The 230,686-nt window shown below is 61.5% G+C and carries 201 protein-coding genes, 1 tRNA gene and 3 pseudogenes (1 of these 205 cut by a window edge); 102 read left to right on the top strand and 103 right to left on the bottom strand.

Features of this window, described 5'->3' with window-relative positions; all coding sequences use genetic code 11:
• Both xseA and pcaF read left to right on the top strand, forming a co-directional pair.
• Positions 1 to 1,312: the 3' portion of an exodeoxyribonuclease VII large subunit gene (xseA, locus tag EYW45_RS02605; protein ID WP_161133816.1), read on the top strand. Its footprint begins 110 nt before the window's first position; only the last 1,312 of its 1,422 coding nucleotides appear in the window; the start codon falls outside the window, past its left edge; the stop codon is at positions 1,310 to 1,312.
• Between the two features lie 121 nt (positions 1,313 to 1,433).
• A complete protein-coding gene (pcaF, locus tag EYW45_RS02600) occupies positions 1,434 to 2,639 on the top strand; it encodes a 3-oxoadipyl-CoA thiolase (RefSeq protein WP_161133815.1) in 1,206 nt (401 codons plus the stop codon).
• 129 nt (positions 2,640 to 2,768) lie between these two features.
• Here the strand turns inward: pcaF and EYW45_RS02595 are convergent, their stop codons facing one another.
• Together EYW45_RS02595 and EYW45_RS02590 are read right to left on the bottom strand one after the other, a co-directional pair.
• Complete coding sequence (locus EYW45_RS02595; RefSeq protein ID WP_161133922.1) at positions 2,769 to 3,221, bottom strand: DUF192 domain-containing protein; 453 nt, start codon at positions 3,219 to 3,221, stop codon at positions 2,769 to 2,771.
• Positions 3,222 to 3,321: 100 nt separating this feature from the next.
• Positions 3,322 to 3,564, bottom strand: coding sequence for a cold-shock protein (locus tag EYW45_RS02590; RefSeq protein WP_161133921.1), 243 nt, complete (start codon positions 3,562 to 3,564; stop codon positions 3,322 to 3,324).
• A 245-nt stretch (positions 3,565 to 3,809) separates the two neighbouring features.
• Here EYW45_RS02590 and clpS point away from each other — a divergent pair, with 245 nt between their 5' ends.
• From clpS to EYW45_RS24985, 9 genes and pseudogenes are all read left to right on the top strand, one after another.
• Positions 3,810 to 4,124: an ATP-dependent Clp protease adapter ClpS gene (gene clpS, locus EYW45_RS02585; protein WP_161133814.1), complete on the top strand. Its 315-nt coding sequence runs from the start codon at positions 3,810 to 3,812 to the stop codon at positions 4,122 to 4,124.
• A gap of 114 nt (positions 4,125 to 4,238) precedes the next feature.
• Positions 4,239 to 9,494: an alpha-2-macroglobulin family protein gene (locus EYW45_RS02580; protein ID WP_161133920.1), complete on the top strand. Its 5,256-nt coding sequence runs from the start codon at positions 4,239 to 4,241 to the stop codon at positions 9,492 to 9,494.
• A gap of 77 nt (positions 9,495 to 9,571) precedes the next feature.
• Entirely contained in the window at positions 9,572 to 11,773 is a 2,202-nt protein-coding gene (pbpC, locus tag EYW45_RS02575; protein WP_202444568.1) for a penicillin-binding protein 1C, read from the top strand.
• 91 nt (positions 11,774 to 11,864) lie between these two features.
• The gene (gene clpA, locus EYW45_RS02570) at positions 11,865 to 14,177 is read left to right on the top strand and encodes an ATP-dependent Clp protease ATP-binding subunit ClpA (RefSeq protein WP_161133813.1); all 2,313 of its coding nucleotides are present in this window, start codon (positions 11,865 to 11,867) and stop codon (positions 14,175 to 14,177) included.
• A 20-nt stretch (positions 14,178 to 14,197) separates the two neighbouring features.
• Positions 14,198 to 15,550, top strand: coding sequence for a paraquat-inducible protein A (locus EYW45_RS02565; protein ID WP_407924891.1), 1,353 nt, complete (start codon positions 14,198 to 14,200; stop codon positions 15,548 to 15,550).
• A 186-nt stretch (positions 15,551 to 15,736) separates the two neighbouring features.
• A complete protein-coding gene (locus EYW45_RS02560; protein ID WP_161133918.1) occupies positions 15,737 to 17,332 on the top strand; it encodes a PqiB family protein in 1,596 nt (531 codons plus the stop codon).
• A 2-nt stretch (positions 17,333 to 17,334) separates the two neighbouring features.
• Positions 17,335 to 18,015: a PqiC family protein gene (locus EYW45_RS02555; RefSeq protein WP_161133811.1), complete on the top strand. Its 681-nt coding sequence runs from the start codon at positions 17,335 to 17,337 to the stop codon at positions 18,013 to 18,015.
• 111 nt (positions 18,016 to 18,126) lie between these two features.
• Positions 18,127 to 21,661, top strand: a pseudogene (gene putA, locus EYW45_RS02550) (trifunctional transcriptional regulator/proline dehydrogenase/L-glutamate gamma-semialdehyde dehydrogenase); the annotation flags it as partial.
• Between the two features lie 68 nt (positions 21,662 to 21,729).
• Positions 21,730 to 21,954 (top strand): annotated as a pseudogene (locus EYW45_RS24985) (hypothetical protein); the annotation flags it as partial.
• A gap of 93 nt (positions 21,955 to 22,047) precedes the next feature.
• Here the strand turns inward: EYW45_RS24985 and EYW45_RS02545 are convergent.
• Positions 22,048 to 23,346: a zinc-binding dehydrogenase gene (locus tag EYW45_RS02545; protein ID WP_161133809.1), complete on the bottom strand. Its 1,299-nt coding sequence runs from the start codon at positions 23,344 to 23,346 to the stop codon at positions 22,048 to 22,050.
• Positions 23,347 to 23,440: 94 nt separating this feature from the next.
• Between EYW45_RS02545 and EYW45_RS02540 the strand changes: the two genes are divergently transcribed.
• The 4 genes from EYW45_RS02540 (at position 23,441) to EYW45_RS02525 (ending at position 27,206) form a co-directional block, all read left to right on the top strand.
• A complete protein-coding gene (locus EYW45_RS02540; protein ID WP_161133808.1) occupies positions 23,441 to 23,746 on the top strand; it encodes a DUF4148 domain-containing protein in 306 nt (101 codons plus the stop codon).
• 51 nt (positions 23,747 to 23,797) lie between these two features.
• On the top strand, positions 23,798 to 24,934 hold the full coding sequence (locus EYW45_RS02535; RefSeq protein ID WP_161133807.1) for a porin: 1,137 nt from the start codon (positions 23,798 to 23,800) through the stop codon (positions 24,932 to 24,934).
• Positions 24,935 to 25,119: 185 nt separating this feature from the next.
• Positions 25,120 to 25,818, top strand: coding sequence for a heavy metal response regulator transcription factor (locus EYW45_RS02530; protein ID WP_161133806.1), 699 nt, complete (start codon positions 25,120 to 25,122; stop codon positions 25,816 to 25,818).
• A complete protein-coding gene (locus tag EYW45_RS02525; protein ID WP_235938771.1) occupies positions 25,815 to 27,206 on the top strand; it encodes a heavy metal sensor histidine kinase in 1,392 nt (463 codons plus the stop codon). Before EYW45_RS02530 ends, EYW45_RS02525 begins: the two co-directional genes overlap by 4 nt.
• Positions 27,207 to 27,220: 14 nt before the next feature.
• On the opposite strand, the gene EYW45_RS02520 is transcribed toward EYW45_RS02525, so the two are convergent.
• Positions 27,221 to 27,688, bottom strand: coding sequence for a winged helix-turn-helix transcriptional regulator (locus tag EYW45_RS02520; protein ID WP_161133805.1), 468 nt, complete (start codon positions 27,686 to 27,688; stop codon positions 27,221 to 27,223).
• 283 nt (positions 27,689 to 27,971) lie between these two features.
• Here EYW45_RS02520 and EYW45_RS02515 point away from each other — a divergent pair, with 283 nt between their 5' ends.
• A complete protein-coding gene (locus EYW45_RS02515; protein ID WP_161133804.1) occupies positions 27,972 to 28,910 on the top strand; it encodes an SDR family oxidoreductase in 939 nt (312 codons plus the stop codon).
• Positions 28,911 to 29,003: 93 nt separating this feature from the next.
• Complete coding sequence (locus EYW45_RS02510) at positions 29,004 to 29,645, top strand: NADPH-dependent F420 reductase (RefSeq protein WP_161133916.1); 642 nt, start codon at positions 29,004 to 29,006, stop codon at positions 29,643 to 29,645.
• Between the two features lie 41 nt (positions 29,646 to 29,686).
• Here the strand turns inward: EYW45_RS02510 and EYW45_RS02505 are convergent, their stop codons facing one another.
• Both EYW45_RS02505 and EYW45_RS02500 read right to left on the bottom strand, forming a co-directional pair.
• A complete protein-coding gene (locus EYW45_RS02505) occupies positions 29,687 to 30,970 on the bottom strand; it encodes an Nramp family divalent metal transporter (protein WP_161133803.1) in 1,284 nt (427 codons plus the stop codon).
• 185 nt (positions 30,971 to 31,155) lie between these two features.
• The gene (locus EYW45_RS02500) at positions 31,156 to 31,581 is read right to left on the bottom strand and encodes an OsmC family protein (RefSeq protein WP_161133802.1); all 426 of its coding nucleotides are present in this window, start codon (positions 31,579 to 31,581) and stop codon (positions 31,156 to 31,158) included.
• 121 nt (positions 31,582 to 31,702) lie between these two features.
• Here EYW45_RS02500 and lhpI point away from each other — a divergent pair, with 121 nt between their 5' ends.
• Positions 31,703 to 32,644, top strand: a complete 942-nt coding sequence (gene lhpI, locus EYW45_RS02495) for a bifunctional Delta(1)-pyrroline-2-carboxylate/Delta(1)-piperideine-2-carboxylate reductase (RefSeq protein WP_161133801.1) — start codon at positions 31,703 to 31,705, stop codon at positions 32,642 to 32,644.
• A gap of 53 nt (positions 32,645 to 32,697) precedes the next feature.
• Here lhpI and EYW45_RS02490 read toward each other — a convergent pair whose 3' ends face one another.
• From EYW45_RS02490 to hydA, 10 genes are all read right to left on the bottom strand, one after another.
• Positions 32,698 to 34,248, bottom strand: a complete 1,551-nt coding sequence (locus EYW45_RS02490) for a class I adenylate-forming enzyme family protein (protein ID WP_161133800.1) — start codon at positions 34,246 to 34,248, stop codon at positions 32,698 to 32,700.
• Between the two features lie 107 nt (positions 34,249 to 34,355).
• On the bottom strand, positions 34,356 to 34,781 hold the full coding sequence (locus tag EYW45_RS02485; RefSeq protein WP_161133799.1) for a PaaI family thioesterase: 426 nt from the start codon (positions 34,779 to 34,781) through the stop codon (positions 34,356 to 34,358).
• Positions 34,782 to 34,918: 137 nt separating this feature from the next.
• A complete protein-coding gene (locus EYW45_RS02480; protein WP_202444552.1) occupies positions 34,919 to 35,923 on the bottom strand; it encodes a zinc-binding dehydrogenase in 1,005 nt (334 codons plus the stop codon).
• A 111-nt stretch (positions 35,924 to 36,034) separates the two neighbouring features.
• Positions 36,035 to 37,024, bottom strand: coding sequence for an ABC transporter substrate-binding protein (locus EYW45_RS02475; RefSeq protein WP_161133797.1), 990 nt, complete (start codon positions 37,022 to 37,024; stop codon positions 36,035 to 36,037).
• Between the two features lie 219 nt (positions 37,025 to 37,243).
• A complete protein-coding gene (locus EYW45_RS02470) occupies positions 37,244 to 38,038 on the bottom strand; it encodes an ABC transporter permease (protein WP_161133796.1) in 795 nt (264 codons plus the stop codon).
• Positions 38,035 to 38,790, bottom strand: a complete 756-nt coding sequence (locus tag EYW45_RS02465; protein WP_161133795.1) for an ABC transporter ATP-binding protein — start codon at positions 38,788 to 38,790, stop codon at positions 38,035 to 38,037. The genes EYW45_RS02470 and EYW45_RS02465 overlap by 4 nt, the downstream gene beginning before the upstream one ends.
• Positions 38,787 to 39,539 (bottom strand): GntR family transcriptional regulator, encoded by a 753-nt coding sequence (locus EYW45_RS02460; protein WP_161133794.1) that lies wholly within the window; start codon positions 39,537 to 39,539, stop codon positions 38,787 to 38,789. The genes EYW45_RS02465 and EYW45_RS02460 overlap by 4 nt, the downstream gene beginning before the upstream one ends.
• Positions 39,540 to 39,865: 326 nt before the next feature.
• Positions 39,866 to 41,485 (bottom strand): ABC transporter substrate-binding protein, encoded by a 1,620-nt coding sequence (locus tag EYW45_RS02455; protein WP_161133793.1) that lies wholly within the window; start codon positions 41,483 to 41,485, stop codon positions 39,866 to 39,868.
• A gap of 52 nt (positions 41,486 to 41,537) precedes the next feature.
• The gene (locus EYW45_RS02450) at positions 41,538 to 42,983 is read right to left on the bottom strand and encodes an amidohydrolase family protein (protein ID WP_235938769.1); all 1,446 of its coding nucleotides are present in this window, start codon (positions 42,981 to 42,983) and stop codon (positions 41,538 to 41,540) included.
• A gap of 20 nt (positions 42,984 to 43,003) precedes the next feature.
• Positions 43,004 to 44,470: a dihydropyrimidinase gene (hydA, locus tag EYW45_RS02445; protein WP_161133791.1), complete on the bottom strand. Its 1,467-nt coding sequence runs from the start codon at positions 44,468 to 44,470 to the stop codon at positions 43,004 to 43,006.
• Between the two features lie 276 nt (positions 44,471 to 44,746).
• On the opposite strand from hydA, the gene EYW45_RS02440 reads away from it, so the two are divergent.
• The 6 genes from EYW45_RS02440 (at position 44,747) to ehuA (ending at position 50,022) form a co-directional block, all read left to right on the top strand.
• Positions 44,747 to 45,406: a GntR family transcriptional regulator gene (locus EYW45_RS02440; protein WP_328703580.1), complete on the top strand. Its 660-nt coding sequence runs from the start codon at positions 44,747 to 44,749 to the stop codon at positions 45,404 to 45,406.
• 150 nt (positions 45,407 to 45,556) lie between these two features.
• Positions 45,557 to 46,714, top strand: coding sequence for an ABC transporter substrate-binding protein (locus EYW45_RS02435; RefSeq protein WP_161133789.1), 1,158 nt, complete (start codon positions 45,557 to 45,559; stop codon positions 46,712 to 46,714).
• A gap of 252 nt (positions 46,715 to 46,966) precedes the next feature.
• Entirely contained in the window at positions 46,967 to 47,860 is an 894-nt protein-coding gene (gene ehuB, locus EYW45_RS02430) for an ectoine/hydroxyectoine ABC transporter substrate-binding protein EhuB (RefSeq protein WP_161133788.1), read from the top strand.
• An 85-nt stretch (positions 47,861 to 47,945) separates the two neighbouring features.
• Positions 47,946 to 48,587, top strand: a complete 642-nt coding sequence (ehuC, locus tag EYW45_RS02425; RefSeq protein ID WP_161133787.1) for an ectoine/hydroxyectoine ABC transporter permease subunit EhuC — start codon at positions 47,946 to 47,948, stop codon at positions 48,585 to 48,587.
• The gene (gene ehuD / locus EYW45_RS02420; protein ID WP_161133786.1) at positions 48,584 to 49,255 is read left to right on the top strand and encodes an ectoine/hydroxyectoine ABC transporter permease subunit EhuD; all 672 of its coding nucleotides are present in this window, start codon (positions 48,584 to 48,586) and stop codon (positions 49,253 to 49,255) included. Before ehuC ends, ehuD begins: the two co-directional genes overlap by 4 nt.
• Complete coding sequence (gene ehuA / locus EYW45_RS02415) at positions 49,252 to 50,022, top strand: ectoine/hydroxyectoine ABC transporter ATP-binding protein EhuA (protein ID WP_161133785.1); 771 nt, start codon at positions 49,252 to 49,254, stop codon at positions 50,020 to 50,022. Before ehuD ends, ehuA begins: the two co-directional genes overlap by 4 nt.
• On the opposite strand, the gene dut is transcribed toward ehuA, so the two are convergent.
• The 3 genes from dut to EYW45_RS02400 are packed head-to-tail and all read right to left on the bottom strand — an operon-like array spanning position 50,023 to position 51,838.
• On the bottom strand, positions 50,023 to 50,472 hold the full coding sequence (gene dut / locus EYW45_RS02410) for a dUTP diphosphatase (RefSeq protein ID WP_161133784.1): 450 nt from the start codon (positions 50,470 to 50,472) through the stop codon (positions 50,023 to 50,025).
• Between the two features lie 59 nt (positions 50,473 to 50,531).
• Positions 50,532 to 51,158, bottom strand: coding sequence for a hypothetical protein (locus tag EYW45_RS02405; RefSeq protein WP_161133783.1), 627 nt, complete (start codon positions 51,156 to 51,158; stop codon positions 50,532 to 50,534).
• A gap of 32 nt (positions 51,159 to 51,190) precedes the next feature.
• Positions 51,191 to 51,838, bottom strand: a complete 648-nt coding sequence (locus tag EYW45_RS02400) for a DedA family protein (protein ID WP_161133782.1) — start codon at positions 51,836 to 51,838, stop codon at positions 51,191 to 51,193.
• Positions 51,839 to 51,949: 111 nt separating this feature from the next.
• Between EYW45_RS02400 and EYW45_RS02395 the strand changes: the two genes are divergently transcribed.
• Positions 51,950 to 53,002 carry a metal-dependent hydrolase gene (locus tag EYW45_RS02395; protein ID WP_161133781.1) on the top strand — a complete coding sequence of 351 codons (1,053 nt, stop codon included), beginning with the start codon at positions 51,950 to 51,952 and terminating at the stop codon, positions 53,000 to 53,002.
• A 5-nt stretch (positions 53,003 to 53,007) separates the two neighbouring features.
• Here EYW45_RS02395 and EYW45_RS02390 read toward each other — a convergent pair whose 3' ends face one another.
• Complete coding sequence (locus EYW45_RS02390) at positions 53,008 to 53,883, bottom strand: LysR substrate-binding domain-containing protein (RefSeq protein ID WP_161133780.1); 876 nt, start codon at positions 53,881 to 53,883, stop codon at positions 53,008 to 53,010.
• Between the two features lie 114 nt (positions 53,884 to 53,997).
• On the opposite strand from EYW45_RS02390, the gene phnD reads away from it, so the two are divergent.
• From phnD to phnX, 5 genes are all read left to right on the top strand, one after another.
• Positions 53,998 to 54,891: a phosphonate ABC transporter substrate-binding protein gene (gene phnD, locus EYW45_RS02385; protein ID WP_161133779.1), complete on the top strand. Its 894-nt coding sequence runs from the start codon at positions 53,998 to 54,000 to the stop codon at positions 54,889 to 54,891.
• Entirely contained in the window at positions 54,888 to 55,715 is an 828-nt protein-coding gene (gene phnC / locus EYW45_RS02380; RefSeq protein ID WP_161133778.1) for a phosphonate ABC transporter ATP-binding protein, read from the top strand. Before phnD ends, phnC begins: the two co-directional genes overlap by 4 nt.
• A gap of 2 nt (positions 55,716 to 55,717) precedes the next feature.
• On the top strand, positions 55,718 to 56,536 hold the full coding sequence (phnE, locus tag EYW45_RS02375) for a phosphonate ABC transporter, permease protein PhnE (RefSeq protein WP_161133777.1): 819 nt from the start codon (positions 55,718 to 55,720) through the stop codon (positions 56,534 to 56,536).
• Between the two features lie 72 nt (positions 56,537 to 56,608).
• Entirely contained in the window at positions 56,609 to 57,712 is a 1,104-nt protein-coding gene (psrA, locus tag EYW45_RS02370; protein ID WP_161133776.1) for an iron-containing alcohol dehydrogenase PsrA, read from the top strand.
• Positions 57,713 to 57,790: 78 nt separating this feature from the next.
• Positions 57,791 to 58,630: a phosphonoacetaldehyde hydrolase gene (phnX, locus tag EYW45_RS02365; protein WP_161133915.1), complete on the top strand. Its 840-nt coding sequence runs from the start codon at positions 57,791 to 57,793 to the stop codon at positions 58,628 to 58,630.
• A 69-nt stretch (positions 58,631 to 58,699) separates the two neighbouring features.
• On the opposite strand, the gene EYW45_RS02360 is transcribed toward phnX, so the two are convergent.
• The 8 genes from EYW45_RS02360 to EYW45_RS02325 form a co-directional block, all read right to left on the bottom strand.
• A complete protein-coding gene (locus EYW45_RS02360) occupies positions 58,700 to 59,581 on the bottom strand; it encodes a LysR substrate-binding domain-containing protein (protein ID WP_161133775.1) in 882 nt (293 codons plus the stop codon).
• A 56-nt stretch (positions 59,582 to 59,637) separates the two neighbouring features.
• A complete protein-coding gene (locus EYW45_RS02355) occupies positions 59,638 to 61,788 on the bottom strand; it encodes a phosphocholine-specific phospholipase C (RefSeq protein WP_161133774.1) in 2,151 nt (716 codons plus the stop codon).
• 63 nt (positions 61,789 to 61,851) lie between these two features.
• Entirely contained in the window at positions 61,852 to 62,196 is a 345-nt protein-coding gene (locus EYW45_RS02350) for a hypothetical protein (protein ID WP_161133773.1), read from the bottom strand.
• Positions 62,197 to 62,207: 11 nt separating this feature from the next.
• Complete coding sequence (locus EYW45_RS02345; RefSeq protein WP_161133772.1) at positions 62,208 to 64,460, bottom strand: alkaline phosphatase family protein; 2,253 nt, start codon at positions 64,458 to 64,460, stop codon at positions 62,208 to 62,210.
• Between the two features lie 373 nt (positions 64,461 to 64,833).
• Positions 64,834 to 66,036, bottom strand: a complete 1,203-nt coding sequence (coaBC, locus tag EYW45_RS02340) for a bifunctional phosphopantothenoylcysteine decarboxylase/phosphopantothenate--cysteine ligase CoaBC (protein ID WP_161133771.1) — start codon at positions 66,034 to 66,036, stop codon at positions 64,834 to 64,836.
• A 53-nt stretch (positions 66,037 to 66,089) separates the two neighbouring features.
• A complete protein-coding gene (gene lspA, locus EYW45_RS02335; protein ID WP_161133770.1) occupies positions 66,090 to 66,617 on the bottom strand; it encodes a signal peptidase II in 528 nt (175 codons plus the stop codon).
• Positions 66,614 to 69,493, bottom strand: coding sequence for an isoleucine--tRNA ligase (ileS, locus tag EYW45_RS02330; RefSeq protein WP_161133769.1), 2,880 nt, complete (start codon positions 69,491 to 69,493; stop codon positions 66,614 to 66,616). The genes lspA and ileS overlap by 4 nt, the downstream gene beginning before the upstream one ends.
• Complete coding sequence (locus tag EYW45_RS02325; RefSeq protein ID WP_161133768.1) at positions 69,483 to 70,448, bottom strand: bifunctional riboflavin kinase/FAD synthetase; 966 nt, start codon at positions 70,446 to 70,448, stop codon at positions 69,483 to 69,485. Before EYW45_RS02325 ends, ileS begins: the two co-directional genes overlap by 11 nt.
• A 48-nt stretch (positions 70,449 to 70,496) precedes the next feature.
• Between EYW45_RS02325 and purN the strand changes: the two genes are divergently transcribed.
• Positions 70,497 to 71,183, top strand: a complete 687-nt coding sequence (gene purN / locus EYW45_RS02320) for a phosphoribosylglycinamide formyltransferase (protein ID WP_161133767.1) — start codon at positions 70,497 to 70,499, stop codon at positions 71,181 to 71,183.
• Between the two features lie 58 nt (positions 71,184 to 71,241).
• The gene (locus EYW45_RS02315) at positions 71,242 to 72,756 is read left to right on the top strand and encodes an RsmB/NOP family class I SAM-dependent RNA methyltransferase (RefSeq protein ID WP_161133766.1); all 1,515 of its coding nucleotides are present in this window, start codon (positions 71,242 to 71,244) and stop codon (positions 72,754 to 72,756) included.
• A gap of 46 nt (positions 72,757 to 72,802) precedes the next feature.
• On the opposite strand, the gene EYW45_RS02310 is transcribed toward EYW45_RS02315, so the two are convergent.
• Entirely contained in the window at positions 72,803 to 73,198 is a 396-nt protein-coding gene (locus tag EYW45_RS02310; RefSeq protein WP_161133765.1) for a hypothetical protein, read from the bottom strand.
• Between the two features lie 424 nt (positions 73,199 to 73,622).
• On the opposite strand from EYW45_RS02310, the gene EYW45_RS02305 reads away from it, so the two are divergent.
• The 3 genes from EYW45_RS02305 to EYW45_RS02295 are packed head-to-tail and all read left to right on the top strand — an operon-like array spanning position 73,623 to position 77,476.
• A complete protein-coding gene (locus EYW45_RS02305) occupies positions 73,623 to 74,840 on the top strand; it encodes a DesA family fatty acid desaturase (protein ID WP_161133764.1) in 1,218 nt (405 codons plus the stop codon).
• Entirely contained in the window at positions 74,837 to 77,167 is a 2,331-nt protein-coding gene (locus EYW45_RS02300; RefSeq protein ID WP_161133763.1) for a UvrD-helicase domain-containing protein, read from the top strand. Before EYW45_RS02305 ends, EYW45_RS02300 begins: the two co-directional genes overlap by 4 nt.
• Positions 77,168 to 77,170: 3 nt before the next feature.
• Complete coding sequence (locus EYW45_RS02295; protein ID WP_161133762.1) at positions 77,171 to 77,476, top strand: chorismate mutase; 306 nt, start codon at positions 77,171 to 77,173, stop codon at positions 77,474 to 77,476.
• Positions 77,477 to 77,689: 213 nt separating this feature from the next.
• Here EYW45_RS02295 and EYW45_RS02290 read toward each other — a convergent pair whose 3' ends face one another.
• Positions 77,690 to 78,343, bottom strand: coding sequence for a hydrolase (locus tag EYW45_RS02290; protein ID WP_161133761.1), 654 nt, complete (start codon positions 78,341 to 78,343; stop codon positions 77,690 to 77,692).
• Between the two features lie 150 nt (positions 78,344 to 78,493).
• On the opposite strand from EYW45_RS02290, the gene EYW45_RS02285 reads away from it, so the two are divergent.
• On the top strand, positions 78,494 to 79,411 hold the full coding sequence (locus EYW45_RS02285; RefSeq protein ID WP_161133760.1) for a LysR family transcriptional regulator: 918 nt from the start codon (positions 78,494 to 78,496) through the stop codon (positions 79,409 to 79,411).
• 37 nt (positions 79,412 to 79,448) lie between these two features.
• Here EYW45_RS02285 and EYW45_RS02280 read toward each other — a convergent pair whose 3' ends face one another.
• The 5 genes from EYW45_RS02280 to dapC form a co-directional block, all read right to left on the bottom strand.
• Complete coding sequence (locus tag EYW45_RS02280) at positions 79,449 to 81,398, bottom strand: ABC-F family ATP-binding cassette domain-containing protein (protein WP_328703579.1); 1,950 nt, start codon at positions 81,396 to 81,398, stop codon at positions 79,449 to 79,451.
• Positions 81,395 to 82,300, bottom strand: coding sequence for a 50S ribosomal protein L3 N(5)-glutamine methyltransferase (gene prmB, locus EYW45_RS02275; RefSeq protein WP_161133759.1), 906 nt, complete (start codon positions 82,298 to 82,300; stop codon positions 81,395 to 81,397). The genes EYW45_RS02280 and prmB overlap by 4 nt, the downstream gene beginning before the upstream one ends.
• A 10-nt stretch (positions 82,301 to 82,310) precedes the next feature.
• A complete protein-coding gene (gene dapE, locus EYW45_RS02270) occupies positions 82,311 to 83,450 on the bottom strand; it encodes a succinyl-diaminopimelate desuccinylase (protein WP_328703583.1) in 1,140 nt (379 codons plus the stop codon).
• Positions 83,450 to 84,271 carry a 2,3,4,5-tetrahydropyridine-2,6-dicarboxylate N-succinyltransferase gene (gene dapD, locus EYW45_RS02265; RefSeq protein ID WP_161133757.1) on the bottom strand — a complete coding sequence of 274 codons (822 nt, stop codon included), beginning with the start codon at positions 84,269 to 84,271 and terminating at the stop codon, positions 83,450 to 83,452. The genes dapE and dapD overlap by 1 nt, the downstream gene beginning before the upstream one ends.
• Positions 84,272 to 84,353: 82 nt before the next feature.
• Positions 84,354 to 85,550: a succinyldiaminopimelate transaminase gene (gene dapC / locus EYW45_RS02260; RefSeq protein WP_161133756.1), complete on the bottom strand. Its 1,197-nt coding sequence runs from the start codon at positions 85,548 to 85,550 to the stop codon at positions 84,354 to 84,356.
• A 46-nt stretch (positions 85,551 to 85,596) separates the two neighbouring features.
• Between dapC and EYW45_RS02255 the strand changes: the two genes are divergently transcribed.
• Both EYW45_RS02255 and EYW45_RS02250 read left to right on the top strand, forming a co-directional pair.
• Positions 85,597 to 85,683, top strand: a tRNA-Leu gene (locus EYW45_RS02255).
• A 357-nt stretch (positions 85,684 to 86,040) separates the two neighbouring features.
• Positions 86,041 to 86,382 (top strand): putative quinol monooxygenase, encoded by a 342-nt coding sequence (locus EYW45_RS02250; protein WP_161133755.1) that lies wholly within the window; start codon positions 86,041 to 86,043, stop codon positions 86,380 to 86,382.
• Here EYW45_RS02250 and EYW45_RS02245 read toward each other — a convergent pair.
• The gene (locus EYW45_RS02245; RefSeq protein WP_161133754.1) at positions 86,369 to 86,917 is read right to left on the bottom strand and encodes a GAF domain-containing protein; all 549 of its coding nucleotides are present in this window, start codon (positions 86,915 to 86,917) and stop codon (positions 86,369 to 86,371) included. The two genes, EYW45_RS02250 and EYW45_RS02245, sit on opposite strands and share 14 nt — an antisense overlap.
• A gap of 434 nt (positions 86,918 to 87,351) precedes the next feature.
• On the opposite strand from EYW45_RS02245, the gene EYW45_RS02240 reads away from it, so the two are divergent.
• From EYW45_RS02240 to EYW45_RS02230, 3 genes are all read left to right on the top strand, one after another.
• Entirely contained in the window at positions 87,352 to 87,732 is a 381-nt protein-coding gene (locus EYW45_RS02240) for a hypothetical protein (protein ID WP_161133753.1), read from the top strand.
• Between the two features lie 192 nt (positions 87,733 to 87,924).
• Positions 87,925 to 88,206: a hypothetical protein gene (locus EYW45_RS02235; protein WP_161133752.1), complete on the top strand. Its 282-nt coding sequence runs from the start codon at positions 87,925 to 87,927 to the stop codon at positions 88,204 to 88,206.
• Positions 88,207 to 88,759: 553 nt separating this feature from the next.
• On the top strand, positions 88,760 to 89,191 hold the full coding sequence (locus EYW45_RS02230) for a hypothetical protein (RefSeq protein WP_161133751.1): 432 nt from the start codon (positions 88,760 to 88,762) through the stop codon (positions 89,189 to 89,191).
• Between the two features lie 26 nt (positions 89,192 to 89,217).
• Here the strand turns inward: EYW45_RS02230 and EYW45_RS02225 are convergent, their stop codons facing one another.
• Complete coding sequence (locus EYW45_RS02225; RefSeq protein ID WP_161133750.1) at positions 89,218 to 89,901, bottom strand: hypothetical protein; 684 nt, start codon at positions 89,899 to 89,901, stop codon at positions 89,218 to 89,220.
• A gap of 202 nt (positions 89,902 to 90,103) precedes the next feature.
• On the opposite strand from EYW45_RS02225, the gene EYW45_RS02220 reads away from it, so the two are divergent.
• Both EYW45_RS02220 and EYW45_RS02215 read left to right on the top strand, forming a co-directional pair.
• Positions 90,104 to 90,346 (top strand): hypothetical protein, encoded by a 243-nt coding sequence (locus tag EYW45_RS02220; protein WP_161133749.1) that lies wholly within the window; start codon positions 90,104 to 90,106, stop codon positions 90,344 to 90,346.
• 116 nt (positions 90,347 to 90,462) lie between these two features.
• Positions 90,463 to 90,759 carry a Nif11-like leader peptide family natural product precursor gene (locus EYW45_RS02215; protein ID WP_161133748.1) on the top strand — a complete coding sequence of 99 codons (297 nt, stop codon included), beginning with the start codon at positions 90,463 to 90,465 and terminating at the stop codon, positions 90,757 to 90,759.
• A gap of 110 nt (positions 90,760 to 90,869) precedes the next feature.
• Here the strand turns inward: EYW45_RS02215 and EYW45_RS02210 are convergent, their stop codons facing one another.
• Entirely contained in the window at positions 90,870 to 91,451 is a 582-nt protein-coding gene (locus tag EYW45_RS02210; protein ID WP_407924895.1) for a YceI family protein, read from the bottom strand.
• Between the two features lie 194 nt (positions 91,452 to 91,645).
• Between EYW45_RS02210 and EYW45_RS02205 the strand changes: the two genes are divergently transcribed.
• The 6 genes from EYW45_RS02205 (at position 91,646) to lon (ending at position 99,137) form a co-directional block, all read left to right on the top strand.
• Positions 91,646 to 91,849 carry a cold-shock protein gene (locus EYW45_RS02205; protein ID WP_161133746.1) on the top strand — a complete coding sequence of 68 codons (204 nt, stop codon included), beginning with the start codon at positions 91,646 to 91,648 and terminating at the stop codon, positions 91,847 to 91,849.
• 298 nt (positions 91,850 to 92,147) lie between these two features.
• Complete coding sequence (locus EYW45_RS02200; protein WP_161133745.1) at positions 92,148 to 92,921, top strand: M48 family metalloprotease; 774 nt, start codon at positions 92,148 to 92,150, stop codon at positions 92,919 to 92,921.
• Between the two features lie 186 nt (positions 92,922 to 93,107).
• Positions 93,108 to 94,418 carry a trigger factor gene (tig, locus tag EYW45_RS02195; RefSeq protein WP_161133744.1) on the top strand — a complete coding sequence of 437 codons (1,311 nt, stop codon included), beginning with the start codon at positions 93,108 to 93,110 and terminating at the stop codon, positions 94,416 to 94,418.
• 2 nt (positions 94,419 to 94,420) lie between these two features.
• On the top strand, positions 94,421 to 95,077 hold the full coding sequence (gene clpP / locus EYW45_RS02190) for an ATP-dependent Clp endopeptidase proteolytic subunit ClpP (protein ID WP_161133743.1): 657 nt from the start codon (positions 94,421 to 94,423) through the stop codon (positions 95,075 to 95,077).
• A 99-nt stretch (positions 95,078 to 95,176) separates the two neighbouring features.
• On the top strand, positions 95,177 to 96,475 hold the full coding sequence (gene clpX / locus EYW45_RS02185; protein ID WP_161133742.1) for an ATP-dependent Clp protease ATP-binding subunit ClpX: 1,299 nt from the start codon (positions 95,177 to 95,179) through the stop codon (positions 96,473 to 96,475).
• 211 nt (positions 96,476 to 96,686) lie between these two features.
• Complete coding sequence (gene lon, locus EYW45_RS02180; protein WP_161133741.1) at positions 96,687 to 99,137, top strand: endopeptidase La; 2,451 nt, start codon at positions 96,687 to 96,689, stop codon at positions 99,135 to 99,137.
• Between the two features lie 173 nt (positions 99,138 to 99,310).
• On the opposite strand, the gene EYW45_RS02175 is transcribed toward lon, so the two are convergent.
• Positions 99,311 to 99,466 carry a hypothetical protein gene (locus EYW45_RS02175; RefSeq protein ID WP_161133740.1) on the bottom strand — a complete coding sequence of 52 codons (156 nt, stop codon included), beginning with the start codon at positions 99,464 to 99,466 and terminating at the stop codon, positions 99,311 to 99,313.
• Positions 99,467 to 99,560: 94 nt separating this feature from the next.
• Between EYW45_RS02175 and EYW45_RS02170 the strand changes: the two genes are divergently transcribed.
• The gene (locus tag EYW45_RS02170; RefSeq protein ID WP_161133739.1) at positions 99,561 to 100,586 is read left to right on the top strand and encodes a Bug family tripartite tricarboxylate transporter substrate binding protein; all 1,026 of its coding nucleotides are present in this window, start codon (positions 99,561 to 99,563) and stop codon (positions 100,584 to 100,586) included.
• 1 nt (position 100,587) lies between these two features.
• Positions 100,588 to 101,952, top strand: coding sequence for an NAD/NADP octopine/nopaline dehydrogenase family protein (locus EYW45_RS02165; RefSeq protein ID WP_161133738.1), 1,365 nt, complete (start codon positions 100,588 to 100,590; stop codon positions 101,950 to 101,952).
• Here EYW45_RS02165 and EYW45_RS02160 read toward each other — a convergent pair.
• A complete protein-coding gene (locus tag EYW45_RS02160) occupies positions 101,865 to 102,824 on the bottom strand; it encodes a LysR family transcriptional regulator (protein ID WP_161133737.1) in 960 nt (319 codons plus the stop codon). The two genes, EYW45_RS02165 and EYW45_RS02160, sit on opposite strands and share 88 nt — an antisense overlap.
• Positions 102,825 to 102,880: 56 nt before the next feature.
• On the opposite strand from EYW45_RS02160, the gene EYW45_RS02155 reads away from it, so the two are divergent.
• Positions 102,881 to 104,128, top strand: coding sequence for an asparaginase (locus EYW45_RS02155; RefSeq protein ID WP_161133736.1), 1,248 nt, complete (start codon positions 102,881 to 102,883; stop codon positions 104,126 to 104,128).
• Positions 104,129 to 104,197: 69 nt separating this feature from the next.
• Here EYW45_RS02155 and lexA read toward each other — a convergent pair whose 3' ends face one another.
• Together lexA and EYW45_RS02145 are read right to left on the bottom strand one after the other, a co-directional pair.
• Positions 104,198 to 104,845 carry a transcriptional repressor LexA gene (gene lexA, locus EYW45_RS02150; RefSeq protein ID WP_161133735.1) on the bottom strand — a complete coding sequence of 216 codons (648 nt, stop codon included), beginning with the start codon at positions 104,843 to 104,845 and terminating at the stop codon, positions 104,198 to 104,200.
• A gap of 420 nt (positions 104,846 to 105,265) precedes the next feature.
• Positions 105,266 to 106,471: an amino acid aminotransferase gene (locus EYW45_RS02145; RefSeq protein WP_161133734.1), complete on the bottom strand. Its 1,206-nt coding sequence runs from the start codon at positions 106,469 to 106,471 to the stop codon at positions 105,266 to 105,268.
• A 76-nt stretch (positions 106,472 to 106,547) separates the two neighbouring features.
• On the opposite strand from EYW45_RS02145, the gene uvrB reads away from it, so the two are divergent.
• The 10 genes from uvrB to iscX all read left to right on the top strand — a co-directional run bounded on the left by uvrB (position 106,548) and on the right by iscX (position 115,221).
• On the top strand, positions 106,548 to 108,566 hold the full coding sequence (gene uvrB / locus EYW45_RS02140) for an excinuclease ABC subunit UvrB (RefSeq protein ID WP_161133733.1): 2,019 nt from the start codon (positions 106,548 to 106,550) through the stop codon (positions 108,564 to 108,566).
• 337 nt (positions 108,567 to 108,903) lie between these two features.
• On the top strand, positions 108,904 to 109,395 hold the full coding sequence (locus EYW45_RS02135; RefSeq protein ID WP_161133732.1) for a low molecular weight protein-tyrosine-phosphatase: 492 nt from the start codon (positions 108,904 to 108,906) through the stop codon (positions 109,393 to 109,395).
• A gap of 307 nt (positions 109,396 to 109,702) precedes the next feature.
• Positions 109,703 to 110,233 (top strand): Fe-S cluster assembly transcriptional regulator IscR, encoded by a 531-nt coding sequence (gene iscR / locus EYW45_RS02130; RefSeq protein ID WP_161133731.1) that lies wholly within the window; start codon positions 109,703 to 109,705, stop codon positions 110,231 to 110,233.
• A gap of 29 nt (positions 110,234 to 110,262) precedes the next feature.
• Positions 110,263 to 111,474, top strand: a complete 1,212-nt coding sequence (locus EYW45_RS02125) for an IscS subfamily cysteine desulfurase (RefSeq protein WP_161133730.1) — start codon at positions 110,263 to 110,265, stop codon at positions 111,472 to 111,474.
• A 56-nt stretch (positions 111,475 to 111,530) separates the two neighbouring features.
• Complete coding sequence (gene iscU / locus EYW45_RS02120) at positions 111,531 to 111,947, top strand: Fe-S cluster assembly scaffold IscU (RefSeq protein WP_161133729.1); 417 nt, start codon at positions 111,531 to 111,533, stop codon at positions 111,945 to 111,947.
• Between the two features lie 2 nt (positions 111,948 to 111,949).
• Complete coding sequence (iscA, locus tag EYW45_RS02115; protein ID WP_161133728.1) at positions 111,950 to 112,273, top strand: iron-sulfur cluster assembly protein IscA; 324 nt, start codon at positions 111,950 to 111,952, stop codon at positions 112,271 to 112,273.
• A gap of 3 nt (positions 112,274 to 112,276) precedes the next feature.
• On the top strand, positions 112,277 to 112,795 hold the full coding sequence (gene hscB, locus EYW45_RS02110; RefSeq protein ID WP_161133727.1) for a Fe-S protein assembly co-chaperone HscB: 519 nt from the start codon (positions 112,277 to 112,279) through the stop codon (positions 112,793 to 112,795).
• A 12-nt stretch (positions 112,796 to 112,807) separates the two neighbouring features.
• A complete protein-coding gene (gene hscA / locus EYW45_RS02105) occupies positions 112,808 to 114,676 on the top strand; it encodes a Fe-S protein assembly chaperone HscA (RefSeq protein WP_161133726.1) in 1,869 nt (622 codons plus the stop codon).
• Between the two features lie 9 nt (positions 114,677 to 114,685).
• Entirely contained in the window at positions 114,686 to 115,027 is a 342-nt protein-coding gene (fdx, locus tag EYW45_RS02100) for an ISC system 2Fe-2S type ferredoxin (protein ID WP_161133725.1), read from the top strand.
• Positions 115,027 to 115,221, top strand: coding sequence for a Fe-S cluster assembly protein IscX (gene iscX / locus EYW45_RS02095; RefSeq protein WP_161133724.1), 195 nt, complete (start codon positions 115,027 to 115,029; stop codon positions 115,219 to 115,221). The genes fdx and iscX overlap by 1 nt, the downstream gene beginning before the upstream one ends.
• 94 nt (positions 115,222 to 115,315) lie before the next feature.
• Here the strand turns inward: iscX and EYW45_RS02090 are convergent, their stop codons facing one another.
• From EYW45_RS02090 to EYW45_RS02050, 8 genes are all read right to left on the bottom strand, one after another.
• Positions 115,316 to 116,158 carry a hypothetical protein gene (locus EYW45_RS02090; RefSeq protein WP_161133723.1) on the bottom strand — a complete coding sequence of 281 codons (843 nt, stop codon included), beginning with the start codon at positions 116,156 to 116,158 and terminating at the stop codon, positions 115,316 to 115,318.
• A gap of 208 nt (positions 116,159 to 116,366) precedes the next feature.
• A complete protein-coding gene (locus tag EYW45_RS02085; RefSeq protein ID WP_161133722.1) occupies positions 116,367 to 117,329 on the bottom strand; it encodes a hypothetical protein in 963 nt (320 codons plus the stop codon).
• A 1-nt stretch (position 117,330) separates the two neighbouring features.
• Positions 117,331 to 118,128, bottom strand: a complete 798-nt coding sequence (locus EYW45_RS02080; protein WP_235938765.1) for a glutathione S-transferase — start codon at positions 118,126 to 118,128, stop codon at positions 117,331 to 117,333.
• A gap of 236 nt (positions 118,129 to 118,364) precedes the next feature.
• Positions 118,365 to 119,885 (bottom strand): lysine--tRNA ligase, encoded by a 1,521-nt coding sequence (lysS, locus tag EYW45_RS02070; protein WP_161133721.1) that lies wholly within the window; start codon positions 119,883 to 119,885, stop codon positions 118,365 to 118,367.
• 11 nt (positions 119,886 to 119,896) lie between these two features.
• Complete coding sequence (locus tag EYW45_RS02065; RefSeq protein ID WP_161133720.1) at positions 119,897 to 120,661, bottom strand: SDR family NAD(P)-dependent oxidoreductase; 765 nt, start codon at positions 120,659 to 120,661, stop codon at positions 119,897 to 119,899.
• 49 nt (positions 120,662 to 120,710) lie between these two features.
• Positions 120,711 to 121,815 (bottom strand): peptide chain release factor 2 gene (gene prfB / locus EYW45_RS02060; protein ID WP_161133719.1). Its coding sequence is split into 2 segments (ribosomal slippage): positions 120,711 to 121,733 and positions 121,735 to 121,815, totalling 1,104 coding nucleotides; the frame shifts between segments, so codons are not numbered across the junction.
• Between the two features lie 55 nt (positions 121,816 to 121,870).
• Positions 121,871 to 123,583 carry a single-stranded-DNA-specific exonuclease RecJ gene (gene recJ / locus EYW45_RS02055; RefSeq protein WP_161133718.1) on the bottom strand — a complete coding sequence of 571 codons (1,713 nt, stop codon included), beginning with the start codon at positions 123,581 to 123,583 and terminating at the stop codon, positions 121,871 to 121,873.
• Positions 123,565 to 124,503 (bottom strand): hypothetical protein, encoded by a 939-nt coding sequence (locus tag EYW45_RS02050; protein WP_161133717.1) that lies wholly within the window; start codon positions 124,501 to 124,503, stop codon positions 123,565 to 123,567. The genes recJ and EYW45_RS02050 overlap by 19 nt, the downstream gene beginning before the upstream one ends.
• A gap of 134 nt (positions 124,504 to 124,637) precedes the next feature.
• Here EYW45_RS02050 and EYW45_RS02045 point away from each other — a divergent pair, with 134 nt between their 5' ends.
• The 3 genes from EYW45_RS02045 to EYW45_RS02035 are packed head-to-tail and all read left to right on the top strand — an operon-like array spanning position 124,638 to position 127,453.
• Positions 124,638 to 125,870, top strand: coding sequence for a lipoprotein-releasing ABC transporter permease subunit (locus EYW45_RS02045; protein ID WP_235938788.1), 1,233 nt, complete (start codon positions 124,638 to 124,640; stop codon positions 125,868 to 125,870).
• Complete coding sequence (gene lolD, locus EYW45_RS02040) at positions 125,863 to 126,603, top strand: lipoprotein-releasing ABC transporter ATP-binding protein LolD (protein ID WP_161133715.1); 741 nt, start codon at positions 125,863 to 125,865, stop codon at positions 126,601 to 126,603. Before EYW45_RS02045 ends, lolD begins: the two co-directional genes overlap by 8 nt.
• Before the next feature lie 7 nt (positions 126,604 to 126,610).
• Entirely contained in the window at positions 126,611 to 127,453 is an 843-nt protein-coding gene (locus EYW45_RS02035; RefSeq protein WP_161133714.1) for a TatD family hydrolase, read from the top strand.
• On the opposite strand, the gene EYW45_RS02030 is transcribed toward EYW45_RS02035, so the two are convergent.
• Positions 127,441 to 128,193, bottom strand: coding sequence for an SDR family oxidoreductase (locus tag EYW45_RS02030; protein WP_161133713.1), 753 nt, complete (start codon positions 128,191 to 128,193; stop codon positions 127,441 to 127,443). The two genes, EYW45_RS02035 and EYW45_RS02030, sit on opposite strands and share 13 nt — an antisense overlap.
• A gap of 164 nt (positions 128,194 to 128,357) precedes the next feature.
• Between EYW45_RS02030 and EYW45_RS02025 the strand changes: the two genes are divergently transcribed.
• Positions 128,358 to 129,287: a LysR family transcriptional regulator gene (locus EYW45_RS02025; RefSeq protein WP_161133712.1), complete on the top strand. Its 930-nt coding sequence runs from the start codon at positions 128,358 to 128,360 to the stop codon at positions 129,285 to 129,287.
• 65 nt (positions 129,288 to 129,352) lie between these two features.
• Here the strand turns inward: EYW45_RS02025 and EYW45_RS02020 are convergent, their stop codons facing one another.
• Together EYW45_RS02020 and EYW45_RS02015 are read right to left on the bottom strand one after the other, a co-directional pair.
• Positions 129,353 to 130,327 carry a Bug family tripartite tricarboxylate transporter substrate binding protein gene (locus EYW45_RS02020; protein ID WP_161133711.1) on the bottom strand — a complete coding sequence of 325 codons (975 nt, stop codon included), beginning with the start codon at positions 130,325 to 130,327 and terminating at the stop codon, positions 129,353 to 129,355.
• Between the two features lie 81 nt (positions 130,328 to 130,408).
• A complete protein-coding gene (locus EYW45_RS02015; protein ID WP_161133710.1) occupies positions 130,409 to 131,833 on the bottom strand; it encodes an amidase in 1,425 nt (474 codons plus the stop codon).
• 239 nt (positions 131,834 to 132,072) lie between these two features.
• Here EYW45_RS02015 and EYW45_RS02010 point away from each other — a divergent pair, with 239 nt between their 5' ends.
• The gene (locus EYW45_RS02010; protein ID WP_407924894.1) at positions 132,073 to 132,870 is read left to right on the top strand and encodes an IclR family transcriptional regulator; all 798 of its coding nucleotides are present in this window, start codon (positions 132,073 to 132,075) and stop codon (positions 132,868 to 132,870) included.
• Here EYW45_RS02010 and EYW45_RS02005 read toward each other — a convergent pair.
• Positions 132,838 to 134,046: an MFS transporter gene (locus EYW45_RS02005; protein ID WP_161133708.1), complete on the bottom strand. Its 1,209-nt coding sequence runs from the start codon at positions 134,044 to 134,046 to the stop codon at positions 132,838 to 132,840. The genes EYW45_RS02010 and EYW45_RS02005 overlap by 33 nt on opposite strands.
• Positions 134,047 to 134,179: 133 nt before the next feature.
• Here EYW45_RS02005 and EYW45_RS02000 point away from each other — a divergent pair, with 133 nt between their 5' ends.
• Positions 134,180 to 134,635, top strand: coding sequence for a winged helix-turn-helix transcriptional regulator (locus EYW45_RS02000; protein ID WP_161133707.1), 456 nt, complete (start codon positions 134,180 to 134,182; stop codon positions 134,633 to 134,635).
• Here EYW45_RS02000 and EYW45_RS01995 read toward each other — a convergent pair.
• The 13 genes from EYW45_RS01995 to EYW45_RS01935 form a co-directional block, all read right to left on the bottom strand.
• Positions 134,625 to 135,599: a zinc-dependent alcohol dehydrogenase family protein gene (locus tag EYW45_RS01995; protein ID WP_161133706.1), complete on the bottom strand. Its 975-nt coding sequence runs from the start codon at positions 135,597 to 135,599 to the stop codon at positions 134,625 to 134,627. The two genes, EYW45_RS02000 and EYW45_RS01995, sit on opposite strands and share 11 nt — an antisense overlap.
• 62 nt (positions 135,600 to 135,661) lie before the next feature.
• Complete coding sequence (locus EYW45_RS01990; RefSeq protein WP_161133705.1) at positions 135,662 to 135,964, bottom strand: ArsR/SmtB family transcription factor; 303 nt, start codon at positions 135,962 to 135,964, stop codon at positions 135,662 to 135,664.
• Positions 135,965 to 136,254: 290 nt separating this feature from the next.
• Positions 136,255 to 137,442 (bottom strand): YncE family protein, encoded by a 1,188-nt coding sequence (locus EYW45_RS01985; protein WP_161133704.1) that lies wholly within the window; start codon positions 137,440 to 137,442, stop codon positions 136,255 to 136,257.
• 183 nt (positions 137,443 to 137,625) lie between these two features.
• Entirely contained in the window at positions 137,626 to 138,810 is a 1,185-nt protein-coding gene (locus tag EYW45_RS01980) for a DUF1615 domain-containing protein (protein WP_328703578.1), read from the bottom strand.
• Positions 138,811 to 138,834: 24 nt separating this feature from the next.
• Positions 138,835 to 139,326 carry a MaoC/PaaZ C-terminal domain-containing protein gene (locus tag EYW45_RS01975; protein WP_161133703.1) on the bottom strand — a complete coding sequence of 164 codons (492 nt, stop codon included), beginning with the start codon at positions 139,324 to 139,326 and terminating at the stop codon, positions 138,835 to 138,837.
• A 31-nt stretch (positions 139,327 to 139,357) separates the two neighbouring features.
• A complete protein-coding gene (locus EYW45_RS01970; RefSeq protein ID WP_235938763.1) occupies positions 139,358 to 140,989 on the bottom strand; it encodes an AMP-binding protein in 1,632 nt (543 codons plus the stop codon).
• A gap of 1 nt (position 140,990) precedes the next feature.
• Positions 140,991 to 141,728 carry an ABC transporter ATP-binding protein gene (locus EYW45_RS01965; protein ID WP_161133702.1) on the bottom strand — a complete coding sequence of 246 codons (738 nt, stop codon included), beginning with the start codon at positions 141,726 to 141,728 and terminating at the stop codon, positions 140,991 to 140,993.
• Positions 141,725 to 142,522: an ABC transporter ATP-binding protein gene (locus tag EYW45_RS01960; protein ID WP_161133701.1), complete on the bottom strand. Its 798-nt coding sequence runs from the start codon at positions 142,520 to 142,522 to the stop codon at positions 141,725 to 141,727. The genes EYW45_RS01965 and EYW45_RS01960 overlap by 4 nt, the downstream gene beginning before the upstream one ends.
• Complete coding sequence (locus EYW45_RS01955) at positions 142,519 to 143,415, bottom strand: branched-chain amino acid ABC transporter permease (protein WP_161133700.1); 897 nt, start codon at positions 143,413 to 143,415, stop codon at positions 142,519 to 142,521. Before EYW45_RS01955 ends, EYW45_RS01960 begins: the two co-directional genes overlap by 4 nt.
• 7 nt (positions 143,416 to 143,422) lie before the next feature.
• Positions 143,423 to 144,295 carry a branched-chain amino acid ABC transporter permease gene (locus EYW45_RS01950; RefSeq protein WP_161133699.1) on the bottom strand — a complete coding sequence of 291 codons (873 nt, stop codon included), beginning with the start codon at positions 144,293 to 144,295 and terminating at the stop codon, positions 143,423 to 143,425.
• 35 nt (positions 144,296 to 144,330) lie between these two features.
• Entirely contained in the window at positions 144,331 to 145,461 is a 1,131-nt protein-coding gene (locus EYW45_RS01945) for an ABC transporter substrate-binding protein (RefSeq protein ID WP_161133698.1), read from the bottom strand.
• A gap of 119 nt (positions 145,462 to 145,580) precedes the next feature.
• Entirely contained in the window at positions 145,581 to 146,366 is a 786-nt protein-coding gene (locus EYW45_RS01940) for a citryl-CoA lyase (RefSeq protein ID WP_202444549.1), read from the bottom strand.
• A gap of 6 nt (positions 146,367 to 146,372) precedes the next feature.
• On the bottom strand, positions 146,373 to 147,293 hold the full coding sequence (locus EYW45_RS01935) for an SDR family NAD(P)-dependent oxidoreductase (protein WP_161133696.1): 921 nt from the start codon (positions 147,291 to 147,293) through the stop codon (positions 146,373 to 146,375).
• Between the two features lie 616 nt (positions 147,294 to 147,909).
• Here EYW45_RS01935 and EYW45_RS01930 point away from each other — a divergent pair.
• Both EYW45_RS01930 and EYW45_RS01925 read left to right on the top strand, forming a co-directional pair.
• On the top strand, positions 147,910 to 148,779 hold the full coding sequence (locus EYW45_RS01930) for an IclR family transcriptional regulator (RefSeq protein ID WP_161133695.1): 870 nt from the start codon (positions 147,910 to 147,912) through the stop codon (positions 148,777 to 148,779).
• Entirely contained in the window at positions 148,772 to 149,581 is an 810-nt protein-coding gene (locus tag EYW45_RS01925; RefSeq protein WP_161133694.1) for an IclR family transcriptional regulator, read from the top strand. The genes EYW45_RS01930 and EYW45_RS01925 overlap by 8 nt, the downstream gene beginning before the upstream one ends.
• Positions 149,582 to 149,661: 80 nt before the next feature.
• On the opposite strand, the gene EYW45_RS01920 is transcribed toward EYW45_RS01925, so the two are convergent.
• Positions 149,662 to 150,543, bottom strand: coding sequence for a LysR family transcriptional regulator (locus EYW45_RS01920; RefSeq protein WP_161133693.1), 882 nt, complete (start codon positions 150,541 to 150,543; stop codon positions 149,662 to 149,664).
• Between the two features lie 187 nt (positions 150,544 to 150,730).
• Between EYW45_RS01920 and EYW45_RS01915 the strand changes: the two genes are divergently transcribed.
• On the top strand, positions 150,731 to 151,855 hold the full coding sequence (locus tag EYW45_RS01915; RefSeq protein ID WP_161133692.1) for a mandelate racemase/muconate lactonizing enzyme family protein: 1,125 nt from the start codon (positions 150,731 to 150,733) through the stop codon (positions 151,853 to 151,855).
• 187 nt (positions 151,856 to 152,042) lie between these two features.
• Positions 152,043 to 152,987 carry a LysR substrate-binding domain-containing protein gene (locus EYW45_RS01910; protein WP_161133691.1) on the top strand — a complete coding sequence of 315 codons (945 nt, stop codon included), beginning with the start codon at positions 152,043 to 152,045 and terminating at the stop codon, positions 152,985 to 152,987.
• Between the two features lie 121 nt (positions 152,988 to 153,108).
• On the opposite strand, the gene EYW45_RS01905 is transcribed toward EYW45_RS01910, so the two are convergent.
• The 3 genes from EYW45_RS01905 to EYW45_RS01895 form a co-directional block, all read right to left on the bottom strand.
• Positions 153,109 to 154,476: an MFS transporter gene (locus EYW45_RS01905; RefSeq protein WP_161133690.1), complete on the bottom strand. Its 1,368-nt coding sequence runs from the start codon at positions 154,474 to 154,476 to the stop codon at positions 153,109 to 153,111.
• A 77-nt stretch (positions 154,477 to 154,553) separates the two neighbouring features.
• On the bottom strand, positions 154,554 to 156,233 hold the full coding sequence (locus EYW45_RS01900) for a hydantoinase B/oxoprolinase family protein (protein ID WP_161133689.1): 1,680 nt from the start codon (positions 156,231 to 156,233) through the stop codon (positions 154,554 to 154,556).
• Position 156,234: 1 nt separating this feature from the next.
• Positions 156,235 to 158,385 (bottom strand): hydantoinase/oxoprolinase family protein, encoded by a 2,151-nt coding sequence (locus EYW45_RS01895; protein ID WP_161133688.1) that lies wholly within the window; start codon positions 158,383 to 158,385, stop codon positions 156,235 to 156,237.
• Positions 158,386 to 158,752: 367 nt separating this feature from the next.
• Between EYW45_RS01895 and EYW45_RS01890 the strand changes: the two genes are divergently transcribed.
• Together EYW45_RS01890 and EYW45_RS01885 are read left to right on the top strand one after the other, a co-directional pair.
• A complete protein-coding gene (locus EYW45_RS01890; RefSeq protein ID WP_328703577.1) occupies positions 158,753 to 161,248 on the top strand; it encodes a DNA internalization-related competence protein ComEC/Rec2 in 2,496 nt (831 codons plus the stop codon).
• A gap of 131 nt (positions 161,249 to 161,379) precedes the next feature.
• Positions 161,380 to 162,135: an SDR family oxidoreductase gene (locus tag EYW45_RS01885; RefSeq protein ID WP_161133910.1), complete on the top strand. Its 756-nt coding sequence runs from the start codon at positions 161,380 to 161,382 to the stop codon at positions 162,133 to 162,135.
• A gap of 28 nt (positions 162,136 to 162,163) precedes the next feature.
• Here the strand turns inward: EYW45_RS01885 and EYW45_RS01880 are convergent, their stop codons facing one another.
• From EYW45_RS01880 to EYW45_RS01870, 3 genes are all read right to left on the bottom strand, one after another.
• On the bottom strand, positions 162,164 to 163,057 hold the full coding sequence (locus EYW45_RS01880) for an AraC family transcriptional regulator (protein ID WP_161133686.1): 894 nt from the start codon (positions 163,055 to 163,057) through the stop codon (positions 162,164 to 162,166).
• Between the two features lie 240 nt (positions 163,058 to 163,297).
• Positions 163,298 to 163,885 carry a glutathione S-transferase family protein gene (locus EYW45_RS01875; RefSeq protein WP_161133685.1) on the bottom strand — a complete coding sequence of 196 codons (588 nt, stop codon included), beginning with the start codon at positions 163,883 to 163,885 and terminating at the stop codon, positions 163,298 to 163,300.
• Positions 163,882 to 164,310, bottom strand: a complete 429-nt coding sequence (locus EYW45_RS01870) for a VOC family protein (protein WP_161133684.1) — start codon at positions 164,308 to 164,310, stop codon at positions 163,882 to 163,884. The genes EYW45_RS01875 and EYW45_RS01870 overlap by 4 nt, the downstream gene beginning before the upstream one ends.
• 167 nt (positions 164,311 to 164,477) lie before the next feature.
• Between EYW45_RS01870 and EYW45_RS01865 the strand changes: the two genes are divergently transcribed.
• Both EYW45_RS01865 and EYW45_RS01860 read left to right on the top strand, forming a co-directional pair.
• Positions 164,478 to 165,380, top strand: coding sequence for a LysR family transcriptional regulator (locus EYW45_RS01865; protein ID WP_161133683.1), 903 nt, complete (start codon positions 164,478 to 164,480; stop codon positions 165,378 to 165,380).
• Positions 165,381 to 165,493: 113 nt separating this feature from the next.
• Positions 165,494 to 166,432: a hypothetical protein gene (locus EYW45_RS01860; RefSeq protein ID WP_161133682.1), complete on the top strand. Its 939-nt coding sequence runs from the start codon at positions 165,494 to 165,496 to the stop codon at positions 166,430 to 166,432.
• A 35-nt stretch (positions 166,433 to 166,467) separates the two neighbouring features.
• Here EYW45_RS01860 and EYW45_RS01855 read toward each other — a convergent pair whose 3' ends face one another.
• The 5 genes from EYW45_RS01855 to EYW45_RS01835 form a co-directional block, all read right to left on the bottom strand.
• Complete coding sequence (locus tag EYW45_RS01855; RefSeq protein WP_161133681.1) at positions 166,468 to 166,890, bottom strand: hypothetical protein; 423 nt, start codon at positions 166,888 to 166,890, stop codon at positions 166,468 to 166,470.
• Between the two features lie 15 nt (positions 166,891 to 166,905).
• Complete coding sequence (locus EYW45_RS01850) at positions 166,906 to 167,280, bottom strand: glutaredoxin family protein (protein ID WP_161133680.1); 375 nt, start codon at positions 167,278 to 167,280, stop codon at positions 166,906 to 166,908.
• Positions 167,281 to 167,379: 99 nt separating this feature from the next.
• Positions 167,380 to 167,799: a DCC1-like thiol-disulfide oxidoreductase family protein gene (locus EYW45_RS01845; protein ID WP_161133679.1), complete on the bottom strand. Its 420-nt coding sequence runs from the start codon at positions 167,797 to 167,799 to the stop codon at positions 167,380 to 167,382.
• Positions 167,800 to 167,895: 96 nt separating this feature from the next.
• Positions 167,896 to 169,071, bottom strand: a complete 1,176-nt coding sequence (locus tag EYW45_RS01840; RefSeq protein WP_202444548.1) for an MFS transporter — start codon at positions 169,069 to 169,071, stop codon at positions 167,896 to 167,898.
• Between the two features lie 323 nt (positions 169,072 to 169,394).
• Entirely contained in the window at positions 169,395 to 170,327 is a 933-nt protein-coding gene (locus EYW45_RS01835) for a LysR family transcriptional regulator (RefSeq protein WP_161133678.1), read from the bottom strand.
• An 83-nt stretch (positions 170,328 to 170,410) separates the two neighbouring features.
• Here EYW45_RS01835 and EYW45_RS01830 point away from each other — a divergent pair, with 83 nt between their 5' ends.
• Positions 170,411 to 170,794, top strand: a complete 384-nt coding sequence (locus tag EYW45_RS01830) for a VOC family protein (RefSeq protein WP_161133677.1) — start codon at positions 170,411 to 170,413, stop codon at positions 170,792 to 170,794.
• A gap of 32 nt (positions 170,795 to 170,826) precedes the next feature.
• On the opposite strand, the pseudogene EYW45_RS01825 reads toward EYW45_RS01830, so the two are convergent.
• The 3 genes and pseudogenes from EYW45_RS01825 to EYW45_RS01815 form a co-directional block, all read right to left on the bottom strand.
• Positions 170,827 to 172,029, bottom strand: a pseudogene (locus EYW45_RS01825) (CaiB/BaiF CoA transferase family protein); the annotation flags it as partial.
• A complete protein-coding gene (locus tag EYW45_RS01820) occupies positions 172,029 to 173,000 on the bottom strand; it encodes a hydroxymethylglutaryl-CoA lyase (protein WP_161133675.1) in 972 nt (323 codons plus the stop codon). The gene EYW45_RS01820 and the pseudogene EYW45_RS01825, both read right to left, overlap by 1 nt.
• Before the next feature lie 71 nt (positions 173,001 to 173,071).
• Positions 173,072 to 174,049: a Bug family tripartite tricarboxylate transporter substrate binding protein gene (locus EYW45_RS01815; RefSeq protein WP_161133674.1), complete on the bottom strand. Its 978-nt coding sequence runs from the start codon at positions 174,047 to 174,049 to the stop codon at positions 173,072 to 173,074.
• Between the two features lie 277 nt (positions 174,050 to 174,326).
• Here EYW45_RS01815 and EYW45_RS01810 point away from each other — a divergent pair, with 277 nt between their 5' ends.
• Positions 174,327 to 175,040: an IclR family transcriptional regulator gene (locus tag EYW45_RS01810; protein ID WP_161133673.1), complete on the top strand. Its 714-nt coding sequence runs from the start codon at positions 174,327 to 174,329 to the stop codon at positions 175,038 to 175,040.
• A gap of 88 nt (positions 175,041 to 175,128) precedes the next feature.
• Here EYW45_RS01810 and EYW45_RS01805 read toward each other — a convergent pair whose 3' ends face one another.
• On the bottom strand, positions 175,129 to 175,560 hold the full coding sequence (locus EYW45_RS01805; protein ID WP_161133672.1) for a flagellar transcriptional regulator FlhD: 432 nt from the start codon (positions 175,558 to 175,560) through the stop codon (positions 175,129 to 175,131).
• A gap of 72 nt (positions 175,561 to 175,632) precedes the next feature.
• Between EYW45_RS01805 and EYW45_RS01800 the strand changes: the two genes are divergently transcribed.
• Both EYW45_RS01800 and EYW45_RS01795 read left to right on the top strand, forming a co-directional pair.
• On the top strand, positions 175,633 to 176,613 hold the full coding sequence (locus EYW45_RS01800) for a tripartite tricarboxylate transporter substrate binding protein (RefSeq protein ID WP_161133671.1): 981 nt from the start codon (positions 175,633 to 175,635) through the stop codon (positions 176,611 to 176,613).
• Positions 176,614 to 176,618: 5 nt separating this feature from the next.
• Positions 176,619 to 177,449 carry a sulfite exporter TauE/SafE family protein gene (locus EYW45_RS01795; protein WP_161133670.1) on the top strand — a complete coding sequence of 277 codons (831 nt, stop codon included), beginning with the start codon at positions 176,619 to 176,621 and terminating at the stop codon, positions 177,447 to 177,449.
• A gap of 83 nt (positions 177,450 to 177,532) precedes the next feature.
• On the opposite strand, the gene EYW45_RS01790 is transcribed toward EYW45_RS01795, so the two are convergent.
• Positions 177,533 to 177,934: a GNAT family N-acetyltransferase gene (locus tag EYW45_RS01790; RefSeq protein ID WP_161133669.1), complete on the bottom strand. Its 402-nt coding sequence runs from the start codon at positions 177,932 to 177,934 to the stop codon at positions 177,533 to 177,535.
• 339 nt (positions 177,935 to 178,273) lie between these two features.
• Here EYW45_RS01790 and EYW45_RS01785 point away from each other — a divergent pair, with 339 nt between their 5' ends.
• From EYW45_RS01785 to greB, 3 genes are read left to right on the top strand one after another with little or no spacing between them, the layout of a single operon-like run.
• Positions 178,274 to 179,194, top strand: a complete 921-nt coding sequence (locus EYW45_RS01785) for an alpha/beta fold hydrolase (RefSeq protein WP_161133668.1) — start codon at positions 178,274 to 178,276, stop codon at positions 179,192 to 179,194.
• A gap of 23 nt (positions 179,195 to 179,217) precedes the next feature.
• Positions 179,218 to 180,063, top strand: a complete 846-nt coding sequence (locus EYW45_RS01780; protein WP_161133667.1) for a PHP domain-containing protein — start codon at positions 179,218 to 179,220, stop codon at positions 180,061 to 180,063.
• Between the two features lie 10 nt (positions 180,064 to 180,073).
• On the top strand, positions 180,074 to 180,625 hold the full coding sequence (gene greB / locus EYW45_RS01775) for a transcription elongation factor GreB (RefSeq protein ID WP_161133666.1): 552 nt from the start codon (positions 180,074 to 180,076) through the stop codon (positions 180,623 to 180,625).
• 167 nt (positions 180,626 to 180,792) lie between these two features.
• On the opposite strand, the gene EYW45_RS01770 is transcribed toward greB, so the two are convergent.
• The 3 genes from EYW45_RS01770 to EYW45_RS01760 form a co-directional block, all read right to left on the bottom strand.
• Positions 180,793 to 181,827: a DctP family TRAP transporter solute-binding subunit gene (locus tag EYW45_RS01770; protein ID WP_161133665.1), complete on the bottom strand. Its 1,035-nt coding sequence runs from the start codon at positions 181,825 to 181,827 to the stop codon at positions 180,793 to 180,795.
• A gap of 207 nt (positions 181,828 to 182,034) precedes the next feature.
• On the bottom strand, positions 182,035 to 183,333 hold the full coding sequence (locus tag EYW45_RS01765) for a TRAP transporter large permease (RefSeq protein ID WP_161133664.1): 1,299 nt from the start codon (positions 183,331 to 183,333) through the stop codon (positions 182,035 to 182,037).
• On the bottom strand, positions 183,330 to 183,860 hold the full coding sequence (locus EYW45_RS01760) for a TRAP transporter small permease (RefSeq protein ID WP_161133663.1): 531 nt from the start codon (positions 183,858 to 183,860) through the stop codon (positions 183,330 to 183,332). Before EYW45_RS01760 ends, EYW45_RS01765 begins: the two co-directional genes overlap by 4 nt.
• A gap of 408 nt (positions 183,861 to 184,268) precedes the next feature.
• On the opposite strand from EYW45_RS01760, the gene purL reads away from it, so the two are divergent.
• The 4 genes from purL to guaA all read left to right on the top strand — a co-directional run bounded on the left by purL (position 184,269) and on the right by guaA (position 193,076).
• Positions 184,269 to 188,300 (top strand): phosphoribosylformylglycinamidine synthase, encoded by a 4,032-nt coding sequence (gene purL / locus EYW45_RS01755; protein ID WP_161133662.1) that lies wholly within the window; start codon positions 184,269 to 184,271, stop codon positions 188,298 to 188,300.
• 22 nt (positions 188,301 to 188,322) lie between these two features.
• Entirely contained in the window at positions 188,323 to 189,792 is a 1,470-nt protein-coding gene (locus tag EYW45_RS01750) for a M20 family metallopeptidase (RefSeq protein ID WP_161133661.1), read from the top strand.
• A gap of 129 nt (positions 189,793 to 189,921) precedes the next feature.
• Positions 189,922 to 191,382 (top strand): IMP dehydrogenase, encoded by a 1,461-nt coding sequence (gene guaB / locus EYW45_RS01745; protein WP_161133660.1) that lies wholly within the window; start codon positions 189,922 to 189,924, stop codon positions 191,380 to 191,382.
• Between the two features lie 101 nt (positions 191,383 to 191,483).
• Positions 191,484 to 193,076, top strand: coding sequence for a glutamine-hydrolyzing GMP synthase (guaA, locus tag EYW45_RS01740; RefSeq protein WP_161133659.1), 1,593 nt, complete (start codon positions 191,484 to 191,486; stop codon positions 193,074 to 193,076).
• A gap of 232 nt (positions 193,077 to 193,308) precedes the next feature.
• On the opposite strand, the gene EYW45_RS01735 is transcribed toward guaA, so the two are convergent.
• A complete protein-coding gene (locus tag EYW45_RS01735) occupies positions 193,309 to 193,803 on the bottom strand; it encodes a YbaK/EbsC family protein (RefSeq protein ID WP_161133908.1) in 495 nt (164 codons plus the stop codon).
• 271 nt (positions 193,804 to 194,074) lie between these two features.
• Between EYW45_RS01735 and EYW45_RS01730 the strand changes: the two genes are divergently transcribed.
• Entirely contained in the window at positions 194,075 to 196,279 is a 2,205-nt protein-coding gene (locus EYW45_RS01730; RefSeq protein ID WP_161133658.1) for an OsmC domain/YcaO domain-containing protein, read from the top strand.
• Between the two features lie 242 nt (positions 196,280 to 196,521).
• Here the strand turns inward: EYW45_RS01730 and EYW45_RS01725 are convergent, their stop codons facing one another.
• Together EYW45_RS01725 and EYW45_RS01720 are read right to left on the bottom strand one after the other, a co-directional pair.
• On the bottom strand, positions 196,522 to 199,251 hold the full coding sequence (locus tag EYW45_RS01725; protein ID WP_161133657.1) for a hypothetical protein: 2,730 nt from the start codon (positions 199,249 to 199,251) through the stop codon (positions 196,522 to 196,524).
• Between the two features lie 71 nt (positions 199,252 to 199,322).
• A complete protein-coding gene (locus tag EYW45_RS01720) occupies positions 199,323 to 200,264 on the bottom strand; it encodes a DMT family transporter (protein ID WP_161133656.1) in 942 nt (313 codons plus the stop codon).
• 118 nt (positions 200,265 to 200,382) lie between these two features.
• Here EYW45_RS01720 and EYW45_RS01715 point away from each other — a divergent pair, with 118 nt between their 5' ends.
• Positions 200,383 to 201,312 carry a LysR family transcriptional regulator gene (locus EYW45_RS01715; protein ID WP_161133655.1) on the top strand — a complete coding sequence of 310 codons (930 nt, stop codon included), beginning with the start codon at positions 200,383 to 200,385 and terminating at the stop codon, positions 201,310 to 201,312.
• Between the two features lie 31 nt (positions 201,313 to 201,343).
• Here EYW45_RS01715 and EYW45_RS01710 read toward each other — a convergent pair whose 3' ends face one another.
• Together EYW45_RS01710 and EYW45_RS01705 are read right to left on the bottom strand one after the other, a co-directional pair.
• Positions 201,344 to 203,461 carry a TonB-dependent siderophore receptor gene (locus EYW45_RS01710; protein ID WP_161133654.1) on the bottom strand — a complete coding sequence of 706 codons (2,118 nt, stop codon included), beginning with the start codon at positions 203,459 to 203,461 and terminating at the stop codon, positions 201,344 to 201,346.
• Positions 203,462 to 203,711: 250 nt separating this feature from the next.
• Positions 203,712 to 204,782 carry an NAD(P)H-dependent flavin oxidoreductase gene (locus EYW45_RS01705; protein WP_161133653.1) on the bottom strand — a complete coding sequence of 357 codons (1,071 nt, stop codon included), beginning with the start codon at positions 204,780 to 204,782 and terminating at the stop codon, positions 203,712 to 203,714.
• A gap of 287 nt (positions 204,783 to 205,069) precedes the next feature.
• On the opposite strand from EYW45_RS01705, the gene EYW45_RS01700 reads away from it, so the two are divergent.
• A complete protein-coding gene (locus EYW45_RS01700; protein WP_161133652.1) occupies positions 205,070 to 205,945 on the top strand; it encodes a LysR substrate-binding domain-containing protein in 876 nt (291 codons plus the stop codon).
• A complete protein-coding gene (locus EYW45_RS01695; RefSeq protein WP_161133651.1) occupies positions 205,942 to 207,090 on the top strand; it encodes a YbfB/YjiJ family MFS transporter in 1,149 nt (382 codons plus the stop codon). Before EYW45_RS01700 ends, EYW45_RS01695 begins: the two co-directional genes overlap by 4 nt.
• 23 nt (positions 207,091 to 207,113) lie before the next feature.
• Here EYW45_RS01695 and EYW45_RS01690 read toward each other — a convergent pair whose 3' ends face one another.
• Complete coding sequence (locus tag EYW45_RS01690; RefSeq protein ID WP_202444544.1) at positions 207,114 to 207,731, bottom strand: TetR/AcrR family transcriptional regulator; 618 nt, start codon at positions 207,729 to 207,731, stop codon at positions 207,114 to 207,116.
• Positions 207,732 to 207,901: 170 nt separating this feature from the next.
• Here EYW45_RS01690 and EYW45_RS01685 point away from each other — a divergent pair, with 170 nt between their 5' ends.
• On the top strand, positions 207,902 to 208,906 hold the full coding sequence (locus EYW45_RS01685; RefSeq protein WP_161133650.1) for a hypothetical protein: 1,005 nt from the start codon (positions 207,902 to 207,904) through the stop codon (positions 208,904 to 208,906).
• Positions 208,907 to 209,027: 121 nt separating this feature from the next.
• Here EYW45_RS01685 and EYW45_RS01680 read toward each other — a convergent pair whose 3' ends face one another.
• A complete protein-coding gene (locus EYW45_RS01680) occupies positions 209,028 to 209,486 on the bottom strand; it encodes an Rrf2 family transcriptional regulator (RefSeq protein WP_235938759.1) in 459 nt (152 codons plus the stop codon).
• Between the two features lie 110 nt (positions 209,487 to 209,596).
• Here EYW45_RS01680 and EYW45_RS01675 point away from each other — a divergent pair, with 110 nt between their 5' ends.
• The gene (locus EYW45_RS01675) at positions 209,597 to 210,592 is read left to right on the top strand and encodes an alpha/beta fold hydrolase (RefSeq protein ID WP_161133648.1); all 996 of its coding nucleotides are present in this window, start codon (positions 209,597 to 209,599) and stop codon (positions 210,590 to 210,592) included.
• 60 nt (positions 210,593 to 210,652) lie between these two features.
• Here EYW45_RS01675 and EYW45_RS01670 read toward each other — a convergent pair whose 3' ends face one another.
• On the bottom strand, positions 210,653 to 211,546 hold the full coding sequence (locus tag EYW45_RS01670; protein WP_161133906.1) for a LysR substrate-binding domain-containing protein: 894 nt from the start codon (positions 211,544 to 211,546) through the stop codon (positions 210,653 to 210,655).
• Between the two features lie 120 nt (positions 211,547 to 211,666).
• On the opposite strand from EYW45_RS01670, the gene argH reads away from it, so the two are divergent.
• The 4 genes from argH to EYW45_RS01650 all read left to right on the top strand — a co-directional run bounded on the left by argH (position 211,667) and on the right by EYW45_RS01650 (position 217,133).
• Positions 211,667 to 213,193: an argininosuccinate lyase gene (argH, locus tag EYW45_RS01665; RefSeq protein ID WP_161133647.1), complete on the top strand. Its 1,527-nt coding sequence runs from the start codon at positions 211,667 to 211,669 to the stop codon at positions 213,191 to 213,193.
• A 50-nt stretch (positions 213,194 to 213,243) separates the two neighbouring features.
• Complete coding sequence (locus EYW45_RS01660) at positions 213,244 to 214,206, top strand: Bug family tripartite tricarboxylate transporter substrate binding protein (protein ID WP_161133905.1); 963 nt, start codon at positions 213,244 to 213,246, stop codon at positions 214,204 to 214,206.
• Positions 214,207 to 214,304: 98 nt separating this feature from the next.
• Positions 214,305 to 214,940 (top strand): TetR/AcrR family transcriptional regulator, encoded by a 636-nt coding sequence (locus tag EYW45_RS01655; protein WP_161133646.1) that lies wholly within the window; start codon positions 214,305 to 214,307, stop codon positions 214,938 to 214,940.
• Positions 214,941 to 215,018: 78 nt separating this feature from the next.
• Positions 215,019 to 217,133, top strand: coding sequence for a prolyl oligopeptidase family serine peptidase (locus EYW45_RS01650; protein ID WP_161133645.1), 2,115 nt, complete (start codon positions 215,019 to 215,021; stop codon positions 217,131 to 217,133).
• On the opposite strand, the gene EYW45_RS01645 is transcribed toward EYW45_RS01650, so the two are convergent.
• The 5 genes from EYW45_RS01645 to EYW45_RS01625 are packed head-to-tail and all read right to left on the bottom strand — an operon-like array spanning position 217,075 to position 222,960.
• Positions 217,075 to 217,947: a phosphonopyruvate hydrolase gene (locus tag EYW45_RS01645; RefSeq protein ID WP_161133644.1), complete on the bottom strand. Its 873-nt coding sequence runs from the start codon at positions 217,945 to 217,947 to the stop codon at positions 217,075 to 217,077. The two genes, EYW45_RS01650 and EYW45_RS01645, sit on opposite strands and share 59 nt — an antisense overlap.
• Before the next feature lie 53 nt (positions 217,948 to 218,000).
• Entirely contained in the window at positions 218,001 to 219,230 is a 1,230-nt protein-coding gene (locus EYW45_RS01640; RefSeq protein ID WP_161133643.1) for a pyridoxal phosphate-dependent aminotransferase, read from the bottom strand.
• Positions 219,227 to 220,885: an ABC transporter permease gene (locus tag EYW45_RS01635; protein ID WP_161133642.1), complete on the bottom strand. Its 1,659-nt coding sequence runs from the start codon at positions 220,883 to 220,885 to the stop codon at positions 219,227 to 219,229. Before EYW45_RS01635 ends, EYW45_RS01640 begins: the two co-directional genes overlap by 4 nt.
• Positions 220,882 to 221,946, bottom strand: a complete 1,065-nt coding sequence (locus EYW45_RS01630) for an ABC transporter ATP-binding protein (RefSeq protein WP_161133641.1) — start codon at positions 221,944 to 221,946, stop codon at positions 220,882 to 220,884. The genes EYW45_RS01635 and EYW45_RS01630 overlap by 4 nt, the downstream gene beginning before the upstream one ends.
• Positions 221,947 to 221,976: 30 nt before the next feature.
• Complete coding sequence (locus EYW45_RS01625) at positions 221,977 to 222,960, bottom strand: ABC transporter substrate-binding protein (protein WP_161133640.1); 984 nt, start codon at positions 222,958 to 222,960, stop codon at positions 221,977 to 221,979.
• Between the two features lie 107 nt (positions 222,961 to 223,067).
• Here EYW45_RS01625 and EYW45_RS01620 point away from each other — a divergent pair, with 107 nt between their 5' ends.
• From EYW45_RS01620 to EYW45_RS01610, 3 genes are all read left to right on the top strand, one after another.
• Positions 223,068 to 223,961, top strand: coding sequence for a LysR family transcriptional regulator (locus EYW45_RS01620; protein ID WP_161133639.1), 894 nt, complete (start codon positions 223,068 to 223,070; stop codon positions 223,959 to 223,961).
• 114 nt (positions 223,962 to 224,075) lie between these two features.
• A complete protein-coding gene (yghX, locus tag EYW45_RS01615; protein ID WP_161133638.1) occupies positions 224,076 to 224,963 on the top strand; it encodes a YghX family hydrolase in 888 nt (295 codons plus the stop codon).
• A 180-nt stretch (positions 224,964 to 225,143) separates the two neighbouring features.
• Positions 225,144 to 225,500: a VOC family protein gene (locus EYW45_RS01610; protein WP_161133637.1), complete on the top strand. Its 357-nt coding sequence runs from the start codon at positions 225,144 to 225,146 to the stop codon at positions 225,498 to 225,500.
• A gap of 81 nt (positions 225,501 to 225,581) precedes the next feature.
• Here the strand turns inward: EYW45_RS01610 and EYW45_RS24270 are convergent, their stop codons facing one another.
• The 3 genes from EYW45_RS24270 to EYW45_RS01600 form a co-directional block, all read right to left on the bottom strand.
• On the bottom strand, positions 225,582 to 225,848 hold the full coding sequence (locus tag EYW45_RS24270; protein WP_328703576.1) for a pyridoxal-phosphate dependent enzyme: 267 nt from the start codon (positions 225,846 to 225,848) through the stop codon (positions 225,582 to 225,584).
• The gene (locus tag EYW45_RS24980; protein WP_407924893.1) at positions 225,769 to 225,999 is read right to left on the bottom strand and encodes a pyridoxal-phosphate dependent enzyme; all 231 of its coding nucleotides are present in this window, start codon (positions 225,997 to 225,999) and stop codon (positions 225,769 to 225,771) included. Before EYW45_RS24980 ends, EYW45_RS24270 begins: the two co-directional genes overlap by 80 nt.
• 222 nt (positions 226,000 to 226,221) lie before the next feature.
• The gene (locus tag EYW45_RS01600) at positions 226,222 to 227,451 is read right to left on the bottom strand and encodes an MFS transporter (RefSeq protein WP_161133636.1); all 1,230 of its coding nucleotides are present in this window, start codon (positions 227,449 to 227,451) and stop codon (positions 226,222 to 226,224) included.
• Positions 227,452 to 227,885: 434 nt separating this feature from the next.
• On the opposite strand from EYW45_RS01600, the gene EYW45_RS01595 reads away from it, so the two are divergent.
• Together EYW45_RS01595 and EYW45_RS01590 are read left to right on the top strand one after the other, a co-directional pair.
• A complete protein-coding gene (locus EYW45_RS01595) occupies positions 227,886 to 228,581 on the top strand; it encodes a DsbA family protein (RefSeq protein WP_161133635.1) in 696 nt (231 codons plus the stop codon).
• A gap of 239 nt (positions 228,582 to 228,820) precedes the next feature.
• Complete coding sequence (locus EYW45_RS01590) at positions 228,821 to 230,215, top strand: GntP family permease (RefSeq protein WP_161133634.1); 1,395 nt, start codon at positions 228,821 to 228,823, stop codon at positions 230,213 to 230,215.
• Positions 230,216 to 230,686 lie beyond the last annotated feature (471 nt).

Here is a 230,686-nt window from a genome sequence, read left to right as displayed (position 1 = left end):
CTGGGTGCGTGGAGAAATCTCCAATTTCACGGCGGCTGCGTCAGGCCATTGGTATTTCACACTGAAAGATGCACGCGCCACAGTGCGCAGCGTGATGTTTCGTGGACGCGCCTCCACCGTTGGTTTTACGCCCCGGGTGGGCGACCGCGTGGACATCCGCGCCAGAGTCTCGCTGTATGAGCCACGCGGCGACTACCAATTACAGGTAGACGCCATGCGGCGTTCGGGGCAGGGCGACTTGTATGAGCAGTTTCTGCGATTGAAGGAAAAGCTTACCGAGCAAGGATTGTTCGAGCCAGAGCGCAAGCGTCCGATTGCAGCCATTCCCCGCGTCGTGGGCGTGATCACCTCGCTACAGGCAGCCGCGCTGCGTGATGTACTGACGGCCCTGCAGCGCCGCGCGCCGCATGTGCGCGTGGTGATCTATCCGGCGCCCGTTCAGGGTGCCGAGGCGCCGGGCCGGCTGATCGATGCGCTCGCCCAGGCCAACCGCCGGGCAGAGGCCGACACGATCCTGCTTGTGCGCGGGGGGGGCAGCATCGAAGATCTGTGGGCGTTCAACGACGAAGGGCTGGCGCTCGCGATCTCGCAAAGCGCCATACCGGTGATCTCGGGCGTGGGCCATGAAACCGATTTCACGATTGCCGACTTCATTGCGGACCTGCGCGCACCCACGCCCACGGCCGCCGCCGAACTGGCATGTACAGATCGCCGCGTGTTGGTCGAGCAATTGAATCAAGTCACCCATGCGATGCGCCGCGCACAGCAGCGGGGTCTCGAGTATGCCGCGCAGCGTCTGGATCGCATGGCGGCGCGTTTGACCTCGCCCGGTGAGCGCCTCGCGCAGCGACGGGAACGCCTGACCGTGCTCAATCGACGGCTGGCGCAAGCCTGGCACCGCCCCGACGGTCAGCGGCAATCGCGGCTGGCGCTGGCCTTGCAACGGCTGCGCCATCGCACGCCGCAGTGCGACCGAGCGCGCGACCGTCTTATCGATGCGATGCAGCGTCTGGCCCGTGCGCAACAGCGCGAGGTGGCCGATCGCGCCAAACGCCTGCAGGGTGCGGTGGCCCATTTGCGTGCGTTCGACCCGCAAAACACCTTGGCCCGCGGCTATGCGATCGTGCGCGACGCGTCAGGGGCTATCGTGCGCGATGGCGGCGCACTCAAAAAGGGTCAGGCGTTGGCGCTCCAGTTGGGCCAGGGATCGGCCGACGTCAAGGTCGTGGCGCCCCATGGTGGCGACGGCGCAACCGAGGCGGCCCCCGACGCGCTGCCGCCCTCGTCCGGCACGACGCACCCGTTGTTCTGAACGGTGCCGGACGGCACCGGCCGTGTCCGCAGGTTGGACACGGGGGCGCGGCCGGATAGTTGTTCAGGTGCGATGTGTCTTAAGATCTGCGCCTTCTTCGGCTCATTGGCGGTACGTTCTCATGACGACAGATGCTTTTATTTGCGATGCAATCCGCACGCCTTTCGGTCGGTACGGCGGTGCCTTGGCCGGCGTACGTGCCGACGATTTGGCAGCCATCCCGATCAAGGCGCTGATGGCCCGCAATCCTGGCGTGCAATGGGACGCGCTGGACGACACGATCTTCGGATGCGCCAATCAAGCCGGCGAAGACAACCGCAACGTCGCCCATATGGCCACCTTGTTGGCGGGATTGCCCATTGACGTACCCGGTTCCACGATCAACCGCTTGTGCGGCTCCGGCATGGATGCCATCGGCACCTCGGCCCGCGCCATTCGTTCGGGCGAAACCAGCCTGATGCTGGCGGGTGGCGTTGAAAGCATGAGCCGCGCGCCCTTCGTCATGGGTAAGGCCGAATCTGCCTTTGCCCGCCAGGCCGCCATCTACGACACGACGATCGGCTGGCGCTTCGTCAACAAACTGATGAAGGCGCAATACGGGGTCGATTCGATGCCCGAAACCGCTGAAAACGTGGCCGAGCAGTTCAATATCGGTCGGGAAGATCAAGACCGATTTGCGTTGGCCAGCCAGGAAAAAACCGCGCGCGCACAGGCCGATGGTGTCTTCGACGCCGAAATCGCACCGGTGTCGATCGCCCAGAAAAAGGGCGATCCGCTGGTGGTGTCGCGTGACGAGCACCCGCGTGCCACCACCCTCGAATCGCTGGCCAAGCTCAAGGGTGTGGTCAAAGAGGGTGGCACGGTCACGGCCGGCAATGCCTCGGGTGTAAATGACGGTGCCGTTGCGGTATTGCTGGCGGGTGAAAGCGCCATCTCGCGCCACGGCTTGACGCCGCGTGCCCGGGTGGTGGGCATGGCCACCGCCGGTGTGGCCCCCCGCATCATGGGCATGGGCCCGGCACCGGCCACGCGCAAAGTGCTGGCGCAGACGGGGTTGACGCTCGACCAGATGGACGTGATCGAGCTCAACGAAGCGTTTGCTGCCCAGGGTTTGGCGGTGATGCGCGATCTGGGGCTGGCCGACAACGATCCCCGTGTCAATCCTAATGGCGGCGCGATTGCGCTGGGTCACCCGCTGGGTGCCAGCGGTGCCCGGTTGGTAATGACGGCGGTCAACCAGTTGCATCGCACGGGCGGGCGCTACGCCTTGTGCACGATGTGCATCGGCGTGGGGCAGGGCATTGCGCTGATCGTCGAGCGCGTCTGAGCGCGTCGAAAAAAACCGCGCTGGTGTCTAAGGCCAGCGCGGTTTTTTTATGGCTGCCGCGCCGCCTGGGCGACGATCAGCCGAGATGTGATGGATGCCGGCAGCGGCACTCGCCGCCTGCGGCGGGGCTCAAGGCAACCCTTCGACCTTCTGGTTATGCGTGATCCCGCGGGCCGCAAACCAGCCTTGCTCCATTTCCAGCGCGTAGCGCACGGCCTTGCGCGAACAGTGGGCATCTTCGGTTTGCGGCGCCATATTCTCGATATTGACGATCGTGCCGTCATCTTCGATGAATGCGATCGACAGCGGCAGCAGCGTATTGCGCATCCAGAAGCATTGCCGGTCGGGTTCGTCGAAAACGAATAACATGCCGTGATTGGGTGCAAGCTCCTGGCGGAACATCAGACCGGTGCTGCGTTTATCTGGCGTATTGGCCACTTCGGCCCGGATCACGTGGATCCCGGCGGACAACTCGGTGATCGGAAGTACCGGCGGCTCGGCGCGCGCCGCGGACGGGCTTGCGATAGACAGGGCGGCCAAGGCCGCCAGGGCGATCGGGCGAAGAAACTCAAGTCGGCGCATCACTGCGGTGACCCCTGGTGAATGATTTGGATCGGCAGAATACACCACGGCCCCGACGCTCGGTCAGGGCCGTGTCGCCGGCAAAACGGCACGGTTGCCGTCAAGCCGCCGTAATATTCAGGGCTTGCTTGCCCTTGGGGCCTTGAATGATCTCGAAAGCGACCTTTTGGCCCTCTTTCAAAGTCTTGAAGCCGTTCATCTGGATCGACGAAAAATGCGCAAACAAGTCTTCGCCACCGTCATCCGGAGTGATGAAGCCGAAGCCTTTTGCATCGTTGAACCATTTGACCGTGCCGGTCGATTTGGGATTGTCCCCAGATTGGGTTTCGGGCGTGTCTGACATGCGAACTGCCTCTTTTGAATCTGATCCTGTAGGCCACGGCGGTTTCGTCCTCTCCCGACATTTTCCGCCCTGGTTTTTCCGTGTTTCCCCGAGGCTCAAGCGAGCGCAATCCAACTGAAACAAAGAGTCGGCTGATCATGCGCTTGTTTTATTTCGGGCGTCAAGTATGGAAAGTCCGAATCCCAAGTGTAAAAATGTTGCAGTGGTCCACCGATCTTCCGGCAATTCCTTAAAATAATCTCCCTATGAATACCAGTGTCGACAACCAGCAGGATCTGATCGTTGAAAAAGAGGCGGCGCGCACAGCGCCACCGCCTATGTATCAGGTCGTGCTTTTGAACGATGACTACACACCGATGGAGTTCGTCGTCAAAGTGCTGAAGAAGTTTTTCGGCAAGGATGAAGAGGAAGCGACGCGCATCATGCTGCGCGTCCACCACGATGGGCGGGGGACGTGTGGGGTGTATCCCCGCGATCTGGCGGCAACGCGAATTGCCCAGGTCGCGCAGTATGCGCATGCACGCCAGCACCCGCTGCAATGCATCATGGAGCCGGTCTGACGCGGCTGGGGAGCCGCATGATCGACTTGTCATTTGCGGACCTGGCATAAGCCGGGCCGTTGGGAAACGTGCGCCGGCCTGATAACCGGTTGCATCTGAGGAGAGCACACGGTGCTGAATCGCAAGTCGGGTGGGCTGCTGGTCGCGGCCGTCGTTGTCGTGGCCGTTGCAGGCGTAGGTGGATGGCTTGCAGGTAAGAAATCAGATCGCACCGATGCGCCCACAGCGCCGGCGATCGCAACGGCGGATGGGCCACGCGATGCCGCTCGCGGCACCATAACGCCGGCGACGCCTGCCGCCGGCACCGCCGCCGCTGCCGACGGCGGCACCCCCGCATCGTCGGCCACCATTGCCGCGGGCACGCCCGATCCGTTTGCCGCCTTGCAATGCCAGGCGCGCCAATTCAACGATACGCTGGCTTTGGCCGTGAGCTTCACGCAGCCTGTCGACCGCCGCAACGACCTCTCGTCGTTCCTTGAGGTGGTCGATCTGGGCCAAGCCAAGTCGCAAAGCGACGAGGGTAGTGAGGCCAACGCATCCAACGGCAAGATTGCGGCGGGTGCGGCGGGCGAAAAGGGCAAGCGCATCGAGGGTAACTGGGTGGTGAGCGACAATCCGCGCACGATCTACTTCCCGTATGTCTCGCCCGACCACCGCTATGCGATTTCGTTGCGCGGCAACCTGCCCGCTGCGGCCGATAAGGTCACGCTCAAAGCGCCGGTGAACTGCGTGGTGGCCACCGAAGCCATGGCGCCGGCGTTCTTTTTCTCCAGCCGCGGCGTGGTTCTACCGGCGGGTCAGAACGGCGGCTTGCCGATCACGACTGTCAATACGCCCGAAGTGGATGTGCAGTTCCTGCGTGTGGCGCCCGAGAAGGCGCCTGCCTTGTACGAGAAAGTGCTCGGCGTGACCGGCGGCGCGCAAACGGCCACCGATGAAGACGAGAGCGAAGCCGACGACGAAGAGGACTACCGCGACTACGACGATCGCACCACTTCGCTCAAGGGGCTGGTCGGAAATTGGGATCTCGACCGCCTCAATACGCTCACCACCAGTGTCTATCAAGGCCGTTTCGTCACTGACGACAAGCCCAATCGTCGCCATGTGACGTTCCTGCCGGTCGAAACCATCAAGGAACTGCAGGAACCCGGCATCTATATCGCCGTGATGAGCCAGCCGGGCCGCTTTCGCTACGAGTATCAGGTCACTTACTTCTACGTGACCGACATCGGTCTGCATACCCGCCGTTATCAGGGCGGGCTCGAAGCCTTCGCGGTGTCGCTCAAAACCGGCAACCCGATCTCAGGCGCACGCGTCGAGATCGTGGACGGCGATGCCAAAGCGCTCGCCAACGCCACCACCGATGCGCAGGGCCATGTGCGTTTCGATGGCGACTTCGAGCGTGCCCGTCTCGTGCGTGCCTCGCGCGGCAAGGAAACCACCGTGCTCGCGCTGGGCGAGCCGGCATTGGACATGTCCGAGTATTCGCTTGGCGGTCATCCTTCGCGCAACACCAGTCTTTTCGTGTATTCCGGTCGTGCCCTGTATCGCCCGGGCGAGCAGTTCAATGTCTCGATCCTGCCGCGCGATGCCGACGGCCGCATCATGCCCGCCGCGCCGCTCACCGCCACGCTCAAGCGCGCCGATGGCCGCGTCGTGCAAACGTCGTTGTGGTCGCCGCAGGAGAAGATCGCCGGCTACGTGCAGCGTGAAATCAGTCTGCCCGCCGATGCCCAAACCGGCACCTGGACGTTGGAGTTGCGCGTCGATCCCGGCGCACGGGCGCCCGATGCATCCTGGACGTTCCAGGTTGAAGAGTTCCTGCCCGAGCGCATGAAGCTCGCGCTCACGCAAACCGACAAAACGCCCAAAATCGGCGATACCTTGACCATCGCCGTGCAAGGTGACTATCTGTATGGTGCCCCGGCGGCCGGCAATCGTTTGCTGTCGCGTTACCAGGTACGCCGCCAAAAGGAAGCCTTGCCCGATACCTGGCCGGGTTTCATCTTTGGCGATGTGGCCGACGACGACACCCGCACATCGGCCGATTTGCCGGAAGCCGAGTTGGACGACACGGGCGCGGGCGAGTTGGAGGTCGATCCCGGCCTGACCGACGCGCACTCGCCGATGCAGGTACGCGTATCTGCCAGCTTGCTCGAATCCGGTGGCCGCCCCGTGGTGCGCTCCATCGAAAGCACGTTCTGGCCCGCCGACAAATTGATCGGCGTGCGGCCGCTGTTCGACCGCAACGTGACGCGTGAAGGCACCGCCGCTGCGTTCGAACTGATCCGCGTGAGCACCGACGGCGCGGTGGCGCCGATCAAGGGCGCTCAAGTGCGCATGTTCCGCGAAGAGCGCCGCTATTACTGGCGCTACGACGATCAGCGCGGGTGGAACAGTGGCTACACCGAGACCGAAGATCTGCTCGATTCTCGCACCATCGATCTGGATGCGCGCACGCCGCTGTCGGTCCCGGTGGGTTACGGTCGCTACCGTCTTGAAGTGCGCGATCCCGAAACCGGGCTCACCGCGCGCTATCGCTTTTATGCCGGCTGGGGCGCGCAGGATGCCGAGTCGGTGGGTAACCGCCCTGACCGCGTACAGATGAAGTTGACCAACCTGCCGGCCACGCCGGGCAAATCGGTCATGCTCAATTTCACGCCGCCGCACGATGGCCAAGCCTTGATCACCGTTGAAAGCGACCGCCTGTTGTGGTCGAAGTGGGTGGATGCCAAGGCGACTGGCACCGATGTGGAGATTCCGCTCGATGCGGCCTGGAAGCGTCCCGATCTTTACGTGAGCGCCGTCGTGTTCCGTCCGGGGAGTGCAGGCGATCGGGTAACCCCGGCCCGTGCCGTGGGCATCACCCATCTGCCGCTTGATAATGCCGCACGCCGACTGGATGTGAAGATCGACGCCGCAACGAAAGTCGAGCCCGAAAAGCGCACCGAGGTCGCGATCAGCGTGCCGGGTGTGGCGGGCAAAACCGCACACGTGACCTTGTCTGCCGTCGATGTGGGGATCCTCAACATCACGCAGTACCGCACGCCGGATCCGTTCGATTTCTTCTTCGGCAAACACCGTTATGCCGCCGATTGGCTGGATATGTACGGCAAGCTGATCGAGAAAATGGATGGCACGTTGGGGCGCCTGAAGTGGGGCGGTGACGCTGCCATGCGCGGCAACAGCCGCAGCCTGCCCAAGAAGGTCAAGTTGGTCGATCTGTTTTCGGGACCCGTTGCGCTCGATGCGCAAGGTCGTGCCCGCATTCCGCTCGATCTGCCCGACTTCAACGGCACATTGCGCCTGATGGCCGTCGCCTTCACCGAAGATCAGTACGGGTCGTCCGATGCCGAAATGGTCGTGGCCGCACCGATCGTGGCTGAACTGAATACGCCGCGCTTCATCACGCCGGGTGACCGCGCTGCAGTGGCGCTGGATCTCACCAATTTGAGCGGTGCCGCGCAAACGGTCACCGTCAATCTGCGTGCCGATAGTCCGCTGGCCATCGCCGACGGTACCCGGACCGTGAAGTTGGCGGATAAGCAACGCACGACCGTGCGCTTCGAAGCCACCACGCTGGGTGCCAATGGTCTGGCGCTGGTGCACTTGACGGTCGACGCTGCGGGTGGGCCGAAGCCGATTCACATCGTGCGCGAATCGGTGTTGCAGGTGCAACCCGCATATGCCGCCCAACGCGTCGTGCGCCGCATGCGCGTCGGATCCGGCGAGTCGGTGCCGTTGCCGCCGGAAGTGTTGGCCGGGTTGTATCCCGACACGCTCACCGCCAGCCTTGCCGTGTCGTCCAAGCCGCCGATCAATATGGCGCGCCAGGTGCGTGAGTTGTTGTCGTATCCGTACGGGTGCACCGAGCAAACCATCAGCGCGTCGTTCCCGTGGTTGGTGATCGACGAACCCACCGCCGAGCGCTATGCCATCAAGGGCTTCACCGATGCCGCGCGCGCCAGCAAGGTGCGCGGTGCGATCGAACGTCTGGCCGGCATGCGCAATGCCGCCGGCGCCTATTCGTTGTGGGGCGATGCGGGATCGCGCGATGTGTGGCTGACGGCCTATGCCGTGGGCTTCATGCAGGACGCACGTGACCGCGGATACGACGTCTCCGAACGCGATCTGTCGCGGTCGCGCGATTGGTTGCTCGAGCAGGTGCAGCAGGCCCCCAACGTCTTTGGCACCTGGTCGCAGCGTTTGCAGATGGCCATGATCAACGGCAATGTCGCCAGCGGTGACGATAGCGTGTTGCGCGAGGATCATCGCCGCTTCGCCAGCTACGCGGCTGCCGCGCTGGTGCTGGCGCGAGACAAGCGTGCGCCGCTCTCCACCTTGCGCACGCTCTTCGACAACTATCAATTGCGCGCGCGCTCGCCACTGCCGTTGGTGCAGTTTGCGGCGGCGTTCAAGTTGCTCGGCGACGAGCCGCGTTCGCAGCAGGCCGCCACGATGGCCGAAGCGCGCAGCTACGGCATTCCGCGCAACGGCAATAACTTCAGCGGCGAAGACTGGCTGGGCGACTACGGCTCGAATACGCGCGATCTGGCGTTGTCGTATGCCTTGGCGGTGCAATACAAACTGCTCGAAGCGCGCCGCGAAGTGTGGCTCACCGATCTTTCGGATCGCGTGGGTCGCCGTCAATATCTGTCGACGCAGGAGCAGCTTGCCTTGGTCATGGCGGCCCGCGCCGCCGGCGGCGAAGGCAAACCTTGGGCCTTGACGGTCGCATCGGGGAGCGGACAGCAGATTCTCGAAAGCCGTACCGATCGCACGTTGACGCTCAAGCCGGAGGAACTAAGCACCCTGCAACTGGTCAACACCGGCAGCGAGCCTGTGTTCGCCGAGCTCGATGTGTCCGGCGTGCCCACCACGGCGCCTGCGCCGCGCCGCGATGTCATCCAGCTCAAGCGCACGTGGTATCTGCCGAATGGCACGCCGTGGAACGGCGGCGCACTCACCACCGGCGACATTCTCGTCGTGCGTGTGAATGCGCAGGCCCGCACCGCCATGCCGAACGCGCTGGTGGTCGATCGTGTGCCCGCCGGAATGGAAATCGACAACATGAATCTGTCGCAAAGTCCGGACATGGCCGACTGGACGATCGGCGGCAAGCGTGTGGCCGAAACCTTCAGCGATGCGCGCATCAAGCACCGCGAATTCCGCGATGACCGCTACGTGGCGGCTGTCGAACTAGGCCGCGGTGAAGTCGATGTGTTCTACATGCTGCGCGTGGTGACGCCGGGCCGTTACTCGGTGCCTGCCGTGGAAGCCGAAGACATGTACCGCCCCGAATTGCGCGGTGTGGGCGACGCGTGGCGTCCGGTCGAAATCCGCGACCGCACCGCCCGCGCGGCGCGCTGAACTTGGCGCGTTGACGTGGCGTGCGCGCGGTGAAGGCGGCAGTGAAGCCGGTGTCGGAGCCGGTGTCGAAGCCGGAACTGCCGCCGGGTCGCCGCGTCCACCCGTCGCCCGATAGCGGAAGACGGGCGTGGATAAAACGCACTGCCGTGGGCGTCGCGATTGCAGCGGTTGTGACGGCCGGGCTCTATACCGCCGACGCTCTCGATCCGCTACCGGCCATCGATACCGATGGGGCGGTGGTCGTGGTGGCGGCCGACGGCACGCCGCTGCGCAACTACCCATCGCGCGATGGCGTCTGGCGGTATCCAGTAGGCGTGAGCAACGTCTCGCCGTTGTACCTGCAGACGCTGCTCACCTATGAAGACCGTGCGTATTACTGGCATCCGGGCATCAACCCGCTGTCGTTGCTGCGTGCGGCAGGCCAGTGGGTTGGGGCAGGGCGCATCGTGTCCGGCGGATCGACGCTAACGATGCAAGTGGCGCGGCTCGTGGACCCCGACCTTGGGGCGCGGCCGTCGCGCGCGCTGTCCACCAAGCTGCGGCAAATGTGGCGTGCCGTGCAACTCGAGCTGCACTTCAGCAAGGATGAGATCCTCGGCCTTTACCTGGCACGTGCACCCATGGGCGGCATCGTCGAAGGCGCTGAGATGGGGTCGCGGATGTGGCTTGGCAAATCGATTGCGCACGTGAGCCCGGCTGAGGCTGCGCTGCTGACCGCATTGCCGCAGGCGCCGTCGCGCTTGCGCCCCGATCGTCATCCCGAACTGGCGCAAGCTGCGCGCGACAAGGTGATCGCGCGGATGGTCGAGCTCGGCCAGTGGACCGAGGCGCAGGCGGTCGACGCACGTATTGAAAACGTCGTCAGCCCGCCGTTGCGCGGCCGCTTCGTGGCTCCCTTGGCCGCGCAGCGCTTGCGCATGACGGGCAAGCGCGCCGATCCCACGCGCCCGGACGTGGTCGTGTCCACCCTCGACATGGACGCGCAGCTTACGGTGGAGCGCATGCTGCTCGATCGCGTCGATGCGTTGCCGCCGCACGTCTCGATGGCGGCGTTGGTGATGGATAACGATACGCTCGAGATCAAGGCCTATGCCGGCTCGGCCGACTTCGGCGACGACTCGCGCGCGGCCCATGTCGACATGGTGCGCGCCGTGCGGTCACCCGGCTCCACCCTCAAGCCGTTCTTGTATGCAATGGCCTTGGAAGATGGCCTGATCCATTCCGAGAGCCTGCTGCTTGACGTGCCGATGTCATTCGAAGGCTATGCGCCCGGCAACTTCCAAGCGTCGTTTTCAGGTCCGATCAGCGTGGCCGAGGCGCTGCAGCGATCGCTCAATGTGCCGGCCGTCGATCTGCTTGATCGCGTTGGGCCAACGCGCTTTGCCGGGCGCCTGATGGCCGGCGGCCTGCCGTTGCGCATGCCGGCCGGTGCGCAGCCCAACCTGAGCTTGATCCTGGGCGGGGGCGGCACCACGCTGGAAGAATTGGTAGGCGCTTATCGCGGCCTGGCGCGTGAGGGCCTGGCCGGCACGCCGCGTCTGTCGCCGCACGACCCCATGCGCGAATCGCGCATCTTGAGCCCGGGCGCGGCGTGGATCGTGCGCGACATTCTCGAGGGTGGGGGTAATCCCGATCGTCCATTTTATGCAGCCGCGTCATCCGGTCGGCGCATCGCCTGGAAAACCGGTACGAGCTTCGGCTTTCGCGACGCCTGGGCCATCGGGGTGACGGACAAATGGACGTTGGGCGTGTGGGTCGGCCGGCCCGACGGCACGCCCAATCCTGGGTTTTTCGGCGCCAACGTGGCCGCACCGTTGTTGCAGGACATCGTGGCCGCGTTGCCTGAAGGGTCTTTGCAGGCGCGCGTGCGGCCCGATACGGTATCGGTGGCCACCGTGTGCTGGCCGGGTGGCCAACGCGTGACGATCGCCCAGCCCTGTGCATCGCCGCGCACGGCCTGGGCCTTGAATAGCACGGTTCCGCCCGCATTTGCAGGATACGCGGAGGCTAACGAAGCGCCTCTGAGGTTGGTAGGCATATCCGAAGGTTCGCGGCTGCGACCCGTACCGGGCCTGGCGCAAGTGGATGTAAGCGTTCAGGCTGAGGGCGGCCGCGATACGTTATGGTGGATACTGGACGGCAAGGTGGTCGGGCAAACGCAAGCCGGCCAATCGTATACAGTGTCGTTAAGACAGAATGGTCGTTATGCACTGACCGTGATGGATCGGCAGGGGCGGTACGACCGGGTCAGTTTTGAAATCGCTGGCGTTGCGCCATGATCGGCATAGAATAGGATTCATCAATGCCATCATTTAAGCGGCGTTTTTTTCGGATGTGCTGTTTGTCCGCTTCGAAGTGTACGGAGGAAGCGTGATTTCCCAAGAGCTTGAAGTCAGCCTGCATATGGCTTTCGTCGAGGCCCGATCGGCCCGACATGAATTTATAACCGTCGAGCATCTGCTCCTGTCGTTGCTCGACAATGCCTCCGCGGTCGAGGTGCTGCGCGCGTGCGCCGCCAACATGGATGATCTGCGCCGTAATCTGCGCCAGTTCGTGAGCGAAAACACGCCCGTGATTCCCGCCGGTACCGAGGTGGATACCCAGCCGACGCTGGGATTCCAGCGCGTGATTCAACGCGCCATCATGCACGTTTCGGCGGGCGGCACGGGCAAGAAGCCTGTGACCGGTGCCAATGTGCTAGTCGCCATCTTCGGTGAAAAAGACTCTCACGCTGTCTACTACCTGCAACAGCAGGGAGTGACGCGCCTCGACGTCGTCAATTTCTTGTCGCACGGAATCACCAAGCAGCCCCAATCGGAAGCCGCGATGCCGCAGAAAGAGCCGCAAGCCAATGGTGAAGAGTCCGGCGAGTCGCGTCAGTCCGCGCTCGATCAGTTTGCGACCGATTTGAACGGCGCGGCCCTGGCCGGCAAGATCGATCCATTGATCGGTCGCGAAAACGAAGTCGAGCGTGTGATTCAAGTGTTGTGCCGCCGCCGCAAAAATAATCCTTTGCTGGTGGGTGAGGCGGGCGTGGGTAAAACCGCGATCGCCGAGGGCTTGGCATGGCGTATCACGCGTGGCGAAGTGCCTGAAATTCTTCAGGCGGCGCAAGTCTACTCGTTGGACATGGGTGCACTGTTGGCCGGCACGAAGTATCGCGGCGATTTCGAGCAGCGTCTCAAAAGCGTGCTCAAGCAACTGCGCGCCAATCCCGATGCCATTCTGTTCATCGATGAAATTCACACGCTGATCGGTGCGGGTTCCGCGTCGGGCGGCACGCTGGATGCGTCGAATTTGCTCAAGCCGGCACTGTCGTCAGGGCAACTCAAGTGCATCGGCGCCACCACGTATACCGAGTTCCGCGGCGTTTTCGAGAAGGATCACGCGCTGTCGCGCCGGTTTCAAAAGATCGACGTGCCGGAACCGAGCGTCGAGCAGACCGTTCAAATTCTGCGCGGCTTGAAGAGCCGTTTCGAAGAGCATCACAACGTGCGCTATTCGGCCGCAGCATTGACTGCCGCGGCTGAGTTGTCGGCGCGCCACATCAACGATCGTCATCTGCCGGATAAGGCGATCGACGTTATCGATGAGGCCGGTGCTGCGCAACGTCTGCTGCCGCGTTCGCGTCAGAAGAAAGTGATCGGCAAGACGGACATCGAAAATATCGTGTCCAAGATCGCCCGTATTCCGCCGCAGTCCGTTTCCAGCGACGATCGCAGCAAGCTTGCAACGCTCGAGCGTGATCTCGGTACGGTCGTGTTCGGTCAGGATGCAGCCATCGAAGCGCTCGCCGCAGCCATCAAGATGGCCCGGTCGGGTCTCGGCAAACCGGAGCGGCCGATCGGTTCGTTTCTGTTCTCCGGCCCCACGGGCGTGGGCAAGACGGAAGTGGCCCGGCAACTGGCGTTCACGCTGGGCGTCGAGCTGGTTCGTTTCGACATGTCCGAGTATATGGAGCGGCATGCCGTCTCACGTCTGATCGGTGCGCCTCCGGGCTACGTCGGTTTCGATCAGGGCGGCCTGCTTACCGAGGCCATTACGAAGCAACCGCACTGCGTGCTGTTGCTGGATGAAATCGAAAAGGCGCATCCGGATGTATTCAACATCCTGCTGCAGGTCATGGATCACGGCGCGCTGACCGACAACAACGGACGCAAAGCGGACTTCCGCAATGTGATTTTGGTGATGACCACCAATGCCGGTGCCGAAATGATGAGCAAGCCGTCCATTGGGTTCTCCAATGCGCGGGTTGCCGGCGACGAGATGGGCGAGATCAAGCGGTTGTTCACGCCTGAGTTCCGCAACCGTCTGGATGCCATTATTCCGTTCGGCGCGTTGTCGCGCGAGATCATCCTGCGGGTTGTCGACAAGTTCCTCATGCAGTTGGAAGATCAGTTGCATGAGCGTCGTGTCGATTCGGTATTCACCGACAAGCTGCGTGCGCACTTGGCGAAGGTCGGTTTCGACCCGCTGATGGGTGCACGCCCGATGCAACGTCTGATCCAGGACACGATCCGTCGTGCGCTGGCCGATGAGTTGCTGTTCGGCAAGCTGGTGGATGGCGGCGTCGTCACCGTCGATCTTGACGATGATGACAAGGTTGTATTGAGCTTTACCGAGAAGACCAAAAAGTCTTCTCAAGAGCCCAACGACAAACAGGAAGTTGAACTGGTCGATTGATGAGTGAATCTCCGCGACCTATGTCGCTGATTGCCTGCGAGCACTGCGGCAGCGTTTTTCAGCGACATGTGTTGTCGCGCGGAGAGACGGCCACATGCACCCGATGCGCCACACAACTGTGGCGCTTTAGTGCTTTGGGGCCGCCGCAGTGGCTCGCCCTGGTCGCCACGGCCTTGATCGTGTTCGCGATTGCAAATGCGTTCCCGGTTGCATCCATGAGCGTGCAGGGCATGACGCAGGATGCAACCCTGCTCGATGCCATTTCGATCACCTGGCGGCAGGGGCACGAGATTGTGTCGATCATGACCGGACTCGCCGGCTTTGCGCTGCCCTTATTCCAACTGCTGTTGCTCGCCTGGGTGCTGCTGCCGCTCGCGGCGGGCCGCCGGGCCCCGGGATTTTCAACCTCGCTGCGTCTGCTGGGGGTACTTGGACCCTGGTGCATGGTGCCGGTGTTTTTGCTCGGCGTCCTGGTATCGGTTGTAAAGCTGGCCGGCATGGCGTCTGTGGCACCGGGTGTGGGATTGGGCGCCTTCTTCATCCTGACGATATTTCTGACCTTGGTAGGACGTCTATCGCCGCATACCATCTGGCATTACGCCGAAGAGGCAGGTGTGGCAGAGGTGCACGTGCCCACGGCCGGACCGGGCGAGGCCCTCACCGGGTGCCACGTGTGCGGGCAGGTGCAGGCGATTGCTGTCCCTCATGACCACGCCGATCACCATTCCCATGGCGATGGCCTGGACACCGATAGTCCGGAGGCAACCGCCGCGCATCGCTGCATCCGCTGCAATGCGCACGTGCATTTCCGCAAACCCGATCACTTGACCCGCACGTGGGCGTTTCTGTTGGCCGCCGTGGTGCTGTACATCCCGGCAAATGTGCTGCCGGTCATGCAGATCGATAGTCTTCTGGGCGATAGCGCCCACACGATTCTGGGTGGCGTGATCGAACTTTGGCAGGGCGGGTCCTGGGATCTTGCGGCCATCGTTTTCGTGGCCAGCGTGGTCGTGCCGATGACGAAATTGTTGTCGTTGGGGGTGCTGGCATGGAAAGTGCAGACGCGCACCGGCGGCAACCTGCGGCAGCGCACGCGGATGTACGAGATTGTGGAATTGATCGGCCAATGGTCGATGCTCGATGTGTTCGTGGTCATCCTGCTGGCTGCCTTGGCAAACTTCCAGGGCTTCATGCAGATCAGTGCGGGAGCGGGCGCGGCCGCTTTCGGCATGGTGGTGATTGTCACGATGTTGGCAGCGATGAGCTTCGATCCCCGCCGGGCTTGGGACTACGCAACGGCCGACGATTTGGAAGAGGCGCAATCGGCCGATCCGGATGCCCGAACATCGGGATTGGAAACGCCGTACGCGTAATGTGGTTTAGAGAGAAGAAGGACAATAGTGGCTGAATCACCTACGCCGCCGGGCAAAGAACCGTCCGACGGCAGTGCGCAATCTTCTGCGCCAAAAACGACTGGGGCGCCTGCCGATGCGCAGGCTCCTCGTACCGGCTCGCCTGTGACGGCCGCCAAGCCTTCGGTCGTGCGCAAAAAGCGCCGGATGTCGTGGATCTGGTTGATCCCCATCGTGGCCGCGTTCGCCGGCTTCTCCTTGGTATTGCGCACTTGGCTCGAAACGGGCCCGCAAATTACGATTACTTTCGAATCGGCGGATGGCCTGGAAACCGGCAAAACGCAGATTCGCTATAAAGAAGTGAACATCGGCACGGTCAATAAGATCCGCTTGAGTGAGGATCGCAGCAAGGTCATCGTCACGGCCGATATCACCAAGGATGCATCCAGTCTCGCGCGCGAGGGCACCAATTTCTGGGTCGTGCGACCCCGCTTGGGCCTGAGCGGGGTGTCCGGTTTGGGCACACTGTTGTCAGGCGCCTACATCGGCACAGACGCGAAAGAGGGCGCGCCCGAATCGTTGGGGGCCACCAAAACCGAGTTTGTTGGATTGGAAACACCGCCCGAGGTGACTTACGATCGCCCCGGCAAGCGCTTCACACTCAGCTCGCGCGACCTGGGCTCGCTCGACGTGGGCTCGCCCGTGTACTACCGTCGCATCCAGGTTGGTCGCGTAATCGGTTATCAACTCGACGACAGTGGCCGCACGGTAAACGTCCAGATCTTTGTCGACGCGCCCAACGACAAATTCGTCACCACCGACACCCGCTTCTGGAACGCCAGCGGCGTGGACTTCTCGGTCAATGCCGAGGGCTTCAAGGTCAGTACACAATCGCTGCTCTCGGTCGCGATCGGCGGCGTCGCGTTTGAAAGTGTGGAAGAGAACGCACAACCGGCACAAGCCAACAAAAAATTCGATCTCTTTGCCACCGAAACGGCAGCGAAAGCCAAACCGGACGGCGAAGTGTTCCCGATTCGCATGCGCTACGATCAGTCGATCCGCGGCCTCGCGGTGGGTGCACCCATCGATTTCAATGGCATAACCTTGGGTTCGGTGTCGGGTATCACGCTGGATTTCGACAACAAGACCAAACGCTTCTTCGCCATCGTCGATGCGGATTTGTTCCCGCAGCGCTTGGGTGGCGTGTACGAGCGCATGCGTGCGATGGCCGAGCGTGAAGACGCGGAAGCCGGTGGCGGTTTGCCGGGTGATCGCCTGTTGCGGGCCATGGTGGATAACGGTTTGCGCGCGCAATTGCGCACGTCGAATTTGCTCACCGGGCAGCTCTACGTTGTACTGGGCGTATTCCCGGGTACAAAACCCGTCGAGTACAAGTCGACCAACCCGATGTCGATCCCCACGGTGCCGGGCAGTCTCGATCAGTTGCAGCAGCAAATCACCAATATCGTCGACAAGATCGAAAAGATTCCGTTCGACAAGATTGGCGAAGAACTGCGCAGCACGCTGGCCAGCACGTCGCGCGTGATGAATCGTCTCGACAAGCAAGTGGCGCCCGAGGCGACTGCCGTGCTGAAGGAAGCCCGCAAGTCGCTGGGCGATCTGAGCCGTTTGATGTCGCCGGATTCGTCCATCCCGATCAACACCGAGAAGGCGATGCAGGAGCTCACGCGCGCCGCCCGTTCGCTGCGTAACTTGTCCGACTACCTGCAAGCCAATCCCGAATCGCTGATTCGCGGTCGGGGTGAAGACGATATTCCCGGCGCGGGCCGGGTCAGGAATTGATGATGACGACGCTGTTTTCCGCTTTCCAATCCTGGCGCCGTCCGGCGGGCACGGCCGGCACGATCGCCGCCGCCTTGCTGCTCGCGGGTTGCGCGGCCTCGCCCACGGCGAACTATTACACCCTGGTGCCGGCAGCGCAGCCGCGTTCTGCACCGGCGGGTGGCGCACCCAACTATCTGATCGAAGTGCTGCCGGTGTCTGTGCCGTCGCAGGTCGATCAGCCGCAGATCATGCTGCGCGATGCGGCGGGGTCGATTACGCCGCGGTATTCCGAACGCTGGACGGCACCGCTGTCCGACGAATTGCACGATGCGCTGGCCGATGGCCTGACCCGTTCTTTGGGTGTGTTGGACGTCGACTCGGTCAAACCCGGGCGTGAAGATCCCGTGTGGCGCGTGCAAACGTCGATCAACCGCTTTGACTCAGTGCTCGGCGACGCGGCCATCGTTGATGCGACGTGGCGCTTGCGTCCTATCAATATTGCCGGTCCCGTGTTGCTTTGCCGCACACAGGTTCGTGTGGCGGCGGACGGGCCGGGCATCGACGGGCTGGTCCGTGCCCATCAAACGGCCGTTCAGGATCTCGCACTGACCATTGCCGGCGCTATCCGTAACGGCGCGCGATCAACGCCCTCCGGTGTGGGCAGCGCCCAGGTCTCGGGCTGCCACACGTCGGCCTCGTAGGAGAAGGCGCGGGTTGTACCTTCTAGAACAGAGGGTTAACCACTAATAGCCAAGGGTTGTACCGGTCTGTAAGATAGCGGTTTACTTCTAGCTGCTTCTTACAGGTTTCGAATGGCCACCTCCACATTGGGCGTCAAGGTTGACGATGCACTGCGCGACCGCCTACGTGACGCTTCCGAACGTCTAAAGTGCACCCCGCATTGGTTGCACAAGCAGGCACTGATCGCCTACATCGAGCGCATCGAACGCGGCCAATTGCCGCCTGAGATCGCGCATCTAGGCACCGAAGCCGAGATCGCTGCCGCCCATGAAGCCGACGAACCTGTCGCAGCCATCACCCCACCGTTTTTCGAGTTCGGCCAGGATGTGCAGCCGCAATCCGTGCTGCGCGCCGCCATCACGGCGGCCTATCGCCGTCCCGAACAAGAGTGCGTGCCGCTCTTGCTGGGCCAGGCCAAGATGCCGCAGCCCGAGAAGATCCACGCCATCGCCGAACGTCTGGTCAAAGCGTTGCGCGGCAAGCGCACCGGCGGCGGCGTTGAAGGACTGATCCAGGAATTTTCGCTTTCCAGCCAGGAAGGCGTGGCATTGATGTGCCTGGCCGAAGCGCTGTTGCGCATCCCCGATCGCGCCACGCGCGATGCGTTGATTCGCGACAAGATTTCGCACGGCGATTGGAAGTCGCACATGGGCGGCTCGCCATCGTTGTTCGTCAATGCGGCGACCTGGGGCTTGATGCTTACCGGCAAGTTGGTGGCCGTCAACAGCGAGCAAAGCCTGTCGCGCGCGCTCACCCGCTTGATTTCCAAGGGCGGCGAGCCGCTCGTACGCAAGGGCGTGAACATCGCCATGCGCATGATGGGCGAGCAATTCGTGTCGGGCCAGACGATCTCCGAAGCGCTGGCCAATAATCGCAAAATGGAAGCCAAGGGCTTTCGCTACTCGTACGACATGCTGGGCGAAGCGGCCACCACGGCTGAAGACGCCGAGCGTTACTACGCCTCGTACGAACAAGCCATTCACGCGATCGGCAAGGCCGGCGCGGGCCGCGGCATCTACGAAGGCCCTGGCATCTCGATCAAGTTGTCGGCTTTGCACCCGCGATATTCGCGCTCGCAATACGACCGCGCGATGACCGAACTGCTGCCGCGTGTGAAAGCACTCACGCTGTTGGCCCGCCATTACGACATCGGCTTGAACATCGATGCCGAAGAAGCCGACCGCCTGGAAATCTCGCTCGATTTGCTCGAAGCGCTGTGCTTCGACGCCGATCTGGCGGGCTGGAACGGTATCGGTTTCGTGATCCAGGCTTACCAGAAGCGTGCGCCTTTCGTGATCGATTATGTGATCGATCTGGCCAAACGCAGCCGTCATCGCCTGATGATTCGCCTGGTGAAGGGCGCGTATTGGGACAGCGAAATCAAGCGCGCCCAGATCGATGGCCTCGAAGGCTATCCCGTGTATACCCGCAAGGTGTACACCGACGTCGCTTACCTGGCGTGCTCACGCAAACTGCTCGCGGCGCCCGAAGCGGTGTACCCGCAGTTCGCCACGCACAACGCCTATACGCTTGCGGCGGTGTATCAGTTGGCCGGACAAAACTACTATCCCGGACAGTACGAATTCCAGTGCCTGCACGGCATGGGTGAAGGCCTCTACGACGAAGTCGTCGGCCCGCTCGCACAAGGCAAAATGAACCGGCCGTGCCGCATTTATGCGCCCGTGGGTACGCACGAAACGCTGCTCGCTTATCTGGTGCGCCGCCTGCTTGAAAACGGGGCAAACACCTCGTTCGTCAACCGCATTGGCGACGAGTCCGTGCCGATCGACGAACTCATTGCCGACCCCGTCGACACCGCGGCGCGCATCGTGCCGTTGGGTGCCCCGCATGACAAGATCCCGCTGCCGCGCGACCTCTATGGCACGCCGCAGTCCGGCGCTCGCGCCAACTCGGCCGGCCTGGACCTCAGCAACGAACATCGACTGAGCTCGCTGGCCGCTGCATTGCTCGCCAGCGCCGCCGCGCCGTGGCGCGCACAGCCGCTCGTGGGCGACGCAGCCGTCGCCTGGGATGATGCCCGCGCCAACGCCGTGCTCAATCCCGCCGATCATCGCGACACTGTGGGCTACGTGATCGAAGCCACGGAAGAGGAAGCCGCGGCCGCGTTGCGGCACGCGGCGCAAGACGCACCGATGTGGCAGTCGACACCGGTGGCCGAGCGCGCGCTGTGCCTGCGCCGGGCCGCGCAACTGCTCGAATCGCAGATGCAAACGCTGCTCGGCCTGATCGTGCGCGAAGCCGGCAAGTCCTTGCCCAACGCCATCGCCGAAGTGCGTGAAGCCGTGGACTTCTTGCGCTACTACGCCGATCAGGCCGAACGCGAATTCGACAATGCCACGCATCGCCCCTTGGGCACCGTGCTGTGCATCAGCCCGTGGAACTTCCCGCTCGCCATCTTCATGGGGCAGGTCAGTGCGGCATTGGCAGCCGGCAACACCGTGATCGCCAAGCCCGCGGAACAGACGCCGCTCATCGCGGCGCGTGCCATCAGCATCCTGCGCGAAGCCGGCGTGCCTGCCGGTGCCGTGCAACTGCTGCCGGGCCGCGGCGAAACCGTGGGCGCCTGGCTCGTTGCACGCCCCGAAGTACGCGGCGTGATGTTTACCGGCTCCACCGACGTGGCGCGCATCATTTCGCGCAGCCTCTCCACGCGCCTGGACGACTTCGGCCAAACCATTCCGCTCATCGCGGAAACGGGCGGCCAGAACGCCATGATCGTCGATTCCTCCGCACTTACCGAGCAAGTCGTATTCGACGTGCTCAGCTCGGCCTTCGATTCGGCCGGCCAACGCTGCTCCGCGTTGCGCGTGCTCTGTGTGCAGGAAGACAGTGCCGACACGGTACTCACGATGTTGCGCGGCGCGATGCGCGAATTGAAAGTGGGCAACCCCGATCACTTGTCCATTGACGTGGGCCCCGTGATCGACAACGACGCCCGCCAAGGCATCGACCGCCACATCAGCACCATGAAAGCTGCAGGCCGCCGCGTCGATCAAATCGCCTTGCCCGCCACGTGCAAGCAAGGCACGTTCGTGGCGCCCACGCTCATCGAAATCGAGAATTTCGGCGCACTTGAACGTGAAGTGTTCGGTCCGGTGCTGCACGTGTTGCGCTACAAGCGCGACGGCTTGAATGCGCTGCTGGACGACATCAACAGCTCGGGTTACGGCCTCACCTTCGGCGTGCATACGCGCCTGGATGAAACCGTGGCGCACGTCACCTCGCGCGTCCACGCCGGCAACATGTACGTCAACCGCAACATCGTGGGTGCGGTGGTGGGCGTACAGCCGTTTGGCGGGGAAGGGCTGTCGGGTACGGGTCCCAAAGCGGGCGGTCCGTTGTACATGTACCGTTTGCTGGCCACGCGCCCTGCCGGTCTGCCACCTGTGGCGCAATCCGTGTCGCCACTGGTGGAGCCGTTGGCGTTGCCTGGGCCCACGGGTGAGAACAACCTCTATCGCTGGGTGCCACGCGGTACCGTGCTGTGTGTGGCAGATACCGAGGCTGGCGCGAAAGCGCAGTGGGCGGCGGTATCGGCGACCGGTAATGCCGCGATTTTTGTGGATACCGCTGCGGGTCAGGCATTTGTGAAGGGCTTGCCGGCGCAGGGCGATCGCAAGGCTCGCGTTGAGCCGGAGAGCGCGATCGATACGGCAGCATTCGATGCGGTGCTGTTTGAGGGCGACGGCGATACGCTTTGCACGCTGAATGCGAGAGTGGCCAAGCGCGATGGCGCGATCGTGGCGGTGCAGGGATTGACGGCGGATGCGCTTGCGAATGGTGCCGGGTATGTGATGGACCGGTTGATTCACGAACGATCGGTGAGCATCAATACGGCAGCAGCCGGTGGGAATGCGAGTTTGATGTCGATCGGGTAAATGAGGGTTTCTTGCTCGATGAATGGCAGCCGCTCGGCTGCCATTCTTTATGGTCGAACGTCTGGTCAGAGGTCAAGATGGTCATTTTTTGGTTCAATGCTGCCGTCCCAAAGCAAAGTCGATCACGTAGCGATAGGGGGCGCGCGTCCTTCCTGCGATATTCGATATCTCCAGTGCTTGATCCGGTCTGATCACTTCGATTTCGGGCTTGATGTTGTGCGCGACGCAATCGTCGATCACCGCCTGCATCTCCGCCACGCTCCCGCCAGTGGACTCCGCAATGCTGCGGCGGCCGCGCGGCATATTGGGCGCCGGAAAATCCTGCAGTGCTTCAGTCGTCCCCAGATTGATCAGCGTGCCGTTCAACTTCAGCAGTGCCATGAAGTCCGATACTGAATAAGACTGCGGCACCGTCGATATCAAGACGTCGAATCGGTCGGTCAATCTGCTGAACGCTTCTTCATCGTTCCACAAGACAGCCTCACGCGCACCAAACCGCAGCGCATCCATTTTCTTCTCCGGCGATGTGGTGAATACCGTCACACCGGCCCGACGTGCCGCGGCGAGTTTTACCGCCAAGTGTCCGAGCCCGCCCATGCCGATCACACCCACACGCTGGCCCGGTTCCAATTTCCAGTGTTCCATCGCCGAATACACGGCGACCGCTGCGCCTAGGAGGGGCGCTGTTGCGGCCAGGTCGGCATTGTGCGGAATGCGAAGGGCGAACGGCTCGGTGACGACGATGTGTGGGGTCGATTTGCCGAATGAGCGCATCGGATGGTGCGCATGCTGATAATCGATGGTCGATACGGCACCGCTCTGGCAATACTGCGCGAGACCCGCAAGGCAACGATCGCATTGCCCGCATGAAGCCGCAAAAGTGCCCACGCCCACGATGTCGCCAAGCGCGAACGACGATACGGCGCGGCCGTGCGCCACGATGCGTCCGATGCTCTCCTGCCCAATCAACGGCTGGATTGACGCGCCATGCATGCTCGGTTGGCCATATTGAGTATCGCCCGGACGCATGCCCGCATACATCACCTCGATCAGAATTTCGTTGTGCGCCAACGCGGTGCTGTCGTGGTGCGCACGACAAGACGATCGCTGTGGAAATTCACCTTGTAGGTGGGTCGCGTGTGAAGCCTCGGTAGTGAGCGTGCTTGAAAAATCGAACGTGTTCGGGCGCATGAGGATGGCTCCTGGTTGGGCGAACGTCCTGCGACGCGGCGGATATTTCGTTGACGTGATGCAGTCGAACGTCGCGACGGTCGCGGGGACGACACTGGGTATGGACGCGACTTTACGTAAACGCGACTGACGCGAACTGGACGTTGAACCGACATTTCTGTCAGCTTGCCGCGCCTGACAGAAATGTCCGCCAGCCGTCATGGAGAGGTCAGTGACGGATCCATAAAGTGAGCGCCTGAGAACACGTCATCCGCGTGTTGCCACCATCCAGGCCACTCATCCTTACGGAGATCATGTGAAGACACACAGATTCAAGAATTTCATCCCCGCAGCCCTCGTCGGCCTCATTGCAATGGGCTCGGCGAGCGCGCAGTTTCAAGCGCCGACCCCGGCGCAGTCGGCGAGTACGCCCACGCGTGAAGCGGTGAAAGCCGATCTGCGAGCGTGGAAGGCCGCCGGGCTGGACGATGCGTGGCACACCGAGAGCACGCCGAATATCGAAGGCCCCGAGTATCGCGCGATGTATCAGCACTACATCGAACTAAGTGCGAAGCAGATTGGCGGTAGCGCTCAGCAGCAGCCTTCGCGTCAGCCACGATAAATCATTCGAGATGAACGCAACAGGCGATCATTTCGCCAGGGAGAAAGACGCATGAGAAAAGAAATCTGCGGCGCGGTATTAGGCGCTGTTGCATGGTCTGGCGTGCAGGCCGCCGAGAGTTCCGTCACGCTATACGGGCTTGTGGACGTCGGGGTTGGCTATGAATCTGTGGACGGTCCTAACGGCTTCTCGCAAAGTCGTGTGGGATTGGTCGACGGGGTGAACAGCGGATCGCGTTTCGGCATGCGGGGTGTTGAACAACTCGGCAACGGCACGCGTGCACTCTTCAACCTCGAAGCGGGTTTCAATCCGAGCAGCGGGCAGTCCGGGCAGGGCGGGCGATTGTTCGGCCGGCGTGCAACGGTCGGATTCGCCAACGATAGCTGGGGCACGATCGAAGTGGGGCGCCGCACGAACCTGGCGTCGGACTGGATCGGCGATGTGGTGAGTCCGTTCGGCACATCGTTTCGCACGGCCAATATCGGCACGACCTTCAGTGCCGCAAACACCATGAGGCTGGACAATCTCGCCATGTATCAGTCGCCCTCGATCGGGGGTATTCAGTTCGGCTTGGGCTACAGCTTCAACGCCGACTCATCACGCACCAACAATAATGGTCAGCAAACCGGTTTTGGCACCGGCGACAACAATCGTCTGCTGACGACGGCGCTTCGCTATAGCAATGGGCCGGTGTACGCGGCTGCGGCCTACGATCGGTTCACGCCCACAAATGCTGCCATCGGTGGGCAGTCGGACGCTCGGATCGAGTCCCTCATCTTGGGCGGTACCTACGACTTTCAAGTGGTGAAGCTGGGTTTGGCTTGGGGGCAGACCCGCGACGGTTGGTTCATCGGGCAGAACATGGGCACCACGCCAAATCGCGGCGATTACAGCGATCTGGGCACGTTTGCGCTACGACGTGGGTTCAAGGCGAACTCCACGATGGTGGGGGTGACGGTGCCGTTGGGCAGTGCAACGTCGGTGCTGTCGTCGTGGCAGCGATCGGATCCGAATTCGGCGTTACTGACCGGTGACGACGCCACAATGAATATCTACAGCGTGGGCCTCACCCACAACCTGTCGCAGCGCACGAATCTGTATGCGTACACGTCGTACGGCGATAATTATGCGTTCAATCGCGATGCGAGCAACCGCACAGTGGTCGCTGGCGTGCGCCACCGTTTCTAGGTCTTCCGCGAGGCCCGCCCGAAGTCTTGCCGGCCCGACCGAACCCATGCAGGCCCGATTGAAGCTGACAATTTTGTCAGGCAAAAGTCAGTGAGCTGACGCCGTAAGTGGCGTATTCTTTTTTGCTGATGATCAACCCATAGCGTGCGCCCGTGGGGCGTGCGCACTTTGCTGCAGGCTTCGTTGTGCGTGTACTCGTCATTGAAGATGAAGAAAAAACGTCTACCTACATTCACCGTGGGCTGACCGAGATCGGCTATACCGTCGATGTTGCATCCACCGGCATCGACGGGCTTCATCTGGCGCTCGAGTTCGACTACGACGCTATCGTGCTCGACCTGATGCTCCCCGGCTTGAACGGCTATAGCGTGGTGGAGCAACTGCGCCGCCGCAAGTCGACGCCAGTGATCATGTTGTCCGCTCGGGGCGACGTTACCGATCGCGTCACCGGACTGCAGAAAGGGGCCGACGACTATCTGCCGAAGCCTTTTTCGTTCACCGAGCTTGTCGCCCGCCTGCAGGCGCTTACACGTCGGCAAGGCGCGGGCCTGGAAGCGACCACCTTGCAGGTTGAGGATTTGACGATCGATCTTCTCGCGCGGCGCGTTGCCCGCGCAAACGACCGCCTTGAATTGACCGCGAAAGAGTTTTCGCTGTTGAGCCTGCTTGCCCGGCATCAAGGGGAAGTGCTCTCGAAACTCATGATCGCGGAACAGGTCTGGGATATGAATTTCGACAGCGACGTCAATGTCGTGGAAGCTGCGATCAAACGACTCCGCGTGAAGATCGACGCACCGTATACCAACAAGTTGCTGCACACCGTAAGAGGGATGGGTTACGTACTGGAAGCCCGTTTGAATACGGGCGGCAAAGCGACAGCATGATGCGCCGCAACTCCATTGCCTGGCGCATGGCTGCCATGTTTGCAGTAACGGCGGCGATTGTGTTCTCGGGCGTCGCCTATTTTTCATACAACGTGCTTTCCAATTCGGTGCGCAATCAGGTGCGCGCCGAGTTGGCGTTTCATCATTCGATTTTGCTGCCGTTCATCTCCGAGCGGGATACGCCTACCGAATGGGATGCTGTTCGCAAGAAGCTCGACGGCATGGCGCCGGAAGTCGGCCGGGTGCGCTATTGGATTCAGTGCGACGATCCCACCTATCGCTATGGCGGGCTTGCAGAGCGGGATGGGCTCGATGTGTACGGCAAGGTGCCGATCAATGATTTCGGCTTTACCAAGGATGGCAATCCGCCGAAGATCTGGGGTGTGATGGTGCGGTCGATTCCCGCCAGCGCGGACCGGCCCCCACTTGAGTTTGCGGTCGCGCTCGATGCCACCGACTACGTGCACACCAAAGAAAAATTCCAACGCGTGATGCAGATCACGTCCACGCTCGGCATTCTATTGGTTGCGGCGTTTGGCTACTGGATTGCCAAGCTGGGGCTGGGTCCGGTTCGCAAGCTGGGCGAGCAGGCGAATGCGTTGCCGCCGAAGGATCCACGCAAGCGTTTGAATATCGAGAACTTGCCGACCGAAATTCGCGAGCTCGCCGTGTCGTTCAACAACGCGCTCGAGCGTCGCGAAGCCGCGTGGCGCCAGCTTGAAGGCTTCAACGCGGATACCGCGCACGAGTTGCGCACGCCGTTGACGAACCTGATCGGGCAAACGCAGGTGGCGCTCGCCAATCCGCGCAGCGTCGATGAGATGCGTGATCTGCTTGCTTCCAACCTGGAAGAGCTCGATCGCATGAGCAATATCGTGAACGATATGCTGTTTCTGTCGCGCGCCGATAATGGGAGTCGCGCGGCGGACCTCGATGAGGTGTCATTGAACATGGAAGCGTACAAAACGGCCGAGTATCTGGAGCACCTGTTCCTCGATGCGCGGTTGACGGTGCGGATCGTGGGCGATGCGCATGCACGCGTCGACCGGCGCTTGTTCCACCGTGCGCTTGCCAATCTGCTGTCGAATTGCACGCAATATGCCGATCCGGATAGCGAAGTGGTCGTGTTGATCGACACAACGACCGAGCACGTCAGAATCTCGGTATCCAATGAAGGTAAGCAGATTCCGCTGGATCAGAAACCGCGATTATTCGAGCGGTTCTATCGCGGCGACGGTGCGCGCACCAGCAGTGGCTTGCATCATGGGCTGGGCCTATCCATTGTGCGGGCGATCGCCAATATGCACGACGGCGATGTGTTCTTGAAGAGTGCCAATGGCATCAACACCTTCGGCTTCACACTCTGCCGCGACATCCGTCAGGCGTGAGCGTGTGAAAATGCTCAGCCTGCCGCGTCGCGTGTGGTGCCGTCGGCGTTGGGGAATATGCATCCGCCATTCCGAACCAGCGTCCTCACTTCATCGCTCATCTGCACGGGGTTTTGAAGTAGTCGTGCAATGAATTTCTTTTGATGCCGCACGTTCGACTTCGGATCGTGCTGCGCGCTCCAAAGCACGATGTTCAGCACGATGGGGATCAGATCCAGGCCCTTCTCGGTGAGGAAATAGAAGTCCTTACGGCCATCGTCGGGGCTGGGCGTTCTCGAGAGAATCCCTTGGTCTTCGAGAAACGCCAGACGGGAAGCGAGCACATTGGTCGCAATGCGCTCTTCTGATTTCAAGAACTCCCCATAGGTCTTTTTGCCACTAAAGACGATGTCGCGAACGATCAGAAGCGACCATCGGTCGCCGAAGAGCTCCACACCGTAGTTCACCGCGCAATGCGACCGAATTTCTTTATTCGTTGTCATCCTTCGATTTTAACATCGCTTGCGATTAACAAGTAACGTTTCGTATATCGCTTGCGTTATGCAAGTAATATGAATAGCATGGCTTTCATCATGAGCGTGGCGCCGACTTTGCCGCAACGCCATCCCGATGCGCCATTTCGGTGATTCGTCACCCCGGCTTGGGTACGCCGCCGTTCCGTGGCGGTGAAGCGCAGCACGCATTCATTGAGCCGCAGCGTGGCGAGGAGGGCGCTTCTACAGGCCTGCTTGCCCGCATCGCACGTTACTCACAAGGAGCATGACTATGCGCGTTTTAGTGACTGGCGGAACCGGCCATATCGGTTCATACATCATTCCTGAGCTCGTCGCTGCAGGACATGAAGTGACTGGCCTGGCTCGCTCAGACAAAGCCGCTACGGCGGTAGCCGCACTAGGCGCCAAGGTGTGGCGCGGGGATCTTTCCGATCTTGAGGGGCTCAAGGCGGCGGCAGCGGCGTCCGAAGGGGTAATTGATGTCGCACACCGGCAAGACCTGCTGCCCACCGGCGGCCTGGACGCCGTGGCGGCCGCAGAGCGCCAGATCATGTTTGCCTACGGCGATGCGTTGGCCGGAACAGGAAAGCCGCTGGTGGCATCGGGAAGCATTGGTTCGCCCGGCTGGGAGAAGCTGGGCCGCCCGGCCACTGAAGAGGATCCGGCGCTACCGGGCGGCGATCCCTACAAGGGCACGTTGCGGGTGCGCAACGGGGTGGATCTCGCTGTTATCGGCCTCGCCGACCGCGGCGTGCGGTCTTCGATTGTGCGGATTCCGCCCATTGCACACAGCGAAACCGATGTGGGATTTCTTCCCATGCTGATCGGCTTGGCTAAGGATAAAGGCGCGGTTGGCTACGCAGAAGCGGGCGCGAATGTTTGGCCGGCCGTGCATAGTCGCGATCTCGCCATCTTGTTCCGCCTGGCGCTCGAGAAGAGTCCCGCCGGCAAGTATTGGCATGGCGTTGAGGGGGAAGGCGTTCCGATGCGCAAGATTGCAGAGGCGATCGGCCGTCGTCTGGACCTTCCGGCGGTGAGCATCCCGAAGGACGTGCTTATGTTGCCGGGCTTCTTCGGGTTTCTCGCGAATCTGGTCACGCTCGATCTTCCCGCGTCCAACTTGATCACCCGTCAGATCCCTGGTTGGGTACCCAAGCAGCCGAGCCTGCTCGGCGATCTGGACAATGGGCACTACTTTCCCGCCGATTGAAGGAATGAGTAAAGCCGGCTTGGCTCTCAAGCCAGGGATGGCCCTAGGCACTTCAAGCAAAACTTAACTTACAAGGACACACCCATGAGCACGATCAACACAATCAGCATCATTGGCGCCGGAGGGATGGCGACGACGATCGCCGGTCGTAGTCTCAAAGCCGGACACGCCGTGGAAGTGATCGGCCGCGATGCTGCGAAAGCGCAGGCATTGGCTGACACGCTCGGTGTCGGCGCCACAGCAGGGACGTACGGCGCCGAGCCGGTGGGCGACATCGTCATCCTCGCCGTCCCTCATGGCAGCGCGGCATCGGCGGTGGCCGATTTCGGGAGCGCGCTGGACGGCAAAGTGATCATCGACATCACGAATCCGATTGCGCGCGATCTCTCGGGACTGGAGACGCCCTACCGCAGTTCTGCTGCGCAAGAAATCGCCAGGCATTTGCCGGCCAGTGCGCATGTCGTCAAGGCGTTCAATACCCTGTTCGGTCACGTGCTTGACCGAGGCGGGCGCCTCGACGTGTTCATCGCAGCCGACGATTTCGGGGCCAAGGCGCGCGTGTCGGCTTACGTCGACAGTCTTGGCTTGCGGCCACTGGATGTGGGCGGCTTGCACATGGCCCAGACGCTCGAATCCCTTGGCCTGCTGATGATCGGCTTGGCGAAGAACGGGGCCGGCACGTTCGACATCGCCATGCATGTCGATATTGGCCGATCGTTGGCGTTATCGACTTGATCGAAGGCGCGCAACGCGGCGGGTGTGGGCGGGATGCGGGCCTAGCCGAGTACGGTGTCGGCCAGCAAATACACGTCCAGCACGATGATTGCCCCGGTCGTGAAAACGGCCATGACCGCCCAGGTTCTCGCCAGCACGAACTTGCCCATCACATCGCGGCGCATGGCAAGCCAGGTGAGCGGGATCAATGCGAACGGCAACGCCAGACTCAAGATGACCTGGCTCAATACCAACAAGTTATCCGGATCGCGGCCGCCGTTTTCGATCAACAACCCAATCGCCGCCATCGCTGCGATCACCCGCGTGATGACCGCGCGGCGATTATCCGAAACGGCATGCGATGCAAAGCCACTGGAGAGCACTCGACCGGCAAGAACGCCCGTAATCGTCGAGCTTTGTCCCGCCGCGTAAAGCGCCACGGCAAACACGATCGCCGCGCCCATGCCCAGCGTTTGCCCGATCGCGGTATGCGCGGCGTCCAGGCTTGATACCGGAATGAGCGATCCCGAGAGCGACGCCGCTGCCACGATCATGATGGCGGCATTGATCAGCATTGCTACGGTGAGGCACACCAGGGTGTCCATCTTGGCCAGTCGCATGGCGATCGCGCGCGACATGTCCGTCAAACCGCGACCTTGGGCCGCGAGGGAGCCGGAATGCAGATACAGGTTGTGGGGCATTAGCGTGGCGCCCAGGATGCCCAAGGCGATCATGAACCCGCGTGAGTCCGACAGGGCATGGCCGGGTTGGGCAGCTTCGGTCGCGACCTGAGTCCATGCCGGGTTGGCTTTGAAAAGCAGATAAACGAACGAAGCAGCCACGACGGCGAGCAGCACCGCAACGATCTTCTCGTGTCGTTCGGCGCGGCCGCGGGCGACTACCAGCACGGTCAACGTGCCCACTGCGGTGATCGCGACGCCGCTGATGAGTGAGATCCCGAAGAGCAGACGCAGCGCGATAGCGCCGCCGATGAGTTCGGCCAGGGCCGTGGCAAGAATCGCCGCCTCGCCGGCGATCCAGGAGGCGCGCGAGACCCCGCGCGGCAAATGGCGGGCCGTAAGCGTGGCGAGATTCTCGCCCGTGGCCAGCGCAGTGCGAGATACCAGCACCTGGAACCCCATGGCGATGAGGGCGGACAAAATGACGATCGAGAGTAGCGCGTAGCCGAAGCCGCTACCGCCGGCAATGTCTGTGGCCCAATTGCCCGGGTCGATATATCCCACAGCCACGAGCAAGCCCGGGCCGACCACGCGGGCCAGATTGGGTGAGATTTTGCGGGTGGCGCTTGCGCTGCTGCCGGCAAGAGCAAAAATGAGGGAGGGCATGCGGACGTCCAGGAGAGGCTCAGTGATTGTGCGGCGAGGTGCGCTGAACGTCTAATTAATTGAATTCTAACTAACGATAGTTTTTGGCGATACTGCTCGAATACGTTCTGAGATCGAAAACGCCCGCGATCGCGCGGGCGCTTTTTCGAGCTTCAACCGGCGGCCAGTGCCGCCACTTGATTCGATCAGGAAGCCAGTTTGGCGTCCATGGTGATCTTGGCGTTGAGCACCTTGGAAACGGGGCAACCGGCTTTGGCCTTGTTGGCAGCTTCTTCGAATGCCTTGGCGTCGGCACCCGGAATGGTCGCCACAACGGTCAGGTGGATCGCCGTGATGGCAAAGCCGTCATCCAGCTTGTCCAGGGTGACATCGGCCTTGGTCTCGATCTTGTCTGCGGTCAACTTGGCTTCGCCCAGAATCATCGAGAGCGCCATCGAGAAGCAGCCTGCATGAGCCGCGCCGATCAATTCTTCCGGGTTGGTGCCCGGTGCGCCTTCGAAGCGGGTGTTGAAGCCGTAAGGCTGCGCCTTGAGGGCGCCGCTTTCGGTCGAAATCTGTCCTTTACCTGTTTTCAGGTCGCCTTGCCAAACTGCGGATGCGTGTTTTTTCATGCGAAACTCCTTGGTTGAGGTGCGGCGGGGGTCGTCACGCTCGCTGTAGTTGAACCCGTAAATCGCTAGCACGTGCCATGCCGGACGGGGCCGGGCGCGGCTGGCGCCCTGTGGAAACCGAATGCTCTCTCTGAATGCACAACTCACCGCTCAAGGTTTGTCCTTCGAGCGCCTGGTACCCGCACTGGATGCCGCCTTCGCTGCGCCGCTGGACGTGCCCGCGCGGCATGTGCACGATATTTCAGTGGGCGGCGCGCATGGCACGTCGTTGATCATGCCGGCGTGGAATAACGATGGGTATTACGGCGTGAAGATCATCAACATCTTTCCGCACAATGGCGCAGCCGGCTTGCCCGGCTTGCACGCCACCTACACGTTGTTTGATGCGCGTACGGGCGTGCCATTGGCACAACTCGATGGCGATATCTTGACGGCTTATCGCACGGCGGCGGCTGCAGCCCTGGGTGCGCGGTATCTCTCCCGAGTGGACTCGAAAACGCTTCTGGTGCTGGGCACGGGGCGCATTGCGCAGTTGCTGCCCGAGGCGATGCGTAGTGTGCGTCCGATCGAGCGGGTATTGGTGTGGAATCACCGGCCGGAGAGTGCGGCGCGCTTTGGCGATACCTTGAAGGCGGCCGGCTGGCAGGCGGAGGTCGCGCCTGACCTCGGCGAGGCCGTGCAGGCTGCGGATATCGTGAGCTGCGCGACGCTATCGGAAACGCCGTTGGTGATGGGAGAGTGGTTGCGGCCCGGCACGCATCTGGATCTGATCGGCAGCTTCAAGCCGGTAATGATCGAGAGCGATGCGGTGTGCTTTGAACGGGCGCACGGTCAAGTATTTGTGGATACGTTCGAGGCGCTGAAGAAGTCGGGCGATTTGCTGCAGGCCATCGAGGCGGGTGCGCTGGCAAGCGATGGCATTGCCGGCGATTTGCACGCACTCATTACGGGGCAGTCGGCGGGACGGCGCGATGCGGCAGCGATCACGATCTTCAAGGCGGTCGGAAACGCAATCGAGGATCTGACGGCCGCGCAGGCGGTCTATGAGGCGAGTGCGTCTTAGGCGCGGGTGAGGCTTGCTGGAAGACGCGACCCTATCGTGCTTGGCAGCGGCAATCACCCCTTGTTCAACGACGCTTTCAATCGCGCCGCCGCCTCAGCCTTCAGGGCACTGCGATCGATCTTGTTCGTCGAGGCCAGCGGAAAGCCGTCCACAAACCACACCTGTCGAGGATGTTGATACGCAGGAGCATGCGCCAACGCGTATGTTTTGAGCGCCTGCGCATCGATGGTGCTGCCCGCGCGCTGCACGACAAACGCCACGGGCTTTTGGCCTTTGATGTCGTCGTCCACCGGCACCACAACGGCTTGCTCGATCGCAGGATGCTGCTCCAGCATCTTTTCCACCTCGCCCGGGTAGATGTTTTCGCCGCCACTGACGAACATGTCGTCGCGGCGGCCTACAAAGTAATAGAACCCGTCGGCATCCCGGCGAAACACGTCGCCGGTGACGTAAAAGCCATCGGTACCGATAGGATGCTTGACGTCCGGACGTTGGTGATAGCCGAGCATGACGCCTGGGCTCTTGAGCGCGAGGACGCCCTGGTTTTCGGCGTCGGCCTGATCGTTTTCGTTATTTTCTGCGCCACGATCCAACCGGATCGAAACGGCCGGGTGCGGATAGCCCACCGATAATGGGGGTGTGGGTTTGCCTTCCGGGTGCGGCCCGAACACGACGGGTCCACCTTCCGTGGTGCCATAGGCATTGATCACGCGGGCGTTGGGCAAGAGGTGATGGATGGCGGCAAGCAGGCTTGGGCTCACGGGTGCGGAGCCCATGCGGATCACGCGCACCGACGATAGATCGGTGATGGCGATCAGCGCCTTCTCTTGCAGCATCATCGCAATCATCGGCGGCACCGCAGTGAGCCAGGTGCAGCGGTATTGCGCGATGGCACGCAGATATTCGGCGGCCGTGAACTGGGGCAGCAACACGGTGGTGGCGTGCGACGCGAGCGAGAGCAGCATGAGCGCCAGCGCGTTCATGTGATACAGGGGTGCGGCAATCAGGGCGCGTTCTTCATCGAGCGGGGTGGCGCTGCGGCGGGTGTTCACGATCCAGAGATGGCTGGCATGCGACAGCAGCACGCCTTTGGGTTTGCCGGTGGAGCCGGAGGTGTACAGCATGAGGGCCGGGGTGTCAGCCGATGCGGGCTGCACCGCGTCGAACGATCCGGGGTCGGCGAAGCCGGCGAGCGGTGTGCCCTCTGCGGAGATCAAGGCAACGGCATCGATCGCCGGCGGCAGTGCATCGCGGCGCGCAGCATCGTAGAAGACCAGCTGCGCGCCGCTATCGGCCAGCACATAAGCGATCAATGCAGGGGGAAATTTGAAGTTCACGGGCACGGCAATCAAGCCCGCGCGCATGATGCCCAGCACCGATGCCACATAAGGCACCGAGTTGGCGGCGAGCAGGGCGATGCGGGTGCCGGCCGCATAGCCGCGTGCGGCGAGCGTGCGGGCTACGCCGTTGGCAAGCGCATCGATGTTGCGATAGCTGTAGTGGCGCGCCGGCGCTTGCGCGTCGCTGTCCACACCGATCAGTGCGATCTTGTCCAGATCGCGGGCGGTGTCGATGATGGCGCCCAGATTTCCAGCGGTGTTCATGGCAATGTGTCTCATGATGGCCGAGCCGTGCGAGTCGTGCGATCGCGCGGTCTGGCGAGAATCAGCGTCAACGCGCGTTGCGCGGCACTGACGGCTCGGCGCTGCGCTTACGCTTTGGGAACCGCGGTCGAGTAGACGCCGCGGCCGCTGGCGACCAGCTTGTTGTCGATGTCGAACACTTGCGCTTCCGCTACCGAGATCTGCGAGCCGAACTTGATGACCTTGCCGGTCACGCGCAAGTCACCCGGCGGCGCGGGGCGGTGATAGTCCACGCGCAGATCGATGGTGGGCACGCCACGGCCGGTTTTGGAGACGAGCGCCCAGTCCGCGGTCAGATCGACCAATGCGGCGAGGATGCCGCCGTGCGTATAGCCTTTGTCGGGATTGACGACCCATTCGTCGCGCCATTTCGCGCGCAGCGTGATTTCACCTTCGCCCACCGATTCGACGGTGATGCCGAGCCATTGGTGATAAGGGCCGCGTTGCAGCTTGGCTTCGATCTCTTCTATCGTGGGAAGGGCAGTTGAAGTCATTGAATCTTTCCTTTGATTGAATCGGTTCGCACGCGGCGATGAAGCGCCGCAGTGCATGCAAATGGCGTCGTGCGTGCTGGATTGCCAAACGCACGGTGGATGGGCTTTCTGGACCTTGCCCGTCACGTCTGCACGCCTTACGGCGCCACCACCACCTTGCCCAGCACTTCGCGGTCGCGGATCAGGGCCAAGCCTTCGGCGGCTTGTTCCAGGGGCAGCACGCGATCGATGATGGGTTCGATCTTGCCTTCGGCAATCAGGTTGAGCAGGGCTTTGAGGTCTTCGTCGTAGAAGCTGTTCGAGCCGCGGATGTTGAGTTCGAAGCTCCATACGTAGCGCAGGTCTTCCTTGGGATCGTGGCCGGCAGTGGCGCCGCACACGAGCAGGGTGCCGCCGCGCTTGATGCACTTGAGCGACGGCAGCCACGTATCGCCTCCGGTGAAGTTGATCACCACGTCCACGCCGCCTTCGTAGTTGCGGCGTTGCGGCTTGCCGTAGCGTTCGATGGCCCACTTCGAGAAGTCGGTGGTGCGGTAGTTCACGACGTGGTCGGCACCCAGTTCCTTCAGGCGTTCGGCTTTTTCGTCGCTGCCGGCGCAGGCGATCACTTCGGCGCCCAGCAGTTTGGCGAGCACGATGCAGGCGGTGCCCACACCGCCGCTGGCGCCCAGGATCAAGACGCGATCGCCGGCCTTTACGGTGTTGTGCGTGATCAGCATGCGGTGCGCGGTGCCGTAGGCCACGGGCAACGAGGCTGCGGCCTCAAAGCTCACGGCTTCGGGTAGGGCGATGAGTTGCGGCTCGGATACCAGGCAGTACTCGGCCATGCCGCCGTCGAGCATTTCGCCCATCAGGCCTTTGCTGCGGTTGAGCGGGTTGACGAGTACGCGGTCGCCCACATTCCAGCCGGTGACACCCGCGCCGAGTTCAACGATCTCGCCGGCCAGATCCAGGCCGATGATGACCGGCAGCGGCACTTTGATTCCGGGCATGCCTTTCACGGTGAACACATCGTGATAGTTGAACGACGATGCTTTGACGCGAATGACGACGTGGCCTTCGGTCGCTTGCGGACGGGCGCGATCGGTGACGACCTGCAGTTGGTCGAGATCGCCGTGCTGCGACAGAACGAGTGCTTTCATGGTGTTGCTCAAGTGATGCTCCTTGATGGATGGGATGGCGGGGGGCGACGACGTGTTGGTAAGAAGGCCGTCGCCCGATCGCTGGCCTGGAAGATGAGTTACCTGATGGCCCTACTTGATCGCTTTAGCGGCGGTATATGGGCCGCTCACGAAGAGGTCGTCGCTGATGTCGCCCTTGATGGCGCCGCTTTCAACGAAGGCTTTGTGTTGCAGCTTTAGCGTGGCGATGTCGGCGGGCTCGAAGCTCACGCGGTTCATGTCGTTCCACAGGCTCACGTATACCTTGGCGTCTTTCTCGGGCAGGTTCGCGCTCTTTTGCAGAATGCTCACGACCTCATCGCGGTGCGTGTCGCCCCATGCCAATGTCTGGCGCAAGCCGGCGATCACTTTGGCCACCGTGTCGGAGTGCTGCGCCACGAACTCGCTGCGCACCGCGCCGATGCCGATGTAGGGCACGGCATCCGTCTTGGTGAGCTTCTGCCATTCTTCGGCGAAGGTGCCAATGCGGGTGACCTTCAATTCATCGAGTTGCGCAACCGTGACCGAGCGCAACGCGGCGGCGTCCACCTGCTTTTGAACCAGGAACTGCGCGAGCCGGGATTCGTTGCCGCCCACCAGCGAGAAGTCATTGGCTTTGATGCCGGCATTACCTGCGAGCACGGTGCCTGCGATCACGGCAACGGAGCTGCCGGCGGGCGACATGCCCACTTTCTTGCCTTTCAGATCGGACAGGGTTTTGATGGGCGAGCCTTCCGGCACCACGAATTGCACGTCGGCCGGTTGCGTGGCGGCAAACACCTTGATCGGCACGCCGTCGGAGGCAGCACTGAAAACACCGGCGGCGGGGGCACCGAACGCCAGGTCGATCGAGTTGGAGGCCAGCGCGCGCAGCGGGGCGTTCACGTCCGGGAACTTGACGAACTCAACCTCCAGGCCTTGGTTCTTCAGGAACGGGCTGGCTTCGAGCACGGCACCCAACCCCAGGCTGACGCCGCTGCTCCAGTAGCCGATGCGCACTTTCTCGGCGGCATGGGCGGGTAGGGTGGCGGTAAGTGCGGCAGCAGCGACCACGGCGCTGGTGAAGAGGGCTTTGAGTTTCATGATGGCAAGGTTCCTGGTCGGTGACGAGATAGCGAATAAGTGAACGGCGCAATGTGAAATGCGAAACGCGAACTGCAAAACGCGAAATTTGAAAGGCGAAGTGCGCATCCAGAATGCGAAGACGAAGTGCAAGCGCGAAATACGAAGGCAGACTGAAGAGGCGAAATGCAAAATCAAATGCGGGCGGCGACGGTGGGCGATCAAGCCCCTGCATCATGACTACTGCGGTTTCCAGCGAAACAGATATCGTTCGAGCGGTTTGAGGATGCCGCTTTCGATCAGCAGCATCAGCGTGATAAGGAGTACGGTCCAGGCAAATACCTGATCGGTCTGAACCAGATCGGCGGCCTGGCGCAGCCGGTAGCCGATGCCGTCGGACGAGCCCAGCGTCTCGGCCACCAGCGACACGCGCCAGCCGAAGCCGAACGCCAGCCGGGCGCCACCGAAGAAGGCCGGCAAAATCGTAGGCAGGTAGACCTTTCGCAGGATCTGCAGACGGCTCATGCGAAAGCTGCGCGCCAGATCCACGTGCTGAATGTCGACGGTTTTCGCGCCTTGCCATACGCTGGTGAGGATCAACGGCATGGCCGTCATGAACACGACGAAGATCGTGGTGCCATTGGATATACCGAACCAGATGATGGCGAACACGGCCCAGATCGCGGACGACACGGTGTTGAGCACGGCCAGCAGCGGTTCGAACAATCGTGCCAGCGCACGGCTCGACCCCACCGCGATGCCCAGTGGCGTGCCGATGATCGCGCCGAGCGCGAAGCCTGCCAGCACGCGATAGAGTGTGGTGCCCACGTCATGAAAGAACGTGCCGCTTTGCACCAGCGCGACCGTCGCGCTGAAGACGCGTTGGGGGCCAGGCAAGACAAAGGCGGGCACGCGCGAAGCGGCGATCCACCACAGCAGTACGACCACCCCTGTCAACGCAGTGCGTTGCAGGATCAGCGCGGCGAGATCGCGCGAGGCGGTCGTGCGTGGGTGGGGAGCAGTGTGTGTGCTCATGCGTGCACCACCTTCAAGCGCAGTTGCCGGGTTTGTTCGGTGACGGCCACATCGGTGGGCACGCGCGGGCGCGGCAGGTTCACAGAGACGATCTCACGGATGCGGCCGGGCCGCGGTTCCAGCACTACCACGCGATCGGCCAGAATCACGGCTTCCTCTACGTCGTGCGTGACGAACACGATCGTGGCGCCGGTCAAGGTTTGCAGGCGCAGCACTTCGTCGTGCATCTGGCTGCGCGTCTGTGGGTCGAGTTTTGAAAACGGTTCGTCCATCAAGAGCAGGGTGGGTTCGACGACGAGACTGCGCGCCAAGGCCACACGGCTGCGCATGCCGCCCGAAAGCTCGTGCGGCCACGAGGCGCTGAAGGGCTCGAGCCCGACCAGCGCGAGTGCCGCATCTGCTCGCTGGATGCGCTCGGCATGCGATACCGACGTCGCCTCGAGGCCGAAGGCGACGTTGTCGCGCACCGATCGCCAGGGGAGGAGACGATCTTCCTGAAACATGTAGGCCACGCGAGACCATTGCGTATACGAGGACGACGGCTCGCCATCGAGGCGCAAGGTGCCGCGATCGGCGCCGAGCAAACCGGAGATGATGTTGAGCAGCGTGCTCTTGCCGCATCCCGATGCGCCCAGCAGCGCGACGATCTCACCGGGGGCAACGGCGAAGTTGATGTCGCGCAGCACTTCCAGCGCACCGAAGTGCTTGCCGATGCCGTTGAGTTCGAGCGCGGATTCCACGGTGATGGTCATGGCAGGTTGTCCCGGTTGAGCATGGGCAGAAACGCGCGCGTTTCGCGCAGGCTGGCGTATACCTTCTCGAGCGTCATCGCCTGAAAGGTCTCGACATGGCGGCGCGCAATGAGCTCTGCGCGCTTACCGTCGCCTTCGGCGAAGGCGTCGATCATGGCGTTGTGATCGTGTTTGATCTCGGGCTTCGTGCCCTGCACGCCAAAGCCCAGTGCTACCAGGCGAGACATTTCATCCATCAGGTTTGAAAGCGTGCGATGCAGACGCTGGTTGCCCGATGCAAGTGCGATCGCCAGGTGAAAGGCGTTGTTCGCGTGCATGAAAGCGTCGATCTGGTCGTTGATGTCGAGCTCTGGATGACGCACGCGGCACGCCGCTTCGAGGGCACGCAGTTCGGCGATATCCACGCGGCCCGTGGCGAGTCGTGCGGCGAGCGGTTCGAGTTGCACGCGCAGCGAAAATACCTCTTCCACATCTTGCAACGTGATCGGCGCGATGCGGTAGCCCTTGCGCGGACGCGACACCACCAACCCGTCATGGATCAAACGCACGAGCGCAATGCGGCAGCTGCTTTTGCCCAAGGTGTACGCGCTCATCAGTTCGGGCTCGGTGACGGTGGCGCCGGGCGCCAGGCGGCACAAGAGGATGTCGCGGCGCAGTCGTGCATACGCATCGTCGCCACTGCTCAACGCAGCAACCGCCGGGGTATCTTGCGCAGCGTCTGCGATGGTCTGTAATGCCGTTGCGCTCATGTGCGTGCCTCTCTGTAAAGCTGTGAGCGGCTCACAGAATGTGTGAGTGCTGCTCAAACAAGGCTTCAGTCTAGGTAGGTGAACCGCTGTGACGAACAACCGATTTGTAGTTAGCTCATATCGCTCACGCATATGCGGGTTTGCACGCGTGGCTATCAGCTTCGATAAGAGAGTAGGAACGATGACGCGATGGATGGCGCGGAAGGCCCCGCATACGATGCGGGGCCGTCGCGTATTCGCCCGATGCTCGATGAAGGGTGCTATCTCAACTCAGAAAGCATGTTTCAGTCGGCGCCTTCCCCGTCGGCTTCAAGTGCGAGCGACGTTCACTGCGCCGATTTCTTGATGTTCCAAAACACTGGGGCCGGAGATTCCAGCACACCGCTCAGGGTGTTGCGATACGCGGCCGCCGTGTGGATTTCGCCCAGGGTAATCGCCACCCCTTCGTCGAGCATCACATCCTGCAGCTGCTCGGCAGCGGCTTTGCGTTCGGTATCGTTGCGCGCCAGCAGGAATTCGTCGCGCAGGGCTTCCACCTTTGGCACGGTGGGCCAGCCGAACCACGCCTTATCGCCGTTGGCCGACACGCCATAGTTGCGCAGCGGATCGGCAATTTCGCTTACGTGCCACGTGGTGACGAAGATGCTCCAACCGCCTTTGTCCGCCGACTCACGATTGGCCCGTCGGGACAGCATGGTCATAAAATCCATGGCTTGCAGCGAGACGTTGAAGCCAGCTTGGCGCAATTGCTGCGCCATCACCACAGGGATGCCGGAGGCGGTGGGAATGTCAGTGGCTTGCAAGATGACGATCGGCTCGTTGTTGTAGTTCGCTTCTTTCAGCAACTGCTTTGCGCGCTCGATGTTTGACGGCACGATCATGTCTGCACGCGTGGTGCTTGCGTAGGGCAGGCCGCAACCGAAGACCGCGCCGCATGTGCTGAAGAATGCCGGATCGCCAACTTGAGCCTGCAGGATCGTCTCTTGTCCAACGGCATACATGGCCGCTTGACGAACCAGCTTGTTGTTGAACGGTATTTGCGTTTGGTTGAATCGATACATCGGTTGATAACCGAGCTTATCCAGCACCTTGAGCGTCACGTCGGGCGCCTGCTTGACGAGCGCGGTCATGTCAAACGGCACGGTTTCGAGGTAATCGATCTCGCCGCTCATGAGCGCGTTTGCACTGATCATCGCGTCTGGCATGACGATCCATTCGACGCGATCGACGAACACCCGTTTGCCGCCAGCGGTTGCGCTGGGCGCCTCGCTGCGCGGCACATAGTCGGCATTCTTTTCATAAACCGATTTCACGCCGGGTTGAAACTGCGCCTGCACGAACTTGAATGGGCCCGAGCCGGTGTAGTCGGTGATGGCCTGCGTGGCCGGTGTGGCGGCGACGCGCTTGGGCATGATGAAGCTGGGTAGTCCGCTGGGTTTGCCCAGGGCGGCAGCCAAATCCAGAGGGGTATCGAGCACGACCGTAAAGGTTTTGTCGTCGACGACATTCATGCCGGCAATGTGGGGGGTGATTTGCCGGCCCATTCGGTCCTGCTGGGCCCAGCGTTTGATGGAGGCCACGCAGTCGTCGGCCGTGACCGGCGCGCCGTCGTGCCATTTCAAGCCGTCGCGCAAGACGAAGGTGTAGGTTTTGCCATCGGCCGACACCTCCCATCGCGCCATCTGCGGCTGCACTTTGTTGTTGGCATCGGTGGCCAATAACGTGTCGTAGATCATGTAGCCGTGGTTGCGTGTCTGGTGCGATGCCGTCAGTACGGGATCGAGTACGGTCAACTTGCTCGCCATCACAACCGTCAGCGTTTGAGCCGGCACATTGGCCGGCGTTTGCGCGTACACCAGGGTTGCAGCACTGAATGCGAGTGCCACGCTGATTGCGCCGCGAGCGAGCAACGCGGCCGGAAGACGCCCAGCAAAATCGGTGTTCATAATTTTCCCTTGGATGTGGCGGGTATGCCCCCGCCATCGTTGATATAACGGGTCAGACGTACTCGAAAGAAAGGGGTGACATTTGTTGGGCGGTGCGCCCGGCGACCAGATCTCGACTCGGCACCAATTTCTCGGCGCGCCGTTGCGCCGCGTCGACCTGTTCGGCCGCAGCGTGATAGTCGAGCGAGTCCACGCGCCCCTCGTGCACGACGCGCAACCCATCGATATAGACCGTGTGTACGGCGCGATCCGCAGCCGCATAAACCAGGCTACGGATGGGATCGCGCGAGGGCCGCATCAAATGATGCGTCATGTCCACCATGACGAGGTCGGCCCGTGCGCCCACTGCCACGCGCCCGATGTCGTCGCGGCCCAGGGCTGTAGCGCCGCCGATGGTGGCAGCGTGAAACACGTCGGCTGTGCTCACGGCGCGCGGCGTTTGCGCCATCAGTCGCGCCAGATAACCAACGTGGCGCATCTCCTCAATCATGTTATGCGGATAGGTGTCGGTACCGATGCTCATGTTTACGCCTGCGCGCAAGTAACGTCCGAAATCGCGTAGCGCCATGCCACGGCGCATGAATACGGTTGGACAATGCGCGACGCTGGCACCGGAATCCGCCAGGATCGAGAGATCGGTGTCGGTACTCCAATGCGTATTGGGGTGATCGTCGACGAAAATGGCGTGCCCCACCAGACTGCGCGAATCGAGTACGCCCAAACTGTGCAGCCATTGAATTGGTGTCAGCCCATGCCGGCGCGTGATCTCATGAAACTCTGGAAGCGACTGCGCTGCGTGCGTCTGCCAGCCGATGCCGCGGCGGCGCGCCTCATCATGACTTGCCTGCAGCAGTTCGGGGGTGCACGTGTCGATCTGCGCAGGTACGAGCATGCCGGCCAAGCGGTTGCAAGGATGGGCCTGCGCCTGATCGATCAACGCCAACGCCTGCTCCATCCCTTTGATGCCCGCTTGCTCGTTCCAGTCGTACTCCACGACGTGGCCGTTGCGGGTGTACCAGCGTGCCGAACGAAACATCGGGGCGACATACGCCCGCAACCCGCTCTGTACCAGGATGTCGATCCAGCTCTCGTGCGCGATCGACATATCGACCACGGTGGTGACGCCGGACATCAGCAGTTCGGACGCCGCAAGCGTCAGTTGTGCCGGTGCCGCTTCGGCATCACCCGACATCGTCGGCATGAACTCATACAGGTTCGAATTGTAGAGTCCGGCCGATCCCGTTTCGTCGGTGTAGCCTTTGTTGATAGGCTCATGTACCAAGTGGCTGTGTACGTCGACCAGCCCCGGCATGACCATCATTCCCGCACCACTTACGGTCACGCACAGCGCGTCGGGCACGTAGCCAAGTCCCACATGAGTGATGGTGCCGTCGCAAAACGCGACATCGGCATCCTTCATGTATACATGCCGGGCACGGGCAGCGTCCCATGCAACGACGCAAGCCGCATTCTTGATCAGGGTGGTAGTCAAAGTCATCTCCAGGTGAAACGTTTGGATCAACTGACTTGGCAGGCGGTGCGCCAGTCGGTCGGGGTTTCGGCACGTGCGCTGACGCGAGGAATGGAAGGCAATCCGCGGGCGATGAATTGGCCGGCGCCGGCATGGCCTGAAAATGTCTTGCCATCCCACACCACTTCGCCGCGCAGCAAGGTCATCGCGGGCCAGGCATTCAATGTCATCCCTTCATAGGGCGTGTAGTCGCAGGCGTGATGAAGATCGTCGTTGCTCAAGCAGAAATTGCGCGCGTCCCAGATCACGAGATCGGCGTCGCTGCCGATGGCGATGGTGCCCTTGCGGGGATAAAGGCCGTACATCCGTGCGGGATGCGTGGCAGTCAGTTCGACGAACTTGTTTACACTGATGCGTCCGCCCAGCACGCCTTCCGAATACAGCAACGGCAGACGCGTTTCGATGCCCGGAATGCCGTTCGGAATATGACGAAAGCGCACTTCCTCGCCGCCAGGCGCCTTGCCGTCATCGCCCGTTAGATTGAAAGGGGAGTGGTCGCTCGAAAACACGCTGAACAAGCCATCGGCCAGTCCTTGCCAGATGGCTTCGTGGCTGGATTTGTCACGTGGTGGCGGGCTGCATACGCAACGTGCTCCGAAGTAACTTGCGTCGGTGCCCAGATCGGCTTCGGTCAACAAAATGTATTGCGGGCAGGTCTCGGCGTAGATGTTCAAGCCTTGCGCGCGCGCCTGCCGGATTTGATCGACAGCCTCGCTGCCCGACACGTGCACAAGCAGAATTGGCGTGTCTACAAGTTCGGCCAATGATATGGCGCGATGCGCGGCCTCGCGCTCGACCAATAGGGGCCGCGACGTGGCGTGGTAGCGCGGCGCCGTTCGTCCTGCCGCTTCAAGTTTTCGGGTCAGCCAAGCGATGCAGTCGGCGTTTTCAGCATGGATCATCGGCATGCCGCCGTGGGTGCGAACCACGTCGAGTACATCCAGGATCTGGCCGTCGGTGAGCTTGAGCGCGTCGTAAGTCATGTAAAGCTTGAACGACGTGTAGCCGGCTGCGATCAGACGCGGCAGGTCTTGCAGGATTTCAGGACGGGGGTCGGTCAGGATCAGGTGAAACGCATAGTCGACGCAGGCGCGTCCACTGGCTCGCCGGTGGTAATCGTCGATCGCGGTCTGCAGATTTTCGCTACGCACCTGCGCGGCGAATGGAACAACGGTGGTTGTGCCGCCGCAAGCCGCGGAACGGGTTCCGGAGAAAAAATCGTCCGACAGTTTGACCGGAGGTGCCATGGGTTGGTCGAGATGGCAATGAGCATCGACGCCGCCCGGCGTCACCACGCGGCCGGCGGCGTCGATGTCGCGTCGACCTCGCGCGAGTCCTGTTCCGATCTGCTTGATCCTGCCGGCGACGATCCCGATATCCGCATGGTAGGTATCGCTGGCCGTCGCAATGATGGCGTTGCGAATGACCGTGTCGTAGTCGAATGAGGGGGACATGGCTGCGCTTGAAGAGGGGGTTTGGACGAGTGACCCAACCGCTCTAGGCATCGATCCGTGAGTCCATTCTAGGACTGTAGATTGGATTGATAACAGTAGCGATTACCCTGCTATGTACATTCCATCAATGGATTGTTAACATTTTTGTTGTATCCGACCCCTTACTATTGCGCGATCTCTCGCCTCAGACTCACACTTATGCCACACACCCCAACGCCGCCCGATAAGTCCGAAACTGCGTCGTTACCGGAAGCCGGTCGCAGGCGGGAGAGCACGGTGGTAGAGGTATATGAACGGATCTATAACGCCATTCTCGATAACCGTTTGAAGCCCGGCACCAAACTCGTGGAAGAACGCTTGTCCGAAATTTTCGCGGTCAGCCGACCGCGGATTCGGGAGGTGTTGGCGCGTCTTGCACACGAGCAGATCGTTGAGTTGTATCCGCAGCGTGGGGCTTACGTGGCCAAGCCCACGATCGAAAAGGCAGTCGATATCTTCGAAGCGCGACGGGTGATCGAGCCGGCGATCGTCAGGCGCCTGTGTGGCAATCTCACGTCCGAAAAACTCGAGCGGCTGCATGCGCACGAGCTTCTGGAGCAGGACGCGCGCGCACGTCGGGACAAACGATCGATCATTCGGCTGTCTGGCGAATTTCACGTGCTGCTAAGCGAACTCTCAGGCAATGCCGAACTGGCGCGCATCATGCGCGAGTTATCGACGCTGACGTGTCTGGTGATTTTTCTATATAACCTACCCACCGCCACGACCTGCCGCCACGACGAGCATGCACTCATTATCGAGGCGATATCCGCGCGTAATGTGGCACTGGCCGAATCCCTGACGCTCCAGCACTTGGACCATATCGAGCAAAGCGTCAAGCTGGAGCCGCCCGAAGAGTCGACGGATTTGGAAGATGTGTTCAAAGTGCGGGATTAGCGTGGCGAGATCGGGGTACTGACAACGGCCTGATTGACTCGAGTTTTCCGCCTGCATGCGAAATGGGATAGCACCGTTGCGTACGCACAGGAACAGCGACTAGGGCAAAATGCGGGCTGTCTCCTTATCTCTTTTGCCGTCGAGGTTTTCATGTTGCGCATTGTTGTTTCCCTGGCCACCGCCGGATTGTTGACGTTGTCCGTTGGCGTCGCACGTGCCGACATCACGATCGGTGTCGACCTGTCGACCACCGGCCCGGCCGCGGCCATCGGCATTCAAAGCAACAACGCGATCCGCCTGTGGCCCGCCACGTTGGGCGGTCAGCCCGCGCGTTATGTGGTGCTCGACGACGGCACCGATGTGAGCCGGGCGGTGAAGAACATGCGCAAGCTGACGTCGGAAGATCGCGTCGATGCGATCGTGGGCCCGAATATCACCGCCGCCGCGCTGGCTGCCCTGGATGTGCTCGCCGAAACCGGTACGCCCATGATTGCGTTGGCCGCGTCGAGCACGATCGTCGAACCGCAGAGCGACCCGAAGCGACATTGGGCGTTCAAGATGCCGCAGAACGATTCGCTGATGGCATCCGCGCTGGTCGACCATATGAAGAAGAACAACGTGAAACGCGTAGCGTTCATTGGCTTCAGCGATTCGTATGGCGATAGCTGGTGGAAAGAGTTTTCGGACGTCGCCGGCAAGGACGTCGAGGTCGTGTCGCAAGAGCGCTTCCAGCGCACCGATGCATCGGTGGTCGGTCAGGTGCTCAAGACCATGGCGGCCAAACCCGACGCCGTGCTGATCGCCGGCTCCGGCACGCCGGCCGCACTGCCGCAGAAGACGCTGGTCGAACGCGGCTACAAAGGGCCGATCTATCAAACGCACGGCATCGGTACGCTCGAGTTCCTGCAGATCGGTGGCAAGGACGTCGAAGGCACGCTGTTTCCCACGGGCCCGGGCGTGGTCGCGCGCCAATTGCCCGACAGCAATCCGGTCAAGCAAGTCGCGGTGTCGTTTGCCGACAAGTATGAGGCGCAGTACGGCAAGGACACGCTCACGCAATTTGCGGGCGACGCGTTTGGCGCCTGGATGTTGCTCGACTCCGCCGTCACGCGGGCGCTGGCGGGTGGCACCAAGCCCGGTACGCCCGAGTTCCGCCGCGCCTTGCGCGATGCTTTGGCCAGTACCGATAATCTGATCGTGCCCAATGGCGTGCTCAACATCACGGCCGATAACCATCAGGGTTTTGACGACCGCGCCCGAGTGATGGGAACGGTAAAAGACGGCAAGTTCGCTTACGCGCCGCAATAATGCGGCGATATCGTCACTAAATCCTACGACCGATTTTTTTGACGGAGACGTGTTAAGCGTCTCCGTTGTTACTTGCGGCTCTTGAGGCAAGGCGCGATACGTGTCGCTAATCGCGACAAAAAATAAAAAAATACAACCAATTATTACACCTTCTGCGCCGAGTTCGATCTCGCGGCGGGTCGTAACACTTTGGGTTTCTCGCTAGTATCTTGCCCTTCATAAGTAGAACAACCAGGCAAGAGGGAGAAGCCAATGACGTTACGCCATCTCCGATGGATGGGCGTTGCGGCCTTTGCTGCGGGTGCCGTGATGCTCGCGGGATGTTCAGACCGCACGCAGGATGCTGCTGCCACGCAAAGCACGCTCGAAAAGGTCAAGGCCGCCAAGAAGATCAGGGTGGGCTATGCCAACGAAGCGCCGTATGCATTCATGCGCAGCGACGAGAATCAGGTTACCGGCGAGGCTGTCGAAATCGCACGCGTGGTGCTCAAGCGCATGGGCGTGGATCAGGTCGACGGCGTGCTGACCGAGTTCGGCTCGTTGATTCCCGGCCTGCAGGCCGGCCGCTTCGACATCATTGCGGCCGGGATGTACGTTACGCCCGATCGCTGCAAACAGGCCTTGTTTTCCGAGCCCACTTACGGCGTCGGCGAAGCCTTCCTGGTGCAGCAGGGCAATCCAAAACAATTGCACAGCTACGAAGACATCCTGAAAAACAAGGATGCTCGCCTGGGTGTGGTCGTGGGCGCGATCGAAGGCGACTACGCCGAGAAACTGCAGATTCCCTCCGAACAAGTGATCGTGTTCCCCGATCCGGTGAGCGCGCTGTCCGGCGTGCAGGCTGGACGTGCGGATGCCTATGCCGGCACGGCGTTGACCATCGCCGATCTGATGACCAAGACCAAGCCCAAGGACGGGCTGGAGCGCGCCGAGCCGTTCACCGATCCGGTGATCGACGGCAAGGATGTACGCGGCTATGGCGCGTTCGCGTTTCGCAATGCCGATCAGGAATTCAGAGACGCGTTCAATGCCGAGCTGACCAAACTGATCGGTACCGAGGAACACCGCAAGATCGTCGATCCCTTCGGCTTTTCGACCGCCGAATTGCCCACCGGAGTGACCACCGCCAAGTTGTGCGCGGGTTGAACGACATGCAGGCCGATTGACTTGACCCGCCCGGCGCGCGATCAGCGTTCGGCATTCGGCGATCGGCCACGCAAGGAGAAATTTCATGGAAGATTACGACGTACTTGTAGGAGCCCTGTCCACAGGGCTCTGGGTGACCGTCAAGATCACATTGGGCGCGGCTGCGCTCGCCATCCCGTTGGCATTGCTCGCGGGGCTGGGCCGCCTGTCCACGTTGCGCACCGTACGCTGGACGGCGATGACGTACGTGGAAGTGTTCCGCGGGACGTCGGCCTTGGTGCAGTTGTTCTGGTTCTATTTCGTGCTGCCGCTCTTCGGTGTGCAGTTGCCGGCGATGCTCGTAGGCATCGTGGTGCTGGGCTTGAACGCCGGGGCTTATGGTGCCGAAGTGGTGCGGGGTGCGATCGCGGGCGTAGCGCCGGGTCAGCGTGAAGCGGCGGTGGCGTTGAACATGACGCGCACGCAAACCATTCGCCGCATCATTCTGCCGCAGGCGTTTCCGGCGATGTTGCCGCCCGCCGGCAATCTGCTGATCGAATTGTTGAAGAACACCGCACTGGTGTCGCTCATCACCATCACCGATCTCACATTCCGCGCCCAGTTGCTGCGCAGCGATACGTTGCGCACCACCGATATTTTCATTCTGGTGCTGCTGATGTATTTCGCGCTCGCACTGGTCATCACTGCGGGGATCCGCCTGCTCGAAAGGAGGTTCAAAGTCCGATGACACCGATTTTTGACTGGTCCTTCGCCTTCAGCATCCTGCCCACCCTGGGCGAGGCGCTCATCATCACGATACAGGCCACCGTGCTCGGGATGGCGCTCGCCGTCACCCTGGGACTCGCGTTGGCGCTGCTGCGCCGCTCGAAGCTGTTCATCGTGTCTGCACCTGCGGCGGTGTTCATTGAATTCGTTCGCAGTACGCCGCTGCTGGTGCAGATCTACTTTCTGTTCTACGTCTTGCCCGTCACCGGCGTGCAGATGTCGCCCCTGGTCACCGGTATCGTGGCACTCGGCATTCACTACGCCGCCTATTGCGCGGAGGTGTACCGCGCCGGTATCGAAGCGGTGCCGCGCGGCCAGATCGAAGCGTCGACGGCCCTTAACCTGTCGCCGTTTCGCACGGCCGTCGGCGTGGTGTTGCCGCAGGCCATCCCGCCGGTGGTGCCCGCCTTGGGCAACTATCTGGTTGCGATGTTCAAGGACACGCCGCTTCTGTCGGCCATCACCGTGGTCGAACTCTTGCAGCAAAGCAAGATGATCGGCTCGGCCACCTTCCGTTATACCGAACCCCTGACGCTCGTCGGCATCATGTTCCTCCTGCTCAGCCTCGCTGCTGCATGGGGCGTGCGCCGACTCGAGCACCGACTTGCCCGCTACGGAGGAAAACGATGAGCGCCAGCATCGAAATCAAGAATCTGCACAAACGCTACGGCGAATTGCATGTGTTGCGCGGTATCAATCTCGAGATCGCGAAAGATCAGACCGTGGCGATCATCGGCCCGTCGGGGTCGGGAAAATCCAGCTTGTTGCGCATGCTGATGACGCTGGATCAGCCCACCGAAGGCGAGATCCTGATCGATGGCGAGTCGATGTGGAAGGATGCCAACGGCAACACGATGGCGCCCAACTCGGCACATGTGCGCCGCATCCGCGGCAAGATCGGGATGGTGTTTCAGCACTTCAATCTGTTTCCGCATCGCACGGCGCTCGGCAATGTGATCGAGGCGCCCATGCATGTGCTGGGCTTGTCGCGCGACGAGGCCACCAAGCGGGGCAAGGAGTATCTGGATCTCGTGGGGCTGGGCGACAAATTCGACGCGTATCCGGCGCAGCTCTCGGGCGGTCAGAAGCAGCGCGTAGGCATCGCGCGCGCGCTGGCCATGCGGCCCGAGATCATGCTGTTCGATGAGGTGACATCCGCACTCGATCCCGAGTTGGTGGGCGGAATCCTGCAGATCATGCAGGATCTTTCGGCCAAGCGCGAGATGACCATGATCATGGTCACCCATCAGATGAAGTTCGCCGAGCGGGCGTGCGACCGCACGCTGTTTTTCGATCAGGGCAATGTGGTCGAGGATGCCGATTCGGTATCGCTCTTCAAGAACCCGCAGGAGCCGCGCACCCAGCAGTTCCTGCAGGCCGTGATCGAAGCGGAATGATCAGCCGCGGCCGGTGCTGCCGAAGCCGCCCGCGCCGCGAGAAGAATCGCCGAATTCATCGACGATGTCGAACGTGACCTGCATCACCGGCACGATCACCAGCTGAGCCATGCGCTCCATCGGTTCCAGCGTAAACGCCTGTGCGCCGCGGTTCCACACCGACACCATCAATTGTCCCTGGTAGTCGGAATCGATCAGTCCCACCAGATTGCCCAGCACGATGCCGTGCTTATGGCCCAGGCCCGAGCGCGGCAGGATCATGGCGGCATACGCGGGGTCGTCCACGTGGATCGCCAGGCCGGTCGGCACCAGATGCGTGGCACCCGGTTCGATCACGAGCGCCGCATCCAGGCAGGCGCGCAGATCGAGGCCGGCAGAACCGGGCGTGGCATAGGCGGGCAAACAATCGCGCATGCGCGCGTCGATAATTTTTAAAGCTACGGATTTCATCGGATCACAGCGTAATGGCAGCGCGACACGACGCGTGGCGGCCAGACGGCCGGCACGCGTTACGACGGCCGCCGTGAGGGCGGGGCGGAAGCCCGGTTGGAAACAGTGGTGAGCGGCGGCAAGACCGCGACAGGCCGGTCTGCTTCGCGCCGCAAGCTGCGCGCGCCACGCAGCACCATGCCGCCGAACACAAAGAGGAAGATCGCGGGGATGAACTCCTGCGGGCCACGCACGCCGTTCTCGAACGCTTCGATGGCATGGCGGGCACCCGCGATGAAGATCCCGATGGCGACAAGCGTGAGCAGCGTGCCGAAGAGCCGCTTGCCGGCTCGACCAGCGAGCGTGATGGATTCGGTATTGGATGTATCGGGCACCCGCAGCGCGTCTTGTTTGGCACTCGCGACATCGGCTGCCGATCGCAGCATGGCGGGCTTGGCCGCATCCGCCTGCGCGTCGCGTTGCGAACTGGAACGCGGCGGGGGCGGCACGGCCACCGGCGATGGCGCCGGGAAACCGTCAGTCAGTGGCGTCTGATCCGGACGTGAAGACGACCAGGAAGGGGAGACGGCAGGCGCGGGCTTGGACATGCCACCGTAAACGCGGCCCGGCTCGCCGGCTGCACCGCTGGTCAACCCTTCAACGTAGCGTGCGAAATCGCCGTCGCGCGGTCCCATGTCGATCGCCATCGTCCTTACCCCTTATTGTGTGTACCAGCCCCTCAGGATACCGGACGATCGCGGCGGGCAGTGCGGGTAGGGCGGCGTTTACGCACCATCATGATCAATAAGCCCACGCCAATCACCACTGACGCGATTGTGCCGACCACCAGACCGATCTGCTGTGCGTTCTCGGCGGTGCCCAGGCTGCGTGCGGTGATATAGCCCGGTGCGAGCATGATCGGCACCCACAATACGGCCGACAGGATGTTTGCCACCTGGAACGACATCATATTCATGCGCATGATGCCGGCCACGGTGGGAATCGTGGCGCGGATCGGGCCCAGGAAGCGGCCCATCAGCACCGAGGCAAAGCCATACTTGTAGAAAAACAGTCGTGCGCGCGCAACAGCGCTGCGATGTCGATTGAGCGGCCAGCGGCGCATGATGCTGGGGCCGAGCCACCGGCCGACGATGTACGACACTGCGTCGCCGAGGATGGCACCGGCGATGCCCCAGATCAAAACGGGCACCAAAGGCAGCGTGCCGCTCCCCACAAGCCCGCCAATCAACAGCAACAAGGCCGTTGCGGGAATGAGAAGGCCAACGATCAGCAGCGATTCGCCGAATGTGAGCGCCGCGATGACGGGCCCTGCCCAAAATTGGTTGGTTTCAATGAACTGTCCAACCGTATCGATGATCTGATCCATTCGCTGCGTCGTTTAGGGCAATCATGTATCTTAACGCGGCTGCCGACTTTCGCGTTTCATTCGTACGGACGAGTTGGTCGCGCAAGCTCTCAAAAGGATATCAAGCGTTTCATGGATTCCATTACACAAGCCGTCCTGGGCGCGGGCATTCAAGCCTCACTGCTTGGCCGCCAGCAAGGCCGGCGCGCGCTGCTCTACGGCGCCGTGCTGGGCACATTGCCGGATCTGGACGTGCTCGCCTCCTATCCCGACCCCGTGTCGACGATGACGTTTCATCGCGGGTACTCGCACTCCATCTTCGTGCTGACCGCGCTGGCGCTGCTCATGGCCTGGCTGATCCGAAAAAGGTGGCCCGACGCGCCCTATAGCGGCTGGCGCCTGGCGTTGACGTTGACGCTGGTGCTGGTCACGCACCCGATACTGGATTCGTTTACGTCTTACGGCACCCAATTGTTCTGGCCGATGATGCGCACGCCCGAGAGCTGGTCGAGCATCTTCATCATCGATCCGATCTACACGATCCCCTTGATCGCGGCGGTGTTGTGGGGGGCGGCCTCGGGCTACGCCGGCAATGCACTGCGGTTTCAGTGGTGGATGCTGGGGCTGAGCACCGCGTATCTGGTGGGCACCCTGGGGTTGAAGCAGGTAGCCGAAAACCGTGTGTTGGCCACGTTGCGGCAAGATGGCGTGCAAATCGCCGGCGTGTTTTCGTCGCCCATGCCGCTCAATGCGTTGCTGTGGCGCGTGGTGGTGAAGACGGAGAGCGGCGGATACGTCGAGGCGGTCACCAGCGTTTTCGACCGCAAGCCGCCCGAGTACGTCCGCCAGAATCTGCGTCTCGATCTGGTGGCCCCGCTGCGCGAGGATGCGCTCCACGACCGGTTGACGTGGTTTACCGACGACTGGCTGCGTTATGACGCCATCGGGCGCTCGCTCGTCGTGACCGATCTGCGAATGGGCATGCCGGGGTATTACACGTTCCGGTTCGTGATGGCCGAGCGCAATACGCAAGGCGTGTTTACGCCGATCACGCCCAAGCGCTGGCCGAGCGACCGTGGATCGGGCGAGCAGTTGCGCGCCATTCTGAAACGGATCTTCGTGCAGACACCGCCTTTGCCGCTCAACGAATGGGCCAAGCGAAATACGGTGCCGGTTGCGCAATAGAGGCGCTATTTCTGGGCGTCCCTCACCGCGATCGCGCGGGTGATGAACGATGACAACAGTCGGCTAGCCCGCCGCTCGGCAAGACAATAAATGAAAGTATGGGTATGCACGGGATCGCCCTCGATGCGTACTGGGCGAAACCGACGATCCGGAATGAACTCGGCTTCCGATACGGCGCCCAGGCCCAATCCGCGGGCGACGGCCTCGCGCAGTGCCTCACGGCTGCCGATCTCCATGACGACGCGCGGCTTGACCTGAGCGTTTGCAAGTACCTCTTCCAATGCGGCGCGCGTGGTGGATCCCGCCTCGCGCACGAGCAACGGCGCGTCGTGCAGGGCCGATAAGGGCACCGTGTCGCAGGCTGCCAGCGGGTGCGAGACCGGGGCAAACAGAATCACGGCATGGCTGGCGTAATGCTCGGCACTGAAGCCAGGGGTATCGTGCACGCCCGCAAGGACGGCGATGTCGGTGGCATAGTTTTCGAGATCCGCGAGCACTTCCGCAGAGTTGCCGATCCGAATCGAGATGTTCACGCCCGGATAATGTCGATGGTAAGCCTCCACCATTTCGATTACGTGAAACGGGCCCACGGCCCCGATGCGCAGGACACCTGTATTCAATTTTCCTGCATCGTGCAGCAGGTTGAATGCGTCGAGTTCGAGCGCACCGATCTGCTGGGCCACGGGCAACAGGGAAAGACCGACTTGCGTCAGTTGTGCGCCACGCCCACGGCGATGAAAGAGTTCGACATCGTGTTGTCGCTCCAGCGCCTGGATCTGCGTGGTGATGGTGGGTTGCGCCAAGCCAAGCGCGCGGGCGCCAGCACTGAAACTGCCGTGCCGTGCGACGGCGAGAAAGGCGCGGAATCGAGCGATCGACATATAGATTGTTGCTATGGTTGGCTAATGAAACCGATGCTAAATGAATAATATGATCGACATGTGACATCCGTAATCTGCATGGCATTCCCCACCTCTTTTGAATGGATGCCAGCCATGAAGTCACTTCGTTCCGCGTTGCACCGTCGTACCCTGATCGCGGCGGGTATTTGCCTGTCGGCGTTATCGATCTTCAGCGGCGCGACGGCGCAGGCTGCTGAAGAAACGCTCACCATCGGATTGATTCCCGCCGAAGACTCGCAGGCGATGATCGAGGCGAGCAAGCAGGTCATCGAGCAATTGCAGCAGCAGACGGGCATGAAGGTCAAACCGTTCGTCGCGACCGACTACAACGGCATTATCGAAGCGCTGCGCGCCAAGAAACTGGACGTGGCCTACCTGGGACCCTTCTCCTATGTGCTTGCTGCATCGGTGGCAAACGTGGAGGCGTTTTCCGTGGCGGTCACGAAAAAGACAGGCCAAAGCGCCTACCGCAGTTTGATCGTGGTGCGCGCCGATAGTGGCTTGAACACGGTCGATGACCTGAAGAGTCGCACCTTCGCCTTCGTCGATCCGAGTTCGGCATCGGGCCACCTGTTTCCCAAAGCGGGACTGGAGCAGGCGGGATACAACCCGGACAAGCTTTTTTCTCGCGTTGTTTTCTCCGGCTCGCACGATGCCAGCCTGCTGGCCGTGGCCAATAAAAAGGTCGATGCCGCTGCCGTGGCCGACCGCATTTATGCCAGTGCCATCGCGAAGGGCCAACTGCGCCAGGATGACCTGCGGGTGGTGTGGACATCGAAGGATATCCCCGAATCGCCAATGGTGTGGCGCAAGGACCTCGATCCCGCCGTCAAGGCAAAGGTGGCCAAGGCGCTGGCCAATATCAAGGACGTGCCTTGGGGTGACCAGGGCATGCTCAATGGCTTTCAACCGACGACGGACGCGGCTTACGACGTGGTGCGAGATACGGCCAAGGTGCTCAAGCTCAACCTGGGGACCATGAAATGATCCGCCTGCGCGGCGTGACCAAACGGTATGGCACCAACCAAGTCTTGCGAGGTGTGGACCTCGATGCCGAACCCGGTGAGTTCCTTGTCGTGCTCGGGCAGTCCGGCGCTGGAAAATCGACGCTGTTGCGATGCATGAATCGTCTGGCATGCGCCGATGAAGGTGAAATCCAGGTAGCCGGCATCGACGCGGCAGTCGATCGGGACACCCGTGCGCTGCGGCGGCAAGTTGCCATGATCTTTCAGCATCATGACGTGGTGCCGCGATTGTCGGTCGTCCGAAACGTGTTGACGGGCCGATTGGGCGTAGTCCCTGTGTGGAGCTCGATCCTGCAGTTGTTCACCCGCGCGGATGTGGCCTTGGCCCATGCGTGCCTGGCGCGCGTGGGATTGACGCAGAAGGCGCAGGCGCGAACCGATTCGTTATCCGGAGGACAGCGTCAGCGTGTGGGTATCGCGCGCGCGCTCGCCCAGACCCCACGCGTGATTCTGGCCGACGAACCCGTCGCCAGCCTCGACCCCAAGACCGCACGCCTGGTGATGCGTTATCTGCACGACGCCACGCGTGAGTTGGGGATAACGGTGGTGTGCAATCTGCACCAGGTCGATTACGCCCGGGAGTTCGCCGATCGTATCGTGGGATTGGCTCATGGCCGTGTCGTCTACGACGGTGCGCCCGATGCCCTTCGGGAGGACGACCTGGCGCGCATCTATCCAGATATCGAGCCCGGCAATGAGGCGGTGCCTACCGACGAGGCGGTCGGCAGGCATGGCGCCATCGGCTGCAGCGCCGAGTCTTTCCAACCTACCCACAAGGTCGCCTGATCATGAATGACTCGAAATACCTCTGGGTGGCACCCCTGCCGTCGACCCTGAAAGGCTGGAGCCTGACGGCGATCCTGGTCGCGGTGGCGGTTGCGGCATTGAACTGGAGCGCACAGGGTGCGCAATTGAGTGCGGCCGAACTTGCCGCCGGTGTGCCGCAAATCGCTGACTTCCTCAGCCGTACGGTTCCCCCCGATCTCAGCATCCTGCCTGCATTAATGGCGCCCGCCATCGAAACGATCCAAATCGCCATCTGGGGCACGTTGCTCGGCATCGTCGGCGCCGTTCCGGTGTCGTTTCTGGCAGCGCGAAATCTGAACGTCAATCCCTGGCTGTATCGCGCGACGAGGCAGTCGCTCAATGTGATCCGCAGCATCAACGAACTCATTCTGGCACTTGTCTTCGTGGCGGCTGTCGGGCTGGGGCCCTTTCCGGGGGTGCTGGCCCTCGCGTTGCACGGGGTCGGGATGTTGGGGAAATTCTTTGCTGAAAGCATCGAGGAAATCGATGAAGGGCCGCTGGAAGCCTTGCGGGCAACGGGCGCGCGACCCTTGCAGGTGATCGCTTTCGGCGTCTTGCCGCAAGTCATCACGGCTTGGATTGCAGTGATTTTGTATCGCTTCGAGGTCAATCTGCGCTCGGCCACGGTGCTGGGCATGGTGGGCGCCGGCGGGCTGGGGTTTGAACTTGTCAGCAGCCTGAAACTCTTCAAGTATCAGGAGACGGCCACCTGCATCATCGTCATTACGGTCATGGTGATTGCCGCAGACATGATCTCAAATCGATTGCGCGCGGCGATCCGCAGCAACGGGCGCGGCTAGCGTCGTACATCGTCGGCCGCAGGTTTCACACGTGCGCGCGGCCACTACCTTATTCAATGACTCGAGATTCAAATGTGGCAATTTCATAATCCCGTCGCGATCGACGCGGGTGAGGGCGCGTTGGCCCACCTGCCCGCCAGGCTGGGCAACCGGCGTGCAATTCTGATTACCTTTCCAGAGGCGCGCCGGCTTGGGCTGTGTGAGCGGATTCAGAACCTGCTCGGAGCAAAACTCGTGGCGATCGAGACGGATGTGCAGCCTAATCCGGACGTGTCGTGGCTGGCGCCGCTTTATGAGCGCCTTTGGCGGGAACATCCCGACGTAGAGTGCATCGTGGCCGTGGGTGGCGGCAGTGTGATCGACTGTGCAAAAGCCATGCTGACCGGCACGCCATCGGGAACATTCGACGAGTTGCTGGCTTGCCTGGCCGGCGACGCCGCGATGACCCGTCCGCCCCGTCGCCTGCGGACGTTGATCGCGCTGCCCACGACAGCGGGCACGGGAAGCGAGGTGACGCCCTGGGCCACCATCTGGGATCAGCGCAACGGTCGCAAGTACTCGCTGCACCTGCCGTGGACCTGGCCCGAAGCGGCTCTGATCGATCCCGCGTTGATGCTCAGCCTGCCCGCGAGCGTGACACTTGCCAGCGGTCTGGACGCGCTTTCTCATGCGCTCGAATCGCTGTGGAATGTAAATCGCAATCCGGTTTCTGCCAGTCTTGCTGTTTCGGCCGCCAGAAAGGTGTTGGCGACGTTGCCGCAACTGATGCGGGATCTCGATAACCGCGCGCGGCGTTCGGACATCGCCGAGGCGGCCATCCTGGCGGGCATGGCATTCTCAAATACCAAAACAGCTCTGGCGCATTCGTTGTCATACGGTCTGACGTTGGAGCACGGCGTGGTCCACGGCATTGCGTGTTCGTTCAGTTTGCCCCGCGTCATGCGCATGGCGTTCGGTGTAGACCGCGAACTCGACGCATTATTGCTCACCATATTCGACAGCCACGATGCCGATCAGGCGATCTCGGTGTTGACGGCCTTTCTGGAAGATCTTGGTGTGAGCACTGATCCCGAATCGTACGGGATGGCGGCAGACCAGTGGCAAGACCAGGTGAATGCCGCGCTGAAGGGGCCCCGGGGCCGCAATTTCGTAGGTATGCATCCGGCGTTGCCCTGACCGGCCACCTTTTACAGACGGTCAATCGCTAATTCTCAAGGGATAGATATGAACCAAGATTCAGGTACACAACACAGCATGGTGTCGCCGGGCACCGGCGACACACGATCGAGCGCCCGAATCGATGCCGTTATCTTTGACTGGGCCGGGACACTGGTGGATTTCGGATCGTTGGCGCCGACGCAGATCTTTGTGGACGCGTTTGCCAGCTTCGGCATCGACATCACATTGGCTCAGGCGCGCGGCCCGATGGGCTTGTCCAAGCGCGACCACATTCGAACCCTGTTGGCAGAACCTGCCATTCGAACGCAGTGGATCGAGCGATTCGGCCATCCGGCGTCGAGCGAAGATATCGATGCAGTGTATCGACGCTTTATGCCGATGCAGATCGAAAAGGTTGCCGAATATTCTCAACCCATTTCGGGCGCGGTGCAGATACTGCAAGGCTTGCGCGAGCGCGGCATCAAGATCGGTTCATGTTCGGGCTATCCGCGTCAAGTGCTGGATGTGCTGTTGCCCAGCGCGGCGGCTTCCGGGATCGAACCCGATTGCGTCGTCGCCGGGGATGAGCTTGCCGCAGGCGGCAGGCCAGGTCCGTATATGGCGCTGGCCAATGTGCTGGCGCTTGGCGCGAGCGATGTACGGCAATGCATCAAGGTCGACGATACCGTGCCAGGTATTCACGAGGGTGTTCGTGCCGGAATGTGGTGCGTGGGGATTACGCTGTCGGGTAATGAGGTGGGCTACTCGCAGGCAGAGCTTGCGTTGGCCGAGTCCGCCGAGATCGATGCACGCGTGCTGCACGCGAGTGAGCGCTTGACTCAGGCCGGCGCGCATTTTGTGATCGGCACCGTGGCCGAGTTGCCCGCCGTCATTCAGGAGATCGAGCAGCGTCTGAGGCGTGGCGAGCAGCCCTGAAACGGAGCAGGGCGGCGCTGAGTGGCCAATGGATGGCGCCCGGCCTCCATCCACGCCAATGGGCCAACATCAACGATCAGGGGGAGGGCCCTTGCGGCCGGCAATGGCATCGAAGAACGACGCGATCAGCCGGCTTTCCCTACGCTCGCGCAGGCAACACACGTGAATATGCGTGGAGACGACATCGCCTTCGATGCGCACTGGGCGCAAGCGAGGATCGGGCACATACTCAGACTGTGAAACGGTTCCCACCCCCAGGCCTCTTGCGACCGCCTCGCGCAATGCTTCGCGACTACCGATCTCCATCGCAACATTTGCATGCAGGTCTTGCGTGCTCAGCGCGTCTTCCAGCGCTTTGCGCGTCGTGGAACCGGATTCTCGCATCAGCATGGGCTGCGACGACAACTCCGCCAGCGAAATGCTGCCGCGACGCGCGAACGGGTGATCGATCTGCACGAAGGCAATCACCGGATACCGCGCGTAGGGCTGCATGTAGTAGCGGTCTTCCGGATGGGGACTGGCCACCACCCCGACGTCGCACACGTACTTATCCAACTCGTCGAGCACCACTTCAGAGTTGCCAAGCCTGACCGACAAGTTGATCTTTGGGTACACCGCGTGATATGCCTCGATCATCTCGGTGACATGGTAAGGGCCGACGGCGCCGACCTTCAGCGCACCCCGCCGCAGTGCACCGCTATCGTCGAGCATCAGCCGCATGTCGGCCTCCAGCGACACCATTCTGCGCGCGAGCGGCAGCATCTCCGCGCCCAATGCGGAGAGTTCGACACGCCGTCCGCGCCGATGGAACAGTTCCGCACCATGCTCGCGTTCGATCATCTGGATTTGCGAGTTGAGCGTGGTGTGGCTCATGCCCAACGCGCGAGCTGCCGCCGTGAATCCACCGTGCTGGGCCACCATGATGAAAGCGCGAATCTGAGTGAGTGTCACGGCAGGGGCGGCGAGAATTGACGGTTGCAGGAAGGGGCGATATTGGCCCCCGAACGTTACGCGGTTGCGACGCCCATGGCAGGGTCGCTGATGCCGTCCTTGCCGGTCTCCAGCCGGCCGGCAAATCGGCGCTCGAAAGCGTCGCCCATCGTCACCGTGAAGTCGTACCAGTCATCGGTTGCCTCCAACGACCAGCGTGGGTCGATCTGCATGCCGGGATCCACGGTGTAGCGCCAGGGGCCGTCGGCACGATAGGCATTGGCCTGTACGCTTAACGCTGCCGGCACACGGCCCATGTTCATGATCGTGAGCGAAATGCTGCGGGCGGCAGTGTCATAGCAGACGCGAACTTCGGGGTTCGGGCCAGCGGCCAACGCATTGATATCGCCTTTGAACCGGCGGTGGTAACCGTTCGGGCCCAGCACCCAGAGGCTGTAGCGGCCGGCATTGTCGACCGTCGCCTGCCAGGCATCCGAAATCATTTTTCCGGCTTCTACGGTATAGCGGCGCGGATACCGCGACAGGTTCAGTTCGTCGTAGACGTGGAACACCGTCCCTTGCGAGCCTGTATTGCTGAAGGTCAACCAGACTTCGCCCATGCCGATATCGACATTGGCGCTGGTATGCAGACGGTAGGGCAACGCGCGCGACGGGCGGCGCAGCAGCGCCTGCGTGGGCAACGGTACCGTGCCCACATCCGGTACGGGCACGCTGCCGGCCCCGACCTGCTGGACCAACGTGGCGTCGGCCTCCGCGCGCGTCGGTGCGGCGCTGAGCAGCGGCTTTGCCGTGTTGGGATCCTTGAAGTTGAAGCACGACATCATGTCGCCGAACACTGCGCGGCGCCAGGGGCTGATGTTGGGCTCGGCGATGCCGAACCGTTGTTCCAGAAAACGCAGTACCGAGGTGTGATCGAATTGCTGCGAGTTCACCCATCCCCCGACACTCCACGGCGAGATGACAAGCGTGGGCAGCCGCGGGCCGGCGCCGAACGGTCGGCCGTCTGGTGTCACTTTGCGGGAATCCCCCGGTGGTGCAGGCATCGTGTAGTACTCGTTGGTCACGTCGACAGTGGATTTGCCCATCAGCACACCGTCTTCTGTGCGCCACGGGGGCGCAGGCGGAGGCATGTGGTCGAAGAAGCAGTCGTTCTCGTCGTAGTTCACGATGAGCACGGTCTTGCTCCAGATGTCGGGACGCGCGGTCAGCATGTCCAGCAGGGTCTGCAGGTACCAGGCGCCTTGCGCCGGTACCGACATGCTGGGATGTTCGCTGTAGGGGCCCGGCGCCACGATCCAGCTGACCTGCGGCAGCGTGCCGGCTGCGATGTCGTCGGCGATCGCCTGCAGATAGCCGCCGTCCGGCATCGTGTTGCCGAATCCCTTGTAGAGCGGCGATGCCGCCTCGAGCGACGAGGTGTGCGGGGCATTGGGGGAGCCCACCGCAGCGAGCTTTTCATTGACGGCGCGATAGGATGCAAACGCCACCAACTGGTTGTTGTTGCTGTTGTTGCCGGGTCGGCTGTAGACCTTCCAGCGCACGCCGGCGGCCTCGAGTCGTTCGGGATAGGTCGTCCAGTCGAGACCATCCTGCGACGGACCGAGCCCGCCCCAGTTGGAGTTCGTGACGCAGGCATGCCCGCTCACATTGGCGCCGTTGGTGCCGCTCCAGAGAAACATCCGATTGGTGAACGTACCGGTGTTGATGCACGTGTGATACGCGTCGCACACCGTGAACGCATTGGCCAGCGAGAAGTGAAACGAAAGGTCATTCTGCTGCAGATAGCCCATCGCGACCTTGGTGTTCTTCGCACGTGGCCAGGCCGCCATGCGACCGCCGTCCCAAGCGGCCTGCTGATCGTTCCAATCGTGTGCACCGCCGACGCGAAGCGCATTGCCCTTGGTGGCATCGAGATAATACGGCTGCACCGTGCCCGCGCTGCCCTGCTGAATCCAAACCGACTGGCCCGATGCCATCGGAATGGTGAACCGATCGCTGTATCCGCGCACGCCCGGCATGGTGCCGTAGTAGTGATCGAAGGATCGATTTTCCTGCATCAGGATGATGACGTGCTCGACGTCGTTTATCGTGCCGGTGGCGTTATTGGCCGGGATCGCGAGTGCGCGCTGGATGGCCGGTGGAAACGGGCCGAGTGCAGCCGTCGCGGCTGCTACTCGAAGGAAATTTCGGCGATTCATTTTGCTCATGATGATCGATTCAGTTAGGTCGGCAAGGGATGATCGAAGGCGCTGCCACAGCGCGCCTATCGTTCATGGCGCGCAATCGAGCGTGGAGTTCAAGACTCGGTCCGGTTCGACCGCCGTGCCCGATTCGCCGCATGTGCCGGTGGCCGGCGCCGCAACGATGGGAATCTGGGATGCTGAAATTCCATCCGAGGTGGGCGACGTTGCCGTTTCCGGTAGCGCTACAGGCGGTGCGGGGGCGCTGCTTGCCGGCTCGGTGGCGGCTGGTCCCGCATCGGCGACCGTTGCGTCATCGTCGTCGCCGCCGCAACCGGCGAGCGATACGCATGCCATCGTGACGGTGAGCACGGCCCGCCATGCGCTACGACGCATGGCATTTCCCAGGGTGGTGTGTGAAAGCATGGAGATCATGGTGGCTTTCCTTACGGTGCCGAGAGCGTCGACAATGGCTTGTTCGAGAGGAAAATCGACTGCAATTCTCCGTCGGTCAGCACACGATTCCACATCGCAAGATCGCCGAATATTTGGCGATAGGGTGGGGCGGTAGCGCACTGGCCGACCGTATAGGGCGGCGTTACCGTTCCATTGCACTTGTTCATGAGGTAGGCGCCGGTACCATCGTCCCCAATGCCCCATTGCGGATACGGCGAGAGCTTCGACAGGTCCACACTTCCGGTGGATTTGGCCGTGGCAACCCGGTTCGTCACCCCAGTCACCGAATCGAACACATACATGTTCATCGTCTTGGCCAGACCATCGACCGAGAACGCGATATACACCCAGCGGTCAACAGTGATTTGGGTGTACGGGCCAGTGGGGCCGTCGGCGCGGGCACCGCCCGAACCGATATTGAAGGCAATGCCGCATTGATTGCCCGAACTGGAGAACATGCCGATGGCGACACCTGCATTGCCGCCGCTGACATAGTTCTTGTTCGACAGCACGGTCACGTTGCTACGCGATACACATTCTGGTGCCTTGAACCAGAACCCAAACGTGAACTGTGGTGCCGTACCTTTCGAAATATCACGTCCCTCAGCGGGCACCATTCTGTAGCCTTCCAAACCGCTCGCAGTCACGAAATTTGTATCGACCAGCAGACCATGGCTGCCTGAGAACGGCCCGGGAACCACGGCGCCGGCTGAGAGTGGCAGGTCGGGCGACGCCGGTCCCATGGTGCTGTTGGCTTGAGTGTCTACAGGGGGAAGTGTGGCGCTGAACGGGTAATAGGAAACGAGTCCATTGATCAACGTGGCGGCCAGGGGGACGGGCGGCACATAGGAGACCGGGGGGCTCACAATGCCTCGCGACGCCGCAGCTTCACCAGTGCGGGCGGTTACCGTGTAGGCAAACCGGTATGTACCTTTCGCCGCAAGGTCGTTGGTAAGCTGATTATCCGTAAAGGAGGTGGTTCCTGCCGGCAAAGCAGATGCAACGAGACGACCGTCACGCCAAACGTCGATCGTGGCGTCATTCGGTGCGACCCAATTCAATGCGACGGTGACGGACGACGAGTTGTTGTCGGACACGGTCGCGGTCAGTTGCCCGACCGGTAGCGGGCCAATGAGCTGGCCGCCGTCGAAGGCATATTGCGCAGCGTCGGGCAACGCGCTCAAGTGTGCCAACACTGTGGGTGCGATATCGGCAATGCTGGCATAGCGATACAGATCGGCCAATGCTGTCGGCACGGCTGCGCCAACACCAATTCCGCCGTCGTTGAACGTTCGATTCGATCCAATGAACGTGGTCGACTGCGGCGTCAACGGCAGGCCATCGTCTTGACTGTTGCCGCTAAGCCCATGGTTACCGGTAACGACGACCAGCCACGCGCTATTTGGACGCTTGTCGGTGGCGGCAAGCAAAATGCCGACAGCCTTGTCCAGACCGATCAACGTGTTCGCGTATTGCGGCGAGCCAATGCCGTAATCCAGGGCCGCGTCTTTGGCAGCGCGATACTGCGCCACCACCGTGCGGTAGTCGCTGCCGATCATTTGCAATGCGCCGTTCGTCACACAGTCCGTGGTGGCGGCCTGCGACGAGCAGTCGGTCATTGCGTCTAAAAAGCCAGCTTCGCGATCCGAGGCCAGGAGTTGGGCAAAGCCATTGGAGGCGACGGCAACGCCACTCACGCCGATGTTCCTCGCCTTGGCCGTCTCAAAGATCGTCGCGCCACGTAGCGCCTGCGTTTGCGCATTCGAAAGCACGCCGTGCCGGTTGGCCCACGTGCCCGTCAGCAGGGTGGCCCAACCTGGCATATCGAGCGTAGGCTGCTGGCTCGGTGTGCCGCTGACGCCACCGGTATAAGCCGGTGCGACGCGCAGTCGCGCCAGATTCGGCAAAGTGCCGTTGGCGACGCCGCTTTGCACCGCGGCATACGTGGCGCTGTCCATGTCGATGATCAGCGCGTGCTGGCTGGGCGGTCCAGTGGGGGTATCGGGAGTCTCAGGCATGTCAGGCCCTTCAGGCGTGCCGGGTGTCTCGGGCGAGGGCGGCGTCTCCGGGGTGCCGGGCGTAGGCGAAGGAGTGGACGGGTTGTCCGGCGTGGCAGGCGACCCCGGCACAGTCGGCACTGTCGGCGTGGGGGCGCTGTCGTTCGTATCGTCATCGTCGCCGCCGCAAGCCGTCAGCGCGACGGATAGCGTTGCGATCGCCATCGCGCGCAGCCATGTTGGCACGGCACCGCCAAAGTATGCGCGGGTCTGGGCGAGGGGAACCAACCGCTCTAATTTCATTTTCGACTGCCTAGTGAGGAGGAGTAGTCGAATTTGAGCCGAGCGCCGTGACACCGTGGCGACGATTTCCTAGGAGTTTGTCCGCGCTGCTGCCGAGTTTTTCGTCACTTGATGTGGCTTTTGATCGGGGGGAAGGGTAAGCAGCGCCGGTTGCCTGGCTGCTCACCGATGAGCGCGCACATCAGATCGCGTCTTGAAAACTGAAGGCGCGCGCGCGTCGCTGCAAAGGGCATGCGATGCATATCGGCATGGTGCAGCGAAGTTTGCGTACAGGTCTTTGCGCCGCGGATGAATAATGCGTCCGCGAGCCGGACGGCTACGCCTTGCGCGGTGCCCGGCTGGCAATCTCGGCGATCAACCGGCGTGCGGCATCCAGCTTGGGTGCCGGAGGCAGGGGATGCACACCTTGCTCGTCAAACAGCACCAATTCGGTCGTGTCGGCATCCATCACCTGATGGGCGAGGTTGCCCACCAGCAATGAAATGCCTTTGCGACGGCGCTTGGCTTCGGCGTGTTCGGCCAGCTTCTCGGTTTCGGCCGCAAAGCCCACACACCACGGACCGTTCGTCAGCGCGGCCACTTCGGCCAGGATGTCGGGATTGGGTGCGAAATTCATGATGGGCGCGCCGCCGCCTTCGCTCGTTTTCTTGAGCTTCTGCGTGCTGATATTGGTCACGCGCCAGTCGGCCACGGCCGCTACGGCAATGAAGATATCGGCGTGGCGCACATTGGCCATCACGGCATCATGCATCTGGGAGGCCGTCATCACGTTGATGGCCTGCACGCCACGGGGGATCGCCAAGGCGGTGGCACCGGTAATCAGCGTGACCTGGGCACCGGCTTCACGCGCGGCCCGCGCCAGCGCGTAACCGGTCTTGCCGGACGACCGATTGCTCAGCACCCGCACCGGATCGACCGGCTCGGATGTGGGGCCGGCAGTGAGCAGCACATGCTTGCCGGCCAGCACTTTCGGCTGGAATGAAGCAATCAGGTCGGTCAGAATTTCGTGCGGCTCGAGCATGCGCCCGTTGCCGGTCTCGCCGCACGCCTGATCGCCGGCAGCTGGGCCCAGCACAGCGATGCCATCGTCGCGCAACTGCGCCACGTTGCGCTGCGTAGCGGGGTTGTCCCACATTTCCTTGTTCATGGCCGGCACCACCAGCAACGGACAGGCGCGCGCCAGGCACAGGGTCGACAACAGGTCATCGGCCATGCCGTGCACCAGCTTGGCCATGAAATCGGCGCTGGCCGGCGCGATCAATACCGCATCGGCACCGCGCGTAAGATCGATGTGCGCCATGTTGTTGGGAATGCGCGCATCCCAGGCATCCATGAATACCGGGCGGCCGGACAGCGCCTGCATGGTGACCGGCGTGATGAAATGCGTCGCGGCCTCGGTCATGACGACGTCGACCGTGGCGCCCTGTTCCGTAAGACGGCGCACCAGCTCGGCGATCTTGTAGCAGGCGATGCCGCCGGTCAGGCCAAGAACGATACGTTTTTTAGCGAGATCTAGCATGGGGCCAACGTTGAAAGGCTCGATCGAGCATTATGCATCAGGGAGGCCGGCGATCAGTCCGAACGCGGTTTTCGCGCCCGGAGCAGTTCGTCGACCACGAGCAAGATGGCGCCGCCAGTGATCGCCATGTCGGCGATATTGAACGCCGGGTAATACCAGTCACGCCAGTAGAACAGCAGAAAGTCGACCACATGGCCGTAGACCATGCGGTCGATCACATTGCCCAGCGCGCCGCCCATGATGAGCGTGAGCGCCAGCGCGAAGCGCCGCTGCCCCGGATTGCGGTACAGCAGCACCGCGATCACGATCGACGCAATCACCCCCAGGCCGGTGAAGAACCAGCGCTGCCAGCCTTCTTCTGACGCCAGGAAGCTAAAGGCCGCGCCGCGGTTGAACAGCAGCGTGAAGTCGAAGAACGGCAGGATGTTGACGCGCTCGCCAAACTGGAACTGGGTGTTGAAGTAGATCTTCGTCACCTGATCGATCGCGATAATCGCGACGGCGATCAGTATCCAGCGTACGAAGGCCGCACCGCCCGGTCGCGCGTCGACCGGGGTGGGCTGCGTATCCGCGCGCGTCATGCCATGTGCCGGGTTTCACCGGTACCGAACAGATTGCTCACACAGCGGCCGCAGATATCGGGATGTGCGGTGTCCGCGCCCACATCGGCGCGCCAATGCCAGCAGCGATCGCATTTGCGATGGGCCGACGGCGTGATGTCGATCCGGGGTTCGGCGTCGTCGGAGGCGTGGACAGTCGCGCGGGACACGATCAGTACGAAACGCAGATCGTCACCCAGGCTCTGGAGATCGGCCAGGGCGTCGCCGCTAGCGTACACGTCGACTTCCGCTTGCAGCGACGAGCCGATGCCACCAGCGGTACGCACATCTTCGAGTTTGCGGGTAACGTCGGCACGCAGCGCACGCAGGCGCGACCATTTGGCGTCCAACACTTCGGACTGCGCACCCAGGTCGGGCAGCGTTTCAAACGTCTCGGTAAAGATCGTTTTCACGCCACCGGCATCTTGCCGCGCCGAGTCGGGCAACAACCCCCACGACTCTTCTGCCGTGAACGACAGAATCGGAGCCATCAATTTGATGAACGTGCGCGAGATCGCCAGCAGGGCGGTTTGCGCACTGCGACGCGCCACACTACCCGGCGCGGAGGTATACAAGCGGTCTTTCAGGATGTCGAGATAGAACGCACCCAGGTCTTCCGAGCAGAACATCTGCAAGCGCGAAACTGCCGGATGGAAGTCGTAGCGTTCATACAGCGCCTGCACATCGGCCTGCATGCGCGCAGTCATCACGAGCGCATAGCGATCGATTTCGAGCATTTCCGCCACAGGCACGGCCTGCGTGGATGCATCGAAATCGGCCACGTTGGCCAGGAGGAATCGCAAGGTGTTGCGAATGCGGCGATAGCCTTCCACCACGCGCTTCAGGATTTCGTCCGAGATCGACAACTCACCCGAGTAATCGGTGGAGGCGACCCACAGACGCAGGATCTCAGCGCCCAACGAGTCTGAGATTTTTTGCGGACCGATCACGTTGCCCACCGACTTGCTCATCTTGCGGCCTTGACCATCGACCACAAAACCGTGCGTGAGCAACGCCTTGTAGGGGGGACGGTCGTACAGCATGCAGCCGGTGAGCAGCGACGAGTGGAACCAGCCGCGATGCTGATCCGACCCTTCCAGATACAGATCGGCAGGCCAGCCCAGATTGCGGCCATGGGAGCCCAGGCGCGCCGCCGTCTTGGCGTCGGCATCGCGTGCGCCGCCCAGCACGGTGGCGTGCGTGGTGCCCGAGTCGAACCACACATCCAGCGTATCGCGGTTTTTCTCGTATTGGTCGGCCTCGTCGCCCAGCAGATCGCGCGGCTCGATGCTTTGCCAGGCTTCGATGCCGGCTTGTTCCACGCGTTGGGCCACCTGTTCGAGCAATTCGGGCGTGCGAGGATGTAATGCGCCCGTTTCCTTATGCACGAAGAAGGCCATCGGCACGCCCCATTGTCGCTGACGCGACAAGGTCCAATCAGGGCGGTTGGCGATCATCGAATGCAGACGCGCGCGGCCCCAGCCGGGATAAAAGGCGGTGGCGTCGATGCCGGCCAGCGCTTTCTCGCGCAGCGTGGCGCCGCCGTCAGCGGGCGTTACGTCCATGCCGGCAAACCATTGGCTGGTGGCGCGGTAGATGACCGGCGTTTTATGACGCCAGCAATGCATGTAGCTGTGCTTGTGCTTCTCGACATGCATCAAGGTGCCGGCGGCGGTCAGCGCTTCGACGACCTTGGGATTGGCATCCCAGATCGACAGGCCGCCGAAGAGCGGCAGGCTTTCGACGTAGCGGCCATCACCCATCACGGGATTGATGATGTCGGCATCTTTCAGACCGTGAGCCTTGCAGGACACAAAGTCTTCGATACCGTAGGCGGGCGCGGAGTGCACGATGCCGGTACCGGCATCCAGCGTGACGTAGTCGCCCAGGTAGATCGGCGAGGTGCGATCGAAGCCGGCATCGGCTTGCGCCAACGGATGGCGGAAACGGATCTCCGACAGCGCTTCGCCCTTGCACGTGGCGATCACTTCACCGGTCAGCCCCCAATGTTCGAGACAGGGCGCGACGCGCTCGGCGGCCAGCAACAGCAATGGTCCCGTGGCCGGTGCCGGGGTGACACGCACCAGCGCGTACTCGAATTCGGGGTGGATATTGAGCGCCTGGTTGGACGGAATGGTCCAGGGCGTGGTGGTCCAGATGACGACGGCACCGTCGTCGATATCGGCTAGACCCATGGCGCGGGCCAGGGCCGGCTTGTCGGCAAAGGGGAAGGCCACGTCGACGGCGGGATCGACGCGGTCGGCATATTCCACTTCGGCCTCGGCCAGGGCCGAACCGCAGTCGAAACACCAGTTGACGGGCTTCAGACCGCGAAATACATAGCCTTTTTCGAAGATACGGCCCAACGCGCGGATTTCGTCCGCTTCGTTGGTGAAGTTCATCGTGAGATAAGGATGGTCCCAATCGCCCAGCACGCCCAGGCGCTTGAAATCCTTTTTCTGGCGATCGATCTGCTCCAGCGCATAGGCGCGCGCCTTGGACTGCACTTCTGCCACGGGCAGGTGCTTGCCATATTTCTTTTCGATCTGGATCTCGATCGGCATGCCGTGGCAATCCCAGCCGGGCACATAATGCGCGTCATAGCCCGCCATATTGCGGCTTTTGACGATGATGTCCTTCAGGATCTTATTGACCGCATGGCCGATGTGAATGTCGCCGTTGGCGTAGGGCGGCCCGTCGTGCAACACGAACGTGGGACGGCCTTTGCTGGCTTCACGGATGGCTGCGTAAATTCGATTTTCTTCCCATTGCGCAATCCATGCGGGTTCGCGTTTCGCGAGATCGCCTCGCATCGGAAACGGGGTGTCGGGAAGATTGAGAGTTTTTTTATAGTCCATGAACGGCAAAATAAGCGCGTGCCTGGCTCGCATCATCGGCGATGGCGGTGGTCAGGGTGGCGAGATCCGAGAATTTTTCTTCATCCCGCAGCTTGTGCAGGAATTCGACCCGAACGAGTTTACCGTATGCGTCTACCGTCGCATCCAGCAAAAACGCCTCAAGCAGGACACGTCCGTCATCCTCAACGGTTGGACGTACCCCCAAACTGGCCACGGCGGGCAGGGGTTGAGGCCCCAAGCCGCTCACCTTGACCACATAAATGCCTGAGCGTGCCGCGCAACGCGGGGCCACGCGCAGGTTCATCGTGGGATAGCCCAGCGTGCGGCCAAGCTTCTGACCGTGAATCACGTGGCCACTGACGGCGAAATCATGCCCCAGCAGCGACTTGGCGCCTTCGAGGTCGCCCACGGCCAAGGCTGTGCGCACTTCCGAACTGGATATGCGACGCCCATCGGTGTCGGTGATGTCCGACAGGGTATGCACCTCGAAGCCATGGCGGGCACCCGCCTCACGCAAGGTGTCGATGTCGCCGGTACGTTTGTGGCCGAAGCGGAAGTCTTCGCCCACCAGCAGCAGCTTGGTGTTGAGCCCGTCCACCAGTAACGTTTCGATGAAGGCTTGAGGAGAGAGGTTGGCCAGACGCGCGTCGAAACGCTGCAGGATGACCCGTTCAACGCCCTGGTCGGTCAGCCCGGCAAGTTTGTCGCGCAAGCCCGATACATGGGTGGGCGCCAATTCGGGACGGCGCTGCTGCAAGGCGAAGTATTCGCGCGGGTGCGGCACGAACGTCATCACCGTGGTGGCCAGTCCGCGCGATTGCGCGGCCGCCCGCAGGTGCGCCAGCATGGCCTGATGGCCCCGGTGCACCCCATCGAAGTTGCCAATGGTGAGCGCGCAGGGCGGCCTGTCGGAGGGAGGAGGGAGGTCGCGGTAAATACGAAGCATCGGTTTCACGCGCAAGAGTTTACAATTTTGCCTTGCATCAAACGTAGGATTTCAATTTTGTCTGCAACTTCGTCATCGCCGCGCCGCTTCGTCATCCTGATTTCGGGGCGGGGCAGCAACATGCAACGCGTGGCCCAGGCTTGCCGCGAAGAGGGCTGGCCGGCCACGATCGCCGCCGTCATCGCCAGCCGTCTTGACGCGCCGGGGCTGGATTGGGCGCGGTCGCAAGGTATTCCCACGTCGGCGCTCGATCATCGGCAGTTCGCCAGCCGCGACGCGTTCGACGCTGCGCTGGCGCAGGAAGTGGACCGTTATCAGCCCGATTATGTGTTGCTTGCAGGCTTCATGCGCGTGCTCACGCCCGCTTTCGTCCAGCGGTATGCCGGGCGCATGATCAACATTCATCCGTCGTTGTTGCCGGCTTTTCCTGGTTTGCACACCCACGCGCAGGCGATTGCCACAGGGGTGCGCGCCCATGGCTGCACCGTGCATTTCGTCACGCCGGTGCTCGACCACGGACCGATCATTGCCCAAGGCTGTGTGCCGGTGCTGGATGGCGATACCCCCGAGGTGCTCGCCAATCGGGTGCTCGATGTCGAGCACCGGGTGTTCCCGACTGCGGCGCGCTGGTTGGCAGAGGGCCGCGTCACCACGGGCACCGATGGGCGTGTCGAGGTTGCCGGCGTTACCGATCGATTGTTTTTATGGGCGCCCGAAGTGGCGACCCCAGTACTTTCAAATTAATCCCTCGCGTGCTGCGCGAGGATGACAGGCATGGCCTGTTCTTTTTTATCGGATTCTTATGAGCAAACCCTCCCAGCCCCGGTCGCGTTCCAGCGGCAGCCGCGACAAGCGGTCCGCACCCCGATCGTCCGAGGGCGGTCGGGCTCGCCCGGCGGCGTCGCCGCACTCCCGCACGGGTTTGGTGAGCGAAGCCGATTCGCGCTTCATCAGTTCGCTCAAGCCTGTCGTCGAGAAACCCAAGCCCGCCGTCGCGATCGCCGCCACGCGTTTGACGCAAGTCCAGCAAGTCCTGGGTGAAATCCTGCAGTGGTCGGGCCCCGCTGATGTCGTGCTGTCCCGGTGGATGCGTGAGCACCGCGAACTCGGGTTGCGTGACCGGTCGGAAATCGCAGAAGCCACGTTCGATGTGTTGCGCCATTTGCGGCTTTACCAGCACCTGGCCGAGTCGGGCTCGGGCCCGGCATCGCGTCGCCTGGCCTTGCTCGGTTTGAACGCCACGCAGGATCACAACATTCTGTACGACAGCGTGTCGCAGGAAGACGCGAGCTGGTTGCGTCGCGTGTCCAAGGCCACGATCGACAACCTGCCGCGCGCGGTGCGCATGAGCGTGCCGGATTGGCTCGATCAGCGATTGTCCGCGTTGGACAATGCCGACGCGCTGATTGCGTCATTCAATCAGCCGGCTTCGCTGGATATTCGCGTCAACCCGCTCAAGGCGCAGCGCGAAAATGTACTGGCGGGTTTGGTGCACGGCCCGGCAGCGCGCTTTTCGCCGAAGGCCACGCCGTTGTCGCCCTGGGGGATCCGCCTTGAGGGTCGGCCGGCGGTCAATCGTTGGCCGCAGTTTGAAGCCGGCACGATTGAAGTGCAGGACGAGGGCAGCCAATTGCTCGCGTTGTTGGTGGCGCCCAAGCGTGGCGAGATGATCATCGACTTCTGCGCCGGTGCGGGCGGCAAGACACTGCTGTTGGGCGCGTTGATGCGCTCCACGGGTCGCTTGTACGCATTCGATGTGTCGGCCAAACGCCTGGCACGTGCCAAGCCGCGTTTTGCACGGAGCGGATTGTCCAATGTGGTGCCGGTCGTGATCGACAGCGAAAACGATGCGCGCGTCAAACGCCTGGCGGGCAAGGCGCAGCGGGTACTCGTTGACGCACCTTGCAGCGGCACAGGCACGTTGCGCCGCAACCCCGACCTCAAGTGGCGCCAGCACCCCGATTCGCTCGCCGAACTCTGCGACCTGCAATTGCGCATTCTGTCGAGCGCATCGCGGTGTGTCGCGCCGGGTGGGCGCCTGGTGTATGCCACGTGCAGCGTGCTGGCCGAGGAAAACGAGGCACAGGCCGAAGCCTTTCTCGCGTCACACCCGGATTTCGTACAGGTGGATGCCGCCGAACTGATCAACAGCCGTTGCGAAGGAGCCGGGCTCAAAGGTCCGTACATGCAGTTGCGTCCGGATGTTCACGGCACCGATGGTTTCTTCGGCGCCGTGTTCGAGCGTCGCAAAACGGCGGATTTGCCCGAGGCGGCAGCCTCCGTGGCGCTGCCTCTAGCAGACGAAGAGTCGGCGTAACGCGAAAGGCCTGCGTGTCATGCGCGGCTATTTTGCCGCGCCACGCTTAGCGGCCCGTGAGCGTTTGCCGGCCGTTGAGCTTCATGGGCGCACGCCTTGCGTGCTGGTAACGAACTTCCCAAGCATAGGTGTCATCGCCTGCTGCGGCGCCGGCCCTGTAAAGCACCGTAGTAGTGCCAGTCGGGATGCGCCCGCACTTTCCTCCGGCGTCGTGCGGGGCTTGCCCTCCCTGCACGATCAATTCGCCCAGCATGGGCCGCTGTGTGATCACCACGACCGGTCGGGCCACGCCCTGGCACACACCGGGCCAGATCTCGAAGTAGGTGCCCAACACCACTTCCTGCCCCGGGCGTAATGCAGGAGAGGCGGCGAATGCTGCCGTGGGGCAGGTCGCGTATAGCAGGGCCGCAACGGCGCCGAGCGCCACGACCGTGCGCGGCACGCCGAGTAGAGACCGCGCCGGCCTGCGCGTCCTGGTGCGAGGCGCGTCATTAATCGACATGGGGATTGCCGGGTGATGGGAACGCGATGCGGGCAACGTTGCAAAACGGGGACAGCGCAAACACGACGCTATTCCTGACAAAAATGGTGCGGTATGAGATACTACCGGGTAAGTTGCTGGACATTGATGGCAAGTTAACGGTTTTTAAGAACGTTTTGCGAGTTTAGCTATCGCGCCGATGTGTATTTCCATCGGGCAAGTAAAGCTATTCGGTGTATGGTAACAATACGGGCGCAGCCACCCCTCGGAAATCAGGTTAGTCCTTGATTTATCACAAGAACTAAATTGAAACCCGGGTGTCGGATGCCCACAACGTACGGTAAAATTTTCCCGTACCTATTTTGCGAGGCTTACAAGCGCTCATATGGATCAAATCCTTTCGTTCGTTACCGGCGGTCTACTCCAGGCGAGTTGGTGGCAGATCGTCGTTTTCACCTTGGTTGTGACGCACATCACGATCGTCGCGGTTACTGTGTTTCTACACCGTAGCCAGGCGCATCGTGGTCTCGAGTTGCACCCGGCGGTCATGCACTTTTTCCGTTTCTGGTTGTGGTTGACCACGGGCATGGTAACCAAGGAATGGGTGGCTATTCACCGTAAGCACCACGCGAAGTGTGAACGTGAAGGCGATCCTCATTCGCCCATGATGTTCGGCATCTGGAAGGTATTTTTCCGTGGCGCCGAGCTGTACCGCGAAGAATCGAAGAACGCTGAAACCTTGGCCAAATTCGGTCACGGTACCCCCAATGACTGGATGGAGCGCAATGTTTACTCGCGCCACAGCGTGAAGGGCATCCTGATCATGCTGGTGATCGACATCATGCTGTTCGGCGCCTTGGGCGTGACGGTATGGGCGATCCAGATGGCATGGATTCCGTTCTGGGCTGCAGGTGTCGTCAACGGCATCGGCCACTTCTGGGGCTACCGCAACTTTGCCAGCCCGGACACCAGCACGAACGTGTCGCCCTGGGGCATCATCATCGGTGGCGAAGAGTTGCACAATAATCACCACGCCTACGGCACGTCCGCCAAGTTCTCGAGCAAATGGTATGAGCTCGATATCGGCTGGGGCTACATCACGATTCTGCGCTGGCTCGGTCTGGCGCAGGTCAAGAAGGTCGCGCCCAAGCTCAAATTGGGTGATGCGAGCAAGCCGGTGGTTGACTTGAGTACACTGCAAGGCGTGATCACACATCGCTACGAGATCATGGCGCGCTACGGCGACCTGCTCAAGCGCACTGCGGCGGAAGAGCTGGATCGTCTTCGTCCGGCGCGCCGCCAGGATGGCTCCGCTTGCCAGTACACCACGCTGAACAAGGTTCGCCGTTGGTTGCCGCGCACCGAGGATGCGCTGCAGCCGGCCCAGCGGGCTGAAGTGGATCAAGCGTTGGCGATGGCGCCGGATACGCAAGTGTCCAAACTGGTTCAAATGCGTCGCGAATTGGGACGTGTGTGGGAAAGCTCCAGTTCGAGCAGCGAGCAATTGCTGAGTGAACTGCAAGCATGGTGTCAACGCGCGCAACACAGCGGCATTTCAGGTCTGGAGCAGTTTGCGAATCGCCTGCGCCGCTATGCGGCATGATGCTGGACACACTCAACACCGAACAACGTGCCGCAGTAACGCTTGAACCGCAGCACGCCCTGGTCTTGGCCGGGGCGGGCAGTGGCAAGACCAGGGTGTTGATCACCCGTATGGCCTGGCTCATTCAAACTGGCCAGGCCAGTTCGTTTGCGCTGTTGGCGGTCACGTTCACCAATAAGGCTGCTCGGGAGATGCTGACTCGTATGTCGGCCATGCTCCCGATCGATACGCGCGGCTTGTGGATCGGAACGTTCCACGGCTTGTGCAACCGCTTGCTGCGCGCGCATCATCGCGATGCCGGCTTGCCGCAAACCTTCCAGATTCTCGATACGGCCGACCAACTGGCGTTGATCAAACGCATGTTGAAAGCCAACAATATCGACGATGAGAAATTCCCCGCCAAGGATGTGCAGCGATTCATCAATGCCGTCAAGGAAGAGGGGCGCCGGTCGGCCAATGTGGACGCCGGTGATCCGTACCGCCAGCGCATGGTCGAGATCTATGCGCTTTATGAGGCGCAGTGCCAGCGCGACGGCGTGGTCGATTTCGCCGAGTTGCTGTTGCGCGCGTACGAACTCCTCGCCAACAACACCCCGATACGCGAGCATTACCAGCGCCGCTTCCGGCATGTGCTGGTCGATGAGTTCCAGGACACCAACACGCTGCAGTACAAGTGGCTGCGTCTGCTGGCGGGCGGCGGTGCTTATATTTTCGCAGTCGGTGACGACGATCAGTCGATCTACGCTTTTCGGGGTGCCAATGTGGGCAACATGGCCGATTTCGAGCGTGACTACGCGCACGGGACGGTTATCCGGCTGGAGCAGAACTATCGCTCGTTTGGCCATATCCTCGACGCGGCCAACGCGCTGATCGATCACAATACGGCACGCCTGGGCAAGAACCTTTGGACGGACCAGGGTGCCGGTGAACCCGTTCGGATCATCGAGCAACCTTCCGACGCCATCGAAGCCCAGTGGGTGGTCGATGAAATTCGCAGTCTGGTCAAGGATGGCCGCAATCGGCGCGAGATCGCCGTGCTGTATCGGAGCAACGCGCAGTCGCGCGTGATGGAGCATGCCTTGTTCTCGGCCGGCGTGCCGTACAAGGTGTACGGCGGTCAGCGCTTCTTCGAGCGCCAGGAAATCAAGCATGCCTTGGCGTATCTGCGTCTCTTGGCCAATCGCACCGACGATACGTCCTGGATGCGGGTGGTCAATTTTCCCACACGCGGCATCGGCGCACGTACGCTGGAGCAATTGAATGACGCGGCCCGTACGCACGACACCAGTCTGGCCGATGCGGTCGCGTTCATCGGCGGCAAAGGTGGCAGCAATCTGGCGCAATTCGCCGGCTTGATTGCCGCGATCACCGATGAAACGCGCGACCTGCCGCTGCCCGAGATGGTCGAGCACATGCTCACCCGCAGCGGGCTCATCGAACACTATCAAAACGAGAAAGAGGGCACCGAGCGCGTCGAGAACTTGCGCGAGCTGGTGACCGCCGCCTCAGTGTTTGCGGCCGAAGAAAACGTGGATCGCGAGCCCGCTGGTCGCGTGTCCGAGGCGTCGGCGGCGGCCGCCGCCGCTGCTGCGCCGTCTGCTGCAGCCCTTGGGCAGGACGCGGATGCCCCGGGTGTGACCGAAGCCGTGCTCACGCCGCTTGCCTCGTTCCTGTCGCATGCCGCGCTCGAAGCTGGCGACAATCAAGCCGAGGCCGGTCAGGATGCCGTGCAACTGATGACGGTGCATGCCGCCAAAGGGCTGGAGTTCGATGCGGTGTTCATCACCGGGCTCGAAGAGGGGCTTTTCCCGCACGAGAACAGTGCGCTCGAGGCGTCGGGGCTCGAGGAGGAGCGCCGGCTGATGTATGTGGCGATCACGCGCGCGCGTGAGCGTTTGTATGTGAGCCTGGCGCAAAGTCGCATGCTGCACGGGCAAACCCGTTATGCCATGCGTTCGCGCTTTCTCGAAGAGATTCCCGCCGAACACGTCAAATGGCTCACGCCGAAAGTGGGCGTGCCGTCGGCCAACGGATTTCGCGGCTCCGACCCCGCCTGGGGCGGGGCCGAGTATCGGGCCGATGCGTTTGCGCGCAAGTCGACCGGAGCGATTGCGCCGCGTGCGCCGCGATCGGTATCCAGCGGCGTGCAAGTCGGCGACAAACATTTTCGAATCGGGCAGGGCGTGCATCACTCACGCTTTGGCGAAGGCACTATCATTGGGCTCAGCGGTGCCGGCGAGGATGCCCAGGCGCAGATTCAATTTCGCGATGTCGGCAGCAAGACGCTGGCCTTGAGTATCGCGAAGCTCGATATTGTTCAGGGGTAAGACATGACGAACGAAGATGACGATGATGACATGGACATCCCGGCGCTGCGCGCCGAGATCAACGAAATCGATCAGCAACTGATGTTGCTGTTGGGGCTGCGTTTTCGATGCAGCGACCAACTGGCGGAGATGCTGCTGGCACACGGCATGGAAGCGCCCGACGACAATGCCGAAGATCGAATTGCCCACGTTGAAGCGTTGGCGGAAGATGCCGGCGTTTCGCCGGCACTGGCCGTGCAACTGATGCACGCCGTGGTGAGCGAGGTGAATTCCAACCTCGCGCGGATCAAAGCCAGCCAGTCGCATTGAGTCTACGCGCGCGTTTAACCTTTAGTGATGGCGTGCGTCTGAGACGTAAGCGAGGGCATACGTCTCAGACCTAAGCGCTGACGTTCGCCAAGCAGTGAGTGGGCGTGTTTGTTGGCGTGTACGCAAGTGACGGAACGCTTCTGCTGGCAGGGAAGCATTCCATGAAAAATGGCGAGCCCAAGTACGGGCCTCGCCATTTTTGTTTCCGCAGACTCAGGCCTGATCCGCCGGAACCGGCGTATTGAGGAGCTGTTGTTCCCACAGATAAGCGATGCCACTACCCGCGGCGTGCTGCAGCAGTACATCTGTCAGCGCGCCGGCGGTTTCGGTGCGGGCCCAATCGCGCTGCCACTCGGCCGCAACGGCCAGCCACGTCATCATGTTGGCGCCGGCGCCAATCATGCGCTGTATGGCGACCTGATGGGCTTCGACCGACACTGCACCCGATGCGTCCGTGACCACGGTGACGTCCCAGCTTTCGCCAAGCGCTTGGATCACCGGCATCGCCACGCAAACTTCCGTCCACAGGCCAGCAATGACCAGCTGCTTGCGGCCAGTTGCCTTCACTGCATCCACAACCTTCTTGTCCTCCCAGGTGTTGATGAGCGTACGGTCGATCACCTCCTGCCCGGGGAACACATCGGTGATCTGAGGGAAGATGAGCCCGCCTCGCTCGGCGAGCACGCTCGTCAAGATGGTGGGCACCTTGAAGGCCTTTGCAGCTTTCGCCAGTGCGGTTGAATTATTGACGACCATCTGCGGCTCGTGGCTGTTCAGGTTGGTCAATTGGAAGGGCTGGTGGTCGATCAGAACGAGTACTGAATCTTCAGGGCGGAGAAGCGAATCAAGGCCATTGCGAAATTTCATTGTGTGCGTCCTATGCGGCTGGAATGTGATCAGGCGTCCGAAGGCGATTGCCCATAACGGCCTGACCGGAAGCGCCCATTCTGTCGTTCCTCTCTTCGATGCGGTAGTACCATTGTTCGGCGAGCTGTGTCGCGAAAAAAGGAACGCCAAGTGGATATTGAAGCGCTGGAGACCTTCGTGGAAGTGGCTGATGCGGGGGGCGTATCGCCTGCCGCGCGGCGGCTCGGCGTGTCGAAGTCGATCGTCAGTCGGCGCCTTTTCCGATTGGAAGCGGAGCTCGGCGTACAGTTGCTGACCCGATCCACGCGTGGGGCCGGTCTTACCGAAGCAGGCGCTGCCTTTCGGGACCACGCCGCCCGAGTGTGCGCCGAGATCGAATTGGCCAAGGAAGTCATTCTTCCGACCGGTGCGTTGCAAGGACGCCTGCGCGTATCCGTCCCGCTGTCGTTCGGCCCGACGCACTTCGCGCCCGTGCTCGCGGAGATGGCGCGACGCCACCCCAAGCTGCACATCCAGGCGAGCTACAGCGATCGCTTCGTCGATCTCATTGCGGAAGGCTATGATTGCGCAATACGCGTGGGTTATCTACAGGACTCGGCGCTGATGGCCAGACGCATCGGGCCCGTCTACGGCAAGCTCGTTGCGAGTCCCGACTACGTCCAGACGCATGGGGCACCCCAAACGCCCGACGAGCTCATGGCGCACGAAGCGCTCATGCAGGGAACCGAAACCTGGCAACTGACAGATGGGGCAGAGATCATCACGGTTCGCCCGCAAGGACGATTCAAGGCTGACAACGGTATCGCGCTCGTCGCCGCCGCGAAGGCGGGACTTGGGATCGCTTATCTCCCCGATTGCCTCACTTATGAGGGCGTGATGTCGGGCGCGCTGGTGCCGGTGATGATGCACCATGCACCGCCGCCTGCGGGAGCTTACGTGGTTCGTCCGCCGGGTGAGCATCCGGCAAGAAAGATACGGGTGCTCACCGAGCTGCTGATCGAGTATTTCGCGCAATCGCCGCACTTTGCAGTGACCGCCGAGCATCCCCCGGCAGCAGAGGGGCGCTGAAGCTGAGCGCTGACCGTGAGCGGACGATGTCCGGTCGTTATTCGTCGCCCTGCATTGCAGCCTGATCCACCGCTTCGAGTTCCTCGTGGATCTCGAGCCATTCGTTTTCCAGATTGTCGTGGGCCTTGGTGCGCTCACCGTGTTCGGCCAGTGCGGCCAGACGTTCGTCGCGGCGGCCATCGGCATACAGATCGGGATCCGCCAGCAACACGTCCAGCGCGGCCAACCGGGTCCGCGCGGCGTCCATTGCCTTTTCGACTTTTGCCAGCCGCTGTTCCAAGGGCTTGCGGGCCACCGACAGGCGCTGCCGCAGTTCGGCCTCTTGCCGGCGCTGCGCCTTGCGATCCACCACCGGCCCCGCAGAGGACGCGGAGGCGGCTGCCGATTGGGCCTGACGCTCGCTGCTTTGGCGCGCAGCAAGCCAATCCCGATAATCCTCAAGATCGCCGTCGAACTCCTGCACGGCGCCGTCCGCCACGATCCAGAACGTATCGACGGTGGTGCGCAGCAAGTGCCGATCGTGCGACACCATCAACATGCTGCCTGAGAACTCAGCCAAGGCGGTCGCCAGCGCTTCGCGGGTTTCCACATCCAAGTGGTTGCTCGGCTCATCGAGCAGCAGCAGATTGGGTTTCTGCCACACGATCAATGACAAGGCCAGGCGGGCTTTTTCCCCACCCGACATGGGACCCACAGGGCTCATGACCGCCTCGCCGGAAAACCCGAAGCCCCCAAGGTAATTCCGCAATTCCTGTTCGCGCGTTTCAGGCGCGAGGCGCGCCAGATGAGCGATGGGCGTGCTGTCAAGATCCAGCATGTCGAGCTGCTGTTGTGCAAAGTAGCCGATCGCCAAGCCCCTTGAGGCCTTGCGTTCGCCGGCCAGCGGCTCGATCGCCTCGCATAGCGTTTTGATCAACGTACTCTTGCCGGCGCCATTGGCGCCCAGGATGCCGATGCGGCTACCTGCACGCACCATCAACGTCACGTCGCGCAAAATCGCTTTGGGCGTGCCATCCGCGTCGTGATAACCGGCCGACACGTGTTCAAGCGTCAAGAGCGGATCCGGCGTGCTCTCGGGTGACGGAATCCGAATATCGATGCCGGCCTCTGCATGCAAGGGCGCAAGCGCCTCCATGCGAGCCAACGCCTTCACGCGGCTTTGCGCCTGTTTGGCCTTGGAGGCCTTGGCCTTGAATCGATCGATGAAACCCTGCAAGCGTGCGGTTTCGCGGGTTTGACGTTCCCACGCGATGTGGGTCTGACGCAAGCGCTCGGCACGTTGCAGCAGAAAATCGGAATAGCCGCCGCGATAGCGAATCAGCTTGGCATGGTCGACGTGCAAGACCGCGCGTGCCACCGCATCGACGAACTCGGTATCGTGCGAAATCAGCAGCACGGTGCCGTCATAGGCGGACAACCACTTTTCCAGCCACAGCATGGCGTCCAGATCCAGGTGGTTGGTCGGCTCGTCCAGCAGCAGCAGATCGGACGGTGCCATCAGCGCGCGCGCCAACGCCAATCGCATGCGCCAACCGCCTGAAAAACTCGTCACCGGTTGCGCCCACTCGTTGGGCTTGAAGCCCAGGCCCGCGAGCAGTTGTTCGGCGCGCGATTGTGCGCTGTAAGCACCGGCTTCCACCAGCGCGGCTTCCACTTCGGCGATCTCGGTGCCTTGTTCGTCGGTCAGCGTGGCGCGGCGGCTTTGCAGGTCCCGCAGCGGCCGGTCGCCATCGATCACGAACTCGCGTGCGGGACGATCGTCGGCATGCATTTCCTGTTCGACCGTAGCGATCTGCCAGGTCGACGGCAACGTGAGCGACCCGGCGTCCTGGTCCAACTCACCGGTGAGCAACGCAAAGAGCGACGATTTGCCTGCGCCGTTTTTTCCTACCAGCCCGACGCGTTCGCCGGGATTGACCACAAATTCAGCCTCGTCGAGCAGCACTTTTGCGCCGCGGCGCAAGGTCAGGCCAGACGCACGGATCACAGCGTGGCCGCCAGCAATTGGTCGCGCGTGAGCGCCATGATCTGATCGGTCGTGCCTTCGGTTTCCAGCCAGATAGGCTCGAGATCAGGAAAGGCGATCTCGAAATTCAGGCGCTCATGGCCGATCTCGAGCACCAGCAAACCATCGTCTTGCAGGCGCTGCGCGCAACCGCGCAAGATCAGGCGCACCAGATCCATGCCATCGTCGCCGCCCGCCAGGGCCAGTTGCGGTTCGTGGCGATACTCATTGGGTAGCGCCGCCATGGACGTGCTGTTCACGTAGGGCGGATTGCAGACGATCAGGTCGTATTGTGCTGCCGGCAATCCGTCGAACAGATCGGCCTTGTGCAGCGACAAGCGATCGCCAAGTCCGTAGTCGTCCACATTGCGGCGCGCCACGTCCAGCGCGTCGGCCGAAATATCGACCGCGTCGACATGCGCATCGGGGTACATCAGCGCCGTCAGGATCGCCAGGCAACCCGAGCCCGTGCACATATCCAGCGCGCGGGTCACGTTGCTGTCGTCGCCGAGCCAGGGGCTCAGGCCCACACCCAGCAGTTCGCTGATGGGCGAGCGTGGCACGATCACCCGTTCGTCGATAAAGAAGCGGTGGCCTTGCAGCCAGGCTTCGTTGGTCAAATAAGCGGCCGGCAGGCGCTCTTTCACACGGCGCTCAACCAGTTCCAGCACGCGTTCGCATTCTTCACGCAGCACCCGCGCATCCATGAAGGGATCGAGTGTGTCGGGTGGCAAGTGCAGAGCATGCAGCACCAGATAAACCGCCTCGTCGTAAGCGTTGTCGCTGCCGTGGCCGAACACAACGCGCCCCGCAGTCATGCGCGATACCGCATAGCGGATCAGATCGCGGATCGTGAGCAATTCTTGGCGAGCGGATGCATGCATGGATAGATACTTATGAAGCAGTGAACAAAGTGTGTAGCGTACGGCGGTAGATATTCTTCAGCGGCTCGAGCGACGCGATTTCGACGCGCTCGTCGATCTGATGAATCGTCGCGTTGCCAGGGCCAAACTCGATCACCTGAGGACAGATTTTGGCGATAAAGCGACCATCGGACGTGCCGCCAGTGGTAGAGAGTTCGGCCGTCACGCCGGTTTCGGCCGCAATGGCGTCAACGAGGGCTTGCGACAAATTACCGCGCGGCGTCAAAAATGGCTCGCCGCCGAGGTTCCAATCCAGCGTGTACTCCAGATTGTGCGCATCCAATATGGCGTGCACGCGCGACTTCAGCGACTCCGGCGTGCTCGCCGTCGAGAAGCGGAAGTTGAAGCGCATCTCGGCTTCGCCGGGAATCACATTGGTGGCACCGGTGCCCGCATGCAGATTGGAAACCTGGAATGTGGTGGGCGGAAAATATTCGTTGCCCGTGTCCCACTCGGTCGTCGTGAGCGCAGTCAAGGCCGGTGCCAACTGGTGCAACGGATTGCGGCCCAGATGCGGATACGCCACATGACCCTGAATACCCTTCACAACCAGCGTGCCCGAAAGCGAGCCGCGGCGGCCATTCTTGCAGGTGTCGCCCAGCGTGGTCGACGACGTGGGCTCGCCTACGATGCAGTAGTCGAGTTGTTCGCCACGCGACTTCAACGCGTTGCACACCACCACGGTGCCGTCGGTTGCGGGGCCTTCCTCATCCGAGGTGATCAGCAAGCCGATCGACCCGGGGATGTCGGGATGCGCCGCTACCAACTCCTCGGCCGCCACCACGAAGGCGGCGATCGAGCTCTTCATGTCCGCCGTGCCGCGACCGTACAGGTAGCCGTCGCGCTCGGTTGGCGTAAACGGATCGTTGGTCCACTTTTCGAGCGGGCCCGTAGGCACCACATCGGTATGGCCGGCAAACACCGCCAGCGGCGCAGTCGTGCCGCGGCGCGCCCACAGATTGGTCACGCCGCCGCTTTCGATGGTTTCGCATTTGAAACCCGCGCGCGTGAGCCGCTCGATGAGCACAGCCTGGCAACCCTTGTCGTCCGGCGTCACGGATGAACGCGACACCAGATCCTTAACCAGTGAAAGTACGGCAGACACGTCGATCAGGCTCGCAGCAGATCGTTGATGCTCGTCTTGGCGCGCGTTTGCGCGTCGACACGCTTGACGATCACGGCGCACGCCAGGCTATGCGAACCGTCGGCCGAGGGCAGGGAGCCCGGCACCACGACCGAACCCGACGGCACGCGACCGTAGATGATCTTGCCCGTCGAACGGTCGTAGATCTTCGTGCTTTGCGAGAGGAAGACGCCCATGGCCAGCACCGAGTTCTCTTCGACCACCACGCCTTCGACCACTTCCGAGCGCGCGCCGATGAAGCAGTTGTCTTCGATGATGGTGGGGTTGGCCTGCAGGGGCTCGAGCACGCCGCCGATCCCCACGCCGCCGGACAAGTGCACGTTCTTGCCGATCTGCGCGCACGAACCCACCGTGGCCCACGTATCGACCATCGTGCCCTCATCGACGTAAGCGCCGATATTCACGTAGGAGGGCATCAGCACCACGTTGCGGGCGATGAACGCGCCGCGGCGGGCAACTGCCGGCGGCACCACGCGATAGCCGCCTTGCTTGAAGGCTTCAGCGCCGTAACCGTCGAACTTGAGCGGCACCTTGTCGTAGAACTGCAAAGGCGAATCGCCCATGATCGCGTTGTTCTCGAGACGGAACGACAGCAGCACGGCCTTTTTGATCCACTGATGCGTCACCCATTCGTCGCCTTTCTTTTCCGACACGCGCAGACGGCCGTGATCGAGGCTGTCGAGCGTGTGCTCTACGGCTTCACGGATTTCAGCGCTCGCCTCGCTGGGCGACAGGCTGTTGCGGTTTTCCCAGGCGGTTTCGATGGTGGTTTGCAGATCAAGTGTCATGTTCGTTCGAATATCGGGTGGCAAAAAAAGAAATGGAAACGTGCGATCGATCTGGTGGAGTCGACCGCACAGCGGTGGAACGTCAGGCGTACGAACGGGCGAAATCGGCAATGCGATGCGCGGCTTCCACACATTGCGCGATCGGCGCGACCAGCGCAATCCGGATGCGTCCTTCGCCGGGATTGATCCCGTGTGCCTCGCGGGCCAGAAAGCTGCCGGGCAATACCGTAACCGCTTTTTGACCGAAGAGGTCACGTGCGAAGGCCGTATCGGACCCTTTTGTACGTGCCCAAAGATAAAACGACGCTTGCGGACGCGTCACATCCAGCACGGGCTGCAGAATTGGCACGACCGCGTCGAATTTCTCACGGTAAAGCTGTCGATTGTCCCGCACGTGGGCTTCGTCTGTCCAGGCGGCGATACTCGCGGCCGACATCACCGGGCTCAGCGCGCTGCCGTGATAGGTGCGATAAAGCAGGAATTTGCCGATCAGATTGGCGTCGCCAGCCACGTAACCCGAGCGCATGCCCGGCACGTTGGAGCGTTTCGACAGACTTCCAAACGACACCAGATTGCGATAATCGTTGCGCCCCAGGCGCCGCGCGGCTTGCAGTGCGCCCAGTGGCGGATTGCTCTCATCCAGATAAATCTCGGAATAGCACTCGTCGGCGGCGATCACAAACCCGTGACGATCGGACAGCTCGAAAATCTGGCGCCAGCTCTCGAGTGCCATCACGTTGCCCGCCGGATTGCCGGGCGAGCACACGAAAAGCAGACTGGTTCGGGCCCAGACCGCTTCCGGCACGCTGCCCCAGTCGCAATCGAAATCGCGCGCCGGGTCGGCGTTCAGGAAGTAGGGCGTGGCACCCGCCAGCAGCGCCGCGCCCTCATAGATTTGGTAGAACGGGTTCGGGCAGACCACCAGGCTATCCGCGTTGGGGTCGATCACCGTTTGCGCGAACGCAAAGAGCGCCTCGCGCGAACCGAGCGCCGGCAGCACCTGCGTATCGGCGTCGAGGGTGGGAATGCTGTAACGCCAGCCCAGCCAGGCCGCGATCGCTTCGCGCAGACGCGGATCGCCCTTCGTGGGTGGGTAGCCGGACAGCCCGGACAGATTGGCGGTGATCGCGGCTTCGACGCAAGCGGGAGCCGCATGCTTGGGCTCGCCGATGGACAAATTGATGGGCGCCAACGCCACATTGGGCGTCTGGGCCTCGGCCATCAATCGGCGCAGGCGTTCGAAGGGGTAGGGGTGCAGGGCGTCCAGGCGTGGGTTCATAGACACAATTTTACCAAGCAAGCTACAATGGCGGGCTGTACCCAAAGCGAAGGTGGCGAAATTGGTAGACGCACCAGGTTTAGGTCCTGACGCCGTAACAGGTGTAGGGGTTCGAGTCCCCTCCTTCGCACCAGTAGTTCCGCTATAAACCGAAGACTAGAATTTAATTTGGGTACCGTTAAAATTTAGGTGCCATTAATTTAAGTGCCTTTTATTTAGCTGCCATGTAGCTGCCTGATTTTAGGGCCGTTCGGGTCGAAGCGGCATTGAACACCAGAGATAACGCCAGCATTCATGCTGGCGTTTTACATTTCACCATTCGATTCGCATTCGGACAGTGCGGCGTCTTGAGTCGACTAAGTTACGATGCGGTCCAAAATTAGAGGCATCGGATGAATGAGCTTGATCGCGCCGCAATGGTCCCTGTTTGCCCCGTGTCAGTTGCAGGGGGGAGCCCGTGCTGCTGTTTGGTCGGCCAAGGAGGGAGGGTGTGCTTAAAGTAATCGCGCAGGATTTCATTCGAGTCGAGGCAATCGATATCGTTACCCCGCTCTATCGAGAACTCGTCGAACGAACTCGTCAGGAACCACTGTGCATCAGCTATGACCTATTTACGGATCAGAAGGACCCAGGTCACTTTGTTTTTATCGAGACTTGGCCTGATCGTGCGGCGTTGGATCTTCACTGTGCGAGTGAACATTTCCGCCGTCTCGTGCCTCAGATCGATGCCCATCAGCGAGACAAGGGCACCTATATTCTGATGGATGCAGCTTCGCTAGTCTCTGCCACTTCAAACTCCGCCCACTTCGAACCTGCCCCTAAGCGCGCTTGACGCCAGATTCGCTCAGTTCGGCGCGCTGGTCATTTCTTTCGATCGTGGCACGGCGAAGCTCCAGCTGATCTTCCACCAGCGCGCCAAGATCGCGCAACGCGCGCTGATCATCGGCGCCTAAACCCGCGCGTGGCACCGTATCGACGATGCATAGGGTGCCCAAAATGAAACCATTCGGACTGACCAGTGGGCAACCCGCATAAAACCTGATCTGGGGCGCTTCTTTCACATGCAGGTTTTCGGAGAATCGAGCATCGGCATGTGTATCGGGAACGATCAGCAACGCGCGGCTCATGAGGGCGTGCGCGCAGAACGATGAGGCCCGGGACGTTTCAGTAGCTTCGATGCCGAGGCGGGCCGGAAAGAATTGGCGCTCGGACTCCACGAGCGAGATGAGCGCGATGGGTACCTTAAAAAGGTGCTTGGCCAGGCTGACGATCCGGTCCAATCCGACGTGGACAAAACCATCCTTCATTTCGTACTTCTTTAATTCGTTGAGTCGATCAATTTCAACGTGATCAGATGGACGGTACATGGCGAAGAGGTCTGCATTGGAGATTTCGTAGCATGATAGTTTACGAGCAATCGTCCATACCAGAGCGCCAAGGATCGTGTCCGCTCAAGCGTGTTGTTGCAGGGGCGCACCTGGAATGTCGTCGTTTTTTGTCCTTCGGTCGCGGATGGAGAGGCAGGCGGTTTGCACGGTACCAATTGTTCTTGCGTTCGCGGGTCCGCGTTTGGGTGCCACTAAGCTGATACCCTTCGGGTTGGCGAGCAATCCCCAAATTCGACCCCGCTCGGCAGACTTCGTTTGGTACCCGTTCGGCATGTCGCTCGAACTCACCGCCGCAGTACTCGCCTGAACACGCTCAAGTTTGGCCGTGCCTGCAAATCGGATCAGCACAGCGCAAGCGATTGTCGTGCTGGGCGTTTTGCGCTTTATGGGTCGAACTTTTTACTTGGATATCCATGCCACTCATACATCTCACTCATGATCTGGTCGACACTTTTATCCAAATTTCCGCCGCGCGCGAGGACAACGAGCCTGAGCCGGACGACTTCGATGGGGAGGAAGACGTTGCCGATATCGTCTATGGCGATGCACCGCATCGCGATCCTGCGATCGAGTTCCTCGAAGACTTGTCGGCCAATGAGCAAGCCGAACTCTTGGCCTTGATCCGCCACAGCACGCACTTCGTCGGCGCCGGCATCGTGGCACAGTCGGAACATGAATCGGTGGTTGAACAACAGTTGCGCGATGTAGTTGAGCCGGGTCAGGCCATTACGCGGCTGACAACCGGCCTCGACACGTCGTCCGCTGTGGAGAAAGGTCTCGAGCGTTTGACCTGATCTCAATAAGGCTCGCCAGGGCCAGTCTGTATCGGCGTCGTCGCGATCGCTGCTGCTCTTGGCGGCTCGCGGTCGTACGCGACCATTGTCGCGGTCGTGCGCGACCACTGATCAGGTGCACCGCCTGCTTGCCCCCTCCAGCTATTTATCGATAAAGCTGGTGGGTGGGCAATTGTGGGCCTACGATGCGGGATGAATATCTCGCACGTCAACGATTCGAACTTTGCTTATACCTATGCCTATCGGGCGGCGAAAGCGATTCTGATCGGTCTTGACGCCTCCGAAGCGCAGGCCATTCAATACATGACGCTCTGGCCGTCGACGAGCGGCCTCGATCATCCGGACGCGACGTTTCCCTGTCCGCAGTGCTTCATGACGAGTTTGCCGCGGCCGCTGTGGATATTTGCGCGCAACGACACGCACGTTTCTTTCTCATGCCGCTTTTGTGGGTTGGTTTTCAGCGCGCAGCGATAGGTCTTGCCGCCATTCGGCAGCTCACGTACCGGCGCAGCCAGCCTCGTCAGTCCCGATCAGCAGCCCTATCGATCACGGCCGGCTTATCGAACAATACGAGCCAGTCGCGATTCGCTGATACACGGGCGGCAAACCGGCACGCTCGATTCGCCGTGTTCGGCGCCATACGATTCATACACTTCTTCTTCGGTCAGGTCATGGATCGAGTCGACCTCGAGATACTCGAGCAGCGCGTCTGAGAAATACGCTTGAACGGTATGTTCATCGTCCTCTCGGCGGCATTTGGGGCACGGCACTTCCCGGTTGTTTCTTTCTGATGGCACGGTAATCTCCATCGCGCTCAACGCGAATTCTGGCTTTGGGTTCGGGACTTTACAGGACAACCGGAATCCTGCCTCGCATGCGGGTTCACTTTTGCAGCGTTGGCGCAACGAACCGCGCGTTCTGAAACTCCGCCAACGTGTTTAGTCCGCCAAGGTGTTTAGTCCATTTAGCCAGCAGACGTTGCTGCGGCGCGTCGATACGCTTGTGTCTCCTAAGAAAGGGGAACGTTATGGCTACCGCAGCAGTCGCCCAATCGGGCGCAGACGAGTTTTCGACGCTCATCCGTTGGTGCGTGTCTTATTACGACTCGTTGGCCAATGAACTGCAGCGGCAGGGGCGCGATCGGATGGCTGAAATCGAACGCACCAGTTCGCGCGTATGCAGGCTGCTTGCCACGCAGGAGAATACGCAGACTTACTTGTTATCTGCGTTGGAAGGCCTGGATCAGAAAGTGGCGGAAGTGCTTGAGTTCGAATTGAAGGACATCAATCGCACGGTCAGGTTCTGGGCACAGGACGAGAAACAGCCTGTGCGCCAGCCTGACGCGTTGACGATCGAAAAGGATAGCCTTGACGATCTCGAGGGCGCGCGCGTGCCTGAACGTATTCGAGATCTGTTGAAGATGCTGAACGGGTTCATCTTGCCCGGCAAGCTGGTATAGCGTTAGCGCCGCCCGTAGGGCTCATCCTAGAACGTGTACGACACGCCGACGTACACGTGCGGGAAAAATTGCAGTTTGTCGGCGTCATCTTTCAGGTCGTCGCGTTGCTTGCGAATTTCGGCGTCGGCATTGCCGCCGGACGCGGCATCGAGCTTGGCATACAACGACTGATTCACGTCGAAGTCGACGGACGGCTTGCCGAATGACACGCCAAGGTCAGCCACGAAGCCCCATCCTGCGGCGGTTTTTTGGCCGACGTTATGGCCCCAGCCCAAGCCGAGGTAGGGGGCAATCGTGGGGTACTTCAACCTTCCGGTTGCGCGGTCTTCTTCACCGTAGGTCACGCGGGTGTCGCCAATCTTGACGCTGCCCGATCGTCCGGGCCGCGCTTCGCCGTTCACACGGGTGTCGCGCCCGCCCAGGCCGGCAGAGAGCCTGAACCCGGATTCGAACGGAAACCAATCAAGATACGCGGTGGCTTGATCATTACGAACCTTCGCACTGTACTTATAGTCACTGCGGGATCCGTCGTGGGTGATCGAGCCAATCGTGGTGACATCGCCACGTAGCGTGAAGGCGGGACTCAAGCCATGTGCGTAGCCGATGCCCGCGCCCAGAAACCCAGCTTTGCCGTATATTTCCTGGGCTTGCGCAGCTGCGCTCATGCCAAGAGTCGAGAGACACAGCAGCGATACAGACATGAAACGCATGAAACGGCTCCGAGGGAGTAGTCGCGAGCGTGACGTGGTGTCCGCTAAGGCGCGAATCGTTAACATGACATAATTTGGTTACTCAATGTGGCAATTGGGCGGGCTTGGGTTCGCCGCTGCGACATTATTCGCAATATTGTGTGTTTTTTCCGACAGGGGGGACTTGACGTCCCGTCTTGGAAAGGCACAACAGGACGGTTTTATGTTTCCTCTGCGCTCGATCTGCATGACATTGGTAGGACTGATCGGTGTCGGTTTGGCGGCGGGAGCCTTGAATTCACCGGAGAAGGTGGCCGCTGAATACGGTACGGGTTGGCTCTTTCGGCAGTTCGGCATTTACGGGGTAGCCGGGGCGCTGGTGCTGATCGGACTGCCTTTATTTATCGCCGGCATCATCGGGATCAGACGCTATTGGCGCGCGCGGAAGTGGCGTTCCATTGGCTAACATCATTCTTTTGACGGCTTTTCTTTTCGTTACGCCTTCGACGGATTCCCGTGTCGCCCGGCTAGTAGGGGCGTTCTACACTCCGCAGTAATCGAATTGGGAGAAGGACGCAAACAATGAGTACCGAAAACGTCAGGCGTTTTGTGGAACGCGTCGCGCAGGATTCGCGACTGGCTGAACGCCTCAAGGCTATTCCGGCAGGTCCGCGCGCCGAGGCGGACTTTGTCGCGCTGGCTGCGGAAGAGGGCTTCGCCTTCAACGTCGACGAACTTCGCGCCGAGGCTGAAAAAGCCGCAAATGGATCGCAGCAGCGTTCGGAAGCCGCCGCAACGGCCGAGGTGTCCGAAAGCGACGAGTCGGCCGACTGGGTGCTGGATTATTTCTATGGCCCGAATGGGCAGTGGACGAAGTAAGCGTCACGTAATTTGTTCAATAAAAAACGCAGCCAACAAGGCTGCGTTTTGCTTTCTGCTGATTCGGGCGATTTCGATGGCGGCGTGATTTCAGTGCGCCGATGCAAGCGTTATGTTGGGTCGCGCAACGCTTCCACTTGAATATTCAGATCGACCTTAGGGTCGAAACCCATGTCCAAAGCGAAATCGATGCCGAAATCGCGTCGATCGAATGACGTTTGCACATCGGCGCCGCACGCTTCTCGTTTTTCGAGTGGATGATCGATGCATTTGAATTGGCCGATTTTCATCGTCATCGGGCGCGTGACGCCATGCAGGGTAAATTCGCCTTTTGCCTCAGTGGGCCGGTCGCCGTCGAAGGCGCTGAATGTGCCGTTGAATCTTGCTTCGGGAAATTTGGCGGCATCCAGGATCTTGCTGCTGCGCGCTTGGGCATTCATCTCGTCATGACCAAAGTCGACTGACCCCACGTCGACCTCGACCGCAATCGTGCCGCTACGTGCGGCGCGGTCCAGCACGACGGTGCCGGCGCTGCGGTTGAACTTCCCTCGCCAGGTGGAAAGGCCGCCCATGTGGTCGGCCTCGAAGCTGGGGTAGGTATGCGACGGATCGATTGTGTAATTTACGGGTGCAGCGCTCGACCAAAGAGGCGCGATCAATGCGCCGGCGAGCACCGCCGCGCGAAATGGCAACGTGTTGGTTATCTGGGGGCCGGTCATGTCGCATCCTCCGTTGGGTGGTGTTTCTTGGATGGGTATTTGCACAAGACTTCACCCTACCATTGTGCGGGCCAACAAACCTAGGGTTCATAGCGTTGACCTGAACGCTAATCGTCCCTAAACTGGTTTGAGCAGGTCCCGTAATCACATGCTGGCAAGGAAAGAATATGGCTACAGGCATCGTCAAATGGTTCAACGCTGAAAAAGGCTTCGGTTTCATTCTGCCCGACGATGGCGGCAAGGACCTGTTTGCGCACTACTCTGAAATTCGCGGCGAGGGTTATAAGTCGCTTGCAGAAAACCAGAAGGTGAGTTTTGAGGTCGGCGAAGGTCCGAAGGGACCGAGCGCTAAAAATATTCAGCCGCTGTAGACGTTTCACAGTCGGCCGCTCGATGCGTTTGGAACCCGCCCTCTGGCGGGTTTTCTTCGCGTGGCCGATTTTGCTCTGCGAGCTTGAGCGTCAGGTGAGCGTACGCAAATGCATTGACAGCCGATGACGTGCATCGGATCGATGATCTTTCGCGAATCTTCCAACGTTATATCATTTCAAACGTAATTCTGACAGAAGGTAACAGTTGCGATACTGTGTGGCGAATGGATGAAGATGGCGTAACGCCTTAATAGAATCGCGCTTCCCAAAATTCGCATTGGAAAGAGGAGCGAATCGAATGAACATCAAATATGCGGCTATTGCCGTTTTCGCCGCAGCCGGACTCGCCGGTTGTTCGTCGAGCGGTCTGAACATGGATGGGCTGACGTCCGCCGGCGGTAAGGTCTTCCAGGCCTACAACATGTCCGACGCGCAGATTCAGCAACTGAGCGATCAAGCCTGCGCCCAGTCCGACGCGGAAAACACCATTGCCAAGCCGGGCAGCAAGTACGACGCGCGTCTGCAAAAGATTGCCAAGCCGCTGTCGAAGTCGCTCAACGGCGTGACGCCGAACTTCAAGGTCTATCAAACCAAGGATATCAATGCCTGGGCGATGGCCAACGGCTGCATCCGCGTCTACAGCGGTTTGATGGACAAGATGAACGACAACGAACTCCAAGGCATCATCGGCCACGAAATGGGTCACGTTGCGCTGGGTCACACGAAGAAGGCCATGCAGACGGCATACACCGTGTCGGCTGCACGTGATGCCGCAAGCGCCGCCGGCGGCGCGACTGTCGCCGCCTTGAGCGCCTCGCAATTGGGCGACCTGACGGAGAAGTTCATCAACGCCCAGTTCTCGCAATCGCAAGAACTCGACGCCGATAGCTTCGCTTACGACACGATGAAGGCCAACAATCTGAAGACCACCGGTCTCGTGACGGCCTTCAACAAGCTGGCGGCCATGGAAAGCGGCAGCAGCAGCGCCGCCGAAAGCATGATGAGCAGCCATCCTGAAAGCAAGGATCGCATGCAGCGCATCCAGGCGCGTATCGACGCCGACAAGAAGTAAGCTCCAAGCCTTGGCTTGACGCGGGCGCCCGGCGGAAACCCCGCTTGGGCGCCCGTTTTCATGGCGTCGTCAACTTTCCGGTAAAATGGAGAGTTGAGTCGTACACGAACGCTTCATTGAGCCCGTTTGCGAGCTCCTGGATGCCGTACACGAATTCCCAAACTTTTCTCGGAAATAGGTCTTTTAATGCAGCCTGTGGTTGAAACTCTCTCTGGCCTCGAGCGCCGTATTGATTTGTCCGTCTCGGTCGCCGACGTCGAAAAAGAAGTCCAAGCGCAGTTGAAGCGTGTGGGCCGCACGGCCAAAGTGCCGGGTTTCCGTCCGGGCAAGGCGCCAATCGCCATGCTGGAGCGCAGCCATGGCCCCAGCATCCGCTACGACGTGATCAACGGTCAGGTCGGCCGCGCGTTCGAAGCCGCCATCGACAGCGCCAAGGTGCGCGTCGCCGGTGCGCCGACGCTCGAGCCCAAGACGGAAGGCGTGGCTGACGACACGCTCGCTTTCACGGCGACCTTCGAGGTTTATCCGGAAGTGTCGGTGCCTGCACTCGACGCTCTGGAAATCACGCGTTCGGAAAGCGAAGTCGGCGATGCCGAAATCGACCGCACGCTGAACGTATTGCGCAAGCAGCGTTCGACTTTCACCGCCGTTGCTGACCGCGCCGCGCAAGACGGCGACCGCGTCACGTTGGACTTCGCCGGCACCATCGATGGCGTCGCCTTCGACGGTGGCAAGGCTGAAGATTTCCCGTTCGTGCTGGGCCAGGGCCGCATGCTGCCCGAGTTCGAAGAAGCCGCCAAGGGTGTGAAGCAGGGCGAAACCAAGGTGTTTCCGCTGGCTTTCCCCGATGACTACCAGGGTAAGGAAGTCGCCGGCAAGACCGCCGAGTTCACGATCACCGTCAAGGAAGTCGCTGAGCCCGTCCTGCCCGAAATCGATACCGAATTTGCCAAGTCGCTCGGTCAGCCCGAAGGCGATGTCGAGAAGCTGAAATCCGACGTCCGTACCAATGTCGAGCGCGAAGTCAAAGCCCGCGCCCAGGCCAAGACCAAAACCAGCGTCATGGACGCCCTGGTCAACGCCGCCTCGTTCGACGTGCCGAAGTCGCTGGTCGACAGCGACGTGCAGAACCGCATCGTTGCCGCTCGTGAAGAGCTGAAGCAGCGCGGTGTGCCCAACCCCGAATCGGTGCCGATTCCCCCCGAAGCATTTTCGGGTGAGTCGGAGCGCCGCGTTCGCCTGGGCCTGTTGGTATCGGAACTGGTCAAGCAAAACGACTTGCAGGCCAAGCCTGAGCAAGTCCGTGCGCGCATCGAAGAGTTCGCTCAGAACTACGAAGATCCCGCACAGGTCGTCAGCTACTATTTGTCGGATCGTCAACGCCGCTCGGAAATCGAAGCGATCGTTCTCGAAGACAACGTGGTTGCCTTCGTGTTGAGCAAGGCAAAAGTGACCGACGAAAAAGTACCCTTTGAGCAGTTGATGGGAATGGAGTAACTATGCAGCGTTTTACCGATTTCTATGCATCAATGAACGGCGGCGCTTCGGTGACGCCCTCGTCCCTGGGGTATATCCCCATGGTGGTCGAGCAGTCGGGGCGAGGTGAGCGTTCGTACGACATCTATTCCCGTTTGTTGAAAGAACGTTTGATCTTTTTGGTTGGCCCGGTCAATGACCAGTCGGCCAACCTGGTCGTCGCGCAATTGCTGTTTCTGGAATCGGAAAACCCTGACAAGGACATCTCGTTCTATATCAACTCGCCTGGCGGGTCGGTATACGCGGGCATGGCGATCTACGACACGATGAATTTCGTGAAGCCAGATGTGTCGACGTTGTGCACCGGCTTGGCCGCGAGCATGGGGGCGTTCCTGCTGTCAGCAGGCGCCAAGGGCAAGCGTTTCACGCTGCCCAACTCACGCATCATGATTCACCAGCCCTCGGGCGGTGCACAAGGCCAGGCCACCGATATCCAGATCCAGGCTCGTGAGATTCTGGATCTGCGCGAACGTCTCAATCGGATCCTTGCCCAGAACACCGGGCAGCCGATCGAGCGCATCGCCGTGGATACCGAGCGCGACAACTTCATGTCGGCCGAAGATGCGGTATCGTATGGGTTGGTCGACAAGCTCTTGTCGTCGCGTGGCGAGCAGCAGTAAGCGCTTGCCACTTGGCTTGAAGTAGCACGACCAATCACGTCACGGATAGGCAGTTCGCTTTTCGAAGCGAACGCCACCAACCGAGTTTCAAAGACAGTTATGCCTGAAAAAAAGGGATCTGCAGACGCCAAAGTGCTGCACTGCTCCTTTTGCAATAAGAGCCAGCACGAGGTTCGCAAGCTGATTGCGGGCCCGTCGGTTTTTATCTGCGACGAGTGCATCGACCTCTGCAACGACATTATTCGCGAAGAGGCGCAGGCCACTGCGCGCGCGGCCATTCGTTCCGAATTGCCCACGCCTTCCGAAATCAAGACGTTTCTCGACCAGTACGTGATCGGCCAGACGGGTCCGAAGCGGATGTTGGCCGTGGCCGTCTACAACCATTACAAGCGCATTCGCCACGGCGAAATCAAGGGCGAAGAGGTCGAGCTCTCGAAAAGCAACATCATGCTTATCGGCCCGACCGGTTCGGGCAAGACGCTGCTGGCCCAGACCTTGGCGCGCATGCTCAATGTGCCTTTCGTGATGGCCGACGCCACCACCCTGACCGAAGCCGGTTATGTGGGTGAGGACGTCGAGAACATCATTCAAAAGTTGCTGCAGAACTGCAACTACGAAGTAGAGAAGGCACAACGTGCCATCATTTACATCGACGAAATCGACAAGATCTCCCGCAAGTCGGACAACCCCTCGATCACGCGTGACGTGTCGGGCGAGGGCGTTCAGCAAGCGCTGCTCAAGCTGATCGAAGGTACCGTGGCTTCGGTGCCCCCGCAAGGCGGTCGCAAGCATCCCAATCAGGATTTCGTCCAGGTCGACACGACGAACATTCTGTTTATCGTGGGCGGCGCGTTCGATGGATTGGAAAAGGTCATTCGCGACCGTACCGAGAAATCGGGTATCGGCTTTTCGGCTGCGGTACGTGCGAAATCCGAGCGCGGTGTGGGCGAGTTGTTCAGCGAAGTCGAGCCGGAAGACTTGATCAAGTTCGGCTTGATTCCCGAGTTGGTAGGCCGCTTGCCGGTCGTCGCCACATTGGACGAGCTGGATGAAGAGGCCTTGGTGCAAATCCTCACGCAGCCCAAGAACGCGCTGATGAAGCAGTTCCAGAAGCTGTTTGCCATGGAAGGTGCCGAGCTCGACATTCGTCCTGGTGCCCTTGCTGCCATCGCGCGCAAGGCGCTCAAGCGCAAAACCGGCGCTCGCGGTTTGCGTTCGATCATCGAAGCGTCGCTGCTCGACACGATGTATGACCTGCCGTCGCAGGGCAACATCAGCCGGGTGGTGTTGGACGAGAACGTCATCGACGGCGACGGCAAACCGCTGTTGATCTACAACGATGAGCAGGGCAAGTCGGCCAAAACCGAGCGTGGCGAGGTTCGCGACGCAGCAGCATGATGTTTCGCTGACTGGCTATGCGTGAAAACCCCCTCTAACCAAGGGGGTTTTTCTTTTTTACGCTTTTTCGGTAGTCCTTGCATATCGGCAAACGCCTGCTTGTTTTTTAGGCTATCGTTCCCATATCAGACATAGCCAACTGCCGAATACGATTTTTTCCGTCGTTCCGTATTCCGCGCTTTGATACGCAAGTTATTAGAGGAACGCCATTATGTCTGCAAGCCAGACCCTTCCGTCCGAGCCGATCGACCTGCCGCTGCTGCCGCTGCGCGATGTGGTGGTCTTCCCGCACATGGTCATTCCGCTGTTTGTCGGGCGCCCGCGTTCCATTCGCGCGCTCGAAGTCGCCATGGAAGCGGGCAAGAGCATCATGCTCGTGGCCCAGAAATCAGCCGGCAAGGACGATCCGTCCCCCGAAGATGTTTATGAAATCGGTTGTGTGGCGAGCATTCTCCAGATGCTCAAGCTGCCCGACGGCACAGTCAAGGTGCTGGTCGAGGGCGCCCAACGTGCGCGTATTACGCGCGTTGACGACGCCGAGTCGCATTTCACCTGCGAAGTTGTGCCGATCGCGCCGGATGCCCTGCAGGGTGCCGAGACCGAGGCATTGCGCCGCGCCATCGTTGCTCAGTTCGAGCAATATGTGAAGCTCAACAAGAAGATTCCGCCCGAGATATTGACCTCGCTGGCCGGGATCGACGACGCCGGCCGCTTGGCCGATACCATCGCCGCGCATTTGCCGCTCAAGCTCGAGCAAAAGCAAAAAATGCTCGAGGTGTTCAGCACGTCTGACCGCCTTGAAGGCTTGCTCACTCAGCTCGAAACCGAAATCGACATTCTTCAGGTCGAGAAGCGGATTCGCGGCCGCGTGAAAAAGCAGATGGAGAAGAGTCAGCGCGACTACTACTTGAATGAGCAGGTCAAGGCCATTCAGAAGGAGTTGGGCGAGGGCGAAGAAGGCGCCGATATCGAGGAACTCGAGAAGAAGATCGTCGCCGCGCATATGCCTAAAGAGGCTCGCAAAAAGGCCGATACCGAGTTGAAGAAGCTCAAGTTGATGTCGCCCATGTCGGCTGAAGCGACGGTGGTGCGCAACTTCATCGATACGCTGATCAATCTGCCGTGGAAGAAGAAGAGCAAGGTCAACAACTCGATTACCAACGCGGAATCGGTGCTCGACGACGACCATTACGGTTTGGACAAGGTCAAGGAACGCATCCTTGAGTATCTTGCCGTTCAACAGCGTGTGGACAAGGTAAAAGCGCCGATCCTGTGTTTGGTGGGCCCTCCGGGCGTGGGTAAAACGTCGCTGGGACAGTCCATTGCCAAGGCCACGAACCGCAAGTTCGTGCGGATGGCCTTGGGCGGCGTGCGGGACGAGGCCGAGATCCGTGGGCACCGTCGCACCTATATCGGCTCGATGCCCGGCAAGATCCTGCAGAACATGTCCAAGGTGGGCGTGCGCAATCCGCTCTTCCTGCTCGATGAGATCGATAAGCTGGGCATGGATTTCCGCGGCGATCCGTCGTCGGCTTTGCTGGAAGTGCTCGATCCGGAGCAAAACCACACGTTCCAGGATCATTACGTCGAAGTCGATTTCGATTTGTCCGACGTGATGTTCGTGGCGACCAGCAATACGCTGAATATTCCGCCGGCGTTGTTGGATCGGATGGAAGTCATTCGTCTGTCGGGTTACACCGAAGAAGAGAAGATCCATATCGGCCGCGAGCATCTGCTGCCCAAGCTGATGAAGAACAACGGTGTGAAGGATGGCGAGCTGGCGGTTGAAGATTCGGCGATTCGCGACATCGTGCGTTACTACACCCGAGAAGCTGGTGTGCGTGCGCTTGAACGCGAGATCGGCAAAATCTGCCGCAAGGTCATCAAGAAGCTGCTGACCGATGCCGACAAGACGCCGGTGAAGGCCGGTGAGGGCGCGAAGGTTGTCGTCAATGGCGACAATCTGGACGAGTACCTGGGTGTGCGCCGCTATACCTTTGGTATGGCCGAGAAGGAAAATCAGGTCGGTCAGGTCACCGGTTTGGCGTGGACGGAAGTTGGCGGCGATCTGCTGACCATCGAAGTTGCGGATATGTCCGGTAAGGGCACGATCCAACGCACGGGTTCGCTGGGCGATGTGATGAAGGAATCGGTCGAGGCTGCGCGGTCGGTGGTGCGTGCGCGTGCTCGCCGGTTGGGCTTCGCCGACAGCGTCTTCGAAAAGCGCGATGTGCACGTGCACGTGCCCGAAGGTGCAACGCCCAAGGACGGACCTTCGGCTGGTATTGCAATCACGACCGCCATGGTTTCGGCATTGTCGAAGATTCCGGTGCGTGCCGATGTGGCGATGACGGGTGAGATCACCTTGCGCGGCGAAGTGCTGGCGATTGGCGGCTTGAAAGAAAAGCTGTTGGCCGCTCACCGCGGCGGGATCAAGACGGTCTTGATTCCGGAAGAGAACGTCAAGGATTTGGCGGAGATTCCGGATAACGTCAAGAATCAGCTCGAGATCGTGCCGGTGCGCTGGATCGACAAGGTGCTGGAGATGGCCCTTGAACGAATGCCTGAACCCTTGGCTGACGAAGAGCCGCCAAAGGAGAAGGCTGAGCCGCTGGTGGCTTCAAGCAAGCCGGACACCACGTCGGATGTGATGAAGCACTGATCGTGACGCAATGCTGACCGGTGGTTGTTGACCCGGCAGTTAAGAACCCAGCTCGGTGTGAACCGGCTGGGTTTTTTATTGCGTGCTAACCAAGCAATGGGTGATGGTTAGGTCGATGCGATTCATTGCTGTGGAAACTTTGGACGGTGCTCGCGCCTGCCCATCGATTGAGCTTACGCCCGCGCATCGATCAGAGATTGGGCCTGCGCATTGATCAGCGCTTGCACCGACGCATTGATCAGGGCTTGCGCCTGCGCGTCGATCCACTTGTACCTGTGCGCGTCGATCCGATTGCCGGGTCGAGCAAACGAGCGACCCAGACCAAGCATCAACCTCTGGTTAATGCACATTGATAAATCGTCGGTGGTGGAGGTGCGGCGGTGTTTTTACACTGCGAGCTTCTACTTTATGAGGTGGCCGGCAATGATCCCGCGCAGTGCTCGTTTATTCACGCTGATGTTTCCGCTCGTCGCCTTCCTCGCGGGTGGCGGTGCCGCGCACGCCCAGGAACAATCGAAAGCGCCTTCGCAGGTTCAGGCCGCAAAAACGGATTATCCGCAGCGCCCGGTAACGCTGCTGGTGGCTTGGTCACCAGGCGGTGCGGTCGATCTGCTCGCCCGCCAGTTGGGCACTGTGCTCTCGAAAGACCTTGGGCAAACCATCATCGTGGAAAACAAGGCGGGCGCCAACGGCACGATCGGCCATGGACAGGTAGCGCGGTCGGCGCCCGATGGGTATACCGCCATCCTGGCAACGAACAGCACCTTCGTGATCGGCCCCCACCTCTACACCAAGTTGGCTTACCAGCACGAGCGCGATCTGGCGCCGGTGTCGCTGGTGGCCGCCAGCCCGCTGGTGCTTGCCGTGAACCCGGCGCTGAAGGTATCGAGCGTGGACGAGTTGCTCGCACTCGCCCGCAAGAACCCTGGCCGCTTGAACTTTGCATCCGGCGGACAAGGATCGACCAGCCATCTCGCTGCGGAGCAATTGATGGCGCTCACGGGTACCGAGATGACGCATATTCCGTATCAAGGCGGCGGGCCGGCAGCTACCGCAGTGGCCGCGGGTGAGGTGGATTTTGCATTCCTGGATCTGGGCGTGTCGCTGCCATTTGTGACGGCCAATCGCTTTGTGGCGATCGGCGTGTCGAGCGAGAAGCGTTCGGACCTGCTTCCTGAGGTGCCCACCGTCGCCGAATCGGGCGCCACCGGATTCGAAGTCACCACGACGTTCAGTGTGTTCGTGCCGGCGAAAACGCCGGAGCCGGTTATTGCACGCTTGAATGCGGCCGTCCTCACAGCGTTGTCAGATGACGGGCTGAAGCAGAAGCTGGCCCGTCAGGGTGTGGTGGTGATGGGTACCTCGCCCGACGCGTTGCGTGACTACACCTCGCGCGAAAGCGAGCGGTGGGGCAGCATCATCAAGGCCCGCAACATCACGGTGAATTGAGATGGCGCTGCATCATCATCGCGTCGCCATTCTTGGCGCCGGCCCGATCGGGTGTGCGACGGCCGCCTTCCTCAGCCAGCAAGGCATCCGAGCGGGCATGTGGTCGCCCACGGCGCGCCGCCTGCAGGCGCACGAAGATCCCGCGTGCGCGCAGTTCGAATGCACGGGAGCGGTCAATGGGTCGGTTGTCGTGGATCGCATCGATGCGCTGGACGCCCTGGCGAGTTACACCCATATATTCGTCTGCCTGCCAGGATCTCTCTATCAGCGCGTGCTGGGGGATGCCGCGCCGTACTGGCGCTCCGGCCAGACGGTCATCGTGAGTGGTGCCCTGTCGCTGGTGCCACTCTGGATTCAGAACGAAGCCCGAGCGCGTGGCGCTGCTATCACAGCGGTCGGTTGGGGAACGACGCTCACGACCGCACATTTTCTGGTCGATGGGCGACTGCATCTGAACGCCAAGCGTCAACGGATCGATATGGCGATCCTGCGGCCTGCCGGCGATGATACGACTGCCGTGGCGCCCGCATCCGCGCTGACGACTGGCGACGCTCGTGCCACCGCGGCAGCAGAGACAGGCGCGCACAGCGGCCTCGCGGCAGCGATATCTGCGCCAGCAACAGGGCTGTCGTATGTGGATGCCGGTGCCGGTGCCGGTGCCGATACCGATGCCGATGCCGGTGCCGATACCGATGCCGATACCGATGCCGATGCCGATGCAGAGGTAGATGTAGATGTAGATGTTGACGCCTATGCCGATTGCCAGGCTTTCTTTGGCGATCGTTTCATCCTGGTGGAGAGTTTGCTCGCGAGCACGTTGGCCAATATCAACCCGATTGCGCATGCGGCCGAAGTCATTCCAAACCTTACGCGAATGGATCGCGGCGAGCCTTGGCAGCTATTTGCGAATTTCACGGGTGTGGTAGCGAGAATGGCCGACGCGTTGGACCAGGAGCGTCTGACACTGGCGCGGCGCCTAGGTTTCGAATTGCCGACCTTGGCGCAGCACTATCATCGTTCCTATCACGTCCCGCAGGGACCGCTGAATGAGATGGCGCAGGCAATCGAAAACCTCGGCGCCGGACCGCAGGGACCGAATCGGCTTGCGCACCGGTATGTGCTCGAAGACGTGCCGTTCGGTTTGGTCTTCCAGGAGCGCCTGGCGCAGATGTGCGGTGTGGATAGCCCGATGCTGTCGTCCTGCATCACTTTGCTTGAAACGATCTATGCGCAGTCGTTCCGGGGCGAGAATTTCCTGATGGATGCATTGTTCGCCGATCAGGTCGGGGCGCCGTTGGAGACGCTACTGGCGTCTTGCAGGAGTGCGCGCGCTGCGTCGCGAAAGCGATCGACGATCGCACGTTGATTGCACTGCGCGCGGTGTACGACAACGATGGGGATCGCGGGGGGTAAGTGCGTTACGGCCAAGGCCACGAGCGTGCCGCGCTTCAGACTCTCCGCAACCGTGCGGCGTGCCAGCAACGTCAAACCATGACGTTGCTCGACGAGCTTGAGGTTCGTAATCGCGTTCATCGACTCTATCGCCGGTGCAATGGGCGGCAGGCTTTGGCTGAGAAGCAGTTGCTCCAGCATCAGTCTCGCCTGCGTGGGCCTTGGGGGCAGCACCCAGGCTTCGCGTTTCAGGTCTTGCCATGACCACGCTGATTGGTCGGCATGGCTTGCGAGCGGGTGATCCGGCGCGCACACCACGATCCATTGCTCGCGGCCCACGGGACGAATCACCAGTCCTTCCTGGCAAAGGCTGCCGAGTTCCGATGACGTGTTCATCGTGATGAGCACATCGATCTCGCCGCTTTCGAGCTTGCGCTGCGTATCGTCAAGCCGACCCTCGACGATCTGTATGGGTGGAAGGGGCGCTGAGGGTGTCATCGCACGCAGTACGTCGGGAAGGAGCGACCAGGCAATGAAAGGCGGCGCGCCGATACGTAATACGCTGTCGTGTCCCAGTTTCTGGTCGCGCAACTCATCGGCAAGATTGGCGACTTCGGAGAGCAGCAGCCGGGCGCGATGCACCAGAAGATTGCCTTCGTGCGTCAAGGTCACTCCCCGCGCATGACGCTCGAAAATGGTCAGACCCAGCTGCGATTCGATCTCGCTCAACGCCTTGCTGACCGCGGCCGTGCTGACGAAGAGCTTCTCTCCAGCCGCGCGCATGCTGCCGGTATCGGCCAATACGGTGAGCAGTTCGAATTGGCGCATCCGGAGCGCTGCGATCATGCGATAGGTTGAATCTTGCATCGCTGCCTTGGTGTAGATAACGAGATGTTCCGGTGATGAGTATGAAGGAAGCGCCAGGCGGATCGCTTGATCCGTTGGCGCACCACGATGGCGGTTTCGTTCGCGCGACGTCGCCCCAGCAGGCCAATCCGCGCACGCCGAAAGCATTGAACAGGGAGTTTGAATTGTCGACTAAAAAGCGAACACGTGTGCGTATCCTCGCCACCGGCGGCACGATTGCCGGAAGTGCCGACCGCGCCGACGCGGCGGCGTCGTATACGGCCGCCACCGTATCGTTGAGCGCCATCCTCGATACCGTGCCAGGCTTGAGCGCGCTTGCGGAAATCGATGCGCGTCAGATTGCCGCCATCGATAGCAAAGATGCCGATCCTGGATTCTGGCAGGATGTGGCGCGTCAGGTTCGGGAGGCGCTGGACGCTCCGGACGTGGACGCCGTGGTGGTATTGCATGGCACCGACACGATGGAGGAGAGTGCGTGGTTCGTTCAACTCACGCTCAAGCCGTCGAAGCCCGTGGTATTTACGGGTGCGATGCGACCGGCAAATGCGCTATCTGCCGATGGCCCGATGAACGTGCTGCAAGCAGTGCGCGTGGCCACCGATACGGAATCGGGGCGCCGCGGGGTGCTGGCTGTGATGAATGGCGCGATTCACAGCGCGCGGTTTCTACGCAAGGCGCACAGCAGCCACGTGCATGCGTTTACAAGCGGCGCGGCTGGGCTGGAGGGTGAGGTGTTCGACACGGTGAACTGGTTTCGACTGCCGTTCGCATCATCGGTCGGTCACGCGCGATGCGACGGGCTGACGGGTCGCAATGCTCATACGGGGCAGAATGCGGACGAACCCATTGCGGTGCTCGGCGAACCCATCGACGCCAGTACCGTCGTCGATCTGGATACGGATATCGACGATCTCGCGTGCTTGCTTGCCACGCCACTGCCGCGCGTCGACATCCTTGTTGCTTATCCCGGTGCATCCACCGATGTGATCGCGCATGTTGTGCGTGCCGGTGCACAGGGCATCGTTTTTGCCGGCACAGGGCAGGGCACATTGAGCGGGCCGATACAGGCTGCGTTAGCCGATGCGCGAGCGAGTGGCGTGGCCGTGGTGCGTGCAAGCAAGGTGGACGAGGGGCAGGTGGGCTGGGATATCGGATGCCCCGATGACGCGCTGGGCTTCATGACCAGCGGCGGGTTGTCTGCCGACAAGGCCCGGGTGGCGTTGATGGTGCGGCTGGCGAGCGCGAATGCCCGCACAGGAGTGCGCACCCCACTGAAGCGTTAGACGCTCTTGGAGGCGCAGCAGCCAAACAGCAGCAGCCACACCGCAGCAGCTGCTTCAGCCCTACCTAAATCAATGGAGCGGTTGGGTGCGGATGAGGCCGACGGCGATCCCTTCAAGCGCAAATTCTTGTTCGGGCGCGACGACGATGATGTCGAAGTCGGGATTTTCCGGAAGAAGCTCGATGCGATCGGCATGGCGTTGCAGTCGCTTGACCGTGACCTCATCGTCGATTCGCGCGACGACGATCTGACCGTTGCGGGCATCGGTCGCCTTCTTGACCGCCAGCAGGTCGCCATCAAGGATGCCGCAGTCGCGCATGCTCATTCCACGCACCTTCAGCAGAAAGTCGGGCGTTTGCGTGAACAACCCGGGATCCACGCCAACTTCTCGTTCGACATGCTCGGCGGCCAGGATGGGGCTGCCGGCGGCCACGCGGCCGATCAGCGGCAACTTCATCTGATTGAGAAGTGCGCCGATCGGACTGGGCGCCTCGTCTTCCTGCGCCGGCTTCAGGCGGATGCCGCGCGAAGTGCCGGCGGTAAGCTCGATAGCGCCTTTGCGCGCCAGCGCCTTCAAGTGATCTTCTGCGGCGTTGGCCGAGCGAAATCCAAGTGCTTGCGCGATCTCGGCCCGCGTGGGAGGGAACCCGGTGCGCGCGACGGCGGCGCGGATGAGATCGAGAATTTCCTGCTGGCGATCGGTTAGTTTGCTGGCCATTTCATTCCTAGCGAGTCATGCACAGTGCGCGGCATGAACTGTATGGATATACAGTTGCCGATTTTGGACGACTTGCGCGCAAAATGCAACGGCGAATTGAACAAAAAACCAAGAAAAGCGCGGCTTGCGGGACGAAAGTCGGCGGATATGCGCTGAAAGACTAGATGTACAGCCCGTCGAGCGATGATTCTGCGCGCACGGGGAATCGTCTCAGTGAACGAACCGAGGCGCGCGTGTCGGATGCGACATCATTCTGGCTGCGGCCGAAGCGGTAACCCGCATTGCAATCAATCTTGAAACCAGCGAACGAAAAAACCCAGCGCTGAGGCTGGGTTTTTGGATCGTACGTTTCGGCAACGTCCAACAGGTGTGCGGTCAGGCCGATCGTGCGCCGTCTGACGGCGCACGAGCGCTTGATGCTCAGCCCTTCAACACCGCGGCAATGGCTTTGGCCACCGCATCGATGTTCTGGCTGTTGAGCGCCGCGACGCAGATTCGGCCGGTCGAGATGGCGTAGATCGCGTGCTCTTCGCGCAGGCGCTCGACCTGATCCGCGGTAAGCCCCGAGAACGAGAACATGCCGCGCTGCTTCAACACAAAGCTGAAATCCTGCGTCGCGCCTGCAGCCTTGATCTTGTCGACCAATTGCTTGCGCATCGTGCGGATGCGGTCGCGCATGCCGGCCAATTCGGCGTCCCACTCGGCAAACAAGGCCGGATCGTTGAGCACCGTGGCGACCACCGTGCCGCCGTGCGTAGGCGGGTTCGAGTAGTTGGTGCGGATCACGCGCTTCAACTGGCTCAGTACGCGCTTTGATTCGTCGGCATCGCCAGCGATGATCGTCAGGGCGCCGACGCGCTCGCCGTAGAGCGAGAACGACTTCGAGAACGACGAACTCACGAACATCGTGATGTCCATGTCGGCGAACATGCGCACGACAGACGCGTCCTGTTCCAGGCCGTCGCCGAAGCCTTGGTAGGCGATGTCGAGGAAGGGCACCAGATTGCGCGCCTTGACCGTTTCGGCAATCGTCTTCCACTGCTCGGCGGTGGGATCCACGCCCGTCGGGTTGTGGCAGCACGCATGCAGCACAACGACGGTTTGCTCGGGCAAGGCTTTCAGGCCTGCCAACATGCCTTCGAAGTTCAGGCCGTGGGTGGTCTTGTCGTAATAGGGATAGGTGCCCACTTCGAAACCGGCACGTTCAAACAGCGCGCGGTGGTTTTCCCAGCTGGGATCGCTGATCACGACCTTCGACGTGGGCAGGAGCAGGCGCAGGTAATCGGCGCCGATCTTCAGTGCGCCGGTGCCGCCCAAGGCTTGGGTCGTCAGCACGCGACCGGCGGCGACGAGCGGCGAGTTCTCGCCCAGCAGCAACGTTTGCGCGCCTTTGTTGTAACCGGTGATGCCTTCGATCGGCAGGTAGCCGCGGGCAGCAGCGGCTTCGATCCGGGCGATTTCCGCTTTGCGCACCGCGCTCAGAAGCGGCAGGCGGCCAGCGTCATCGTAGTACACGCCCACGCCGAGGTTCACTTTTCCGGGACGCGTGTCCGCGTTGTACTGTTCGTTCAGACCAAGAATGGGGTCGCGCGGGGCGAGTTCAACGGATGCGAAAAGTGTACTCATGTCAGGGGAATGGGTATGGTGGACTAGGGTTGACAGGCAGTGGATAATCAGGGGTTTACCCCCAAAACAGTCTAGCATGACCGCATCCGGATTCATCGAGTATCCAGGCAGTCCCTTCCAACTCTTCCAGCCCTATCCGCCTGCGGGCGACCAGCCGAAAGCGATCGATTCGCTCACGCAGGGCATCGAGGATGGGTTGATGTACCAGACGCTCTTGGGCGTGACGGGCTCGGGCAAGACCTTTTCAATGGCCAACGTCATCGCGCGTATCGGCCGGCCGGCGCTCGTTTTGGCGCCCAATAAAACGCTGGCCGCGCAGCTCTATGCCGAGATGCGCGAGTTCTTCCCCAAAAACGCGGTCGAGTATTTCGTTTCCTACTACGACTACTACCAGCCCGAAGCCTACGTGCCCACGCGCGATCTGTTCATCGAGAAAGACTCCTCGATCAACGAACACATCGAGCAGATGCGGCTGTCGGCCACCAAAAGCCTGCTGGAGCGACGCGACACGATCATCGTCGGCACCGTTTCCTGCATCTACGGTATCGGCAATCCGGGTGACTACCACGCCATGGTGCTCATTCTGCGCTCGGGCGACCGCATGGCGCGGCGTGAGATCCTGGCACGTCTGGTCGCCATGCAGTACACCCGTAACGACGCCGAGTTCGTGCGCGGCACGTTCCGCGTGCGCGGCGAGACCATCGACGTGTTCCCGGCGGAAAGCGCCGAGCTGGCCGTGCGCATCACGATGTTCGACGATGAGGTCGAGTCGCTGGAGCTGTTCGACCCCCTCACCGGGCGGATGCGTCAGAAAGTGCCACGTTTCACGGTTTACCCCGGGTCGCACTATGTGACGCCCCGGGATACCGTGCTGCGCGCCGTGGAAACCATCAAGGTCGAGCTGCGCGACCGACTGAAGATGTTTGTGGACGAGGGCAAGCTGGTCGAGGCGCAACGGCTCGAGCAGCGCACCCGCTTCGACCTTGAAATGCTCAACGAACTCGGCTTCTGTAAGGGCATCGAGAACTACTCCCGGCATCTGTCGGGGGCCGCGCCCGGCGAGCCGCCGCCCACGCTGATCGACTATTTGCCTGCAGACGGATTGATGTTCATCGACGAGAGTCACGTCACCATTGGCCAGTTGGGTGGGATGTATCGGGGCGACAGGGCGCGCAAGGAAACGTTGGTGCAGTATGGCTTCCGTTTGCCGTCGGCACTGGATAACCGGCCGCTGAAGCTGGACGAGTTCGAGTCGCGCATGCGGCAGTGCGTGTTCGTGTCAGCCACGCCGGCGGCGTACGAGATCGAGCACGCCGATAACGTCGCCGAGCAGGTGGTGCGGCCGACGGGCCTGGTCGACCCCATGGTCGAGATCTTGCCGGCGAGCACGCAGGTCGACGATCTGCTGGGGCAGATCAAGGTGCGTGTGGCGGCGGGCGACCGGGTGCTGGTCACCACGCTGACCAAGCGTATGTCCGAGGATCTGACCGACTTTCTGGCCGAGCACGGTGTGAAGGTGCGCTATCTGCACTCCGACATCGATACCGTCGAGCGGGTCGAAATTCTGCGTGATCTGCGTCTGGGCACTTTCGATGTGCTTGTTGGGATCAACTTGCTGCGCGAAGGGCTCGATATTCCTGAGGTGTCGTTGGTGGCGATCCTCGATGCCGACAAAGAAGGCTTCCTGCGCTCCGAGCGCAGCTTGATCCAGACGATCGGCCGTGCGGCGCGCAATTTGAATGGTCACGCCATTCTGTATGCCGATCGCATAACCGATTCGATGCGGCGCGCAATGGACGAAACGGAGCGGCGCCGCAACAAGCAGTTGGCGTTCAACATCGAGCACGGCATTACCGCGCGCGGCGTGAACAAGGCGGTGCGCGATCTGATCGACGGTGTGGTTGGGGCGCAGCGCGACGAAGTGGTCGAGAGCGAAATCCCAGCCTCGTTGCTGGGTGACGAAAAAGCGCTCGCCAAGGAGTTCAGGCGCCTCGAGAAGGCCATGATGGATCACGCCCGCAACCTAGAATTCGAGCAGGCTGCTGCGGCGCGAGATGCGCTCACGGCCTTGAAGGAACGTGCGTTGCTGCGGTAAGGCCTGCGTAAGGGGGTGGGCTGCGGATTTGCTCGTCAATGGCGGCGCGCGCAAAATCGATTTCACTCCGTGCCAAATGATGACACGGCAATGGCATGTTTATTTTGGTGACTGGGGAACCGCTTGGCAGGTCCTCCGGTCAATCAAAATCAGGGTCGATTCGTGTGTGGCGGCAGTGCGCGAGAAGCGCGCGCTTCACTCCTCATAGTATTTTTAAATGAGCGCGATAATCAGTTGATATATCAGGATATTTGTATCTTGATGCGGCGTCTTCCGGCATGTGCGCCAGTGCAAAAAAAGCTTGCCTTCTTTCGGGTTTTCCCGCAGACTTTAAACCATGATGACCAAGGTACTTTTTGTTTGCATGGGCAACATCTGTCGCTCGCCGAGCGCAGAGGGCGTGTTCCGTCATTTGGTGTCCGACGCGGGTTTATCCGACGTCGTCCGAATTGACTCCGCCGGCACCCACGACTTCCATATCGGCGAAGCCCCCGATGCGCGCGCCCAGGCGGCCGCTCGCAAACGCGGGTATGAAATGACGCACTGCGAGGCGAGGCAAGTCACGCCTGATGACTTCCGCGAGTTTGATCTGATCCTGGCGATGGATTGGGAGAACTTGTCCGCAATGCAGCAGCAGTGCCCGAAGCAGTATCAGCATAAGCTGATGTTGCTCATGCGCTTTGCGAACGAGTTCGAAGAAGCCACTGTGCCCGATCCGTATTACGGCGGCCCGGAGGGTTTTGGCAAGGTGCTCGACTATCTCGAGGATGCCTGTCAGGGCGTGCTTGAACTGGTACGCAAGCGCGCAACGCAGTATCAGGCTGCCTGATTTTCGATCAGGCAATCGGCCCACCGGCCGCGCCCCAAGCGCGGTTTTTTTACGCCAGGAATTTCCAGCGCTGACGGTTGGTAGCAACGCTCAGGCGCGCGCACCGCTCGCACGTGTGCGCATCTCCATGATCGGTGCGTGCATTTCCGTATCTCGTGGCGCGAAATCGGCTGTCGACCCGCCCAACGCTTGCGAAGTTACAGAGGCCTAGCGTTTTAGTCGGGAATTCGTTATACTTGAGGCAATTACTCGGGTATTGCGCTGTGAGGATCTTCTCGGCAGCGCGCGAACACCAGGAATCCAGACTATGCGGCTGACAACGAAAGGGCGTTTTGCAGTGACCGCCATGATCGACCTCGCGATGCGTCAGCATGGCGGGCCCGTCACGTTGGCGGCGATCAGCCAGCGCCAGAATATCTCCCTCTCCTATCTCGAACAGTTGTTCGGCAAATTGCGCCGGCACGAGCTTGTGGACAGCGTTCGCGGTCCCGGCGGCGGGTATTCGCTCGCCCGTCTGGCTCGCAACATCACGGTGGCCGACATCATCTTTGCCGTCGATGAGCCTTTGGATGCCACGAGCTGCGGCGGCAAGCGAGACTGTACGAGCGGTAACGATGGCAAGCCAGGCAAGTGCATGACGCATGAGCTGTGGGCCACGTTGAACCGCAAGATGGTGGATTATCTGGATTCGGTGTCGCTTCAGGATCTGGTCGATCAGCAGCGCGTGCGCCAGTTGCAGGATGCGAGCGCGGCGGCCAATTCGGGATCCCCGGTTCGAGTCAATCGTTTGAATACCACTACGGCCGGAAGCGTGACCAACGCACCGGCAGCGGCTTAAGTCGCCGCGTCGATCGTACAGGAGTCGTTATGAGCAATCGTCCCATCTATCTCGATTATTCCGCTACCACGCCGGTCGACCCGCGCGTCGTTGACGCCATGGTGCCGTGGCTTTACGAGAATTACGGTAATCCGGCTTCGCGCAGCCATTCGATCGGCTGGGCCGCGGAAGAGGCGGTAGAGCGTGCGCGTGAGGAAGTCGCCAAGCTGGTCAACGCCGATTCGCGCGAGATCGTGTGGACGTCGGGCGCCACCGAGTCGATCAACCTGGCGGTCAAGGGTGCGGCCAACTTCTATCATCAGCGCGGCAAGCACGTCATCACGCTGAAGACGGAGCACAAGGCCACGCTGGATACCTGTCGCGAACTTGAACGGCAAGGCTTCGAAGTCACGTATCTGAACGTGCAGGAAAATGGTTTGCTGGACATGGAAGTGCTGAAGGCAGCGCTGCGTCCGGATACCGTGCTGGTGTCGATTCTATTCGTCAATAACGAGATCGGCGTCATTCAGGACATCGAAGCGATCGGCGAACTGCTGCGCGAGAAAGGCATCATTTTTCACGTCGACGCGGCGCAAGCCACGGGCAAGGTCGTGATCGATCTGCAAAAGCTCAAGGTCGATCTGATGTCGTTTTCGGCTCACAAGACGTATGGCCCGAAGGGCATGGGCGCGCTCTTCATCCGTCGCAAGCCGCGTGTGCGCATTGAAGCGCAGATCCACGGTGGCGGGCACGAGCGCGGTTTCCGTTCGGGCACGTTGCCCACGCACCAGATCGTGGGCATGGGTGAGGCGTTCCGCATCGCCCGCGAAGAGATGGGTGTCGAAAGCGAACGCATCCGCATGCTGCGTGACCGCCTGTGGGCGGGCCTCTCCACCATTGAGGAGGTCTACCTCAATGGCGATATGGAGCGCCGCGTGCCGCACAACTTGAACGTGAGTTTCAATTATGTGGAAGGTGAGTCGTTGATCATGGCGATCAAGGAACTTGCCGTGTCGAGCGGTTCGGCGTGTACCTCCGCCAGCCTGGAGCCGTCGTATGTGTTGCGCGCCCTGGGGCGTAACGATGAACTCGCGCACAGCTCGATTCGTTTCACGATCGGTCGTTTCACGACCGAGCAGGAAATCGATTTTGCGATCGAGTTGCTGAAGAGCCGGGTCGGCAAGCTGCGCGACATGTCGCCGCTGTGGGAAATGGCCAAGGACGGCATCGATATCAGTTCCGTACAGTGGGCGGCGCATTAATTGCGGCGTTTGAATAATGATCTGGCGGCTGAACCGCCACCGTTGGGAGATTAATCATGGCATATAGCAATCAAGTTCTCGACCACTACGAAAACCCCCGCAACGTGGGTTCGTTCGACAAGGGCGACACCAGCGTCGGTACCGGCATGGTGGGCGCACCCGCCTGTGGCGATGTGATGAAGCTGCAGATCCGTGTGAACGAGTCGGGCATCATCGAAGACGCGAAGTTCAAGACGTACGGCTGTGGGTCGGCCATCGCGTCGAGCTCGCTCGTTACCGAATGGGTCAAGGGCAAGACGCTCGATCAAGCGATGAGCATTCGCAATACGCAGATCGCTGAAGAATTGGCGCTGCCGCCGGTGAAAATTCACTGCTCGATTCTTGCCGAAGATGCAATCAAGGCTGCGATCAAGGACTATCAAGACAAGCACCCCGTCGCTGCCGAAGACAAACAAGCTGTCACTGCGAGCTGATCATGGCTGTCACACTCACCGAACGCGCGGCCGATCACATCAGCCGCTATTTGCAGAAGCGAGGCAAGGGCATCGGCCTGCGCCTGGGCGTGCGGACGACCGGGTGTTCTGGCATGGCCTACAAGCTCGAGTATGTCGATGAACCGGCAAGTGAAGACTCGGTATTCGAGTTTCACGGTGTGAAGGTGTTCGTCGACCCCAAGAGCATGCCGTATCTGTCCGGCACGCAGTTGGACTACGCTCGCGAGGGCTTGAACGAAGGGTTCAGGTTCAGCAATCCCAATGAGAAGGCAACCTGCGGTTGCGGTGAGTCGTTCACGGTGTAATGCGTGGCGGCTGACGACTACTTTTCTCTTTTTGGATTGCGACGCCAGTTCGCCATCGATCGCGATGCGCTCGAGTCTGCCTGGCGTCTCGTTGCGGCTCGGGTTCATCCCGACCGCTTCGCCACCGCCAGCGCTGCTGAGAAGCGTGTGGCCATGCAATGGGCCGCACGGGCGAACGACGGGTATCGGCAATTGCGCGATCCCCTTTTGCGCGCGAAGTATCTGTGCGAGTCGGGTGGCATCGATCTGCAAACCGAGACCAACACCGCGATGTCGCCTGCCTTCTTGATGCAGCAAATGGAATGGCGCGAGATGCTGGACGACGCACGCGATGCGAAGTCCGCCGATGCCTTCACTGCGCTGGATACGGAAATACGCGATGCGCGCGCTGAGATGACGCGCGTACTCACCGATTTGATCGACGTTCGTGGCGATCTGGCTACCGCAGGCGAGAAAGTCCGGGAATGGATGTTCCTCGACACCTTCGGCCGCGAGCTGGCACGCGAACGTCCCGACCACTGAAGATCCACTGTCATGGCTTTATTGCAGATTTCCGAACCGGGAGATTCCCCGGCTCCGCACGAGCGCAAGTTGGCCGTGGGCATCGACCTGGGCACCACGCACTCGCTGGTCGCAGCTGTGCGCAGCAGCGTGCCCGAGATTCTGAAAGATGCCGACGGTCGCGCGCTATTGCCGTCGGTCGTGCGCTATTTGGATCGCGATGCGCGGGTTGTGGGCCATGAGGCCGCACAGGCCCAGGCGACCGATCCATCGAATACCGTCGTCTCGGTCAAGCGCTTCATGGGCCGCACGTTCGACGACGTCAAAGCCGAAGGACTGCCTTACGAGTTCGTGGATGCGCCGGGCATGGTGCGCCTGCGCACGGTGCGCGGCGATCTGAGCCCGATCGAAGTGTCTGCCCATATCCTGCAGGCCTTGCGCGAGCGCGCCGAAAGCACGCTGGGCGACGATCTGGTGGGTGCCGTCATCACCGTGCCCGCCTACTTCGACGATGCCCAACGCCAGGCCACGCGCGATGCTGCGCGATTGGCCGGTTTGAACGTTCTGCGCTTGCTCAATGAGCCGACGGCAGCTGCCATTGCCTATGGTCTCGATCACGCGTCCGAAGGTGTCTATGCCGTGTATGACTTGGGCGGCGGCACATTCGACGTATCGATTCTGCGATTGACGCAAGGCGTGTTCGAAGTGATCGCCACCGGTGGCGACACCGCTCTGGGCGGCGACGATTTCGATACTTTGATCGTGCAGGCCGTGTGTGCAACGGCCGGTGTGGCACTCGATACCTTGTCGCGTGAACATCACCGCGCGCTGCGCGTCGCGGCTCGGGTCGCGCGCGAAGCCCTGTCCGATTCGGACAGCGCCGTGGTCGAAGCGCAGTTGGGCGAGGGCATGGTCGTGAGTGCGGCGTTGAGTCGCGCCGATTTCGAACGTCTGGCTCAGCCGCTGCTCGAGAAAACTTTGGATCGCGCGCGCCAGACGCTGCGCGATGCGGGATTGAAACCCGCAGATGTGAAGGGCGTGGTCATGGTGGGTGGTGCCACCCGCATGCCGATCGTGCAGCGCGTCGTCGGCGATTTGTTCGGCACGCCGCCGCTGACCGATCTCAATCCGGATGAAGTGGTCGCCCTCGGCGCGGCGTTGCAGGCCAATTTGCTGGCGGGCAATCGTGCGCCGGGCGAGGATTGGCTGCTGCTCGACGTGACGCCGTTGTCGCTCGGTCTTGAAACGATGGGCGGTTTGGTCGAACGCGTCATCCCGCGCAACAGCACGATCCCGGTGGCGCGCGCGCAAGAATTCACGACATTCAAAGACGGCCAGAGTGCCATGAGCATTCACGTGCTGCAGGGCGAGCGCGATCTGGTGAGTGCCTGCCGCTCGTTGGCCCGCTTCGAACTTCGCGATATTCCGCCGATGGTGGCAGGTGCGGCCCGCATTCGCGTCACGTTCCAGGTGGATGCCGATGGCCTGCTCAACGTCACGGCGCGTGAAGAAAGCACCGGCGTGGAAGCGGCCGTCACGGTCAAGCCTTCGTACGGCCTGTCCGACGACGAAGTGGCGACGATGTTGGCCGACAGCGTGTCTCAGGCCGATAGCGACGCCGTGGCGCGCATGTTGCGCGAGCAGCAAGTCGAGGCCCGACAACTGGTCGAATCCGTGGGTGCGGCCTTGGCCAAGGATGCCGATTTGCTGGACGCCGATGAACGGCAAGCGATCGATGCCGCGCTGGCTACGGCTACGGCTGCCCAAACCGCTGAAGACGCCGACGTCGTGCGGGCTGCCGTAAAGGCGCTGTCCGACAGCACCGAACTCTTCGCCGAGCGGCGCATGGACCGCAGTATCCGGTCCGCGCTCGCCGGCCGTAAACTTGATGAACTGGCTTGATTCCGCTGTATGCCTAAACTGACTATCCTCCCGCATCCCGACGTTTGCCCCGAGGGCAAAGTCATCGAAAACGCGCCTGTGGGCGTGTCGATCTGTCGCATCATGCTCGACAATCACGTCGAACTCGAGCATGCCTGCGAACTCTCGTGTGCATGCACGACATGCCATGTGGTGGTGCGCGAAGGCTACGGCTCGCTGGAAGACGCGACCGATGACGAAGAAGATATGCTGGACAAGGCTTGGGGCCTGTCGCCCACGTCGCGTTTATCCTGTCAGGCCAAGGTTGCGCAGCAAGACATCACGATTGAAATTCCCCGCTATACGATCAACCACGCGAAGGAAAATCACTGATGAAATGGGTCGACACGCTTGAGATCGCCGAGACGCTCGACGAGACGCATCCGGATATCGATCCGGCGATCATTCGTTTCACGCAATTGCGTGAGCTGGTAATGGCCTTGCCCGGCTTCGACGACGATGCCGCCCGCTGTGGCGAACGCATCCTGGAAGCGATCCAGCAAGCCTGGATCGACGAGCGCGCCTGAGGGCACCATCGCTTGGGGTGAGCTTGCTCCCGTTGTAGGCCGCGCCTGATGCAGGTTCGTCACCCGGGTACCGGCACCATCCCGCACTTGCCCCTCAGGGTTTGGAACTCGCCTCCAGGTACTTGCCCTCGCGTTTGGACCACTGGAATATTTTCTCGACGTCTCGGTCTCCCTTTTGGGTGACGCGAAGATCGTAATACCCGTCGGTTTTGCGTTTGGTGATGGCGAGGACGTTTTCGTCCGTCTCGATCGAGTGGTCGCGCGTGCCGTCCTTGTTCCATCCCCCAGCGATATCGTAATTGGCGTACATGGGCTCAGCCAGAACGACGGCCAGGCGGTTCGTTTCGATCTTGAACAGATAGAGCGCATTGAACAATGCACCGCCGCCGGCAAACGATTCAGACCACCCCCCGCGCAAACCGAAAGCGTATTCGTCGTCGGCAATACGGTAAGGGGCCAGATCGAATTTACGCCAATGGCTGGGCAGGACACGACTGTCGGGTGCCTCTTCAGCATCTACCGGCGCGGTCAGCATGCTGCGCGACCAATCGGTCTTGAGCGTGATGGCGCCGCTGGCTGCGACCAACGTTGGCGCGCCGCCCGCTTTGCGCTCGACGACGCCCACATATGCCACCGGCAATGTTTGCTCGGTCACGCCGGGCCCTGCAGTCTGCGGGCCGCAGTCGGGCGTTTTCGAGATCAGCGCGCGGTCTTCGGCGGCGCACACAATCACTACAAAGCTGTCCGCGCGACGCGGCCATGGTTTGGCGCCCACCAGCGTCACCCGTGTCGGGTCACCCATCGGCATCACCAGTCCAACGAGTGTGTCGGCGTCCAATCCCGCGGGCAGGGTAACGCCCAGGCCATCCTGCTTGGGATCGATCGGCTTGGGTGGCACGGGTGCCGCGAAGGCGCCGCTAGCCGCAGCAAACGTCATGACGCACACAAGCATCACTGTCGTGCATAGACGAGACAGCCTTGTTCGCAAGTGCGGCCTCGAATGGGGAAACATCGAACTGATCGTCGGGTGAGTTGAGCGGTCGATAGCCGTCATGGTGTGTCCATAAGAGGTGTGTAGTGCGCTGCGCAAAAATGTAGCGCACCCACCCGTCCGATCGCCCGCCTGTAACAAGCCAAGCGGGAAATTACTCGGCTGTCACATAACGCCCTTGCTGCGCCGACCATTTGCGCGTCTTGGTGTGTTTGTCGCCCTTCATTTTGATGCGAATGTCGTAGTAACCCGCCGTCTTCGAATTCAACATCGACAACACGTTCTCCTCGTCCTGGACCTCGCGCTCGCTACGACGGCTTGTGCCTGGGTCAGCAGCCATATTCCGGTAAGCCGTCATGGGCTCCGCCAGGATAACGGCCAGGCGATCGCCCTGGATGGCAAACAAATACAGCGCACTGAAGGTGGCCATGCCCCCGGCAAACGGCTCGCTCCAGCCGGACCGCAAACCGAAGGCGTATTGCGCATCGCTGATCTTGTAGGCGGCGAGATCGAATTGATCCCATTGCTGTGGCAGAAGCGGCACGCCGCGCGCGAAGTCGGGACTCGACGGCGTCAGCGTGAGATTGGCGTCATCCCATGCCGCCTGGGTGTCGATTGCACCGCTGGCAGCAACCAATGCAGGCGCTTGATCGGGCGCGCGTTCCACCACACCCACATACGCCGTGGGCGACACCATCGTGGCATTGCTCGGGTCGATCGTCTGGCTGCAATTGGGCGACGCAGAGGCGGGCGTATTGCCGGGCGCCGCACATACGAGCACTACATAACTGTTTGCGCGGCGCGGCCACGGTTTGGCGCCAACGAGTGTGACGCGAGCGGGGTCAACGTTCGGGGCAACGAGCTTGATCAATGTGGCGCGGTCGAGGCCCTCGGGCAAGGCAACACCCAGGGAGGCGGCGGCCGGTTTGGCAGCGCGTGCAGCCGTTGCAGGGGGGGATGATGCGGCGACTTGCACAGGTGCAACATGAACAGGTGCCCCATGAACCGGTGCCGGTTGAGTAGGCGGCGCTTGAGTTGATGCCGCGTGAGCGGTTGCCGCCGCCGCGCACAGAGCGAGTGTGGCGGCAAGGGTGGTGGGGGTAAAGCGGTACAACATTCTAGTATTCCAGGTTTCCGCGCAGTTCATCGAAGGGGATCATGACATGGGTCCGATAGGCATCGCGCTCGCGCAAGCGGTCATACCATGCCTCGACATGAGGCAGTTGGGGGCGTTCAATATCGAGTTCGTGATAGCGAAACAGCGCGGTACCCACCGCGATGTCGGCGAGCGTGAGCGCATCGCCGGTCAGATACGGGTGCTTGGCCAGTTCGGTGTCCAGCAGCCGAAAAAGCGTTGCGCATTGAGCCAGGCTGCGTTCGATGGCGGGCCAATCGCGCTGGGCTTCAGGGGTGCGATAGAACCCCCAGAACACACCTGTTAGAAACGCGGGTTGCAACGCACTTTGCGTCCAGTCCATCCAGCGATCTGCGCGCGACTGAATGGCGGGGTCGTTTGACCAGAGGGTGTGGCAGTGCGCGGCCGGCGAAGCAGGGTAAGCAGCGGAGGCATCCAAGGTGGTCGAAGTATGGGAAGCATCTGAGGCACCCACCACATCCGAGGCATCGGCCGCCGTGCGCATCGCCGTCGCACGGGCCTCCACGGTGTTCGACGCCGTGCCGCAGTACTTTGCCGCCAGGTAACGCAGGATGGCGTGCGATTCCCACACCGTGGTGCCATCGGTATCCCGCAATACCGGAATTTTGCCGTTTGGATTCATGGCGAGAAACTCGGGCGTATCCAGACCGCCAAAGCGGCCGCCGGCGTCAATGTGGTGGTGCGGAATGCCCAGCTCAGCGACGAGCCAAAGCACTTTTTGAACATTGAATGAACTACGGCGTCCCCATATTTGCATCATGTGATCGTCTCCTTTGTTTGGCGGCGCAACGAAATTGACTTCGTTCGGCACGCCCCGTTAGCCTAAATGACGGTGAAACGCCGCAGCCATTGCCACCGGTATGCCAGCGACTAGCGTAATCGCAATCGCATGAAAAAACCCCAATCGCTCGAACGGGTGTTCAAGCGTTGGGGTCATCGCAGATCGAGAGGGGCGCCTCGCGGCCGGACCGGCAATCGATCCAGCGCTTGACGAACTCAGTCTTCGCGGCGCAGGTGCGGGAACAGGATCACGTCGCGAATCGTGGGGCTGTCGGTGAGCAGCATGATCAGGCGATCGATGCCGATACCGCAACCGCCCGTCGGGGGCATGCCGTACTCAAGGGCGCGAATGTAGTCGGCATCGAAAAACATCGCTTCTTCGTCGCCGGCATCCTTGGCGGCGACCTGCGCCTGGAAGCGTTGCGCCTGGTCTTCGGGGTCATTCAACTCCGAGAAGCCATTGGCGATTTCACGGCCGGTGATGAAGAGCTCGAAGCGCTCGGTGATGCCTTCGCGCGTGTCGGACGCGCGTGCAAGCGGCGACACTTCGGCGGGGTAGTCGATGATGTAGGTTGGGTTCCACAACTGGCCCTCCGCCGTCTCTTCGAAGAGCGCCAATTGCAGTGCACCCAAACCGGCGCGGCTCAGCACCGGGCCCGTGACGTGTGCGCCGAGCTTCTTGAGCTCGGCCCGCACGAACGTCTCGTCGTCGAGCTGGTCCTGCGTGTAATGCGGCGCATATTTGAGAATGGCGCCACAGATGGTGAGGCGCTCGAACGGCGCCGCCAGATCGACTTCGCGGCCCTGATAGGTGAGGGTGGCGGTGCCGCAGGCGGCAATGGCCGCCTGGCGCAGCACGTTCTCGGTGAAGTCCATCAGCCAATGGTAGTCCGCGTAGGCCGCGTAAAACTCCATCATCGTGAATTCGGGATTGTGCCGCGTGCTCACGCCTTCGTTGCGGAAGTTGCGGTTGATCTCGAACACGCGATCGAAACCGCCCACGATCAGGCGCTTCAGATACAGCTCGGGCGCAATGCGCAGGAACATCTGCATGTCCAGCGCATTGTGGTGCGTGGTGAACGGCTTGGCTGCCGCGCCGCCGGGGATCGGGTGCAGCATGGGCGTTTCGACTTCGACGAAGCGCGCATCCAGCATGAACTGGCGCACGGCGCCGATCGCCTTGCTGCGCATTTCGAACGTCTTGCGCGTCGATTCGGTCATGATGAGGTCGACGTAGCGCTGGCGGTAGCGCAGCTCCTGATCGGCCACACCATGAAACTTGTCGGGCAAGGGGCGCAGCGACTTCGACAGCAGGCGCGCCGTGGACGCGTGTACCGAGAGCTCACCTTTGTTGGTCTTGAAGACTTTGCCGACGACGGCGACGATATCGCCCAGATCCCACTGCTTGAAGGCCGTGTAGGCATCTTCGCCCAATGAGCCGCGATCCACATAGATCTGAATGCGGCCGCTGCCGTCCTGCAGGGTGGCGAAGCTGGCTTTTCCCATCACGCGCTTGAGCATCACGCGGCCGGCGATACGCACTTCGATGCCGGCGTCGGCCAGATCTTGTTGTTCGCGTTCGCCATATTGCGCATGCAACGCGGCGCTTTGCGTGTCGGGGGTGAAGTCGTTCGGGAACGCCACACCCGCTTCGCGCAGTTTGCTCAGTTTGACGCGGCGCTCGGCGATCAGGCGGTTTTCATCCGGTGCGGCGGGGGAGGACGTTTGGTCGGTCATGTCAGGCGGAATCAATAATTACGAATGTCGTCGATTTCGGTCTGGCCGAAGTCGTCGCGTTGCAGGTAGGCGTGGATGCTTGCAGCCACGTTGGCGGGCGATGCAAGCTGGCCCTTGTCTTTCATGCCCTGAAACTGGGCCACCGCCGGGAAGTGCGCGGGGTCGGACGCGCGGATGGCGCCTTGCATGTCGGTATCGACCACGCCCGGTGCGAGCGCCACGGCAGTCACGCCATGGGTGTCGCGCTCGGTATTCACAGTGCGAGTAAACATGTCCAGTGCGGCCTTGGTGGCGCAGTACACGCCCCAGCCGGCCTTGGCGTTGCGGCCGGCACCGGAAGAAATGTTGAGCAGGCGCCCTTGCGCCTGGCGGCCGGTCATCGCGCGCAGAAATGCAGCCGACAGCAGGATCACCGCGTTGACGTTGATGTCGAATGCGGTGCGCAGCGCGGCCGGATCGCCCAGACCGGCGATCGTGGAAATGGGCGCCACGGTACCGGCATTGTTGATCAGCCAGTAGCGTTTGGCGCCCGCCGGCATGGCGGGAAACAGAATATCGGCTTGCACGGCGGTGTCGTCGAGATCGGCCAGATCGACCGCGACCTGTTGCAGCACACCGCCTTTGGCCGCGACATCCGCTTCGAGGGCGGGATCCGGCTTGCGCAGCAGGGCGATGATCTTCGTGCGTGGCGCGGCCAGATCGCGTGCCAGGGCGGCGCCCAGGCCGCGCGAGGCGCCGGTCAAAACGATCACGGTATCGAATGCGGTGTCAGTCATGTCGCGTCGCAAAGTGAGCCGCCGCGCGCCAGGCGCGCAGCCGCCGGCGTCAAACGCCTTGTTTCAGGCTGGCCTGGATGAATGGATCGAGATCGCCGTCCAGCACCTTCTGGGTGTTGGAAATTTCGACGTTGGTGCGCAAATCCTTGATACGGCTTTGATCGAGCACGTACGAGCGAATCTGGTGACCCCAGCCCACGTCGGTCTTGGCGTCTTCCATCTTCTGCTGTTCGGCCATGCGGTTACGCATTTCGAGTTCGAACAGGCGCGACTTCAACATCTGCATGGCTTCGGCGCGGTTGCGGTGCTGCGAACGGTCGTTCTGGCACTGGACCACAATCCCGGTGGGGGCGTGCGTGATCCGCACGGCCGAGTCGGTTTTGTTGATGTGCTGACCGCCGGCGCCGCTGGCCCGGTAGGTATCCACGCGCAAATCGGCCGGATTGACCTCGATCTCGATGGAGTCGTCGACTTCCGGATACACGAAAACGCTGGCAAACGACGTGTGGCGACCGCCCGACGAATCGAACGGGCTCTTGCGCACGAGGCGGTGCACGCCGGACTCGGTGCGCAGAAAACCGAAGGCGTATTCGCCTTCGATTTTGATCGTGGCCGACTTGAGGCCCGCGACTTCACCTTCCGATTCTTCCAGCACTTCGGTTTTGAAACCCTTGCGCTCGCAATAGCGGAGATACTGACGCAACAGCATCGACGCCCAGTCCTGGGCTTCGGTGCCGCCGGCACCCGCTTGAATGTCGAGGAAGCAGTTCAGCGGATCGGCCGGGTTGTTGAACATCCGGCGGAACTCGAGCCCTTCGATCTTTTCACCGAAAACGGCCGCATCTTCCTCGATCGCGATGAGCGTGGCGTCATCGTCGTCGGCGGCGGCCATCTCGAAGAGTTCGGTGGCGTCGGCCACGCCGCTGGCGATGGTCGTCAGCGCCTCCACCACATCATCGAGGGATTTTTTCTCGCGGCCCAGTTCCTGGGCGTGCTTGGGGTCGTTCCAGACCTCGGCGCTTTCTAATTCGGCGTTGACGACGTGCAAACGTTCAGTTTTGGCATCGTAGTCAAAGATACCTCCGTAGAGCCTGTTCGCGCTCGGCGTAATCGGCGAGTTTGGCTGCGAGCTGGTTCTGACGTTCGGCTTCCATGGCGATCCTAGTGCTTGGTCTTGGGTAACCCAGCATTCTAACGCGTCCTTACCCCTTAGGGGGCAGGCGGGCCGGCGTGTTCAACCACCAGTTGCACCGAGACCACCCCGTTCCAGACGTTTTGTTCCAGGCGGTACGCCACATCGACTTCTTCCGGTAAGGATTGGTCGTGTCCGAACCAGATCGCGTCGAAGCGCTGCGTGCCGCGTTCCAGCGACAGCTTCATGTGCTTGGCCCCCACCAGCCGCTGTTGGCGCACCACGAAGCGATCCATGAAGAGCGGGGCCATGAAGCCGGCGCCCCAAACTTGAGCCTGCAGCAGGGCCGCCGTCTCGGCATTGGCGTAGCCGGATTCCAGCGAGCCATCGGTTTCGATCAGCGGCTCGAAGGTGTCGCGGCCGGTGAGCTCGCGCACCGCGGCATCGAACGCCGGGCCGAAGCGGGCGAAATCGGCACCGTCCAGCGTGAGGCCGGCCGCCATGGCGTGGCCGCCGAATTTCTTGATCAGGTCGGGATGGCGCTTGGACACCAGATCGAGCGCATCGCGCAGGTGCACGTCGGGGATCGAGCGGCCCGAGCCGCGCAATTCGCCGTCGCCGGCGGGCGCGAAAGCCAGCGTCGGGCGCCAGTACTTCTCCTTCAACCGCGACGCCACCAGGCCCACGACGCCTTGATGCCACGTGTCGTCGAACACGCACACCGTTGCGCCGGGCGCGGCAGTCGCATCGGCCATGGTGGCCAGGGCTTGCTCGCGCATCGTGGTCTCGATGCTGCGCCGCTCGCGGTTCATCTCGTCGAGCTGACGGGCCAGCGCCAGCGCTTCGGCGTCGTCATCGGTGATCAGGCAATGGATGCCGATGCTCATGTCGGCCAGCCTGCCGGCCGCATTGACGCGGGGCCCGAGGGCGAAGCCGAGATCGAAGCTGTTGGCCGTGCGCGGCTCGCGCGAGGCCACGGCAAAGAGGGCGCGGATGCCGGGCTGCATCCGGCCGGCGCGCATCCGGTTCAGCCCCTGGGTGACCAGCAGGCGGTTATTGGCATCGAGTTTGACCACGTCGGCCACGGTGCCCAGGGCCACCAGATCGGCCAGGGCATCCAGGCGCGGGCCGCCGTCGGCCGGATAGACGCCACGACGGCGCAACTCGGCGCGCAGCGCCAGCATCGTATAGAAGATGACGCCCACACCCGCCAGATGCTTGGACAAAAATCCGCAGCCACGCTGGTTGGGATTGACGATGGCAAGCGCGTCCGGCAGGACGTCGCCCGGCAGGTGATGGTCGGTCACGACCACGTCGATCCCCGCGGCATTGGCCGCCGCGACGCCGTCCACACTGGCGATGCCATTGTCGACCGTCAAGATCATGTCGGGCTTGCCCGAGGCGTGACGCACCGCGAGTTGGATCACGGCCGGCGACAGTCCGTAGCCGGTTTCAAAGCGGTTGGGAACGAGGAAATCGACGACGGCACCCATGGACCTCAGCGCGCGCATGCCCACGGCGCAGGCCGTGGCGCCATCGCAGTCGTAGTCGGCCACGATCAAAATGCGGCGTTGGGCGGCAATCGCATCCGCGAGCACGGCAGCCGCATGCTCCACATGCGTCAAGCCGCTGGGCGGGATGAGCGAGGGCCATTGCAGCAGCGTTTCGTCAGGATGGGCCACGCCGCGCGCTGCCCACAAACGCGCCAGAAGCGGGTGGATGCCGGCGGATTGCAGGGCGCGAGCGGCGTCCCACGACGTGGCGCGGACGGTTAAACGGGGGGAGACCACCAGGCTTTCCAATCTTTTTTAGGCAACGGCAGCCAGCGGCGCCAGAAACCATCGGGGTTTACAGTAAGACGCACCGAGCGGTCCGTGCCCAGCAGCAACAAATCCGAGGGCTGATCCTCGGCGGCGAGCGCGGCGAAAACGGTGGCGTCGAGTTCGGCCAGTGCGTCCAGCCAGGCGGCCCAGTCGCCCGCGCGATGCGGCCGGTCGAGCGCGTCGATGACACGCACGTCTTCGTCCGTCACGGGCTTGGCATCCCAGGCATGGGCGCCGCCATACAGCCACAGGCCATTGACCGGCGGCAGACCGCGTTCGGCGCGGGCGTCGTTCACAGGCAACTCGTGCCACGCCATCTGAATATCGTTGAGCAACCGGCGCCAGGGCCGAAAACCGGCGTCCGTCTGCCACCAGGCCGATAGCGGGTGCCCGGCCACGGCGTCGGGGGTGCCGCTGCGTGGCGTGAGGCCGTCCGGCAAGTGCACACGCCAGCGCTGGGGCGAAAGAGGTGTCATCCGGAAATCCGAATCGGCGATGGCGGGCTCGGCGGCGCGCCAGAGCAAGTTGGACTCATCGGCGGTCAAGCCCATGGCATCGGGCGGCAGCAAGACGACCTGATCCGAACCGAGGGCCAGATGCACGAGCTCTGCCAGCCACACTGGCTCAGGATCCCCGGCCGCGGCTTGCGCGCGCAGCGGACCCATGCCGGCACCGTAGGGTTGACCGGGCGCCGGGCTGAAACCCGCGCGGCGCAGTTGCCAGGCTTCGAATGCCGTGCAGCCTTCGCGCGCAGGATCCAGCGTTTCGGCTGTGGCGCGCGCCGCTGGCAACCAGGCGTGCAGCGTGGGGGCGCGGGTAGCGACCCAGGATGCGAGTTCGGCCGCATAGGGGGCGGGCGGCAAGGCGCCGGGCAGGACAATGAGCATGTCGGCGATTGTAGTCGCGTCGGCAGGGCACCGAATGTCGCGTTGAGGGCACCAGCAATTTTGCCGGTTAATGCCATAATGCGCGGGTGCTGAAAATACCCTACGAACTCTGGATCGGTGCCCGCTATGCGGGCATGGCGCGTATCCGTCAACGTCGCGGACGCCGCGACGGTTTCATCTCATTCATCGCGGCCAGTTCCATGGCCGGTATCGGCCTGGGCGTCGCGGCGCTCATTGTCGTGCTTTCGGTGATGAATGGGTTTCAAAAAGAAGTGCGTGATCGCATGCTGTCGGTCCTGCCGCACATCGAGCTTTATGTGCCGGGCAACGCGCCGGAGACCATTCTCGCGCAGTGGAAAACCATTGCCGATGCCGCCAGCCGCAATCCGGAGGTGCGCGCCGCAGCCCCCTTCGTGGCGGCGCAGGGCATGGTCGTACGCGGCCAGGCGCTGCGAGGCGTGCAGGTTCGAGGCATCGACCCCGCTACCGAAACCAATGTGTCGGACGTCGCCAAGCAAATGGTTGAGGGCCAACTCACCGATCTGAAACCCGGCGAATTTGGGGTGGTGGTGGGCCGCGATCTGGCCAACGACATGGGCGTGAAAGTGGGCGACACCGTCTTGATGCTGGCGCCGCAGGCGTCCGTCAGCCCGGCCGGCTTTGCGCCCCGCATGCGTCAATTCACGATCAAGGGCATATTTTCGTCCGGCCACTACGAATACGATTCGTCGCTCGCCTTCGTCGATGCTGAAGACGCGGCGCGCGTATTCCGCGACAGCGGCACGGCGGGTGTGCGGTTGCGCATCGCGGATATGCAGCAGGCCCCGCAAGTGGCCAACCAACTGACGGCGATCCTGCCGCGCTCGGTGATCGCCAGCGATTGGTCGCGCAATAACCGCACCTGGTTCGCGGCCGTGCAAACCGAGAAGCGCATGATGTTCCTGATTCTGGCGCTGATTGTGGCCGTGGCCGCGTTCAATCTGCTGTCGTCGCTGGTGATGGCCGTGAAGGATAAGCAGTCCGACATCGCCATCTTGCGCACGCTGGGTGCGGGTCCGGGCGAGATTGCGCGGATCTTTCTGGTGCAGGGCGCCCTGATCGGTGTGATCGGAACCTTGTTGGGGGTGGGCGGTGGCATGCTGATCGCATTCAACATCGACGTGATCGTGCCGTTCATTGAACGTTTGTTCGGCGTGCATTTCCTGCCGCGCGAGATCTATTTCATCAGCGCGTTGCCGTCCGATCCGCGCATGGCCGATATCGTTACGATCGGTGTCACCTCGCTGGTGCTGTCGTTGCTGGCCACGTTGTACCCGAGCTGGCGCGCGTCGCGCCTCCAACCTGCCCAGGTGCTGCGTCATGACTGAATTTAACGCTATTTCTGCCGCAGGCGCCGCCCCGGCTGCCTCGTCCCGCGCAGGCGCACCGGCTGCGCTTTTGGCGACCAATCTCGTCAAGTATTACGACGACGGCGCCAATCGCATCGATGTCCTGCGTGACGTGAGCTTTTCCGTCGAGCAGGGTGAAATGGTTGCCATCGTGGGCGCCTCGGGATCCGGGAAAAGCACGTTGCTGCATATCCTGGGCTTGCTCGATGTGCCCACCAGCGGCTCGGTCACGGTGGCCGGGGAAAGCGCGGAAGGGCTTTCCGAAAGCAAGAAAAGCGCACTGCGCAATCGCAGCCTCGGCTTCGTTTATCAGTTTCACCATCTGCTGGCTGAATTTTCGGCGCTCGATAATGTGGCCATGCCGCTGATCGTGCGCCGCGAGTCGCGCAGCGTGGCGCGCGAACGTGCGCGCGAGGTGTTGGGCCTGGTCGGTCTGGCAAATCGTGCCGATCACTATCCGGGCCAGCTCTCCGGCGGCGAACGCCAACGGGTCGCCCTGGCGCGGGCGTTGGTCACCCGGCCTGCCTGCGTGCTGGCCGACGAACCCACCGGTAACCTGGATCGCAACACGGCCCAGGCCATGTTCGAATTGCTGTCGCGGGTCAACCAGGAATCCGGCACTGCATTTGCCATCGTCACGCACGATCCCGTGCTGGCGCAGCGGGCCGACCGTCAGCTCGTCATGGAGGGCGGCCGCCTCGTCAGCGGCTGACGGTTGCATGGCGATCGACACCCACTGCCATCTGGACGCGTCTGAGTTCGACGCGGATCGCGGCAGCGTGATCGCCAACGCCCAAGCCGCCGGAGTGCGCGCCATCGTCATCCCGGCGATCGCGCGCAGCAACTTCGATACGGTGCGCGATCTCGCCCATTCCTTTCCCGAGGGCTATTACGCGCTTGGCATTCATCCGCTTTTCGTGCGCCAGTCGGTCGAGGCCGACCTCGCACATTTGCGCGACGCGCTGGCGGCGTCCATGGCCGACCCCCGGTTGGTCGCGATCGGCGAGATAGGACTGGATTTTTTCGTCAAAGATATCGCCAGCGGCGAAGCGCGCGAGCGGCAGGAGTTTTTCTACGTCGAACAGCTCAAGCTGGCGCTCGAATTCGACCTGCCCGTGCTGTTGCACGTCCGGCGCTCGCAAGACATTCTGCTTAAATATCTCCGCCGGTTGAAACGCTCGCCGGGCGGCATCGCCCATGCCTTCAATGGCAGCGATCAACAGGCGCGCGCCTTTCTCGATCTGGGGTTCGCGCTCGGCATTGGCGGCGCGATGACGTTTACGCGGGCCTTGCAGATTCGGCGGCACGCTTCAGACGTGAGCCTCGATTCGCTGGTGCTCGAAACCGATTCGCCGGATATTCCGCCTGCCTGGTTGCAAGCGCCCGACTTGCGCAATTCGCCGGCGCAGATTCCCCGCATCGGCGCCAGTCTGGCTGAACTGCGCGGCGAGGCGACCGCGGCCGTGATCGATGCGACCACGGCCACGGCGTGCAGGGTGTTGCCCCGTCTGGGACAGGCCTTGTCGGGAATCGCCAGCGCAGCTTTAGATCAAAACTCCTGAGCGGTGGGGCGCAGGACGATTTCGTTGATATCGACGTCGTTCGGCTGCTGGATCGCATACACGATGGCGCGCGCCACTGAATCGGACGAGATCTCGTTGGCCTTGTAAAACGCTTGAACGCCCTGCACGGTTTCGGGGTCGGTGCTGCCTTGCTTGAGTTCCGACTCGATCGCACCCGGAGAAATAATCGTGGTGCGCACACCGGCAGGCGCTTCGCTGCGCAGGCCTTCCGAGATCGCGCGAACGGCAAACTTGGTGGCGCTATACACCGTGCCGATCGGCGAGAACACCTTTACGCCGGCCACCGATGCAATATTGATGATGTGCCCCGATTGTTGATCGCGCATGCCGGGCAGCACGGCCGCGATGCCGTACAACACGCCCTTGATGTTGACATCGATCATGCGGTCCCATTCGTCCACCATGGTTTTTTCCATGGGCGCCAGGGGCATGATGCCGGCATTGTTGACGAGCACATCGATGCGGCCAAAGCGCTCGCGTCCGGCTGCGACCAGTGCGTCGACGTCCTGGCGTTTGGCCACATCGGTTTTGACGGCGATCGCGTCCCCGCCAGCGGCGGTGATGTCACGCACCAATGCCTCCAGGCGGTCGGTGCGCCGTGCGCCCAACACCAGTTTCGCCCCGCGCTCGGCCAGCGCCCGTGCCGTATTTTCGCCCAGCCCGCTGCTCGCGCCGGTGATCACAACCACTTTGCCTGCAATATTGATATCGCGTTCCATGTTGAATCCTTTACTGAGTGTTTGATGTGTGGGTTCGATGGACGAATTCTGGCGGCATTCGATATTTCGGTAAATGGAATTGAAAGGAGTTTAGAATTCCAGAATCAGGAATTACTTTGTGTCTTGGCAGCCTGCTCGTTGCCTCTCATTGAAAGCGCACGCCCATGAATCGTCTTGAAACCTTGCGGGTCTTTTGCGCCGCAGCCGATGCGGTCAATTTCCGCGAAGCCGCCTCGCGGCTGGGCGTATCGCCGCAGGTGGTCACGCGTGCGGTGCGAGAACTCGAGTTGGCGCTGGGCGAGACGCTGTTTCACCGCAGCACGCGGGGCGTGCAATTGAGCTCCTTTGGTGCGCAGTTGGTGGTGCAGGCGCGGGCGGCGCTAAGTGGCGTGGATATGCTCTTTCCCGATCCTTCGGACGAGGGCGATCCCGGCTATCGCGGCGTCGTGCGCATTGCGGCACCCACGAGCGTGGGGCGGGGCTTCATGATGGATGTGCTCGCGCCACATTTACGGGCGCATGCCGGCTTGCGGCTGGATCTGCGGTTGTCCGACGCCTACGCCGATGTGGTGGACCAGCAGATCGATGTCGGCGTGCGCATCGGACAGATGCGCGACAGCCGCTTCGTGGCGCGACGGGCGTGCGATGTGCGCTTCTCGGTGGTAGGTGCACCCGCACTGATCGCGCGCGTTGGCGCACCAAAAACGATCGACGATCTGATGACGCGTCCGCTCACCGCGTTCATCGATGGCAACTCCGGGCGTGCCTGGCCGTGGATATTCAAAGGGGGCCGGCAACTGCTCCCGGCGGATCCTGCGTTCGTCACCGACGATCCGGTGGCCGAGGCGCAAGCGGTGGCGCATGGGCTGGGATTCGGTCAACTCCCCGACTACATCGCCATGCCCTACATTCGAGCGGGCCAGATGACGGCGGTGCTTGGGGCTCAGGCCCCCGAACCGTGGTCGTTGTATGTGTACCGGTCGCAGCGCACGCCGGTGCCGGCGCGCGTGCGGTTGGTGTTCGACGTGCTGATCGAGGCGTTTCGCAACGCCGAGAAGGCGCTGCGGGAAACGGCGGTGTCTACTGCCGCTTGACGATCAATATCTCGATCATTAACGATCATTAACGATCAATATCTCGATCAATATCTCGATCGAAATCAATCGACCTTGATATTTGCTTCCTTGATGACGGCGCCGTTGCGCTTGAGTTCCTGCTCGACGCGCGCCTTGAAAGCGTCGGCGTCGGCGAAGCTGGGGTCAAAGCCGAGTTCGCGCATTTTGGCTTGCGTATCTGCCTCGGCCATCATGTCCTGCACTTCACGCGTGAGGCGCTCGAGCACCGGTTTGGGGGTGCCTTTGGGCGCGGCGATGCCGTACCACGTTTGGAAGTCGTAGCCGGCGAGCTTGGCATCGCTGGCGGCGACGGTGGGTATGCCCGGCAACAACGTGGAGGGTTCGGCGCTGGTCAATGCCACGGCTTTGACCTTGCCGCCGCGGATTTGCGGAAGCGCCGCGACCAGCGTGTCGATCGAGAGCGGAATCTGATTGCCGATGAGATCCGTCATGGCCGGCGCGCTTCCGCGATAAGGAATGTGCACGAGCTTCGCACCGCTGCGTTGGGCAAGCGATTCACCTGCCAGATGCGGTGTGGAGGCGGTGCCGAACGACCCGAAATTCAACGGTTGCTTGGCGGACTCGCGCACGATGTCGCCAACGCTCGTCAAACCGGTTTGCGTATTCGTCAGTATGACGAACGGCGCGCTGCCAGCGATGGCGATGTAGTCGTAGCTCTCGATCGGGTCGTAGCCCAGGTTGGCATACAGCAGCGAATTGCTGGTGAACGTGGGTGCTCCCGTAATCATCACGGTGTAGCCATCGGGTTTGGCGCGCGCAACGGCCTGCGCGCCAATGCCGGTGTTGGCGCCGGGCTTGTTTTCGATGACCACCGGCTGCTTCAGACGTTCGCCCAGCTTGACGGCAAACAGGCGCGCGATCACGTCGGTGGAACCGCCCGGCGGAAACGGCACCACCATGGTGATCGGCTGTGCGGGCCATGCGGATTGGGCCTGAACGGCCAACGGACTGGCGGCCACGCCGAGGGCGGCGAGACTAAAAGCTAACTGCTTGAACATCTGAAACTCCGGGAAGCGCTTGAAAGATAAAAGAGAGGATCGCGGCCAGCCGACGCGTGTCGGCTGTTCTGAATCAGGCGATCACGTTGCGCCGATATAGGCGGGTGCCCGGCGCCAGTGCTGGGTGGCCTGTTCGAACGCATGGGCGAGTTGAAGGACGCCCCATTCATCGCGGAAGCGGCCAACGATTTGAATGCCGATCGGCAAACCGTCGGCCGTGAAGCCGCACGGCACCGAGATCGCGGGATGACCGGTCAACGACAGGTAATAGCCTGACCGCATCCAGTCGATGTAGTTGTGCATCGCGGTGCCGTCAATGTCGCGCACGTAGGGTTCATCGGCCGGGAAGGGCGGCACCTGGCTGACCAGGCCGATCGCGAATTCGTAAGTCTGCATAAATGTGTGCATGCGGCCGAAAAGCGCTACGCGTTCGCGCTCGGCGCGAATGACCGCTTCGGCCGATTGCTGCAGGCCAAGTTCGATGTTCCAGATCACCGTGTCTTTCATTTGATCGCGATGCTTTTTGAGCGTCTCGCCATGGCCTTGCGCAAAGATCTGCGCGCGCAATGCATGAAAGGCGGCATCGGCCTCACCGAAGTCAGGGCAGGCGTCGTCAACCTTGGCGCCCAAGCTGTCAAACACCGAGCGTTGCGCGTCGATGACGGCCGTTGCAGCTGGATCGGCGGGCAGGCCGCCCCAGGTCGGCGCCCACGCGATGCGCGTGCCGTTGAAGTCGCGGTCGAGGCGTCCGAGAAAACGCGCGGGATCCTGATCGATGGACAGCGGATCGCGCGCATCCGGTCCCGACAACGCAGCCAGCATCAGGGCGGCGTCGCCCACCGTACGCGCCATCGGCCCGGCGACGGTCAGTGTGTTGTACGCGCCGGCGTTGGGCCATTGCGGGACACGTCCCGGTGACGGGCGCAAGCCCACCACGTTGCAGAAGCTGGCGGGGTTGCGCAGCGATCCGCCCATGTCGGTCCCGTCGGCCAAGGGCACCATCCGGCAGGCCAACGCCGCAGCCGATCCGCCGCTGCTGCCGCCCGCTGTTTTGTCGACGTCATAAGGATTGCGGGTGGGGCCGAATACCGGATTGAAGGTTTGCGAGCCGGCGCCGAACTCCGGCATATTGGTTTTGCCCAGCGTGATCGCACCGGCTGCGCGCTCGCGGGTGACGGGCAGGCTGTCTTGCGTTGGAACGAAGTCGTGAAAGAGCGGCGAGCCGTATGTGGTGCGCATGCCCGCCGTGAGAAAACAATCCTTATGCACCACTGGCAGGCCATGCAGCAGTCCGGTCGCCTGACCGGCGGCTTGCGCACGATCGGCGGCGCGGGCTTGCGCGCGGGCGCCGTCAGCATCGAGCGTGACGATCGCGTTGACGGGCGCGTTGCGCACGTCGATGCTGGTCAAGTGGGCGTCGACCAGCTCCAAGGCACTCAGGTGACCTTGCGATATCTCCTGCCGCATCTGCAATGCGGTCATTTCACAAATAGCCTGCCAGCTCATTTTATTTCCTTAATTGTATTGAATAGCAATACAAAGTACTGAATAATGAGCATCTTACGGGGTAATGGCGTGCTCTTCTATCCGGGGAACTACGCACCTCGACAATGACAAGCGAATGCGAGATGGCGACGAATCCAAAGAAACCTGACCGATCGCCCCGACCCGGCGTGCCGGTTACCGCGGCAACCGGTTCAGCAACCCATTCCTCGGGCGATCGCTCGACCGATTCCCTGGGCGATATCCCAGCCAACGACGCCGGGAACGCGGCTTCGGCCGCGCGTGCCGCCGATCCGCTTTTCGTGGGCTCGCTGGAAAAAGGCATGCGGGTGCTGCAGGCCTTTGGCGCCCTGCACGACACGTTGGGATTGACCGACCTCGCCGCGCTCACCGGGATGGGGAAAAGCGCCGCCCAACGCTTCGCGCATACCTGGGAGCAATTGGGTTACCTGGAAAAAGATGCGCGATCGCGCCGCTTCCGGCTGGCGCCCAAAGTGATCGAGCTTGGCTATTTCTTCTTGCGCAATGACGATCTGGTTGCTGTGGCGGCGCCGCACTTGGTGGCGTTGCGTGAGCGGTGCGACGTGGCCGTCAATTTGAGCGTGCGGCTGGGCGCGGACATGATTTATCTGTTGCGCCTGCCCAGTCGCCAATTGACGCTTTCCGAGATGTTGCCCGGGCGGCGCATGCCGGCATGGTGCAACAGCGCCGGCCGCATGCTGCTTGCGCAATTGAGCGACGATGACCTGCAGGCGTTGCTGGCGGCATCGCACATCGAAGCGTATACCGCACGTACGGAAACGGATCGTGCAGCGCTCGCCGCCACGATTCGGCAGGCGCGGATGGACGGCTACGCGTTGGCGGAAGATCAGGTGTTGCTCAATCAAACTGGCGCCGCCGTCATCGTCAAGGGCAGCACACAACGACCCCTGGCCGCGATCAGCGCATCGGCTGCGGCCAGCGACTATCCGGCCGAGCGCATGGTGCGTGAAGTGGTGCCGCAGCTGTTAAGCGCGGCCAACGCGATCGCACGCGGGTAAGCGCGGGGATGCGTCGGCTTGAGCAGGCGGTTTCGTCACCGCCCAAAATAGCCACGCCATCCCGCTGAGGGTTGCACCCAGTGCGCAGACGGCAGACCAGCCGCCGTGCGCGAACGTCCAGGTCGACGCCATGGCGCCGGCGCCGCTGCCCACGGCGTAAAAGAGCATGTAGCCGCCGATCAGCCGGCTGTGCGCGTCACTGCCCGACCGCAGGATCATGCTCTGATTGGTCACATGAATCGCTTGTCCAGCCAGATCGAGCGCCAGCACGCCGAGCACGAGCGCCCACAGCGACACGGGTGCGAAATAAAGCGGTACCCACGACGCCGTCAACAGCAGCAGGGCGAGGAGGCTGACCGCCTGCGCATGCCCGCGGTCGGCCCATGAACCGGCGCGCACGGCACCCAGCGCGCCGGCCGCACCCACCAGTCCGAACGCACCGATGGCGGTGTGCGACAGCCCATGTGGCGGCGCGCTTAGCAGGAGCACCATCCCGCTCCAGAACACACCGAACGCGGCAAACATCAGCATGGCGATCACGCCGCGCACGCGCAGCACGCGATCGCGCGCAAGCAAGGTAAACATCGACAGCACAAGTTGCGGATACGGCAGCGATCGCGGTGGCATCGTTTGCATCGGCAGGCATCGCCCGAGGATGAGCGCCAGCACGATCATCAATGCCGCAGAGGTGGCATAGACCATTCGCCAACTCGCCAGATCGGCAATGCCGCCTGCGAGCACGCGTGCGAGCAGCAGTCCCATCACCACGCCGCCTTGGGCCGCGCCTACCACGCGACCGCGCTCGGCCGCCGACGTTGCCGTGGCGGCATAAGCGATCAGCCCCTGGGTCATCGCCGTGCCCAGCAGGCCGACGCACAGCATGCCGATCAGCAATTGCACGGCGGTCTGTGCGGCGCTGACGCCGGCCAATGCTGCCACCAGCGCGGCCATCTGGGCCAGCATCAATCTCCGTCGAGGCAGGCGATCGCCCAGCGGCACGAGGAAAACGAGCGCCATGCCGCTTCCAATCTGTGCCGCCGTGATCACGCTGCCGACCGCAGCCTCGGTCAGATCGAAGTCGTGGGCCAAGGCGTCGAGCAGCGGTTGCGCGTAATACACATTGGCCACCGACAGGGCGCATGCGCAGGCGATGAGCGTCACGAGGGGAGGCGACATGGCGCCGATTGAATCGCTTTCAGGGCGGCACGTTATCACGTCAATCCAGTTGCAAAATAAGACTGGTTGAAGTCTAGGCAGCTTGGTTTTAAAATGCAACTACTTTGTTGAATGTGCTGGGAGCGTTCCGTTTATGAGCAAACGCAAACCTCTGAAGAAAGATCCCTGTCCGGTTGCGCGCGCACTCGACGTCGTCGGCGACCGATGGTCGCTGCTGATCGTGCGCGATGCGTTCGACGGGATCAGCCGCTTCGGTGCGTTCCAAAAGAATCTGAATGTGGCGCGCAACATCCTCTCCGACCGGTTGAGCCGCCTGGTGGCCGACGGCATCTTTGCGGTACAGCCCGCATCCGATGGCACGTCCTATCCCGAGTACGTACTGACCGAGAAGGGGCGCGATTTGTTTGCCGTGGTGGTGACGCTGCGGCAGTGGGGCGAGGGATATTTGTTCGAGGCAGGCGAAGCCCATTCGCATTTGCGGGTGGCTGACGGCAGCACCTCTGTGGCCGAGGTACGGGTGCGCGGTGCCGATGGGCGGGCCCTGCTGCCGCAGGAAACCCGCGTCGAGAAAGTGGCGCCTACGACATAAGTCCAGGATCGACCGCAATCGCAATCTTGCCGATCAGGCCGTTGCTCGGACTTTCCAGACGGGCATGAGCGCGCGGCACGTCGGCCAGCGCATAAACGGCACCCACATGCGGGCGCAGTTGTCCCCGCTCGATCAACGCCGTCAACTCATCGAGCTTGCCGCGATTTTGCCGTGTGAAAATGAAGTGATAACTCGCGTTCTTGCCCCAGGCTTGAATCAGGTTTTGAGGCTGCGCAGTATCCACGATCGAGATCACGCGGCCAAGTTGCGCAAGGGCGTCCGGACTGCGCGACAACGCATTGCCACCGATGGTGTCGAACACGACATCGACGCCGCGGCCAGCGGTTTCGCGCATGATGGCATCGACGTAATCTTCCTTTTCGTAGTCGATCGTCACGTCGGCACCCAGGCCCTTCACGAACTCGGCGTTCGCGTCGCGCACGGTCGTGAAGACCCGTGCCCCGATGGCTTTTGCCAACTGGACCGCCACATGGCCGACGCCGCCCGCACCGCCGTGGATCAGAATGCTTTCGCCCACGCGCAGCCCCGCACGCACCACGAGTGCTTCCCACGCGGTGCCGCCAACCAGGCTCAGGCTTGCCGCTTCAAGATGGCTTAGCGAAGCCGGCTTTTTGGCGATGATGTTTTCGGCTGCAACGTGATATTCGGCATAACTTCCTTGCCCGTCGAAGATTTGCGGCGTGTACCACACCTCATCTCCAGGCGAGAAGGACGTCACGCCGGGCCCAACCGCTTCAACCACGCCCGACACGTCGTGTCCGGTAATGGCCGGGAGCTTCACCAGGTCGGGATAGTCGCCACGGCGAACCTGGAAATCCAGCGGGCTGATGGACGTGGCATGTACCCGCACAAGAACTTCGCCTGCGTGCGGGACTGGCTTGGGGACGTCACGCAGTTCGAACGAATCCGGGCCGCCAAATGACTTGAGAACGACTGCTTTCATGGTATTCCTCATTTCTGTAAAAAGGGATATCGAGAAATCTCGATATAAAAGGGCAAAAAAATCTACAGGTCTCGTCCGATGCGTTCGGCGAGTGCACTGATGGTTGCTTCATTCCGCTTGTAATACGTCCACTGGCCGATACGTCTGACTTCGACCAAACCGGCCCGTTGCAGCGTTGCAAGATAATCGGACACCGTCGACTGCGACAGTCCCACACCTTCTTGAATGCTGCTCACACACACGCCCACCGTATTGACGTCACCTTCATCCTGAGGAGGAAAGCTGTTGGCCGGATCCTTCAAACCCTTCAAGATTTCCAAGCGTGTGCGGTTGGAGAGGGCTTTGAATACTTCGAGTAAGTCCATAAGTCGATTATATCTGGATTTCCCGATATGTCAATAATTTGGCCGAAAGTCTGTTGCCGACTGCGTCCGGCGCCAACTGCGTCTGGTGCCAACGGCGATACGCCCCGCTTACGGATGCCGAATCGGTTTCGATCTCGGGCAAAGGTTGAAAATGAAACTGCCCCAGCCGTTTCGAGCTGAGGCAGTGACGCAAAGCCAGCGTTTGCGCGGCGATGCAGTTGGATGCCATGCATCGCATGCCGCGCGCTGCCCGCGCGTTTCAGCGCAGCGAGCAGCTTGGGCGACGCGTCTTAACGCAGGTTTGGCAGCGTGACGCGTACCACGTCTTCCTTCGCGTCTTTCGGCTTGTCCTTGTTGTTCTTGACCGTCACGTACAACACGTTGCGGCCTTCGTCCAACGCCAGGCTTTGCGGATGATCGGGCAGGGTGATCGTATCGACGAGCACATAGGTGCTGCTGTTGAACACCGAAACCGTGCCGGCCATGCGATTCGTCACGTAAAGGCGATTGCGCTGCGAATCCAGCTTGAGCGCGAGCGGGCCCGTATCGGTGGGGATGCTGTCGACTTCCTTGCCACTTTTGACGTCCAGCACCAGCACGCGATTGCCCGGATGTTGCGCCTTGTAGTCGGGCGCGACCTTCGCCATGTATTTCGTGATGTTCTCGGCACCCTGATCGGTCGCGAAGAGTCGGCCGGTCTTGTTGTCGAACACAATATTCATCGGTTGCGCGGCCGACGTCTGAATGCGGCGGGTCACAGCCAACGAACGCGTGTCCACAATCACCACTTCGCCCAGCAGGTTGGACGTGAAGATGCGGTGATTTTTGGCATCCAGGAACAAGCCCGGCGCCTTGGCTTTACCGAGGCCAGGAATGGTCTTGATCACTTTCAGGGTGCGCGTATCGACCACGAACAACACGCTGCCTTCGGCAGAATGGCCCGTCACATACAGACGATGGCGCGGGCTATCGACGACCAGCTCGCGCAAGTCGTGCGTGTAGGCTTCCTTGCCGTCCTTGTTCTTGACCTTCTCCATCAACTGCACCGTGCCCACGACGCGGTTGTTCGCGGTGTCCACCACGGTGACCGAGGTGTCCACGGTGTTGCCGACGTATAGGCGGTTGGCCTGATCGTCCAGCACCACACCAAACGCTTTACGCTCGAGGCCGATTTCGTTCACGGTCTGCAAGGTTTCAGGATTCAGACGCAGCACTTTCGAAGGCGCGGCGTCGGCGCCGAAGCCACCCGAGGAGGCGACGAACACGGCGTCTTGCTTGGCGCTATAGGCCAATTCGTACAGTCCGCGTGCCAGCGGTTGGCGCTGCACATCCGAACGCTGGGGCGCGTTTGTGGCGACCGGGGCGCCTGCGGTGCTCGATTGCGCGGGGGTGTTAGAGCCTGTCGAGCATGCCGCGAGCGTGGCGGCAAGCATTGCCGCGCCGAAGGTCAGCTTCAAGGTTCTACGTACGATTTTCATTGTGTCTCGATCCTATATAGATGGGGGATGCGCCGCGCGAAGCGCCGTGGGAAAACACACCACTGCCGCGATTCGCGTGCATGGGCACCCGCAGAAGAGGCAACATTATTGCAAATGGGTTTCATTTGCACAACGACTAATCCTGGCCGATGCCGAGTGAGCCCTTCGCGTGAACCCCGTACATTAGCCGCCCGCGCTGCCGCGCGTCATGCATTGTTGCCATCGGCCCTCCACGCGATTCGCAAACCATGCAGTGGTGAGCGGACGCGTGATCTTCGGACTTTCCAGCTTGATGCCGGGCAACACGGCGCGCGGCAGTGTGCGGCGGGTCGTGCGTTCGGCCAACGCGAATACGCGCTCGTACACCTCCGTCTGCTCGAATTCGAGGGTGTCACCGCGTTCCAGATCGCGCCGAATGGCGCTGTCGTTCATCTCGATCTGGCGGCCGAGCGCGCGTACCGCGAGTTCGGTCTGGCCCGCGTTGCGCGATCCCGGCGTAATCAAGTCGCCATCCAGGGCCAAGGTGATCCCCGAGGCCTGCGACACGGCGCTTTGAAAACCGGCGTTGCGGCTGGCATACCAGCCGGCGTTGAAATCCGCATAGCGGTAGATCAGCTTGTCGTAGTTGGCGGGGTAGCCCAGCAGATGCCCGATGCCGAAGTACATGCCGCCGCGCCGGGTAAACACCTCGTCGCGCAAGGTGCCGGCGACGGGGTAGGGGTAGTCGGCTGCATGCGATTGCGCGAAGGCAATGCTGACCTGCATCGGCCCCCCGGTGCGGACTGGATTGAAGCCGCCGAACAGTTGCCGGCCCAGCGGCACCATGCTGACGAAATCATCGAAGATCTCGCTCAAGCCTTTCTCGGTTTTGACCGTGCGCAGGCGCTCGCCGTACGTTTTGCCGTTGGACGATCGAATGCCGAGCGCGGCATCGACGAGAAAGGCGGGTACGTGCAGCGACTGGGCGCGGCGATCGATCTCGGCCCGGGCGATGCGCGCCAGACCGGCCACCGGCGGATCAGCCTGGAACGTGGATTCCTGCTCGGTAACCGACAGGGCTGCGCACAGGTTTTCGCGCGTGGTGGCAATGTCCTGCGTTGAAAAGGCCACATAGATATCCCGGGCCCAGCCCGAACGATCCGCAACCTTTGGCGGCATCAACTGCTCGATTTCGCTGCGCACCTGATCCGGCGTGCGCTCGGGTGGCGTGGCGACCGGTGTGGCGCAACCCGCGATGAGCACGGCCAGCATCGCTGCGCAGACGCCCAGAGCGCGGCGAGCCAGGGATGGCGGGCAGGATGGCGCAGTCGTGACCACTGAGGCGATGAAGGTTGATTCGGTGAAGGCTGGGGTAGCGATAGTAGGCATGCGCCGATCTTACCGCCTGGACATTCATTCCGCGCGCGGAGGGTCGACCTCGATCCCTTGCTGGCGTGCGCCTTCCCGGGTGAGCACCAGCACATCGCTTTCGCCGTCCTGAGCCAGTTCACCGTCCTGGTTGATCAGTCGAAACCGGCGCCCCAGCTTGCCGCTGCGCCCGCTTTTGCCCGGTTCCACGGTCAGGATGTCGAGTTCGAGATGAACCGTGTTGCCAATCAGGAGGGGCTTCAGAAACTGCCACTGCCGCAGCCCCAGCATGGCGATCGCCGATTTCTCGAAAATGCCGAGTTGATGCAGCATGCCGGTGCACCACGCGATGCCCAGCGCGCCATGCACGATGCGCTGTTCGTAGCGGGTATGGCGCGCGAATTCACTGTCGCAGTGAATCGGATTCCAGTCGCCCGACAGCATCGAGAAAAAAGTCAGATCGCCTTCGGTAATGGTGCGTGCGCTGCTGACGAAAACCTGGCCCGGTTTGAAATCGTCGAGATAAAGGGTGCTCATGATGTTTTCTGCCTGAGAATAGGAGGGCGAATCAGCCGCCGGCCGCCACACGTTGCTGCGCCAGCGCGCGCAATTTGGCGCGCTGGATCTTGTTGCCGTTGGCGCTTTGCGTGGTGGGAAACGCATCCTCGATCCAGAAATGCGCCGGCACCTTGAAAGCCGCCAGCACAGTCTGTGCGGCGGCCTTGAGTTCGGTTTCGCTCAGCGTGCTGCCCGTGGCGGCGATCACGAACGCCACCGGCCGCAACTGCTTGCCGATCTCGACCGCCACCACCTGCACTTCCTGCACGCCCGGCGTTTGCCGGATGACATTTTCAATCTCGGCCGGGCTCACCAGGTAGCCGGAGAGCCGCATGGCGTCGCCCTGTCGGGCGACGTAGACGAAGCTCCCGTCATCGCGCAGGTAGGCGATGTCGCCCGTACGAAAATAGCCGTCCGCATCGATGGCTTTGGCGGTGGCTTCCGGGTCGTTCAGGTAGCCGATGAAGTTGGTGTCGGCACGGATCTCGAGGGCGCCGCTGGCGCCCGGACCCAATAGCGCGCCGCTGTCCAGATCGCGAATGCGGATGTGCGCGCCGTGGTTCCGGCTGGCGGGCATGCCGCCACCTTTCACGCGTTCGGGCACGGGCTCTTCCATGCGCTGCACCGAAAACAGCGCCTGCACCTCGCTCGATCCGTACAGTCCGAACATGGGAATGCCGCGCTGCCAGGCCGCCTGTGCATCGTCCATGCCGTGCGACTGGAAGTTGCCGAAGCCCAGCATCCGCGCCGAAGCGAGTACGTCGGGGGAGGTCGCGTGCTCGATCACGCGCTGGAACATTTCATCGCTGCCGAACACATGGGTAATGCAATGCCGTTGGATCAATGCGGCCGCCTCGGCACCATCGAACGTGTCCATCACGATCACGGGTCGGCCAGCCGCAAAGGCACACATCAGCGAATTGAAGCCAAACACGCCGGAAAACGGCAAGGCGGCCAGGAGCCGCGCGTCGTCGGCCAGCACGCCGTAGGCCCGTGCAGTACGCAACGCATGCAGGGTGACCGTGCGTTGCGGGTGCATCACCAATTTGGGCGCGCTGGTCGTGCCCGATGTGGTGAAGAGGATGCTGGTCGCATCGGGACGCGACACATCGGGCGTATCGGCGTCGGGCAGGTCAGCAAGCGTAAACGCAACCGTCGGGCGCCCCAGCACGTGGGGTGGCATGTGGTGCTCATTTGCGTCGACCACGGCCACCGAGCGCAGGGCGCGCGCGGCATGCGGCGGCACATCGCGCAGCACGGCAGGAAAGTCGATCTTGCGAAAGCCCAACTGCAGCACCAGCATGCTGGCCTGCGAGCGGTCGAGAATGTCGGCCAGTTCGTGCGAGCGGTAACGCGTATTCAAGGTCATCATGGCGGCACCGATGCGCGCCAGACCGAAATACATCGCAAGCCATTCCATGCGATTGACCAGCCATACGGCCACCCGGTCGCCGGGTTGCACGCCGTGCTGTACCAGCCAGGCGGCCGTGCTCGCAACCTGCCGGTCGAATTCGCGATAGCTGATCGCCCGCTCGCCCTCGATGAAGGCAATCGCGTCGCCATGCGTGTGCACGTGATGGGCAAGCAATGCGGGCATCGTGGCGGCGGAAACCGGCATGTCGTCAGCGTAAACGTCGTTCATGTCAGTACAAGGCCATCAGTTTGGCGTTGTCGTTCAATTCATCAGGCAGCGCCTCGCGGATGATGGCACCGGACTTCATCACGATGACGCGATCTGAAATCTTCAGGGCTTCCTTCACGTTCTGTTCCACGAGCAAGATCGCCATGCCATTCTCACGTTGCAACTGTCGAATGGGCTGCAGCAGATCCTGGAACAGCTTCGGTGCCAGCCCAATGGACGGCTCATCCATCAGCAGGCACCGCGGCTGGCTCAGCAGAGCGCGTCCGATGGACACCATCTGCTGTTGGCCGCCCGACAGCGTGCCTGCGCGCCGATCGTAGAATTGTTTGAGCGCCGGCAGTACCGACAGCACCCAGTCCAGCCGCGATGCGCGCTCGGCTTGCGGCACGCCGGCTGACCACAGCCCGATTTTCATGGTTTCGGCTACCGTCAGCCCCGGGAAAATGCCGCGGCCTTCCGGCACCAGCGACAGGCCGGCGGCAGTAAGCTTACGAGGATCCACGACGTTCAATGGCGCGCCATCCAGCAGGATGTCGCCCGCCTGCCGAGGCACGAGACCGAACAGCGCTTTAAGCAGCGTCGATTTGCCCGCGCCGTTGTGACCGATGAGGCACAGCACCTCGGCCGGCCGCAGGTCGAAATCGAAATCGCGCAACACAGGGCGGCCGCCATATCCGACCACGAGCCCACGGGTCTCCAGAAGACGAGGCGGCGTTGCCGCCGGCGAGAGAGGCGTCATGACGCTTGATCCCCAAAGTAGATGGCCGCCAGGTGCGGGTCGTTCAACACGTCCGCCGGCAGGCCATCGGCCAATAACCGTCCTTGGTCGAGGAATGCGATGCGGTCGGAAATGCCGATCACGATGTCCAGATTGTGTTCGATGATGCACACCGTGAGTCCCTTCTGGACTTCGCTGCGCAGCAGTTCCAGAAAGCGTTCGTACGAACTGCGATCCAGTCCGGAGGCCGGCTCGTCCAGCAGCCAGATCTTCGCGTCGGCCGCCATGATGCGGGCCATGCTCAGGAACTTGCGCTCGGCGTACGCCAGATCCACGGCCCGCGTCTCGGCTTTATCCGCCAACCCCGTTCGCTCGAGAATGGTGCGTACGCGGTCTTCGCGCTCCGATCGGCCGCTGCGTCCGCCCGGCTGCCACAACCACGACACCGGCTCCATCACGGTCAGCACGTTTTCCAGTACGGTCATCTGGCTGAACAACCGCAGATCCTGAAAGCTGCGCGCCAATCCGAGCCTGGCGATCTGAAAGTGCTTCTTGCCCAGCAGCGATCGGCCTTGCCACAGGATTTCGCCTGCATCCGGCTGAAGGTGTCCGGTGATTTGATTGAATAGCGTGGTTTTGCCTGCGCCATTGGGCCCCACCAGCGTGGTGACGATGCCGGCACGCAGGTCGAGCGACACGTCGTCCGTCACCTTCAATCCGCCGAAGCGCTTGCGCAAATGGCGAATGCTGAGCAGCACGTCGTGATCGGGGGGCGGGGCGCCGTGTGAGGCGATTGGTTCGTGCAGGGCATTCATGCTGGTTTTCCTTTGCCTGCGGCGCGTTTGCCCGAGCCCACGATGCCGCCGGGCCGATAGATCATCAGCAACACCATCGCCAGGCCATAGGCGATCTGTTGAATCGATCCGATCTCGGTTTGCGGCAGAAACGACATATAGCTGAAGATCCCCGGCAGCAACATCAGCAGCACGGTGCCTACGATCGGGCCGGCCACCGTACCGGTGCCGCCGATGATCACCATCGCCATCAACAGCACGGAGGTTTCCAGTGTGAAGCTCTCGACGTTGATGAAGCCCATGTAGAAGGCGTACAGCGCACCCGCGACGGCAGCGAGCGCGGACGAGATCATCACCGAGAGTGTCTTGATCACCGCCACGTTCTTGCCGAAGGCGTGAGCGGCAGATTCGCTGTCGCGAATCGCCTTCAGGTTGCGCCCGAAACTCGAGCGCAACAGCGCCGTGGTCGCCACCAGCACGATCACCAGGCACGCGGCGGCGAGCGCAAGAAACGCCACCGGATCCACTACCTCATGACCGAACACATCCGGGGGCGGAATGCCGATCACGCCGCCCAGGCCGCCGGTGATGGCTTTCCATTCCGAAAACACCGTAACGCCCAGCACCTGCAAGCCCAACGACGCGGCGACGAAGTACTCGCCGCGCACGCGCAGCGCCGGCAGGGCCAGTACCAGTGAAATCAATGCGGCGATCAGCATGGCCACGGGAATGGCCAGGAAGATCGAGGCGCTTGCGTGCAGCGCAAAATAGGCGGCCGTGTAGGCGCCTACCCCGAAGAATATCGCGTGGGCGATCGAGAAGATCCCGGCGTAGCCCATGATGAAGTTGAGCGTGATCGCCAGTACCGCATTGATGCAGATCAGCGTGGCCAGATTGAGCAGATAAGCAAGCATGGCGGCCTCACGATGCCGTTGCCCGGCCGAAGAAGCCGGCAGGACGGAACAGGATGAACAGGAACAGCACGACGAAGGAAATGGCTTCGCTCCATTGCGGCTCGAAATACAGCAGCGCCAGATTCTCGGCCAGCCCCAGCAGCAGTCCAGCGCAGGCGGCGCCGCGCAAGCTTCCCACGCCGCCCACGATGGTGGCGGCCAGGCTGATCAGAATCACGTGATGGCCAATGGCCGGATAGAGGCCGGAGCTTGCGGCCGAGAGCAGAGCGGCCGGCACCACCAGGAACGATCCCAAGGCAAACACCGTCATCGACAACCGGCGCGGGCTCATGCCATACACGCGCACGAGTTCCGGATTCTCGGACAGCGCGCGCAGCGCCATCCCGGTGTGCGTGCGCATCAGAAACAGTTGCAGGCCGATGAAGAACAGCAGCGCGATCGCGATGGCGATACCCGATATCGGCGAGACGTACACACCCGACATCACCTCTACGCTTCGGCTAAGCGGCGTATCCACCGAGACGAAGCTGCGGCCGAAGATCATGCCGCACAGGTTCTGCACCACGATGCCCACGCCGAACGACGCCACGAAGACGGTGAAGAACGACCCCTCGTGCTTCTGGATCGGCACATACACAAAGCGATTCAAGGCCACGCCGAAAAGCACCGCAGCGGCGGCGGCCGTCACCACGGCAAGCGCCCAATGCCACTGTGCGATGGCATACACGTAGTAGAACGCGTAGGCCGCCAGCGTGAAGGTGGAGCCGTGTGCGAAGTGAAAGATGCGGGTGGAGCCGAAGATCAGCGAGAACCCCACCGCGATCAGCGCATACAGCACACCCACCTGTACCCCATTGATCAACAGCTGTAACAGCAGCATGAACGTGTCCCCTCATGTTCCGGGTGGGTGCCGTGTTACTTGCTTTCCGCAAAGACGACTTTGCCGCCCTGGCCGTCGATTTCGTTGATCTGCATCGGCGCGAGCACGGTGCCGTTTTCGTTGAACGTCACCTTGCCGCCCACCAGATCGAACGTCTTCGTTTCCACGCGTTGCGCCAGCAGGTTCTCGCCGGTAATGGGTTGGCCCTTCTTGTTCAACTGCTGCGCCAGCAGTGCAAAGAGGCGCACCGCGTTGTAGTAGTTGGCGATGAAGGCCGTCGGCATCTTGTTGTACTTGGCGCGATAGCTCTCGACGAAGCGCTTGGTGACCGGATCGTCGGAGGTCCAGTCCACCTTCTGCGAGGTATAGAGCGTGCCGACTGCCGCCGGCAAGGCCGCGATCTCCGGCGTCGCCACGCCGCTATAGCTCACGAACTGCTGGTTGATGCCGTTGTCGCGAAACTGCTTCATGATCTGCGCCTGCTGCGACCCATACGAGGCGATGTACACCACATCGGGATTGGCCGAGCGCACACGTGCCGCGATGCCGCTGAACTGCTGCATCGTGGCCGGCACCGACATGGCCTCCAGCAGTTCGCCGCCAACGCCGGGCAACGCGCTTTCCATTTCCTTGCGGATCGATTGGCCCAACGGGTCGTCCACATACACCAACACGAATCGCTTGAGTTTGCGTTCGTTGACGAGGTAGGGCAACGCTGCCCGCACTTCGAAGTTGGCCAGTGTGATCACATTCCAGAAGTAGGGGCCCAGTTCCGCCAGATCAGGGCCCACGCCGCCGCCGTTCACGGCAACCGTTTTGGTGCGCGCGCCGATGGCCGATATCGCTTTCGAGACGCCGGTGAAGGCCGACAGTACGTACGGCACTTTCTGCACATTGACGAGCTTGTTCATGCCGATCAGACCCTGCTGCGGCAACGCCTGGCTATCCTCGTACTGGATCGAGAGCTTGCCGTCGAGCATGTTGTCGGCGTTGATATGCTCGGCTGCGAGATTGGCGCCCGAGCCGAAAATATCGCCGTACGAGGCGTTCAGCCCGCTGAGCGGAAACAGGGCGCCGATCGTGACATCGGCGGCGCGTGCCGCAGAGCCGGTAGCGCACGCCAACGCGAGCGCGGTCGCGCCAATGACCTTGGTGATCCGTGACATCGTTTGTCTCCTCTTCCTTCAGACGCGGGCCGGAGGTGACCTGGCCGCGTGGCTGCCGATCCGTACGGCACGATGCCGACGGTATTGTTATGGGATCCTGTGCTCGCCCGGCGCAAGGGTCAGTCGCGGATGTGGGCCGTTGCGCGGGCTTCCACGTCATGCCAGATATCGAGCGCCATCGGCCGTTCGGACTCTTCCATGATGTGCCCCACCAGTCCGATGGCTCGCGCCATCACGCCAAACCCGCGCACGATCTTCCAGGGAAAGCCGAACTCGCAGCAGATGGCACCGAGCGCGCCGGTGGCGTTGATCGGCAATACCTTGCCGGACGCACGCTCGGCTTCTGCGCCGATGCGCTGCATGAGTGCGATGTGCTTGCCGCTCATGCCGTTGTCTTCAGCGATCTTGAAAAGCCGCGGCGTGCGCGGATCGATGGGCTTGTGAATGGGGTGCCCGATGCCGGGAATGATCTGCTTGCGGGCGCGGTAGTCGGCGACGGTATTGGCGGCGAGTCGATCGAGATCAGGGTTGTCGCCCGCCTGCTCGAAAGCCTCGTACAGCATCCGCGCCGAGCCTTCCGTCGTGCCGACGAAGACGGTGCCCAGGCCGCACAGGCCTGCCGCCACTGCGGCTTGCAACGACTCGGGTGCGCCCGCATACGTCAGGCGTGCGGCAATTGCGCTGGGGGTCATGCCATGCTCGACGAGTGTGATCAGCACCGCATTGAATACCCGCGATTGCGCCGGCGTCGCGGTCTTGCCCGTCAATTGAAAGTAGGCGAAATCGCCAAGGTTCATCTGGCCGAGAATGTCTTGCGCGAGGTCCTTGCCACGGATAACGATGCGGTCGGGCCGGCTGTAGGCAATATCGGAACGAATCTCGTTGGGTTGGCGGGTCATCGTCATGGTCCTTTACACCGGGTCCCAGGGGAATACATCGGCCGATCGGTCGAGCGGCACGAAACTCGCCTTCAGCGCAGGCATGGCGTGTTCGGCCACGCTCTGCGGCGTCCAGCCCTCGGAGCGATGGATGGCGCGCAGGGGGCGCGGCTGGCTCATCAGGAAAATCTCGTTGTTGCGCACTGCAAACACCTGCGCGTTCACGTCGGCTGCCGCGTCGCTTGCCAGATACACGGCCAGGGGCGCAATCTTGTCCGGCGTCATCTGCTTGATCTTGTCGACCCGCGCCTGCTGTTCGGGCGTCTTCACCGGAATCGAATCGATCATGCGGCTCCAGGCGAAGGGGGCGATGCAGTTCGAACGCACGTTGAATTTCTGCAGGTCCAAGGCAATCGATTTGGAGAGGGCGGTGAGGCCCAGCTTGGCTGCGGAGTAGTTGGCTTGCCCCAGGTTGCCGATCAGGCCGGACGTCGACGTCATATGCACCAGGCTGCCGGATGCCTGCTCGCGAAAGTGAGGTGCGGCGGCGCGGCTCATGTAGTAGGCGCCATACAAATGCACCTTGAGTACGGCATCCCAATCGTCTTCGGTCATCTTGTGAAACAGCACGTCGCGCAAGATGCCTGCGTTGTTTACCACCGCATCGATGCGGCCAAAGGCTTCCACCGCAAGCGCCACGATATCGCGGGCGCTTTGTGCGTCGGCCACGCTATCCGTGCTGGCCACCGCGCGTCCACCCGCGGCCTTGATGGTTTCGACCACGGCTTGGGCCGGGCCTGTATTATGGCCTTCGCCGCTCAACGACGCACCGATATCGTTCACCACAACATTGGCGCCAGCCTTGGCCATCATCAATGCAATTTCGCGTCCGATGCCGCCACCGGCACCCGTCACCACCACGGTTTTACCTTCAAGCAATTTTTCGGTACTCATCACGTTTCCGGTTCGTCATGCAACGCAGAATGCATCGCATTGGCGCGACTCAGGCGCGCAGTTGTCCGCCCAGGCCAGAAGATGGCGCTCGCGGATGCGCGGTCGAACTCGCACACGGGGTGCTGCGGCGGGTAGCGCGGTAGTGAACCTACCCGCTGGTCTCGTATCGTTATGATTTTTGGTCTGCCTGGTACGAGGCACTCGCAACCGATTTTGTCGATTGCGCGTGCCGCGCGGCAGGCGATGTGCGTATAGTCGGAAAGCAGTAAAAGGGTGTCAAGCCTGCGATCTGCTCAGTTCCGTACTTTGAAAAGGAAAAGCCATTTTCATTCTGACGGCGTGCAAATCGCGCGTCGAGAATTTGGGTTGCAATGCAAAAAAATGGCAGTGATGCGGGTGTCCAGCCACGTGATAGCGGCCTGCGCGGCAGGCGATATCAAGGATATGTGCGATGCAACACATGGCGTCAGGTGCTGCACATTGCGTTTCGTCGATTGAAAAGAGCGCTGGGTCTTTCACTGTACGGAACATAAGATAGACGCGGGTTGACCGGCATCGATCGGGTGCGGCATGGTCGCCTCGGCGGTTCCTTTCCGGCAAAGCCACGAGGCATACAGTGAGCACATCGGCACGTAAAGCGGTCCACCGGGTAAAGGATGTTCGCATCGTTCTGCGTGCGCCCGTTGCCGCTGAGGCTGCAACCTCGCGCAATCCCGACGCGCATCGCCCGCCCATCAAGCCGGTGGAACGCGGATTCGCGGTGCTGGATGCGTTTCTCGGCGATGCCGAATGGCTTGCCAATCAAGACATCGCGGCGCGCACCCAGCTGCCGACCGCAACCGTATCGCGACTCTCGCAAACCCTCACCGCGTTGGGATATCTCACCTATTGCCCACAGCGGCGCCGGTATCGCCTGGCCGTATCCGTCTTGAGCCTGGGCTTTGCCGCGATCGTGGATACGGATGTCGTGGCGCAAGCGCGTCCGCCCATGCAAGCGCTTGCCGATGATCAGCGCGTGTTTGTGGCGTTGGCCGGCCGTGACGGGCTCGACATGATCCTGTTTGAAAATTGCCATAGCGCAGCGAGCGCGGCAACGGTGGGGCTGGGCGTGGGCGAGCACATGCCGATGGCCGCGTCGCCCGTGGGTTGGGCGCTGCTCGCGTGCGTGCATCAAAGCGAACGCAGCTACTTGCTCAACAGCATGCGCGCGCACCACAAGCGCGACGCCTGGATGGGCGTGCGGCAGAAGATCGCGGCGGCGCAGGAAGAGATCGCGGGCAAGGGATACTGCGTGTCCACAGGCGACTGGGGGTCCGACATCACCGTGGTCGCCGCGCCCCTCGTCATGCGCGACCGCATGCCGATGGTACTCATCGCAGCCGGGCTGGCCGGCACGCTCACGCGGGCCCGCGTCGAGCAGAAGGTGGCGCCGCGCCTGCTCGCCATTGGTCGGCACCTGCAGCAGGCGGAAGCACTGCATGGCTAGTCTCGATTCCGATCGTCGCGACACCGACGCTGCCCCGGCGACCCACACACTGGAGCGCGCGCTGAAAGTATTGAAGGTGTTCAGCGGCAGCCCGAAACCGCTGACGCATGCCGAGCTCGTGCGTCGCACGGGTTACTCCAAAGCCTCGGTGTCGCGGCTGGCGGCAACGCTCGTGTCATTGGGCTATCTGGACCGCGCACAAGACGGTGTGCGGGTGCAGATCGGCGTTCGCGGCCTGCGGCTTGGTCAACGATACCTCTCCAATAGCCCGGTGCCCGGCATCGCCAGGCCCATCATGCAGGCTCTGGCGGACCGCTACGACATGCTGGTCGGCCTGGCCGTGCCCGATCAGCTCGACATGATCTATATCCAATACTGCAAGAGCCGCAAGCACGAGACCTTGCGGCTGGGCGTGGGCCGCGCCGTGCCGATGGCGCTCAGCTCGATCGGACGCGCTTATGTGTGGTCGCAGCCGGCCGAACTGCGCCAGCGCTTGCTGTTCGGTATCTGGAAAAAAAGCGGTGAACACGGCCCGCAGATCGTGGCCAGGATCGAGCGTGCCTTCGACGATCTCGATGCGCACGGTTATTGTTTTGCCGCCGGCGAGTATCAGCGCGACACGTTTGCGATCAGCGTGCCCATTGCGTTGGGTGATCCGCCCGTCACGATGGCGCTCAATTGCAGCGGCGTGGGTGCCTTTCCCGATCGGCAAACACTGCACGACGATCTGGCGCCGGCATTGAAAACGGCGGCGCGGCAGTTGGAAGCTGCACTGCGCACGACCGATAGCGCGCTGTTCTAAGATGTGGGTGGCCGCGTTCATGTTGGTGCTGACTGACGCGCACACATCGGCGTCGATACGTCGAGATCAACCCGCCGGCATCAACGCGTTTGCGGCAAGGTCGCGCGCGCCATATCCGCAAACGCGCGCGCCAGCGGCGAGCGTACGCTGGCGCGCAGCCAGATCGCACCCACTTCGCGCGAGGGGCAGGGCGCCGGCAGCGGCCACCGTTTGAGGGCCGTGTTCGCGGGGCCGAGCACCGGCCAGTCGGGCAGCACCGATACGCCCAGTCCTTCGGCCACCAGCTTGGCAATCGATTCGATGCCATCGAGCTCGAACCGCACGTTCGGTCGAATGCCCTGGGCACGCAGGTACTCGTCGGCCATCTTGCCGGCGATCACGCCCCGATCGTATTGAATGAACGGCTCGCGCCGGGCGATGGCGAGCGGATCACGGCCTTTCATTGCGGCGGGGGTAACGAGCACTAGCGGCTCGTTACGCAAGCTTTGCCACACGCAGGTCTTGGGCAATTCGAAACGTGGATGCACCAGGATCGCCGCATCGAGGTCCCCGCCCAGCACTTTGGCATACAGCGTGGTGGTGGTGCCGGGCTCGATAAAGATATTGATGTGTGGATGCTGCGTTACCCAGCGTTTGAGTACGGTGGGCACGATGCCGGTCAGCGCGCTGGGGGTCGCGCCCAATCGCAGCGGGCCTGCCGGTAGCGCGGTATCGGAGGCTTCGGAGCGGAGGTCGGCCACGTGCCGCAATACCGTGTGAGCACGCTCGACGATGCGCAGGCCTGCCAAGGTGGGCTTAACGGTGCGGCCCGCCCGTTCGATCAAGCGATTGCCCACGTCCGCTTCGAGCGCACGCACCCGTTGCGTGACGGATGACGGCGTGATGCCCAGCCGCCGCGCGGCTTCGGCGATCGACCCCGTATCCACCACCACGATAAACGTTTGAAGAAACTGGGTATCCATCCGGCGCTCGTCGTCTGTTCGAGCAGGTCACTCTACAAGAAAACGCTTTTTCCGTCTTTTTAAAGTGCCAGACGGTGGTTGATGCGATGTTTGCAGCCCCCCAGAATGCGTCATCGATCGTTGTGGGCAGGGCGTCACCCTGCCGCCACGACGACCCCGAACATCTTCAGATAAAAGGACTTCTGGTATGCCTACGATTGAATCCATCGATGTGTGCGCGGCGCTGGTGCCGCTGGATCGCGTCACTTCTTTTTCAAATCGCTCGGTGAGCGTGCGCCATTACGGTCTGGTCAAGGTGCGGTCGACCGATGGCGTCGAGGGTATCGGCTTCTGCTACGTCGGCAGTGCCGGCGGCAGCATCTTCACGGCAGCCGTGAAAGATCTGCTGGCACGTGTGTTGATCGGTCGCGACTCGCATGCGGTCGAAGGCTTGTGGCGCGATATGTACCAGGAGGCGCTGCTGCAAGGGCGCCAGGGCACGGTGATGCGCGCTCTCAGCGCGCTGGATACGGCCATCTGGGATCTCAACGCCAAAACGCAAAAGCTGCCCCTGCACCGCTATCTGGGTGCCGTCGAACTTGAAAGCGTGCCGGCCTACGCCAGCGGCGGTTACTACCTGGACGGCAAAACGCCGCAGCATCTGGGTGAGGAAATGGCGGGCTACGCGGCCAAGGGCTTCAAGGCCGTCAAGCTGAAAACGGGCCGCCTGTCGCCCCGCGAAGAAGAAGCCCGTTTGAAAGCCGTGCGCGAAGCCGTGGGCCCGGATGTGGAAGTGATGATGGACTGCAACAACGCCTGGGGCGACATCACCGAGGCGATGACCTACGTGCGCCGCTTCGAGCAATACGATCCGTACTTCATCGAAGAGCCGTTCAGCCCCGACGATATCGATAGCCACGCCAAGCTGGCGCGCGCCACACGCGTGCCGATCGCTACGGCCGAAATCGGCTACGGCCGCTGGTATCACAAAGAACTGCTGGACAAGGGTGCCGCCGGCATTCTGCAAACGGATGCTGCCGTATGCGGTGGCATTACCGAGTGGAAGCGCATCGCCGCCACTGCCGCGTCCTATGGCGTGGTCGTATGCCCGCACTGGTTTCACGATCTTCATGCCCCGCTTGTGGCCGCAACGCCCAACGCACGCTACGTCGAATTCTTCTGGGATGACCAAGTACTCAACTTCCGCCGCTTGATCGACCGTCAGATGGATCACAAGGATGGCCGCGTGATCCTGCATCAAACGCCAGGGTTGGGCTTTGGCTTCGACGACAAGGAAATCGCCAAGTACGGCAAGTGGGAAACGGTGCGGTAAGCGCCGGGTAATCTGAGCAGCGCGCACGGAGGTATTGAAGTGCGGTCTGCTGCGCGTCGCTGCCACGCCCAACGGCAAGCGGAACAAGAATCCGGCACGGCTACAATGCCGAAAAAGCGCGAAACGAACGAACGAGGTACTGTACGCGTCGTCGTTCGTTCACAAGCGCCCGCCAGGATCATCGCCCATGCGTTATCGGTTTCCGCCTTTGAATTCGCTCAAGATCTTTGAGGCGGTGCTGCGGCGTGGGTCGATCAGGCAGGCCGCCGAAGAGCTCTGCCTGACCCCTCAGGCCGTCAGCCAGCAGCTCAAGCAACTCGAGGCGTTCGTCGGTCAGGCGCTCTTCGTGCGTGGCGTGCGCAACATCACGCCGACGAAGGCCGCAACGGCGTTAGGCGAGCGTGTGCGCCACGCGTTCGACGAAATCGCCGAGGGTCTGTCCGCTACCCGGCATGCGCAGGGCGAGAAATCGCTGCGGCTCTACGTCAGCCCTTATTTTGCCACCACCTATCTCGTTCCGAATCTGCGGGCCTTCACCGAGCGTTATGCCGGCATGAAGCTCAATATGGGCGTGGGCGTGGAAATGATTGATCTGGACGCCAATACCGAGGTCGACGCGATCATCCACTGGACCTACGGTGCGGATAAAGACCTCGTCGAGACCCCATTGATCGAGGATCGCAAGGTCTTGGCCGTGAGTACGGAACTGGCCGCGCGGATGCCCGTACGCATGCCGCAGGACGTGCTGTCGCACATGCTCGTCGTGCCTACGGTGGCCAATCATCTGTGGGAGGATACGTTCAAGCTGCTCGGCTTGGCTGACCACCCCTTGCCGCCGGTGATGGCGTTTTCGTCCCATGCAGCGATGCTCGAAGCCACCCTGGCCGGGCTGGGCGTGGGGCTCGTGTCGCACAAGGACGCGTTGAAAGAGATTGCCAGCGGCCGCCTGATCGCGCCGTTTGGCGTCGACCTGCTCGCTGGACTGTCTTACGAGCAAACGCCACGATTCTCGCTCTTCCATCGCAAGGAAAGCGCCAATCTCGACGTGATCACCGACTTCAGGGATTGGCTGCTCGAGGCGGTGTGCCGCGATGAGGTAATCGGCTATCCGTCGCGTTGCACGACGGCGTAGCCGACTGGGTCGAGAGCGTCGATCGTATTTGCTACCGATCCGCACCATCACCGGTCCGATCAGCGATTCGTTCACCGATTCAGTCAGCGACAGATCTCATGAACCGTAGATCTGATCGACGTCACGCGCTCGGCGCGTCGCCGCGCATCGGCTTGCGGGCCATTTCGGGGCTGTAGAGCAAGGCCACGATCCCAACCACCGCACCGAAGATCAGGTAGTAGGCCGGCACCAGCGGGTCGCCCGTTTTGCCGATCAGCCATGCGTTGAGCAGCGGGGCCGTTCCGGCGAACATCGCGACCGACACGTTGTAGCTCAGCGCCATGCCGGTAAAGCGCACCTTGATGTTGAAGAGTGCCGGTACGGCGCACAGAATGCACGACAGCAGCGCTGCCAGGCACAGGTTGAGCACCAGCAGCGACGCCACCTTCGCCGCGATCCCGCCGGTCATCAAAATGTGAAAGCACGGCACGGCAAACACGGCGACGGCCACACTGCCGATCAACATCATCGTTCTGCGGCCGATGCGATCGGCGACGATACCCAGGATCGGGATCATGCAGATCAGGAAAAACTGGGGTCCCAACGACAGCAAGAGCCCGTTCGACGTGGTCATGTGCACCGTACTCACCAGGTAAGTGGGGATATAGGTGATGACGGTGAAGAGCGTGACGTTGGTGACGATGATCATGCCGCTCGATTGCAGCAAGGCGCCGCGATGGGTGCTGAACAGATAAGCCCAGTCCACCTTCGGCTTGGCCTTGTTTGCGCGCATGGCTTCGAACGCAGGCGTTTCTTCCAGGTGATTGCGGATGTAGAGGCCGATCGAGCCCAGGGGGAGGGCCAGCCAGAACGGCAGGCGCCAGGCCCACTCGGTGATCTGCTCAGTGGTGAAGAAGAAGGTGAGCGTGGTGGCGATCGCCGCGCCGAAGAAGAAGCCACTGATGCAGCCCACTTCGATCCAGCTCGTGACGGCGGTGCGGTTTTTGTCGGGGCTGTATTCCGCAACGAAGATTGCCGCGCCGCTGGCCTCGCCACCGGCCGAAAGCCCTTGCAGCAAGCGCATGCACACCAGCAAGATGGGTGCAGCAATGCCGATCGTGGCATATGAAGGAATCAAACCGATGCCGAAAGTGGCGCCTGCCATCAAAATGATCGTGGCGGTGAGCACACGTTTGCGGCCGAATTTATCGCCCAGGGGACCGAACAGCAGCCCGCCGAACGGACGGGAGAGGAAAGCAATCGCAAATGCGGCCAGCGAGGCAATCAATTGCACGCTTTCCGAACTGGACGAGAAGAAGACCTTCCCGAGTGTGGCGGCGAGATAGCCATACACCGAGAATTCAAACCACTCGACAAAACTGCCCACCACCGATGCCAGCACGACCTTGTTGAGTTCGCGCTTGCTGACCGTGCGCGGCGCGGTGCCGGCCGCCAGGTCGGTATTGGGTTCAGGGACGATAGGACGCGCTGCGTGTGCGATCGTGTTCATGTTTTCCCACTTGGTTTTCGGTTTTTAATCACCGGTGCGCGCCGTCTAGCACGCACCGTCTTCGCCCATGGCCTGCATCAGCCCTGGGATGTAAAGGCGTGCGGATACTGTTGTCGCGCTTGGCCCTCACTCAAATAGCCATTCTTCACATCGTTCAATACAAACTGCGCCTGCCGTTCAGCCGCCGGGCCGTTGCCGCCGCCGCCGGGCAGCTCAAGCACCAGGCGCTGCTCGGCGGGAATCGTTTGCGTACCCTTGGCGCGCAGCGTGGTGCCGTCGTCCAGACTCACCGTGCCGGCCGCGCCGTTGCCCGCGCCATTGTGACCGCGCGCTGGATAGGCCACCCGGTCGAACATTGCGTTCACGCTGAACTGAAAGCCATCCTTGGCGCTGATCTCGATCGTCTGGCCCAGACCGCCGCGCCACTTGCCCGCGCCGCCCGAGTTCTGGCGCAGATCCTTGCGCCAGATCACGATGGGGCCGATGCTCTCGGTCACTTCGACCGACATCGTGTGTACGCCGCTCGGAAACGCCGTGGCATTCAGTCCATCCAGCGTGGGCCGGGCGCCGGTGCCGCCGGTATTGAACAACAGCATCTCGCTGCGCTTGGCGCGCGTGGCATCGGTGATGCCCACGAAACGCATCTGCAGGTTCCACAGCGCGCTCGCGCCTTCCGCGGGAATGATCCCGGGGCAGAGCGGCTGCAGCGCACCCAGCACCACGTCCGGGATCAAGTGGCCAAGCACGTGACGCACCGATACCGGCGCTGGGCGCGACGCATTCAGAATGCAGTTCTCGGGTGCTGTGATTTCGAAAGGCCGCAGCGACGCCCAATTATTCGGAATTTCCGGCGCGATCGCGCACTTCAACGCATAGCAAGCGTATGCGCGCGTGTATGTCAACGGCACGTTGATGCCAAAACGGCTCGGCCCCGATGTGCCGGCAAAGTCGGCATGCAGCGAATCGCCCTGCGTTTTGATCGTGACCGCCAGCTGGATCGGACTTTCGTAGCCATCCACCATCATCTGGTAGCGTTGTTCGCCTTGGGCGAGGGCGGCGATGCGCTCGCGCGTTGCGCGTTCGCTATGCGTGAAGATAAACGCCGCCAAGCCCTCCAGATCATCGATGCCGAACTCGTCCAGCATGCCTTCCAGGCGCCTGCGCCCGGTGTCGTTGCACGCCGCCAGCGAGAAGAAATCGCCTACCACCTGATCCTGCTCCCGCACGTTGTTGCGGATGATCTCGATCAGATCGGCGTTCACCTGGCCGCGCTTGTACAGCTTCATGAGCGGAATGCACAGGCCTTCTTCATACACTTCGGCCGCATCCGGCCCGAAGCCACGCCCGCCGATATCCACCACGTGCGCGGTGGCGGCAAAGTAGCCGATCAACTTCGGCACATCGCTGCCGGTGGGTGCGCGAAACACTGGCGTAACGGCCGTGATGTCGTGCAAGTGCCCCGTACCCAGCCAGGGGTCGTTGGTGACCAGCACATCGCCGGGTTCCACGCCCTGGCTGCCGAACTTGGCCACGAAATGGCCCACCGAATCAGCCATCGAATTCACGTGGCCAGGTGTACCTGTAACGGCCTGCGCGATCATGCGGCCTTGCGCGTCGAACACACCAGCAGATAAATCGCCGGCCTCGCGCACGCTGGTGCAGAATGCCGTGCGGATCAACGTTGCAGCCTGTTCCTCCACGACCGAGATCAGGCGATTCCACATGATCTGTTCGTGCACTTGAATCGTCGTCGTCATATCAACGTGCTCCCTTCTCGCGACGCACAATCAGCAGACTGTCGTCATCCTGCAATACCAACGAATATCCGGCGCTTACATAGGTGGACGTTTCCTTTTCCACCACCACGATCGGGCCGTCGAGCTTTTGCTTGCGCGGCAGCGACTGGCGGTCGAACAACCGGCAGGCCAGGAATTTGGCGGACTTCGCATCGAACACCTGCTTGACCTCGATGGGGGTGACGGCATTGCTTTCGGCCATAGCGGAGCTGTTGTTCGCGCTCGCATCGCTGCCGGTGCTGCTTACGCCTTCGTCGAAGGTGGCCAAATCGGGCGCCACCTGCTCGCTGCGCAACGACAACGACCAGCTCACCACCTCAATGTCCAGTCCTTCCACCTCGTGGCCGAACAGGTGCACGTACTCGTCAATGAAGTTCTGGCGCAGCCCCGCTACCGCCGCGGCATCGAACTCGAAAATCGACGACGCCACAGGAATCTCCCAACCCTGACCCGCGTAGCGCATATAGGCCTTCAGCTCGGGGATGACTTTGCCTTGGTAGGCGGTCTCGTCCAGAAAGGCCGACACCTCGGTACGCATATCGGCCACCAACTGATTCACCATGGCGGCATCGAATTGGCTCAGTCGCATCACCGCGCTGCGCAGCGACTCATAGCCGAACGGCGCCCGCAGGAAACCGATTGCCGAGCCCACGCCCGCCCCCGGCGGTACCACCAGGCGATCAATGCCCAACTTCTCGCACAGGCGGGCCGCATGCAAAGGGGCTGCGCCGCCGTAAGCGATCATCGTGTACTGCTCCAGTTCGCAGCCGCTTTCCACCGCGTGCATCCGCGCCGCGTTGGCCATGTTCTCGTCCACCATCTCGGCCACGGCGAATGCACTTTGCACTGCATCGCTGCCGAGCGTCTTGGCAATATGGTTTTCCATTGCACGTTGCGACGCTGCACCATCAAGCTTGAACGCACCACCCGCAAAACGATTGGCATCCAGCTTGTTCAACAGCAAATCGGCGTCCGTGACGGTAGGGTGCTCGCCATTGCGCCCGTAGCATGCCGGGCCCGGCTCGGACCCCGCGCTCTCCGGGCCCACGCGCACCTGACGCATATTGTCGACGTGTGCGATCGACCCGCCACCCGCACCGATCTCCACCATCTCGATCACCGGGATCGAAATCGGCATCCCGCTGCCTTTCTTGAAACGATACGTGCGTGCCACCTCAAAGGTGCGCGACGTCTTGGGCTGCTGGTTTTCGATCAAACAGATCTTCGCCGTGGTGCCGCCCATGTCGTAGGAAATCACTTTGTTCAGGCCATAGCGCTTCGCAATATGACTTGCATAGATCGCACCGCCCGCCGGTCCGGATTCGAGCAAACGCACTGGATATTCGGCCGCGCTTTTCAACGACATCAAGCCGCCACCCGAATGAATCATGTACAACGGGCAGGTCGTTCCTTCATCAGCCAACGCCTGCGCCAAGCGATTCAAATACGACGCCATCAGCGGTTTCACATACGCATTGGCGCATACCGTGTTGAAACGCTCGAACTCGCGAATCTGGGGCGACACATCGCTCGACAGCGAGATCGATGCGCCCGGCAGTGCCGCAGTCAACACATCGCGGACTTGACGCTCGTGCACGGCATTGCGATAGCTGTGCATCAATCCCACAGCGATACTTTGATAATTGCCCGCCCGCAACTGCTCGACCACTTGATTCAAACCGGCCAAATCCAGGGCCAGCAGTTCATTGCCTTGCGCATCCAGTCGGCCGGCCACGGTAAAACGATCGCAGCGCGGCACCAATGCCGGCGGCAACTGAATACTCAAATCGTATTGCTCGAATCGGCCTTCGTTACGCATCTCGATCACATCGCGAAAACCTTCGCTCGTGATGAATGCCGTGCGCGCACCGCGCTTCTCGATCAGCGCATTGGTGGCCAGGGTGGTGCCGTGGATCACGGCATCGAGCTCCGACAGCTGCACCTTGGCCAATACCGCCGCCGCTTTCAGCGCCTCAACGATCGCGCGCTCGGGCTTTTCATAATCCGTGAGGACCTTCGAGGTAAAGATCTGATCGCCGTATTCCAGCGCCACGTCGGTGAACGTGCCGCCTATATCGACACCGGCACGGATGCCCGGGGTGACTGCTTGCATGCCTGTCCTTTCGTCTCTTGATCGAGGGGGCGGCGATTGCCCGGGTGAAGGGGCGGGGCGCCGCTGATACGAACATGTTCGACCTGACGGGGGCGGATGACAAACAAGATAATTTGCGCTTGAGGACAAGCGTGGCGTGTCCCGTATAAACCCTAGGTTGTCCTAGTGGGTGCGCGGAGCTTGTCCCGAACGGGGGCTGGACCTTGTCCTAAATGTGGGCAGGACCTTGTCCTAAAGGGCCCTCGATCTTGTTCTGCAAGGCGCGCAAATCCGTTCACTTTGCAGTGTCATCGGCCGCGCTTGGAGCAAACTTCCGATAGCGAAGACGTCAAGAGGGCACGGTGGCGCGATGGGGAGATATGCGTGTGTGCTGTTCGTCATCGGGGCGTTGTGCGTGCACTACCTGCCCGTGTTGCCGTTCGACCCGGGTGCGCATTGGTGGGTCATCGCAGTGTCGGCGCCTGAAGCGGTGGCGGCATTATGGGTTAGCGCTACGCGGCATCGGGCTTACCCCAAGGGCGCTTTGGGGCGGATGATTGACGTCGCTCGCATCGGCATTCTGGGTTTGAGTGCGTTCATCATCGGCGTGGCCTACGTCGGGGCCCAAGCCCACCACCGACTCGCCGACCGCCTCGACGATCGTCACCACGACGCCGTCACGCGCCTGAACGTGCTGATCGACAGTCTTCCTGTGGACCGCGACACGAGCCGCCGCGTCGACGTCACGGCGTTACCGGGCCAGGTCGGCGGGATTCCGCAACGGCTCCGCATCAGTTGGTACGCCCCGCCCACGGGTACTGCTGCATTACCCGCACTTGTCCCTGGCGAAGTCTGGCGCATGGCGCTCTTGCTGCGTCGGCCGCACGCCGCCATCAATCCTCATTTGCGAGATGGCGAGGCTGCCATGTTCGCGCAGGGCATTCGTGCGCTTGGCACTGTGCGCGGAAGACCGCATCGCATCGACGTTCGCCCATGGGAAAGCCCCGCCGTCATCATCGCGCGCGCGCGCCATCACATCCGCGAACGGATGCGCGCCGCCATCGGAGATCGCCGCTACGGCGGCGTGCTGATCGCGTTGGCTATCGGCGATCAGGCCGGCGTGGCACGCGAAGACTGGGACGTCTTCAACCGCAGCGGCATCACGCACCTGGTGTCGATCAGCGGCATGCACGTCACTTTGATGGCCGGTCTTGTGGCCGCGGGTGCTGGGTGGCTCTGGCGACGCGCACGGTGGTGTCGAGTCGGGTTTTGCGAGGTCGTGCCGGCTCGGCAGGTGATGGCACTGGCAGCCTTGATGTTGGCCGCCGCGTATTGTTTGCTGGCTGGGTGGGGCATCCCGGCGCAGCGCACATTCTTCATGCTCGCCGTCTTGGGAAGCGCCACCTTGGCGGGCGTACCGCTATCGATGTCGCGCGCGCTGGCGCTGGCTGCCGTAGCGGTCGTGATCGGCGATCCCTGGGCGCCGCTAAGCACGGGCTTCTGGTTGTCCTTCGGCGCCGTCGCCGTTTTGCTGCGCGTGGCGCTTGGCACGCCGATCACGCGTTTCCCATCGAAGGAAACCTGGCCCGAACGTCTATTGCGCATTGGCGTGCGCTGGCGTCAGGCGGCCCATGTGCAAGGCATGATCACCCTGGGGCTGATGCCGCCGCTGGCGATCCTGATCCATCAGATTTCGCTTGTATCCCCAATGGCTAACGCCGTCGCCATTCCGGTTGTGAGCCTGCTGGTCACGCCGCTGGCATTGGCTGTTGCCGTGCTGTCGGTGGTGCCGGGCATGCACATGCTCGCTAGCGCCGCAGGATGGGCGGCGCATCTGCTGTTCGAATGGACGATGATTCCCGTGAGCGCGCTAGCGTCATCGTCGTGGTCTGCCGTGGGCATTGCAGCGGCGCCTGCATGGGCAGCAGTGCTGGCGTTGGTGGGCGTGGGCTATGGCACCTTGCCCCAAGGATGGCCGGCGCGCCATTGGGCGTGGCTGCTGATGACGCCGCTGCTGTTTGCACGGCCTGAACGGCCCGAGGAGGGCGACTGGCGCATGACGGCTCTGGATGTGGGTCAGGGCGCCGCGATCGTCATCGAGACCGCGACGGCGACCACCGTTTATGACGTGGGCCCGAAACATCGCAACGGCACCGATGCTGGGGAACGCGTTCTGGTGCCGTATCTGCGGGCGCGGGGAATCAGGCGCATCGATCGCCTCGTAGTCTCGCACGCCGATCTGGATCATGCGGGTGGGCTGCGTGCGGTTCTGAAGTCGGTACCGGTTGACACGGCGTATGCGTCATTCGATGTGGCGCAGCAGGTTGTGCGGGAGGTTGCGCGGGAGGATGCGGCCAACGCGCAGGGGTCATTATCAGAACCCACGCCACTGCCAATGAATATTGCCCCTTGTCTGGCTGGCGAAGCCTGGGACCAAGACGGCGTCCGATTTCGCTTCATCCATCCCCGACCGCTCGGCGAGTCGAGTCGTAAGCCCCGCAAAGTCGATGGCAACGCCGAGAGTTGTGTGTTGGTCATCGAAGGCGCGCATCACAAGGCGGTGCTGCCGGGCGATGTCGGGGTAGCACAAGAGCGCCAATTGTTGGATGTGGGGCAAGTGGATGTGGTGTTGGCCGGGCATCACGGCTCCGCGACCTCGTCGAGCCGAGCGTGGACAGAAGCCTTGCGCCCCTCACACGTGATCGTGCAGGCGGGCTACCTCAACCGCTTTCGCCATCCGGCGAACGTCGTGGTCAATCGCTGGCGGCAAGTGGGTGCGCAGGTTGCGCGCACGGATCGGGACGGGGCCATCACGGTGATGTCCTCCGTAGCGGGACTGGTCGCGGTCGGCGAGCGCAGTATGGCGCGCAGGTATTGGCGATGAAAGGGCAAGGTCGGCCGTTCATTCCGGCTTTGTATGGCATTCGGAGTAACAGGCAAACATTGTCAACTTTTCGGCAACTTGCGATCGCCGCTGGATTTCATACTGAGCGCTCCAAAAAAGAGGAACAAGCCATGAGAAAGATTGCAATCGTCACCGGCGCCAGTCGTGGCCTTGGCCGCAACACGGCGCTCAATATCGCTCGCCGCGGCGGCGACGTCGTCATCACGTTCCAAAGTAAAGCCGGCGAGGCCGACGCGGTCGTCAAGGAGATTGAGGCTCTGGGTGGCCGTTGCGTCGCCTTGCAGCTCGACGCCAGCGATATGTCGAGCGTTGCAGGCTTCGTCGAACGGGTGCGAACCGTCCTGAGCACGCAGTGGCAGCGCACGACATTCGACCATCTCGTCAATAACGCCGGGCACGGCGACATGGCGATGATCGAGCATACGACCGAGGCACAATTCGACAAACTGGTCGATGTGCATTTCAAAGGCGTCTTCTTCCTTACGCAGACCCTGCTGCCGTTGATTGCAGACGGTGGGCGGATCGTGAATGTGTCCACAGGTTTGACCCGTGTGTCGTATCCGGGCTTTGGGGCCTATGCAGCCGTTAAAGGTGCGGTGGAAGTGTTGAGCGTGTACCTGGCCAAGGAACTCGGCAGCCGTGGCATTGCGGTGAACACCGTGGCACCAGGCGCTATCGAAACCGACTTTCTTGGAGGAGTCGTGCGCGACACGCCTGATTTGAATCAAGTCTTCGCAGGGATGACCGCGCTGGGGCGCGTGGGTGTGCCGGACGATATCGGTCCCGTGATCGCCAGCATGCTCGGCGAAGATCATCGGTGGATCAATGGTCAGCGTATTGAGGTGTCTGGGGGGCAGGTCATCTGATCGATCGCGCCAGCGGTGAGCCCGCCCGTTACGCGATCGCCTGCCATCGATCGCTGTGCTGATCTCGGTCTCGAACGGGCGGCAGTCCGAACATGCGGCCATATTCCCGAGAGAACTGGTGCACGCTTTCGTAGCCGACTGCGAAAGCAGCATGGCTGGCATTGGCGCCTTCCGCAAGCATCAGACGTCGAGCTTCGATCAGGCGGAGCTGCTTCTGAAACTGTAGCGGCGTAAGTGAAGTCACCGCGCGAAAGTTCTGATGAAATGAAGACACGCTCATCCCAGCCGCAGAGGCCAGATGCTCCACCGGCAAACGTTGCCGGTAGCCGGCTTTCAAAACCGCGACCGCCCGGGAAATTCGCTGCAGGTGACTGTTTGGCAATCCGATTCGACGAACTGCGGCACCGTGGCGGCCGGCCAGGAGCCAATAGTGAAACTCGCGTAATCGCTGCGCCTGCAGCAGCGGGATCGCCTCAGGGCGTGCCAACAGACGCAGCAGTTGCAGTGCGGCGTTCGCGACCTCGTCGTCCGTCTGCGCGCAGCGCAGGGCGGCGTGATCGGTTTGCTCCGTCGCGGCCATTTCGGTAGTGAGGTCGGCGATGATCGCGGGATCAAGGTCCAACACCAGCGAATAGTAGGGTGCACTGGCATCCGCGCGCGTAATCTGGCTTGCCGTGGGCACATCAGCCATGATCAGAAGCGAGTCGCCCGCGTTGAATGTGAACGATTGCTGGCCGATGGCAACGTGCTTAGATCCCTGAACGACGAGGCAAACAAGGGGCCGTTGCACGTCGTAGCTCAGGGCGGTCCTGCTGGTGGCTCGAATGAGCGTCAGACCAGGCACTGGCGTTTGCGCTACGCCTACATTATCGGCATGCGCATCAGCATAAAGACGTATCGCATCAAGTAGCGTATTGGGCATGGCTCGACTATATCCATGGCCTGATGGCGGCGCAAATTTTCTGGATAATCAGGCAAAGACGCTGAAGGATTGGGCAAAACGTCTTGATCGGCATCCAGAGCAGGGCGCTTGTCTCGGCGTCCGCGCGAAGCGCCGCAGTGCCGTCCGGAGTGCAGGCTTGGCGAACGCGCATTTGTCCGCATTCGCCAAGTGTGATGTTTAAAGCGCACGACGCAAGACGTCAACCCTCTTCCGGGCGTTTTACGGTTTCGTCAGATATCCCGGCAACGCTTCAATCCGCTTCATCCACCTCGCGACGTGCGTGTACGGTGTGAGATCCACGCCGCCTTCCGGCGCCAGCGCCACGTAGGGGTACACCGCGCAATCGGCAATCGTCGGCCGACCGATCGCCAGCCACTCATTGCTTTCCAAATGCCGATCGAGCGCACTGAGTACGCCGGGCGATTTTTCCAGCGCGGCCGCTTTATTCAGCGCATACCCAAACTTTTGAACCAGCCGCGCCTCATTGACGCTGTGCTGCACCTCATTGGCCGCAAACGACAGCCACTGCACGATCTCGGCCTGGCCTTGGGGATGCGCCGGCCACCACGCCAAACCGCCGTACGCGCCTGCGAGATAAACAAGGATCGCCTGCGAATCGCGCACGACAATCTTCTTGTCTTCCAGAATAGGCAGCTCGCCCAATGGATTCAGGTCCGACAGCGGCGGTTTCTTATGCGCGCCGTTCAAAAAATCGACCGGAACAATATCCAGGTCGATATTGGCCAAGGAGGCGAATAGCCTCACCTTGTAGCAGTTGCCGGAGCCTTCCAGATCGTAAAGTTTCATGATTCATCTCCATTTACAAGTTCATTGAATTCCAGCACCGTGCCATCCGGGTCGCGGATGAACAGCGCAATTCTTCGCGGACCAATGTGGTGCGGGCCTTCGGTCACCACGATGCCTTGCTGGCCGAGCCAGCGCTCAAGCGCGTTGAGATCGTCGACGATGAACGCCGGATGGGTGACGCCGGGCAGCTTCACCGGCGCATCGAGCAGTACGTTATGGGCCCGAGGCACATGCGTACCGTTGAAAATCAGATTGATCCGCACGCCATCGGGGCTCAGCATCTCGTTGGCTTCGAACTGCGGAAAGCTCGCCGTTTCGACAAACCCGAGTGCCTGATAGAAAGCCATGGATCGGTCCTTGTCGCTCACACGAATGCCGATATGGTCGTATGAGAGAATTCGAGCGGGGTTATGGTGTTGGCTCATGAGGTTGTCACTCCGTTGAGATCAGTCTCTGAAGTGTGCTCCGATAGGGCCATCTCACCTATGGTGTCGACCTGACAACACCTATGCATTAACTGCACAGATCGCTCACGGCATAAATCGCTAAACGCGCAAATCACTCACTCACAGCACAATCCGCATAGGCCGCAATGGACAAGCTAAAGGCAATGGCCAACTTCGTTCGGATCGTCGACAGCGGCAGTCTGAGCGCGGCTGCCGATGCAACCGGCCAGTCCGCCGCTTCGCTCGTGCGGTCGCTGGCGGCTTTGGAGCGCCATCTTGGCGTTCGATTACTGAACCGCAGCACGCGTCGGATGGCACTCACCAGCGAGGGGGAGGAGTACCTCGCCTTCAGCCGCCGCACGCTCGCCGAGTTCGACGATATGGAACAGCGCCTCGAAGCGCGCGACGGCGTGGTGCGGGGTGTGCTCCGGATTACCGCGCCGGTGGAGTTTGGGCAGCGCTACGTCGCGCCGCTCGTCAACGCCTTTCTGAAGGATCATCCCGACATTGCCGTCGAGTTGAGCCTTGACGATCATGTGGTGCCGCTACTGGATGAGCGGCTCGATCTCGCCATCCGCATCGGGCATCTGCCCGACTCGACGATGATGGCGCGCAAGATCGGCACGACGCGCCTGATCACGTGCGCAAGCCCCAAATATTTGCATGGCGCACCGGCAATCGATTGCCCTGCATCGCTGCGTGAGCACGCCTGCATCACGCTTGCGGCGCAAGGGCGGCAGTGGTATTTCCGGCAAAATGATAAAGCGGTGGCAGAAGAGGTGGTGCCCAGGCTGGTGTGCAATCAGATTCGCGCGGCAAGTCTGGCGTGTGTGTCGGGCGTGGGCATTACGCGGCTGATGCACTATCAGGTGGCGGATGAACTGGCCGATGGGCGTCTGGTAAGGATACTGAGGGATTTCGAGCCTGAGGATCTGCCGATTCAACTGGTGTATCCGCATGCGCTGGCGCTTTCGCCAAGGGTGAGGGCATTTGTGGAATGGGCAGGTGAAAAACTGGAGCAGGGTGCGCCGGCACCGGATGGCGCTTAAGCACGGCTAACGATCCCCTTTCAACGAAATGCAAGCAAATGATGGCGGCTTCGACGACGGCATCTGCTCGGGTAATAATCAGACTGCCTCAGTCTTCACGTTTTCTAATACCCATGCAGAAAAAAATCACGTCTGCGCTCGCCGTGCTGTTTATTGCGGGATGCTCGACTTACGCTGACCAGAAAATCGCGGACACGAAGGTGGCAGGCAATGTGCTCGATAGGGGCACTGCTTACTTCTGCCAGGACGCTTCTTACGCAACACGGGACAACGTGTATCGGGGAGGCGAAGTGCTATCCCACCTGCTTGGTTTCTGGACGGCAAGAGGTGTCGTTCTGGTTCGGTTCAAACCATCATCCCAGGACGAATTTTCATCAGAGTATCTGGATAAAGATCTGAACGTTTCCGGCGCACGTCGTTACGTCAAAGGCACCGACTATCAGGTCGAAGACGACGGCACGATAGAAATCAAGACGTCATCCCGCTGCGAAGGAGGGGGTGGGCCAGGACTGGGGTGTGAGTCGAGCAAAATAAGAATTTTTACCGACCACGCAGGCAATCTTGCCGTGATCCAGGCCAACGCTGGCGCAGGGATCGTTGGCATTGTTCCTGTGGCTGGGAGTTCGAAGTACCTCTCGCTTTTTCCCGCCGTGGATCCTGCCCGGCAGAAGCTGCAAACTGCCCTGGCGCAATGTCCGGAAAGTATGGCGTCGAAAAGGCAGGCAGAATTTGAAAAGAACAGGGTTCTGCCGACGTTCGCCGTGGGCGATGTGATCGTGCCTTATCGCCGCTACGACAATCGCAAGAAAGAATTTGTGCCGGAGCCCGCGTCCGGTCTGGAAAATACGAAATGGCTCGTCAAGGACATTACCGACAAATACGTGCGAGTCGAGCTGATCGAGGGTGAATACAAGCCCGACTGGTACAAAGACAAGCCTGGCAGAACCAAAGGGTTCGTGATCGACTTCGCTTCAAGTGAGGGGTACAAATCAGCCAACCCCTACGGTGGCAATCTTGGAAAGATATTTCAGGAATTCAGAAAGGATGATTGACGGGCCTTGCACATCCCCTTCAAGGCGGCCTCTATTCAATGCGGTTTCCAGTTCAGCCCATCGCTCGAGCGATACTCCGGCTGGCCGGTGCAGCAACCGCCGGCGCCCATCGCTTGGCGCCCGATAAAGGCCGTCACGAATCCTTTTCCGGCCGTGAGCGACTCGCGGATGCACTGGGTAGGCAGCGGATAGAAATCGCCTTCCAGCACCAGGGTCCATTGCACGTTTTCGCCTTCGCCCGGATCGACTTTGTAAACCTTGCAGTTGTTGACCAGCAAATGAATGGGCTTGCCGGCCAACGTGCCTTTGAACTGGTTCTTCTCAAGTGCCTCGTTTGTGGCGATCGTCTCGGCGGTCAGCTTCGAGCCTGCCGGAGGGGGCGGCAGCGAGCTGTCACAGCCGGCGAGCACCATTGCTGAGCTCAGCGCAACGGCCATTCGGCGGGCATGCGGCGTCATGTCGGCAGTTCCTGTTCAGGCCACGCTACCGAAACGTTTTTCAAGGTAGGCAATGATGTCGTTCGATTCGTACATCCAGCGCGTTTCGCTCGCCTCTTCAATCCGCAGGCACGGCACTTTCACTTTGCCGCCACCCGTCTGCAGTTGCTCGCGTGCCTTCGCGTCGTTCTTGGCGTCGCGCAGCGCGATCGGCACATTGAGGCGATGGATGGCGCGTCGCGTTTTGACGCAAAACGGACAGCCGTGAAATTGGTAGAGCGACAGCGTAGTGGCGTCGGCATCGACCGTTGCCTGACCTTGGGGCGATCGCTTTTGCGGGCGCGGACGGGTGAGAGCGTCACCCGCAATGATGAGTTGTCCCACACCGGTACGCAGCGCTTTAACAAGCATAGATCCTGGCTCAACATGTAGAAAAGAAACGATGAGTCTACCCTGTGTCGGCTTGCGGGGTCAGTGCTCACGGTTCGAGCCGCAACCGGAGCGTGACGCCTATCGCTGTCTCTTGCGCCGGGGATCGTCGAGAATGCGTTTGCCGCGAACCGCGAGGGACGCGAGACGACCGAGTTTGAGAAATGGATATGACAGGCGGGCCACGATCGGATTCGACAGGGCAAGCCGGTTGATCGTGCTGAAAATCGTGTCTGAACTCGACAAGGTGGCGAGCATGTGCGTGGCCTCAGCCCCATGAAAAATGCGGCCTTTGTACACGAACAGCATGCCTTCGTTAAGGTCGTATCCCTGATGCCAGTATTCAGCGATGCGAGAATCGCCCGATCGGGCGTCGAGCAATTCCACCGCACCCACCGTTTCTCTCAGCCGAACAAGCGCCGTGTAGTTCTGGCAGAAAAAACAGTCGCCGTCATAAATGATGAGGGCCGGGCTTGAATTCCGATCTGCTGCTGAAGACATGGCATTTCCCGCCTAGTGTGGGGTCGATCGGTGATTACCATCAATCCCCACGCATGATGGATGATATCCCCCTCTGAGTTTGGCCATCCACATCGATCAGGGCTGGCGAATGCGCCGCCAGATCATCAGGGTCAGCGCGACGTTCGCCAGGCACAATGCGCTCAAGGTCCATAATGCCGCGCCGGCGCCAAACTGGTCGATCAGAAATCCGCCGAAAAAAGGCGTGGCGGCTTGGCCGATCAATGCCGGGCGGGCAACCTTTCCCATCAGTTTGGGGTAGTCCGCTGCCGACACCAATGCCAACGGCAGTGTGCCACGAACGATGGCACGCAGCCCGTTGCCGGCGCCAAACACCACGATGGCGAGCGTAGCCCATGCCGGCGTGGTCACCAAAACCAGCAGGCCGAGCAACGTTAGGGCGGCCGAGGCGACAGCGGTCCAGACGGGGTGGGCATTCTTGATCGCGGTTTCGAGCAGGCGTGATGCCACCTGGCTTGGCCCCAGCAAGGCGCCAATGCCGATGGCCGCAGCGAGGCCGTATCCGCTTGCCTGGAGCAGCACGATGAGCTGAACCGACATGGCGGTGGTGATGATCGCGGCGATCGTAAAGCTGGTCGCGACCAACACGTAGACGCGTTTGTCGATTGTGGCGGCGGCATTGCGCGCTGAAGCGTTCAGAGGGATCTTTTCGGCTGGTGCTCGCTCGGGCAACGCATTGGCGTAGAGCGGCCACACGGCGACCGCCAAAATCGACGCATAGACGATGCAGGCGTTACGCCAGCCGAAGTGTTCGATCAACAACGCAATCACGGGCCACGTGATCGTGGTGCAAAATCCGGCCACGAGCGTGACGCCGGTAATGGCAGCGCGTGCCTTGATGCCATAGCGCTGTCCAAGCGCCGCAAAGAGTGGATCGTAGAGCCCGGCCGCCATGGCGATCCCCAACACCACCCAAGCCAGCAGAAACATCGGCAGCGAATGGGACAGCGCCATGAGCACCAGGCCCAGGGCGCAGACAAGGCCGCTGGCCGTCAAGACGGGCCGCCCGCCATGCGTGCTGATCAACTGGCCGATGCGCGGCGCCAGCAAACCTGAAATGAAAATGCCCAGTGACAGCGCGCCATAGACCCACTGGTTGGCCCATCCCATTTCTTTCACGATGGGGTCTGCCATCACGGCAAGCAGAAAGAATGAACCGCCCCACACCAGAATTTGCGCCATGCCCAACAGCAGCACGTTTCGTAAACCCACACTCTCGCTCGATGAACTCACTTTTTGATCCTGTGTGGCCGTCTGCTCCTACAGCGGCCGGTCTATCGAAAGACAGAAACTCGCGTCTGGCGAATCGTGCGCTGACGGGATTTATTGGTATACAACGCGTACAAATGAACGGCGGCGTTGCTGCCGCGATGGGCTTAATGCCATCCAAGGCGCCATCGTAACGGCAGCATGTTGTATGTGCAGGGGTGATCGTGCCCATCAAAAAAGGCGATGGCTCCCAGGCCTTTGAAGCGATACTTCACGAATCGCGATGCATTGCCTGACGTCGTCGCTCGCCCTTCGATGTTGCGAGAGTGCAGTGGCAGTCGTTCAAGTCACATCCCGAGCCACCGCGCAGCCGGCCAATCGCCGCGCTGCACGGCCAATCGCATGCACTCTTCGAGCACCGTTTTAACGGCCTGCACCGTGGGGCTGGGAAGTCGATTGGGCGGTGTGGCGATCACGATACGGCGGGTGAGCACCGGCTCAGTCAGGGGCGCCGCAACCAGCGCGCGTCGAGCAACGTCTTCAACGACGGCGCTGGCAGGCAGAATAGTGATACCCAAGCCGCCAATCACCAGCGCTTTTTGCACGCCCATGGCGTTTGTTTCGGCGACAACGTTGAGGCGAATGCCGGTAGAGGCGCTCGCGTGATCCACCAATGTGCGCAAGCCGTGGGGCGCATTGGGCAGGATGAGGGGATGACGCGCCACGTCATGCAGCGAAATCGGCGCATCAAAATCGAGCGCGGTGGTGGGCAATCCCACCACCCAAAGAGCCTCTTCCACTAGGGGCTGCGTGCGATCTTCTGCCAGGCGGTGCGGTTCGTAGAGCAAGCCCACGTCGACCTCGCCTTGTTCGACCCACTGGCGCAGGTGACCCGCGTAGCCCATCGAGATGCGCAGCAAAATACCGGGATGACGATCGGCCACGGCACCCACCAGTGCACTGGCGAGAAGGTCTGCGGTGCTGGGCAGCACGCCCACGGTCACGGTGCCATGGAGTCCTGCCCGCGTGGGTTTGACATCCTCGCGGGCACGCTCGATCTCATTCAATACCCGCCGCGCATGTTCGGCGAGCGTCTGGCCGCTTGCCGTCAACTGCATGCCTTTGCGTCCGCGTTCAAACAGCGTGACGCCCAGGTCGGTCTCAAGCATTTTCAGTTGCCGCGATACGGCAGGCTGAACCAGGTTCAACAGGACCGCAGCACGGCTCACGCTGCCGGTATCGACCACGGTAAGAAACGCGCGCAGTTGTTTGAAGTCCATAGGGCGCCACTTTAAGACATTCGTGCAGGTTTTTCGCGTTCTGCGAAAATCATCCGCGAAACGCGACAACCAGGAGCCCGGCCATGATCGATCATCTCGACCACCTTGTTCTTACCACCGCAGACGAAAAGGCCTGCGTGCATTTTTATGTCGATCTGCTAGGGATGCATCTCGAAACCTTTGGCAGTGGCCGCAAGGCCTTTCTGTTCGGCAATCAGAAAATCAATCTGCACGTGAAAGGGCACGAGTTCGAGCCGAAGGCGCATACGCCGGTGCCGGGCGCGCTGGATTTGTGCTTTATCGCCAGCAAGCCGCTGGACGAGGTGATCGCGGAATTGAAAGGAAAGTCGGTGTCGATCCTCGAGGGGCCGGTGATGCGCACAGGCGCCACCGGGCCGATCCGGTCGATTTACCTGCGCGATCCTGATTTGAATCTCATCGAGATATCCGAACCGGCGGCGCGTTAAGCCGCTGCGAGATCATCCATCAAGGTGCTGCCCACCACGCCATCTCGAAGCAAGACCTCGATGTCGGCGTGCGAGTACCCGAGTTCGGCAAGCACGTCGTGGGTGTGTTCGCCGATGGATGGGGGCGGTGTGCGCAAGGGCAATCGCGCGCCACCCAAGGTCAGTGGCAACAGGGGCGTACGCGTGGTGAGCGCTTCGCCCTTACCGCTGGCGTCGGCCGGGAGCGTGACTTCGGCCAGGCCGCCGCTGGCGACCAGGTGCGCATCGTCAAACAGATCCTCCGGGCTGGTGATGGGTGCGTAAGGCAACCCCTGCGCTTGAAATACGGCCGCGATTTCGGCCGCGGTGTGGCGTGCCATCCGCTCGCGCAACAACGGCATCATCCATTCGCGCGCGGCCACGCGATCGACGTTGGTGCGCAGCCGTTCGTCGGACTTGAGCGTTTGCAGATCGAATGCGTCGCAGAAGAGGGCCCACTGTGTATCGGACACCACGGCCAGGAAAATCTGCTCACCGGCGATGTCGGTAAATACGTCGTACACCGCCCAGGCCGACGTACGGCTCGGCATGGGCTTGACCGGCTTGCCGGTGACGGCAAATTGCATCATGTGGATGCCCATGAGGAACACGTTGTTTTCGAAGAGGGCGCTTTCCACATGCTGGCCGCGGCCGGTGGTGTCGCGTTCGCGTAGCGCCGCCATGGCGCCGATCGCACCGAAGATGCCGCCCATGATGTCGTTGACCGCCGTGCCGGCGCGCAAGGGGCGGCCTTCCGGGCCGGTCATGTAGGCCAGCCCGCCCATCATCTGCACCACTTCGTCCAGGGCGGTGCGGTTGTCGTAAGGGCCTTCCAGAAAGCCTTTGTGCGACACGTAGATCAGCCGTTCGTTGAGCGTACTGAGCGCGTTGTAGTCAAAGCCCAACTTGGCCATCGTGCCGGCCTTGAAGTTCTCGCTGAACACATCTGCCGAGGCGACAAGCTTGAGCACGATCTCGCGCCCGCGGGGATCCTTGGTGTCGATGGCCAGGCTTTTCTTGTTGCGGTTGAACATGGCGTAGAAGCCCGCGCCCGAGCCCGGCAGACGACGCGTGTTGTCGCCCGCCAGTGGCTCGATTTTGATCACTTCGGCACCCAGATCCGCAAGCAGCATCCCGCACGAGGGGCCCATCACCATATGCGTGAACTCGACCACGCGCACGCCAGCGAAAGGAAGGGCTTTTTGAACATCGGTCATCAGATCGTCTCCGGAGTGCAGGCGAAGGTGTCGCGCGGTTCGGGCATGCGGCCATCGGCGTAGACGAAGCCTTTTTGCAGGCCGGCGTCCGGCACGTGGCCGTACAGCGCTTCGCCGGGCAGGGCGTCGGCCAACACCTTGCGGGCGGCGATCAATCCGTCGATATCGATGCCGGTGTCGCAGCCCATGGTTTCGAGCAGGTAGACCAGATCCTCGGTGACGACATTGCCGGTGGCGCCCGGCGCATAGGGGCAACCGCCCAAACCGCCTAGGCTCGCGTCGAATGTGGTCACGCCGGCATCCAATGCCGCCAGCACGTTGGCCATGCCTTGCCCGCGGGTGTTGTGAAAGTGTGCGCCGCCGGCGCGGTCGCCGAGTTCGGCCATGAGCCGCTTGAACAGGCGCGCGACCTGGCGCGGATTGGCGTAGCCGGTGGTGTCCGACAGGCCGACTTCATCCACGCCCAGGTCGGCCATGGTGTGTGCGATGCGCATCGATTCGTCGTCGGATACGGCACCGGCCAACGTGCATCCGAAGGCGACCGACAGGCCGGCTTCAATTGAGGTGCCGGGTGCCGTGTCGTTGCGCAGCGCCACGATCTGCCGCACATCCTCGATGATGTCTGCATGGGTCTTGCGGATATTGGCCATCAAGTGCGCTTCGGTTACGGACACCGGAATCGTGATCTTGTGCGCGCCTGAAGCGAATGCCGCGATGGCGCCTTTGAGATTGGGCACCAACACCGCAACCGTGAGGTCGGGCTTGGTGCGGGCGTGCGCCACGATATCGGCGGTGTCCGCCATCTGCGGGAGCAGTTTGGGTGAGACAAACGAGCCCACTTCGATTTCGCGCAGACCTGACGCATAAAGCGCGTCGATCCAGGCCCGCTTGAGTGCCGTCGGCATGGTGCGCTTCATGGCTTGCAGGCCATCGCGCGGACCCACTTCGCTGATGAGAACGTGCGTCGTCATTCAGGGTTCCTTATGTGTAGGTGGCGTGTGCAAGCAGGCGGCGTCCGCACGGCTTGGCGACGCAAAACGGGTCAGTCGAGTTTGATGTTGGCGTCCTTCACAACGGCCTTCCACTTCGCCTGCTCCGAGGCCAGGTAGGTCGCAAAGGCCTGGGGTTGGCCCCCCAGCGGCTGGCTGCCTTCCTCCTCGAGTTTCTTGACGATTTCCGGACTGGACACGGCGCGACGCATCGCCTCGTTGAGCTTGGCGAGCACATCGGGTTTCATATCCTTGGGACCCACGAGCCCCGTCCAGGCAGACGCTTCAAAGCCCGGATATCCCGATTCGGCCACCGTGGGAACATCGGGCAGCATCTTCAGACGCGTTTTGGACGTGACGGCAATCGCGCGCAGTTTGCCTGCCGCCAGCATCGACACCAGCGATTGCGGCGTGATGAATGCGAAGTCGGTCTGGCCGCCGGCAAGTTCGGTAAGGACTGGACCGGCGCCTTTGTAGGGCACATGCAGAAAGGTCACGCCAGCCTTTTGCGCCAGCATCATGCCGGACATGTGGCCGATCGTCCCGTTGCCGGCGGATGCCATGCGCAGCGATTCTGCGGGCTTGCCTTTCGCATCGGCGATCAGATCGGCCACGGTCTTGTACGGCGATTGGCTGTTCACCACCAGCACCACGGGTTGCGCGGCGACCAGACCGATCAGTGAGAAGTCGCGTGTCGGATCGAAAGGCATCTTGGTGAACAAGGCGGGATTGATCGCGAGGTTGGCCGCTTGACCCATGCCGATGGCGTAACCATCCGGCTCGGCGCGCGCCACGAAATCCATGCCGATATTGCCGGTGGCACCGGGCTTGTTCTGCACCACCAGGTTCCAGCCCGTGCTCGCACCCATTCGCTCCACGAGAAGGCGTGTGATCGTATCGGTGCCGCCGCCGGGCGGCATGGGTACGACCACGTTGATCGGCCGCACCGGGTAATCGGCGGCTTGGGCGGCAGCGCCCAGTGCAGGCAGCAGGAGGGCGGCGCATAGCGCCGTATTGACGCGAAAAAACATAATGGGTTGTCTCCAGGATAAGGGGGTGCGGCCTTACGTTGAGGCTGCGATCGGTGATGCGTGCGTGTTCGGCGTACCGCGTTGCCGATCATGCGCATCGATACGGACGGCGTTCGATGCGGCGATGCGAGGAACGTCTCTCACACCTTTCTCACGATCTCGTTCTGTTGCATCGCGCTCATCGAACCGTTTTAATGTTAAGTTCTATAAGATAGAATGGCGTTCTATCTATTATTTCCGGCGATACTGCGCCTTGTCAATTCAAACCTCGTTGCTCATGCCAAAAAAATCCACCCAGATGTCATTGGCCGACCTGCATCCTGCTGCCGGCGGCGTCAGCGCCGTCGACAAAGCGATCACGGTGCTGGCAGCGTTTACCGATGCCAGCACCACGCTTTCGTTATCGGAAATCGCGCAGCACACGCGGCTGTACAAAAGTGCCGTCTTGCGTTTACTGGCATCGCTGGAGCACGGGCGGCTGGTGATCAAACATGCGGATGGTCGTTATGGGATCGGTCCCGAAGTGGGCCGACTGAATGCGTTGTATGCATCGTCTTTTTCGCTCGAAGATCTCGCGTTGCCCCTCTTGCGTCAATTGGTGGCGCAAACGCAGGAAAGTGCGGCTTTTCATGTGCGACAGGGCGATCAGCGGTTGTGTCTTTACCGCGTGGATTCGCCCCAGATGGTGCGGGATCACATCAAGGCGGGCGATCTGCTGCCGCTGGATCGGGGCGCGGGGGGACGCGTCCTGTCGGCATACTCAGGCGCGAAAGGTGAGCTTTATGACCGCATTCGCCGGGATGGCGTCGTGCTGCTGCAAGGTGACCGCAGCCCCGATCTGTGCGGGATTTCGGCGCCAGTGCTCAAGCGCGGCACCGAGCTGGTGGGCGCGATCACGTTGACGATGCCGACGCATCGGCTGAATACCGCGCACGAGCCGCTGGTACGTGCGGCAGCGCAAGAAATGTCGCGCAAGCTGGATTTTGCGTGAAGCTATTTTCGATGAGGTTTGGCTACCGCATGAAAAGCCAGCGTTCAAGCGATGTCCGGTTATGAGCGGGCCAACGCCCGCGCGTCGCTTAGTCGACGACTTTCGCCTGCGGTAGCGCAACGGGAATCAGCTTTGCATCGATTGCCGGGATACCCAGCGTGTTGAGGACTTCAGGACCCGTACAGTGGAAGCTGCACGCCAACATACTCGAACGCGCCATGCGCTCAATCGCCTGATCGTCCATGGCCATCAAACGTGCTTCGGTTTCCGGGCTCAACGGTTCACGGAGCAGGACGTGCGCGTTCTCACGCACGATGCGCTGCAAAACGCTGATAAAGGCCACGTTCACTTCCTGAATATCGCGAAGCAAATGGATGTCGATGATGGGTAACATGTCGCGGCGGTTAAGACGAAAGCGGCAAGCGTATAGTGATTTGCCGATTCTGCCGAATATGTCTTTATCTGTTCTTTTGTTGCGTGCATTTTGCACAATTAAGAAGAGACTAAGGACGTCGGGCACGCTTGTGTGCTCAATTGAAGTAAGCCCTTTCCAAAAAATGAAAATCGCGAAAAGCGATTACTGGAGACAACCATGCGAGTCGCCCGTTTTGTATCCACGCTGCTGTTGCCGCTTGCCGCAGCCATTGCGCCCGCCGTCGCTATGGCGCAAGGCGCTTATCCTGAGCGCCCCGTAACGGTGATCGTGCCGCAAGGCGCGGGGGGCGCCAATGATGTGATCGCGCGCATCGTCACGCAGAAGATGTCGCAGCTATTGGGTCAGTCGGTAGTGGTGGACAACCGGCCGGGTGCGGGCGGCACGATCGGTACCGCGCTCGCCGCCAAGGCGGCACCGGATGGCTACACGCTCCTGTTGACATCCGACAGCGCGCACGTCATCAACCCGGGTTTGTACAAGCAGATCGGGTTTGATCCGATCAAGAGCTTTACGCCCATCGGCACCGTGGCCACGGCCGGTTACGTGCTCGTCGCCAACCCTGCTTTTCCGCCGAACACGGTAGCTGAGCTGATTGCCGCCGCGAAGGCTGCGCCGCCGGGATCGCTCAATTACGCTTCGGCGGGCAACGGCACGCTCAATCATTTGATTGCCGAGATGCTCAAGCGATCGGCCGGCATCGACCTCGTGCACGTCCCGTATCGCACCGCTGCTGCAGCCGTGACGGATGTGGTGGGTGGGCAACTGCCATTGTCCGTTCAGAGCCTGCCCTCGTCGATCAACTTCATCAAAACCAATAAGTTGAAGGTGCTCGGCACGGTCAATCCGAAGCGCGTGGCGGCATTGCCGGATTCGCCCACCATTGGCGAAACCATCCCCGGCTTCGGAGCCACACCCTGGTATGGCTTATTGGCGCCTTCTGGCACGCCCAAACCGATCATCGACAAGCTTGACGCGGCATTGGCAAAAGTCTTGGCCGATCCCGACGTGCAGGCGCAACTTGCCGCGCAAGGCTGCGAAGTCATGCCGGGTACGTCTGCCGACTTTGCTGCGCTCATCAAGACCGACCTCCCGAAATGGGCAGCCGTGATTCAGGAGTCTGGCGTCAAGCTGGATTGATCCCCGTGGACTTCATGTTGTTGGTTGCTTTCTTGGTGCTCGGCGGCGTGGTCGGGTTTGCAGCAGGGCTGCTGGGCATCGGGGGCGGCATGGCGCTCGCCCCGATTCTGGCGCTGCTTTTTGCGCATCAACAGATGCCGGCCGAGGTCAACGTTCACGCGGCGATCGCCACCTCGATGGCCACGATTCTGTTTACCTCTGTGTCGAGCTTGATGGCGCATCAGGCAAAGGGCAATGTGATCTGGTCGATCGTGTATGCGATGGCACCCGGTTTGATCGCGGGGGGATTGCTGGTCGGGGGCGGTTTGTTTGCGCTGATCGATACGGGCTGGCTGGCGTTGTTCTTCGCGATTTTCGTGGCCTATAACGCTGTGCGCATGTTGACCCGGAAACCGCCTGTGGCGGGTACCGGTGCGTTGCCGGGCCCGGTGGGACTATTCGGCGTAGGTATGGGGATCGGTGGGCTTTCAGGCATGGTGGGCGCGGGCGGGGCGTTCCTGTCAGTACCCTTCATGGTCAAGAAGCATGTGCCCATTCATCGCGCGATCGGCACCTCTGCGGCGCTGGGTTTTCCGATCGCACTGGCCAGTTGCGTGGGCTACATCTATTCCGGTTGGGGGTTGGCCACCGCATTTCCGCATATGGTGGGATATATCTATTGGCCCGCGTTGCTGGCCATCGTGTGCACCAGCATGGCCACCGCACCGCTAGGCGCTCGGTTATCGAGCCGCTTGCCGGTGGCCACGATCAAAAAGATCTTCGCATTTATCTTGTTCATCCTGGCGGCTTCGATGGCGTGGGAAGCGGCAAAGGCGTTTGGCTTGATCGCACGCTGATCGAGGCTGAAAGACGTCGGGCGTTCGAGAGGAGAATGGTCGCCGTCCGAGGTCTGGATGATGGGCATCGAACAAGGTCCGCCTCAAACGACGTGGGCTTGAAGATTCGACGGCCGCTCATATTCGATATCCCATTCTCCTGCGCCTGTTCGCACGAATCCGTGTGCCGTGTAAAAGCCGTTCGAACGGCTGTCGCGCAGGGCGCAAACGCGTAACGGCAAATTCGTCTGAGCCGATTCCGCGATCAGACGTTGCATGACTTGCGCACCCCGACCGCGCCCCGAGGCGCTCGGATGCAAATACAAGTGCTGCAGCATCAAATGATCTGCCTCAGTCTGCATCGCGTAAAACCCGATGCGCTCGGGTTCGCGCTCCTGGCTGCCAGCCACAATCCAATACGTCTGTTCGGGTTTGAACGTTGCCGCCAACCGCGACCGGGCGCGTTCGAGATCGAACCGTCCGATCGCCTCGAGGCTTTCGCGCATCGCAGCGATCCGCAGGCTAAGCAATGCTTCGAAGTCGGTTGCCTGCGCGCGTTGATAGTGGAGTAAGTCGGGGGCAGCAAGGGCAGGATGTGGGGAGGTCGGCACGGTGTTTGGATGTCTTGATGGATGTCGCGAAGGGGAGCGGAATCACGGGTGCAAGGTGTGGTGGAAGCTGCGCGACGAAGGTCGGCACTGCAAGCACGCGCCTTCGGTCGATTATTCTGCTGCGGCGATTTTCTCGAACACGGCCAGAGGGATGAACAAGGTTCGATCCGTCATCTCCGAGTCGCCACACTATGAGAAAATCCGGTATCTAGCAAGCCACCGGAGCCCTGCCGTATGCATACCCCTCGACTCGAGTTCGTGACCTGCGCCAGTCCGGCGGGCCTGCATCGCATGGCGTATTGGGAGTGGGGCGACCGCAATAATCCCAAAGTGTTGATTTGCGTTCATGGGTTGACGCGCACCGGCCGTGATTTCGACCGCCTGGCTCGCTGCCTGGCCGAGGAATATCGCATCGTCTGTCCGGATGTGGTGGGCCGGGGGCGATCCGATTGGCTGCTCAACCCGGCGTTTTATACCGTGCCGCAGTACGTGTCCGACATGGTCACGTTGGTGGCGCGCCTGCAACCCGAAACGCTGCACTGGGTGGGCACGTCGCTGGGCGGCTTGATCGGCATGGTGCTGGGCGGCGCAGCGTCGTACTCCAGGCATTTCCGGCATCCGGAGGCGGCGTTGGGCGCCTCCGCCATGGGGTTGCATATCGACAAGATCGTGTTGAACGATGTCGGCCCCAGGCTGAACCCGGAAGCCATCGCGCGCATCGGTCAGTATGTGGGGCAGGCGGGCGAATTCAGTTCGCAGGAGGCAGCTGTCGATTACGTGCGCACGGTGTCCGAGCAGTTCGGTCCGCATACCGACGAGCAATGGAAAGAGCTCGCCGAGTTTGTGTACAAGAAAGAGGGCGAGCAGTGGATCAAGCATTACGACCTGGGCATTGCCGTACCGTTTGCCGATCAGAATGCCGCCGTGATGGCGGCGGGCGAGCAGATTTTGTGGCAGTCGTACGAGGCGCTCGATTGCCCGATTCTGCTGCTGCGCGGTGAGCTTTCCGATCTGTTGAGCGCGGACACGGCCAACGAAATGCTGACGCGCAACCCCCAGGCGCGCCTGCACGAGGTACATTGCGTGGGACATGCACCCACGCTCATGCACGACGCGCAGATCGAACCGGTTGTGCGGTTTCTGCTCGATAGCTGACGCAGGCGGCTTAGAATAGGGGGATGAACACCCCCAGTCTAAACATCGATCTGCATTGCCACTCCACGGTTTCGGACGGCGTATTGGCGCCTGCTGCCGTGGCCGAGCGTGCGCGCGCCAACGGCGTGGATGTGTGGGCATTGACCGATCACGACGAGGTCGGCGGCATTGCCGAAGCGGCACAGGCCGCACGCGCCGTGGGCTTGCGCCACATTACCGGGGTCGAGATTTCCTGCACGTGGGCATCGCAAACGGTCCATATCGTCGGGCTTAACTTCGATGCTGAAAACGAAGCGCTGGTGCAGGGCCTGCACAAAACGCGCTCCGGGCGCGGCAGCCGCGCTCAGGAGATCGGCCGCAGGTTGGCCGCCATGGGTATGCCGGGCGCCTATGAAGGCGCGCTCGAGTTTGTGGGCAATCCCGAACTGATCAGCCGATCGCACTTCGCGCGGTGGCTGGTCAAGGCCGGCTATGAGCCCGATGTGCAGTCCGTCTTTACCAAACACCTGGGCGACGATCGCGCTGGCCATGTGCCGGTGCAATGGGCCACGCTCACCGAGTGCATCGGCTGGATTCTGGGTGCCGGTGGCGTGGCGGTGATGGCCCACCCTGGGCGCTACAAATACACTCCGATGCAGTTCGATGCCCTGTTCGACGAGTTCGAAGGCTTGGGTGGCAGAGGTGTGGAGGTGATCACAGGCAGCCATACGCCGGAAGAAGCGCGCCATTACGCCCGTGTCGCCAAACAGCGCGGCCTGCTGGCTTCGCGCGGTTCGGATTTTCACAGCCCGCACGAAAGCCGCATCGACCTCGGCCGCCTGCCGCAATTGCCGTCGGATTTGACCCCCGTCTGGCACGATTGGTTTTGAGCGCAACGCCATGAATAAAGCATTTGTGAAAGAGTCCGATCAGGACGAAGACGACGAGCTGCCCGAAGCGCTGGCCTTGCCGCAGGGCACGCGCAATTACCTCACGCCGGGCGGTTATGCCCGCCTGCGCGACGAGTTGGTGCATCTGATGACCGTCGAACGGCCCGAGATCGTGCAGATCGTGTCGTGGGCCGCGTCCAACGGTGATCGGTCCGAGAACGGCGATTACCTTTACGGCAAAAAGCGCTTGCGCGAAATCGATCGCCGCATGCGTTTTCTCACCAAGCGGCTCGATATTGCCGAGATCGTCGATCCTGCGTTGCAAACACGCCGCGACCATGTGTTCTTCGGCGCCACGGTCACGTACTCCACCAAAGCGGGCGAGGACCACACGGTCACGATCGTCGGGGTGGACGAGGCGGAGCCCTTGGCCGGCAAGATCAGCTGGATATCGCCGGTGGCTCGGGCGCTGACCAAAGCATGCGAAGGCGATACCGTCACCTTGCGCACGCCGGGTGGGGTCGAGGAGCTGGATATTCTCGAAGTGAGTTATCCGGAGTAATGGAAAAAGGGGACACGCGACGTGTCCCCTCGAATTCAAGCGCTTAGGCTTGCGTCGCCTGTGGGGGCTGCCTTATCTGACTCGCTTCCATAGTGTTTACCTGGCACGTACGAGTCGCCTGCCGGGCGCTCATTTACTTGTCACGCTGGCTCAGCCCGCGTCATCGATTACTTGGCGTCCGGCTTGCGCGCGGCAATCGCCTTCTCTGCCTTGTCCACCAGGCTGGTACCGATCTGCGTTTTCCATTTGTCGTAAACCGGCTGCGTTATTTTCACGAACGCATCGTGTCCGGCTTGATCGAGTTCGGTAATCGTCACGCCTTGCTTCGCGATGTCGTCCAGCAGCGCGCGATCATTACGCGTTACACCTTTACGCGCGATCACGATCTCCTCTTTGGCAGCATCCACGGCGGCCTGGCGCACGATGTCGCGATCCTTTTCCGACCAGCTTTGCCAGACTTCCTTGTTCACCACGAAGATGAGCGGATCGGCCACATAGTTCCAGAGCGTCAGATGCTTCTGGCCCACCGTATAGAGCTTGGAGCCGGTATAGATCGACAGCGGATTCTCCTGCCCGTCGACTGCGCCGCTGGCCAGTGCTGGCTGTGCATCGGCCCAGCTCATTTGCGTGGGATTGGCACCCAGCGCGGTAAACGTGTCGATATACAGAGGTGATCCCACCACGCGCAATTTCATGCCCTTCATGTCTTCCGGGCGTTTAATGTCGCGCTTCGAATTGCTCAACTGCCGATAACCGTTTTCGCCCCAGGCCAGCGGCACCACGCCGGCCTTGTCCAGGCGCGCGAAGATATCGCGGCCGACCTCGCCCTGCGTGAGCGCATCGATGGCCGCATAGTCCGGCATCAGGAAAGGCAGTGAAAAGAGGTTGAGCTCTTTCACCTGCGGCGACCAATTGATCGTCGAACCGACGGCCATATCGATCACGCCTTGCCTAATCGCCGTGAACTCACGCGTTTGATCGCCTTGCACCAGCGACGTCCCGGGATAGACCTTGATGTTGATCCGGCCATCGGTACGCTCGCGCACCAGCTTGGACCAGATCTCGGCGCCTTGTCCCCAAGGGAAAGTTGTGCCCACGACGATGGACAGCTTGTACTCGGCCTTGTACGACTGGGCCTGGGCGGGCAGGGCGGCAAACAACGCAACGGCGCAAGCGGTGGCGCGGAACAGGGTGCGAAACATGGCAGTCTCCTCGATGAGGTAGCGATCTTGTTATTGAATGGTCTTGCTATTGAAGAGTCTTGATTGAAGGGTCTTGATATTGAATGGTTTTGCTATTGAATGGTTTTGCTATTGAATGGTTTTGCTATTGAAAAAAGGAGATAACGAAGGTCCGAATTGAATCGTCAGCGCCGGACATTTCCATCGTCGCGTAGTCCGCTGCCAGCCTCAATACCCCAGCTTGTTCGGCAGCCACAACGCCAACTGCGGAAACATCACCACGGCAACCAGCACCAGGAACATGCTGGCCAGCATCCAGATCACCCACGGCACGGTGGATTCCATCGGCACTTTGGCGATCCGGCACGACACCATCAGATTGACCGCAAGCGGCGGCGTGAATTGACCGAGCGCGACCTTGAGCGTGAGCAGCACGCCAAACCAGACGGGATCCCAGCCATATGCGTTGGCGATCGGCATCAGCAGCGGCACAAAAATCAGAAAGATCGAAATGCCGTCCAGGAACATGCCAACGGTCATTAGCAACACGATCAACAGTGCCAAGACGCCGTATTCGCCCAATCCGGAATTGACGATAGCGCTGGTGATGGGGTCGATCACACTCAGCGTCGAGAGTGCGTACGCGAAAATCCCGGCAAGCGTAACCACCATCATGATCACGGCCGACAGCTCTGCGGCTTCGCGCAGCATCGGAAACAGATCGCGTACGCCAATGGTGCGATGGATGACCATGCCTACGAACAGTCCGTAGAACACGGCCACCACTGCGGCTTCGGTGGGCGTGAACCAGCCCAGGCGCATGCCGCCCAGGATGAGCACGGGCGCGGCCAGACCCCACGCGGCTTCGCGCATGCTGCGCCAAAAGGGCGGGCGGGGCAGATGGCGTTCGAGTTGCCCCATGCCATGTTTGCGGGCCAGCCAGACGGCGGGCACGATCAGCGCGAAACCAGCCAGAATGCCCGGGATCATGCCGGCTGCAAACAGCGCGGGCACCGAGGCGCCCGGCACCAGCACCGAATAGATAATGAACGCGACGGACGGGGGAATCAGGATGTCGGTGGCGGCGCCGGCGGCGACCACCGCAGCCGAGAAAGGCTGGGGATAGCCTGCGCGCGACATGGCGGCGATCATGACGGCGCCTACCGCTGCGGCACAAGCGGGGCCCGATCCGGAAATCCCGCCAAGAAACATGGCTACGGCAATCGACACCAGCGGCAGCATGCCCGGGCCGCGTCCCACAATCGAAATCGCGAAATCCACCAAACGACGCGCCACCCCCGAACGGTCGAAAATCGAGCCGACCAGCACAAACATCGGAATCGCCAACAGCGGGTACTTGGCCAGCCCCGCATAGAAGCTCTGCGGCACGGCCATGAGGCCAAACCAATTGGTGTCGAGATTGGACAGCGCGATGGCCAGCGTGCCGGCCAGTCCCAGGGCCACGCCCACGGGTACGCCGATCACCATCAGCCCGATGAATACGGCAAACAAGGCGACGGTGATCATTGGTCGTCGCCTCGCACCAATCGCACAATGGCGCCCAGCGTACGCAGGGTGATCAGCGCCGAAAGCAGCGGCAGCCAGATCGTGTACCACCAAGTGGGCACGCCGATCGCAGGCGAAGTGTCCTCGTACTGGAATTCATCCAGCGCCAGGCGGGCCGCGAGCACGGTCAACAGCGCGAAGAAGAAGGCCGTGAAGGCGTGGGCCACGATCGCCCAACGCCGCCGCCGCTCGGGCGGCCCGCGGTCGGCGAAAAGTTCGATACGAATGTGATGATGGCGAATGAAGGCGGTACTGCCTGCCACGAGCGTCAGCACGACCAGGAGGAAAATCGATATTTCCTCGGTCCAGGCAAACGATTGGTCGGTCAGATAGCGCACCAGCACATTGCCGAACGTGAGCAGGGCCAATAACGCCAGAATGCCTACGGCAAAGATGTCCTCGACTTTGAGGGGAACGCGCGCTTCGGGTTCGGGCTGCGGTTCGAGAATGGGTTCGATCGGTTCTGCGGGTGTTTCCGGGGCGGTCATGGTTGCGTTTTCGCTATTTTTGACCCGATGGCCTGGCGGGTTGTCTCCATCGCGACAGCGCGCGTCGCGAAGGCATCCTACCCGGCGGGGGCATCGCTGCTCGTCCGTATTTACCCGCAGGCCGCAGCAGATCGTGGGTTTTGCAGTGCGGCAAAAGCACTATGCTCGACGCGGCTTCAAGTTGGACGAGATGCCCGCCGGTCTTGTTTCTGGCGCTGACGCCGGGCGTTGTTGCGATGCAAGACAGGGGGCGAGGCGGCTCCGGAAGTTATTTGTAAGCGCCGCTCAACATGGTGCGGCGTTTATCAGACCGATGCACCTTCGTACAAATTCGCAGTGCGCGGGCGAGGAGGGCGATCAAGCGGGTAAAATCCCGTTTTTGCTTCCTCTCCTCTGGCGCCCCTAATCGTGTCTTTCGTCCAGCATTTGCCCGGTTCGTCCGTTCTGTCGTCCTTCCGCCGCGAGCGCTTGCTCGCTCAACTCAAGCAGGCAGGCCTGCCGGTCGCCGACTTGTCCGCGCGGTACGAACACTTCGTGCATAGCGATTCTGAGCTGTCGGCTGCCGACCAGGATCGCCTGACAAAATTGCTGGATTACGGCACTGAGGCGGCGCTGGTGCCGCCGTCCAAGTCGTTGAATCTGCTGGTGATTCCCCGTCTGGGTACGATTTCGCCGTGGGCCAGCAAGGCCACCGATATCGCTCACAACTGCGGCTTGTCCGGTGTGCGCCGGGTCGAGCGCGGCGTGTTGTACACGCTGGTGCCCGAGCGGGGGTTGCTGGGTTCGAAAACGATCGATGCCGACATGCTGGCGCGTGCCGCCGACTGTCTGCACGACCGGATGACCGAAACGGTGGTCGACGGCGCATTCGATGGCCAAGCGCTGTTTACGGCTTTGGAAGGCAAGCCGATGCGCACGGTCGCTGTGCAGGCTGAGGGGCGCGCGGCACTGGTGTCTGCAAACACCGCCTTCGGTCTGGCGTTGTCTGAGGACGAAATCGACTACCTCGCGCAAGCGTTCACTGACTTGGGCCGCGACCCAACGGACGTCGAACTGATGATGTTTGCGCAGGCCAATAGTGAACACTGCCGCCACAAGATCTTCAACGCGCAATGGGTGATCGACGGCGAGCCGCAGAGCAAGACGCTTTTCGGCATGATCCGCGAAACGCACGCTGCGCAACCGCTGGGCACGATCGTCGCCTATTCGGATAACGCGGCCGTCATGGAAGGCGGCCCGGCGTCGCGCTTCCACGCTGGCGGTTCGAGCACGGGCGATGCGCGCACCTATTCGCGCCACGATGCCGTCGTGCACACGCTCATGAAGGTCGAAACCCATAATCACCCCACCGCGATTGCGCCGTATCCCGGTGCGGCAACCGGTGCCGGCGGCGAAATTCGCGACGAAGGCGCCACGGGCCGCGGGTCCAAGCCCAAGGCCGGCCTCACGGGTTTTACCGTGTCGCACCTGCGTTTCGACGACGCGCCACAGCCCTGGGAGCAGGATCACCACGGTCTGCCCGACCGGATTGCTTCGCCGCTGTCGATCATGATCGAAGGCCCCATCGGGGGCGCGGCGTTCAACAACGAATTCGGCCGCCCCAATCTGCTGGGCTATTTCCGCACGTTCGAGCAAACGGCGGGCGGCACGCGCTGGGGCTATCACAAGCCCATCATGATCGCGGGTGGCTTGGGCAGCATCGACGCCAGTCTCACGCAAAAAGACATCATTCCCCCCGGCGCTTTGCTGATTCAGTTGGGCGGCCCGGGCTTGCGCATCGGCATGGGCGGCAGTGCCGCGTCGTCGATGGGCGTGGGCAGCAACTCGGCCGAGCTCGATTTCGATTCGGTTCAGCGCGGCAACCCCGAACTCGAACGCCGCGTGCAGGAAGTGATCGACCGCTGCTGGCAGCAGGGCGATAACAACCCCATCATCGCGATCCACGACGTGGGTGCGGGTGGCCTGTCCAACGCGTTTCCCGAATTGGTCAACGATGCGGGTCGCGGCGCCACCTTCGATCTGAAGCGCGTCAACCTTGAAGAGTCGGGTATGTCGCCGGCGGAAATCTGGAGCAACGAGGCGCAAGAGCGCTATGTGCTGTCCATTCTGCCGAAGGATCTGGAGCGTTTCGACGCGCTGGCGCGCCGTGAACGTTGCCCCTACGCCGTGATCGGCGTGGCCACTGAAGAGCGCCAATTGCGTGTGCTCGATGGCGAGGGCGTGCCGGGTCTGGATGAAATCGGCCCCAAGCAGGACGTGCGTCCGGTCGATGTGCCGATCGACGTCATCCTGGGCAAGGCGCCGCGCATGACGCGTGACGTCAAGCGCCTACCGGGTGCCTCTGAAGCGATAGATTTGGCCCAAGTGGACCTCACCGATGCCATTCACCGCGTGCTGGCGCATCCCACCGTTGCCAACAAAACCTTCCTCATCACGATCGGCGATCGCACGGTCGGCGGCTTGTCGAGCCGCGACCAGATGGTCGGTCCCTGGCAAGTGCCTGTCGCCGACTGCGCCGTCACCTTGGCCGACTACGAAGGTTTCCGCGGCGAGGCGATGGCGATGGGCGAACGCACGCCGGTTGCCATACTCAACGCGCCGGCTTCCGGCCGCATGGCCGTTGCTGAGTCGCTCACCAACCTGGTCGCTGCCGACGTCGCACGTCTGGAAGATATCAAGCTGTCGGCCAACTGGATGGCCGCCTGCGGCGTGGACGGTCAGGACGCCGCACTCTTCGACACCGTCACGGCGGTGAGCGTGCTGTGCCAGGAAGTCGGCCTGTCGATCCCGGTGGGTAAAGATTCGCTGTCCATGAAAACCTCGTGGACCGAAGGCGCCGAATCGCGTCAGGTGATCTCGCCCGTATCGTTGGTCGTGACGGCCTTCGCGCCGGTCGCCGACGTGCGCGCCAGCCTCACGCCGCAATTGCGCACCGATGTGGGCGATACCGTTCTGATCGCGATCGATCTGGGTGAAGGCAAGCACCGCATGGGCGGTTCGATCCTTGCCCAGGCGTTCAATCAAGTGGGTGAGACCACCCCCGATATCGATACGCCCGCCGCGTTGCGCGCGTTCTTCATCACGATCCGCACGCTGGCCGAAGCGGGCACGATCCTGGCCTATCACGACCGTTCAGATGGTGGCCTGCTGGCAACCTTGGCCGAAATGTCCTTTGCAGGCAAAACCGGGATTTCGGTCAATATCGACATGCTCACCTTCGATCCGCAAACGGCGGATTGGGGCGACTACAAGATTCGCCCCGAGCAAGTGGCCGTGCAGCGCAATGAGCTCACGCTCAAGGCGTTGTTCACCGAAGAAGCGGGTGCCGTGATTCAGGTGCCGGCTTCCGAGCGTGACGCCGTCATGCAGGTGCTGCGTGGTGCCGGCCTGTCACGTCATTCGCACGTGATCGGTGGCCTCAACAACGCCGACGAAATCGAGTTTTACCGCGACGGCAAGAAGATCTGGGGCGAACCGCGCGTGGCGCTGGCCAAGATCTGGAGCGATGTGAGCTACCGCATCATGGCTCGCCGCGATAATCCGGCGTGCGCCGAAGCCGAACGCGATATGTGGGACGACGCCGGTGATCCGGGCCTGTCGCCCGTGGTGCCGTTCAATCCCCAGGAAGACGTGGCTGCGCCGTTCATCAACACCGGCAAGCGCCCGCGCGTGGCCATTCTGCGCGAGCAGGGCTGCAACAGCCAGGTCGAAATGGCTTGGGCGTTCGATACCTCAGGTTTTGAAGCCGTCGACGTGCACATGACCGATCTGCTGTCTGGGCGTGTCGATCTCTCGACGATGCAAGGCTTGGTGGCCGTGGGTGGTTTCAGCTACGGCGACGTGCTGGGTGCCGGCGAAGGCTGGGCCCGCACGATCCGCTTCAACGATCAACTGTCCGATCAGTTTGCGGCGTACTTCGCCCGTCCCGATACCTTCGGTCTCGGCGTGTGCAACGGCTGCCAGATGATGGCGGCTTTGGCGCCGATGATTCCGGGCGCCGAAGCCTGGCCCCGGTTCACGCGCAACCTGTCGGAAAAATATGAAGCGCGGCTGTCGCTGATCGAAGTGGCCGAATCGCCATCATTGTTCTTCAAAGGCATGGCGGGCGCACGTATCCCCGTGGCGGTCGCGCATGGCGAGGGGTTTGCCAACTTCGCCGTGCAAGGCGATGCCGCCAAGGTGATTGGCGCGGCCCATTACGTCGACAATCGTGGCGCACGCACTGAAGCCTACCCGTTCAACCCCAACGGCAGTCCTGACGGCTTGACCTCCGTCACCACCGCCGATGGCCGCTTTACCGTGATCATGCCGCACCCCGAGCGCGTCACCCGCAACGTCATGATGTCGTGGGCGCCGCAAACGTGGGGCACCGCCGATACCGGCGGCGCTTATAGTCCCTGGATGCGTTTCTTCCGCAATGCGCGCGTAGCCTTGGGCTAAGCGTACTCACTGGAGTTTCGATATGAATGCCCGTATTCCTGACGACGCTGTTGCTGCTCCCCTCGATCCCGTCGCGCTGCAAGCGTTTGTCGACGCGGCGTGGGATGACGAAATCATTCCCGCGCTCACCGAATACATCGCGGTGCCGGCCAAAAGCCCCGGCTTCGATGCCGATTGGGAAAAGAACGGCTACATCGATCGCGTCGTGCGCGATGCGGCGCAATGGGTGGAATCGAAGAAGGTTGCGGGCCTGAAGCTCGAGGTCATCCGTTTGCCGGGCCGCACGCCCGTCATCTTCTTCGACGTGCCGGCCACCCGCGCGGATAATGGCGATACGGTGCTGCTCTATGGCCACCTGGACAAGCAGCCCGAGTTTTCCGGCTGGCGCCGGGATCTCGGCCCGTGGATGCCCAAGTACGAAAACGGCAAGCTCTATGGCCGAGGCGGCGCGGACGATGGCTATGCCATCTACTCGTCGATCACCGCCATTCTGGCGCTGGACAAGCAAAACATTCCGCGCCCGCGTTGCGTGGGTATCGTCGAGACCTGTGAAGAGTCCGGCAGCTACGACTTGCTGCCTTACATCGACGCCTTGCGCGATCGGCTGGGCAACGTCGCGCTGGTGGTCTGTATGGACTCGGGCGCCGGCAACTACGATCAGCTCTGGATGACCACCTCGCTGCGCGGCATGGTCGCCGGCACGCTGGAAGTGCAGGTGCTGGACGAAGGCGTGCACTCCGGTGACGCGAGCGGTGTGGTGCCGTCGAGCTTCCGCATCCTGCGTCATTTGCTGGATCGCTTGGAGGATAGCGGTACGGGCCGATTGCTGCCGCAAAGTTTCCATTGCGAAATTCCCGCAGCGCGCGTCGAGCAGGTCAAGCAAACGGCGCAAATCCTGGGTGATGAGGTGTGGCGCCGCTTTCCGTGGAGCTGCGGGGCAGACGGCAGCTTCGTGCTGCCGATGACCAGCGAACCCGAAGAGGCCTTGCTTAATCGCACTTGGCGTCCCACGCTATCGGTCACGGGTGCCGATGGCCTGCCGCCGCTGAGCAGCGCCGGCAACGTGCTGCGCCCGCGCACCGCCTTCAAGCTTTCGCTGCGCCTGCCGCCGCTGATCGATGCGGTCGCGGCATCGCAAGAGCTGAAAGAACTGCTCGAAGCCGATGCTCCCTATCAGGCCAAGGTGATCTTTCACGCGGGGCAGGGCGCGGCTACCGGCTGGAACGCGCCCGAAGCCGCACCGTGGCTGTCGACCGCGCTCGACGCGGCATCGAAGGCCTATTACGGTGCACCGTGCGGGTATATCGGGCAGGGCGGCACGATTCCGCTGATGAGCATGCTGCAGGAAGGCTTTCCAAAAGCGCAGTTCATGGTCTGCGGCGTGCTCGGTCCCCAGTCCAATGCGCACGGCCCCAACGAGTTCCTGCACGTGCCGTATGGCAAAAAACTGACAGCCGCCGTCGCGCAGACCGTGGCCGCGATGCCTGCCTAATACGGGGCATAGCGAGGCGCAACGGGGAGTTGGCCGGGGTTGACAGCCTTTAACCCTGCCGATTGCCCTGTTTTAAGCGTGTCAAAACGTATGAAAAGCGTATAATCTTGCTTTGCGCCGGAGTCTTTCATGCGTCTCGTACAAAAAGCCTACACCTTCGACGATCTGTTGTTGGTGCCTGCTTATTCCGAGGTGTTGCCGCGCGACACCTCGCTCGTTACCCGCCTTACCCGCAACATCACCCTGAATATTCCGCTTGTGTCCGCTGCCATGGATACCGTGACGGAATCGCGCCTGGCGATCGCCATGGCCCAGGAAGGCGGCATCGGAATCATCCACAAGAACATGAGCGCGGATCTCCAGGCCAAAGAAGTGGCCCGGGTCAAGCGCCATGAGTTCGGTATCGTGATCGATCCGATCACCGTCACCCCCCAGATGAAAGTGCGCGACGCCATTGCGTTGCAGCGTCAGCACGGCATTTCCGGTCTTCCCGTGGTGGAAGGCAAGAAGCTCGTCGGCATCGTCACGAACCGCGACCTGCGCTTCGAAGACCGCCTCGATGTGCCCCTGCGCGACATCATGACCCCGCATGAGCGGTTGATCACGATGGACGAGGGCGCCACGCTGGACGAAGCCCAATCGTTGATGCACAAGCACCGCCTGGAGCGTGTGCTGATCGTGAACAAGGCCGGCGAATTGCGCGGTCTGGCCACCGTCAAAGATATCGTCAAGAACACCGAACACCCGCATGCCAATAAAGACTCGCACGGTCAGTTGCGGGTCGGCGCCGCAGTTGGCGTGGGCGGCAACACCGAAGAGCGCGTCGAGAAACTGGTCGCCGCCGGTGTCGACGTCATCATCGTCGATACGGCGCACGGCCACTCGGCCGGCGTGCTCGAAGGCGTGCGCTGGGTCAAACGCAATTACCCGAAGGTCGACGTCATCGGTGGCAACATCGCTACTGCGGCGGCTGCCAAGGCACTTGCCGACGCCGGCGCTGACGGCGTCAAGGTCGGTATTGGCCCGGGCTCCATCTGCACCACGCGTATCGTCGCCGGTGTGGGCGTGCCCCAGATCACCGCGATTTCGGATGTGGCCAAGGCGCTGCAAGGCACCGACGTCACGCTGATCGCCGATGGCGGCATTCGCTTCTCGGGCGACGTGTCCAAGGCCCTGGCGGCCGGCGCGCACGCCTGCATGATGGGCGGCATGTTTGCCGGCACAGAAGAGGCACCGGGCGAGATCGTCCTGTTCCAAGGCCGTTCGTACAAGTCGTATCGCGGCATGGGCAGCCTGGGTGCGATGACGGAAGGCTCGGCCGACCGTTACTTCCAGGATCCGGCCAACAACGTCGACAAGCTCGTGCCCGAAGGCATCGAAGGCCGTGTGCCCTACAAGGGCAGCGTGCTGGCGATCATTTATCAATTGGTAGGGGGCATTCGCGCCTCGATGGGTTACTGCGGTTGCGCCACCATCGACGACATGCGAACCAAAACCGAATTCGTCGAGATCACATCGGCCGGCGTGCGCGAATCGCACGTGCACGATGTGCAGATTACGAAGGAAGCGCCCAACTACCGCGCCGACTGATCCGGCATCCGTCGCACGCGTGCTGCTCATAAGCGCACGCGCACCGCACCGTCAGAATCGCTTTTGACGGTGCGCTTTTACTTATTACCGACAGAGTTCACATGCACCAGCGCATCCTTATCCTCGATTACGGTTCACAAGTCACCCAACTCATCGCGCGCCGTGTGCGCGAAGCCGGTGTGTATTGCGAAATCCATCCCGGCGATGTCGGCGACGACTTCGTCCGCGGTCAGATCGACCAGGGCCTGAAGGGCATCATTCTGTCGGGCAGCCATGCCTCGGCCTACGATGAGGCCTCGATGCGCGTGCCGCAAAGCGTGTTCGAGCTGGGAGTGCCCGTACTCGGCATCTGCTACGGCATGCAATCGATGGCGCAGCAATTGGGCGGCAAAGTAGAGTGGTCGGATCATCGCGAATTCGGCTATGCCGAAGTGCGCGCGCATGGTCACACCAAGCTGCTCGAAGGCATCGAAGATTTCCGCACTGTCGATAACCACGGCATGCTCAAAGTCTGGATGAGCCATGGCGATAAAGTCACGGGCTTGCCGCCTGGCTTCAAGCTCATGGCCTCCACACCGTCGTGCCCCGTGGCCGGCATGGCCGACGAAGAACGCCGTTTCTACGCCGTGCAATTCCATCCCGAAGTGACGCACACGCTGCAAGGCCAAGCCATGCTCTCGCGTTTCGTCAACGAGATCTGCGAATGCACCGGCGACTGGAATATGCCCGACTACGTGTCGGAAGCCGTGGCCCGCATCCGCGAAACCGTCGGTGACGACGAAGTACTGTTGGGTTTGTCCGGCGGTGTGGATTCGTCCGTGGCCGCCGCGCTCATTCACGAAGCGATCGGCGACAAGCTCACCTGCGTCTTCGTCGACCACGGCTTGCTTCGCTTGAACGAAGGCAAGCAGGTCATGGAGACCTACGCCGGCGCGATGGGCATCAAGATCATCCACGTGGACGCCACTGAGCAGTTCATGGGCAAGTTGGCTGGTGTGGTCGATCCCGAAGTCAAACGCAAGATCATCGGCCGCGAATTCGTCGAAGTTTTCCAAGCGGAAGCCGCCAAGCTCAAGAACGCCAAGTGGCTCGCGCAAGGCACCATTTACCCTGACGTGATCGAATCCGCCGGCGCCAAAACCGGCAAAGCCGTCGCGATCAAATCGCACCACAACGTGGGCGGCCTGCCCGAAACGCTCAACCTCAAACTGCTTGAGCCGTTGCGCGAATTGTTCAAAGACGAAGTGCGCAAGCTCGGCGTCGCACTCGGTCTGCCGCCCGCCATGGTTTATCGCCACCCGTTCCCGGGCCCCGGCATGGGCGTGCGCATTCTGGGTGAGGTGAAGGCCGAATACGCCGATCTGCTGCGTCGAGCCGACGCGATCTTCATCGAAGAACTGCGCAGCACGGTGGATCAGGTGAGCGGCAAGACCTGGTACGACCTGACCTCGCAAGCGTTCGCGGTGTTCTTGCCGGTGAAGTCGGTGGGTGTGATGGGCGACGGGCGCACGTATGAATACGTGGTGGCCTTGCGCGCAGTGCAGACGTCGGACTTCATGACGGCGGATTGGGCGCAGTTGCCTTATGCGCTGTTGGGTAAGGTTTCTGGGCGGATCATCAATGAAGTGCGCGGGATTAACCGCGTGGTTTATGACGTGTCGAGCAAGCCGCCTGCGACGATTGAGTGGGAGTGAATTTACGTTCTTCGATGGTGCTTGTTAGCTGTCGAAGATTCGTAGATACGATTGACGCCTGAATTTCAGGCGTCATGACGCCTGAATTTCAGGCGTCATGACGCTGCCCGGTGGGCAAAACAAACGTGACGTATAGCCGCGGCAATACCGTCACGTCCTGTTATTGCTGTGGTTTCGCCGGTTCCTGCGAGATGCGACCGGTTGGAGGCTTGCCCGCCCAGATGCCGCTGACTTAGCTGACTGGGTCAGCCGACTCTGCTGTGTCTTGGCTCTTGATCACATCAACCCAGCGAGCACCAGTCAGTTCCGCCATACGCGCAGGTGCAATGCGCACCGCGGTGTGAATATCGCCCGCCGCCGGCAGCACGATATCGAACGCCTTGATGGATTCATCGCAATAGACGGGTAGATCAGTGGCCAAGCCGAACGGGCAAACGCCACCCACGGGATGGCCAGTCAGGCGTTGCACGCTCTCGGCATCCAACATCCGAGCCTTATTGCCAAACGCCTGTCTGAGTTTGGCGTTGTCCAGCCTCGCGTCGCCGCGTACGACCACCAGGATCACTTGATCGCCTACCTTAAGGGAAAGCGTCTTGGCGATCTGGCCAGGGGCCACGCCGTGCGCCTTGGCCGCAAGTTCAACCGTGGCCGTGCTGGTCGATGCTTCGATGATCGTGATGTCAGGCGCCTTGACGGCAAAATATTCGCGAACGCTTTCGAGACTCACTTCTTGGTCGTCCATGTATGTGGGTTGGAAATTCATCGTGCAGGCAGGACCTCAGTCCTGCCGACGATGGCACTGCATCGTGTCATTTTCCATTATCCAGCGGTTTTGCGTGAGCCTGCCGGCCAACCGGTCAAACGTTTGACACTCCAATCGACTCAATTTGCTACCCTCTTGGGTTAGCATGCGCCGCGTTGCGCAGTCACCCCATTTGAAGCACCCCGTACATCACCGTGCGGTCAGGCGCTTTCAGCACCACTTTTAGAATTGCCCCATGGAAATCAAAGTCAACTTTCTCGATAAGCTGCGTCTCGAAGCCAAGTTCGATGACTTCACGGTGATCGCCGACCAGCCGATTCGCTACAAGGGCGACGGCTCGGCGCCGGGTCCGTTCGATTACTTCCTGGCGTCTTCGGCGCTGTGCGCAGCGTATTTCGTGAAGTTGTATTGCGTGAACCGCAATATTTCCACGGAGAACATTCGCCTCTCGCAAAACAATATCGTCGATCCGGAAAACCGCTACCAGCAGATCTTCAAGATCCAGGTCGAGTTGCCGGCCGACATTTCCGAAGCCGACCGTCGCGGCATTTTGCGGTCGATCGAGCGTTGCACGGTCAAGAAAGTGGTGCAAGCCGGACCCGAATTCGTGATCGAGGAAGTCGAGAGCCTGGACGCGGATGCGCAGTCGTTACTGACGTTGGCGCCGGCAGATGACGCGAGCACATACATCGTGGGCAAGGACCTGCCGCTCGAGCAAACCATTGCCAATATGTCGGGCATTCTGGCGAAGCTGGGCATCAAGATCGAAATCGCATCGTGGCGCAATATCGTGCCCAATGTGTGGTCGCTGCATATTCGCGATGCGCACTCGCCGATGTGTTTTACCAACGGCAAAGGCGCAACGAAGGAAAGCGCGTTGGCCTCTGCGTTGGGCGAGTACATCGAGCGCACGAACAACAATCACTTCTACGCTGGCGCGTTCTGGGGCGAAGACATCGCCAACGCGCCGTTCGTGCACTATCCCAACGAGCGCTGGTTCAAGCCGGGCAAAAAGGATGCGCTGCCGAAAGAGATCCTGGATGCGCACTGCCGCAAGATCTACGACCCGGAAGGCGAACTACGCGGCTCGCATCTTTACGACACCAATTCCGGCAACACGGAGCGCGGTATTTGTTCGTTGCCTTACGTGCGGCAGTCGGACGGCGAGGTGGTGTATTTCCCGTCGAATCTGGTCGAGAACCTTTTCGTAAGCAATGGCATGAGTGCTGGCAACACGCTGGCTGAAGCGCAGGTGCAGTGCTTGTCAGAGATTTTCGAGCGTGCGGTCAAGCGCGAGATTTTGGAAGGCGAGATCGCATTGCCCGACGTGCCGGAGGACGTGCTGGCAAAGTATCCCGGGATCGTCGCGGGGATCGAGGGTTTGGAGGGGCAGGGCTTTCCGGTGTTGGTCAAGGACGCGTCGCTGGGTGGCGAGTATCCGGTGATGTGTGTGACGCTGATGAACCCGCGTACGGGTGGGGTGTTTGCGTCGTTTGGTGCGCACCCGAGTTTTGAAGTTGCGCTGGAGCGCAGCCTCACGGAGCTTTTGCAGGGGCGTAGTTTTGAAGGCTTGAACGATCTGCCGCAACCCACCTTCAATAGTGAAGCCGTTAGTGAGTCGAATAATTTCGTCGAGCACTTTATCGATTCCAGCGGGCTGGTGTCGTGGCGCTTCTTCAGCGCCAAAACGGATTACGAATTTGTGGAGTGGGACTTTTCAGGGAAGGGTGAAAACTCCAACGCCGAAGAGGCGGCCACGCTGTTCGGCATTCTGGAAGGCATGGGCAAGGAGGTATACACGGCGGTGTATGACGAGCTGGGTGCCATCGCGTGCCGAATCCTGGTGCCCGGCTATTCGGAGGTGTATCCGGTCGACGATCTGATCTGGGACAACACGAATAAGGCACTGTTGTTCCGCAAAGATATTTTGAATCTACATCGCTTGGACGATGCAGCCTTGGTCGATCTACTCGATCGCCTGGACAACAACGAGTTGGACGATTACTCCGATATCGCCACCTTGATCGGTATCGAGTTTGACGAAAACACGGATTGGGGCCAACTTACCGTTCTCGAACTGAAGTTGTTGATCAATCTTGCGCTGAAGCAGTTCGACGTGGCGCAAGAACTCGTGGGCGCTTTCCTGCAATACAACGACAACACGGTTGAGCGCGGTTTGTTCTACCAGGCGTTGAACGTAGTGCTGGAAGTGCAGCTCGATGATGATCTGGAATTGGACGATTACGTTGCCAATTTCCGTCGGATGTTTGGCGACGCGCGGATGGATGCCGTGATCGGATCGATCGACGGCAGTGTGCGCTTTTTCGGGCTCACGCCCACGAGCATCAAGCTGGAAGGTCTCGATCGGCATCACCGCCTGATCGACAGCTATCGGAAGCTGCACACGGCGCGGGGTGCGGCTGCGGGGTTGGCCGAGTAAAACAAAGGTCTGATTGTGGGAACGCCCGGGGCTTGCGCTGCAGCTTGAGCGCCGGGACGTGGGGGATGCGCCGAAGTCGCCAGACGCTTGAAAGAGCAGGGCGTCTTTCCCGTTGCCACATGCCTGCCCAGTGGGCGGATGCCTTTGGCTAGACTGGCGTTTGCGCAGTGACGATCACCGTTATGACGGATGACGCTGACGCTCAGCCCTAGCGACGGTGTGACCGCCGCCTGAGGTCTTTCTTACTTCGCCAAGTCATACTCCCATTGCAGCGCCTCGTCGTCGCTGTACGCGTTGCCTTTGCTCCAATACACCTTGCTGCTACGCGGTGAAAGCCCCATCATGCCCAGGTAGCCCGGTATCGCAAGCTGATGCCACGTCCGTCCGCCATCGCGCGTATAGAAGTGCGCGTCGGTTTGGATCTCCGCACGCTCCTTCATGAACGGGATCAGCAAGCGTGACACCACCGTGTCGCCCCATTCGCTCACCACCTGATAGTCGCCATTGCTCCAGAAATAACGCGCCGTGGTGCGGTTTTCCGCCATCCACGCCGGCAGCAATGCGGGCGTGCGCTGGCGCTCGATCCATTCGCCGGTTTGGGGATCCAGCTTGGCGAGCCATTCACCGTCGCGGTCTTGCAGCACGGCATAGGTGCGGCCGTCGAGCGAGGTGGAGAGATGGGCGACGCGCACGTCAGGCTGGCGGGTGATGGTGGTGATCTGCCATTCCCCCTGGGGTGTTGAGCGAGACAGTTCGGCACGTGTGGTGAGCATCAGCCGATGGCTGTCTTCGCCCACGCGATACCACATGAACTCGGATGCCCACGCATAGGCATGGGTGTCGTCGATCTGGACCACGAAGCGTTCCTGATCCATGTCGCGCCGATTGGAGAAGTCGGCTGTGGGCTGTCCAGTCAACTTCTTTAAATACGACGCTGGTGCAATCAAGGGTTCGGGCCCGTAGACCACGTTCGCCGTCGCGCCTTGATCGTCCGAGAAGAACAAGGCGGTGGGTATCCGCGCGGTTTCACCGTTTGACAGACTCGCGGATGAGGAATCAGAGGACGTAGACGAATCCAAGGACGTAGAGGATTCAGCGGACTCAACCGACTTAGCGGACCCAGCGGACTCAGCAGACTCAGAAGAATCATCGGACTCATCTGCCCCCCAAGCGCCGGCGGATTCGTCTTCCTCGCTGGGCGGCTCGTTGCCCCAGGCCCACACGTTACGCTCTGAGGTAAACGTGGGCTTGACGTCCCACGCCAACGATTCAACGTTGGACATGAATCCCGATTTCATCCATTCCCACGAAGCGCCGTGATTGGTTGAACGGAATACGACGGTCTGTTGGGGTTCAGTGGATGACGCCGATTCGGGGCGATCCATGCCTGTGAAGAGGAAGAGCGTATCCGAGACGGGCGACACCACCAGGCAAGCCACGTCGGGAACGGTGGCGACGATCTTGAACGCGCCATCGTCTTGCAGCCGAGCGAGGGTGGTGAGCACTGGGCGCGAACCAAACATGCCCCCGCGTCGCGATTGGGTCGCTGCGTCGTCTTCATTCAACAGCTGGCTCAAATCGGGCGTGCCCTTCGGTACGTATGCCGCCTCGTCTGCACTCGTCTCGTTTCTTCCCACGAGCCATGTGCCGTGGGCGGTGTCGACCACGCCGGTGCACCATTGCTCCATGTTGCGCCATCGCGCGTCGCCCAGTTTGCCGGTCACGGCCATACCTGGTGTGCCTCCCGCGATGCCCAGGTTTGACCCCGCAAGTTTCCAGCCGACATACGACGGTACGGCAGCACACACGACCAGCACGGCGAGCACTGCAGTCCACCGGCGCGGTGAGGCGCGCATCCTGCTGCCCATGAGGCAGAGCAGAATCATGGCGCCGATGTTGAGCGCGATGGCGAATGCGATGCCGCTTTCTGGCGCTCGTGTTACCGCGCGCATAAACGAGGTGCCAAGTGCAGGATTGAGCCACACTGCAAGCCATGCCATTGCCAGTAGGAGAAAGCCTGTAAGCACATACGCGGCGATGCCGGCAAGCAGGGGCTTGACCACCAGGCTCCGGGGGGATGATGTTGCATCGGTGCCGGTACGGCGCGCGTAAATGTACGCGGCCAGCGCACACATCAGTCCGCCAAATCCGATCTGGCTCAGCGAGAGCGGCAGACTCAACATGCTGAGCGCATCGCGAGGAATGTTCATCCGCATCGACTCGGACGCCCATGGCCACAGGCCCAGGTACACCGCCTGGACCAAAGCGATGTGCACCGCGAAACATCCCAGCAGAAAGCTCGCGAAGATTGTCGCGCGATTTAGGGGAAGCTGAGTCTGTGTCGTAACGGCTTCGGCCGTTGGATAATGCGGGAAAGATAATTCCGCTGCTGCTTCAATCGGCTTCTTCGCGCATCGAAAATGCGCCCATACGGGCAGCCAGGCCCAAAGCGGTATCGTGGCGTAGGCAATCGCAGTGAAGCGCCAGTGGGCCATCAGCAGGAAGCCGGGCAATGCGTCGATCCATCCAGCATCGTCCTGGCGCGATCGCAATTCATCGATGGAAAACTGCTGGAGGTAAGCAAGAAATTGATGGCGAATCGCACACGACCAGATCAACGTCATCACGATCAGCACAATCCAGCCGCGCGTGGTTGTGCCGCGCACGAGCCCTGGATGGTGACGCAGGCGCCACGTGCTGAACAAAAAGACGAAGAGCGCTTCGATCACCAATAGCGGAATGACTGCCAGCGCATTCTGAAAGCCGGCGGGAACGCCAAATACTTGCAGCGGCATGATCGGATAGATGTGCTGCAGCCATGTGCCATGCCTGTCTATCAGTGACGTAACGGTCTCTTCCGGCAAGGCACTGAGAATAAACAGCAGCCATTCGGGGATGCCGCGAATCACCAGATAGAGCAGTGCGATCTTCAGGGCATGACGTTTGGAAAACGCGGCGTCTTGAGCAGGCATGAGTGGATGAGTCGTTTACGCAACGCCGGATTATTGCCCACCTCGCCGGCGGTGGGGGGCGAGGTGAAGCACTAGTGCACTCCGGTGTCGCGTGAAGTGATCAGCCGTTGCCTGCGCCACGCCCCAAACGATCCCCACCGCACGGTCGCCAGCAACGAGGCGGCGATGATCAACCCGCCGCCCAACCAGCCTTGCACCGATATCACTTCGTTCAACCACACCATGGCAAAGAGGGCGCCGAACGCCGGCTCGCTACCCATCAGCAACGCCACTCGCGTTGGGTTGCTGCGTTTGATCGCGTAGTTTTGCGCGAAGAAGGCGAACAACGTGCACGCCAGTACGAGATACATCAAGTACTGCCAGAACGTGCCAGCGTCCTCCATGGATAGCAGCGCGTCAATCGGGTTGGGCACAAGTGCAAATAGCAACAGTGTGCTCGCCAGGGCCACCACACCGGTTTGCACAGCAGTTATCGTCAGCGCCGGCAAACTGCTGGTCGCCGTGATCTGCTTGATCAAGCACATTTGCAGCGCACGCAGCAACGCGGCAACCAGGATTAAAGCGTCGCCGGCATTGAATACCCACTCACCATCTCCGGTAAGAAGCGCCGCGCCTAATACCGATAGCGCCACCGCGGTCCATTCCAGTCCGCTCGGCCGGCGGTTGAGGAGCGCCCATTCCGCGAGAGGCGTGAGTACGACGCAGAGGCTGATCAAAAACGCCGCGTTGGCAGCACGGGTGTGAAGCACGCCATAGGTTTCTGCCAGAAAGATCCCGAGCAGCAAGATGCCTGTGCCCAGCAGCCCGAAGATCGTCGCTTTGGAGGCATGCCGCAGGTGGCGCAACGTGGGTGACAACACCAGAAAAGTGATGCCGAAACGCAGGGCCAACAGTCCCAACACAGGGTAGAAGACGAGCGCCGATTTCACGACGCCGTAACTCGTACCCCAGACGACAGCGACGGCCAACAGCATCACATCGCCAAGCGCTATCCACTGATTTTTGCCGCGCATTGCAAACCCTTGAGAATCCAGACGCCCAGTATTGAGTAGTGCGGCTGCAATGATAATAACGTTGCCAAGCACATCATTTATGCTTCAAATGCACAGATGCTTTTTTGGAATCGACGCTGTGAACCCGACAGATCTATTTACCTCGTTGCCCGATATGGCGGTGTTCGCTCGCGTTGTTGACGCTGGCAATTTCTCGCTGGCCGCGCGGCAGTTGGGCAGCACCCCGTCTACCGTCAGCCGGCAGATCAAGCGCCTGGAGCAGGTGCTTGGGGCGCGCCTATTGGAGCGTTCCACACGGCACATTCGCTTAACGGAGGCGGGCGCGCAGGTGTACCGGCATTGCCACGACATGCTCAATGCCGCGAATGGCGCCGTGGATGCGGCCGGCAATGTGACGGCGCGGCCGCGTGGCCGGGTCCGCCTGAGTGCACCGACGGCATTTGCTAAAACGGTGTTGCATCCGCTGGTGCCGGATTTTCTGCAGCGGTATCCGGAGGTCGATGTGCAGTTGGTGTTTACCGATCGCGAGGCCGATCCGCTGGTGGACGATCTGGATCTGGTGATCCGCCTCACTGAGCGGCCGCCGCCGGGTCTGGCGGGACGCGCGTTGGGTCACGTGAAATGGCTGTTGTGCGCGTCGCAGGCCTATCTGGATCGAAGCGGCGTGCCGCTAAGACCGGCGGATCTTGTCGCTCATGATTGTCTTTATCTGGGCGAGACCACCGACGACCATCGGTGGCGTTTGCGCCGCGGGCAGGCGGTCGAGACGATAGCGGTCACGGGTCGCTACATCGCCAATCACGCAGGCGCGCGTCTGGAGGCGGCGCAGATGGGCTTGGGGATCGCCAATTTGCCCGACTTTTCCGCCAATGACGCACTCGGAGAAGGAAGCGTCGTGCGCGTGCTGCCCGAGTGGGAGCTCGACGCGGGCGCATACATGGGCGCGATATGGGTGCTGTATCCACCCAAGCGGGCCTTGCCCCCCAAGGTGCGCGTGCTGATCGATTACCTGGTGGAGCGCACGCAGGAACGCCACCAGGCAATCTGAGGATCAGGGGCGGGCCGCGCGAGGCCTGGCGTTAAAACCGGTACGTCGCGCTCGCAATTACGCTGCGGCGTGCCCCGTACCAGCAGTCGCCGCGCGACAAGCACGTGGCGATGTAGGTCTTGTCGGTCAGGTTGTTGACGTTGATCGCATAGCGCCATTTGGCGGTGTCGTAGGCCAGCATGCCGTCAAACAACACTACCGCGCCCGTTTCAGGCGCATTGCCGTCCCTGAAGGCACTCATCCAGCGCGTACCTGCGCCTACCGAGAAGCCTTGAATGTTGCCGATGGCGAAGCGGTATTTGCCCCATGCCGCAGCCTGGTGGCGCGGAATGCCTTCGAGTTCGCTATCCGGTGCGATGTAGTTGTAGTGCGCGATCACGTCGATCGTGCGGGTGGGCGAGCCGCGCCACTCGAGCTCAAGGCCTTTGGTATTGGTCTTGCCGGTCTGCAGGCTGCTCAACGGATTCAGGGGATCGTTGACCAGACGGTTCTTTTCTTTCAACGTATAAACAGCTGCGGTGAAGAGGTTCTTGCCGTCGGCCGATTCGTGCTTGATCCCGGCTTCGTATTGTTCGCCGCGAATCGGTTTGTAGCTTTCGATGCTATCGCCGTTGGGACCGGCAACCGTGGTGCTTGCCACGGGTGTGAACGATTCGCTGTAATTGACGTACGGCGACCAGCCATTGCTCGCCGCGTACATCACACCCAGGCGCTTGCTGGTCGCGCTCGATTTATCGGTTTGCGAGCCCTCGACGCCGCTACGCGCGTGATCGTGACGCAGGCCGGCTACGACGATCCAGTTCTGACCGAATTTCATCTGGTCCTGAATGTAGGCACCGGCCTGGCGCTGATTGAAGCGCGGTTCAGTGGCAAGATCGGGTGCGGTGTAATTGCCGTAGACGGGAGAATAGGCGTCAATCGTGCTGAAGTTGAAACCGCTTTCCTTGTCGCGGCGATAACGCGTCCAGTCGAAGCCCACCAGCAGATCGTGTTGCACCGCGCCGGTCTTGAGATTGCCTTTCAAGTGCTGATCGAGCGTATCGATCCTGACGCGGGTTTTGCTGTCGTCGCCATAGCGACCGATGAGGCGCTGATTGACCGGATCTTCGTTCCAGCCGCCGGGCGTCGAGAACGAATCGGCGTAGGTCGTGAAGTAGTCGTTTTTGTTGCGTGCGTGGCGAAAGCCTTGGCTCACGGCCCACTGATCGTTGAAGCGATGCTCGAACAACCATCCAAAGCTGCGGCGTTCGGAGTCGTAGCGATCGTGGTCGGGTTCGCCGATGAAGCGGCGGGTAGGGATGCGGCCGTTCGGGTTGTAGGTTTGCATGCCGGCCCACGGCAGAAACTGCGCGGTCGAGCCGGACTTGTCGTCCTGATATAAGCCTTGCAGCGTGAGCGACGTGGCGGCACTTGGCCTCCAGGTCAATGACGGAGCGAATACCGTGCGGTCGTCGTCAACGTAGTCGACCTGCGTGTTGGCGTCCCGCTTGAGCCCGATGATGCGGTAGAGCCACTGGCCGTCTTCCGTGACCGGGCCGGTGATGTCGAACTGCGCCTGCTTGCGATCATGATTGCCGTACGACACGCCCACTTCACCCTGAAACTCGGCTTGCGGACGCTTGCTCACCATGTTGACGATGCCGGCCGTGCTGCCTTGGCCGTAGAGCATGGCGGAGGGGCCGCGCAGCACTTCGAGCCGCTCAAGGGTGTAAGGCTCGGTTCGGGTCGTACTGGTGTAGTAGTCGAAGTTCTGACGCAGGCCATCCAGATACGTATCGGGCGAGGCGCCGCGGATACGCACGGAATCAGTGCGCGAGTCGATACCGTAGGCGTCGGAACGAACGCCGGCGGCGTAGCCCAGTGCCTCCTGAATGCTCGTTGCGCCCTGATCGATCATCTGGTCACGGGTGATCACGGTTACCGACTGCGGCGTCTCCATCAGTGCGGTGTCGCTCTTGGACGCCGACGCCGCGCGGTGCGCGGTGTAGCCTTGCACGGGGCCGGTGGCCGACTCCTGCTCCGTCGCGCCTTGCACCTGAATCTCGGGCAGGGTGGTCACGGGCGCTTGCGCCTGCGCGATCGCAGTGATGGGGAGCAGGGCGAGCGCAGCGACGAGACTGGCGTTCTTCAGCGTAAAGGCGTGCGGCATGGTCAGTGTGGAAGTTAATGTTGATGCAAAAAGGAATGAATCGTATTTAGCTATAAATTGACGAGTGAAGTTGACGCCAGACGGCGCGGGCTGTCAAGACATCCGGCGATGTAGAGGAGGTGTCAATGTGTCATTCGCGCCACGTTGACCGATGGGCCAAGGCGCGGCTCTGCACTGCGCATCAGGTGGCGCTGGCATCCCGCCGCGGTAAATGCGCACGGGACGGCAATGCTGTGCGCATCACGCCGGCTTACCTGCTTGATGCACTCATCAGTTCCCGCACCAGTGCGGCGAAAAGGAGTTCGGCGGGGAGTTCGCGCGCGAGCGGCGCACCTTGTCCGGCCCAGTGCGCGGCAAAGTCGTGGTTGTCCAGCTTCGTTGCGGCGGCCATCAATTGCTTGGCGGCGTCATAGGCAACCGGATACGCCGCCGGTAACGCGCCACCATCCGCCTCGCCATGCGCAATGAAGCGATTGAGGATGCCTCGGGCCGGGCGGCCCGAGAGCGTGCTTGTCAGTCTTGTGGTCTGGGCACGTTCGCTTTTGAGTGCGGCGCGGTAGCCCGCGTTGGCGCTGGATTCCGGGCACAGCACAAAAGCCGTACCGAGTTGCGCCGCAGCCGCGCCCAGATCGAGCGCGGCACGAATGCCGGCGCCGTCCATGATGCCGCCGGCGGCAATCACCGGCAGCGACGTGCGCTGCGCCAGCAGCCGCACCAACACAGATGTACTCAATCGTTCGTCGATGGCGTCGGGATCGAACATGCCACGATGGCCGCCGGCTTCGATGCCTTGGGCCACGATGGCATCGACGCCGGCCGTTTCGATGCGTTCGGCTTCACGCAAGTTGGTGGCGGTGGCGAGCGTATATATACCAGCGGCCCGCAACGCCGCAATGCGCGGTGTGGGCGGCAACCCGAAGTGAAAACTCACGACCGCAGGTGCGGTATCGATAAGCATGTCGAACATCTCGTCGTCGACCAGAAAGCTTTTGTAGATCTCGTCGATGGATGTGGGCGTTGCGGCACCAATGCCGGCAAACAAAGGCGACAAGTACTGCAACCACGCGGCCTCTCGTGCGGCATTGCGTACCGCTGGCGCATGACAGAACACATTCACATTGAAGGGGCGGCTCGTCAACGCGCGGGTGTCGTCGATCATTTGGCGCGCCTGGGCTGGCGCGCTGGCGCCGATGCCGATCGAACCCAGCCCGCCGGCATTGGAAACGGCCGCAGCCAACTGCGGCGTGGACACACCCGCCATCGGGGCTTGAATGATGGGATAGATCCCGAGCCGGGCCGCCAACGCACCAAAAATACTCATGTCTGCTCCTGTACTCAATCGCCTGCCAACACGATATGCCAGCAAGGCTTACCGACCAAATGTTTCATCACGGTGTCCCCGCGAAGGGGCATCGCCGATAGGTGTCAACGAGATCCGCCAACGAGACCCGACAGCTAGCGGCACCAACTCGAGCCACCAACGCAAGGCACCAACGCAAGGCACGAACTCGAGCCACGAACTCGAGCCACCACCGCGATCTGCCCAAATCAACGTTCTTAAATGAATAATAAAATGATATCATCGTTCTCAAATAAGGAATCAACGTCATGGACATGGAATCGCTCAGGATCTTCACGGCGGTCGCCGCCGAGCTGAGCATCACGCAAGCTTCTGCGCGTCTGGGACGGGCGCCGTCCAACGTCACCACCCGTATCCAGCAACTGGAGGCGGATGTGGGCGTCGAGCTTTTCGTGCGTACCGGTAAACGCATGGCGATGTCGATGGCGGGCGAACGCTTTCTCGATTACGCCCAGCGGCTGCTGGCGCTTGAAGAGGAAGCGCGGCACGTGGTAACGGGTGGTGAAGATGGCGGCGCGCTGCGTATCGGTTCCATGGAAAGCACCGCCGCCAGTCGTTTGCCGGGGCTGTTGGCCGCGTATCACGCAGGCTTTCCCACGACGCAACTGGAACTGAGCACGGGGCCTTCGCGAATGCTCCTGGAGCAGGTTCGCAACGGCAAGATGGATTGTGCGTTCGTGGCCTTGCCCACGGCCTGGGCCGGCACCGATGCCCTTGCCGATCTTGGGCTGTCCATGAGGCCCGTGTGGCGCGAAGAATTACTGCTGCTGTTGCCGGCAAGCGAAACGGGCGTGCGCACGACGGCTCAGGTGCGCACGCGATCGCTGGCGGCGTTCAAGCAGGGATGTACCTATCGCGCCATTGCCGAGGAGCATCTGGGAATCGCGGGCAATACGGAATGGCGGATTCAGGAGATGGGGTCGTACCATTCGATGATCGCGTGTGTGGCAGCAGGTGCATGCGTGACGTTGCTGCCCAAGAGTGTGCTCGAGCTTGCCAAAGTCCCGTCTTCATTGAAAACATTGAAGGCAGGGCGGTCGGACACTTGCCTGGTGTGGCGCACGGATTACGACGTGCCGGCCTTCTCGAATCTGCTCACGCAGATTGGCGCACAAGCATCATGACGCGCGCTGTAGGCACCTCCGGATCCGGATTGCGGTCGGCCTTCGATGCCGCGCTCATCATGGCGGTGGGCATGGGTTTCGGCCGCTTCGCGTTCACCGCGGTGTATCCGCATATGGTGGAAGAGGGGCTGTTGACGCTGCATGGTGGCAGCCTTGCCGCGTCGGCCAACTATGCGGGCTATTTGATCGGTGCGCTGCTGGCCATGCGGATGCGCGCGCATGACGCCCACCGCCTTTGCGTGTTGTCCTTCGTGGGTACCGCCTTGTGTCTGGCGGTGCTCGCCGCGATCGAGTCCATTCCACTGATCATCTTCATCCGCGGGGTCGCCGGGGTGTTCAGTGCATTGGCCATGGTGGGAGCGTCGCTTTGGTTACTGGCGCATCGTGGGCAGATGCATCGCGCGCCGTTGCTCTATGCCGGCGTGGGGATCGGGATTGCGTTGTCGGCCGAGCTGTTGGTGGTGGGCGCGCATGCGGGGTTGAGCAGTCAGGGGCTCTGGCTCATGCTGGGCGTGGTCAGCCTTGTGATTGGCCTTGTCGCAGCGCCAGGCCTGCTGTCTAAAGCGCCGCCCGCGGCGGCTGCCGCAAGCGCACCGGCGGGACCCGCCACGGTGGCGGTAAAACCCCTGCCGCTGATCGTGATCTACGGCCTGGCCGGCTTCGGCTACATCATTACCGCCACCTACCTTCCGCTGCTGGTGAAGAGCGCGCTGCCCGATCTAGATTCGGCGCATGTGTGGGCGGTGTTCGGGATCGGGGCGATCGGGTCGTGCTTTGTTTGGCACAGCGCTCATCAACGCTTGGGCACCCGCATCGCGCTCACGGCAAATCTCTGTGTGCAAGCCTTCGGTGTCGTCTTGCCCACGCTCGCGCCGTCGGCCGCAGGCTACCTGCTGAGCGCGTTACTGGTTGGCGGTACGTTTACCGGCACCGTCACCATCGCTGTGCCGGCCGCGCAGCGCATTGCGCGGGAAGGCCGCGGCAATCTTGTCGCCATCATGACGGTGGTGTACGGCGTGGGGCAGATCGTGGGGCCCATCGTCGCGAACACTTTGTTCAACACGACGCACACGTTCACGAGCTCACTCATCGCAGCCGGCGCTGCGTTGTTGGTCGCAGCCATACTGAGCGTGCGTGGGCTGTAGCTTCAAGTGCCGGCGCTGAAGCCTTACCCCGCCGCGCCCAGGCCACCCTGCATCAGCGCCGAGAAGGTTTGCGCCGCCTCATTTTCGGTGCAGTGGCCGCGTAGCATCGCGGCCGAAAGGGCTTCGCCGGCGCCGATGAATCCCACGCATCGTCGTTCCAGGTCTGGTCGCGACAGGGGGCTGTGTGCCGCCAATACCGTGGCGAACAACTGCACATAACCATCCAGCAGTTTCTGATGTACGGCGCCTTTCTCCTCGCTGCCCGCCAGCGCTGCGCCCACCGCCTGCCACACGCCGTCGGTGTCGACTGCGCAATGCACATACGCGACCGCCAGGCGCTCGACCACATCCTTGAGGCTGCGCTCGCCGGTCGTCAACGCTTCACGCAAGGCATTGGATTGCTCGACATCCATTGCCTGGTACAGCGCGATCAATAATCCCGATCGGGTGCCGAAGTGCTCGTACACCACCGGTTTGGATACGCCGGCGCACACCGCCAAATGGCCGAGCGTGAGGCGATCTGCACCTTCCTTTCTCACAATGGCCAGTGCGACCTCGAGCAATTGCAGCCGCCGCTGCGCCTTGGAAAGCCTGCGCTGGGGTGCCTCTGGCGTGATGTTGGGGGGCGTGTCTGCAATCAAAATACGGCGTCCTGTTGCGTAACCTACTAAAGGTAGGTTAATGTACCTACTCATAGTAGGTTGTACCTGAGAGTTGGCTCAACTGCAACGCGCAGTGCTGCTGCGCCCAGGGCTGAACGCAACGCACGATGACGGATTCGCTTCATCGTTCACTCGAGAGGAAACACATCATGACCACAGCACCCGTACTTTTTGCAGGCGGTTCCGGCAGCGTGGGCCGCAAGACCATCGCCGAGTTTCGCCGTCGTTACCCCGACGTGCCCGTGCTCGTGGGCGGCCGCAATCTGAAACCCGCCAACGAGGTGGCCGAAGCGGCCGGCTTGGCCAAGGCCGTCGCGATCGACCTCGACAAGCCGCAACTTGGGCTGGGAGACGATGTGGCCGTGGGCGCAGTGGTCATGTTGGTGCCCGATAACGCGCTGCTCGGCTTGAGATTCGCACAGGACCGGGCAGTGCCTTACCTCAGCATCGGCGGCGGGTTGATCGAGGTCGCGTCCGAGTTGGCGCTGTTCACACATCGCCCGAACGCCGCGCCCATCGTTATCGCCGCGCATTGGATGGCCGGGGCGGCGGTCATGCTGGCGGCCAAGGCGGCTCAAGCTTTCGATCGCGTGCGGTCGATCCACATGGGTGCGCTCGTCGACGATCAGGATTCGGTCGGTCCCACTGCGCTGGAAGACATGGCACGGCTGCACGAGGCCGCGCCTGCCGCATTGGCCCTGAAAGACGGCAAGCGCATCTGGCTCACGGAAGATGCCGTCAACCGCGATATCGAAACCGTTGACGGACGCCGGTTGAAAGGCAGCGCATTTTCTTCATTCGATGTGGTGAGCCTGCAGGCCGCCACGGGCGCGGCCGATATCCGATTCGACCTGGTCACCGCCGCCTCGTCCAGCCGCCGTGCCGGGGGCGGTGCCGCGACCGAAATCATGGTCGAGATTGAAGGCGATGCCGGCGGACGTGCCACCCGATCGCGATCCACGCTGGTGTTTGACGAGGGAACGGCGGCGCTTACCGGCGTGAGTGTGGTGCTGGCACTTGCAGCCTTGCTGGGACTGGATGGCAAAGCGCGAACGCCCGCCGGGCTCTACATGCCGGAACTGCTGTGGGAGGCTGACGCTTTTCTCGCTGAGCTTGTTCGCGCAGGTGCACAGATCGCGCACAGCGAAAGATAGCAACGCGTGTGTTCAGCGGGCGCCACCTTGCATCGCAGGGCGGGGCGTAGCGCAGCGCTGGCAGGGACGATGGTCGCGGGTTGTTGCGAGCGTCTTGGTAGCGTCGGGCTCGAGCGGCCGGCTAGTGACGGTGACCCGCCAACATGTCGCCGGACCCACGCTTCGCCTTCGCCGCCGGTGTGCTCGCCGGCACCAGATCGGCGAGCGTGGTGGCTTTGAAACGTGCCAGCATCGCCGCTTCGGCCTGCATCGCAACGTCATCGAGGGCAGCGGCCACCGAGCGCTCGACAGGACAAGTCGGGTGCTCGGGATGACGTTCGATGGCGATCAGCGATGGCAAACCCAGCGTCACATACACATCGAAGACCGTGATCTCGCCAAGCGCGCGTGCCAACCGCCATCCCCCGCCTGGTCCTCTCGTCGCTTGCACATACCCTTGTTCGCGCAGATTCGACATGGAGCGACGGACGACGACAGGATGCGTGCCCAGCATTTTGGCGATCGTTTGCGACGTGGCCGCACCATCATGAAGGGCGATGTGCAGCAGCACATGCAGCATCCGCATGAGACGGTTATCCATTTTCATATCGGCACAGTTTGGCGGCGCGCGCCTAAAAGGAAACTTATGGGGTTACGAAATCTTCGGCATTGCGTTATTGTAGCTGGAACAGTTACCTATTGAGGATCACGATGACTGATTTTCACGAACGCCATATCGACGCCGCAGGTGTGCGGATGCACATCCTTGAGCAAGGCGAGGGGCCGCTCGTTTTGCTGTGTCATGGCTTTCCGGAAACGTCGTACGCATGGCGACATCAACTGACCGCATTAGCCGAGGCTGGCAATCACGCCGTTGCGCCGGACATGCGAGGCTATGGCAGCACCGAGTCGCCTGGCGATCCGTCGCTTTACACGCTTGATCAGCATGTCGGTGATCTCATTGGCATCATGGATGCATTGAAGGTAAACACCGCCGTCGTCGTCGGCAGCGATTGGGGCGGAACGATCGCCTGGCATGCGGCGCTGACGCGCCCCGATCGGTTCAGTGCCGTGGCTGTTCTGGGCACGCCGATGATGGATCGGGCGCCGGCGCTTCCCACTTCACTTTTTCCTCAAACCGACGATGCCCTGTTCTACACCCTGTACTTTCAGACGCCGGGCGTTGCTGAGCTCGAATTCGAGTCTGACGTTGCGTGCACGTTGCGAAAAATCTATTGGGCGGCATCGGGTGACGCGGGACCTCGGCTCGAGGGTGACGGCACGCCCAATCCTTTCGGCATGGTCTCGCGTACCGCTGGGTTGCTCGGGCCGCTACCTGATCCCGATCGATGCCCGGCATGGCTCACCGAGACCGACTTGGAAAGGTTTGTGCAGGCGTTTTCGCACAGCGGCTTTAAAGGCGGGCTCAACTATTACCGCGCTCTCGATGCAAATTGGCTGCTGCAACGTGCGACGAAAGGACAGTCCATCACGGTGCCGGCGTTGTTCTTGATCGGCGAGCGCGATACGGGTTTGAGGATCCCAGGCATGCAGGACATCATCCACGCCATGCCGACGCTGGTGCCTCAATTGCGTCCACCCATCGTGCTGCCCGAATGCGGCCATTGGGCCGCGCAGGAGCAGCCTGAGGCGGTGAACGCTGCATTGATTGCGTTCATCGGGTCGCTGCCGTCCGAGAAAAACTGACGCCATTGCGATGTGCGCCTTCGGCGGCGAGGCCGGCATTGCGCAGCCACCGCCGCTGCTTCACGACGCTCGCAATCCAGACTGTGCAAACGCAGCCGTCACGCATTCCGCCATTTTTCGCGCCAGGGCATTGACCGGAAAATGGTCGGACGTGACGGCGTAGCTGTGAAACGCGATCTTCTCGGAAAATGGGATCTCGCGGATATCGCTCAAGCCGAGCGCACGCGATACCACTGGATTCACGATCGAAATCCCCAGGCCCTTGCCGACCATTGTGCAGATCGTCGTAGCGTAAGGCGTTTCAACGGAAATGACGCGTTTGTCGTCGGGAAAGTGACGATCGATGGCCGCACGGTTGAAGCTGCCGGCCGGCAGCGAGATGAAGTTCTCGTCCGCAAAATCGGCCGGCTTCAGTACGCGCTTGCGGGCGAGCCGATGCCCGCGATGCACGATGCCTACGCCATGGGCAGTGTTGATCCGTTCATAACGCAACCCCGCCACGTCGCTTTCGATCGAGCAAAAGCAAATATCGCAGAAGCCGGTGGCCATCCATTTCGCCACCAGGTCGGATCCGCCGGTGTTGACCACCACCGGTATATCCGTGAATTTTTCCCTGAAAAGCTGAATAGCATCCGGCAGAATGCATTGCGTGATGGAGCCCACGGCGCCCACTCGAATCGATCCCGTGCCGCGCCGGCGGATGGAGCTGGCGCTGTCGTTCAACGATTCCAGACCGATGAACGCGCGTTCCACGTCCGCATAAAACGCGTCGGCCTCTGGCGTGGGGATCAGCCGCGTGCCCACGCGCTGGAAAAGCACGAACCCCAGCGTCGTCTCGAGTAATGCGATCCATCGGCTCACGTTGGGTTGCGACGTGTGAAGCAAGCTGGCGGCTGTCGTCATGGACCGCGTCATCATCACCGCGCGAAAGGCTTCGACCTGCTTGAAGTTCATGACGGTTCCCGTGTTTTTCCAAATCATATCAATTTTGTATTTGAAGCACCAAGAATCTGATTTGACGTATGAATGGTTGAAAACCGAGACTAGGGTTTTACCGCCTGGACACGCGCCGCCATGGAATCCAAAGTCAGTAGCCGCCTGAAGCAACCGCTTGCGCAGAAAGTGATTCAACATGTCTTTCTGCCGCGGTTGAACCGCGAGTTCTTCGCCAACTTCGAGATGCTCAACCAAATCAACTTCGCGCACACCTTGATGCTGCACGCACAGGGCATCCTTGACGAACGCACCTCTACGCAACTGGCCGCTGCGCTTGTGAAGATGCAGGATGAGGGGCCCGATGCGGTGACGCTCGATCCGGCACGCGAAGAGGCCTACTTCAATTACGAAGCCCATCTGATCGGACAGGTGGGGCAAGACGTAGGCGGTCGATTGCATACGGCGCGCAGCCGTAACGATATGGGTGCCACGATCGATCGCATGCGGGCACGCGACTTCGCGATGCGTATCGCCACGCTGCTTGCTGATCTGGCCGACACCGCACTGAGTCAGGCAGACAAGTATGCAACCTGCGTGATGCCTGGCTATACCCATATGCAGGCCGCTCAGCCCATTACTTACGGCTTCTACCTTTCCGCACTGGTGGACGCATGGACGCGCGATATCGATCGGCTCGTGCATGCGCTTCATGCGGCCGACGCCTCGCCGTTGGGCGCCTGCGCGTTGGCGGGTACGGCATTTCCCATCGATCGCGCGGCCACCAGCGCAATGCTCGGCTTCAGCCGTCCCTTGCCGAATGCGCTGGACAGCGTGGCATCGCGCGATTTTGCGTTGGAACTCAGCGCATCGCTGTCGATCATGATGATCACCTGCAGTCGCATGGTGCAGGACTTCTATATCTGGTCGACGCCCGAGTTCGGGTATCTGACGTTTCCCGACAGCATCGCGAGCACGTCCAGCATCATGCCGCAGAAGAAGAATCCGGCCGTGCTGGAGTATCTCCGCGGCAAGACGGGACATCTGATCGGGCTGACCTCCGCGGCATTCTCTACGGTGAAGTCCACCCATTTCACACACTCCGGCGACAGCAGTCGAGAGAGCACACGAACGTGCTGGGAAGCGTGCGACGAAGCGATAAAGGCGCTTGAACTGATGTGTTTGCTGGTCGAGAACGTCGAGCCCAATCGCGGTCGAATGGCCGCGCGCGCCGCAGAAGATTTCTCAACCGTCACCGACCTTGCCGATCTGCTGGTTACCCAGGCAAACATCACGTTTCGCGATGCGCATCACATCATCGGGGCCGTCGTACGGCAAGCGATCGAAAGCGGCGTGTCGGCCAAGGACATCACACCGGCCATGATCGATGCCGCTGCCGCGCAGCAACTCGGCCGCGCCGTGTCGCTCAAAACACAAGACATTGCCGCTTGCCTGGATCCCGTGCGCAACGTGGCCGCACGCCAGTCGCTGGGCGGGCCGGCACCGGACGGTGTGCGCGCCCACATTGACGAACAGCGCGCGCGGTTGAACGAGCGCCGCCAGCTGATCGACGCCACGCGGCGGCGCGTGGGCGACGCCCACGACAGTCTGCAGCAACGCATTCGCGTGCTTGCTGCGTTGCCGTCGCGCGAGGCGGTTGCGCACTGATTCCCCAACTGAAAAGAAGTCACCTGATCAATCAATCGAGGATGTCGATGATGCTGAAATATGTTGTGGTGCTTGCCGCTGCCATGGGATTCGCCGCTGGCGCCCATGCCCAAACCTATCCCACCAAGCCTGTGACGCTGGTCGTGCCGTTTGCCCCTGGCGGTACGGTCAATCTGATGGGACGGCTCTTGGCCAACCGCATGTCGGAGGCGCTCCGGCAACCGGTGATCGTCGAGAACAAACCCGGGGGCGGCGGTAGCATCGGCGCCAACATGGTGGCCAAGGCGCCCGCAGATGGCTATACGCTGCTCCTGGCGACGATGGGTCAGCAGTCTATCCAGCCGCTGTTGTCGCAGAGTCTGCCGTACGATCCGCATAAGGATTTTTCGCCAGTGGCCTTGTTTTCGACGGTGCCCAATGTGCTGGCGGTATCGGCCAATACGCCTGCGAAAACCGTGGCGGAGCTGGTGGCGTATGCCAAGGCCAACCCTGGAAAACTGAACATGGCTTCGGCGGGCATCGGGTCGGTCAATCATATGACCGGCGAGCTGTTCATGTTCAAGTCGGGTGCCCGATTCGAGCACGTGCCTTATCGCGGGGCGGGACCTGCAACGGCCGATCTATTGTCGGGACAAGTGCAGGTGTTGTTCGCCAACCTGCCCAATGTGCTGGGCTACGTGAAATCCGGGCAGATCCGCGTGCTTGCCGTGGCCAGCGACAAGCGCAGCCCGGCGATTCCCGATGTGCCCACTTTGGCTGAGGCCGGCGTGAAAGACGCGGTGGTCGAGTCCTGGTATGGCGTGATGGCAACGGCCGGCACCGATCCCCAGATCATTCGAAAACTGCAGGACACCGTGGTGGGCATTGCCCGCGACCCCGCGCTGGTCACGCAGTTGGACGAGCAGGGCGCCGTGCCGTTTCCAGGCACGAGTGGCGACCTCGAGAAGCTCTCCAACCAGGAAACGGAGCGCTGGAAAGACATCATCACGACGGCAAAGATCGAGGTCAACTGAGGTCTTTTGACAGGGATTGGACATGCCACGCTTGCGCCGGCACGGATATCGTCCCGGCGCTTTTCATTATGGCCATGCCATGTATGCTTGGCGCTCATTTGACCCCTGAAACAGGCATCAGCATGGCAATCGAGCGCGAGGAAACGCGGCTGGCGGTATCCCGTAACGCCGCCAGGCTCTTTTTGGAGCGCGGCGTGGCCGGCACCAGCGGCGACGATATCGCGGCCGCATCCGGGCTCTCCAAGCGTACGGTCTGGCGCTACTTTCGTACCAAGGAAAGCTGCGTGGAACCGCTTTTTTCCACCTCGGCCCTCGGCTTCGTCACCCTTCTCAAGCAGTGGCCCCATGACGCCACGATCGAAACCTACCTGCACGCCGCGATTCAACCCACCGCGCAAACGCCGGAGAAAATAGCGGACGAAGTGCTGGCGGTGCGGCTCATCGCGCTGATGCCGGACGAGCCCGCGCTCCGTACAGCTTGGTTGATGGCATGCCAACTGGCGGAAGAGGAAGTGGTAGCGGTCATTGCCGATCGCGTGCGCGATCCGGTCACCCCATTCGATCTGCGCCTATGCGCCGCAGCAATCACCGCCGCCATCCGCGTGATCGATGAAGACATCAGCATCGCCGCCGTCAAACACGGCCAGCCGTTCACGCTTGCCGAAGTGGTGGATCGTCTGGCGGCAGCGATTCGAACGGCAAGTACCTTGCCGATCTGCGATCCGATGATCTGAGGCGGGATTTGCGTGAAGGTGGCACTTAGTGACACAATCGTCTGTCACTTAGTGCCAATCAGGGAGCACGCACCGCCAATGACGACGATCACCTATCCCCATACCCCCCACGGCGATATCGCGGAGCGGCATTTCGAACGCGACGTGGCCGATCCGTATCGCTGGCTTGAAAATGACGTTCGCATCGATACCGACGTCGCGCGCTGGGTGCAGGCCCAGAATCAAGTCACCCGAGCCTATCTCGACGCATTGCCCGCCCGCGAGATTTTCAAGACCCGCCTGACGGCGCTCTTCGATCACGAACGGGTGATGCCACCGTTCAAGCGTGGCAACCGGTATTTCTATACCCGCAATACGGGCCTCGAAAACCAGGACGCGCTTTATGTTCGCGAAGGGGTGGCGGGCCCCGACCGTGTGCTCATCAATCCAAACCTCTGGTCCGACGACGGGGCCATGGCCTTGTCCGAATGGTCGGCCTCGGAAGACGGCGCGTACGTTGCCTTTGCCGTGCAGGATGGCGGTACCGATTGGCGCACGATCAAGGTGTTCGATGTGAACGCGGGCGACGTACGTCACGATGAGGTGCATTGGGCGCGCTTCACCGGCATCAGTTGGGCCAAGGATGGCTCGGGCTTCTTCTATGCCCGTTATCCTGAGCCGGAGCAGGGCGCGGCCCACCAGGCGGGTCTGGCCGATCATGCGGTCTACTTTCACGCGTTGGGCACCCATCAATCGCAAGACAAGCGCCTGTACGCCACGCCGGATCAACCGCACCTTCTGCATTTCGCGGGCGTGACAGACGATGGCCGATACGCGGTGATCTCGTCCACCGCAGGGGGGATGAACAATGCCCTGACCGTGATCGATCTCACGGATCCTTACTGGACGCCGCGCAAGGTCATCGACACCATCGACGACGAGTGGTCGGTGATCGGCAATGTGGGCACCACCTTTTTCGTCATGACCACGCAGGGCGCGGAGCGTCGCAGGGTCGTCACGATCGATCTCGATGCGTCGGGCCGAGGCGCAAGCGAGCTTGTGCCGGAGCAGTCCGCCGTCTTGAGCAACGCCTGGTTGCTGGGCGGCAGGCTGCTTGCGTCGTACCTCGCCGACGCCAAAACGGACATTCGCCGCTACACGTTGGAAGGCATGCCAGATGGCACGGTGGCATTGCCCGGCATCGGCACCGCCGGCGCGTTTCGGGGCCAACCTGACGATCCGGAAAGTTTTTTCGTCTTCACCAGTTTCAACGCGCCCACCACGATCTACCGCTACCACATTGCCAACGATACGAGAACCGTGTGGGCCGAACCGAACGTCGACGTCGACCTCGATGCCATCAACGTCGAACAGCATTTCTTCACATCCCAGGATGGCACGCGCGTGCCGATGTTCATCGTTCGCCGCCGCGATGTGACGGGTCCGGTGCCCACGATGCTGTATGCCTATGGCGGCTTTGGCATCAACATCATTCCGGTGTATTCGCCCGTGCAACTGGCGTGGCTGGAGCAGGGCGGCGCACTGGCGGTGGCCAATATCCGCGGGGGTGGCGAGTACGGCCGCGCCTGGCATGAGGCGGGGCGCCGCGATCGCAAGCAAAACGTGTTCGACGACTTCATCGCCGCTGCCACCTATCTGCATGCAGAAGGCATCACATCGCCTGAGGGGCTTGCCATTCAGGGCCAGTCCAATGGCGGGCTTCTGGTGGGCGCCGTCGTCAATCAACGCCCGGACTTGTTCGCCGCCGCATTGCCCGGCGTGGGCGTGATGGACATGCTGCGCTTCAACCAGTTCACCGGTGGCCAGTTATGGACGCATGAGTTTGGTGACCCCGCAGACGAGGCGAGCTTTCACACCTTGCAGTCGTACTCGCCGTATCACAACATCCAGGCGGGCCGACGCTATCCCGCGATCCTCGCCACCACGGCCGACACCGACGATCGTGTGGTGCCGGGCCACACGTTCAAGTACATCGCGGCGATTCAGGCCGCGGATCTGGGAGAAGCGCCCCATCTCGTGCGGGTGGAAACCCGCGCCGGGCATGGGGGGGGAAAGCCGACCGACAAGGTCATCGACGAGTACGCAGACATGTGGGCCTTCGCCGCGCAGGCGACAGGGTTGCAGGTCGCCCCGATCACTTTAAGTACTCGGCCTCGATCTTCCGCATGTGCGCATCGCCTTGCAGGGCGATGATCTCTTTGACGGTGGGCAAGGTGGCGTCCACATTGGCGATCCCGCCGTCGCGACGAATCTGCGCAAACACCTGCCGCATCGCGCCCACGGCGGCACGAATGGCGTGGTTGCCGTAGATCACGACGCCCACTTTCCCCAACGCGGCGATGTCGGCCTCGGTAAGCTGAGGATAGGCGGTAGGCACGAGCACCAGGGGCACTTTCCCTGGCCATGCCTTCACGAAAGCCAGAATCTCGTCGGGTGTTTTCTGCTTGGAATGGATCAGGATGGCATCGGCACCGGCGTCTTCATAAGCGAGACCACGCTTGATCGCTTCCTCCTGGCCCAGCCCGGCAATCAGCGCCTCGACGCGGGCAATCACCACAAAATTGGGGTCGCGCCGGGATGCGGCCGCCGCTGCAATCTTGCCCTGAAATTCTTCGATCCGTACCAGCTCCTGGCGCCCCGCTGCGCGCAGGCTCGTGTCTTTGGGAAAGGTCTTGTCCTCCATCACGATGGCCGACGCCCCGGCGGCTTCGTATTGCGGCACGATGTAATGCACATTCACCGCATTGCCGAATCCGGTGTCGATATCGGCGATCACGGGGATCGACACAGTGGACGAGATGGCGCGAATCATCTCCAGATGCGTGCCCATCGAGAGGATATTGGCATCGGGCACCGCGTAGCTTGCCGACAGCTCGAAGCCGCTGCCCCAGATGCCGCCGAAGCCCGCTTCTTCGGCCAGTTTGGCCGCGAGCGGATTGTGGGCCGCCATGGCCGTGAAAAGCGTGCCGCTATCGAGCGCCGCGCGGAGGGTCTCGTTTCGTGTCATGGAAGTGTTTCTCTCGAAAGAAGTAAAGAGCCGTAATGAGGAAAATGCTTGGGTCAACGCAACTGTGCGCAGGCGGCGGCAATGCGAGACATGGCTTCCGATAGATCCTCATCGGAGGCAGCATACGAAATGCGGAAGTACCCCGGCAATTCAAACGCCGAACCCGGCACGATCGCTACGCCGCCTTCGCGCAACAAATACGCCGCAAGGTCGCTATCGCTGGCCATCACGGCACCCGAAGGATCGCGGCGTCCGAGCAGCGCTTGGCACGACGGAAACGCATAGAACGCCCCAGGCGGCAGATCGCACGACACTCCGTCGATATCGTTGAGCGCATGAACCACGAAGTCGCGGCGATGACGAAAGGCCTTGACGAATTGCGGCAGGAAATCCATGGGACCATCGAGCGCGGCAATGGACGCGGCCTGACTGATCGAGCTGGTATGTGAGGTCGATTGCGACTGGATCAGATTCATTGCCTTGATGAGATCGAGTGGGCCGGCGCCAAACCCCACCCGCCATCCTGTCATCGCATACGCCTTCGATACGCCATTGATGGTGAGCGTGCGCAACGCAAGCGCTGGCGTTACCGCGGCCGGGGTGGCGAAGGGCGTCTCGTCATAGCGAATCTTCTCGTAGATATCGTCGGCCATGATCCACACCTGCGGATGGCGCAGCAACACCTCGCCCAGCGCGGCAAGCTCATCGTACGTGTACACCGCGCCGCTCGGATTCGACGGCGAGTTGAGCATCAACCATTTCGTGCGTGGCGTGATGGCCCTTTCCAATTGCTGCGGCGTGATCTTGAATCCCGTAGCGGCGTCGCACCGCACGATGACGGGGGTGCCGCCTGCCAGCTGCACCATTTCCGGATACGACACCCACGCCGGCGTGGGAATCACCACTTCGTCGCCGGGGTTCAGCGTGGCCTGCAGGGCGTTATAGAGCACCTGCTTGGCACCGCATCCCACCTGAATCTGATCCGGCGTGAACGTCAATCCGTTGTCGCGTGCAAACTTGCGCACCACGGCTTCGCGCAGGGCATGGGTGCCGGCCACATCGGTGTAGCGCGACTCGTTGCGATCGATCGCCGCGCGGCCGGCTTCGCGCACGTGTTCGGGGGTAGGGAAATCCGGCTCACCCTGGCTCAACGTGATGATGCTGCGCCCCTCGCGTTTGAGCTGATTGGCCAGTCGGGTCATTTCCTTGGTGGCCGACGGTTTCGCACTTTGCACGCGATCGGCCAGAATGGGGCGCGACCGGCTGTCATTGAGGGTAGTCATTCGAGGGTTCCAACGTTGAGCTTGAAGATCCAGCGCGCGAGCGCCAAAGGGATGAAAATCGTCAGCAGCAGCACCAGGCTGTAGGCGCAAGCCAATGCCAACCGGCCACTGTCGATCTGTTGAAAGATCTCGATGGGCATGGTGTTCATGCCGCCGAAATACAGCACCACGGTGGCCGAGAGTTCGGAGAGGGTGGTGACCCACATCAACACGGCGGCGGCGATCACGGAGGGCACGATCACCGGCAGCACCACGCGCGTGAAGCTTCGCAACGGGCTCACGCCCAAACTCATCGAGGCCTCTTCGATCGCGTCCTTCAGGTTGTGCAGGGGGCCGGCCGCCGCGCGCACGCTCGTTGGCATGCGCCGCAGGAAATAAGCCAGCGCCATGATCACCCAGCTGCCGGTCAGCACGAGCCAGCCGCTATTGAAGGTGTTGATCAGGGCAATGCCGAGCACCGTGCCGGCGATGGTCAGCGGCAGCATCACCAGCACATCCAGCAGATGCGTGAAGGCCGAACGGCGCTTGACGATCAGGTACGCCGAGGCCACGGAGAAAATAACGCCGGCGCCGGTTGCGATGGAGGCCAGGAAGAGCGAGTTGTACAGCGGCTCCGGCGCACGAATTAGGGCGTACTGGAGATGCGCGAGAGTGAAGCCGCCATAGCGCAACACCGGACCGACCGATGGCGTGAATGCCGTAATCACCACCACCACCGCCGGCAGGAGCGAGAGCGCAACCATGCACACGACCGCGGCACTCGCCAGACCTGCACGCCATCCCGAGACGGCGACGGCGATCGGACTGCGCCCGGATTCCATCTGGAACTGGCGCCGTTCGACCACCCATTTTTGAATCAACAACAACCCGGCACCCAGGAAGACGAGCAGCGACGCCATCGTGGTTTGCATCTGGGGATTGCCGCCCATCTCACTCACGAATTCGTTGTAGGCCTTGACGGCAAGCACCGGTGTGCGCGCGCCGAGAATGGCCGGCACGCCGAAGCTGCCGATCACGTGCGTGAACACGATCAAGGCGCCGGCGAAGATCGACGGCAGCAACAACGGCAAGGTGACCCCGCCGAGAACGCGCCCGATCGGCCGACCCAAACTCTGCGCCGCTTCTTCGAGATTGCGATCCATCGACTTCAAACCGACCAGTACGGCAACGAAGGCGTACACGTAATTATTGAGCGTCATCACGAATACCAGCCCCCACCACGAATACAGCGAAGGAAGTTCGATCCCGAGCGGCGCGAGAAGCGTATTGAGCAGTCCCTGCTTGCCAAGGATCAATAGCCATGCGGCTGCCACCACCACATCCGGAATGACCAGCGTGACCAGCGGCAGGGCAGTGACCAGGCCCGCGAGGGGGAACCGGCAACGCGCCACGATCACCGCCATGCCGCCGCCCAGCACCATGGACGTGAGCGTGACGGCGACACCAAGAATCAACGTATTGATCAGCACATCGCGATAGGACGCATCGGAGAAGAATCTCGCGTACCCGCCCAAGCCAAAGGCGCCATCGCCATTGATGAACGATTTGCCCAGCATGCCGATCAGCGGCCAGACGAGGAAAATGCCGAGCAGGCCGATCGCCATGACGCCCACCGCAAGCCACGCGGGATCGCGTTTGAGGGTGCCCAGCATCATGATGCCCCTACGATGCATGCGTTGCGCGGCAGTTCGAGGAGCACGGCGTCGCCACGGTGGCGGGCTTGGTCGCCTTGCTTCGTTTGGGTGTCGACCCGGATGATGCCCGCATCGGTGCGCACGAGGTAGCCCGTGGCGCTGCCCCGAAACTCAACATGCTCGACGTGACCTGCCAATGCCCCCACGGCCGCCGATGCGGCGTCGATAAAGCGAATGTCTTCACTCCGTACCGCGAGCTGTGCGCCGCTGTGTATGGGTGTCGGACTATCTGTGGCTATCACGCCCGCCCGCGTACGCAAGCGGCGCAGCCCGCCGATGTCGCTTGGCAGTTCCTGCTCAATGGGAATCAGATTGGCACCGCCCACGAAATCGGCAGCAAACGCGGTGCGGGGCCGGCTATAAATTTCCCGGGGCGCGCCGATCTGCACAATGTTGCCGCGATTCATCACCGCGATCAGGTCCGACATCGCCAATGCCTCTTCCTGATCGTGCGTCACGAACACGGTCGTAATGCCTGCCTCGATCTGCAGATCGCGAATCATGCTGCGCAGTTCAACGCGCAACTTGACGTCCAGTGCCGAAAGGGGCTCGTCGAGCAGCAGCAATTTGGGCTCGATCACCAAGGCGCGCGCCATCGCCACCCGCTGGCGTTGTCCGCCCGAGAGTGCAGCGGGCGCACGATCGGCAAAATCAGCCAAGCCCACGCGGTCAAGTATCGCCCGCGCGCGGCGACGCGCTTCGTCGCGGGCCACGCCGCGCGCGTCCAGGCCATAGCACACGTTGGCCAGTACCGAGCGGTCGGGAAACAAGGCGTAGTCCTGAAACACCATTCCCACACCGCGGCGGTGCACCGGCACGTTCGTGACGTCGTCACGGCCGAAAAGGATGCGGCCTGCGTCGGGACGCACGAATCCGCCCAGCATTCGCAACAGGGTCGTCTTCCCGCAACCGGAGGGCCCAAGGAGCGTGAAGAACTTGCCGCTGGGCAGCGTCAGATCGAGGTCTTTGAAGAGCGCTTGGCCGCCATAGCTTTGCGCAATGGAATTGAAGGAAACTTGCATCGTTGCTCTTTCCGTAGGGTGGCGGGGCGCTCAGCGAGCGCTGGCGAATTGGCGCCATTGCGCAATAAAGGCCGCGCGGCCATCGCTCATTTGCGCATCGTCCAGCGGCAGAATCTTGATGCTCGGCAACGCGGGCAGATCTGCCAGTTGGCTGACGTCGATGTCGGTGCGCAACGGACGCCGGTAGGCGCTCTTGAAGACATCGGTCTGCGTGCGCCTGGAGGCCAGAAAGTCGTACAACGTGCGCGCGGCGTCGGGATTCTTGCCGTTCTTGATCAGTGCCATGCCCTCCGGCGACAGAAACGTGCCTTCCGCGGGATACACGAGCTTGATCTCCTTGAGCCCGCCTGCCACATACTCATAAGCGGCATATTCCATCGTGACCGCAACCGCGAATTCGCCCTTGGCCACCCCTTCGTACGCGGCCGATGTGGTGCCCACGATGACCGCGTTGCGCGCCACCTTTTCGAGCAGATCGCGTCCCAGATGGGTTTGCAGGCCGTACAGGGCCACAAACGCCGCACTGCTGCGTTCCGGATCGGGGATCACGATCTTGCCCTTCCACTTGGGGTCGGCCAGATCCGCCCAGCCTTTAGGCGCTTGTCCATCCGGAACCTGCCGCAGGTTGGCCATCAGCACGGTCACATGCGTATTCGTGCCCAACCACAGGCCATCCGGTCCACGGTAAGCGGACGGCACGGCGGAAGATTCGGCCGTCACATACGGTGCCAGTTGGTCGCGGAATTCACCGATCGTCGACAAGCCGCCCGACCAGAACAGGTCACCCAAGGGATTGGCGGCCTCGGCTTTAATGCGCTGCATCAGTGCGCCAGTACCGGCACGCACCACCGAGACGCGAATGTTGGGCTGCTCTTTCCTGAACTGGTCGATGACCCGGTTGACCGTTTCAACGTTGTTGGACGAGTAAAGCACGACCTCCGCGGCAGAAGCCGCTGTGCCCAGCGCCTGAGCCAGGATGAGTAAAAAACATAGCTTGATTCGTTTGCCGACCATAAGATAGACCCCTGTTGCGTTATTGATTTGTCAGGGTTTCATTCTATGGATCGCATGAATGGGTTCAAGCGCGTTTATATGACAGTATTCCGTGGCTGAGGATGGCGATGAGTAATACTCATGATGCGGGCAACGATGCGCCGCTCACCGCGTTGCGCGCGTTCGTCACCGCCGGACGTCACGGCAACTTCACCCGCGCGGCAGCCGCGCTGGGTATTACGCAAAGCGCCGTCAGCCGCCATGTGGCCACACTGGAAGCCTTCGCGGATTGCCGGCTGTTCATCCGCCGAGGATCGACGATTGCGTTCACCGCAGCAGGGCTGCAACTTTATGAAGCGGTGAAGGACGCCGTCTCCACGATCGAGCTCACGATGCAATTGCTCGCGCAGCGCGGTCAGCGGCACGACCGGTTGAAAGTGAGAACCTCGATGCCGAGTTTCGCAATGACGGTCGTCATCCCTGCACTGGGTGCCTATACCGCCACGCACGGCGTGCAGATCGATTTGATTACGTCGCTGTCGCCGCCGCAGCCCTCCGATGATTTCGATGTGCTGATCACCCGCGACTTGGTTCTTCCAGGCGCAGAAAGTTGGGAGCTCGCGCGGGAGGTGCTTGTATGTGTGGGATCGCCTGGCCGGGTTGCCGCGCACCAGGCCGAGCCCGCCGAACGCTGGCCCATGGTCGCCGCCCGGTCCCGTCCCGACGTGATTGCCACGTGGGCCATCGCAGCCGAGGTTCCCGCCGACCACTTTCAGGTGGTCGCCACCTACGATCATCTTTTTCTCGCCGTTACCGCGGCGGTCGGCGGCGCCGGATTTCTTGTGGTGCCTCAGTGGCTGGTTTTGGATCAGATCGAAGACGGCACGCTCGTGCTCGTCGACGAGCAGAAAATCGGCTCCGGTGCGAGCTATGTGGCCTATGTGCATGCGCATAGTGCACACGCTCAAAGCGCCGGTGAGTTTTGCCGGTGGTTGAAGGGTATGTTGCGCGAGCGAGCCTGACGGCCGTTTGCGTATCGACAGTGCCGGCGGATTCACCGTAAAGTGCTGTGAATTGGAATGCTTCCCCCCGGCGGCCGATAACCCGGTTGGTGCGCCACTTTCTCAGGATCACGCATGGACCGTCTCACCGCCAAGGATTTCCATCCAGAATTGCTGGAGCTCTACGACTTCTACGTGCATGGCGGCATCAGCCGTCGAGACTTTCTGGATCGTGCCGCCAAGTTTGCGGTCGGCGGACTGACCGCCACCGCGATACTCGCCTCGCTCACGCCGGACTACGCGCTTGCCCAGCAGATCATGTTTACCGATCCCGATATCGTGGCGGAGTACATCCGTTATCCGTCGCCCAACGGTCACGGCGAGGTTCGAGGCTATCTGGTGCGTCCCGCCAAGGCCACGGGACCGCTGCCCGGCATCGTGGTCGTGCATGAAAACCGTGGCCTCAACCCCTACATCGAAGATGTCGCGCGACGTGCTGCCAAAGCCGGATTCGTGGCGCTCGCGCCCGACGGCTTGAGTTCGGTAGGGGGTTATCCAGGTAATGATGAGAAAGGCCGTGCGTTACAGCAGCAGGTCGACCCCACCAAGCTCATGAATGATTTTTTCGCGGCGGTGGATTATCTGCTGAAGGACGACGGCACCACCGACAAGGTGGGTATCACCGGGTTTTGCTATGGCGGCGGCGTGTCGCACGCCACTGCGGTCGCTTATCCGCAACTGGCTGCGGCCGTGCCGTTTTATGGCCGCCAGGCCAAACCGGAGGATGTGGCCCGCATCAAGGCGCCGCTGCTCATTCACTTTGCCGAAACCGATCCCGGCGTCAATGCAACCTGGCCGGCGTATGAGGCGGCGCTCAAGGCGGCAGGCACCCCCTATGAGGCGCACTTTTATCCGGGCACCAATCACGGCTTTCATAACGATTCGACGCCGCGATACGACAAGGCTGCCGCCGATCTTGCCTGGGACCGCACGATCGCGTGGTTCAAGCGTTATCTGGCGTAAGGAACGCGACCGCCCGCGCGCTGTGTGGCTTCGTGCGCGTAGTGCCATTCGACAATGCGATGGGCTCAACACGCTACGCCATGCGGCAATGCGGTTTTCGGCGTTCTGATTAAGGGAGCAGATCAGGGCGAATCGATCGAACAATTTGCTCCGCAGCGTGAACAACAGGAAAGCGAAAATATGGGCATCAGAGGTCGAGACCGTCAGATCGACAACATCGAATTCAACGTAAGCGACATTGCGCGCAGCAAAGCGTTTTACGGCGCCGTCTTCGGCTGGACGTTCACCGATTTCGGCCCCACCTACACCGAATTCAGCGACGGCCGTCTCACCGGCGGGTTTACCACGGGCGAAGCGGTTCGGCCGGGTGGCCCTTTGGTGATTTTGTATGCCGACGATCTGTCTGCTACCCAGCGTCGTGTCGAGGCGGCCGGCGCATTGATTACCAAGCCGATATTTGCATTTCCCGGCGGTCGGCGATTCCATTTTCAGGATCCCGACGGCTATGAGTTGGCGGTGTGGTCGGCGGTTCAATGAAAGCGGAACATGCCAACGCCGCGAGGGCGGGCCTCACCTTGCCGCTCGATTCCAAGCAAGACTGATGCATGCCTGGTCGTATCAGGTCAAATACGCACGCATATCGGCTTCGGTCAGATTCCCGCCACACAGCACGGTGGCCACGCGCTGGCCGCTGAACATGGATGGATCGTTCAACAGGGCAGCAATGCCCAGCGCGCCAGAGGGCTCCAGGACCACACCAACATGGCGATGGGCGAGACGCATGGCGTCGACAATGCGGTCATCTTCAACTAGCAGAACGTCGTCGACCAACGGCAGCATGTCGGCAATCGCTTCGGGCCATTGCCTGGCCCCAATTGCCTGCACTCGCGCACACCAATCGTCGCGCATCACCCCGATCATGCGCCTTGCGCAGCAGGTAGTCCGTGCCCCGGCCCTTGAACGAGGGTATCGGATTCAACGTTTCGATCGTGACGCTGAGTTCGCAGTCCAGTCGCGCCGAAAGTGGCTCGCTCACGAATTGCGGGGTGTGCAAAAACACCGGATTGATCGTTTTGCTGGCCTCACGGATGCCGGCCAAGGTGATGCGGTGATCGATGGGGGTGGGCACGTCGGTCTCCTGATTGCGGAAGCGTCAGTGTAGAGAGGTAGGACAGTTTATTTGAGTCGACTTCAGTGTCTGATTTGCGGCAAATACGGATGTCTTGGGCTGAATTGCGGGCATGCCGCGGACGGCCGATTATGCCGACATGAGATTGCGATTCAACCGACGCACCAGGAGCCAGGCGCCAATGGACGTCACCACCACCACATAGCCGATCACCTCAAAGTGCTGCAGCCTCCCATCCGGAGCGAGGACGACGATATGCCCCGCCACGACGGACGCGATCCCGCCAGACAATTGTTGTATCGATGCGCTGATGGCGTTGAATGAGCCGCGCTGTGTGGGGGCCGGCACTGTCGAGACTAACGCCTGAAATGGAATCATGCGCGAAAAGATGCCGGCAAAAAGCACGGCGTTGACAATGACCAGTGTAATGAGCGACACCGGACCGAGGTGGGTGTAGATCACCACCATCACGATCGACAATACCGTTCCGAACGTGAAGATGCGGAATTTGCCGAACTTGTCGGCCGCACGTCCGATCATCGGACCTACGAAAATGGTGCTGATGCCGGTCACCAGATACACGACGGGCAGCAGGTCGAGTCCGATGCCCAGATTATTGACGGCGAACGCGCTGCTGAATGGCATCAGCATGAAGCCGCCCGTGGTGAGCAGGGCGACAGTGGCAAACGCGATCAGGTAACGCGGTTCGGTCACCGTATTTCGCAGATGCAGAAAAGCACTGTGCTCACGGGGAGCCTTCAGATGCTCGGCAACCGGCTGCATTTTCCAAGCCACGATCAATCCACCGACCAACCCAAGGGCTGCCATGGCCAAAAACGGAACATGCCAGTTCCAATGATTCGATAGAAACAAGCCGATCGGAATGCCCAGCACTTGGCTGGCAGCGAACGCTGTCTGAATGAAGCCCATGACGCGACCGCGCATCTGCACCGGAAAGAGGTCCGTCGCAATCGCAAGCACGACCGATCCGATGACGCCGCCGAAGAGGCCGGTCACGATGCGCGCCGCCAGCAGGCTTTCGAAGCTCTGCGCCAATCCGCACCACACGGTGCCAAGAATGAAGCCGGTATAGAAGAAGAGGAGAAGCCGCTTGCGATCGAAACGATCGGCGAAACCCGCAGTCAGCAGCCCCGACGCAGCAGCGCTGAAGGCATACGCGGATACCACCAAGCCGAACTGCGAGGGACTGATATTCAGCGCCGGCATGATCACCGCGCCCAGCGGCGACATGATCATGAAGTCAAGAATCACGGCGAACTGCAGGAAAGCCAGCATTCCAACAACAAGCTTCTGATAACCCGAGAAGCGTGGGGGCGAGGATGCGGCAGGTGCAGTCATGGCTGAGAACGGTGAAACGTAAAAAGGTCGAGTGACGGCACGTCGCTGCGCTGCGTTGGTCGTGAAGACCGTAAGAGGCAGACCAGAACGACTGAGCCGCATCCATCGAGTGGATTGGCCGGGTTGGGATGGAGTGTAGGCGAGAGACGCACGATATGGCGCGATTACTGCGCCTGCGTTGAGAGGTGGCAGGTCATGTGCGCGCCTTGCTTTCGCGAATGCCGGCTGCGTGTGACCGATCTGCGCACCTGCTTTTGCGCGACGCGGGGTGGTCGCGATCGATCCGCGTACCTGCCGATTAGCTCGCGTTGTGCAACGCTCATTTCACTTTAATGGCGTTTTTGTTGCGGTTTAGGCAATCTACACTTGTGTCGTCGGGCGCCGTGTATGGGTATGCATACGTCGGCCCACTCATTTGCATCTGGACCGTTCTGATGACCACACTTCACTATATCTACGATCCCTTCTGCGGCTGGTGCTATGCCGCCGCGCCGCTTGTGGCCGCCGCGCGTTCGGTGCCGCATGTGAACATTGCACTGCATGGCGGCGGTATGCTCGCCGGCGCCAACCGCCGCACCATCACGGCAGATTGGCGTGAACACGTCATGCCGCACGACAAGCGCATCGCGCAACTCACCGGCCAGCCGTTCGGTGAGGCGTACTTCGACGGGCTGCTGCGTGATATCGGCGCAGTCATGGATTCGGAGCAGCCGATCGCCGCGATTCTGGCGGCTGAAGAGATTTCTGGTCTGGGGCTCGATATGCTCGAAGCGGCGCAGGAGGCGCATTATGTGAAGGGCCTGCGCATTGCGGACCCCGCTGTGCTTGCCGGATTGGCGACGACACTCGGTATTGAGGCCCTGGCGTTTCGGGAGGCGTTCGATCGTTTCGTTGGCGCGGCGACGCACGCGCACATCGGCGAGACCCGTGCGCGACTGGCAAACCTCGGCGGGCGAGGCTTTCCGACTTTTGCCTTGGAGAACACCGACGGACAGCTCGAACCGGTGGATATCGGCGTTTGGTTAGGGCATGCGGACGAGTGGCGGGAATTCCTGCTGGCCCGGTCTGCGGAGATAAACCAGGCAAACCTCGACGCAAGCGCCTCTGTGCCCCCGGGTGGCCAGGGTTGAGCCGCGCCGGGTTGCGCGATGAACCCGACCAGATGTGAGTGTTGGTCGCGTCTTTCTGCCTCCGACCTTCTTTTGCATTATTCGCCAAGTATCATGGCGTTGGCACCAAGATAACGATGTTTTCGTGTGTGATGCGACATCGGGGTGTCATCGTATTCACGAGCTCAACCATCGGCAGGCGGCGCGCGCGGGCGTGCGGCTTCCACGATGGGCGCGTAATGAGAGAGAGGTGGGGATAGATGGTTGATTTACTGATCGTTATTGGCGCGTTGGTTTTTCTGATGGTGGCGGCTTACCGGGGGTATAGCGTTATCCTCTGCGCGCCGATAGCGGCCATGGCCGCCGTGCTGCTCACACAACCCATTGCCATCGCGCCGGTGTTCTCAGGGCTGTTCATGGAGCGGATGGTCAGTTTTGCCAAGCTCTACCTTCCGGTATTTCTGCTGGGCGCCGTCTTCGGCAAGCTCATCGAGCTTTCGGGCTTTTCGCATGCCATCGTGCGAGCGGTGCTCAAGCTGATCGGCGCCAAGCGCGCCATCCTGGCCATCGTGATGGTGTGCGCACTGCTCACCTATGGTGGCGTGTCGCTGTTTGTGGTGGTGTTTGCCGTCTACCCGTTTGCGGCGGAGATGTTTCGCCAGAGCGATATACCGAAGCGCCTGATGCCGGGTGTCATCGCCCTGGGCGCCTTCACATTCACGATGACCGCGATCCCAGGCACGCCTCAGATTCAAAACATCATTCCCACGAGTTTTTTCGGCACGACCACCTGGGCGGCGCCGTGGCTTGGACTGGTGGGGGCGTTCTTCACACTGATCGTCGGCATGACGTATCTCGAGTGGCGCCGCCGCCGTGCAGCGAACGCCGGCGAGGGCTACGGCACCGATCTGCGCAACGAACCGGCCGCGCCACCTGAGGACGCCTCGTTCCATCCCTTGGTCGCCATCCTGCCTTTGGTCGTTGTTGGGGTGTCCAACTTGCTTTTCACCCGTTGGATCCCGGGATGGTATGCCGGCATCGAAGGGATCGATCTGCCGGGTTTGAACGCACCGGTCGATACCAACGTGGATGCGAACGTCGCGATCTGGGCGGTGATGGGTGCGTTGTTGATGGGGATTCTCACGATTCTCGTCTTCGCATTTCGCAAAGTGGCTTCGCAGTTGGCGGAAGGCAGCAAGGATGCCGTCTCAGGGGCGCTCCTGGCTTCGATGAACACTGCAGCCGAGTATGGCTTCGGCGGGGTGATTGCCGCTTTGCCCGGATTCCTGCTGGTGGCGGAGGCATTGAAGGCCATCCCCGACCCGTTGATCGGTGAAGCCATTGCAGTGACCTCCCTGGCCGGGATCACCGGATCGGCCTCTGGCGGCATGAGCATCGCACTCGCCGCCATGGCCGACACCTTCATCGAAGGCGCCCAGGCTGCCGGGATTCCCATGGAGGTTCTGCATCGGGTGGCAGCAATGGCAAGCGGTGGCATGGACACCTTGCCCCATAACGGGGCGGTCATCACACTGCTCGCTGTTACAGGCCTCACGCATCGGCAGTCATATGGCGATATCTTCGCGATCACCGTAATCTCCACCGCGAGCGTCTTTGGCGTGATCGGGGTCTATTACATGACAGGGCTGGTGTAGGGCATCTGTCTCTATATAGATGGGAGTGTGCGCTCTGCGCTCTACATAGGGCGTGGATCCTATATAGGGTAGGGTTCTTCATATGAGGTTAGCGCTCTCCATATGGGGCAGCGCGCTACATATGGGGCAGCGCTCTACATATGGGGCAGCGCTCTACATATGTATGGTCCTCGCTACATGTGGGTGGTCCTATCTACATGGCGGGAGTCTGTTCAGGACGGGGCCTTCTATATATAGGGAGGAGCTCTGTGTAGAGGAAGATCGGAAGGCGACTTGCACGCCCCAAATCTTGTGCTATAGTTCGGCCCCTTCACCAAGCAGTCGTTGTTTTGACCGGTTGGTGCGGGTCAGGGCCGGGGCAGTTTCCGGCCAGGATGTGGGGCAGTAAGTTTTGGTGCCAAGTTGCACTGCAAATTAAAACTGTGCTATATTCTCTGGCTCGGCAGTTGCAGAGAAATGCGGGTTAACCCT

The sequence above is a fragment of the Schauerella aestuarii genome, from assembly GCF_009866805.1.
In the GTDB taxonomy this organism is placed as follows: Bacteria; Pseudomonadota; Gammaproteobacteria; order Burkholderiales; family Burkholderiaceae_B; genus Schauerella; species Schauerella aestuarii.
The sequence above is the reverse complement of the archived record's forward strand: the minus strand, read 5'-3'. Positions and strand labels throughout refer to the sequence as shown.

Coding starts and splice junctions, on each gene's coding strand:
- EYW45_RS01710 (WP_161133654.1), bottom strand. CDS start 203,461: ATGCCGCACGCCTTTACGCTGAAGAACGCCAGTCTCGTCGCTGCGCTC.
- EYW45_RS01970 (WP_235938763.1), bottom strand. CDS start 140,989: ATGAACGACGTTTACGCTGACGACATGCCGGTTTCCGCCGCCACGATG.
- EYW45_RS01850 (WP_161133680.1), bottom strand. CDS start 167,280: ATGCTTGTTAAAGCGCTGCGTACCGGTGTGGGACAACTCATCATTGCG.
- phnD (WP_161133779.1), top strand. CDS start 53,998: ATGAAGTCACTTCGTTCCGCGTTGCACCGTCGTACCCTGATCGCGGCG.
- EYW45_RS02560 (WP_161133918.1), top strand. CDS start 15,737: ATGTCGTGGATCTGGTTGATCCCCATCGTGGCCGCGTTCGCCGGCTTC.
- ehuC (WP_161133787.1), top strand. CDS start 47,946: ATGGAAGATTACGACGTACTTGTAGGAGCCCTGTCCACAGGGCTCTGG.
- EYW45_RS02015 (WP_161133710.1), bottom strand. CDS start 131,833: ATGAGCTGGCAGGCTATTTGTGAAATGACCGCATTGCAGATGCGGCAG.
- EYW45_RS02155 (WP_161133736.1), top strand. CDS start 102,881: ATGAGTATGAAGGAAGCGCCAGGCGGATCGCTTGATCCGTTGGCGCAC.
- EYW45_RS02245 (WP_161133754.1), bottom strand. CDS start 86,917: ATGTACCGTCCATCTGATCACGTTGAAATTGATCGACTCAACGAATTA.
- EYW45_RS02045 (WP_235938788.1), top strand. CDS start 124,638: ATGGCGCGTATCCGTCAACGTCGCGGACGCCGCGACGGTTTCATCTCA.
- clpP (WP_161133743.1), top strand. CDS start 94,421: ATGCAGCGTTTTACCGATTTCTATGCATCAATGAACGGCGGCGCTTCG.
- EYW45_RS01635 (WP_161133642.1), bottom strand. CDS start 220,885: ATGATGCTGGGCACCCTCAAACGCGATCCCGCGTGGCTTGCGGTGGGC.
- lysS (WP_161133721.1), bottom strand. CDS start 119,885: ATGACCGACCAAACGTCCTCCCCCGCCGCACCGGATGAAAACCGCCTG.
- EYW45_RS01700 (WP_161133652.1), top strand. CDS start 205,070: ATGGACATGGAATCGCTCAGGATCTTCACGGCGGTCGCCGCCGAGCTG.
- EYW45_RS01645 (WP_161133644.1), bottom strand. CDS start 217,947: ATGACACGAAACGAGACCCTCCGCGCGGCGCTCGATAGCGGCACGCTT.
- EYW45_RS02400 (WP_161133782.1), bottom strand. CDS start 51,838: ATGGATCAGATCATCGATACGGTTGGACAGTTCATTGAAACCAACCAA.
- argH (WP_161133647.1), top strand. CDS start 211,667: ATGGAATCCAAAGTCAGTAGCCGCCTGAAGCAACCGCTTGCGCAGAAA.
- EYW45_RS01685 (WP_161133650.1), top strand. CDS start 207,902: ATGACCACAGCACCCGTACTTTTTGCAGGCGGTTCCGGCAGCGTGGGC.
- clpS (WP_161133814.1), top strand. CDS start 3,810: ATGAATACCAGTGTCGACAACCAGCAGGATCTGATCGTTGAAAAAGAG.
- ehuB (WP_161133788.1), top strand. CDS start 46,967: ATGACGTTACGCCATCTCCGATGGATGGGCGTTGCGGCCTTTGCTGCG.
- EYW45_RS02035 (WP_161133714.1), top strand. CDS start 126,611: ATGGCGATCGACACCCACTGCCATCTGGACGCGTCTGAGTTCGACGCG.
- lolD (WP_161133715.1), top strand. CDS start 125,863: ATGACTGAATTTAACGCTATTTCTGCCGCAGGCGCCGCCCCGGCTGCC.
- EYW45_RS02165 (WP_161133738.1), top strand. CDS start 100,588: ATGGCGCTGCATCATCATCGCGTCGCCATTCTTGGCGCCGGCCCGATC.
- EYW45_RS01695 (WP_161133651.1), top strand. CDS start 205,942: ATGACGCGCGCTGTAGGCACCTCCGGATCCGGATTGCGGTCGGCCTTC.
- EYW45_RS01935 (WP_161133696.1), bottom strand. CDS start 147,293: ATGAGTACCGAAAAATTGCTTGAAGGTAAAACCGTGGTGGTGACGGGT.
- EYW45_RS01950 (WP_161133699.1), bottom strand. CDS start 144,295: ATGCTGCTGTTACAGCTGTTGATCAATGGGGTACAGGTGGGTGTGCTG.
- EYW45_RS01660 (WP_161133905.1), top strand. CDS start 213,244: ATGCTGAAATATGTTGTGGTGCTTGCCGCTGCCATGGGATTCGCCGCT.
- guaA (WP_161133659.1), top strand. CDS start 191,484: ATGCACCAGCGCATCCTTATCCTCGATTACGGTTCACAAGTCACCCAA.
- guaB (WP_161133660.1), top strand. CDS start 189,922: ATGCGTCTCGTACAAAAAGCCTACACCTTCGACGATCTGTTGTTGGTG.
- phnE (WP_161133777.1), top strand. CDS start 55,718: ATGAATGACTCGAAATACCTCTGGGTGGCACCCCTGCCGTCGACCCTG.
- EYW45_RS01980 (WP_328703578.1), bottom strand. CDS start 138,810: ATGCCTACTATCGCTACCCCAGCCTTCACCGAATCAACCTTCATCGCC.
- EYW45_RS02135 (WP_161133732.1), top strand. CDS start 108,904: ATGATGACCAAGGTACTTTTTGTTTGCATGGGCAACATCTGTCGCTCG.
- EYW45_RS02405 (WP_161133783.1), bottom strand. CDS start 51,158: ATGGCGATCGACATGGGACCGCGCGACGGCGATTTCGCACGCTACGTT.
- EYW45_RS02065 (WP_161133720.1), bottom strand. CDS start 120,661: ATGACTGACACCGCATTCGATACCGTGATCGTTTTGACCGGCGCCTCG.
- EYW45_RS01730 (WP_161133658.1), top strand. CDS start 194,075: ATGGAAATCAAAGTCAACTTTCTCGATAAGCTGCGTCTCGAAGCCAAG.
- pcaF (WP_161133815.1), top strand. CDS start 1,434: ATGACGACAGATGCTTTTATTTGCGATGCAATCCGCACGCCTTTCGGT.
- lspA (WP_161133770.1), bottom strand. CDS start 66,617: ATGACGCGCGCGGATACGCAGCCCACCCCGGTCGACGCGCGACCGGGC.
- EYW45_RS02535 (WP_161133807.1), top strand. CDS start 23,798: ATGAGAAAAGAAATCTGCGGCGCGGTATTAGGCGCTGTTGCATGGTCT.
- EYW45_RS01620 (WP_161133639.1), top strand. CDS start 223,068: ATGAGTAATACTCATGATGCGGGCAACGATGCGCCGCTCACCGCGTTG.
- EYW45_RS01925 (WP_161133694.1), top strand. CDS start 148,772: ATGGCTAGTCTCGATTCCGATCGTCGCGACACCGACGCTGCCCCGGCG.
- EYW45_RS01705 (WP_161133653.1), bottom strand. CDS start 204,782: ATGAGTATTTTTGGTGCGTTGGCGGCCCGGCTCGGGATCTATCCCATC.
- EYW45_RS01590 (WP_161133634.1), top strand. CDS start 228,821: ATGGTTGATTTACTGATCGTTATTGGCGCGTTGGTTTTTCTGATGGTG.
- hscA (WP_161133726.1), top strand. CDS start 112,808: ATGGCTTTATTGCAGATTTCCGAACCGGGAGATTCCCCGGCTCCGCAC.
- fdx (WP_161133725.1), top strand. CDS start 114,686: ATGCCTAAACTGACTATCCTCCCGCATCCCGACGTTTGCCCCGAGGGC.
- EYW45_RS02455 (WP_161133793.1), bottom strand. CDS start 41,485: ATGAACACCGATTTTGCTGGGCGTCTTCCGGCCGCGTTGCTCGCTCGC.
- EYW45_RS02050 (WP_161133717.1), bottom strand. CDS start 124,503: ATGCTCATTGTCCTGCCCGGCGCCTTGCCGCCCGCCCCCTATGCGGCC.
- EYW45_RS02125 (WP_161133730.1), top strand. CDS start 110,263: ATGAGCAATCGTCCCATCTATCTCGATTATTCCGCTACCACGCCGGTC.
- EYW45_RS01610 (WP_161133637.1), top strand. CDS start 225,144: ATGGGCATCAGAGGTCGAGACCGTCAGATCGACAACATCGAATTCAAC.
- EYW45_RS01780 (WP_161133667.1), top strand. CDS start 179,218: ATGAACACCCCCAGTCTAAACATCGATCTGCATTGCCACTCCACGGTT.
- EYW45_RS02525 (WP_235938771.1), top strand. CDS start 25,815: ATGATGCGCCGCAACTCCATTGCCTGGCGCATGGCTGCCATGTTTGCA.
- EYW45_RS01595 (WP_161133635.1), top strand. CDS start 227,886: ATGACCACACTTCACTATATCTACGATCCCTTCTGCGGCTGGTGCTAT.
- EYW45_RS01860 (WP_161133682.1), top strand. CDS start 165,494: ATGCAGAAAAAAATCACGTCTGCGCTCGCCGTGCTGTTTATTGCGGGA.
- EYW45_RS01870 (WP_161133684.1), bottom strand. CDS start 164,310: ATGAGCCAACACCATAACCCCGCTCGAATTCTCTCATACGACCATATC.
- hydA (WP_161133791.1), bottom strand. CDS start 44,470: ATGTCCCCCTCATTCGACTACGACACGGTCATTCGCAACGCCATCATT.
- EYW45_RS01955 (WP_161133700.1), bottom strand. CDS start 143,415: ATGCTTGCTTATCTGCTCAATCTGGCCACGCTGATCTGCATCAATGCG.
- EYW45_RS02355 (WP_161133774.1), bottom strand. CDS start 61,788: ATGAGCAAAATGAATCGCCGAAATTTCCTTCGAGTAGCAGCCGCGACG.
- EYW45_RS01920 (WP_161133693.1), bottom strand. CDS start 150,543: ATGGATACCCAGTTTCTTCAAACGTTTATCGTGGTGGTGGATACGGGG.
- EYW45_RS02205 (WP_161133746.1), top strand. CDS start 91,646: ATGGCTACAGGCATCGTCAAATGGTTCAACGCTGAAAAAGGCTTCGGT.
- dut (WP_161133784.1), bottom strand. CDS start 50,472: ATGAAATCCGTAGCTTTAAAAATTATCGACGCGCGCATGCGCGATTGT.
- greB (WP_161133666.1), top strand. CDS start 180,074: ATGAATAAAGCATTTGTGAAAGAGTCCGATCAGGACGAAGACGACGAG.
- uvrB (WP_161133733.1), top strand. CDS start 106,548: ATGACCGCATCCGGATTCATCGAGTATCCAGGCAGTCCCTTCCAACTC.
- EYW45_RS02005 (WP_161133708.1), bottom strand. CDS start 134,046: ATGTCGCCTCCCCTCGTGACGCTCATCGCCTGCGCATGCGCCCTGTCG.
- EYW45_RS01790 (WP_161133669.1), bottom strand. CDS start 177,934: ATGCGCGAAAGCCTCGAGGCGATCGGACGGTTCGATCTCGAACGCGCC.
- EYW45_RS02000 (WP_161133707.1), top strand. CDS start 134,180: ATGAGCAAACGCAAACCTCTGAAGAAAGATCCCTGTCCGGTTGCGCGC.
- EYW45_RS02220 (WP_161133749.1), top strand. CDS start 90,104: ATGTTTCCTCTGCGCTCGATCTGCATGACATTGGTAGGACTGATCGGT.
- EYW45_RS02505 (WP_161133803.1), bottom strand. CDS start 30,970: ATGCCCTCCCTCATTTTTGCTCTTGCCGGCAGCAGCGCAAGCGCCACC.
- EYW45_RS01910 (WP_161133691.1), top strand. CDS start 152,043: ATGCGTTATCGGTTTCCGCCTTTGAATTCGCTCAAGATCTTTGAGGCG.
- EYW45_RS02290 (WP_161133761.1), bottom strand. CDS start 78,343: ATGAAATTTCGCAATGGCCTTGATTCGCTTCTCCGCCCTGAAGATTCA.
- EYW45_RS01640 (WP_161133643.1), bottom strand. CDS start 219,230: ATGACTACCCTCAATGACAGCCGGTCGCGCCCCATTCTGGCCGATCGC.
- EYW45_RS02390 (WP_161133780.1), bottom strand. CDS start 53,883: ATGTCGATCGCTCGATTCCGCGCCTTTCTCGCCGTCGCACGGCACGGC.
- lhpI (WP_161133801.1), top strand. CDS start 31,703: ATGCTCTCTCTGAATGCACAACTCACCGCTCAAGGTTTGTCCTTCGAG.
- EYW45_RS02490 (WP_161133800.1), bottom strand. CDS start 34,248: ATGAACACCGCTGGAAATCTGGGCGCCATCATCGACACCGCCCGCGAT.
- dapD (WP_161133757.1), bottom strand. CDS start 84,271: ATGACACTTGATCTGCAAACCACCATCGAAACCGCCTGGGAAAACCGC.
- EYW45_RS02305 (WP_161133764.1), top strand. CDS start 73,623: ATGGATCAAATCCTTTCGTTCGTTACCGGCGGTCTACTCCAGGCGAGT.
- EYW45_RS02590 (WP_161133921.1), bottom strand. CDS start 3,564: ATGTCAGACACGCCCGAAACCCAATCTGGGGACAATCCCAAATCGACC.
- EYW45_RS01720 (WP_161133656.1), bottom strand. CDS start 200,264: ATGCGCGGCAAAAATCAGTGGATAGCGCTTGGCGATGTGATGCTGTTG.
- EYW45_RS02555 (WP_161133811.1), top strand. CDS start 17,335: ATGACGACGCTGTTTTCCGCTTTCCAATCCTGGCGCCGTCCGGCGGGC.
- ehuD (WP_161133786.1), top strand. CDS start 48,584: ATGACACCGATTTTTGACTGGTCCTTCGCCTTCAGCATCCTGCCCACC.
- EYW45_RS01975 (WP_161133703.1), bottom strand. CDS start 139,326: ATGAGCACCCTTTATCTCGACGATTTCAAACCGGGCCAGGTTTTCGTC.
- EYW45_RS02170 (WP_161133739.1), top strand. CDS start 99,561: ATGATCCCGCGCAGTGCTCGTTTATTCACGCTGATGTTTCCGCTCGTC.
- iscX (WP_161133724.1), top strand. CDS start 115,027: ATGAAATGGGTCGACACGCTTGAGATCGCCGAGACGCTCGACGAGACG.
- EYW45_RS01835 (WP_161133678.1), bottom strand. CDS start 170,327: ATGGACTTCAAACAACTGCGCGCGTTTCTTACCGTGGTCGATACCGGC.
- EYW45_RS02025 (WP_161133712.1), top strand. CDS start 128,358: ATGAATCGTCTTGAAACCTTGCGGGTCTTTTGCGCCGCAGCCGATGCG.
- psrA (WP_161133776.1), top strand. CDS start 56,609: ATGTGGCAATTTCATAATCCCGTCGCGATCGACGCGGGTGAGGGCGCG.
- EYW45_RS01985 (WP_161133704.1), bottom strand. CDS start 137,442: ATGAAAATCGTACGTAGAACCTTGAAGCTGACCTTCGGCGCGGCAATG.
- EYW45_RS02480 (WP_202444552.1), bottom strand. CDS start 35,923: ATGAAAGCACTCGTTCTGTCGCAGCACGGCGATCTCGACCAACTGCAG.
- EYW45_RS01940 (WP_202444549.1), bottom strand. CDS start 146,366: ATGACGATGACCCGCCAACCCAACGAGATTCGTTCCGATATTGCCTAC.
- EYW45_RS01800 (WP_161133671.1), top strand. CDS start 175,633: ATGCGAGTCGCCCGTTTTGTATCCACGCTGCTGTTGCCGCTTGCCGCA.
- EYW45_RS01895 (WP_161133688.1), bottom strand. CDS start 158,385: ATGCAAGCAGTCACCCCGGGCATCCGTGCCGGTGTCGATATAGGCGGC.
- EYW45_RS01600 (WP_161133636.1), bottom strand. CDS start 227,451: ATGACTGCACCTGCCGCATCCTCGCCCCCACGCTTCTCGGGTTATCAG.
- EYW45_RS02090 (WP_161133723.1), bottom strand. CDS start 116,158: ATGACGTTTGCTGCGGCTAGCGGCGCCTTCGCGGCACCCGTGCCACCC.
- EYW45_RS01885 (WP_161133910.1), top strand. CDS start 161,380: ATGAGAAAGATTGCAATCGTCACCGGCGCCAGTCGTGGCCTTGGCCGC.
- EYW45_RS01630 (WP_161133641.1), bottom strand. CDS start 221,946: ATGCAAGTTTCCTTCAATTCCATTGCGCAAAGCTATGGCGGCCAAGCG.
- EYW45_RS01995 (WP_161133706.1), bottom strand. CDS start 135,599: ATGAAAGCAGTCGTTCTCAAGTCATTTGGCGGCCCGGATTCGTTCGAA.
- EYW45_RS02235 (WP_161133752.1), top strand. CDS start 87,925: ATGAATATCTCGCACGTCAACGATTCGAACTTTGCTTATACCTATGCC.
- EYW45_RS02515 (WP_161133804.1), top strand. CDS start 27,972: ATGCGCGTTTTAGTGACTGGCGGAACCGGCCATATCGGTTCATACATC.
- prmB (WP_161133759.1), bottom strand. CDS start 82,300: ATGCATGCATCCGCTCGCCAAGAATTGCTCACGATCCGCGATCTGATC.
- EYW45_RS02470 (WP_161133796.1), bottom strand. CDS start 38,038: ATGAGCACACACACTGCTCCCCACCCACGCACGACCGCCTCGCGCGAT.
- EYW45_RS02485 (WP_161133799.1), bottom strand. CDS start 34,781: ATGACTTCAACTGCCCTTCCCACGATAGAAGAGATCGAAGCCAAGCTG.
- EYW45_RS01855 (WP_161133681.1), bottom strand. CDS start 166,890: ATGACGCCGCATGCCCGCCGAATGGCCGTTGCGCTGAGCTCAGCAATG.
- EYW45_RS01845 (WP_161133679.1), bottom strand. CDS start 167,799: ATGTCTTCAGCAGCAGATCGGAATTCAAGCCCGGCCCTCATCATTTAT.
- EYW45_RS01810 (WP_161133673.1), top strand. CDS start 174,327: ATGCCAAAAAAATCCACCCAGATGTCATTGGCCGACCTGCATCCTGCT.
- EYW45_RS01820 (WP_161133675.1), bottom strand. CDS start 173,000: ATGACGACGCACGTTCTCATCAGCGAAGTGGGTCCGCGCGATGGCCTG.
- EYW45_RS01965 (WP_161133702.1), bottom strand. CDS start 141,728: ATGACGCCTCTCTCGCCGGCGGCAACGCCGCCTCGTCTTCTGGAGACC.
- EYW45_RS02085 (WP_161133722.1), bottom strand. CDS start 117,329: ATGTTGTACCGCTTTACCCCCACCACCCTTGCCGCCACACTCGCTCTG.
- EYW45_RS02230 (WP_161133751.1), top strand. CDS start 88,760: ATGGCTACCGCAGCAGTCGCCCAATCGGGCGCAGACGAGTTTTCGACG.
- EYW45_RS02175 (WP_161133740.1), bottom strand. CDS start 99,466: ATGCTTGGTCTGGGTCGCTCGTTTGCTCGACCCGGCAATCGGATCGAC.
- EYW45_RS01945 (WP_161133698.1), bottom strand. CDS start 145,461: ATGTCACGGATCACCAAGGTCATTGGCGCGACCGCGCTCGCGTTGGCG.
- EYW45_RS02395 (WP_161133781.1), top strand. CDS start 51,950: ATGGATTCCATTACACAAGCCGTCCTGGGCGCGGGCATTCAAGCCTCA.
- EYW45_RS02500 (WP_161133802.1), bottom strand. CDS start 31,581: ATGAAAAAACACGCATCCGCAGTTTGGCAAGGCGACCTGAAAACAGGT.
- EYW45_RS01650 (WP_161133645.1), top strand. CDS start 215,019: ATGACGACGATCACCTATCCCCATACCCCCCACGGCGATATCGCGGAG.
- ileS (WP_161133769.1), bottom strand. CDS start 69,493: ATGGACTATAAAAAAACTCTCAATCTTCCCGACACCCCGTTTCCGATG.
- EYW45_RS02315 (WP_161133766.1), top strand. CDS start 71,242: ATGAGCAAACCCTCCCAGCCCCGGTCGCGTTCCAGCGGCAGCCGCGAC.
- lexA (WP_161133735.1), bottom strand. CDS start 104,845: ATGGCCAGCAAACTAACCGATCGCCAGCAGGAAATTCTCGATCTCATC.
- coaBC (WP_161133771.1), bottom strand. CDS start 66,036: ATGCTAGATCTCGCTAAAAAACGTATCGTTCTTGGCCTGACCGGCGGC.
- EYW45_RS02450 (WP_235938769.1), bottom strand. CDS start 42,983: ATGACTTTGACTACCACCCTGATCAAGAATGCGGCTTGCGTCGTTGCA.
- EYW45_RS01765 (WP_161133664.1), bottom strand. CDS start 183,333: ATGATCACCGTCGCCTTGTTTGCCGTATTCATCGGGCTGATGGTGATC.
- EYW45_RS01915 (WP_161133692.1), top strand. CDS start 150,731: ATGCCTACGATTGAATCCATCGATGTGTGCGCGGCGCTGGTGCCGCTG.
- EYW45_RS01675 (WP_161133648.1), top strand. CDS start 209,597: ATGACTGATTTTCACGAACGCCATATCGACGCCGCAGGTGTGCGGATG.
- EYW45_RS02545 (WP_161133809.1), bottom strand. CDS start 23,346: ATGACGGCTGGCGGACATTTCTGTCAGGCGCGGCAAGCTGACAGAAAT.
- EYW45_RS01680 (WP_235938759.1), bottom strand. CDS start 209,486: ATGGATAACCGTCTCATGCGGATGCTGCATGTGCTGCTGCACATCGCC.
- EYW45_RS01785 (WP_161133668.1), top strand. CDS start 178,274: ATGCATACCCCTCGACTCGAGTTCGTGACCTGCGCCAGTCCGGCGGGC.
- EYW45_RS02215 (WP_161133748.1), top strand. CDS start 90,463: ATGAGTACCGAAAACGTCAGGCGTTTTGTGGAACGCGTCGCGCAGGAT.
- EYW45_RS01770 (WP_161133665.1), bottom strand. CDS start 181,827: ATGTTTCGCACCCTGTTCCGCGCCACCGCTTGCGCCGTTGCGTTGTTT.
- EYW45_RS02475 (WP_161133797.1), bottom strand. CDS start 37,024: ATGAAACTCAAAGCCCTCTTCACCAGCGCCGTGGTCGCTGCTGCCGCA.
- dapC (WP_161133756.1), bottom strand. CDS start 85,550: ATGAACCCACGCCTGGACGCCCTGCACCCCTACCCCTTCGAACGCCTG.
- EYW45_RS01760 (WP_161133663.1), bottom strand. CDS start 183,860: ATGACCGCCCCGGAAACACCCGCAGAACCGATCGAACCCATTCTCGAA.
- iscU (WP_161133729.1), top strand. CDS start 111,531: ATGGCATATAGCAATCAAGTTCTCGACCACTACGAAAACCCCCGCAAC.
- EYW45_RS01990 (WP_161133705.1), bottom strand. CDS start 135,964: ATGGACTTACTCGAAGTATTCAAAGCCCTCTCCAACCGCACACGCTTG.
- EYW45_RS01815 (WP_161133674.1), bottom strand. CDS start 174,049: ATGTTTTTTCGCGTCAATACGGCGCTATGCGCCGCCCTCCTGCTGCCT.
- EYW45_RS02020 (WP_161133711.1), bottom strand. CDS start 130,327: ATGTTCAAGCAGTTAGCTTTTAGTCTCGCCGCCCTCGGCGTGGCCGCC.
- EYW45_RS01725 (WP_161133657.1), bottom strand. CDS start 199,251: ATGCCTGCTCAAGACGCCGCGTTTTCCAAACGTCATGCCCTGAAGATC.
- EYW45_RS02520 (WP_161133805.1), bottom strand. CDS start 27,688: ATGACAACGAATAAAGAAATTCGGTCGCATTGCGCGGTGAACTACGGT.
- EYW45_RS01880 (WP_161133686.1), bottom strand. CDS start 163,057: ATGCCCAATACGCTACTTGATGCGATACGTCTTTATGCTGATGCGCAT.
- yghX (WP_161133638.1), top strand. CDS start 224,076: ATGGACCGTCTCACCGCCAAGGATTTCCATCCAGAATTGCTGGAGCTC.
- EYW45_RS01960 (WP_161133701.1), bottom strand. CDS start 142,522: ATGAATGCCCTGCACGAACCAATCGCCTCACACGGCGCCCCGCCCCCC.
- EYW45_RS02080 (WP_235938765.1), bottom strand. CDS start 118,128: ATGATGCAAATATGGGGACGCCGTAGTTCATTCAATGTTCAAAAAGTG.
- EYW45_RS02295 (WP_161133762.1), top strand. CDS start 77,171: ATGACGAACGAAGATGACGATGATGACATGGACATCCCGGCGCTGCGC.
- EYW45_RS02350 (WP_161133773.1), bottom strand. CDS start 62,196: ATGATCTCCATGCTTTCACACACCACCCTGGGAAATGCCATGCGTCGT.
- ehuA (WP_161133785.1), top strand. CDS start 49,252: ATGAGCGCCAGCATCGAAATCAAGAATCTGCACAAACGCTACGGCGAA.
- EYW45_RS01875 (WP_161133685.1), bottom strand. CDS start 163,885: ATGAAACTTTACGATCTGGAAGGCTCCGGCAACTGCTACAAGGTGAGG.
- EYW45_RS02465 (WP_161133795.1), bottom strand. CDS start 38,790: ATGACCATCACCGTGGAATCCGCGCTCGAACTCAACGGCATCGGCAAG.
- EYW45_RS01670 (WP_161133906.1), bottom strand. CDS start 211,546: ATGAACTTCAAGCAGGTCGAAGCCTTTCGCGCGGTGATGATGACGCGG.
- EYW45_RS02200 (WP_161133745.1), top strand. CDS start 92,148: ATGAACATCAAATATGCGGCTATTGCCGTTTTCGCCGCAGCCGGACTC.
- EYW45_RS02160 (WP_161133737.1), bottom strand. CDS start 102,824: ATGATCGCAGCGCTCCGGATGCGCCAATTCGAACTGCTCACCGTATTG.
- EYW45_RS02595 (WP_161133922.1), bottom strand. CDS start 3,221: ATGCGCCGACTTGAGTTTCTTCGCCCGATCGCCCTGGCGGCCTTGGCC.
- clpX (WP_161133742.1), top strand. CDS start 95,177: ATGCCTGAAAAAAAGGGATCTGCAGACGCCAAAGTGCTGCACTGCTCC.
- phnX (WP_161133915.1), top strand. CDS start 57,791: ATGGTGTCGCCGGGCACCGGCGACACACGATCGAGCGCCCGAATCGAT.
- EYW45_RS01905 (WP_161133690.1), bottom strand. CDS start 154,476: ATGAACACGATCGCACACGCAGCGCGTCCTATCGTCCCTGAACCCAAT.
- EYW45_RS02300 (WP_161133763.1), top strand. CDS start 74,837: ATGATGCTGGACACACTCAACACCGAACAACGTGCCGCAGTAACGCTT.
- EYW45_RS01900 (WP_161133689.1), bottom strand. CDS start 156,233: ATGACGACGACGATTCAAGTGCACGAACAGATCATGTGGAATCGCCTG.
- EYW45_RS02240 (WP_161133753.1), top strand. CDS start 87,352: ATGCCACTCATACATCTCACTCATGATCTGGTCGACACTTTTATCCAA.
- EYW45_RS02435 (WP_161133789.1), top strand. CDS start 45,557: ATGTTGCGCATTGTTGTTTCCCTGGCCACCGCCGGATTGTTGACGTTG.
- iscR (WP_161133731.1), top strand. CDS start 109,703: ATGCGGCTGACAACGAAAGGGCGTTTTGCAGTGACCGCCATGATCGAC.
- lon (WP_161133741.1), top strand. CDS start 96,687: ATGTCTGCAAGCCAGACCCTTCCGTCCGAGCCGATCGACCTGCCGCTG.
- EYW45_RS02460 (WP_161133794.1), bottom strand. CDS start 39,539: ATGAGCGCAACGGCATTACAGACCATCGCAGACGCTGCGCAAGATACC.
- EYW45_RS01865 (WP_161133683.1), top strand. CDS start 164,478: ATGGACAAGCTAAAGGCAATGGCCAACTTCGTTCGGATCGTCGACAGC.
- EYW45_RS01830 (WP_161133677.1), top strand. CDS start 170,411: ATGATCGATCATCTCGACCACCTTGTTCTTACCACCGCAGACGAAAAG.
- EYW45_RS02030 (WP_161133713.1), bottom strand. CDS start 128,193: ATGGAACGCGATATCAATATTGCAGGCAAAGTGGTTGTGATCACCGGC.
- EYW45_RS02145 (WP_161133734.1), bottom strand. CDS start 106,471: ATGAGTACACTTTTCGCATCCGTTGAACTCGCCCCGCGCGACCCCATT.
- phnC (WP_161133778.1), top strand. CDS start 54,888: ATGATCCGCCTGCGCGGCGTGACCAAACGGTATGGCACCAACCAAGTC.
- EYW45_RS02565 (WP_407924891.1), top strand. CDS start 14,198: ATGTCGCTGATTGCCTGCGAGCACTGCGGCAGCGTTTTTCAGCGACAT.
- tig (WP_161133744.1), top strand. CDS start 93,108: ATGCAGCCTGTGGTTGAAACTCTCTCTGGCCTCGAGCGCCGTATTGAT.
- EYW45_RS01750 (WP_161133661.1), top strand. CDS start 188,323: ATGAATGCCCGTATTCCTGACGACGCTGTTGCTGCTCCCCTCGATCCC.
- EYW45_RS02225 (WP_161133750.1), bottom strand. CDS start 89,901: ATGCGTTTCATGTCTGTATCGCTGCTGTGTCTCTCGACTCTTGGCATG.
- EYW45_RS01625 (WP_161133640.1), bottom strand. CDS start 222,960: ATGGTCGGCAAACGAATCAAGCTATGTTTTTTACTCATCCTGGCTCAG.
- iscA (WP_161133728.1), top strand. CDS start 111,950: ATGGCTGTCACACTCACCGAACGCGCGGCCGATCACATCAGCCGCTAT.